Origin of the sequence: Croceicoccus sp. BE223, from assembly GCF_031457155.1 — a bacterium.
Taxonomy (GTDB): domain Bacteria; phylum Pseudomonadota; class Alphaproteobacteria; order Sphingomonadales; family Sphingomonadaceae; genus Croceicoccus.
Window position 1 is genome coordinate 223,630 of record NZ_JAVDWB010000003.1, and the last position, 165,107, is coordinate 388,736.

Annotated in this window: 142 protein-coding genes and 2 tRNA genes (1 of these 144 running past the window's edge); 93 read left to right on the plus strand and 51 right to left on the minus strand. The window is 67.0% G+C overall.

Going from position 1 to position 165,107, the window contains the following annotated elements; translation table 11 throughout:
- Positions 1-300: the 5' end (the start) of an amidophosphoribosyltransferase gene (purF, locus tag J2X37_RS08610; protein WP_310020034.1), read on the minus strand. Its footprint begins 1,179 nt before the window's first position; 300 of the gene's 1,479 nt are visible here — the first part of the coding sequence; it begins with the start codon at positions 298-300; the stop codon falls past the left edge of the window.
- Positions 301-598: 298 nt separating this feature from the next.
- Here purF and J2X37_RS08615 point away from each other — a divergent pair, with 298 nt between their 5' ends.
- From J2X37_RS08615 to dnaE, 4 genes are all read left to right on the plus strand, one after another.
- A complete protein-coding gene (locus tag J2X37_RS08615; protein ID WP_310020036.1) occupies positions 599-1,840 on the plus strand; it encodes a lipoprotein-releasing ABC transporter permease subunit in 1,242 nt (413 codons plus the stop codon).
- 10 nt (positions 1,841-1,850) lie between these two features.
- A complete protein-coding gene (locus J2X37_RS08620; protein ID WP_310020039.1) occupies positions 1,851-2,543 on the plus strand; it encodes an ABC transporter ATP-binding protein in 693 nt (230 codons plus the stop codon).
- A 106-nt stretch (positions 2,544-2,649) separates the two neighbouring features.
- Complete coding sequence (locus J2X37_RS08625) at positions 2,650-2,934, plus strand: hypothetical protein (RefSeq protein WP_310020042.1); 285 nt, start codon at positions 2,650-2,652, stop codon at positions 2,932-2,934.
- A gap of 122 nt (positions 2,935-3,056) precedes the next feature.
- Positions 3,057-6,575 (plus strand): DNA polymerase III subunit alpha, encoded by a 3,519-nt coding sequence (gene dnaE / locus J2X37_RS08630; protein ID WP_310020044.1) that lies wholly within the window; start codon positions 3,057-3,059, stop codon positions 6,573-6,575.
- Positions 6,576-6,579: 4 nt separating this feature from the next.
- Here dnaE and J2X37_RS08635 read toward each other — a convergent pair whose 3' ends face one another.
- The gene (locus tag J2X37_RS08635) at positions 6,580-6,777 is read right to left on the minus strand and encodes a hypothetical protein (RefSeq protein ID WP_310020046.1); all 198 of its coding nucleotides are present in this window, start codon (positions 6,775-6,777) and stop codon (positions 6,580-6,582) included.
- A 356-nt stretch (positions 6,778-7,133) separates the two neighbouring features.
- Positions 7,134-8,222, minus strand: a complete 1,089-nt coding sequence (locus J2X37_RS08640) for a PA0069 family radical SAM protein (RefSeq protein ID WP_310020048.1) — start codon at positions 8,220-8,222, stop codon at positions 7,134-7,136.
- A 122-nt stretch (positions 8,223-8,344) separates the two neighbouring features.
- Here J2X37_RS08640 and J2X37_RS08645 point away from each other — a divergent pair, with 122 nt between their 5' ends.
- Positions 8,345-8,806, plus strand: coding sequence for a YcxB family protein (locus J2X37_RS08645; RefSeq protein WP_310020050.1), 462 nt, complete (start codon positions 8,345-8,347; stop codon positions 8,804-8,806).
- A gap of 34 nt (positions 8,807-8,840) precedes the next feature.
- On the opposite strand, the gene moaB is transcribed toward J2X37_RS08645, so the two are convergent.
- The 3 genes from moaB to J2X37_RS08660 form a co-directional block, all read right to left on the minus strand.
- Positions 8,841-9,368 (minus strand): molybdenum cofactor biosynthesis protein B, encoded by a 528-nt coding sequence (gene moaB / locus J2X37_RS08650; protein ID WP_310020052.1) that lies wholly within the window; start codon positions 9,366-9,368, stop codon positions 8,841-8,843.
- Positions 9,368-11,194, minus strand: coding sequence for a lytic transglycosylase domain-containing protein (locus J2X37_RS08655; protein WP_310020054.1), 1,827 nt, complete (start codon positions 11,192-11,194; stop codon positions 9,368-9,370). Before J2X37_RS08655 ends, moaB begins: the two co-directional genes overlap by 1 nt.
- An 86-nt stretch (positions 11,195-11,280) precedes the next feature.
- Positions 11,281-12,048, minus strand: coding sequence for a hypothetical protein (locus J2X37_RS08660; RefSeq protein WP_310020055.1), 768 nt, complete (start codon positions 12,046-12,048; stop codon positions 11,281-11,283).
- Positions 12,049-12,204: 156 nt separating this feature from the next.
- Here J2X37_RS08660 and J2X37_RS08665 point away from each other — a divergent pair, with 156 nt between their 5' ends.
- The 4 genes from J2X37_RS08665 to J2X37_RS08680 are packed head-to-tail and all read left to right on the plus strand — an operon-like array spanning position 12,205 to position 15,659.
- The gene (locus J2X37_RS08665) at positions 12,205-13,851 is read left to right on the plus strand and encodes an electron transfer flavoprotein-ubiquinone oxidoreductase (protein WP_310020057.1); all 1,647 of its coding nucleotides are present in this window, start codon (positions 12,205-12,207) and stop codon (positions 13,849-13,851) included.
- A gap of 11 nt (positions 13,852-13,862) precedes the next feature.
- Positions 13,863-14,102: a hypothetical protein gene (locus J2X37_RS08670; RefSeq protein WP_310020059.1), complete on the plus strand. Its 240-nt coding sequence runs from the start codon at positions 13,863-13,865 to the stop codon at positions 14,100-14,102.
- 15 nt (positions 14,103-14,117) lie between these two features.
- Positions 14,118-14,924 (plus strand): 4-(cytidine 5'-diphospho)-2-C-methyl-D-erythritol kinase, encoded by an 807-nt coding sequence (locus tag J2X37_RS08675; protein ID WP_404979612.1) that lies wholly within the window; start codon positions 14,118-14,120, stop codon positions 14,922-14,924.
- Between the two features lie 9 nt (positions 14,925-14,933).
- Entirely contained in the window at positions 14,934-15,659 is a 726-nt protein-coding gene (locus tag J2X37_RS08680) for an N-formylglutamate amidohydrolase (RefSeq protein ID WP_310020064.1), read from the plus strand.
- A 204-nt stretch (positions 15,660-15,863) separates the two neighbouring features.
- On the opposite strand, the gene J2X37_RS08685 is transcribed toward J2X37_RS08680, so the two are convergent.
- Both J2X37_RS08685 and J2X37_RS08690 read right to left on the minus strand, forming a co-directional pair.
- A complete protein-coding gene (locus J2X37_RS08685) occupies positions 15,864-17,174 on the minus strand; it encodes a class I SAM-dependent methyltransferase (RefSeq protein WP_310020066.1) in 1,311 nt (436 codons plus the stop codon).
- A 160-nt stretch (positions 17,175-17,334) separates the two neighbouring features.
- A complete protein-coding gene (locus J2X37_RS08690) occupies positions 17,335-17,778 on the minus strand; it encodes a DUF3806 domain-containing protein (RefSeq protein WP_310020069.1) in 444 nt (147 codons plus the stop codon).
- Positions 17,779-17,939: 161 nt separating this feature from the next.
- Between J2X37_RS08690 and ilvD the strand changes: the two genes are divergently transcribed.
- The 3 genes from ilvD to J2X37_RS08705 are packed head-to-tail and all read left to right on the plus strand — an operon-like array spanning position 17,940 to position 22,431.
- A complete protein-coding gene (ilvD, locus tag J2X37_RS08695) occupies positions 17,940-19,799 on the plus strand; it encodes a dihydroxy-acid dehydratase (protein WP_310020071.1) in 1,860 nt (619 codons plus the stop codon).
- An 8-nt stretch (positions 19,800-19,807) separates the two neighbouring features.
- Positions 19,808-21,229 carry an NAD(P)H-hydrate dehydratase gene (locus J2X37_RS08700; RefSeq protein WP_310020073.1) on the plus strand — a complete coding sequence of 474 codons (1,422 nt, stop codon included), beginning with the start codon at positions 19,808-19,810 and terminating at the stop codon, positions 21,227-21,229.
- Positions 21,226-22,431, plus strand: coding sequence for a class I SAM-dependent RNA methyltransferase (locus J2X37_RS08705; protein ID WP_310020074.1), 1,206 nt, complete (start codon positions 21,226-21,228; stop codon positions 22,429-22,431). The genes J2X37_RS08700 and J2X37_RS08705 overlap by 4 nt, the downstream gene beginning before the upstream one ends.
- A 21-nt stretch (positions 22,432-22,452) precedes the next feature.
- On the opposite strand, the gene J2X37_RS08710 is transcribed toward J2X37_RS08705, so the two are convergent.
- Positions 22,453-22,887, minus strand: coding sequence for an MAPEG family protein (locus tag J2X37_RS08710; protein WP_310020076.1), 435 nt, complete (start codon positions 22,885-22,887; stop codon positions 22,453-22,455).
- Between the two features lie 185 nt (positions 22,888-23,072).
- Here J2X37_RS08710 and J2X37_RS08715 point away from each other — a divergent pair, with 185 nt between their 5' ends.
- From J2X37_RS08715 to J2X37_RS08750, 8 genes are all read left to right on the plus strand, one after another.
- Complete coding sequence (locus J2X37_RS08715) at positions 23,073-24,284, plus strand: saccharopine dehydrogenase family protein (protein WP_310020078.1); 1,212 nt, start codon at positions 23,073-23,075, stop codon at positions 24,282-24,284.
- 5 nt (positions 24,285-24,289) lie between these two features.
- A complete protein-coding gene (locus J2X37_RS08720) occupies positions 24,290-24,682 on the plus strand; it encodes a hypothetical protein (protein WP_310020080.1) in 393 nt (130 codons plus the stop codon).
- 19 nt (positions 24,683-24,701) lie between these two features.
- Entirely contained in the window at positions 24,702-25,883 is a 1,182-nt protein-coding gene (locus J2X37_RS08725) for a carboxynorspermidine decarboxylase (protein WP_310020082.1), read from the plus strand.
- Positions 25,884-26,413: 530 nt separating this feature from the next.
- The gene (locus J2X37_RS08730) at positions 26,414-27,304 is read left to right on the plus strand and encodes a hypothetical protein (protein ID WP_310020084.1); all 891 of its coding nucleotides are present in this window, start codon (positions 26,414-26,416) and stop codon (positions 27,302-27,304) included.
- Between the two features lie 268 nt (positions 27,305-27,572).
- A complete protein-coding gene (locus J2X37_RS08735) occupies positions 27,573-28,775 on the plus strand; it encodes an alanine racemase (RefSeq protein ID WP_310020086.1) in 1,203 nt (400 codons plus the stop codon).
- Between the two features lie 460 nt (positions 28,776-29,235).
- A complete protein-coding gene (locus tag J2X37_RS08740) occupies positions 29,236-29,871 on the plus strand; it encodes a CPBP family intramembrane glutamic endopeptidase (protein WP_310020089.1) in 636 nt (211 codons plus the stop codon).
- A gap of 85 nt (positions 29,872-29,956) precedes the next feature.
- A complete protein-coding gene (locus J2X37_RS08745) occupies positions 29,957-30,895 on the plus strand; it encodes a nitronate monooxygenase family protein (RefSeq protein ID WP_310020092.1) in 939 nt (312 codons plus the stop codon).
- A 150-nt stretch (positions 30,896-31,045) separates the two neighbouring features.
- Positions 31,046-31,300, plus strand: a complete 255-nt coding sequence (locus J2X37_RS08750; protein ID WP_310020094.1) for a hypothetical protein — start codon at positions 31,046-31,048, stop codon at positions 31,298-31,300.
- A gap of 85 nt (positions 31,301-31,385) precedes the next feature.
- Here the strand turns inward: J2X37_RS08750 and J2X37_RS08755 are convergent, their stop codons facing one another.
- The 3 genes from J2X37_RS08755 to murI all read right to left on the minus strand — a co-directional run bounded on the left by J2X37_RS08755 (position 31,386) and on the right by murI (position 34,430).
- Positions 31,386-31,988: a hypothetical protein gene (locus tag J2X37_RS08755; RefSeq protein ID WP_310020096.1), complete on the minus strand. Its 603-nt coding sequence runs from the start codon at positions 31,986-31,988 to the stop codon at positions 31,386-31,388.
- A 70-nt stretch (positions 31,989-32,058) separates the two neighbouring features.
- Entirely contained in the window at positions 32,059-33,273 is a 1,215-nt protein-coding gene (gene hemA / locus J2X37_RS08760) for a 5-aminolevulinate synthase (RefSeq protein WP_310020098.1), read from the minus strand.
- A 335-nt stretch (positions 33,274-33,608) separates the two neighbouring features.
- The gene (gene murI / locus J2X37_RS08765; protein ID WP_310020101.1) at positions 33,609-34,430 is read right to left on the minus strand and encodes a glutamate racemase; all 822 of its coding nucleotides are present in this window, start codon (positions 34,428-34,430) and stop codon (positions 33,609-33,611) included.
- 125 nt (positions 34,431-34,555) lie between these two features.
- Here murI and plsY point away from each other — a divergent pair, with 125 nt between their 5' ends.
- From plsY to J2X37_RS08785, 4 genes are all read left to right on the plus strand, one after another.
- A complete protein-coding gene (gene plsY, locus J2X37_RS08770) occupies positions 34,556-35,155 on the plus strand; it encodes a glycerol-3-phosphate 1-O-acyltransferase PlsY (protein WP_310020103.1) in 600 nt (199 codons plus the stop codon).
- A 7-nt stretch (positions 35,156-35,162) separates the two neighbouring features.
- A complete protein-coding gene (dprA, locus tag J2X37_RS08775) occupies positions 35,163-36,257 on the plus strand; it encodes a DNA-processing protein DprA (RefSeq protein WP_310020106.1) in 1,095 nt (364 codons plus the stop codon).
- 132 nt (positions 36,258-36,389) lie between these two features.
- On the plus strand, positions 36,390-38,993 hold the full coding sequence (gene topA / locus J2X37_RS08780) for a type I DNA topoisomerase (protein WP_310020109.1): 2,604 nt from the start codon (positions 36,390-36,392) through the stop codon (positions 38,991-38,993).
- A 50-nt stretch (positions 38,994-39,043) separates the two neighbouring features.
- Positions 39,044-40,540, plus strand: coding sequence for an MFS transporter (locus J2X37_RS08785; protein WP_310020111.1), 1,497 nt, complete (start codon positions 39,044-39,046; stop codon positions 40,538-40,540).
- On the opposite strand, the gene J2X37_RS08790 is transcribed toward J2X37_RS08785, so the two are convergent.
- From J2X37_RS08790 to lepB, 4 genes are read right to left on the minus strand one after another with little or no spacing between them, the layout of a single operon-like run.
- Positions 40,541-41,170 carry a hypothetical protein gene (locus tag J2X37_RS08790; RefSeq protein WP_310020113.1) on the minus strand — a complete coding sequence of 210 codons (630 nt, stop codon included), beginning with the start codon at positions 41,168-41,170 and terminating at the stop codon, positions 40,541-40,543. It abuts the gene before it with no gap.
- Entirely contained in the window at positions 41,167-42,096 is a 930-nt protein-coding gene (era, locus tag J2X37_RS08795; RefSeq protein ID WP_310020115.1) for a GTPase Era, read from the minus strand. The genes J2X37_RS08790 and era overlap by 4 nt, the downstream gene beginning before the upstream one ends.
- On the minus strand, positions 42,083-42,805 hold the full coding sequence (gene rnc / locus J2X37_RS08800; protein WP_404979610.1) for a ribonuclease III: 723 nt from the start codon (positions 42,803-42,805) through the stop codon (positions 42,083-42,085). The genes era and rnc overlap by 14 nt, the downstream gene beginning before the upstream one ends.
- Entirely contained in the window at positions 42,760-43,641 is an 882-nt protein-coding gene (lepB, locus tag J2X37_RS08805; protein WP_310020117.1) for a signal peptidase I, read from the minus strand. Before lepB ends, rnc begins: the two co-directional genes overlap by 46 nt.
- A 93-nt stretch (positions 43,642-43,734) precedes the next feature.
- Here lepB and pgi point away from each other — a divergent pair, with 93 nt between their 5' ends.
- Together pgi and gorA are read left to right on the plus strand one after the other, a co-directional pair.
- Complete coding sequence (pgi, locus tag J2X37_RS08810; RefSeq protein ID WP_310020119.1) at positions 43,735-45,267, plus strand: glucose-6-phosphate isomerase; 1,533 nt, start codon at positions 43,735-43,737, stop codon at positions 45,265-45,267.
- Between the two features lie 89 nt (positions 45,268-45,356).
- Positions 45,357-46,703: a glutathione-disulfide reductase gene (gene gorA / locus J2X37_RS08815; RefSeq protein WP_310020122.1), complete on the plus strand. Its 1,347-nt coding sequence runs from the start codon at positions 45,357-45,359 to the stop codon at positions 46,701-46,703.
- 59 nt (positions 46,704-46,762) lie between these two features.
- Here gorA and J2X37_RS08820 read toward each other — a convergent pair whose 3' ends face one another.
- Positions 46,763-47,128, minus strand: a complete 366-nt coding sequence (locus J2X37_RS08820; RefSeq protein WP_310020124.1) for a hypothetical protein — start codon at positions 47,126-47,128, stop codon at positions 46,763-46,765.
- 180 nt (positions 47,129-47,308) lie between these two features.
- Here J2X37_RS08820 and J2X37_RS08825 point away from each other — a divergent pair, with 180 nt between their 5' ends.
- A complete protein-coding gene (locus J2X37_RS08825) occupies positions 47,309-50,707 on the plus strand; it encodes an acyl-[ACP]--phospholipid O-acyltransferase (protein ID WP_310020126.1) in 3,399 nt (1,132 codons plus the stop codon).
- Between the two features lie 101 nt (positions 50,708-50,808).
- Here the strand turns inward: J2X37_RS08825 and J2X37_RS08830 are convergent, their stop codons facing one another.
- The gene (locus tag J2X37_RS08830; protein ID WP_310020128.1) at positions 50,809-50,955 is read right to left on the minus strand and encodes a hypothetical protein; all 147 of its coding nucleotides are present in this window, start codon (positions 50,953-50,955) and stop codon (positions 50,809-50,811) included.
- A 334-nt stretch (positions 50,956-51,289) separates the two neighbouring features.
- Here J2X37_RS08830 and J2X37_RS08835 point away from each other — a divergent pair, with 334 nt between their 5' ends.
- Complete coding sequence (locus tag J2X37_RS08835; RefSeq protein WP_310020130.1) at positions 51,290-52,219, plus strand: acyltransferase; 930 nt, start codon at positions 51,290-51,292, stop codon at positions 52,217-52,219.
- A 4-nt stretch (positions 52,220-52,223) separates the two neighbouring features.
- On the opposite strand, the gene J2X37_RS08840 is transcribed toward J2X37_RS08835, so the two are convergent.
- A tRNA-Arg gene (locus J2X37_RS08840) sits at positions 52,224-52,300 on the minus strand.
- A gap of 120 nt (positions 52,301-52,420) precedes the next feature.
- On the opposite strand from J2X37_RS08840, the gene J2X37_RS08845 reads away from it, so the two are divergent.
- Entirely contained in the window at positions 52,421-53,146 is a 726-nt protein-coding gene (locus tag J2X37_RS08845) for a queuosine precursor transporter (RefSeq protein ID WP_310020364.1), read from the plus strand.
- A 4-nt stretch (positions 53,147-53,150) separates the two neighbouring features.
- On the opposite strand, the gene J2X37_RS08850 is transcribed toward J2X37_RS08845, so the two are convergent.
- Positions 53,151-53,339: a PspC domain-containing protein gene (locus tag J2X37_RS08850; RefSeq protein WP_310020132.1), complete on the minus strand. Its 189-nt coding sequence runs from the start codon at positions 53,337-53,339 to the stop codon at positions 53,151-53,153.
- Positions 53,336-53,476, minus strand: a complete 141-nt coding sequence (locus J2X37_RS08855; RefSeq protein WP_310020134.1) for a hypothetical protein — start codon at positions 53,474-53,476, stop codon at positions 53,336-53,338. The genes J2X37_RS08850 and J2X37_RS08855 overlap by 4 nt, the downstream gene beginning before the upstream one ends.
- Before the next feature lie 220 nt (positions 53,477-53,696).
- Between J2X37_RS08855 and recF the strand changes: the two genes are divergently transcribed.
- Entirely contained in the window at positions 53,697-54,779 is a 1,083-nt protein-coding gene (recF, locus tag J2X37_RS08860; protein WP_310020137.1) for a DNA replication/repair protein RecF, read from the plus strand.
- Positions 54,780-54,792: 13 nt separating this feature from the next.
- Here recF and J2X37_RS08865 read toward each other — a convergent pair whose 3' ends face one another.
- The gene (locus tag J2X37_RS08865; RefSeq protein ID WP_310020139.1) at positions 54,793-55,491 is read right to left on the minus strand and encodes an arylesterase; all 699 of its coding nucleotides are present in this window, start codon (positions 55,489-55,491) and stop codon (positions 54,793-54,795) included.
- Between the two features lie 52 nt (positions 55,492-55,543).
- On the opposite strand from J2X37_RS08865, the gene J2X37_RS08870 reads away from it, so the two are divergent.
- Both J2X37_RS08870 and J2X37_RS08875 read left to right on the plus strand, forming a co-directional pair.
- Entirely contained in the window at positions 55,544-56,245 is a 702-nt protein-coding gene (locus J2X37_RS08870; protein ID WP_310020142.1) for an ATP-binding cassette domain-containing protein, read from the plus strand.
- Positions 56,245-58,776: an FtsX-like permease family protein gene (locus J2X37_RS08875; protein WP_310020145.1), complete on the plus strand. Its 2,532-nt coding sequence runs from the start codon at positions 56,245-56,247 to the stop codon at positions 58,774-58,776. The genes J2X37_RS08870 and J2X37_RS08875 overlap by 1 nt, the downstream gene beginning before the upstream one ends.
- Positions 58,777-58,859: 83 nt before the next feature.
- Here the strand turns inward: J2X37_RS08875 and J2X37_RS08880 are convergent, their stop codons facing one another.
- Positions 58,860-59,273, minus strand: coding sequence for a DUF805 domain-containing protein (locus J2X37_RS08880; RefSeq protein ID WP_310020147.1), 414 nt, complete (start codon positions 59,271-59,273; stop codon positions 58,860-58,862).
- Between the two features lie 146 nt (positions 59,274-59,419).
- Positions 59,420-62,101, minus strand: a complete 2,682-nt coding sequence (locus J2X37_RS08885; RefSeq protein ID WP_310020150.1) for a TonB-dependent receptor domain-containing protein — start codon at positions 62,099-62,101, stop codon at positions 59,420-59,422.
- On the opposite strand from J2X37_RS08885, the gene J2X37_RS08890 reads away from it, so the two are divergent.
- The 18 genes from J2X37_RS08890 (at position 62,100) to J2X37_RS08975 (ending at position 78,635) form a co-directional block, all read left to right on the plus strand.
- A complete protein-coding gene (locus J2X37_RS08890) occupies positions 62,100-62,297 on the plus strand; it encodes a hypothetical protein (protein ID WP_310020153.1) in 198 nt (65 codons plus the stop codon). The two genes, J2X37_RS08885 and J2X37_RS08890, sit on opposite strands and share 2 nt — an antisense overlap.
- A gap of 128 nt (positions 62,298-62,425) precedes the next feature.
- Positions 62,426-64,249, plus strand: coding sequence for a translational GTPase TypA (gene typA / locus J2X37_RS08895; RefSeq protein WP_310020155.1), 1,824 nt, complete (start codon positions 62,426-62,428; stop codon positions 64,247-64,249).
- 114 nt (positions 64,250-64,363) lie between these two features.
- Positions 64,364-65,362 (plus strand): acyltransferase, encoded by a 999-nt coding sequence (locus tag J2X37_RS08900; protein ID WP_310020158.1) that lies wholly within the window; start codon positions 64,364-64,366, stop codon positions 65,360-65,362.
- Between the two features lie 119 nt (positions 65,363-65,481).
- Positions 65,482-66,102 carry a 6-phosphogluconolactonase gene (locus J2X37_RS08905; protein WP_404979613.1) on the plus strand — a complete coding sequence of 207 codons (621 nt, stop codon included), beginning with the start codon at positions 65,482-65,484 and terminating at the stop codon, positions 66,100-66,102.
- Positions 66,103-66,133: 31 nt separating this feature from the next.
- Positions 66,134-66,604, plus strand: a complete 471-nt coding sequence (locus J2X37_RS08910; RefSeq protein WP_310020162.1) for an NUDIX domain-containing protein — start codon at positions 66,134-66,136, stop codon at positions 66,602-66,604.
- A 387-nt stretch (positions 66,605-66,991) separates the two neighbouring features.
- Positions 66,992-67,216 carry a Flp family type IVb pilin gene (locus J2X37_RS08915; protein WP_310020164.1) on the plus strand — a complete coding sequence of 75 codons (225 nt, stop codon included), beginning with the start codon at positions 66,992-66,994 and terminating at the stop codon, positions 67,214-67,216.
- A gap of 206 nt (positions 67,217-67,422) precedes the next feature.
- Positions 67,423-68,325: a Flp pilus assembly protein CpaB gene (gene cpaB / locus J2X37_RS08920; RefSeq protein ID WP_310020166.1), complete on the plus strand. Its 903-nt coding sequence runs from the start codon at positions 67,423-67,425 to the stop codon at positions 68,323-68,325.
- A 4-nt stretch (positions 68,326-68,329) separates the two neighbouring features.
- The gene (locus J2X37_RS08925) at positions 68,330-69,682 is read left to right on the plus strand and encodes a type II and III secretion system protein family protein (protein ID WP_310020168.1); all 1,353 of its coding nucleotides are present in this window, start codon (positions 68,330-68,332) and stop codon (positions 69,680-69,682) included.
- Positions 69,672-69,935 carry a hypothetical protein gene (locus J2X37_RS08930; protein ID WP_310020170.1) on the plus strand — a complete coding sequence of 88 codons (264 nt, stop codon included), beginning with the start codon at positions 69,672-69,674 and terminating at the stop codon, positions 69,933-69,935. Before J2X37_RS08925 ends, J2X37_RS08930 begins: the two co-directional genes overlap by 11 nt.
- A 31-nt stretch (positions 69,936-69,966) precedes the next feature.
- Entirely contained in the window at positions 69,967-71,538 is a 1,572-nt protein-coding gene (locus J2X37_RS08935; protein ID WP_310020172.1) for a pilus assembly protein TadG-related protein, read from the plus strand.
- An 11-nt stretch (positions 71,539-71,549) separates the two neighbouring features.
- The gene (locus tag J2X37_RS08940; RefSeq protein ID WP_310020174.1) at positions 71,550-72,032 is read left to right on the plus strand and encodes a pilus assembly protein; all 483 of its coding nucleotides are present in this window, start codon (positions 71,550-71,552) and stop codon (positions 72,030-72,032) included.
- Positions 72,029-72,727, plus strand: coding sequence for a TadE/TadG family type IV pilus assembly protein (locus J2X37_RS08945; RefSeq protein WP_310020176.1), 699 nt, complete (start codon positions 72,029-72,031; stop codon positions 72,725-72,727). Before J2X37_RS08940 ends, J2X37_RS08945 begins: the two co-directional genes overlap by 4 nt.
- 43 nt (positions 72,728-72,770) lie before the next feature.
- Positions 72,771-73,910 carry an AAA family ATPase gene (locus J2X37_RS08950; protein ID WP_310020179.1) on the plus strand — a complete coding sequence of 380 codons (1,140 nt, stop codon included), beginning with the start codon at positions 72,771-72,773 and terminating at the stop codon, positions 73,908-73,910.
- A 3-nt stretch (positions 73,911-73,913) separates the two neighbouring features.
- Positions 73,914-75,287: a CpaF family protein gene (locus tag J2X37_RS08955; protein ID WP_310020181.1), complete on the plus strand. Its 1,374-nt coding sequence runs from the start codon at positions 73,914-73,916 to the stop codon at positions 75,285-75,287.
- 1 nt (position 75,288) lies between these two features.
- Positions 75,289-76,290, plus strand: coding sequence for a type II secretion system F family protein (locus J2X37_RS08960; protein ID WP_310020183.1), 1,002 nt, complete (start codon positions 75,289-75,291; stop codon positions 76,288-76,290).
- 2 nt (positions 76,291-76,292) lie between these two features.
- Positions 76,293-77,273: a type II secretion system F family protein gene (locus J2X37_RS08965; RefSeq protein WP_310020185.1), complete on the plus strand. Its 981-nt coding sequence runs from the start codon at positions 76,293-76,295 to the stop codon at positions 77,271-77,273.
- 38 nt (positions 77,274-77,311) lie between these two features.
- Positions 77,312-78,109 (plus strand): tetratricopeptide repeat protein, encoded by a 798-nt coding sequence (locus J2X37_RS08970; RefSeq protein ID WP_310020188.1) that lies wholly within the window; start codon positions 77,312-77,314, stop codon positions 78,107-78,109.
- 55 nt (positions 78,110-78,164) lie between these two features.
- Entirely contained in the window at positions 78,165-78,635 is a 471-nt protein-coding gene (locus tag J2X37_RS08975; protein ID WP_310020190.1) for a prepilin peptidase, read from the plus strand.
- A gap of 69 nt (positions 78,636-78,704) precedes the next feature.
- Here the strand turns inward: J2X37_RS08975 and J2X37_RS08980 are convergent, their stop codons facing one another.
- Positions 78,705-79,091, minus strand: a complete 387-nt coding sequence (locus tag J2X37_RS08980; protein ID WP_310020192.1) for a response regulator — start codon at positions 79,089-79,091, stop codon at positions 78,705-78,707.
- Between the two features lie 70 nt (positions 79,092-79,161).
- On the opposite strand from J2X37_RS08980, the gene J2X37_RS08985 reads away from it, so the two are divergent.
- From J2X37_RS08985 to J2X37_RS09010, 6 genes are all read left to right on the plus strand, one after another.
- Entirely contained in the window at positions 79,162-79,914 is a 753-nt protein-coding gene (locus J2X37_RS08985) for a TonB family protein (RefSeq protein WP_310020194.1), read from the plus strand.
- A 200-nt stretch (positions 79,915-80,114) separates the two neighbouring features.
- Entirely contained in the window at positions 80,115-82,457 is a 2,343-nt protein-coding gene (locus tag J2X37_RS08990) for a glycosyltransferase family 4 protein (RefSeq protein ID WP_310020196.1), read from the plus strand.
- Entirely contained in the window at positions 82,441-83,715 is a 1,275-nt protein-coding gene (locus tag J2X37_RS08995) for a glycoside hydrolase family 130 protein (RefSeq protein WP_310020366.1), read from the plus strand. Before J2X37_RS08990 ends, J2X37_RS08995 begins: the two co-directional genes overlap by 17 nt.
- An 8-nt stretch (positions 83,716-83,723) precedes the next feature.
- Positions 83,724-84,758 carry a sugar phosphate nucleotidyltransferase gene (locus J2X37_RS09000; RefSeq protein WP_310020198.1) on the plus strand — a complete coding sequence of 345 codons (1,035 nt, stop codon included), beginning with the start codon at positions 83,724-83,726 and terminating at the stop codon, positions 84,756-84,758.
- Positions 84,755-85,561 carry a class I mannose-6-phosphate isomerase gene (locus J2X37_RS09005; protein ID WP_310020200.1) on the plus strand — a complete coding sequence of 269 codons (807 nt, stop codon included), beginning with the start codon at positions 84,755-84,757 and terminating at the stop codon, positions 85,559-85,561. Before J2X37_RS09000 ends, J2X37_RS09005 begins: the two co-directional genes overlap by 4 nt.
- A 58-nt stretch (positions 85,562-85,619) precedes the next feature.
- Entirely contained in the window at positions 85,620-86,060 is a 441-nt protein-coding gene (locus J2X37_RS09010) for a DUF2721 domain-containing protein (protein WP_310020202.1), read from the plus strand.
- Position 86,061: 1 nt separating this feature from the next.
- Here the strand turns inward: J2X37_RS09010 and J2X37_RS09015 are convergent, their stop codons facing one another.
- The 4 genes from J2X37_RS09015 to J2X37_RS09030 all read right to left on the minus strand — a co-directional run bounded on the left by J2X37_RS09015 (position 86,062) and on the right by J2X37_RS09030 (position 90,347).
- Positions 86,062-86,358 carry a polyhydroxyalkanoic acid system family protein gene (locus tag J2X37_RS09015; protein ID WP_310020204.1) on the minus strand — a complete coding sequence of 99 codons (297 nt, stop codon included), beginning with the start codon at positions 86,356-86,358 and terminating at the stop codon, positions 86,062-86,064.
- A 1-nt stretch (position 86,359) separates the two neighbouring features.
- Positions 86,360-87,184 (minus strand): hypothetical protein, encoded by an 825-nt coding sequence (locus J2X37_RS09020; protein WP_310020206.1) that lies wholly within the window; start codon positions 87,182-87,184, stop codon positions 86,360-86,362.
- A gap of 10 nt (positions 87,185-87,194) precedes the next feature.
- Positions 87,195-88,412 (minus strand): toxic anion resistance protein, encoded by a 1,218-nt coding sequence (locus J2X37_RS09025; protein ID WP_310020208.1) that lies wholly within the window; start codon positions 88,410-88,412, stop codon positions 87,195-87,197.
- Between the two features lie 96 nt (positions 88,413-88,508).
- Entirely contained in the window at positions 88,509-90,347 is a 1,839-nt protein-coding gene (locus J2X37_RS09030; RefSeq protein WP_310020210.1) for a glycoside hydrolase family 15 protein, read from the minus strand.
- Between the two features lie 200 nt (positions 90,348-90,547).
- On the opposite strand from J2X37_RS09030, the gene J2X37_RS09035 reads away from it, so the two are divergent.
- Positions 90,548-90,949 carry an MAPEG family protein gene (locus J2X37_RS09035; RefSeq protein WP_310020212.1) on the plus strand — a complete coding sequence of 134 codons (402 nt, stop codon included), beginning with the start codon at positions 90,548-90,550 and terminating at the stop codon, positions 90,947-90,949.
- An 85-nt stretch (positions 90,950-91,034) separates the two neighbouring features.
- Here the strand turns inward: J2X37_RS09035 and J2X37_RS09040 are convergent, their stop codons facing one another.
- Positions 91,035-92,786 carry a fatty acyl-AMP ligase gene (locus J2X37_RS09040; protein WP_310020215.1) on the minus strand — a complete coding sequence of 584 codons (1,752 nt, stop codon included), beginning with the start codon at positions 92,784-92,786 and terminating at the stop codon, positions 91,035-91,037.
- 278 nt (positions 92,787-93,064) lie between these two features.
- On the opposite strand from J2X37_RS09040, the gene J2X37_RS09045 reads away from it, so the two are divergent.
- The 4 genes from J2X37_RS09045 (at position 93,065) to J2X37_RS09060 (ending at position 95,211) form a co-directional block, all read left to right on the plus strand.
- Entirely contained in the window at positions 93,065-93,586 is a 522-nt protein-coding gene (locus tag J2X37_RS09045; RefSeq protein ID WP_310020217.1) for a RecX family transcriptional regulator, read from the plus strand.
- Complete coding sequence (locus J2X37_RS09050) at positions 93,586-94,095, plus strand: DUF192 domain-containing protein (RefSeq protein WP_310020219.1); 510 nt, start codon at positions 93,586-93,588, stop codon at positions 94,093-94,095. The genes J2X37_RS09045 and J2X37_RS09050 overlap by 1 nt, the downstream gene beginning before the upstream one ends.
- Before the next feature lie 139 nt (positions 94,096-94,234).
- A complete protein-coding gene (locus tag J2X37_RS09055) occupies positions 94,235-94,633 on the plus strand; it encodes an NADH:ubiquinone oxidoreductase subunit NDUFA12 (protein WP_310020221.1) in 399 nt (132 codons plus the stop codon).
- Complete coding sequence (locus J2X37_RS09060; protein WP_310020223.1) at positions 94,630-95,211, plus strand: DUF2155 domain-containing protein; 582 nt, start codon at positions 94,630-94,632, stop codon at positions 95,209-95,211. The genes J2X37_RS09055 and J2X37_RS09060 overlap by 4 nt, the downstream gene beginning before the upstream one ends.
- Here J2X37_RS09060 and aat read toward each other — a convergent pair.
- Positions 95,103-95,843, minus strand: coding sequence for a leucyl/phenylalanyl-tRNA--protein transferase (gene aat, locus J2X37_RS09065; protein WP_310020225.1), 741 nt, complete (start codon positions 95,841-95,843; stop codon positions 95,103-95,105). The genes J2X37_RS09060 and aat overlap by 109 nt on opposite strands.
- A gap of 152 nt (positions 95,844-95,995) precedes the next feature.
- On the opposite strand from aat, the gene J2X37_RS09070 reads away from it, so the two are divergent.
- A tRNA-Trp gene (locus J2X37_RS09070) sits at positions 95,996-96,071 on the plus strand.
- 626 nt (positions 96,072-96,697) lie between these two features.
- Here the strand turns inward: J2X37_RS09070 and J2X37_RS09075 are convergent.
- Positions 96,698-97,006 carry an excalibur calcium-binding domain-containing protein gene (locus J2X37_RS09075; RefSeq protein ID WP_310020228.1) on the minus strand — a complete coding sequence of 103 codons (309 nt, stop codon included), beginning with the start codon at positions 97,004-97,006 and terminating at the stop codon, positions 96,698-96,700.
- A gap of 2 nt (positions 97,007-97,008) precedes the next feature.
- On the minus strand, positions 97,009-98,541 hold the full coding sequence (locus J2X37_RS09080) for an alanine/glycine:cation symporter family protein (RefSeq protein ID WP_310020230.1): 1,533 nt from the start codon (positions 98,539-98,541) through the stop codon (positions 97,009-97,011).
- A 329-nt stretch (positions 98,542-98,870) separates the two neighbouring features.
- On the opposite strand from J2X37_RS09080, the gene secE reads away from it, so the two are divergent.
- The 4 genes from secE (at position 98,871) to rplA (ending at position 100,905) form a co-directional block, all read left to right on the plus strand.
- Positions 98,871-99,065, plus strand: a complete 195-nt coding sequence (gene secE / locus J2X37_RS09085) for a preprotein translocase subunit SecE (RefSeq protein WP_310020231.1) — start codon at positions 98,871-98,873, stop codon at positions 99,063-99,065.
- A gap of 26 nt (positions 99,066-99,091) precedes the next feature.
- Entirely contained in the window at positions 99,092-99,628 is a 537-nt protein-coding gene (gene nusG / locus J2X37_RS09090; RefSeq protein WP_310020234.1) for a transcription termination/antitermination protein NusG, read from the plus strand.
- Between the two features lie 142 nt (positions 99,629-99,770).
- A complete protein-coding gene (gene rplK / locus J2X37_RS09095) occupies positions 99,771-100,202 on the plus strand; it encodes a 50S ribosomal protein L11 (RefSeq protein ID WP_310020236.1) in 432 nt (143 codons plus the stop codon).
- A 4-nt stretch (positions 100,203-100,206) separates the two neighbouring features.
- Entirely contained in the window at positions 100,207-100,905 is a 699-nt protein-coding gene (gene rplA, locus J2X37_RS09100) for a 50S ribosomal protein L1 (RefSeq protein WP_310020238.1), read from the plus strand.
- A 102-nt stretch (positions 100,906-101,007) separates the two neighbouring features.
- Here rplA and J2X37_RS09105 read toward each other — a convergent pair whose 3' ends face one another.
- From J2X37_RS09105 to rimO, 4 genes are all read right to left on the minus strand, one after another.
- The gene (locus tag J2X37_RS09105) at positions 101,008-102,063 is read right to left on the minus strand and encodes a PilZ domain-containing protein (RefSeq protein ID WP_310020241.1); all 1,056 of its coding nucleotides are present in this window, start codon (positions 102,061-102,063) and stop codon (positions 101,008-101,010) included.
- A gap of 73 nt (positions 102,064-102,136) precedes the next feature.
- Positions 102,137-103,483 carry a Xaa-Pro aminopeptidase gene (locus J2X37_RS09110; RefSeq protein ID WP_310020243.1) on the minus strand — a complete coding sequence of 449 codons (1,347 nt, stop codon included), beginning with the start codon at positions 103,481-103,483 and terminating at the stop codon, positions 102,137-102,139.
- A gap of 83 nt (positions 103,484-103,566) precedes the next feature.
- A complete protein-coding gene (locus tag J2X37_RS09115) occupies positions 103,567-104,325 on the minus strand; it encodes a competence/damage-inducible protein A (RefSeq protein WP_310020246.1) in 759 nt (252 codons plus the stop codon).
- Positions 104,326-104,349: 24 nt separating this feature from the next.
- The gene (gene rimO / locus J2X37_RS09120) at positions 104,350-105,765 is read right to left on the minus strand and encodes a 30S ribosomal protein S12 methylthiotransferase RimO (RefSeq protein ID WP_310020248.1); all 1,416 of its coding nucleotides are present in this window, start codon (positions 105,763-105,765) and stop codon (positions 104,350-104,352) included.
- A gap of 160 nt (positions 105,766-105,925) precedes the next feature.
- Here rimO and J2X37_RS09125 point away from each other — a divergent pair, with 160 nt between their 5' ends.
- The gene (locus tag J2X37_RS09125) at positions 105,926-106,336 is read left to right on the plus strand and encodes a DUF1761 domain-containing protein (protein ID WP_310020250.1); all 411 of its coding nucleotides are present in this window, start codon (positions 105,926-105,928) and stop codon (positions 106,334-106,336) included.
- Positions 106,337-106,363: 27 nt separating this feature from the next.
- Here the strand turns inward: J2X37_RS09125 and J2X37_RS09130 are convergent, their stop codons facing one another.
- The 3 genes from J2X37_RS09130 to serS are packed head-to-tail and all read right to left on the minus strand — an operon-like array spanning position 106,364 to position 109,477.
- Positions 106,364-107,398 carry a potassium channel family protein gene (locus J2X37_RS09130; RefSeq protein WP_310020252.1) on the minus strand — a complete coding sequence of 345 codons (1,035 nt, stop codon included), beginning with the start codon at positions 107,396-107,398 and terminating at the stop codon, positions 106,364-106,366.
- 28 nt (positions 107,399-107,426) lie between these two features.
- Entirely contained in the window at positions 107,427-108,200 is a 774-nt protein-coding gene (gene surE, locus J2X37_RS09135; RefSeq protein WP_310020254.1) for a 5'/3'-nucleotidase SurE, read from the minus strand.
- A complete protein-coding gene (gene serS / locus J2X37_RS09140) occupies positions 108,200-109,477 on the minus strand; it encodes a serine--tRNA ligase (protein WP_310020256.1) in 1,278 nt (425 codons plus the stop codon). Before serS ends, surE begins: the two co-directional genes overlap by 1 nt.
- Before the next feature lie 155 nt (positions 109,478-109,632).
- Between serS and J2X37_RS09145 the strand changes: the two genes are divergently transcribed.
- On the plus strand, positions 109,633-110,910 hold the full coding sequence (locus J2X37_RS09145; protein ID WP_310020258.1) for a sulfotransferase: 1,278 nt from the start codon (positions 109,633-109,635) through the stop codon (positions 110,908-110,910).
- A 7-nt stretch (positions 110,911-110,917) separates the two neighbouring features.
- Here J2X37_RS09145 and J2X37_RS09150 read toward each other — a convergent pair whose 3' ends face one another.
- Genes J2X37_RS09150 through J2X37_RS09160 form a run of 3 tightly spaced genes read right to left on the minus strand, consistent with a single transcriptional unit; the run spans position 110,918 to position 117,741 of the window.
- Positions 110,918-111,820, minus strand: coding sequence for a transglutaminase family protein (locus J2X37_RS09150; protein ID WP_310020260.1), 903 nt, complete (start codon positions 111,818-111,820; stop codon positions 110,918-110,920).
- Positions 111,801-114,329 carry a circularly permuted type 2 ATP-grasp protein gene (locus J2X37_RS09155; RefSeq protein ID WP_310020264.1) on the minus strand — a complete coding sequence of 843 codons (2,529 nt, stop codon included), beginning with the start codon at positions 114,327-114,329 and terminating at the stop codon, positions 111,801-111,803. The genes J2X37_RS09150 and J2X37_RS09155 overlap by 20 nt, the downstream gene beginning before the upstream one ends.
- Before the next feature lie 13 nt (positions 114,330-114,342).
- The gene (locus tag J2X37_RS09160) at positions 114,343-117,741 is read right to left on the minus strand and encodes a transglutaminase family protein (RefSeq protein WP_310020266.1); all 3,399 of its coding nucleotides are present in this window, start codon (positions 117,739-117,741) and stop codon (positions 114,343-114,345) included.
- A gap of 85 nt (positions 117,742-117,826) precedes the next feature.
- Between J2X37_RS09160 and J2X37_RS09165 the strand changes: the two genes are divergently transcribed.
- The 12 genes from J2X37_RS09165 to J2X37_RS09220 all read left to right on the plus strand — a co-directional run bounded on the left by J2X37_RS09165 (position 117,827) and on the right by J2X37_RS09220 (position 137,216).
- A complete protein-coding gene (locus tag J2X37_RS09165) occupies positions 117,827-121,414 on the plus strand; it encodes a hydantoinase B/oxoprolinase family protein (protein WP_310020267.1) in 3,588 nt (1,195 codons plus the stop codon).
- Positions 121,415-121,436: 22 nt separating this feature from the next.
- Entirely contained in the window at positions 121,437-121,739 is a 303-nt protein-coding gene (locus J2X37_RS09170; protein ID WP_310020269.1) for an alkylphosphonate utilization protein, read from the plus strand.
- 319 nt (positions 121,740-122,058) lie between these two features.
- Positions 122,059-125,046 (plus strand): TonB-dependent receptor, encoded by a 2,988-nt coding sequence (locus J2X37_RS09175; protein ID WP_310020271.1) that lies wholly within the window; start codon positions 122,059-122,061, stop codon positions 125,044-125,046.
- A gap of 216 nt (positions 125,047-125,262) precedes the next feature.
- Complete coding sequence (locus J2X37_RS09180) at positions 125,263-126,822, plus strand: tryptophan 7-halogenase (RefSeq protein ID WP_310020274.1); 1,560 nt, start codon at positions 125,263-125,265, stop codon at positions 126,820-126,822.
- Positions 126,819-127,529: a SapC family protein gene (locus J2X37_RS09185; protein ID WP_310020277.1), complete on the plus strand. Its 711-nt coding sequence runs from the start codon at positions 126,819-126,821 to the stop codon at positions 127,527-127,529. Before J2X37_RS09180 ends, J2X37_RS09185 begins: the two co-directional genes overlap by 4 nt.
- A complete protein-coding gene (locus J2X37_RS09190; RefSeq protein WP_310020279.1) occupies positions 127,522-128,541 on the plus strand; it encodes a cupin-like domain-containing protein in 1,020 nt (339 codons plus the stop codon). Before J2X37_RS09185 ends, J2X37_RS09190 begins: the two co-directional genes overlap by 8 nt.
- Positions 128,538-130,055 (plus strand): tryptophan 7-halogenase, encoded by a 1,518-nt coding sequence (locus tag J2X37_RS09195; protein ID WP_310020281.1) that lies wholly within the window; start codon positions 128,538-128,540, stop codon positions 130,053-130,055. The genes J2X37_RS09190 and J2X37_RS09195 overlap by 4 nt, the downstream gene beginning before the upstream one ends.
- Entirely contained in the window at positions 130,055-130,975 is a 921-nt protein-coding gene (locus tag J2X37_RS09200) for a glycoside hydrolase family 16 protein (RefSeq protein WP_310020283.1), read from the plus strand. The genes J2X37_RS09195 and J2X37_RS09200 overlap by 1 nt, the downstream gene beginning before the upstream one ends.
- A 15-nt stretch (positions 130,976-130,990) precedes the next feature.
- Positions 130,991-132,043, plus strand: a complete 1,053-nt coding sequence (locus tag J2X37_RS09205) for a LacI family DNA-binding transcriptional regulator (protein ID WP_310020285.1) — start codon at positions 130,991-130,993, stop codon at positions 132,041-132,043.
- A 25-nt stretch (positions 132,044-132,068) separates the two neighbouring features.
- Entirely contained in the window at positions 132,069-133,271 is a 1,203-nt protein-coding gene (locus tag J2X37_RS09210) for an MFS transporter (protein ID WP_310020288.1), read from the plus strand.
- A 128-nt stretch (positions 133,272-133,399) separates the two neighbouring features.
- A complete protein-coding gene (locus tag J2X37_RS09215; RefSeq protein WP_310020290.1) occupies positions 133,400-135,856 on the plus strand; it encodes a glycoside hydrolase family 3 N-terminal domain-containing protein in 2,457 nt (818 codons plus the stop codon).
- 67 nt (positions 135,857-135,923) lie between these two features.
- Positions 135,924-137,216 (plus strand): sugar MFS transporter, encoded by a 1,293-nt coding sequence (locus J2X37_RS09220; protein ID WP_310020292.1) that lies wholly within the window; start codon positions 135,924-135,926, stop codon positions 137,214-137,216.
- 50 nt (positions 137,217-137,266) lie between these two features.
- On the opposite strand, the gene J2X37_RS09225 is transcribed toward J2X37_RS09220, so the two are convergent.
- Positions 137,267-137,884, minus strand: coding sequence for a TetR/AcrR family transcriptional regulator (locus J2X37_RS09225; RefSeq protein WP_310020294.1), 618 nt, complete (start codon positions 137,882-137,884; stop codon positions 137,267-137,269).
- 124 nt (positions 137,885-138,008) lie between these two features.
- Between J2X37_RS09225 and J2X37_RS09230 the strand changes: the two genes are divergently transcribed.
- From J2X37_RS09230 to J2X37_RS09240, 3 genes are read left to right on the plus strand one after another with little or no spacing between them, the layout of a single operon-like run.
- Positions 138,009-140,378 carry a TonB-dependent receptor gene (locus J2X37_RS09230; RefSeq protein ID WP_310020296.1) on the plus strand — a complete coding sequence of 790 codons (2,370 nt, stop codon included), beginning with the start codon at positions 138,009-138,011 and terminating at the stop codon, positions 140,376-140,378.
- Positions 140,379-140,408: 30 nt separating this feature from the next.
- Complete coding sequence (locus J2X37_RS09235; protein ID WP_310020299.1) at positions 140,409-141,314, plus strand: alpha/beta hydrolase; 906 nt, start codon at positions 140,409-140,411, stop codon at positions 141,312-141,314.
- 53 nt (positions 141,315-141,367) lie between these two features.
- Complete coding sequence (locus tag J2X37_RS09240) at positions 141,368-142,576, plus strand: MFS transporter (protein ID WP_310020368.1); 1,209 nt, start codon at positions 141,368-141,370, stop codon at positions 142,574-142,576.
- Here the strand turns inward: J2X37_RS09240 and J2X37_RS09245 are convergent.
- The 3 genes from J2X37_RS09245 to gyrB all read right to left on the minus strand — a co-directional run bounded on the left by J2X37_RS09245 (position 142,563) and on the right by gyrB (position 148,018).
- On the minus strand, positions 142,563-143,048 hold the full coding sequence (locus J2X37_RS09245; RefSeq protein ID WP_310020301.1) for a low molecular weight protein-tyrosine-phosphatase: 486 nt from the start codon (positions 143,046-143,048) through the stop codon (positions 142,563-142,565). The two genes, J2X37_RS09240 and J2X37_RS09245, sit on opposite strands and share 14 nt — an antisense overlap.
- Entirely contained in the window at positions 143,048-145,285 is a 2,238-nt protein-coding gene (locus J2X37_RS09250) for a TonB-dependent receptor domain-containing protein (RefSeq protein ID WP_310020303.1), read from the minus strand. The genes J2X37_RS09245 and J2X37_RS09250 overlap by 1 nt, the downstream gene beginning before the upstream one ends.
- Before the next feature lie 237 nt (positions 145,286-145,522).
- Positions 145,523-148,018 carry a DNA topoisomerase (ATP-hydrolyzing) subunit B gene (gene gyrB, locus J2X37_RS09255; protein WP_310020306.1) on the minus strand — a complete coding sequence of 832 codons (2,496 nt, stop codon included), beginning with the start codon at positions 148,016-148,018 and terminating at the stop codon, positions 145,523-145,525.
- Between the two features lie 65 nt (positions 148,019-148,083).
- Here gyrB and J2X37_RS09260 point away from each other — a divergent pair, with 65 nt between their 5' ends.
- From J2X37_RS09260 to J2X37_RS09285, 6 genes are all read left to right on the plus strand, one after another.
- Entirely contained in the window at positions 148,084-149,580 is a 1,497-nt protein-coding gene (locus J2X37_RS09260) for a M20/M25/M40 family metallo-hydrolase (RefSeq protein ID WP_310020308.1), read from the plus strand.
- Between the two features lie 73 nt (positions 149,581-149,653).
- A complete protein-coding gene (locus J2X37_RS09265) occupies positions 149,654-150,118 on the plus strand; it encodes a hypothetical protein (RefSeq protein WP_310020310.1) in 465 nt (154 codons plus the stop codon).
- A gap of 29 nt (positions 150,119-150,147) precedes the next feature.
- The gene (locus J2X37_RS09270) at positions 150,148-151,041 is read left to right on the plus strand and encodes a cation diffusion facilitator family transporter (protein WP_310020312.1); all 894 of its coding nucleotides are present in this window, start codon (positions 150,148-150,150) and stop codon (positions 151,039-151,041) included.
- 380 nt (positions 151,042-151,421) lie between these two features.
- Entirely contained in the window at positions 151,422-152,996 is a 1,575-nt protein-coding gene (gene guaA, locus J2X37_RS09275) for a glutamine-hydrolyzing GMP synthase (protein ID WP_310020314.1), read from the plus strand.
- 298 nt (positions 152,997-153,294) lie between these two features.
- Positions 153,295-153,744 carry a CHRD domain-containing protein gene (locus tag J2X37_RS09280; protein WP_310020316.1) on the plus strand — a complete coding sequence of 150 codons (450 nt, stop codon included), beginning with the start codon at positions 153,295-153,297 and terminating at the stop codon, positions 153,742-153,744.
- Between the two features lie 141 nt (positions 153,745-153,885).
- On the plus strand, positions 153,886-155,415 hold the full coding sequence (locus J2X37_RS09285; RefSeq protein WP_310020318.1) for a thioredoxin family protein: 1,530 nt from the start codon (positions 153,886-153,888) through the stop codon (positions 155,413-155,415).
- Positions 155,416-155,608: 193 nt separating this feature from the next.
- Here J2X37_RS09285 and J2X37_RS09290 read toward each other — a convergent pair whose 3' ends face one another.
- Positions 155,609-155,998 (minus strand): hypothetical protein, encoded by a 390-nt coding sequence (locus J2X37_RS09290; RefSeq protein ID WP_310020320.1) that lies wholly within the window; start codon positions 155,996-155,998, stop codon positions 155,609-155,611.
- A 304-nt stretch (positions 155,999-156,302) separates the two neighbouring features.
- Between J2X37_RS09290 and J2X37_RS09295 the strand changes: the two genes are divergently transcribed.
- The gene (locus tag J2X37_RS09295) at positions 156,303-156,527 is read left to right on the plus strand and encodes a hypothetical protein (RefSeq protein WP_310020322.1); all 225 of its coding nucleotides are present in this window, start codon (positions 156,303-156,305) and stop codon (positions 156,525-156,527) included.
- A gap of 99 nt (positions 156,528-156,626) precedes the next feature.
- Here the strand turns inward: J2X37_RS09295 and J2X37_RS09300 are convergent, their stop codons facing one another.
- Positions 156,627-157,811, minus strand: a complete 1,185-nt coding sequence (locus J2X37_RS09300; protein ID WP_310020324.1) for an acetyl-CoA C-acyltransferase family protein — start codon at positions 157,809-157,811, stop codon at positions 156,627-156,629.
- Between the two features lie 432 nt (positions 157,812-158,243).
- Between J2X37_RS09300 and nadB the strand changes: the two genes are divergently transcribed.
- Entirely contained in the window at positions 158,244-159,839 is a 1,596-nt protein-coding gene (nadB, locus tag J2X37_RS09305; RefSeq protein ID WP_310020326.1) for an L-aspartate oxidase, read from the plus strand.
- 230 nt (positions 159,840-160,069) lie between these two features.
- Here nadB and J2X37_RS09310 read toward each other — a convergent pair whose 3' ends face one another.
- On the minus strand, positions 160,070-160,309 hold the full coding sequence (locus J2X37_RS09310; protein WP_310020328.1) for a GlsB/YeaQ/YmgE family stress response membrane protein: 240 nt from the start codon (positions 160,307-160,309) through the stop codon (positions 160,070-160,072).
- A gap of 638 nt (positions 160,310-160,947) precedes the next feature.
- Here J2X37_RS09310 and J2X37_RS09315 point away from each other — a divergent pair.
- Entirely contained in the window at positions 160,948-163,059 is a 2,112-nt protein-coding gene (locus J2X37_RS09315) for a ribonucleoside-diphosphate reductase subunit alpha (RefSeq protein WP_310020330.1), read from the plus strand.
- 69 nt (positions 163,060-163,128) lie between these two features.
- Here the strand turns inward: J2X37_RS09315 and J2X37_RS09320 are convergent, their stop codons facing one another.
- Positions 163,129-163,773: a TetR/AcrR family transcriptional regulator gene (locus J2X37_RS09320; RefSeq protein WP_310020332.1), complete on the minus strand. Its 645-nt coding sequence runs from the start codon at positions 163,771-163,773 to the stop codon at positions 163,129-163,131.
- 84 nt (positions 163,774-163,857) lie between these two features.
- Here J2X37_RS09320 and J2X37_RS09325 point away from each other — a divergent pair, with 84 nt between their 5' ends.
- Positions 163,858-165,054: an acetyl-CoA C-acyltransferase gene (locus J2X37_RS09325; RefSeq protein WP_310020334.1), complete on the plus strand. Its 1,197-nt coding sequence runs from the start codon at positions 163,858-163,860 to the stop codon at positions 165,052-165,054.
- Positions 165,055-165,107: the final 53 nt, after the last annotated feature.

Below are 165,107 nucleotides of genomic sequence, written 5' to 3' on the forward strand. Positions count from 1 at the left end.
GCCGGTGGTGGAGTAGCGGACGTGGCCGGCGGCCATTTCGCCGGGAAGCTGGGCCAGCGCCTCGCCGGTCGAGAAATTCTCGGCGACGTGGCCGGTGCCGCGCCGCGAATAGAATTCGTGCCCGTCGAAGCTGGTGATGCCCGCCGCTTCCTGTCCGCGGTGCTGCAGGGCGTGGAGGCCGAGCGCGGTGACGGCGGCGGCATCGCGGGCGCCGATCACGCCGAAGACGCCGCACTCCTCGCGCAGCTTGTCGCCATCCGCATCGAGGAAGGGATGGTGGGAAAATTCAATGGGCTTCATGCCTTGAGTGTTCCGCTCTGTTGCCGGCCACGCGCTTGCGCTGCCTGTCAGGCCATGCGCGCGCGGTGCCTAGCAGAAAGGCACCGTCGCGTCACGCGCGCCTTTGCCGATGTTTCATCGCGATTACAACCGGCGATTGGCCCGGCGGTGCCCGCGCGGTGCAGCAGATGGGGGCGCCGGGCGCGCATGCCAAGGCGGTGCTTGCTCTTGCGGGAACCGCGGCCTAGTCAGGCCGTTCATCGCACCACTTGCCGGCGCGGCAACCTTGCCCCGCCGCCCATCAGGCAGTCATTCCGGTTTGATCCTCTCTCCTTTCGAATGGACCATCGCCAAGCGCTACATGCTGCCGGGGCGGGGCGAGGCGTTCATCGCCATGGTCGCGGGCATCAGCCTGGTCGCGGTCATGCTCGGCGTGGCCGCGCTCGTCATCGTGATGAGCGTGATGAACGGCTTTCGCGCCGAACTGCTGGACAAGATCGTCGGCCTCAACGGCCACGCGGTGATCCAGGCCTACGGCGGACGGTTGAACGACTGGGAATCGGTGCTGGAGGACGTGCGCAAGACGCCGGGCGTCACCGCCGCGCAGCCGCTGATCGAGCAGCCGTTGCTGGGCAGCTATGAAGGCCGGGTCGAGGCGGTGCTGGTGCGCGGATCGACCGTGGAATCGATCCGTGAGCTCAAGGAGAAGACGCTGCTCGGCAGTGTCGACCTGCTGCAACCGGGTGAAAACCGCGTCGCCATCGGCTCGCGCCTTGCGCAGAACCTCGGCATCCGGGTCGGCGATGTCATCACCGTCATCAATCCGCAGGGCCGCGCCACGCCGTTCGGCACCGTCCCGCGCGAGATCGGCTACGAGGTGGCGGCCATCTTCGAGATCGGCATCTACGACTACGACAACGCCTATGTCGTCATGCCCATCCAGGACGCGCAGACGCTGATGCTGATGGGCGATACGGTCGGCATGATCGAGGTGATGACCGAAGACCCCGACACCGTCGGCGAGACGCTCGCCCCGCTGACCCAGAAGCTGGCGGGCCGCGCGGTGGTCAACGACTGGAAGACGATCAACGCCAGCCTGTTCGAGGCGCTGGCGGTCGAACGCGTCGCCATGTTCGTCGTCCTCTCGATCATCGTGCTGGTGGCGGTGTTCAACATCCTGTCTTCGCTCATCATGCTGGTTCGGGCCAAGACCCGCGACATCGCGATCATGCGCACGATGGGCGCGACGCGGCGCTCGATCCTCAAGATCTTCGTCACCGCCGGCTTCCTGATCGGTGCGCTCGGCACCGGGGCGGGGCTGGCGCTGGGTTTCATCGCGCTCGAATTCCGGCAATCGGCGGTGAAGCTGGTCGAACTGCTGACGGGGCAGGAATTGTGGGATCCTTCGATCCGCTTCCTGTCGGAACTCCCGGCGCGGACCGATCCGGCCGAAGTGGCGGTCATCACCGGCATGGCGCTCATCCTCTCGTTCCTCGCCACGCTTTACCCCGCGCTGAAGGCGGCGAGCACCGATCCCGTTCAGGTCCTGCGCTATGAATGAGTTTGCCCCCATGTCCACCGGCACGCCCTCCGGCACACCGGTCGTCGAACTGCGCGGCCTGACCCGTTCGTTCACGCAGGGCGGCGTCACCATCGACGTGCTGCGCGGCATCGACCTGGCGATCATGCCCGGCGAGATCGTCGCGCTGCTCGGCCCGTCCGGGTCCGGCAAGTCGACCATGCTGCAGGCGGTCGGCCTGCTCGAGGGTGGCTTCGGCGGCGAGATCACGATCTGCGGCAAGCGGGCGGAAAAATCGAACGGCGATGCGCGCACCGCGCTGCGACGCGATCACCTGGGCTTCGTCTACCAGTTTCACCACCTGCTGCCCGATTTCGATGCGCGCGAGAACGTCGTGCTGCCGCAACTGGTCGCCGGAAAGCCGCGAGCGGAGGCCGAGGCCAGGTCGGAGGAGCTGCTGACCGCGCTGGGTCTCGGTGCCCGGCTCGATCACCGGCCCAGCCAGCTTTCGGGCGGCGAGCAGCAGCGCGTCGCCGTGGCCCGCGCGCTGGCCAACAAGCCGCAACTGGTCCTGGCCGATGAGCCGACGGGCAACCTCGACGAGGCGACGAGCGACCGGGTGCTGGAGGAATTCCTGCGGCTGGTCCGCGGGCAGGGCAGCGCCGCGCTGATCGCCACCCACAACGAGCGGCTGGCCGCGCGGATGGACCGGGTCGTGCGCCTGCACGAAGGCCTGCTCTCCTGATCCGTTTCGTTTCCGGGCGGCGGCAAGATCGCCCGCTTTCGAGGGATACGCGCCGCGCCCCGTGCGTTTGATCCCCGTACGGACACAATGCAGAAAGGGCGCGCCCATGAGCGACCACCCCACCACGTTCCACGCCGAACCGCTGGACCCGACCGAAAGCGATTGGGAAGACGGCGCGACGCTGCACCGCAGGGCCGAGGGCGAGAGCAGCGACATGCTGCGCGGCTTCAACGTGATCAGAAAGGGCACGTTTGCCGAACTGATCCGCTTCGTCACGCGCTTGCCGGCAGAGGATCGTCACGGCCTCGTCATCCAGAAGCGCGGCGATCGCATGTTCACGCTCGGCGAGATCGAGGCGCTGGCCCGGCGCGACGATTTTCCGGCCGGTTGAATCGGCACTCGGTGCAGGCTGTGGCCTAAACCGGGGACATTCCTGTTGAAACGGCCCGTTTCGCGTGGATGCGAGGCGGGCCGTTGTTGCGAACGGCGGCGGCAGTTCCTACCCTTTGCGGCATGGCTTTTTCACCCTTCGTGCCGTTGCGCGTCTTTTCCAGCTTCACCATGCTCGAAGGCGCGATCGATCCGAAGAAGCTGGCCAAGCTTGCCAAGCAGCGCGGCTTTCCCGCGATCGCCATCTGCGACCGGAACGGCCTCTATGGCGCGATCGCGTTTGCTAATGCGGCCAGGGACGTGGGCGTGCAGCCGATCGTCGGGACCCTGCTCTCGGTCTGCCGCCCCGCACGCGACGGGCAGGGCCGCGATGTCATCGACGCGGTAGCCCTTTATGCACAGGACATGCGCGGATGGGACAACTTGTGCCATCTCGTTTCGAAGGCGCACCTCGACCGTCCGCTCCACCTTGATCCGCATGTCGAGATGGCGGACCTGGAAGGCCGGACCGACAGCCTGATCTGCCTGACCGGATCGGGCGAGGGCGCGCTGGCCCGCCTGTTTGCCGAAGGGCAGGCGGAGGAAGCGGAGGCCTATGCCGACCGGCTGGCCGCGCTGTTCCCCGACAGGCTCTATGTCGAGATCGCCCGCAGCGGCGCGCCGGCGGAGGCGGAGAGCGAGGCGGCGCTGATCGATCTGGCCTATGCGCGCGACTGGCCGCTGGTGGCGACGAACCCGGCGCTGTTCGACGAGCCCGGCTTCCACCCGGCCCACGATGCCTTGCTGTGCATTGCCAATTCGACCCACATCGACACGCAGGACCGGCCTCGCGCGCCGAAGGACGCCTGGGTCAAGCCGGGCGATGCCATGGCGGAGATCTTCGCCGACCTGCCCGAGGCGCTGGTCAACACCATGGTCGTCGCGCAGCGCTGCGCAGTGATGCCGCCCTATCGCAAGCCGATCCTGCCCAGCCTTGCCGGCGATCTCGAAGGCGAGGCGCGGATGATCCGCGAGGATGCGCGCCGCGGCCTCGAAAAGCGGCTCGAACCTTATGGCGAGATGGACCCGGCGGAGCGGCGGACCTATTTCGACCGCCTCGACTTCGAGGTCGAGATCATCATCGGCATGGGCTTTCCCGGCTACTTCCTGATCGTTGCCGACTTCATCAAGTGGGCCAAGGAGAACGGCATTCCGGTCGGCCCGGGCCGCGGTTCGGGCGCGGGCTCGCTGGTCGCGTGGGCGCTGACGATCACCGATCTCGACCCGTTGCGGCTGGGCCTGCTGTTCGAACGGTTCCTCAACCCCGAACGCGTGTCGATGCCCGACTTCGACATCGACTTCTGCGAAACCCGGCGGGGCGAGGTCATCCGCTACGTCCAGCAGAAATACGGGCACGACCACGTCGCGCAGATCATCACCTTCGGCAAGATGAAGGCCCGCGCCGTGCTGCGCGATTGCGGCCGCATCCTGCAGATGCCCTATGGCCAGGTCGACCGTCTGACCAAGATGGTGCCCAACCATCCGACCGATCCGTGGACGCTGGACCGGACGCTGAACGGCGCAGCGGACTTTGCCGGCGAATACAGGCGCGATCCCGACGTGCGCCGGCTGGTCGATCTTGCCGTTCAGCTCGAAGGCCTGCCGCGCAATTCGTCCACCCACGCGGCGGGCGTGGTGATCGGCGACCGGCCCCTGTCGCAGCTCGTTCCGCTTTACCGCGATCCGCGTTCGGACATGCCGGTGACGCAGTTCGACATGAAGCATGTCGAGAGCAGCGGCCTGGTGAAGTTCGACTTTCTCGGCCTCAAGACGCTGTCGGTGTTGCGCAAGGCGGTCGACCTGCTCGCCCGGCGCGGCATTACGATCGATCTCGACGCGCTGCCGTGGGACGATGCGGGCGTGTTCCAGCTTCTGAAGCAGGGCAACACCGTCGGCGTGTTCCAGCTCGAATCGGAAGGCATGCGCCGTACGCTGGCGGCGGTGAAGCCGACCCGGTTCGAGGACATCATCGCGCTCGTCTCGCTCTATCGTCCCGGCCCGATGGACAACATCCCGCTGTTCGGCCAGCGCAAGAACGGCCTCGCCACCATCGAATATCCCCACCCCAAACTGGAAGGCATCCTCGCCGAAACCTACGGCATCTTCGTCTATCAGGAACAGGTCATGCAGGCCGCGCAGATCCTCGCCGGATACTCGCTCGGCGACGCGGATCTTCTGCGCCGCGCGATGGGCAAGAAGGTGCAGGCGGAAATGGATGCGCAGCGCCAGCGCTTCGTCGACGGCTGCAAGGAGGTGTCGGGCATCGACGCGCGCAAGGCGAACGAGCTGTTCGACTTGATCGACAAGTTTGCCGGATACGGCTTCAACAAGTCGCACGCGGCGGCCTATGCGCTGCTCGCCTACCAGACCGCGTGGCTGAAGGCGCATTACCCGCACGAGTTCTACGCCGCGTCGATGTGCTTCGACATGCACCAGTCGGAAAAGCTGTCGGTCTTCGTCGACGACATGCGCCGCTATCCGGGGGGAGAGATCGTCTGCGCCGGGCCGGACATCAATCATTCGGAAGCCGAGTTCACGGTCGAGCCGACCGACAGCGGCCACCAGGTCCGCTACGCGCTGGCGGGCATTCGCAACGTTGGCGAAAAGGCGATGGACGCCATCGTCGCCGAGCGTGAGGCGAGGGGGCCGTTCGCGAGCCTGAAGGACCTGTTCGAGCGGCTGCCCGCAGGCTCGATGAACCGGCGCCAGCTCGAGGGACTGGCCTGCGCAGGCGCGCTCGATTCGCTGGAGCCGAACCGCGCCAGGATCATCGCCAATGCCGACATGCTGCTGGCGGTGGCCGACGCGGCGGTGCGCGAGAAGGCGAGCGGGCAGGCCGGCCTTTTCGGGGCCGAGGCGCACGCCGATGCCGAACTGCGGCTGGTCGATATCGAGCCATGGCCGCGCAAGGAGCAGATGGAGAAGGAGCGCGAGAATTTCGGCTTCTACTTCGCGGCCCATCCGGTGAGCCAGTGGCGACTGGTCGCCAGCGCGCAGGGTGCGCGTTCCTACGCCAGCCTGGTGGCCAGCGGCGCCGACGGGAGCGGAGAGGGCGGCAGCCGGTCGAGCGCGGTGATGGCGGTGCTGGTCGAAGGCGCGAACAAGCGGCAGACCCGCAAGGGCCGCGATTTCGTCATGGCCGACTTTTCCGACCAGTCGGGCCAGTTCAGCGCATCGTGCTTCGAGGAAGGTCTCGTCTCCAGTTTCCAGGAATGGGCGCGCAGCGGCGAATGCGTCCTGCTCAACGTCGAACTGGACCGGCCCAGCGCCGACGAACCGCCGCGGGTCACCGTGCGCGGGGCGCGGCCGATGGCGGCGGTGAAGGGCGCGGCGCGCATGGAACTGCGGCTGACGGTGGACCGGGTCGAGGCGATCGGCGAACTCGCGCTCGCCCTGCCGCGCAGCCCGGAGGCGACCGGCGAGGTCATCGCCCGCCTGCTGCTGGGCGCGGACGATAATGGCCGATTGCGCGAGGCGACGATGCTGTTGGGCCGCGATTTCGCGCTGGACGGCGAGATGACCGACCGCATTGCCGCAATCGAGGGGGTCGTTTCCGCCGCCCTTTCGGCCCGATCCGCCAAGGCGCTCCGCCTGGTCGCCTGACGCGTTACTGGCCGGTGGCGACCTCGCCTTCGAGCCAGGCGCGATCGGCATGCGATTCGGTTTCGGCTTTCTGCTCGGCGACCACCTCGTTCATCTCGCCGTGCGTCTTCCGCGCCTCGGCTTGCATCTTCGGCAGGTTCTTCATCCCCGTTGCCGCGCTTTGCGCTTCCCCTTTCGCATGGTCGTAGGGGCGCTGCTGCATCGTCGAATCGACGAATGCGCGGAAAGTCGATCTCCTTCATCTCGTCCACCGCCTGCGCGTCGTAACCCGACTTACGCTTCGTGACCGGGAGGTTGCCGAACGGCAAGGCGCCGAGCTCATGGGTGCCGCTCATCAACCGCGCCACCGCATCCCGTGTAGACATGCCGTAGACCGGGCCGCGCGCGGTATCGACCCGCTCCAGCGTTCCGAACCTGAATGACGGGGCGAGGTACGGGGCCAGCCTGACCCCGACGACGGCGACACCGCCGATCAGCATTTCCTCCACCGGCGATCCCCTGCGGACTTGGCAGGGATCTTCGCGCAGGACGGGCTTGCGCAATCGTAAAGCACCGGCGTCACAGCAGGAAAAGCTGTCCGTCGAGCGCCGGTCGGCGAAACCGGGAGCAATCCAGCGCGACCTGCTTCTGGGCGATGCCCGCACGCCGCACGGCAAGCCTGAAACGCTGCCGGAACAGGTCGGCAAAGACGCCCTGCGGATTGAAGCGCGCGTGGAAGTTCGGCTCGTTGTCGCGGCCGCCGCGCATCGCCTGGACCATGTGCATGACCTTTGCGGCGCGGTCCGGAAAGTGGACATCCAGCCATTCGCGGAACAGCGGCGACACCTCATGCGGCAGGCGAAGCATGATCCAGTTCACCGAGTTGACGCCGACCGCCCCGGCACGCGCGACGATGCTTTCCATGAAGTGATCGGTCACCGCCGGGATCACGGGCGCGATCATGCAGTGGGCGGGCACCCCGGCGTCGACCAGGCGCGCCACCGCGTCGAGCCGCTTGGCCGGGGCAGAGGCGCGCGGTTCGAGAAGGCCCGACAGGCGCGGGTCGAGCGAGGTGACCGACAGTGCAACAGAGACCAGCCGCTGCTTCGCGAGTTCCGCCAGCAGGTCGAGGTCGCGCAGGACGCGCGCAGACTTGGTGGTGATCGCCACGGGGTGCCGGGTCTCGAGACAGATTTCGAGGATCTGGCGGGTGATGCGGTAGCGGCCCTCGATCGGCTGATATGGATCGGTGTTGGTGCCCATCGCGATGACCTTTGGCGCATAGGCCGGTTTGGCCAGCGTTGCGCGCAAAAGGCGCGGCGCATCGGGCTTGGCGAAGAGCTTCGTCTCGAAATCGAGGCCGGGCGACAGGTCGTGATAGGCATGGGTGGGCCGGGCGAAGCAGTAGACGCAACCGTGCTCGCACCCCCGATAGGCGTTGATCGAACGATCGAAGGGAATATCGGGCGAGGTGTTGAAAGACAGGATCGCGCGAGGGTGTTCGTCCGTCACTGTGGTACGCAGGCGCGGGGCGGGACCGTCGATATCCTCGGAATCGTCCAGCCAGTCACCATCGGCCACCCGCGCGGCGAGCCCGAAACGGCGCGGCACGGCGTTCGTAGGCGCGCCCCGTCCGCGGGTGGCGATGGGATGGATCGAGTCGTCCATGACGAAAAGAACATATAAAGAACACGGGGCGCGCGCAACGGCTTGGCGGCACAATCTGATCCCGCTAGCATGAGGGTATGGACAGGGGGCCATTCGCATATCGGATCAAGGAAGCCGAGGCCGTGGCGGCTGCACGACACGCTGCGCGAAAGCGGATGCGGCAGCTACCGACCATGTTGCTGGTGGTGGTCATAGTCGCGGTCTCGCTTGCCCTTCTCGCGCTCGACGTCATGGATGGTTATTTAAACATCGCCTCGACCGCCGCTTTGGTCCTGGCCCTGCCAGCGGTGTGGATTGCGGTGATCGTCATTGTGCCGGTGCAGGCCCGGCGGCAGTACCGCCAGAGCGCGCAGTTGCGCGACGATCAGACCGTGTCTTTCGATGACGAGGCCATCACCTTTGCGAGCAGGCGCGGCACGGTCCGCCTGCCGTTTTCGGAATATCGCGAGTATCTCGATAGGGGCGGGCTGATCCTGCTCTACCAGACCGAGATGTTCTACAACCTCGTTCCCCGCCACGCACTAGGCGATGCGGGGGACGAAATGCTGGCAAGGTTGCAGGCGGCGGGCGTGCGACGGCTCTGAAGGCGTGCCGGTCCTGGCCCCAGGCCCTCGCGTTCTAGACCTCCCGGAGACGCGGCATCAGTTCGACGAAGTTGCAGGGCCGGTTCCGGCTGTCGAGCTGTTCGGCCAGGATGCCGTCCCACCCGTCCTTCACCGCGCCGTTCGATCCGGGCAGGGCGAAGATATAGGTGCCGCGCGCCACCACCGCGCAGGCGCGCGACTGGATCGTGCTGGTGCCGATGGTCTGGAAGCTGAGCCAGCGGAACAGTTCGCCGAAGCCGGGGATTTCGCGGGTCTTCACCCGGTCCAGCGCTTCGGGCGTGACGTCTCGGCCGGTCAGGCCGGTGCCGCCGGTGATGACCACCGCATCGACGTTCTCGTCCTCGATCCAGGCGTGGAGCTGGGCAGTGATCACGCCGACGTCGTCCTTCAGAATCGTGCGGTCGACGAGCGTGTGGCCCTTCGTCCGGATGCGGTCGGCGAGAATGTCGCCGCTGGTGTCATCCTCCGGCCCGCGGGTGTCGGACACCGTCAGCAGCGCGATGCGGACGGGCTTGAAGGTGCGGCTCTCGTCGATCGCCATCAGCGGGTCGCCCCGGACAGCACCGGCTTGCCCAGCCGCGACACCGCGCCCGCGCCGTTTACGCCGGGAAAGCGCGGCCAGAGGTTCTGGGCCAGCGCCTCGCGCACGTCGGACTGGTCCCCTTCCTGGCGGCGGTACATGAGGTAGTTGCGCGTCACGATCGCGACGTAGCTGCGCGTTTCCCAATAGGGGATCGATTCCATCCACAGCAGCGGATCGCCCTGGTCGCGCACTTCGCTGTTCCAGCGGGTAATCGGCGCGAGGCCCGCGTTGTAGGCGGCCATGATCTTGGGCAGCAGGCCCTGCGTCCCGCTCGAATCGCGCAGCATCTCTAGGTTGCGCTGCCCGAAGCTCATGTTGGTGGCGGGGTCCTTCAGGTCCACCTTCGTCGCGTCCAGGCCCAGCGTCGGCGCGTGCTGGCGCACGGTGATCGGCGTGATCTGCATCAGGCCGACCGCGCTGGCCGGGCTGACCGCCTCGGTCCGGAAGTTCGATTCCTGCAAGGTATGCGCATAGGCAAGGGCGGGATCGACGCGCCAGCCTTCGCGGGGCTGCCAGCGGGTGAGCGGGTAGCGTGTCGCCGGATCGGGCGATGCGCCACGCGGCGCGTTATAGGCCATGTAGAGCTGCGCCCCGGGCAGCCCCAGCGCGCGGGCCAGCCGCGACAGCGAATCGAATTGCGCGGCATCGCCGATGGCGGCCTGGTGGCGCAGCACCTCGTCGGCCAGCCCTTCGCGCCCGATCTCGACCAGCGCGATGGCGGTCCGCACGTTGGGCAGCGACGAGAGCGATTGCCAGTCGCGGCTGGAAAACGGCTGGCCCCTGGTCGCGCCGTGCAATTCCATGCCTATCTGCTCGGCCGCGATCATGCCGTAGAGCGTCTCGCCGTATCCCGCCGCCGAACGTAGCGCCGGACCGGCCAGTTCCGGCTGGCGGCAGCGGGTGTAGGCGCGCGACGCCCAGTAGAGCGAGGCGGCGCGCAGTTCCTCGTTCTGCGCGGCCTTGGCCGCATTGGCGAAGCCTTCGGCCGAAAGCGCGCAGTCGCCCAGTCGCCAGGCCGCAAGGCCGGACACCCACCAGCCTTCGGCCACCCACGGGCCTGCGCCCCCGTTGGCGACATTGCGCGCCAGCGTCAGCGACGAGCGGTCGTCGTTCTCGATGTAGAAGGACCAGGCGACCTTCTGCCGCCACTCGGCCCGCGCTTCCGGCGACAAAGTGGCGTCGATGCCGTCGAGAAGGACGCGCGCACCGGCCGGATCGTCGTTCTTGATACGGTCGGTGATCGCGGTCGAGATCTCGACCGGCATTGTCATGTCGCCGACGACGCGCGGCAGGATCCGCTTGGGCGGCGTGCGCAGCGACACGAGCCGCTGCGCGCCGGGAAGGGCGGGCTGCGCCTCCAGCCCGCGCTTGATGGCGAGCTTGCCGATCTGGCCGGCCTGCGGCAGGTCGCGCCCCATCGCCAGCCAGGCGTTCAGCCGGTCGAGCTCGATCGCTGGGCTCTTGGGGTCGAGGTAGTATTCGGCCAGCGCCAGCTGCTTCAGTGCCTCGTCCGGGCGGGCGGCCAGCATCGCCTCGACTGCTGTCCAGTTCTGCGCGTCGATCTGGGCGAAGACGTCGCGGTAGAAGCTGCGCTGTTCGTCGTTCAGCTGATCCGGGATGCGGGCGCCGCCGGCGATGGGAATGGCGGCGGAATTGGCGAGGGCCGGCAGGGCAGGGCCAAGCGCGGCCAGCATCGCCAGAGCTGCACCGGCCATCCAGCGGCGGCGCGGCGCCTTGATGACCGGCATCTTCCGGAGCGAGGGTTTGCGGGCGTGGAGTGCCATGGCGACAACCTTCTGCGACAAATGGTAAAGGCCGCCTGAACGACGGCAAACGGCCATTCGACGGTGGCTCGAAGCACGCGGCTTAGTCAATTCCCCCGGGCGAAGTCCAGCCAGCGAGCCCAGAAAATCCTTTTGTATCCGGGCCTTGGTGCCATCTGCGCGAGTGGATAAGAGGAGAGCAGCGGGATGGACCGTTCTCCGGCCGCGACGAAACCGACGCCGTCGCGCGAAAACTCGTCGGGCGCGAGTAGTTTTCGGGCCTCCTGCGAAAGGATGAGGAGCCGTTTGGGGTTCACCAGCGCGACGTGATGGCGCAGCACCGCGCCCATCCCTGCCGCTGCCATCGCGTCCCAGTCCGCCGCCGGCGTGACGCGGGGCAGGGCGCTGGCGCGATAGGCAGCTCCGGGCGACAGACCCATAGCCCGCTCGATCGCGTCGAGCAGCGCGCCTTCGGGGCCGGACAGGAGCCGGTCGCTGTCCGATGCTTCGGGCTGCGCGACGATCACCATCACTTCCGACCGTGCGTCCCCGCGCGGCGGCACCCGCAGCTGTGCCGGGCCGGTATCGAGCGTCGGCTCGTTCATCCACCATTCGGCGAAAGCGCCCAGAGTGCTGGGCCAACCGGACCGGTCGGTCGCGACAGGGGCGACATCGGCGGCGGCGGGGCCGATCGGGCGGGCGGGCGGCAGATCGACCACCGGCGGAATGAACGCGGCAGGCTCCGCCGTTGTCGCCGCATGGTCGGCCAGCCAGTCGCGCGGTTCGTCCGCGAAGGCGAGGTCGACGCCCGCATCGCGCCAGAACGCGGCATAGGCCTCGCCCATGGTTCGCCAGTCGCGGGCCGTTCCGTTCAAGGTCGCAGGTTCCGTCGTTCGTTGTGCGGGCCATTGTCATGACGCGCGCGGGCCAATGTCATCACGCACAGGTGATCCTGCAGACTTGACCTTGGCCGCGCCAGCAATCAAGGCCGCAAGTGAATCGGGAAAACGAACACGAGGGATAACTGGGCGATGAGCGAACGGGAATCGATGCCATATGACGTCGTCGTGGTGGGCGGCGGCGTGGCAGGCCTTTCGGCGGCGATCCGGCTGAAGCAGGTCAACCCCGAGATCGAAGTCTGCCTGCTCGAGAAAGGCAGCGAGATCGGCGCGCACATCCTGTCGGGCGCGGTGATCGACCCGCGCGCGCTCGACGAACTGTTCCCCGACTGGCGCGACGACGGTTGCCCGATGGCCGAAACGCCGGTGACCGACAACTGGCACTGGGTGCTGACGCGCGGCAAGAAATACGCGCTGCCCCATGCCTTCATGCCGCCGCTGCTGTCGAACGACGGCAATTACACCGGATCGCTGGGCAACCTGTGCCGCTGGCTGGCCGAAAAGGCCGAGGAACTGGGCGTTGAGATCTTCCCCGGCTTTCCCGCTGCCGAAGTGCTCTACAACGACGACGGATCGGTCAAGGGCGTGGCGACCGGCGACATGGGTGTCGGCGCCGATGGCGAGCGCAAGGGCGACTATGCGCCGGGCATGGAACTGCACGGCAAGTACACCCTGTTCGCCGAGGGCGCGCGCGGTTCGCTGACCAAGGAGCTGAAGGCGAAGTTCGATCTCGAGGCGAACTGCCAGCCGCAGGTCTATGGCCTGGGCATGAAGGAACTGTGGGACATCGATCCCGACAAGCATGCTCCCGGCCGCGTCATTCACACCCAGGGCTGGCCGCTTTCGGAAAGCGAAAGCTGGGGCGGCGGCTTCCTCTACCACCAGGCCAACGGGCAGGTGGCCTTGGGCTTCGTCGTCGCGCTCGATTACAAGAACCCGTGGGTCTACCCGTTCGAGGAATTCCAGCGCTGGAAGCAGCACCCCGAGATCCGCGCCATCCTCGAAGGCGGCAAGCGCGTCGCCTATGGTGCTCGCGCGATCAACGAGGGCGGCTGGCAGTCGGTGCCCAAGCTGGGCTTCGCCGGCGGCGCGCTGATCGGCTGCGCCGCAGGCTTCGTCAACGTGCCGCGCATCAAGGGCAGCCACACGGCGATGAAGAGCGGCATGCTCGCTGCAGAAGCGATCGCCGACGCGCTGGCCGCGGGCCGCGCGGGTGACGAGGTGACGGAGTACGAGGCCAACTTGCGCAATTCGTGGATCGCCGAGGAACTGCAGAAGGTGAAGAACGCCGAGCCTGCGGTCGCCAAGTTCGGCGGCGCGCTGGGCACGGTTCTGGCCGGTGCCGACATGTGGATGCGCACGCTGAAGATCGGGTTGCCGATCACCATGGGTCACCACCCGGACTATTCCGAAACGCAGCGGGCCGATCTCTACAAGAAGATCGAGTACCCCAAGCCCGACGGCAAGATCAGCTTCGACCGGTTGTCGAGCGTGTTCCTGTCCAACACCAACCACGAGGAGGACCAGCCGTGCCACCTCAAGGTGAAGGACATGGAACTGCAGAAGGTGTCGGAACTGGGCGTCTTTGGCGGCCCCTCGACGCGCTATTGCCCTGCGGGCGTCTACGAATGGCTGGAGGGCGCCGACGGCGAGCCGAAGTACCAGATCAACGCGCAGAACTGCGTCCACTGCAAGACCTGCGACATCAAGGACCCGAACCAGAACATCAACTGGACCACGCCCGAAGGCGGCGGCGGGCCGAACTATCCGAATATGTGAGGACGTGCACCATGGGGAAGTTCAAGCCATTGGCCGAGTATTGCATGGCGCAATCGCTTCGCGAGTTTGAGCTTCCCTTTCATCGCATCGAACAGATCATCGGCGGAAAGCTTCCGGCCTCTGCTCTTCGGCCTCAGTATTGGGCCAATACGAGCGGGGGCAGCGGTCCAGTAAGGGCGGAGATGAAAGCGACGCCTTGCGACACCTTTCTGGTGTCAGGGTCGAAGCGGGTCCGCTTTGCGCGTCGCTGAAAAGCCTCGAATCCTATCGTGAACCAAACCGCCTTCGCCAAGATCAACCTCGCGCTGCATGGCCGCAGGCGGCGAGAGGACGGTTATCATGAACTCGAAACGCTGTTCGCCTTCGTCGACGATGGTGACCGGCTGACCGCCAAGTTCGCGGACGAGGACCGGATCACCGTTTCTGGCGAATTTGCAGGCGCATTGGACAATTCCTTCGACAACATCCTCGCGAAGACGCTGACGAGGTTCCCGCGCCACGAGGGCTGGCACGTTCATCTCGAAAAGAACCTGCCGGTAGCGGCGGGGTTGGGGGGCGGGTCTGCCGATGCGGGCGCGCTGATCCGGATGATCGCCGACGATGCCGAAGACGCCGACGTCTTGCGCCGCGCCGCCGGGCTCGGGGCCGACGTTCCCGCCTGCGTCGTTTCGCGCACCCGGGTCGGCACCGGCACCGGCACCGACCTTGCCGCGGTCGAGGACGACTTGGCGGGCACGCCGGTGCTGCTGGTCAATCCGCGCGTGCCGTTGGCGACCGGCCCTGTCTTCAAGGCTTGGGACCAGATCGATCGCGGCGCGCTGCCCACCGGCACCGCGCGCGAGGTCGCTCTCGCCGGGCGCAACGATCTGGAGGCGCCGGCCATCGCGCTTTGCCCGGTCATCGCCGATGTGCTCTCTGCACTGAAGGCAACCGATCCATGGCTGGCGCGGATGTCGGGATCGGGGGCGACCTGTTTCGCGCTGTATGCCGACACCGAAAGCCGCGACCGCGCCGCCGCCGCCATGGCGGAGCGCGCGCCGGACTGGTGGCGGATGAGCGGTGCCCTGCGTTAAACGGATGCCATGTTGAACGTCCTACCCTATCGCACCATCGGGCAGCCCGCGCCGGGCGGGATCGTGCTCGTCGCGGATCATGCCAGCAATGCCGTGCCGCAGGGCATCGATCTCGGCGTCGCACCGGGCGTGATGGACCGGCACGTCGCCGTCGACATCGGGGTCGAGTGCGTGGCCGAGCGTCTCGCGGCAGACCATGGCATCCCGGCGCACCTGGCGACGCTGTCGCGCCTCGTCATCGACCTCCACCGCGAGGAGGACCATCCCGGCCTCATCCCCGAAACCAGCGACGGCCACCTGATCCCCGGCAACGCGAGCGTCGATCGCGCCGAACGCATCGCCGCGTTCTATCGCCCCTATCACGACGCGCTGGAAGAATGGCTCGCCGCCGCCGCGCCGCGCCTCATCATATCGCTGCACAGCTTCACCCCGCGGCTGGAGACGAGGCCCGAAGAAGCGCGTCCCTGGCAGGTTTCGCTGCTCTACAACCAGCATGCCAACCCGGCCTTCCACGCGATGCGGCTGTTTCGCGAACAAGGCCTGATTGTCGGCGACAACGAGCCTTATTCGGGCCGCGATCTCAACGCCACGATGAACCGCCACGCCGAGGCGCACGGCCGCGACTACCTTGCCATCGAGGTGCGCAACGACCAGATCGCCGATGCCGAAGGGCAGGTGCGGTGGGCCGCGCTGATCGTCGATGTCGCGCGAAAGACGGTGGCTGCCCTGGGCTGACAGACCTTAAAGACGACGGTGCGGACGAGGCTATCGTCTATCTCGCCGGACCCTATTTCTGCGGCACGGGCTATCCGGGCAACGCCTCGACGGCGCCGCAGACGGCGGAAAAAGGCAGCGTGTTGCTGGCCGAGGACCCGAATTTCGTCACGGTGGAGCCGGAGCAGCCGGCACCCTGATCGCCGGCTTCCCGGCGGCTTGCCGTCATGACCCCCACGGGTCCACGGGCACGCGCTTTCCCGACGCCATCGCCGAGGCGAGGAGCAGCATCCGTTCGGCTGGCAGTTCGCCGGTCAGCGCGTAGGCGAACGGGCCGGTTTCCCAATAGGCCAGCGTACGGTCGTCGCGGCTTTCGCTGAGCGGCACCGCCTCTGCCGGGGTTTCGGCGCGGCGGGCATAGAGCATCACGCGCTCGGCCCGGTCGGTTCGCAGCACCAGCACCACCGAATTGCCGCCGTCCGACGGGAAGACCTGCACGTCGGCGATGGACCAGCCCCTGGGCACGCCGGGGAGGACGATGCCGAGCGAGCGGGCGATCTCGGCGCGGTCCAGCCGCACGCTCTCGATCTGCGAAGCCATCGCCTGTCGGGCCATGCTGGCCGAATAGGATGCATTCGCTTCGTCGACGAAACTGGCGGCCTGTGCCGGCCCGACCAGTTCTCCGATCGCGCCGTGGCCGAACCAGCCCGCCGCGACCAGGGCCGCCGCGGCCGCCGCGCGGCGCCAGTGGCGCGCCGCGGGCCGCCCATGACGGTCGGGGAAGGCGAGAAGCTTGCCCGTGCTCTTGCGGCCATGCAGCGTCCCCTTGCTGCCGCCCGAAAGCCGGGTGAAGGCGATTTGGGGCCAGCGCTTGCGCCAGCGGCTGGCCACGACCCGCTCCCCAGGACGGGCCGCGTCGTCGAGCAGGATCACGGCGCCGGGCGACAGCCGTTCGAACAGCACCTCGGCCCCGCCGCGGACATAGGGGTGGATCGCCCACGGCGGTCCGTCGATGATCAGCAGGTCGATGGTGGCAGGCACGTCCGACAGGTCGTACCAGGCCCCCGGCCAGTCGCGCGCCTGCGCTCCGAGCGGGGCATGACGGATCTGCGCCGAAACGCCGAAGTCGTTGAGCCATTCCGAAGTCGCTTCGACGAACTGGGCGTGCTGATCGAAGCTGTGCAGCTGCCCGCCGCCGTTCATCTGCAGCGCCTTGGCCGCCACGAGGCTCGAGGCGCCGGCGCCCAGTTCGACGACCATGGCCGGTCGCAGCTCTTCGATTGCATCGACGATCCGGTGCAGGAATACCGTATCCGCCTTCCAGCTGCCGAGGTTGGGCAGTGCGTCCTCCGGCAAGTCGAGCCGCTGCAGCAGCGCGCGCTTGCTGGCCTTCGTTCCGCCCCACAGGCCGTAGAGCAGCCAGGGCCAGCCGATCGCGCCGAAGGCATAGCGGTAGGCCAGGTCGGACCAGTTGGCCCGGTAGGGGCGGCCTTCGTCGCGCAGGGAAAGAAGCGCCGTGGCATTCTTCGAAGTCATCGAGGGGTTCTCCGGATGTGCGCCTGATTATCGCCGCGACGCGCGGAATGGCAGGGAAATTTTCTGGGGAGGTGCGCGGTTTCCCGTGCAGGAGGACGCATTGCAAGAGAACAGGGCGCCTGAACCCCCGCTTTATCGTGTTGCCGCGATTGTCCGCTGGCTACTGCACGTCGCCCGAAAAGGCGATTTCCTGCAGCTTCACGCGCGTCTCCTCGAACATGATATCGACGTCGACGTCCTCTCCCGCCTCGATCCGCTGCGAGATCATGGTAACCGGGTAGAGCACGATCGAGGTGCCGGGCCAGTTCAGCGCCGGGACGCGGCCGTGTTCGTCGTCGACCGTGATCCATTCCAGCATCAGGTCTTCGGCCAGCGCATCGCCCAGCGCAATGCCCAGCGCCTGCAGCTTCCAGGTGTCGTCGGGCCCGACCCAGCCATGCGCGAGATTGGCGCGCACGACGGCGAGCTTGGCGTCCGCCTTGTCGAAATCGGCTGCCGCTTCGCCGTCGGGTTCGTGGTTGAAGTGGCCGCTGATCCACGCCCGCGATTCCTCGAGCCATTCACGCTCGGGGTCTTCCAGCCGGAATCGCGGTAGGTCGTCCATTGCCGATCAGTGTATCATAGCCCCGGCGATGCGCGAAACCCGGCGCTCTCCCGCGACAGGGCCGCCGATTCGCCGCTGGACTTGTCGCGCGCCGACGCTAGGGAACCAGCAAAGCCAGATCGCGCGGGCTTCGAAGCGGCCCGCCAGAACGGAGCCAGCCCATGCCCGCCTATCGTTCCCGCACCACCACCCACGGCCGCAACATGGCCGGCGCTCGCGGCCTGTGGCGCGCGACGGGGATGAAGGACAGCGATTTCGGCAAGCCGATCATCGCCGTTGCCAACTCCTTCACCCAGTTCGTGCCCGGCCACGTCCACCTCAAGGACCTGGGCCAGCTGGTCGCGCGCGAGATCGAGGATGCGGGCGGCGTCGCCAAGGAATTCAACACCATCGCGGTCGACGACGGCATCGCGATGGGCCACGACGGCATGCTCTATTCCCTGCCGAGCCGCGACCTCATCGCCGATTCGGTCGAGTTCATGGTCAATGCGCACTGCGCCGACGCGATCGTCTGCATCTCCAACTGCGACAAGATAACGCCCGGCATGCTGATGGCGGCGCTGCGGCTGAACATCCCGGTTGTCTTCGTGTCGGGCGGACCGATGGAAGCGGGCAAGGTCGTGATCAAGGGCAAGGAAGTCGCGCTCGATCTCGTCGACGCGATGGTCGCCGCCGCCGACGACAGCGTCTCCGACGAGGACGTGAAGACCATCGAGCGGTCGGCCTGCCCGACTTGCGGCTCGTGCAGCGGCATGTTCACCGCCAATTCGATGAACTGCCTGACCGAAGCGCTCGGCCTGTCGCTGCCGGGCAACGGTTCGATGCTGGCGACGCATGCCGACCGCGAGAAGCTGTTCCGCGAAGCCGGCCGTCTCGTCGTCGACCTCTGCAAGCGCTATTACGAGCAGGACGACGAGAGCGTCCTGCCGCGCAGGATCGCCAGCTTCGCCGCGTTCGAGAACGCGATGAGCCTCGACATCGCGATGGGCGGGTCGACCAACACCGTGCTCCACCTCCTGGCCGCCGCGCACGAGGGCGAGATCGACTTCACGATGGCCGACATCGACCGGCTGAGCCGCAAGGTCCCCTGCCTGTCGAAGGTCGCCCCGGCCAAGAACGACGTTCACATGGAGGACGTGCACCGCGCCGGCGGGATCATGGCGATCCTCGGCGAGCTGGAACGCGCGGGCCTGCTCAACGCCGAATGCCCAACGGTACACAGCCGCACCATGGGCGAGGCGCTGGAGCGCTGGGACGTGGGCCGCACCACCAGCGAAGCCGTGCGCACCTTCTACGCCGCCGCGCCGGGCGGTGTGCCGACCCAGACCGCGTTCAGCCAGAACCGCCGCTGGGACGAGATCGACATCGACCGCGTGTCGGGCGTGATCCGCAACGCCGAAAACGCCTTTTCCAGGGACGGCGGCCTCGCCGTGCTCTACGGCAACATCGCGCGCGACGGCTGCATCGTGAAGACGGCGGGCGTCGACGAGAAGATCCTGACCTTCAAGGGCCCGGCCAAGGTGTTCGAGAGCCAGGAGGCGGCGGTCGTCGGCATCCTCGGCGATCAGGTCAAGGCGGGCAACGTCGTGGTCATCCGCTACGAAGGGCCCCGCGGCGGGCCGGGCATGCAGGAAATGCTCTATCCCACCAGCTACCTCAAGTCGAAGGGGCTGGGCGCGGCCTGCGCGCTGATCACCGACGGGCGCTTTTCGGGCGGCACCAGCGGTTTGTCGATCGGCCATGCCTCGCCCGAAGCGGCCGAGGGCGGCGCGATCGGGCTGGTGGAGGAGGGCGACATGATCGCCATCGACATCCCGAACCGCACCATCAACGTCGAGCTTTCGGACGAAGTGCTGGCCGAACGCCGCATCGCGATGGAGGCGAGGGGCGACGCCGCCTGGGCGCCGAGCCATCCGCGCCCGCGCCGCGTGTCGACTGCGCTCAAGGCCTATGCCGCGATGGCGACCAGCGCGGCGCGCGGCGCGGTGCGCGACCTGTCGGCGATCACGGGCAAGCGCTGACCCCCGCGATGACGCTCGCCGCCGCGAACCAGGTGCTGACCGTCGCGCAGATGGTCGCGGCGGAAGAGCGGCTGATGGCGCCCGAAAACCCGAACGCCACGGATGTTCACGCGCTGATGCAGCGGGCCGGACGCGGGGCGGCGGACTATGTGTGGCGCATGGCCGCCGGCGCGCCCGAGGGCCACGGCGTGACCGTCCTGTGCGGGCCGGGCAACAACGGCGGCGACGGCTACGTCATTGCCGAAGCGATCCGCGAGCGCGGCGGGCAGGTGCAGGTGGTGGTCGCGCGCGAGCCGGGCACCGACGCGGCGCGACGCGCGGCCTCGCTCTATCGCGGGCCGACCACTTCGGCGGATGACGCGCGTGGCTGGATCCTCGTCGACTGCCTGTTCGGCAGCGGCTTGAACCGGGCGCTGTCCGGCGAACTCGACGCGATGCTGGCGGGGCTTGCGCGTCGGCACCACCGCGCTGTGGCGATCGACGTGCCCAGCGGGGTGAACAGCGACACCGGCGAACGGCTGGCCGCGAACCTGCCGCATTACGCGATGTGCATCGCGCTGGGCGCGTGGAAGCGGGCGCACCTGCTGATGCCGGCCATGGCGAGCTGGGACATGGCGCGGCTGGTCGATATCGGCGCGGGGCGCGAGCCGGGCGGCGCAGTCCGGGTCGAACGGCCGCGCCTCTCGCGCCCGGCGGCGGACGCGCACAAGTATCGCCGCGGGCTGGTCGCGGTGATCGGCGGCGCGATGCCGGGGGCGGCGATGCTGGCGTCTCGCGCGGCGGCCCATGCGGGTGCGGGCTACGTCAAGCTGCTGGCGCGCGAGACCTCCAGTGCACCCGACTGGCTGGTGGCGAGCGAGACCGGCGACGGCGACCTTGCCGCCGCGCTGGCGGACGACCGCATCGCGGCGCTGCTGGCCGGGCCGGGGCTGGGACGCGACGACAATGCGCGTGCGCGGCTGAACGCGGCGCTGGCCAGCGGGCGGCGCATGGTGCTCGATGCCGATGCGCTGATGCTGCTCGACGGCCCGGTCCCGCCGGGCTCGATTCTCACGCCGCACGAAGGCGAACTGGCGCAGCTCGAAAGGCACTTCGGCCTCGATTCCGCCGCTGCCAAGCCCGAGCGTGCCTCAGCACTGGCGCGGGCGAGCGGGGCGGTCATTGTTGCCAAGGGGCCGGATACCGTGATCGCCGCGCCCGATGGCGCGCTGGCCTTTGCCGGTCCGGCTTCGAGCTGGCTTTCGGTCGCGGGCACTGGCGACGTTCTCGCCGGCCTTTGCGCCGCGCGCCTTGCCGTCACTCGCGATCCGGTGCGCGCCGCCGCCGAAGCGGTGTGGCTGCATGCAGAGGCGGCGCGGCTGGCCGGCCCGGCCTTCGACGCGGGACAACTGGCCGAAGCCGTGCGCCCCGCGCTGCAATCCTGTCTATGACCGAACACGAAGAAATCCTGCGCATCGCCGCAAAGGGCGACGGCATCACCGCATCGGGCCGCCACGTGCCGCTTACCGCGCCGGGCGACCGCGTTGCGCCCGACGGCACCGTCACGCCCGGCCCGCACCACGCGCAGCCGCCCTGCCGCCATTTCCCGCAATGCGGCGGATGCCAGCTGCAGCAACTCGACGAGGCAAGCTGGGCCGCCTTCGTACGCGACCGCGTTGCCAATGCCGCTGCGGGTCAGGGACTGGAGCCGGCGCATTTCGAGGCGCCGTTGCTGTCCCCGCCGCACAGCCGCCGCCGCGCCAACCTTCATGTCGAAGCGCGCGGCAAATCCGTCCGCATCGGTTTTCGCGAGGCACGCAGCCACGCCATCGTCGACATGGCCGAATGCACCGTGATGGCGCCCGAACTGTTCGCGCTGGTCGCCCCGCTGCGCCGCTATTTCGCAGGGCTGGGCCGCAAGAAGCTCGCCGCCGACGTGCACCTGACGCTGGCCGACCAGGGCGCCGACTGCAACGTCAAGGGCTTCGTGCCCGAAGGGTTGAAGGAGACCGAGGCGCTCATCGCCTTTGCGCAGGACAACGGCCTCGCCCGACTGACGATGGACGACGGCTATGGTCCCGAGACCCACTGGGAGCCGGAGCCGGTAACGGTGACCTTGGGCGGCGTGCCGGTGGCCCTGCCGCCCGGAAGCTTCCTCCAGCCGACTCGCGAAGGGGAAGCGGCGCTGATCGCCGATGCCCGCGCTTGGCTGGCGGGTGCGAAGACGGTGGCCGACCTGTTCTCGGGCCTTGGCACGTTCGCCTTCGCGCTATCGGGCGAGGGCGGGGCGCGAGTGCTGGCCGCCGAAGCCGCCCGGGATGCGCACATGGCGTGCAAGACGGCGGCGGGACTAGCCCAGCGGCAAGTTTTCGCCCAGCACCGCGACCTGTTCCGCAACCCGCTGTTGCCCGCCGATCTCGACCGGTTCGAGGCGGTGCTGCTCGACCCGCCGCGCGCCGGAGCGAAGGAACAGGTGGCGCGGCTGGCCGACAGCAGGGTGCCGCGCATCTGCTACATCAGCTGCAACCCGGCGAGCTGGGCGAAGGATGCGGCCCTGCTGCTCGCGGCGGGATACCGGCTGGAACGGCTGCGCCCGGTCGGCCAGTTCCGCTGGTCGACCCATGTCGAGCTGACCAGCCTGTTCGTTCGATAGGTTTCGGCGCTAGTCCGCGCGCTAGGCAAGCACCGAAAGCAGCGCGCGCAGGGCCAGGATCACCAGCACCAGGGTCGAGGCGATGAAGAGAAAGGCCCGAATCTTCACGACGTTGACGCGCGCCTGGTAGATCGAATGGACGACGCGGATCAGCAGGTAGGCCCAGGCCAGGATCGCGTCGTAGCCGGTCGGCCCGCCGATGCTGAGGATGATGCAGGCCGCGTAATAGACCGTCGGCTGCTCCATCAGGTGCATGTAGTTGTGCGCCGGCCAGTCGTGGCGCCCCGCCGGCAGCTTCGTCCACAAGTCCGGGCCGCGCGCACCGACGGGCAGATTGCCCAGGCTCGTCTTCATCGCGGTAAAGGTCTGCGCGCGGTGCACCAGCATCCAGATCGCCATCACCATGGTCCAGCAGACCAGCAGCGCGGCCGGAATCAGGATAGACTTATCAGGCATCATCGTTCCCCCTTCGATGCGGCAGTGATGCGTTGCGTCTCGCCGCTTGTCCAGCCCGCAGCGGCCAGGCATCCATCGCGATTTCCTTGTGCTGTCACGAGACGGGCCTATATGGCCCGCAAGCGCAATCGCGGGCGGCTACCGCCGTCGGTCCGTTGCGCGACCGGTTTCAGTGGAGACGAGATTTGAGCAAGGTTCTGGTGATCGGCGCGGGCGGTGTCGGTTCGGTCGCGGTCCACAAGATGGCGATGAACAAGGACATCTTTTCGAGCATCGCGCTCGCCAGCCGCACCGTTTCGAAGTGCGAGGCGATCGCCGCCTCGGTCCTCGAACGCACCGGCGTGACGGTCGACACCTACCAGATCGACGCCGACGATGTCGCGGCGACGACCGACCTGCTCGAGAAGGTGCGCCCCGACCTCGTCGTCAACCTCGCGCTGCCGTACCAGGATCTCAACATCATGGACGCCTGCCTCAACGCCGGCGTCGATTACATGGACACCGCCAACTACGAACCGCGCGACGAGGCGAAGTTCGAATACAAGTGGCAGTGGGCCTATCACGACAGGTTCAAGGAAGCGGGCCTGATGGCGCTGCTCGGCTCGGGCTTCGATCCCGGCGTGACCAGCGTGTTCACGATGTGGCTGAAGAAGCACAAGCTGAAGACCATCCGCACGCTCGACATTCTCGACTGCAACGGCGGCGATCACGGGCAGGCCTTTGCCACCAACTTCAACCCGGAAATCAACATCCGCGAAGTGACCGCCCCCGCGCGGCACTGGGAGAACGGCCAGTTCGTCGAGACCCCGGCGATGGCCGTGAAGCAGGAGTTCGATTTCGAGGCGGTCGGCCCCAAGAACATGTACATGATGTACCACGAGGAGCTGGAAAGCCTCGCCAGGTTCGTCCCCGAGATGCAGCGCGCGCGTTTCTGGATGACCTTCGGCGACGAGTATATCAGGCATCTGACCGTGCTGCAGAACGTGGGCATGACCCGGATCGATCCGGTGACCTACAACGGGGTGGAGATCATCCCGCTGCAGTTCCTGAAGGCCGTGCTGCCCGAACCGGCCTCGCTGGGCCCGACGACGAAGGGCAAGACCAACATCGGCAACATCGCCACCGGCAAGGCGCTGGACGGCAGCGGCGAGAAGACGTTCTACATCAAGAACATCTGCGACCACGAGGACGCCTATGCCGAAACCGGCAACCAGGCCGTCAGCTACACCACCGGCGTTCCGGCGATGATCGGCGCGGCGATGATCCTGACCGGCAAGTGGAAGGGTGAGGGGGTGTTCAACATGGAGGAGTTCGATCCCGATCCCTTCATGGAGATGCTGAACCGACACGGGCTGCCCTGGACGGTCGAGGAACTTCCCGCGCCGCTGCCGTTTTAATCGTCATGCGCGCCTTTCTCCTTGCTCCCGCCCTGCTGATCGTCGCCGCCTGCACGCAGGCGTCGGCGCAGTCCGACCAGCCGATTGCCGCGCCCGATGCGCAGGGGCCGGTTGCGACCGCCAGCGTCGATGCCGCGACCTGCAAGGCGGCGGGCGGGTTTCTCGACCGGCGGGGCCGGATGCAAAGCGAGATCTGCGTCCATCCCTATGCCGACGCGGGCAAGGCCTGCCGCGACAGCCAGGAATGCGACGGCAAGTGCGTGACCGGTGCGAGCCCGGAACCGGGGGAAGCGGCGGACGGTCAGCTTGTCGGCCAGTGCCAGGCCGATGATGCGCTGTTCGGCTGCTATGCCGAAGTCGTCGACGGCAAGCGCGTCCGCGCGATCTGCGTCGACTGACCTGAGCGGAGGGCAGGCGATGGAAACCCGCGCGGGCGATCCCGGCGCATTTGCGCAATTCGATCTCAACCTCGTCGACAGCCCGGCCTTCGTGGTCGATGCGGCCAAGCTGCGTTCGAACCTGCGCGTGCTGGCCGACATCCGCGACCGGGCCGGGATCAAGGTGCTCTCGGCACTGAAGGCGTTCTCGATGTGGTCGGTGGCGCCGACGATCGGCGAGTACCTCGACGGGGTCTGCACGTCGGGCCTGTGGGAAGCGCTGCTTGCCGCCGAGCACTACGACGGCGAGATCGCGACATATTGCGCGGCCTACAAGGAAGAGGACATGGAGGAGATCCTGCGCCTCTCGGACCATGTCATCTTCAACACCCCGATGCAGCACGAGCGGTTCCGGCCGCAGATCGAGATGGCGCGCAACCGGGGCGAATCGTTCGATGTCGGCTTGCGCATCAACCCGATGCATGCCGAGGGCGAAGTGCCGCGCTACGACCCCTGCGCCCCGCATTCGCGGCTCGGCTTCCCGATCGACCAGCTGACCGAGGAGCATCTCGAAGGCATCGACGGCATCCACTTCCACACCTTGTGCGAGCAGGATTTCGAGCCGCTGAAGCGCACCTGGGAATCGCTGCTGCCGTGGCTGGAGGACGTGATACCCGACCTCAAGTGGCTCAACTTCGGCGGCGGGCACCACATCACCCGCAGCGACTACCAGCGCGACGATCTGGTCCGCTTCCTGATCGACGTGCGCGACACCACGGGCTGCGAGATCTACATGGAGCCGGGCGAAGCGGTCGCGCTCGATGCCGGGATTCTCGTCGGCACGCTGCTCGACACGCACTGGAACGGCATGCCGCTGGGCATCACCGACGTTTCCGCCACCTGCCACATGCCCGACGTGATCGAGGCGCCCTACCGCCCCGCGATGCTGGGCGAACTGCCCGAGGAGGCGGGTGTCGAACCGATCCGGCTGGGCGGCCCTTCGTGCCTCGCGGGCGATGTCATCGGCGACTATCGCCTGCCGGTGAAGCCCGAGGCCGGCGCGCGTTTCGCGTTCCTCGACCAGGCGCATTATTCGATGGTGAAGACGAACACCTTCAACGGTGTGCCGCTGCCCTCGATCTGGCTGTGGGACAGCGAGACCGGCATGCTCGAGAAGATCAAGGGGTTCGGCTACGACGCGTTCCGCGACCGGTTGAGCTGACACGCCGAAGCACCAGGGCGCCCGCGCGAAAATCAGGGATCGGCAGGAGGGAAACCGGCGGAGCCGGCCGGGAGGAAGGCGGGGCTCGGACAAAGCCTGTCGGAGATCGCGGGTCATGCCGCCGTCCGGACAAACGGCGTAGCCTGACAGCTTCGATCTCCTGCCACTCCTCCGGACGGCTCACGCCAGTCCAGGCAGCAAGCCGCAGTGGGACGGACCGTTTGGGCGACCCTTCCGACCACAGGAGCGCAAGAATGCACTCCGCCTGCAACGGGCCGCCAACGCTGGAACAGGCGCGGACGGCCCAGTGCCGATGAGAGACGGACACTCCCCCGAGGCACCGTTTCCATCCCTGCGACCGAAGCCGCAGACGGGGCAAACCCGCCGATACCGATCCCCCAACCGGTATCGGGACATGCTCTTCCTAGAAGCTGGTTCAGGTTTCAGGGAGTTGCACCAAGCTGCGCATCGCGATGCAACCTTCCTGCAACCCGGTTGCAAATATCGCGCAGATGCTTATGCCCTTGCCCATGAACCGCGTTCCCGATCTGGGCGAGAAGCTCGACCTATTGTTGAAGGCCTCGTCGCTCAGCCGCGTCGCGATCGCGCACGAGGTCGGCGTCGACAAGTCGCTGGTCGGCCGCTGGGTCAAGGGCACGATCCATCCCGGCGAACACAACCTGGCCAAGCTGACCGGGGTGTTCCGCGCCCATTTTCCCAAGCTGACCGTGGCCGACTGGTACGAGGACAAGGCCGAACTGGCGCGGCGTCTGGGCATTCAGGCCCGCAGCAGCGCGCTTGGCGTCGCCGCCGGTGCCAGCGGCCCCTTCGCCAGGATCGCCGAGGTCTCCGAACCCGAAATCGCCTTCAAGGCCGCCACTTACGAGGGTTTCTGGCGCACCACCCGCCCGTCGGTGGTGATGCAGGGCGAACTCTTCCATGACTACGGCATGTTCCGCCTGAACGACAACGGCATGATCGACGTGATCATGGAAGGCGCGGGCCTGACGTTCACCGGCTGGATGTTCCCGATGTCGGGCAACCTCTACGTCTTCCTGTTCGATCCGGTGGGCCGCACGCCGCTGATCGTGCTGATGAAGGGCGTCACGCTGCCAAAGGCGCTGTCGATGGAGGGGTTGCTGCTCCTCTCCGCGCTCGATCCGCTGCGCACGCCGGCCGCGGTGCCGATCATCCTCGAACGGCTTGGCGACCTTTCGGGCGATCGGGAGGCGGACGACCGGCGCCTGCGCGAAATCATCGATTCGCCGCCCGAACCGGTCAGCCCTCTGGGGACCGAGGCGCTGCGCAAGGCCTGTTTCCGTAACGTGGGGCCCGAGGCGGCGAAGATGGGCGGCAGTTTCCACCTGATCGTCACCGGCGCGCTGTCGCAGGGCGCCACTTCCAACGGCCTGCACGGCTGAAACGCGCCCGGTCGCGGCGATCCCACGGCTGGCGGCAAAGCGCCGGACAGGCGGCTCCTTGTTGCTACAAGGAGGCATTCACCCCGATTCGACCATGTCCGCCGGCGCCATCGTCACGGTTTTGTCACCAAAAACCCGGCCTCGAACCGCGTTTTAAACTTGCAGTTCATCGTCGCTGACTTATATGCGCCCCTCGCTGCCCCAAGGGGACTTCCTAAACCGCAAGGCAGCCTTTGTCTGAAACGCTTTGTTTTGGGGGTCCCTTGAGTTGCACCATCATCCTGACGCCACTGCTGTAGTCCGCGCTCTCGCTCCGGACGAACCGGTCATCCTCAATCGCCCGCACGCCGCGGCGCGAGCCGCCCGTTTCTTTGTCGAAACGTTTCCGGGCAAGGTGCTCTATGCGGTGAAGGCCAACCCTTCGGCAGATCTGCTGCGCATCCAGTGGGACGCGGGCGTGAGCCATTTCGACGTCGCCTCCATCGCCGAAGTACGGCTGGTGCGCGAAACGCTGCCGCAGGCGACGCTGTGCTTCATGCACCCGGTCAAGACCGAACGCGCGATCGAGGAAGCATACTTCCAGCACGGCTGCCGCACCTTCAGCCTCGACACGGTCGAGGAGCTGGAGAAGATCGTGCGCGCCACGAAAGGTGCGAAGGACCTGCGCCTCTGCGTCCGGCTCCGCGTGTCTTCGGAATATTCGGAACTGTCGCTCGCCGCCAAGTTCGGCGTCGACCTCGCCGATGCGGCCGCCCTGCTGCAGGCGACTCGCCAGGTCGCCGACTGGCTGGGCATCTGCTTCCACGTCGGTTCGCAGGCGATGACGCCCTTTGCCTATGTCCAGGCGCTGGAACGCGTGCGCGCCGCGATTGCCGAGGCTTCGGTCGTCATCGACATGGTCGACGTCGGCGGCGGCTTCCCGTCGGTCTATCCGGGGATGGAGCCTCCGCCGCTGGAGGATTATTTCCGCATCATTCACCAGCACTTCTACGCGCTGCCCATCGCTTACAACGCCGAACTGTGGTGCGAGCCGGGCCGTGCGCTGTGCGCCGAATACAACTCGATGATCGTGCGCGTCGAAAAGCGCCGCGAACACGAGCTGTACGTCAACGACGGCGCCTATGGCGCGCTGTTCGATGCCGCGCACATCGGCTGGCGTTTCCCTGTCCGCCGCATCGCGGCCGACGGCGCCGCTGGCAACGATGTAGAGGCGGAGGACTTCGCGTTCTACGGCCCGACCTGCGACGATGCCGACTACATGGAAGGCCCGTTCCGGCTGCCCGGCGATATCAAGGCGGGCGATTACATCGAGGTCGGCATGCTCGGCGCCTATGGCGCGGCGATGCGGACCGGGTTCAACGGCTTCGGCACCGGGCCGGTGGTATCGGTCGACGACGAGCCGATGAACAGCCTCTACCGCGGGGACCGCGCGGACCCGCGCGTATCGGACAACGTCGTTTCGCTGCGCTAAGCTCCGGGGCAGACGGGATAGTTGATCACACCCCCATGCCGGGTTGCCGGCATGGGGGTGTTTTTCTGTTCTGCGCACCTTGATTGGCCTGATGATCATCGGGATGCGAAGGGCAACAACAAGGGACCGCCGGGACCGGTCATGCTCTCGCTTCTGGTCGGCGTTGCGATTTTCATGATATTCGTGACGCAATCCCCCCGACTGGCGGAAAGGTTTCGGCGGCCCGAAACTGTCCATGACGATATGTTCGAGAGGGTCGCCATAGCCTTGCTCTTTGCTCCCATGGCATCTGCGATTTTCGCGATAGTCCGCAGCAAACCGAAATAGCGAGCACCCAGGTCCGACGAGATCCCGCCAACCAGACATATAACCCAAACCGGCCCGTCTCATTCCGGCCAGCTTGTCTATCCGCGCATCGTCGCTAAGGCTTTGTCAGACCTGTTTTCCTAAAAGGCCGCTCATGTCGTCCTCCCCCGCCAAGGCCACTGCGACGCTGCTGGCCGCAATCGCCTGTCTTGCGCCGCTCGTGCCGGTCGTGCTCTGGCCCGGCACCGGCATTCTCGCCTCGATCGGGGTGGCGGTGATCGGCCTGGTCTTCTTCAAGCGATCTCGGGCGGCAACGCTGGCGATGGTCTGGAACAGCCGGGTGACCTCGATCGCGCTCGGCATCGCGGTTGGCGGGGCGATGGTCTGGGGCATCGCCAATCTCGTGCGCCCGCTGGTCGAACGCTGGCTGGGCAAGGGCGTCGACGTTTCGGGGCTGGAGCAGGTGGCCGGCAATCCACTGGTCTTCGCCATCACGCTCGCCGTCGCGCTGGGCAGCGCGGTGCTGGAGGAGGTGATCTTTCGCGGCTACGTCGTCGGCTGGGGCGCGCAGGTCTTCGGCAAGGGTTTCGCGCCGTGGCTGATGCTGCTGTCGTCGGCCGTCTTCGGCTGGGCGCACATGGGCTATGGGGCGAGCGGGGCGGTGGTCACCGGCTTTGCGGGCTTCGTGCTCGGCGTCCTTTACCTCTTGTGCGACCGCAAGGTGCTGCCCTGTATCGCCGCGCACATGACCTTCAACGCGGTGGGATCGGTCGCGCTCTATCTTTCCTAAACGTGCGTCGTGCCATGGGACTTGCCTCGGTGCGGCGGTGCGGGCAGTCACGTCGGACCAGCACGAGAGGATCCGAACGCCTGCCATGACCCTGCCCGCGAACCTTGCCGCCCGCATGAAGCTGCCGGTCATCGCCTCGCCGATGTTTATCGTGTCGCAGACCGAACTGGTGCTGGCCGAATGCCGGGCCGGGATCGTGGGTGCATTTCCGTCGCTGAACGCGCGGGGGGAGGGCGAGTTCGAGCGCTGGCTGATCCGCCTGAACGAGGAACTGACCGGGGAGGACGCCCCCTTTGCGGTCAACCTCATCGTTCACCGCAGCAACCCCCGGCTGGACGAGGACTTGGCGCTTTGCGTCAAGTACAAGGTGCCGATCGTCATCACTTCGCTGGGCGCGCAGGTCCATGTGAACGAGGCGATCCATTCCTATGGCGGGATCGTGCTGCACGACGTGATCGACAACCGCTTCGCGAAAAAGGCGATCGAGAAGGGCGCCGACGGCCTGATCGCGGTGGCGGCGGGCGCGGGTGGTCACGCGGGCACGCTCTCGCCCTTCGCGCTGATGCAGGAAATCCGCCAGTGGTTCGACGGCCCCGTGGCCCTGTCCGGCTCGATCGCCAGCGGGTCGGCGGTCCTCGCGGCGCAGGCGATGGGCGCGGACCTGGCCTATATCGGTTCGGCCTTCATCGCGACAGAGGAAGCCGTGGCGGTTGCGGAATACAAGCAGATGATCGTCGACAGCGCGGCGAGCGACATTCTCTACACCGATCACTTCACCGGCGTGCACGGCAACTACCTGCGTCCGTCGATCACGCGGGCGGGGCTCGATCCCGACAACCTCGGTACCAAGGCGGACATGGATTTCGGCGCAGCGGTGGAGCCGGGGGCCAAGGCGTGGAAGGACATCTGGGGCTGCGGCCAGGGCATCGGCGCGATCGGCGCGGTGGTCCCGGCAGCGGAACGCGTGGCGCAACTGGCGCGCGAATATGCTGAGGCAAAGCGGCGGCTCTGCGGCCAGGGCTAGGGCTGACGTGCGACTTTTGGTGGCTGTTTGCGATCGCATTGCGGACGATTGGCATTGGCGTGAAAATACGTCTTACTAGCAGTGTCCAAATCGCTCCCGCAGAATGCCCCAGCCTTGACGTCCCTAACTTCAATTCTCTTGGCTGGGCTAGTGGCCGCCACTTTGAAGCCACTATACTGCATTCAGCTCTCAACGATTGCCGTGTTGCTAGCAAAGAAGCCTTTTCCCTTGCGCATCTGGCGTTATGAGCAAGCCGAATTGTGGTCGCTTGCCGCGCTTGTCGTAGCTTTGTTTTTCTTATTCAAATTTCAAAGTATTTGGCTTGGTTTTGGTGTCGGAGTGATCGGTATCGCACACATTTGTGTGATCCATTTTAAATACATTGCAGCCTTGCGGGAGAAATAACCGGAGCGTCAACTTTCCACCCCATCCCTGACATCTCAACCGTTGCGGCACCGTGTCCTTCCCCGCCGCGGCGAGACCAGACGCGCTAGCTCAGGCGGCGCAGGCCGGCGTTGCCCCAGGTGTCGGGATCGAACCAGGTGCAGGCCATGTCGGGCCTTGCGTCGGCGAGCCGCATGAATTCCGCGAACGGCGCGATCGTCCGGGCGCAGACCAGCTCGGTCAGGTTGCGGCATGTGATCAGCGGTCCAAGGTCCTTGTCGCGCAGCGTGACGTTGGTCAGCGTCAGTTTGCGAAAGGCGAAGCCGTCGAGCGGTTCGAGGCTCGCGACCTTCTGGCTGGTGTTGATGCTGCCGTCGATGCCCAGCATGTCGAGCCGGTCCTTCAGCGGGCGCAGCCAGTCCAGTTCGTAGAGGTGCTTGGCGTTCTCGATCTCGAGCTGGGTCAGCGCCGGCAAGCGGGTCAGGACCGAGAAGTCGGGAACGTTGCGCGGCGAATCGAGCTTCAGCTTGCGCAGCTTTTTCAGGTTGCCGATCGCAGAGATGTCGTGAGCGGTGATCGGCCAGCCGAGGTGCAGGTCTTCGAGATCGGCGAGCTGGACAATCTCGTCGAAGAACGGCTGGTTGACCGCGCTGCAAGACAGCGTGCGCAGATGGACGCGGCGGGCGATGCCGGCGTGCGAATTCTTCACCCGGTGGTGCGCGCCGACCGTGGCGTCGAGCGGGATGCCGACCGCGTCGCCTCCCGCCTCGGCATCGTCCTTACGCGGCGCGGCGCATCTCCATGCGTTCCCAGATCTCGACCAGCGCCTGGACCAGTTCGGTCATCATCTCGCGCGTGTGGGCGGGGCCGGGGGTGAAGCGCAGGCGTTCGGTGCCGCGCGGCACGGTCGGGAAATTGATCGGCTGCACGTAGACGCCGTATTCGGCCAGCAGGATGTCGCTGATCCGCTTGGCCGCAACCGGATCGCCGACCATCAGCGGAACGATGTGCGTGGTCGAATCCATCACCGGCAGCCCGGCCTCGCGCATCGCGTCCTTGAGGAAGGCGGCGGCGGCCTGCTGGCCCTCGCGCTCGACGCTGCTCGACTTGAGGTGCCTGACGCTCGCCAGCACGCCCGCGACGAGCACCGGCGACAGCGAGGTGGTGAAGATGAACCCCGGCGCATAGCTGCGCACGCAGTCGATGATCTTGCGATCGGCGGCGATGTAGCCGCCCATCACGCCAAAGGCCTTGCCCAGCGTGCCCTCGATGATGTCGATGCGGTGCGCGGCCTCGTCCCGCTCGGAAATGCCGCCGCCGCGCGCGCCGTACATGCCGACGGCGTGCACTTCGTCGATGTAGGTGAGGGCGTTGTACTTTTCCGCCAAGTCGCAGATCGCGTGGATCGGGGCGACGTCGCCGTCCATCGAATAGACGCTTTCGAACGCGATCAGCTTGGGCAGGGCCGGGTCTTCGGCGGCCAGCAGCTCTTCCAGATGCGCGACATCGTTGTGGCGCCACACCCGCTTTTCGCAGCCCGAATTGCGGATACCCGCGATCATGCTGGCGTGATTGAGTTCGTCGGAAAAGATCACGCAGCCGGGCAGCAGCTTGCCCAGCGTGGTCAGCGTCGTGTCGTTGGAGACATAGCCGCTGGTGAACAGCAGCGCGCCTTCCTTGCCGTGCAGGTCGGCGAGCTCGGCTTCCAGCTCGACGTGGTAGTGCGTGTTGCCGCCGATGTTGCGGGTGCCGCCCGATCCGGCGCCGACGTTGTGCAGCGCCTCTTCCATCGCCTCGATCACCTTGGGGTGCTGCCCCATGGCGAGATAATCGTTGGAGCACCACACGGTGATCGGCTTGGGCCCGTTATGGCCGGCAAAGCACCGGGCGTTGGGATAGGCGCCCTTGTTGCGCAGGATGTCGATGAAGACGCGGTAGCGGCCTTCGGCATGGAGCCGATCGATCGCCTGGTCGAATACCTGGTCGTAATTCAATGTCACGCTTCCGTCGTTGTCCGAATGGCCAGCGGCACGTTGCCCAGCAGCACGTCGCGAAGCATCCTGGTCCACGACCCGAAGCCCGTTCCGTTCTGCGCGCCCATAGTCCATCGTCCGTCTCCATGCAAAGTCTTTGCGCGGCCCGTTGCCGTTCGGATCGCGTTCGCTGGCGGCGTCATATGCCAAGAAGGGTCGATCGCCGCCCGGCTGCCCGCCCGATGTCAAATCCAGCACCGGGCGACGATCGACCGGAGCCATGGCGGGCGCAGGCTACGCCGTCCTTGCGCTCGATCAAATTGGCCGAAGGAACGATGCTCCTGGCGGGCCGCGGGTCAGAGCAGGCCGACATCCGTGATTCCCCGCGCCGCCAGTGCCGGTCGCAGCGGGTCGAGCCGCCCGTCGTCGCTGGTGAAGACGGCCCGGTCGGGGCGGCTGCGGGCCATGGGCTGTCCCTGCGTCAGGTGCGCGATGCGCCGGGCGATGCCTTCCGCACCGTCGACCAGCGCGACATCGGGGCCGAAGGCGGCGCGCAATTCATCGGCGAGCAAGGGGAAATGGGTGCAGGCAAGGACCAGCACGTCGATGACCTTCCCGTCGGCCATGCGGGCGAGATTGGCCGCGGCCCGCTCGATCGCCGCGACATCGACCGGCTCTCCGCGCAGCTTCGCCTCCGCCGCGGCGACGAGATCGGGGGCGGCCAGGCGCAGCAGCGTCTTGCCTTTGGCGAATTCGGCCTCCAGCTTGTCGACATAGGCCTGGCGGATCGTCGCCTCGGTGCCGATCAGGCCGATGGTCCCGGTCCGCGTCCGCTCCGCCGCCGGCTTGATCGCGGGGACGGTGCCGACGATTGGCAGGTGCAGGACGTCGCGTACCATGCCCAGCGCGATGGTGCTGGCGGTGTTGCAAGCGATGCAGGCCAGCCGCGGGCGATAGCGCTCGCTCATCCGCCCCAGCAATCCGGCGACGCGGGCGGCGATTTCGGCCTCGCTCTTGCTGCCATAAGGCAGGCCGGCGGTGTCGGCGGCATAGATCAGCGGCGCATCGGGCATGGCGGCGCGCACGGCGTCGAGCACCGACAGGCCGCCCACACCCGAATCGAAGATCAGGACGGGGGCGTCGGCGGCGATGTCCGGGGCGGCGGCGATCTGGGTCATCGCCGGGTGAATGGCCCCGCGACGGCCCCTTGGCAAGTCCACGCCACGGATTGTGCCCGCGGTGCCAAGCCGCTAGCCTGCCGCGCAAATCCGGCCGACCGACCGGCCCATAAGGAACCACCATCTTGTCCGTCACCGCGCTGATCTCGGCCCTCTTGCTGGGCTATGTCCTCGGCTCGATCCCCTTTGGCGTGATCCTCACCCGCATCGCCGGTGCGGGCGATCTCCACGCGATCGGTTCGGGCGGGACGGGGGCGACCAACGTGCTGCGCACCGGGCGCAAGGGGTTGGCCGCGGCGACCTTGCTGCTCGATCTGGCGAAGGGGGCGCTCGTCGTGTTCCTGGCCCGCGGTTTCTTCCCGGGTATGGAGGGGCTGGCCGGGCTCGCGGCGGTGGTGGGCCATTGCTACCCGTTGTGGCTGCGCTTTCGCGGCGGCAAGGGCGTGGCGACGATGATGGGCGTGGCACTGGGCCTCGCCTGGCCGATCGGGCTGGTCTTTGCGGTGGTCTGGCTGGCGATGCTGGCGATCACCCGGATTTCGTCGGTCGGGGGAATGAGCGCGGCGATCGCGGCACCCATCGCGGCCCAGCTGCTCGGTCCCGCGATCTACGCTCCGGCCTTGGCGGCGATGACCGTCGTCGTGCTGTGGCGGCACCGGGCCAATATCCGCCGGCTCTTCGCCGGGCAGGAACCGCGCATCGGCGCGGGCAAGGACCGGGCCTGAGCCAGGCATGACACTGTCGCAGGAAGAGGCGTTCGCGCGCATCCGCTTGTTGCGCAGCGCCAACGTCGGCCCGGTCAGTTATCGTCACATGCTGGCGCGCTACGGCGATGCGGCCCGTGCGCTGGAGATGCTGCCCGAACTGGCGGCGCGCGGGGGCAGGCGGCAGGCCGCAGCCCCAGCCGATGCCGTGCGGGCGGAGATCGCAGCGGTCCGGGCGGCGGGCGCGCGATACCTGTTCCACGACGATCCCGCCTATCCGGCGCTGCTGCGCGAGGCGCCGTCGTCGCCGCCGATCCTGACCTATCGCGGCGATGCGGCGCTGCTGCAGCGCCCCGCGGTCGCCATCGTCGGCGCGCGCAACGCCAGCGCTGCCGCGCTCAAGCTCGCGCGCCAGTTCGGCGAGGCGCTGGCCGAACAGGGGCGGCTCGTCGTCTCCGGCCTTGCCCGTGGCATCGATGCCGCCGCGCACGAAGGGGCGCTGGCGGGCGGGACGACGGTGGGGGTCATCGCCGGCGGCATCGACGTCGTCTATCCGCCGCAGCACGCCGACCTGCAGGAGCGTATCGCCGCAGAGGGCGTGCTCGTTGCCGAACAGCCACCCGGCGTAGAGCCGCAGGCGCGCCACTTCCCGGGCCGCAACCGGGTTATCGCCGGGCTTTGCGCCGGAACCCTGGTGGTGGAGGCTGCTCCCCGGTCGGGCTCGCTGATCACCGCGCGTCTTGCGGCAGAGGCGGGGCGCGAGGTCATGGCGATACCCGGCAACCCTCTCGACGGGCGGGCGCGGGGCTGCAACCAGCTCATCAGGGAAGGCGCGATCCTGGTCCAGACGCCGGAGGACGTACTCGAACTGCTCGACGGTTTCACCGGCCTGCCGCGAAGCACGTTCCGCGAGGAAACGGAGGTGTTCGAGCGGGTAGCCGAGGAACGCGAAGCCCCGCCCGCGGACATCGCCAGCCTGCTTTCCGCCGCGCCGGTGCCGGTCGACGACCTGGTGCGGGCCAGCGGCGAGAGCGCGTCGGCGATCCAGCTCGCGCTGCTCGAACTGGAACTTGCCGGACGGCTGGCACGCCATGCCGGGGGCAAGGTCAGCCTCGTCGCCTGAGCCGCACGGAAGGGGGCAAGCGGTGCGAAGGCTTTTTTGATGCCTTCGCTTGACGCCCGTGTCATCGGCCCCCCAGATTCGCGCGTACACGTGTAAGGGGCCTTCGCGGCCAACGGGGTTTCAAGTTCTGCAATGCAACTGGTAATCGTCGAATCGCCTGCCAAGGCGAAGACCATCGAGAAGTATCTGGGCGCCGACTACAAGGTCCTCGCCAGCTATGGCCATGTCCGCGACCTGCCGCCCAAGGACGGCTCGGTCCGCCCGGACGAGAATTTCGCGATGGACTGGGAGCTCTACGGCGACAAGCAGAAACAGGTCCGCGCGATCACCGACGCCGCAAAGCAGGCCGATCGCCTGATCCTCGCCACCGACCCGGACCGCGAGGGGGAGGCGATCTCGTGGCACGTCCAGGAGCTGCTCGCCAAGCGCAAGGCGCTGCCCAAGGAAGTCGAGCGGGTGACCTTCAACGCCATCACCAAGAAGGCGGTGACCGACGCGATGGCCGCGCCTCGCCAGCTCGACCGCGACCTGATCGACGCGTACCTCGCTCGCCGCGCGCTCGACTACCTGTTCGGCTTCACCCTCTCTCCCGTGCTCTGGCGCAAGCTGCCCGGCGCGAAGTCGGCGGGCCGCGTGCAGTCGGTCGCCCTGCGCCTGATCGTGGAGCGCGAGCGCGAGATCGAGGCGTTCACGCCGCAGGAATACTGGAACGTGCTCGCCCATCTCGAACATGACGGGACGACGTTCGACGCAAGGCTCGTCCGCTTCGAGGGCGAGAAGCTGGACCGGCTGAGCCTTGGCGAAGAGGGCGTGGCCCTGCGCGCGAAGCAGGCGGTCGAGGACGGGCTGTTCACGGTCGAGAACGTCGAGACCAAGCCGCAGCGCCGCAACCCGGCCCCGCCGTTCACCACGAGCACGCTGCAGCAGGAAGCCGCGCGCAAGCTTGGCTATTCGGCCAGCCACACGATGCGGCTGGCCCAGGGCCTCTATGAACAGGGCGCGATCACCTACATGCGGACCGACGGCGTGCAGATGGACCCGAGCGCGATCAGCGCGGCGCGCAAGGCGATCAGCGACCGTTTTTCGGGCCACTACCTGCCCGAAAGCCCCCGCATCTACCAGACCAAGGCCAAGAACGCGCAGGAAGCGCACGAAGCCATCCGCCCCACCGATTTCAGCAAGGAGCGGGCCGGGCAGGGTGATGCGGGCAAGCTCTACGACCTCATCTACAAGCGCGCGATGGCGAGCCAGATGGCCAGCGCCGCGCTGGAACGCACGACCGTCACCCTGCGCGACGGGACCGGTCAGCACGAACTGCGCGCCACCGGTCAGGTCGTGAAGTTTCCCGGCTTCCTCGCCGTCTATGAAGAAGGTCTCGACCAGAAGGGCGAGGACGACGAGGAGGGCCTGCTGCCCTTCATGAAGGCGGGCGACCGTCCGGCGAAGAAGGGTGTCGAGGCGACTCAGCACTTCACCCAGCCGCCGCCGCGCTTTTCCGAAGCCAGCCTCGTCAAGCGGATGGAGGAGCTGGGCATCGGGCGTCCTTCGACATACGCCTCCGTCATCCAGGTGCTGAAGGACCGCAATTACGTTCGGACCGAGAAAAACCGTTTCTTTGCAGAGGATTCGGGGCGGCTTCTCACCTCGTTTCTCGAACGCTATTTCGAACGCTACGTCGCCTACGACTTCACCGCCGGGATGGAGGAGGAGCTGGACGACGTCTCGGGCGGCCGTGCCGACTGGCAGGCGGTGCTGGATGCGTTCTGGCGCGACTTCAAGCCCAAGTCCGACGAGGTGATGGAGCAGAAGCCTTCGGAAATCATCGAGCAGCTCGATGCCTTCCTGCAGGACTATCTCTTCCCGCCGCGTGCCGACGACAGCGACCCGCGCGCCTGCCCGCTCTGCGCCGAGGCCGGGCGCGACCATGGCCGTCTGAGCCTTCGCGGCAGTCGCAACGGTCCGTTCATCGGCTGCTCCAACTATCCCGAATGCAAGTTCACCCGCGGCTTCGGGCAACCGGGAGCAGATGGCGACGGCGGGAGTGACGGCGTCATCGGCCAGCACCCCGAAACCGGCGAGGATATCCTCCGCAAGACCGGGCGCTTCGGCCCCTACATCCAGATGGGCGAGGGCAAGGAGGCGGCGCGCGCGTCGATCCCCAACGATATTCCCGAACTCGATCTCGACTGGGCGGTCAGGCTGCTTTCGTTGCCGCGCATTGTCGGCGCCCATCCCGAAACAGGCAAGGAAATCGAAGCGAACATAGGACGTTACGGGCCATACCTGCGCCACGATGGCAAGTATGCGAAACTCGCCAACACTGCCGAGGTCTTCGATACCGGCATGAACGCGGCCGTCACCATGCTGGCCGAGGCGCAGAACCGGGGCGGGCGGGGCGAGCGGACCAAGGCGGAACCGCTCAAGACGTTCGGCGCGCACCCCGAAAGCGGCGGCGAGATGAAGCTGCTGTCGGGCCGCTACGGGCCTTACGTCACCGACGGCACCACCAATGCCACGATCCCGCGCGACATGAAGCCGGAAGACGTGACCGAAGAGGACGCGGTGCGCCTGATCAGCGAACGGGCCGCCAAGGCCCCGGCGAAGAAGGGCAAGAAGAAAGCCGCGCCCAAGAAGGCTGCTGCCAGGAAGGCCCCTACAAAGAAGGCGGCTGCAAAGAAGGCGGCTGCAAAGAAGCCGGCGGCGAAGAAGGCGAAGGCCGACGCAGCGGACACCTGATGCGACACGCGCGCGTGGAACCGCAACCAGCGGGATCGCGTTGAGCGGCCATGCTGCGATCGCGAAGTGATGACGAAGGGGCCGGTGACGGGCAGGACCTGGCGCGAGCCGGCCCACCCGACGCGTCGGCTCCCGTCGATCCGGCGGGCACTTCGCCCGCGGCGCAATCCGCGGACGACGGGCTGCCGATGCCGCGCCGCTTCTGGGCCATCGTCGCGATCTCGTTCGGAACCGCTCTGGTCGTCGTCGACGGGGCCATCGCCAACGTCGCACTTCCGACCATTTCGCGCGAACTGAACGTCAACGCAGGCGCGGTCACGTCGGTCATCACCATCTACCAGCTGGTCATGGTCATGGGCCTGCTGCCGTTCGCCAACCTTGGCGACCGCATCGGGCTGCGCAAGATGTACCAGCTAGGACAGCTGCTCTTCTGCGCAACCTCGGCGCTGTGCTTCTTCGCCACCAGCTTTCCACTCCTGCTCCTGCTGCGGGCGGGGCAGGCGCTGGGCGCGGGCATGGCGCTTTCGGTGGCCGCGGCCCTGATCCGCGAGATATATCCCTCGAAGAGCCTCGGCACCGGGCTCGGCGTCAATGCGGTCATCGTCGCATCGAGCTATGCCATAGCGCCAACCATCGGCGGCTTCATTACCGAGCATCTGTCATGGCAGATGGTGTTCATCGTCGGCGCCCCCCTCGCAATCATTTCGCTCCTGCTCGGCGGCGCGCTGCCCGCCGTCGCACCCCGCACGGTGCGCAGCGACTGGCTGAGCAGCATCTGGAGCGCGGCGACCGTGGCGCTGGTCATCGGCGGCATCCAGATCGGCACCCACGGGCATGCCGTGGCCGGCACCGTTCTGGCCATTTTCGGGGTCGTTTCGGGCGCATTTCTCTACCACCGCGAGGCGGGGCGAACCGCACCTGTCGTTCCCGTCGACCTTCTCGCCAACAAGGCGCTGGGCTTTACCGCGCTGGCGGGTTTCATCGTCTTCGTCGCGTCGGGCGCGCTGACGGTTTCGCTGCCTTTCCGGCTGGAGCAGGGGATGGGCTATTCGCCCGAAGAGGTCGGGCTGCTGTTCGCCCCGTTCCCGCTGACGATGCTTTTCGTCGCGCCTGCCGCGGGCTGGCTGTCGGACCGCATCGCGCCGACCAAGCTGGGCGTGGTCGGCATGGCGCTGGCGGTCGCCGGCCTGCTGTCGCTCGCCTGGATGCCCGATCCGGCCAGCCCGCTCGACATTGGCTGGCGGCTGGTGCTGACCGCGCTGGGATATGGCCTGTTCGTGTCGCCCAATTCGCGGCTGCTGATCGGTGCCGCGCCCCGCGAAAGATCGGCGGCCGCGGGCGGGCTGCTTTCCACCGTGCGCTTGCTGGGCCAGACGATGGCCGCGGCGATCGTCGGCATGATGCTGACGCTGGGCGTCGGTACCGGGCCGGTGCCGATGCTGTTCGCGGCAGTCCTGGGCGTTGTCGCGGCGCTGTGTTCGCTGGCCCGCTTCCAGTCCTCCCGCGCGCTGGGCGGCGAAAGGGCTGCGGCCTCGCTTCGCGCCTGATCAGGCGGCGACGAAAGCGCGCGCCTCCGCGCTGCGTTCGCGGGCGGCGGGGGATAGCCTCTCGAGCATGGTCTGCACGAAAGCGCGCTCCTCATCCTTGTCGGCAAAGGCACTTTTCAGCACGACGAAAGTGGTCATGTCGGCCACGACCGTCCACGCGGTGGGGGCTTCGACCAGTTCGGCGATGAACGGCCAGCCGATCGCGTAGCTCATCCGCTCGTTGCTCGCTTCGAGCATCGTGTCGGTCAACCGGAAGGTGACCGTCGTGCGAGCCGGCATCCCGCGCTCGTACATTCCGAAGAGGTAACGACGGTGGTAGGACCGGGCCCACATCCGCAGGCCAACCGCATACCCTATGAGGGCAAGGGCGGTGGTGACGGCCGATCCCAGGCCCATAAAGACGATGCCCAGCGCCGGATTGATGAAGAACATCGCGGCGTTGATCGTCTGCTCCAGCGTGAGTCCCAGGACGTAGCCGGCGAGCGCGCCGCCCAGCGGTATCCAGGTCAAGAACGACATCCTGCCGACCGCACGGGCGTGCGCGGCCTGCGCCGCGTCCACGGACTGCTGCGGCGTAATCTCGAAGCGGACTTCGGATGGCGCGGCGGCCTCCGTCGCCGCTTCGCTCACTTGACCCAGTCCAGTCCCAGCACCTCATAGAACTCCCGGTTGTCGGCCCAGTTCTCCTCCACCTTGACGTGGAGGAACAGGTGGACCTTCTGCCCGAGAAGTTCTGACAATTCCTTGCGAGCCGCCTCGCCGATAGCCTTGATCCGCGATCCGCCCTTGCCCAGCACGATGGCCTTCTGCGTGTCGCGACCGACGACGATCTGCTGCCGGATCTCGACCGAACCGTCGGTGTTTTCCTTGTAGGCCTCTGGCCGGACCGCGCTGTCGTAGGGCAGTTCGTCGCGCAGCTGGAGATAGAGCTGCTCGCGCGTGACTTCGGCGGCGAGCAGGCGCTCCGACGCGTCGGACACCTGGTCTTCGGGATAGAGCCACGGGCCTGCGGGCATCAGCGAGGCGAGGTGCGCCTTCAAATCCGGCACGCCGTCGCCGGTGAGGGCGGAGACGAAGAACACCTCGGCGAAGTCGCACTTGGCCGAAAGGTCCTGCGCGAGCGTCAACAGTTCGTCCTTGCGACTGACATCCACCTTGTTGAGCACCAGCAGCTTGCGCTCCTTGCGGTGCGACAGCGTCTCGATCAGCGGTTCCAGCTCGTGCCGGCGCAGCTTCACGCTGTCGACCACCAGCATGATCGCATCGGCAGCCTCCGCGCCTTCCCAGGCGGCCGACACCATCGCCCGGTCGAGCCGGCGCTTGGGCGCGAAGATCCCCGGGGTGTCGGCCAGCACGATCTGCACCTCGCCATGCAAGGCGATGCCGAGCAGGCGTGCGCGCGTCGTCTGCGCCTTGGGGCTGGTGATCGCCACCTTCTGGCCGACGAGCGCGTTGACCAGCGTCGACTTGCCCGCGTTCGGCGCGCCGATCACCGCGACCACGCCGCAGCGGGTCGCCTCGTTCACCGGTTCGCCCGCGTCTTCATCCATGTTCATCGAGAAACCTCTGCGCCGCGTTCGTTTCGGCCTGTTGCTTGGAGTCGCCTTCGCCGGTCATCTCGCCCACGCCCTTGACGCTGACCTTCACGGTAAAGCGCGAGGCGTGGTCGGGGCCGGAACGGTCGACCAGTTCGTATTCGGGCGGCTTGCGGCGATTGCCGGCCGCCCATTCCTGCAGCGCCGACTTGGGGTGCTTCTTCTGTCCCGCGCGGCCTTCGACCGCGTCGCCGAACCAGTTGCGCACCATGCCCCGCGCCGTATCGAAGCCGTGATCGAGCAGGCAGGCGCCGATCAGCGATTCGATGATGTCGCCCAGGATGTTGTCGCTCTCGAGACCGCCGTCGGCCCGCGCCTGCTTGCCCAGCCGCATGTGGCTGCGCAGGTCGATCTGCCGGGCGATCTGCGCGCAGCTTTCGCGGCTGACCAGCACGTTGAGGCGCTGCGACAGCTTGCCTTCGGCGGCGTCGTTGCGCTCGTACAGCCATTCGGCGATGACGAGGCCGAGCACCCGGTCACCCAGGAACTCCAGCCGCTGGTAGTCGAAATCGTCGCCGGTGCTGCCGTGGGTCAGCGCCTCCAGCCAGAGCGCCATGTCGCCGGGTGGCCGCCCCGCCTGCCGGGCCAGCCAGTCGAGCGTATCTTCGTGCAGCGTCATGGCGATCAGAACGTGCCGCCGATGCGGTTCCAGCGCGCGGCGGTGAACCATGTCCACGGAGCCAGCCACTGCGCCGAGCCGTCTGTCGACCACATCATTACCGTGGCCCGGCCGACGAGGTTCTCCATCGGCACCATCGCGATGCCGCGGCCGACTTCGGCCGGGAAGCGGCTGTCCTCGGAATTGTCGCGGTTGTCGCCCATCATAAAGACGTGGCCCTGGGGCACGGTGAAGACCGGGGTATCGTCCTGCGGCGTGGTGGTCAGGTCCAGCACCTCGTACTGCACCCCCTCGGGCAGGGTCTCGCGGTAGCGGGGGTAGCGGCACGACAGGTTGGCGTCGATGTCGCGGTCCTCGAACTGCGCGCCGGCACAGGGGCTCGGTCGCCCGTCGAGCGCCGCGGCATCGATCATGTTCTGCGTCACCGGCTGCACGAAATCGTCGATCCGCTCCTTGGGCACGGGGGCGCCGTTGATGAACAGCACGCCGCCCTGCATCTGGATCTGGTCGCCGGGCAGGCCGATGACCCGCTTGATGTAGTCGAGCTTCTGCGTCGGCGGGGCCTTGAACACCACGACGTCGCCGCGATCGGGCGTGCTGGCCATGATCCGCCCCGGAATCAGCGGCAGGTCGAACGGCAGCGAATAGCGGGTGTAGCCGTAGGACCATTTCGACGCGAGCAGGTAGTCGCCGATCAGCAGCCGCGGCAGCATCGATTCCGACGGGATCGAGAATGGCGAGAAGACGAAGCTGCGAAAGATGAAGACGACCAGTGCCAGCTTCAGCAGGAAGACGGGAAAGCTGTCTTCCTTCTTCTCCTTCGTGGCGGGCGCGCCGGGGGTGTCCTGCGCCGCGAGGTCGTGTTTCCTGCCAAGCTTGAATCGCATTAAAAGGCTTTCGTCCGTGCCTACTGGTATCGCCCGGCGGCATAGGGCACTAGGCCGGTGTTGCAAAGCGAAACGAAGGACCCGCACGCCCCCATGACCGATACCGACGCCCGCTGGAGCGACCTTGCCGCCATGCCGCGGCAAACCTTGCAGGACCTGTTCGCGGCCGATGACGACCGGGTGCGGCGATTTTCCGGAACGCTGGCGATCCCGGGCGGCGACATCCTGTTCGACTGGTCGAAGACGCACTTGTCCGACGCGCTTGTCGCCGGGTTCGAGGGGCTGGCCCGCGACGCCGGGTTCGACGGCGCGCGCGAGGTGCTTTTGAGCGGCGGGATCGCCAATCCGACGGAGGGCCGCGCGGCCGAGCACACCGCCCAGCGCGGCATCGGCGCCGATGCCAGCGTGGCCGAGGCGGATGTCCTGCACATGCGCATGCGCGGGCTGGTCGAGGCTATTCACGAGGGGATGCTGGGAGAGGTCAGGCATCTGATCCACATCGGCATCGGCGGCTCCGCGCTCGGCCCGGCGCTGGCGATCGACGCGCTGGCCCGGCCGACGGCGGAATGGCGCGCGCCGGTCGACGTTCATGTCGTCTCGAACATCGACGGCAACGCGCTCGAAGCCGCGTTCGAGGCATGCGACCCGGCAAAGACGATGATCGCGGTCGCATCGAAGACTTTTACCACCATCGAGACGATGACCAACGCCGCCAGCGCGATTCAGTGGCTGGAGGAATCGGGTGTTTCCGATCCTTATGGCCGGGTCGTCGCCCTGACCGCCGCGCCGGACAGGGCGGTGGAGTGGGGCGTCGACGAAACCCGCGTCCTGCCTTTCTCCGAAAGCGTCGGCGGGCGCTACTCGCTGTGGTCGTCGATCGGCTTCCCGGTGGCGATGGCGCTGGGCTGGGACGGCTTTGCCGCGATGCTGGAGGGGGCTGTGGCGGTCGACCGGCATTTTGCCGATACCGACGGCTTCGCCAACCTGCCGCTGCGCGCCGCCTTTGCCGACCTGATGTACGTGCAGCTGCGTGGCTGCCAGACGCGGGCGACTTTCGCCTACGACGAGAGGCTGGCCTTGTTTCCCGATTACCTGCAGCAGCTGGAAATGGAATCGAACGGCAAGTCGGTGACCGCCGACGGCAAGCCGCTCCACCGGCCCAGCGCGCCGATCACCTGGGGCGGGACGGGCACCGACGCGCAGCACGCTGTGTTCCAGCTGCTGCACCAGGGCACGGTCGAAGTGCCGGTCGATTTCATCGCGGTGAAGGCCCCTGGTCACGACCTCGATCCCGAACATCACACGATCCTGCTGACCAACTGTTTCGCGCAAGGGGCGGCGCTGATGGCGGGGAAGGACAGCATCGATGCCGCCCGCGCCTATCCGGGCAACCGCCCGTCGGCGACGATCCTGTGCGAGGCGCTGACCCCGGCAACACTGGGCGCGCTGATCGCGTTTCACGAACATCGCACGTTCGCCAACGCCGTCCTGATCGAGATCAATCCCTTCGACCAGTTCGGCGTCGAACTGGGCAAGCAGATCGCCAACCAGATCGCGGCGGGAGCGGGCGCGGGTTTCGATCCGAGCACCGAGGCGCTGCTGGCGGCGGCGGGGCTCAAGGACTGAAACCTGTACGCTCCGCCGCCTTGCGCCAGCGGGCCTGCGGCCTATCTGGGTCGGGCACGATCACGCGGACGCGACGCTAGGAGTAAGGCATGCCCGAATACGAATACGACCTTTTCGTGATCGGGGCAGGCTCCGGCGGCGTCCGCGCATCGCGGGTGGCGGCGGCGCACGGCGCGAAAGTCGCGGTTGCCGAGGAGTACCGCGTCGGCGGCACCTGCGTCATCCGTGGCTGCGTGCCCAAGAAGCTGCTCGTCTACGGCAGCCACTTCGCCGAGGACCTCGAGGACGCGGAAAACTACGGCTGGTCGTTCGAGGGCGCCTCGTTCGACTGGGGGCGCCTGCGCGATCATGTCCTGCGCGATGTCGACCGGTTGAACGGGCTCTACGAAAAAACGCTCGAAAGCCACAAGGTCGAGCGGATCATGGAACGGGCAACGGTGACCGGCCCGCATTCGGTCAAGCTCGCGTCGGGCCGCGAGGTGGCGGCGAAATACATTCTCGTCGCGGTCGGCGGCTGGCCCTTCGTGCCCGAGTTCGAAGGGTCCGAACACTGCATCACCTCGAACGAGGTGTTCCATCTCGACAAGCTGCCCAAGCGCCTGGTGATCGCCGGCGCAGGCTATATCGCGCTGGAATTCGCCGGAATTTTCAACGCGCTGGGCTGCCACGTCACGGTGGTCAACCGGTCGAACGTGATCCTGCGCGGTTATGACGAAGCCTTGCGCGACCGGCTGTTGCAGATCACCATGAGCCGGGGCATCGAATACAAGTTCCATTGCCCGTTCCAGAAGATCGAACGGCGCGAGGACGGTGCGCTCGACGTCCATCTGGAAGGGCAGGATCCGATCGTCGCGGACCAGGTGCTGGTAGCCACCGGTCGCAAGCCGAACACCGCCGGCCTGGGCTTGGAGACCGCGGGCATCGCGCTGGGCGAAAAGGGCGAAATCCCGGTCGACGAATATTCGAAGACGAGCTGCGACAGCATCTATGCCGTCGGCGACGTCACCGACCGGGTACAGCTCACCCCGGTCGCGATCCGCGAGGGGCAGGCCTTTGCCGACACCGTCTTCGGCGACAAGCCCACCAAGGTCGACCACAGCTGCGTGCCGAGCGCGGTCTTTTCGCAGCCGCCGCTGGCGGGCGTGGGGCTGACAGAGGGCGAGGCGCGGAACAGCTACGGGAACATCCGCGTCTATTCGTCCGACTTCCGACCGATGAAGAACGTCTTCGCCAACCGGGCCGAGCGCGGGCTCTACAAGCTGATCTGCGAGGAGCCTTCGGGCAGGGTGCTGGGCCTGCACATGATCGGGCCGGAGGCGCCGGAAATCCTGCAGGCCGCCGCCATCGCGGTGCGCGCCGGTCTCACCAAGGCGGACTTCGACGCGACCGTCGCGCTGCATCCGTCGATGGCCGAGGAACTGGTGCTGATGAAATGACGTAAAGCGCCGCCCGTTTCCCTGCGGAAGCGAGCGGCGTAGTAAAAGTCAGGCTCCCGTCAGCCGTTGACGTCGGCACTCAGGTAGACGCGGTAGACACCGGCCTCGACATCCATGGCGCAAGTGAAGCGGGCCAGCATCGCGGCCTGGAATTCAGCGGTAGTCAGGTCAGCGTTCGCCGCGACGCGGGCATCCACGTCGCCGCGCTGGCGGCTGATTTCCTGGGACAGGGCCGACTGGCAAAGGCCCTTGTTCTTGAAGCCGTCGGGGTTGGCCTGATTGACCATGCCTCCGGGGCCGTCACCCGTCGGGTGGTTGGCCATGGCTATGCCGGGCATCATCAGGGCGGTGGCGGCAGCGATGGCCGCAATTGCCTTTTTCATGTCATCATCCCTTCGTGTCGTCCGCCTGTCGCGGACCGTCATGGAGGGGCAATCTGTGCGGGGGCGACACAGTTCCGCCGAATGGGTCGAGGCGTGCCGCTGACGCGACCGTCCCACACTCAACGCGCCGGGCTCACAGCGCCTTAACCCATGACCGGCTAGCGCGATTGCCGGACATGACCTAACCATGCCCGTATCCGCGCACTGCCGAGAGGGGGATCGATGGCCGCGCCTGACCTGTCACTGCTGGCCAAGCGCCGGTTCGGACCGATCTTCGCGGTCCAGTTCCTGGGTGCCTTCAACGACAACCTGCTGAAGTTCGCGCTGCTGTTCCTTGCCAGCTTCACCGTCTTTGCCGCGGAGCCCGGCAAGGCGGAGATCTTGGCGACGGTGTCGACCGGGCTTTTCATCCTGCCCTACTTCCTGTTTTCGGCGGTGGCCGGGCAAGTTGCCGACACGATAGACAAGGCAAGGCTCGTCCGCTGGGTCAAGGCGGCGGAAATCGCGATCATGGGGCTGGGGTTGGCGGGGTTCTGGTTCCAGTCCATCCCCGTCCTGCTTCTAGCCCTGTTCTGCATGGGCGTGCATTCGACCTTCTTCGGCCCGGTCAAGTATTCGATCCTGCCGCAGCATCTGGGCCGGGGCGAGGTGATGGGCGGCACCGGCCTGATCGAGGCGGGCACCTTCGTCGCGATCCTGGGCGGGCAGTTGCTGGCGGGGCTGGTCCCGCCGTGGGAAAGCGGGCTCATCGCCACCGGCCTCGCCTTCGTCGGACTGATCGCCGCCTTCGCCGTTCCCTCCGCCCCGCCGATCCGGGCGCCGCACCGCGTCGATCGCAACCTGTGGCGCGCGACGGTGCATATCCTTTCCATCGCAAGGGGCGGGCGCGGGGTCTGGCTGGCGATTCTCGGCATCAGCTGGTTCTTCGCCTGCGGCGCGGTCATCGTGTCCGAATTCGCGCCATTGGTCAGCGGCACCCTGAACGCGAGGCAGGAGGTGGTGACGCTGTTCCTGATCGTCTTCTCGCTGTTCGTCGCGCTTGGCTCACTGCTGGTCAACCGGCTGTTGAAGGGGGAGGTTTCCGCCCGCTTCGTGCCAGTCTCCGCCGTTCTGCTCGCGCTGGGGCTGATCGACCTGTTCTTCTCCACCCGCGGTTACGGTCCGGGCGTGCCGGGCGCCACCATCCGGCAATTCCTCGACGCGCCCGGGTCGTGGCGCATCCTGTTCGATCTCGCGGTGATCGCGCTGGCGGGCGGCATGTTCATCGTGCCGCTTTACGCCATCCTGCAGGTTCATTCCGATCCCGATCAGCGCTCGCGCGTCATCGCGGCCAACAACATCGTCAACGCGGGGGTGACCGTGGCCTTGGTCGCGGTGATGACCGGGTTGCTCGCCGCCGGCCTCGACGTTCCCGCCTTGATGGGCGTGCTGGGCGTGCTGACGCTGGTGATGGCGGCGATCTCGATCTGGTTGCTGCCCGAATACCTGTTCAAGCAGGTCATGGCCTTCGTCCTGCGCACGCTTTATCGCGTCGAGGTCAACGGCATCGAGAACATGCCCAAGCCGGGCGAACGGGCCGTGGTGGTGGTCAACCACTTGTCGTTCCTCGACGGCGTGCTGCTAGGCGCGTTCCTGCCCGGCAAGCCGACCTTCGCCGTCCACACCGCCATCGCGCGCAACCTGTGGCTGAAGCCGTTCTTCAAGCTGTTCGAGATCTTCCCGGTCGACCCGACGAACCCGATGTCGGCCAAGGCGATGGTGAAGGCGGTGCGGGAGGGGCGGACGCTGGTGATCTTTCCCGAAGGCCGCATCACCGTCACCGGCGCGCTGATGAAGGTGTTCGACGGCCCCGGCATGGTGGCGGACAAGGCCGATGCGCCGATCGTCCCGGTGCGACTGGACGGGCCGCAATATTCGATGTTCAGCCGGATGAAGGGCAAGGTCCGCCGCCGCTGGTTTCCGAAGATCACCATCGATGTCCTGCCGCAACGCCGCTTCGCCATAGAGGGCGAGATGAGCGCGCGCGAACGCCGCGCCATCGCCGGGCGGCGGCTTTACGACGAGATGAGCGGCATGATCTTCGACACGACCGACGTGTCGCGCACGCTCTTCGCCGCCTTGTGCGAGGCGCGCGAACTGCACGGCGGCGGCGCGCTGGTGGTGGAAGACGCAACGCGCAACGCGCTGTCCTTCGACAAGCTGATCGTCGGCGCGTCGCTGCTCGGCAAGCGGCTGGCGCAGGGGACGGACGTGGGCGAGGCGGTCGGCGTTCTGATGCCCAACGTCAACGGCGTCGCGGTCGCCTTCTTCGGATTGCAGGCCACGGGCCGCGTTCCGGCCATGCTGAATTTCACGGCGGGTGAAGCGAACCTGAAATCCGCCTGCGCCACCGCCCGAATCCGCACCATCGTCACCGCTCGCGCCTTCGTCGAGCAGGCGAAGCTGGACGGCGCGATCGTGGCGCTGGAGGGTGAGGGCATCGCCATCCGCTATCTCGAGGACGTGGCGGCCACGATCGAGCCGGACGAGAAGCTTTGGTCGCTGCTGACCGTGGACCGCGTCGAGCGGCGGCACGCCCGGCTCGGCATATCGCCCGACAGTCCCGCCGTCATCCTGTTCACCAGCGGGTCCGAGGGCGTGCCGAAAGGCGTCGTGCTGACTCACCGCAACCTGCTCGCCAACTGCGCGCAGCTCGCCGCCCGGATCGATTTCAACGCCAGCGACGTGGTGCTGAACGCGCTGCCGGTGTTCCACAGCTTCGGCCTGACCGGAGGAACGCTGCTGCCGGTGCTGAACGGGATCCGGACGGTGCTCTATCCCAGCCCGCTGCACTACCGGATCGTTTCGGCGCTGGCCTATGACGCAAACGCGACGATCATGTTCGGCACCGACACCTTCCTGTCGGGCTACGCGCGGATGGCGCATTCCTACGATTTCTATTCGCTGCGCTACGTCTTTGCCGGCGCGGAGAAGGTGCGCGACGAGACCCGTCGCACGTATGCCGACAAGTTCGGGCTGCGCATCCTAGAAGGCTATGGCGCGACCGAGGCGGCGCCGGTCATTGCCGTCAACACGCCGATGCATTTTCGCGCCGGCACGGTCGGCCGCCTGCTGCCCGCGATCGAGGCGAGGGTGGAGCCGGTGCCGGGCATTGACGAAGGTGGACGGTTGTTTATCCGCGGGCCGAACGTGATGGCGGGCTACTACCTGGCCGCCGCGCCGGGCGTGCTGGCACCGCCGAACGGCGGCTGGCACGACACCGGCGACATCGTCACCATCGACGACGAAGGCTTCGTCACGATCCGCGGCCGCGCCAGGCGTTTCGCCAAGCTCGGCGGGGAAATGGTCTCGCTGCCCGCCGTCGAGGGCCATGCCGCGCAGGTCTGGCCCGAAGCGCAGAGCGCCGTGGTCACGCGCCCCGATGCGAAAAAGGGCGAACAGCTTGTCCTCTACACGACGGCCACCGGCGCCGATGCCCGGGCCTTGCAGAAATGGGGCAAGGCGAACGGCGTGGCCGAACTGATGATCCCGCGCGAAATCCGCGTGGTCGAGGCGCTGCCAGTTCTGGGAACGGGCAAGATCGACTACGTCAAGCTGGAGAGGATGGCGCGCGAGAGTTGATGCACTGCCACCTTGCATGGCCATGAACGCGAAAGGCCGCCCAGAAAACCCCGGACGGCCAATCGTTTTTGCAGTGCAGCAAGGTTTGGGGGCCAATCCGATCAGCCGCGAATCAGGCGTTCCCAGAAGCTGGGCGGATCCATCGGCTGCAGTGCGCCGAACTTGTGATAGCGCTGCGATGCATCGGAAAAGGGACGCGGAAGGGTCCACCTGTCGGGCGAACTGCTGCGATAGCTGGGAGTGAACATTTCAACACCTCATGCATTCGTTACTTGTCCGTTAAAATCCGCCATCGCCGAAAAGGTTTCCGGCGTCGAGACGATTAACCAAGGCGAATCGAGCGGGACAGGCGATGAAACGACAGAAAACGGGGCTTGACCGAAGCGTTTCATGGTTAATGGCTTAGCCAGGATTTTTTGCTTAAGTGCCGATTCGGACCGGTTCTCGACAGGAAACGTCCTAGCGGCGCACCGTCCGTCAAGGCCAAGCCTCTCGCCATGGCCGCCATGCCATCATTGCAGCGAATGTGTCGTCGCTCACCACGCTTGAGCCTAGGTCCGCCCCAAGCTAAGCGCCGCGTCCATGAACGGCAGGGTCAGCTATATCGATGGATTGCGCGGCATTGCAGCATTGCTGGTGCTGGCCCAGCATTCGCTCGAAGTCGTCTACCCATGGCTGTTCGCACACGTGAACCTGGGCCGGTTCGGCATCGTCCTGTTCTTTATGATCAGCGGTTTCGTCATCCCGTTCGGCCGCTGGGACAGCGTCGCCCAGTTCGTGCGCTCGCGCGTGTTTCGGCTCTGCCCGGCGCTCTGGCTGTCGGTAGCGGTCGCCGTCGTGCTTGCTGGCGGAGCGCAGCCGGCGACGATCCTGGCCGATCTGGCCATGATGGCGCGCCCGCTCGGCATTCCGTCGCTCAATGGCGCTTACTGGACGCTCAGCTATGAACTGGGCTTCTACGCGGCGGCGATGGTGCTTTTCGCGCTCGGCCAGCTGCGCAATCCGCGGGTCGTCGGCATGCTGGCGCTGCTGCTGCTCTACCATGCGAGCTACGGCGACAACCGGTTCCTCTACTACGCCTGCTTTGCCGGCGGCGCGCTGCTGCGCATGGCCGAAGAGGATGGTTCGGCGCGGACATGGGCGGTGCTCACCACTGTCCTCCTCGTCGCCATCGCGTTCCAGCACGGCACGGGCGTCAACAGCCCGCCGCTGTTCAACGACGTATCGCGTCGTCTTTCGACGGCGCTGCCGATCATTATCTTTGCCGGGGCGGTCATCGTTCGTCCCCATGCCAACGCGGTTCTCGTCTGGTTCGGATCGATCAGCTACTCGGTCTATCTGTTCCAGGGCATCCTGCTCATCCCGCTAATTCCCCTGGCCGCGGTATCGCCGCTGCTGTTCGTGCTCGTCGGCTGCGCAGGCACCATCGGCGTCGCCGCGCTGGTGCACCGCTATGTCGAGCAGCCGTTCATCGCGATGGGGCGACAGCGTCGGCCGATCGCGGCGATCTGAGGATTGGCGCGCCCTGCAGGAGTCGAACCTGCGGCCTCAGGATTAGAAGTCCCGTGCTCTATCCAGCTGAGCTAAGGGCGCGTGCCGGTCGCCATAGCGATCTTTTCGCGGGCCGCAAATCGCGATAGGCACCGCTTCGTGGACAGCGACCCCGAACCAGCCCGCCCGCCGGCCGACTACGGCCACCACCACGCCGCCCGCCTGGACGGGAGCGCGGCCGGGCGCCGCGTCTTCCGCTATTTCGATTTCGTCATGGCGGCTTTCGTCACCGTCCTGCTGCTTTCGAACATCATCGGCGCGTCGAAACGCGCGGTCGTGGACCTGCCCGTGTTTGGCGAATGGTACTTCGGGGCCGGGGTGCTGTTCTTCCCGGTTTCCTACGTCATCGGCGATGTGCTGACCGAGGTCTATGGCTATGCCCGTGCCCGCCGCTGCATCTGGGCCGGTTTTGGCGCATTGATCTTCATGGTGGTGATGGCGGAAATCGTCGTCGCCCTGCCGCCGGCGGACGGATGGCCGTTCCAGTCCGATTACGAGAATGTCTTCGGCCAGGCGTGGCGCATCGCCGGGGCCTCGATCATTGCGTTCTGGGCCGGCGAATTCGTCAATTCGTACGTTCTGGCACGGATGAAGGTGTGGACCGCGGGCAAGGCCCTGTGGAGCCGGACGATCGGCTCGACCGTCGTGGGGCAGGGGGTCGACAGCGCGATCTTCTACCCGCTGGCCTTCCTCGGCACTGTTGGCTGGACGGCGGAGCAAGTGATGTGGGTCGCCCTGACCCAGTGGTTCCTCAAAGTGGCGTGGGAGGCGCTCCTGACACCGGCGACTTATGTCGTGGTCGGCTTCCTCAAGCGGCGCGAAGGGGTCGAGGTGTTCGATACCGACACCGATTTCTCCCCCTTCGCCAAACAGCCCCGCGGGGCCTGACCGCTCACTTCGCGATCAGGCCCACCAGCAGGTAGATCAGCAGCAGCGAGCCGAAACCGGCCAGCGTGCCGACGACCCAGAGCACGCGGACCAGCGTGACGTCCACGCCGAAATAGTCGGCGATCCCGGCGCAGACGCCCATGAGCTTGGCGTTCTGCTTGTCGAGACGGAATTGGGTGGTGACCTGGTTCACGCCGACATCTCCTGCTGCGAGGCGAGCGGCGCGACCGGCTGGACCGGGGCGACGGTCACCGCAATGGCGGCAAAGGTCAGCGCGATGGCGGCGAGACCGGCGGTCATCTGCGAAACGGCGTTCGAAATCTTTTCCATGGTATGTCCCCTTTTTCTGGTTCGAGCGGCCCTTCGGCCGTTCATGCAGGATACGTTGCAGAGACCGTGCCAGTTTCGAAAACGAACAAAAATCAATGACTTGCAATTTTCGCAGTCATGTCGATAAACGATAATATCCCAATCATCGGGGAAAATTGCCAAATTTCGGCATAGTCATTTTCGCTTTGCCGTGTCCCTCTCTCGATCCTAAGCGCAGCCCATGGTCCTCGACCGCATCCGCCTTGCCGATTTCCGCAATCACGCCGCCACCCGGCTGGAGGGGGCGGGGCGGTTCAACCTGCTGATCGGCGCAAACGGTGCAGGCAAGACGAACGTGCTGGAGGCGCTGTCGCTGCTCGCGCCGGGTCGGGGGCTGAGGCGGGCGCAACTGTCCGATATCGCTCGCGAAGTGGCGCATGGCGGATTTGCAGTGGGGGCGGATCTGGTAAGCGGGGTGACGCCGGTTCGGATCGGCACGGCGATGCGGGTGGAAAGCCCCGGCCGGCGCGTGGTGCAGGCCAGCGGCGCGCCGCTTCCTGCCGCACGGCTGGCCGAATGGCTCAGCGTCGGCTGGCTGACCCCGGCGATGGATCGGCTCTTCACCGACAGCGCGGGCGGGCGCCGGCGTTTTCTCGACCGCATGGTGCTGGCGCAGGATCCGGCCCACGCCGTCCATTCGGCTCGCTATGACAAGGCGCTGCGCGAACGCAACCGGTTGATGGGCGGCGATGCTCGCCCCGATTCGCAATGGCTGGATGCACTGGAACGCGAAATGGCCGAAGCCGGCGCCGCCGTCGCCGGTGCCCGCGCCCTGACTGTCGAGCGGCTGCGCGAAGAACTGGCCACCTTGCCCGAGGCGCCCTTTGCCCGGCCCGACCTCCGCGTATCGCCCGCCGCGCCGGCCGATGCCGAAGAACTGGCCGCGCTGTGGCTGAAGGGTCGTGCCGCCGACCGGGCCGCCGGGCGCACGCTGGCCGGGCCGCACCGCGACGACCTGGCCGTGACGATGGCGGGGACGGGACGCGCGGCTGCCGAATGTTCGACCGGCGAGCAGAAGGCGATGCTGATCGCGATGACGCTGGCCCATGCCGGGCTTGCCGCGGGGTCGCGTCCCCTCGTCCTCCTGCTTGACGAAGTGGCCGCGCACCTCGACCCGGTCCGCCGCGCGGTGCTGTACGAACGCCTCGCCGGAACCGGCGCGCAGGTATGGATGACCGGAACCGAGGTCGAGCCGTTCGCCAGCCTGCCCGAGCGTCCCTCCGCCTGGCGCGTGGCGGGCGGGGAGGCGGAGCGCTTCGACTAGGCTGGCGGGGCGGTCACTCCAGCGCCTCTGCGATATCGTCGACCGAGTGTTCCACCATCGCCTTCACGCCGTCTGCCGTCGGGTGGATCTGGTCGTTTTGCACCAGCGAGCGGTTGAAGATCAGCGGCTCGATGAAGAACGGCACCAGTTCCGCATCGTATTTTTCGGCGAGATCCGGGTAGATCGCATCGAATTCGGAAACGTAGCGGCTGCCCAGGTTCGGCGCGGCGCGCATGCCCATGATCACGACTTCGATGTCGCGCCGGTCCAGTTCGGCGACGATCGCCTCCAGGTTTTTCCTCGCCTCCGCCGGGGGCAGGCCGCGCAGCATGTCGTTGCCGCCGAACTCGACGAGGGCGAGATCGGGTTTCGTCGTCATCGAATCGAGCACGAACGCGAGCCGCTGCCGCCCCGCCGCGGTGGTGTCGCCCGAAACGCCCGCGTTCTGCACCCGCACGTTCAGCCCCTTGTCGCGCAGTGCAAGTTCCAGCTGCTGCGGATAGGCCTCGGAGCGGGAGAGGTTATAGCCCGCGAACAGGCTGTCGCCGAGCGCCAGCACGAGGACCGGGCGACCGACCGGCGCATCGGTCCCGGTCGACGACGTCTTCGCCGCTGCGCCGCCGGCATCGCCCTGGCCGCAGGCGGCGAGCAGCAGGGCCGCGCCCAGCAAGGCACTTTTTTGCAGACATCGTGACAGAATCAAAGAATTCATCGCTGACCGGTTCCTTGTATCGTGGCCGCTTCATGCCAATCTTGCCCACGGCATGCAAAGCTCCCCTCACGGCTCCGTTCCCGCCATCACCGCAAACGATCTCCGGCTCGAACTGGGCGGCACGTCCGCGCCCGTATCGATCCTGAGGGGCATCGATCTCGTCGTGCCGGGGGGCCAGACGGTCGCCCTGCTGGGCCCGTCGGGTTCGGGTAAGAGCTCGCTGATGGCGCTGCTTTCGGGGCTGGAGCGGGCGAGCGGCGGCAGCCTCGTCGTGGCGGGGGAGGACTTTTCGGGCCTGTCGGAAGATGCGCTGGCGCGGGCGCGGCGCGGGCGGATTGGCATCGTGCTCCAGGCCTTTCATCTCCTGCCGACGATGACGGCGCTGGAAAACGTCGCGACCCCGCTGGAACTGGCCGGGCGCGACCGTGCGTTCGAGCGGGCGGCAGAGGAGCTGGCGGCGGTCGGTCTCGGCCACCGGCTCGATCACTACCCGGCGCAGCTTTCGGGCGGCGAGCAGCAGCGCGTCGCCATTGCCCGCGCGCTCGCTCCCGATCCGCAGCTTCTTTTCGCCGACGAGCCGACCGGCAACCTCGATAGCGAGACCGGGGCGCAGATCGTCGACCTGCTGTTCGCCCGCCGCGCCGCGAGCGGAGCGACGCTCTTCCTGATCACCCACGATCCGGCGCTGGCCGAACGGTGCGAGCGCGTGCTGGAGATGGCCGACGGACGCATCGTGTCGGACCGGCTCGCCTGATGCAGCCAGCGCGCCAAGGCTGGCGGGTCGCCCTGCGGCTGGCGCTGCGCGATTTTTCGTGGCGTTTTCGGGGGCTGCGGCTTCTGGTCGTCTGCCTGTTCCTCGGCTCGGGCGCGCTCGCGGCGATCGGCACGCTGGATTCGGCGATCCGGACGCAACTGGCCGATCGCGGGCAGGCGATCCTGGGCGGCGACATCGAGTTCGGCGTCTACGGCCGCGCCGCGTCGCGAGAGGAGATGGCCGCGATTGCCTCGCTCGGTCGCGTCTCCTCGGGGATGCGGATGCAGGCCATGGCATCTGCCGCCAACGGTTCGGTTTCGCCCGTGCAACTGAAATCGGTGGATGGCCGCTATCCGCTTTACGGCAGCCTGACGCTCGCCGATGGCCGCAAGGTCGGTGCGCCGCCGCCGGGCAGCGCGTGGGTCGATCGCGGGGTGCTCGACCGGATGGACGTCGCCGTCGGCGACACGATCCGCCTGGGCGAGGCGCAAGTGCGCGTCGCCGGGATCATCGGCAACGAACCCGACCGCCTGTCCGAGGGTTTCGCGCTCGGCGCGCCGGTGCTGGTCTCCGATGCGACGCTGGCGCGGACCGGTCTGGTGCAGGTCGGCTCGATGGCGCAGACCAAGTACCGCGTCGCGCTTCCGCCCGGCGCCGACCCTTCCGCTGCGGTCGAAGCGTTCGACAGGCAGTTCCCGACCGGCGGGTGGACCAGCCGCACGCGCGATCGTGCTTCGCCCGGCGCGGATCGGCTGACCGGCAACATGGGCCAGTTCCTCGGCCTCGTCGGCCTTGCTGCGCTGGTCATCGCGGGGATCGGCATCGCCGGGGCGGTCTCTTCGTGGCTGGAAAGCCGGCGGGGGACGATCGCAACGCTCAAGGTGCTGGGCGCGACGAGCAAGGACGTGCTGCGCATCCACCTGCTGCAGGTCTTTGTCGCGGCGCTCGTCGGCATCGGCGCGGGGCTGGCCGCGGGGCTGCTGGCCGTACCGGGGCTGGCGCTGCTGCTCAAGGGTTTCCTGCCGATCGAGGCGGGCTTCGTCATCGATCCCGTTGCGCTGCTGCGTGCGGCGGTCTTCGGCTTGCTCGTCGCGCTGGTCTTTGCCGCGCCGCCGCTCCTGGCAAGCCGCTCGGTCACGGCGATGGCGCTGCTGCGGGCGCGGATCGCGCCGCCGCGCGGGCTGTGGCGAAAGGCCGCGCTGCCAGTGGGGGCGGGTTTGGCCGCCATCGTCGCGCTGGCGCTGGCCACGACCGAAGAGCGCCTGCTGACCGCGACCTTCCTTGCCTCTGCCGCGGGGGTGCTCGGGCTGCTGGCGCTGGTCGGCATCGCAGTGCGCAGGCTGGCGGCGCGATTGCCGCGCACGCGGGGCGGACTGGCGCTGCGGACGGGCGTTGCCGCGCTCGACCGGCCCGGCGCGCCGACGGTGGCGCTGGTCACCGCGCTCGGTTTCGGGCTGGCGGCCTTTGCCGCCATCGCCTCGATCCAGACCAGCCTCGATGCCTATATCGAAGGGACGGTGCCGACCCGCGCGCCGGACTATTTCGTGCTCGACCTGCCGCGCGACCGTGCAGAACCGTTCCGCACGGCAGTTCAGGAAAAGGCACCGGGTGCCGACGTGCGAACGGTGCCGTCGCTGCGCGGCGCGATCCTCGCCTACGGGCCGCGGGACAATCTCACCTGGGTCAGCGACCTCAAGGACATTCCCGAAGGTGCCTGGGCGCTGCGCGGCGAGCGCGGGCTGACTTATGCCGCCGACCTGCCGGACGGCAATGTCGTCACCCAGGGGCGCTGGTGGCCTGCCGATTACAAGGGGCCGCCGCTGGTTTCGGTGGACGAGGACCTTGCTAGCGCGCTCGGCCTCAGGGTCGGCGACGCGATCACCATCGCGCTGCTGGGCGTGGAGCGTCAGGCGACCATCGCGTCGCTGCGGCGGATCGAATGGGATGACATGGGCTTCAACTTCGTCCTCGTCTTCTCGCCCGGTGCGATCGACGATGCCCCGCACAATCTTTCCGCATCCGTCTCGCTGCCGCCGGGGCAGCAGGGCGGGGCGCTGCTGCGCTATCTCGTGCAGTGGTTTCCGACCAGTTCGGTGATCGAGATCGGCGGCGTGCTGCGCCAGGCGCGCGAGATCCTGTCGAGCCTTTCGGTCGCGATCCTCGCGGCGGCCAGCGTTACCGTGCTGGCCGGACTCGCGGTCTTGCTGGGCGCCGTGGCGGCTGCGCGGGCGCGGGAGACCTACGATACCGTCATCCTGCGCGTGCTGGGCGCGAGCCGGGGCCAGCTGCTCGGCGCGCTGGTCCTGCGCTATGCGCTTCTCGCGCTTCTCCTCGGCCTTATCGGGCTGGGCATCGGCGCCGGAACGGGCTGGTTCGTCATCGACCGGTTGTTCGAGTTTCCGTTCCGGCCCGACTGGCTCGTCGTGCTGACGGTTACTGGCGGCGGGGCAGCTCTGATCGTGCTGGCCGCCAGCCTCGCCTCGTTACCCGTCCTCTCGGCCCGCCCGGCGCGGGCCTTGCGCAGCCTCTAATAGCCTCACGCAGCGTAGGCGCTGCCGCCCCGGCCGCTGTCGCGCGGGTTCCGGCCGAAGATACGGTAAACCCAGTCCCCTGCTCACACTCCGCGCGGAAGGCCTTCCTTCGGATCGGGGCCAAAGAAATTGGGGCCGCGGGTTCCCTCGATCAGCATGAAATAGAGCAGGATCAGTCCGCCCAGGATGGGGACGAATCCGATGAGGATCCAGAAGCCGGAGCGATTGGTGTCGTGCAGGCGCCGGATGGTGAGCGCGAAGGCCGGGATGATCGTGGCGATGCCCCAGATTGCAGCAACGAGGAACAGCATCAGCAGAAGCGGGCCGGGCGCTGCCTCCGCCCCCTCGAAATCGATGCCGCCGCCAGCCAGCATCATCGCGATGACGAGCGCGATGTACGCCAGAAACACGAAGAGCTGGAACATCCAGTATTCCAGCCGCCGCGAACGGCCCGCGAAATCGAAGTAGCGCGCGTAAGGCAGCAGCATCCAGTTCATTCGATAACCCCCGTTTTCCGGTGACCCCTGAACAACTATCGGCGATCCCGCGGTGCCTGCCAATCCCGACGGCGCCCTTACGCACAAGGGCCGCGCCCCCTTGGACGGGAGCGCGGCCCTTGCTTGTCAGACCTTCGAAAGACCGATCAGAACTTGTAGCGAGCCGTCACGCCGTATGTGCGCGGCTGGCTCGGGTAGCCCGAGATGCTCAGCGGCTGAATCGGCGTGTCGAAGATCGACAGCAGGTAACGGTCGTTGGTGAGGTTGCGGCCCCACGCGGTGACCGAAAGCCCGTTCTGCATCGCGTAGGTCAGCGAGGCGTTGACCTCGTTTACCGTGCGCTTGAACTGGGCGGCGGCGGCAATCGCCGCTTCCTGGCCAAGCGAGATGAAGCCGGGCAGGCCCTCGACCGGCGGGGTGTCGCTTTCGTAGTGGTAGTCGCCGCGCGCGATCAGCTCGTTGCCGTTGCCGAATTCGTGCGTGTACTGGGCCGACCACGTCGCCGAGATCGGCGGCACGCCGGCCACGTCGTAGCCGGTAAGGTCGCCCACGCCCGAAATTGGGAAGTCCTTGTACTTGCTGTCGAGGTAGGTGACCGCCATGCCGAGCAGCAACGGCTCGACCGGGCGGACGCTGCCTTCGAACTCGAAACCGGTGGCTTGCTGCTTGCCCGCATTGGTCAGGAAGAAGCCGGTGCCGGTGAAGATGTTCGACTGGAAGCCGGTGATGGTCTGACGGAACAGCGCGAAGGTGAAGTTGGCAACGCCGAAGTCGCCCTTCAGGCCCAGTTCCCAAAGCTCCGAATCCTCGGCTTCGGCGTAGCGGCTGCCGTAAGTCAGGTTCGGAACGGTCAGCCCCGCCGCGACGATTGCGTCCCGGTCGCCGGGGAAGGGCCGGCTGTCGCGCGACAGGTTGACCGATGGCGCCTTGTAGCCGGTGGCGTAGGTGACATAGGCGTTGAGGCTGTCCGACACGTCGTAGGCGGCGCGCAGCGTGACGGAGATGTCGTCGTCGCTGATCTTGCCGCTTTCGACCGCGTTCGGCACGTTGAGGAAGGGCGGCAGGTATTGCAGCTGGCTGAGCCGACCGATCGGCGCGGCGGCCGCGGCGGCCCCGGTCGCGATCTGCTGATAGAGTTCCGGATTGCCGGCGGCAAAGGCGGCGATCTGTTCCGCGGTGGCGAAGCCGCCCGGCGCCATGATCAAGCCGCCGACGGTCTGCGAGATGCCCGCCGCGGTCGCCCCCGCCACGAACTGGCTGAGGTTCAGGGTCGAAAAGACGTCGGTGGTCGTGACGTCGGTGGTGAAGGTCTTCTTGTCCTTCGTGTAGTTCATGCCTGCGGTAATGGTCAGGCGGTCGGTCACCTCGAAGTCCATCTGGCCGAACAGGCTGATCGACTTGTTGTCGAGGGTGTAGGCCTCGGTCAGGCCGCGGTCGCCGACGAAGAACTGGTTGGTGAAGGCGTCGGGGTTGCCGACGAGCCGGCCGAACAGGCTTTCCAGGCCCGGCACGCTGAGCGCACCGCCACTGAGGCCGAGAATGCCGAAATTGGCAAAGGCCCGCAGGTCGTCGCCGTAGAGCAACTGGTTCGCCTGATCGATGCTTTCATCGAAGTAGAACGCGCCGAGCAGCAGGTCGACCGGACCAAGCGTTGCCGTCGCGCGCAATTCCTGCGTGAAAGTCCGGATCGACAGGTCCTGGAAATTGCGGCTGATCAGATCCGCGCCGGTGAAGTCCGAGTCCTGGTTGGTGATCGCATCGACGCCGCGATAAGCGGTGATCGAGGTCAGGTTGAAGGGACCGAAACCGAAGTCGGCCTGGCCCGAAAAGCCCCAGTTCTCGATGTCGTTGGTGCTGGGGAAGTTCGAATAGATGACGTCGGCGTAGGGATCGTCGGGATCCGAATTGCCGGCGCCCAGGCCGAACGGCGGCGGCGCGACGATGGCGGCGCCCAGCGCGCCCTGTTGCAGGAGGACGTTGGCGCAGCAGTTCTCGTCGGTCTTCTCGTAGTCGCCGATCAGGCGGACCTTGATCAGCTCGCTGGGCTCGAACAGCAGCTGACCGCGGGTGAACCAGCGGTCGCGCTCGTTCGTGCGCCCACCGGTGCCCAGATCGCGGACATAGCCATCACGCTTGTTGATGCCTCCGCCGATCGAGGCCGCGATCGTTTCCGTCAGCGGGCCGTAGACGTTGGCCTTGGCGACGATCGCATTGTAATTGCCGTAGCTGACTTCGGCCTCGCCGCCGAATTCGAAGCGCGGTTCGGCGGTGACGACCGAGATGACGCCAGCGCTGGCGTTCTTGCCGAACAGGGTCGACTGCGGACCCTTCAGCACCTCGATGCGCTGCAGGTCGGGCAGGTCGTTGATTCGTGCGGCAGAGCGCGAGCGGTAGACGCCGTCGACGAAGACGCCGACCGACGGTTCGATGCCGGCGTTGTTGGCGCCGTTGCCGAAGCCGCGGATGATGAAGTTGGTGTTGGCGCTGGACTGGAGCTGCGTGACGCGCAGCGAGGGCGCGATGCTCGACAGGTCCTTGAGGTCGCGGATCTCGGCCCGCTCGATCAGTTCCTCAGTTGCGACGGTGACGGCGACGGGGGTGTCCTGCAGCGTCTTGGCGCGCTTGGTCGCGGTGACGATGATCGCGTTGCTGTCGGCACCTGCCTCTTCGGCAGGTCCGCTCGCAGGTGCGGCATACTCCGGTTCATCGCCGGCGCCCATTTCACCTTGCGTCTGGGCAAACGCAGGCGCCGCACCGAGTGCGACGAGCGCCGTGCCAGCGGAAAGTGCCGAACGGATTGCCAGATGGCCAACGCGAATCGGTTTCATGAGTAATCGTTCCTCTTCCCTGCAAGCGGCGAAAACCGTAACGTTTTTGGTGCTTACGCCGCTTTTTTCCGACTTCGAGCCTACGATTTTGGGTGAATCCCGACAATCTTGGTTTGTGACTTTCCACCGGCTAGAGGACACATTGTTGCGCGGCTGCAACGCTTCTGCGCTTGCTGCGCCGCATCATATGGGCTAGGGGCGCGCGGCGCTTCCCCGCGGGGATTCAGGGCTGACGGATTCAGGGTCGACGGATTGAGGCCCCCCGGATTCAGGCCCGCGTGTGCAAGCATCCTGACCCCGACACGAACCCCGAGGCTTTCGACCATGTCCGCCGAGCTGCGTAACATCGCCATTATCGCCCACGTCGACCACGGCAAGACCACGCTGGTCGACCAGCTGTTCCGCCAGTCCGGCACGTTCCGCGACAACCAGCGCGTCGAGGAACGCGCGATGGATTCCAACGATCTCGAGAAGGAGCGCGGGATCACCATTCTCGCCAAGCCGACCTCGATCGAATGGGAAGGGCTGCGCATCAACATCGTCGACACGCCCGGCCACGCCGACTTCGGCGCCGAGGTGGAACGGATCCTGTCGATGGTCGACGGCGTCATCCTGCTCGTCGACAGTGCCGAAGGCGCGATGCCGCAGACCAAGTTCGTCACCGGCAAGGCGCTGGCGCTGGGCCTGCGCCCGATCGTCGTCGTCAACAAGATCGACCGTCCCGACGGCCGTCCGGCCGAAGTGCTGGACGAGGTGTTCGACCTGTTCGTGAACCTGGGCGCCAACGACGAGCAGCTCGAGTTCCCGATCCTCTACGCTTCGGGCCGCAACGGCTATGCGAGCGAGGACATCGATGCGCGCGAAGGTTCGCTGACGCCGATGTTCGAACTGATCCGCGATCATGTCCCGGCTCCCGGGCTTGACGTCGACGCGCCGTTCACCTTCCTCGCCACCTTGCTCGACCGCGACAATTTCATGGGCCGCGTCCTGACCGGTCGCGTCCAGTCGGGCACGATCCGCACCAACGACCCGATCCGCGCCATCGACATGGACGGCAAGGTCATCGAAACCGGCCGTGCCTCGAAGCTCCTTTCGTTCCGCGGGCTCGAGCGCGTTCCGGTCGAGGAAGCGCGCGCCGGCGACATCATCGCGCTGGCCGGCCTGGAAAAGGCGACCGTCGCCAACACCATCGCCGATCCGCAGGTGACCGAACCGATTGCCGCCCAGCCGATCGACCCGCCGACGCTGGCGATGCGCTTTGCCGTCAACGACAGCCCCTTCGCGGGCCGCGAGGGCGACAAGGTGACGAGCCGCATGATCCGCGACCGCCTGATGCGCGAGGCGGAAACCAATGTCGCCATCCGCGTCACGGAATCGGCCGACAAGGACAGCTTCGAGGTAGCCGGCCGAGGCGAGCTCCAGCTTGGCGTCGTGATCGAGACGATGCGCCGCGAAGGGTTCGAACTCGGCATCAGCCGCCCCCGCGTCCTTTTCCTCGAAGAGAACGGCCAGCGCACCGAGCCTTACGAGAACGTCGTCATCGACGTCGACGACGAGTTTTCCGGCACCGTCGTCGAGAAGATGCAACGCCGGAAGGCCGAGATGACCGAGATGCGCCCCTCGGGCCCGGGCAAGACCCGCCTCGGCTTCCGCGCCCCGTCGCGCGGGCTGATCGGCTACCACGGCGAATTCCTGTCCGACACGCGCGGCACCGGCATCATGAACCGCCTCTTCGACAGCTACGGCCCCTACAAGGGCCCGATCGAGGGCCGCCAGAACGGCGTGCTGATCTCGAACTGCACCGGCGAGGCGGTGGGCTACGCGCTCAACGCGCTCGAGGATCGCGGCATCCTTTTCGTGTCCCCGCAGGAAAAGGTCTACGAGGGCATGCTGATCGGCGAGAACGCCAAGCCCGACGACCTCGAGGTCAATCCGCTCAAGTCCAAGCAGCTGACCAACTTCCGCTCGACCGGCAAGGACGACGCCATCCGCCTGACCCCGCCCAAGCGCATGACGCTGGAGCAGGCCATCGCCTACATCGACGACGACGAGATGGTCGAGGTCACGCCCCAGTCGATCCGCTTGCGCAAGGCGATCCTCGACCCGCACGAGCGCAAGAAGGCCCGCCGCAAGGCCGACGCCGCGTAAGATTGGCAAACCCGCGGTCCGGCCGTAGGGCCGGGCCGCCGCTTGCCCTCTGCGCCGCACGTGCTAGGCATTCCGGCGCGCCATGAGGGACGCGCCGGGACGACACGACTTCGCATGACCAACGCACGCCTCACCGGGCTGGACCAGTTGCGCGGGATCGCGGCGATCTGCGTCGTGCTGACGCATTTCGTGCATTTCCAGCCCGGGCTGGTGCGCTTCGGCAATGCCTACCTCGCGGTCGACTTCTTTTTCGTGCTCTCGGGCTATGTCATGGCCCGCGCCTTCGAGCCGGCGCTGCGCGATGGCATGGGCCCGCGCAGGTTTCTGGCCATGCGGTATGTCCGGCTCTGGCCTCCGCTCGCCATCGGCGGGGTGATCGCGCTGGCGGCGATGCTGGCCAAGCCGACGCTGCCCGAATTCGCGGGATGGCTGTTCGTCGCCAACTTGCTGCTGCTGCCGGTCGTCGCCCTGTCGGACAAGGCCTACCCGCTCAATCCGCCAGCGTGGTCGATCTTCTTCGAACTTTTCGCCAACGTCCTGCACGCGGCGCTCCTGCATCGTCTGTCGACGAGGGCCGTATTGGTCATCGCCCTCCTGGCAGGGCTAGCGTTCAGCGCCGTGCAAATGGAGGTCGGGGTCAACCCCGGCGGCGGCAAGCCGGCCAACTTCCTCGCCGGGTTCCCGCGCGTCATCTTCGCCTATTGTCTTGGCGTCGTGCTCTACCGTGCCTGGCGCGACCGTCCGCCGGTCAAGGTGCCGCCACTGCTGGCGATGCTGTTCATGCCCATCAGCTTCGCACTGGCTATGTGGCTGGGCCACGCGTCGATCCTCTACAATTTCCTTTTCGTCGCGGTGGCCTGCCCGCTAATCGTGGTAGGTGGCCTGCGGCACGAGGCGGGGCTGATCGGAATCTGGCTGGGCCGCATCTCGTTCCCGCTCTACGCCACGCATTTTCCGGTCATGCGGCTGGTCGTCTGGTCCGGGGGAGGGCTGGTGCTCGCGGTCGTCGCCGCGCTGGCCGTGGCCTTTGCCGTGGCTCTGGCAGAACCGAAGATTCAGAAGGCGCTGCGCCTAACGCGCCGCCCTGCGCCGGAGCCGGTGCTGCCTGCCTGACCGCACGTTTTCGGCCAGCGCCCGTTCGATTGCGACCGATCGCCCCGCCGCGGGGTTGGCAAGCGCGAGGCAAGACCCAAATGGGCAAGTCACGCCTCCCGCCGCAGGACTCTGACATGCTGACCGAAATCGCCTTTCACCACGACGCCACCGACATCGAGATCGCCGACTGGCTGGCAGAGCGGCTGCGCCATCTCCTCGACCAGAGGCCAGGCACGGTCGCGATCACGGTTCCGGGCGGATCGACGCCGTTTCCGATCCTGGCCGAACTGGCACAACGCGACCTTGATTGGTCGCGGCTGGAGATCTGGCCCGGCGACGACCGCTGCGTCCCTACCGATCACCCGGCCAGCAACTATGGGCGGCTGGCGCAGGCGATGGCCGAGACCGGGGCCGGCATCGTCGAACTGACCGAGGATGCCGCCCCGCCGCACTTCGCGCTGGCGTGGCTGGGCATGGGGGCCGACGGGCATATCGCCTCGCTTTTCCCCAACACCGATCCGCAGGCGGACGACGACCGCCAGGTCCGCCGCCTGACCCCCGATCCCCTGCCGCCCGAAGCGCCGTTCGACCGGGTGACGCTGACCCTGCCCAAGCTGCTCAGTGCCGAAGCGCTGATGTTCGTCATCCGCGGGGCGGACAAGCTGGCCGTTTTCGAAGAGGCGGCGAAGGGCGGCAACGACCTGCCGGTGGCGCGGTTGCTGTCGCGCGCGCGCGGCGAAGTGACCTGTTTTGCCTGACATCCCCTTGGCCCACCTGCTGCCGCGGCCGGTGCATCGCCTGCTGCTGCGGGTGGCCGAAAAGCTCCGGCGACGCTGGTGGGCATGGCGCAAGCCTTCGCTGCGCGGCTGCGCCATCGTCGCACGCGATGCGGACGGCGCGGTGCTGATGGTGCGCCATACCTATCGCAAGAGCCACGAATGGCACGTACCGACGGGCGGGGTAAGGAAGGACGAGCATCCCGAAACCGCCGCGCGGCGCGAACTGGCCGAGGAAGTCGCCCTCCAGGCCGGGACGCTGACGGTCGTCCACACCGAAACCATCGATCTGCACGGCGCGCGCAACGAGGTGACCGTGTTCGCCACCGCCGTCACCGCAACACCCCGCGCCGACGGGCGCGAAATCGCGGAACTGGCCTTTTTCCCGCCCCATGCCCTGCCGCACAGCACGCCCGAATGGGCGCGGGCCTATATTGCCCGTGCTGCCGCGCTTGATGGCCGAATCGATGGTCTTCACGGTTAATTTCGCCGCTTCTGTGCCGATCTGCGACGAAATTGGCCCTTCGCGGCCGGTATCGCCAACCTTTATCCTTGAAAATCAGTGGCCTGTCGATTCGGCGGAAAGCCGAGTCGGTCCCCGCACACGAAAATGACGGCACTCGTTATTTTTGATTTTCGCTAAGCCGTTGTGCTTTCTGGAATTTTTTAACGACTTGGTAATTGTTTGCTTTTCGGGGTGCCGAACCGCAGATTCAGGGGGTGCCGACACGGGGGCGTCCGGCGAAACACCTGAGGTTGTTGCGCAAGTTCCTCTTCATCGGTCGCAAGGGATCCGGAAATTACGGGCCGGTCTCGTGAAGAATGGTTTGGACACGCATGGGTGCGTCATGCGGTTTTAGGGGTGAATGACATGAAGACTTTCCTGAAGAATTTCGTTGCTGACGAAGCCGGCGCCTCGGCCGCCGAATACGCGCTGATCATCGCCGTCGTCGGCGTCGGCATCGGCGCCGCCGCGCTGGTCTTGGGTGCCAACGTGAAGAGCGCTGTCGATAACGCCGCCATCGACGTGTACGCTTGCGCAAATCCTACAACTGCAACGGCCTCGAAGACCGGCAGCACCGGCGACGAATGCTGATCTAGAGTATCTTTTGATGAACTTCGAAAGGGCCTCGCTGCAAGCCGGCGGGGCCCTTTTTGATTGATGGTTCGTAAGCATCATGACTGTCGCTGTTAACAAAATAACTGTTTCAATTTGATAAGATTCGTTCCGTGCGTTATGGCACGGCTTGGCCCAGGGGCGATGACCTGTTAGGTTTTCGGGGTCGAACGGGGGGTTTAACAATGGGTAGTCGAAACCTGATCTATATCCTGATCGCGGTCGGGTTGGGTCTCGTCGCGGTGGTTCTCGCCAATTCCTATTTCTCGGGGGTCGAGGAGCGGCAGGAACGCGCCGCGCAGCAGGAGCAGCTCGCCCGCATCGTCGTTGCCACGCAGCCGCTCGATTTCGGCAGCCCGCTCACGGCCGAAAACGTCCGGCTTCAGAATTTTCCCGCCAACGCCGTTCCGGTCGGCGCCTATTTCTCGGTCGAGGAATTGCTGCAGGGCGGTCAGGTCGCGCTGCGCCCCATCGTTCCGGGCGAACCCATTCTGGCCGACAAGCTGAGCGGCCGCGCCGTCCTTTCGGCCAAGCTGCCCGAAGGCATGCGCGCCATGTCGATCCCGATCAACGCCAACAACGCCGTGTCGGGCTTCGTCCGCCCCGCCGACATCGTCGACGTGCTGCTGACCCGCGATCTCGACGGTGAAAAGGTGACCGAGGTGATCATGGAAGCGGTGCAGGTCCTCGCCATCGGCACGGTGCAGAGCGAGGCGGCGACCGAGCCCGGCCTTGCCGGCACGGCCACGCTGCTCGTCGATCTCTACGGCGCGCAGAAGCTGACCCTGGCCCAGAAGATGGGCGAGATGAGCGTCGTCCTGCGCAACGTGAAGGGCGAGCAGACCGAGGTTGCGACCAATGTCGCCGTGCTGACCCGCGATGTCAGCCCGATCCGGGGGAATTACGGCGGCGGGGCGGCCAGTGCTCCTGCACCCGCGCCGGTCTACGTATCTGCGCCGCCCGCGCCATCGGCGCCGGCCGCATCGTCGGGGCCCGTCGTGCGCCCGCGTCCGAGCGGGCCGAGCATGACCGTGGTGCGCGGCACGGCCGTGACCGATTATTCGGTCAACCGTCTTGGGGGGAATTGAGATCATGTTGAAACGATCGCTGATCGCCATCGCCCTGGCGGGCGCCAGCCTCGGGCCGATGCCGGCCCTGGCGCAGGATGCCGGGCTGCACGCCGGTTCGCTGGAAGTCTCGCTGAACAAGAGCGAGGTCGTCACCGCCGACCGCCCGATCGCAAGGGCCATGGTCGGCAATCCCGCCGTGGCCGACGTCATGCCGATTTCGGATCGCTCGATCTACGTCCTTGGCCTTGCAACCGGCACGACCAGCCTGACGCTTTATGACCGGGCCAATCGCGTCATCGCGGTGATGGACATCAGTGTCGGCCCCGACGTCGACGGCATCCGCCGCGAAATGGCGGACCTGCTGCCAGGCGAACAGGTCGATGCGCGCATTTCCGGCGGCCAGATCATCCTGTCGGGCACCGTGTCCGACGCCGGCGCGGCGGCCCGCGCGGTGCAGATCGCCAAGGTCTTTGCCAAGGACTCCGTCGTCAACCTGATGTCGGTCGGCGGCAGCCAGCAGGTCATGCTGGAGGTGCGCTTCGCCGAAGTCGAACGCAACATCGGCCAGCAGCTTGGCGTGCGCGGTTTCGGGATCGGCAAGGATGTCAATTTCGCGGTCGGCGACGGCGCGTCGATCGCGCCGCCGGATGGCGATCTTGGCCTCGCGGCGGTCAGCGGGGCCTACGGCGTGCTGAACACGATCTTCTCGATCGGCGATCTCAGCATCGATGCCTACCTTGATACGCTGGAGCGCAAGGGCCTGTCGAAGACCCTGGCCGAACCGACGCTGGTCGCCCTGTCGGGCGAACCGGCGGAGTTCCTTGCTGGTGGTGAATTCCCGATCCCCGTTTCGCAAGGTGACGGCGATGCCATCACGGTCGAATTCAAGCCCTTTGGCGTCGGCCTCGGTTTCACGCCGACGGTCCTGTCCGACGGGGTGATCAACCTGGTCGTCGCACCGGAAGTCAGTTCGATCGATTCCTCGGCATCCGTCACAGTGGGCGGGATCTCGGTTCCGGGCCTGCAGACGCGGCGGGCGAAGACGACGCTGGAACTGCGCGACGGGCAGAGTTTCGCCATCGCCGGCCTGCTGCGGCAGGAGTACACGACGTCGGTGCGCCAGCTGCCCTTGCTCGGCTCGATCCCGATCCTCGGCACGCTGTTCCGCTCGACCAGCTTCCAGAAGGGCGAGACCGAGCTGCTGATCGTCGTCACGCCGCGCCTGGTGAAGCCGATCCGGCCCGACCAGGTCCGCCTGCCGACCGAGCGGGTGAAAAACCCGGACACCCTCGAAACCCTGCTGGTCGGCGACGACTACCAGCCGGTCAAGCTTGCGCCCAATGCCAGCCAGAAGGATCCCGGCTATGAATATTAAGCTTCTCGTCCCCGTGGCGGCGCTGGGTCTGGCCGGGTGCTCGACGTACTACAGCCCAGGCGCCGGCCATCTCGACGAGGCGGACTTCGGCGAAGCGAACCGGATGACGTTCTCGGCCATGGTGGTCGATCCCGATCCGCAGTATGATACTCCGATGGAAGGAAACGCCGAACGGGCCGTCAACGGCATCGAGGACTACCGCGAGGGCAACGTGGAGGAGCCCGAAGAGGTTCGGTCGACGGAGACCCAGTGATAGAGGAGGGGCGCCGGTCGCCCGCAGGTCTATGGTCTTTCGCAGGTTCAGCAAGGACGACACGGGCGCGATCGCCCCGCTTTATGCCCTTTCCCTGTTCGGGCTGATCGGCATGGCGGGCGTGGGCTTCGACTATGCCCGCGTCATGGCTCTCGACACCGAATTGCAGAACGCGGCCGACCAGGCAGCGCTGGCGGCGGCGAGCCAGTTGGATGGCAAGGCGGATTCGATCACGCGCGCCCAAGCGGCGGTCAACAACTATTTCGCAAAGGCGGGCGGCGCTTACGTCAATCAGACGCGGCTGTCTAACATCGATGACGATGGTGATGGCGACACGCGTTCCATCACCCAGGTGAGCTTTGCGTTCTGGGAGGATTACGTCAACGATCAGCCCACCAATCCGGTGGCGCTGACGGCATCCGATTCGTCCGAGGCTGAAGTTGTCCAGGTTTCGATAACCCAGCGCGCCTTGCGTTACGCGCTGACGCCCATTGTCGGTGCGATCGTGGGGCGGGCCGGGGCGTCGGCGATGGCTTCGGTCGAATCCGCCTTTTGCAAGGTCCCGCCCCTTATGGTTTGCGTGCCGAACGCGAACTTTGGCGCAAACGACGCAACAGGCACGTCGCCCGATCGCGGCACCGGCGTGATGCTGCACATGCTGCCGAACAGCAAGGCCGGACCCGATGCGACGGACGCGGAATCGGTGTCGCTGACGCCGGGCATTTTCGGATTTCTGGATTTTCCCTATCCCTCGCCGGTTGGCGGCAACCCGAACACCAGCTTGGGCTGGGAAGTCGCGAACCCGTCCTGCACCGGCGAAACCGTCGATTCCGAACCGGGCGTGCGTTCACCCGAGGCGGGCGCGCTGGCGTCCCGCTTCGATGTCGGCAGCGACTGCCTGGCGGGCGGGACCTTTTGCCCGGCCTCGAACACCACGAAGAACCGCGTCTACCGGATCAGCAGCAATACGGACCCGGCCAGTTTTACCTGCCCGTCGAACCCGATCAGCGGCAACACCGCCGCGGCGGAGGCCAACGGCGGTGGCGAGGGTTGGGTCGCCATGAGCGATGCGGACTTGGCCGGTGCTTCCAGCCCCGGTTATCCGCGCGACAACAGTCATACCGGCAATATCGGCAACAAGGTCTGGGATATCGCAAGCTATTTCAGCGCAAATTACGGGTCGACTGTCGGGGCGGTAACGGGTGGTGCGCTCACCGCGTCGGCGACCCGATACGACGTCTACAATTGGCAGAAGGCCAATCCTTCCAGTCTGACGCCGCGCCTCGTCGCGCAGAACATCAGCAAGAAGCCTTACAAGTATTATTGCGCCTATCCGAAGCCTATCGGAAAGCACGCGAGCATGACTCTGCCGACCACGACAAAGGATCGGCGCGTGCTCAGCCTTGCGGCTGTGGATTGCACTGGCCTGAACGGACGCTCGCCGGTCGACATCCTGCGCTATATCGACGTTTTTTTGGTCGAGCCGCCTTTGACCTCGGCATCTGACAAGGAATTTTACGTCGAGGTCATCGGCGAAACCAGCATCCCCGGCGGAACCACCTTCCAGACGTTCGCGAAGCGGAAGGCGGTGCTGCTGCGATGACAAGGATCGGCATGTTCCTGCGCTCCGATCGGGCGGCTGCGGCATCGGAATTCGTGCTGGCGATGCCGATCATGCTGGTCCTGATCTTCATCTCGATGGAGGCGGGCAACTATTTCTGGAACGAGCAGAAACTCATTCAGGCCGTCCGCGATGGAGCGCGGTATGCGGCAAGGCTGGATTATGCCACCGTTTGCGATGCCAACTTCGCGACCGGCACCGCCAACACCAAGATCCGCAACGTCATCCGCACCGGACGCCCCGATGGCGTCGGCTATCAGCGACTTCCAATCTGGGACGAGTCGAAGGTTCAGGTGACGCCCAATTGCGGGGCGTTCGTCAGTACCGGTATCTACAGTGGGCTGGGCACGGCGGGCGCCATCGTCAAGGTGTCGGCGGTTGGCATGCCCTATCGTTCGATCCTGGGCACGCTGGGCTTTTCCGCCGGGTCTGTCGCGCTGGCGGCGAGCGAGAATTCGCCGGTGATCGGCGCATGATGCGTCTGTGGACAGAGACCCGGGCAGCGAGCGCCGCAGAGTTTGCGCTGGTGCTTCCGGCTGCGCTGCTCCTGCTTTTCGGCGTGATCGACGTGGGGCGCTACGTCTGGATCCTCAACCAGTACGAAAAGGCCGTGCAACTGGGCGCGCGTTACGCGGTGGCAACGCAGGTCGTCGCCACGCCCTTGAAAACTGCCGATTATTCCTTGATCACCTGTCCCGGCGCCAGCGGCCCTTTGAAGGCCGGGGATACGATCTGTGCCGAAGCGATGAGACCGCTTACCTGCACCAGTACAGAATGTACCTGTGCCAGTACGCCGGCATCGGGCGTCTGTTCTGCGGCCAGCGGAACGACGTTCAATTCCGCGGCCTTCGACAATATCGTCAGCCGGATGCGCGTGGCTTCGAAAAGGATCGGTCCGTCCAATGTACTGATCGAGTACGCGGGCAGCGGAATAGGCTACCTGGGAGATCCTGGCCGCACTTCGGACTGCACCACATCGACGAGCGGTGGCAAGACAGTTGTGCCTCCGGAATGTCAACTGCCCGACATCGCTCCCATCGTTACCGTCAAATTAACCGGTTTGACCTATCGTCCGATCACCTTGAGCCTTTTTGAGGACGCGTTGGTCAAATACCCGACATTCTCCTATTCCCTGACGATGGAAGACGGAGACGGGGCGGTAGCGAGTTGAGACGATGGGGAAACATGAAGTTATCTTGCAAACTGGAAGCGGGATGAATCGAAAACTGCCCTCCGGTATCTATGCGGTCGCACAGTCGCAGCATGCGGCGGCCTTGAAGGCGTCGCTTGGCGACGGCATCAACCTCGTTGCGTCACCGGTCACCGAAGACGTCTCGTCCGATATCCTGAGCAAGGCGTCGATCCTGGTGCTGGAGGTCGATCCCGGCCAGCCGGATTCGATGGCTCGGCTCTTCGATGTCCGCTCGCGGCGTCCGTCGCTGCCGGTGATCGTCGCGCTGGAACACGCCGACCTGCGGATGACGCGGACCCTGATCCGCCAAGGCATTGCCGACGTTGCGACGCTGCCGTTTGACGTGGGGGAATTGACCGGTCAACTGATCGAGGTCGCTGCCCGCCATGCGCCCGCGCACGACGGTTCGCTGGCGCCGATGGTTTCGGTGGTGCGGGCGGCCGGCGGAGTCGGGGCGACGACGCTGATCACGCATCTCGCGGAATCGATGGCCGACTGCAACGGAAGGCCGCTCGAAGTCTGCGTGATTGATCTCGACCTGCAGTTCGGTCAGGTCGCGAACTACCTCGGGCTCAATCCGCAGACGACAGTGCTCGACCTGCTCGAAGCGTCGGAGCGGCTCGACAGCGACCTCGTGCGCGATGCCGCCGTGGCCGCGCCACAGGGTATTTTCGTGATCGGCGCGCCGTCGCAGATCGCGCCGCTGGAAGAAGTGGACGTCGATCGCCTGCTCAACCTCGTCAACGTGGCGCGGCAGACCTTCGATTTCGTGCTGCTCGATCTGCCGTCGAACTGGACCAACTGGACCCTGTCGGCTGCGCTCGCCTGCAACGAGATCATGGTCGTGACGGATCAGTCGATCACCGGTCTCAGGCAGACCAAGCGGGTCATCGAGCTGTTCGACATCATGCAGGTCGGGCGGGAGAACGTGCGCATCATCGTCAACCGGGTGGAAAAGAAGCTTTTCCAGCCCATCGGCGTCAGCGAAGTGGCGGACACGCTCAGCCGCGAGGTTTCGGCCACGGTCGCGCGCGACAAGGGCGATCTGCAGATGGCACAGGATCGGGGGGTCCTGTTGTCGGAATCCGGGCGCAAGTCGGCGTTCGTGAAGGACATCGATCGGCTGGCCGATCAGATCTGTGACAGGGTCGTGGGGAACTAACAGATGAAATGGTCGGTCAAGCGGGCGGAAAACGCAGTCGAGGCAGTCGCGCCGGAAAAGCCCGCGCCGCTGCAGACACTCGACGGCGAACAGGACGAGGCGAAGCGCCGCGCGCTCGATCTCAAGGTCTCGATCCACCGTGCGCTGCTTGACAAGATCAATCTCTCCGCGCTCGACAAGATGCCGCGCGAACAGATCCGCTCGGAACTGTCCGACATCATCGGCGAAATCCTGACGCAGCGCCACGAACCGCTCAACCGCACCGAACGGACGGCGCTCGTCGACGACGTGCTCGACGAACTGCTCGGCCTCGGCCCGCTCGAACCGCTGCTGCAGGACGATTCCATCACCGACATCCTGGTCAACGGCCCGCAGACCGTCTTCGTCGAACGCAACGGCCTGCTCGAACGGGTGCGGACGGAGTTCCAGGACGACCGCCACCTGATGCGGATCATCCAGAAGATCGTGTCCGCCGTGGGCCGCCGCATCGACGAAAGCTCGCCCTTCGTCGACGCCCGCCTTGCCGACGGCAGCCGCGTCAACGCCATCGTCTCGCCGCTGGCGGTCGATGGTTCCCTGCTCTCGATCCGCAAGTTCGCAAAGAAGCGCATCGGCATCGACCGCCTGATCGAGCTTGGCTCGGTCCCCGAACCGATGGCGCACGTCATGCGCGCCGTCGTCGCCTCGCGCCGCAACGTGCTGATCTCGGGCGGCACCGGCTCGGGCAAGACGACGCTGCTCAACGCAATGTCCTCGTTCATCGACGAGCGCGAACGCATCGTCACCATCGAGGATTCGGCCGAACTCCAGCTGCAGCAGGAGCATGTCGCCCGGCTCGAAACCCGCCCGCCGAACATCGAGGGGAAGGGCGAGGTGACGCAGCGCGATCTCGTCAAGAACGCGTTGCGCATGCGGCCCGACCGCATCATCGTGGGCGAAGTTCGTGCCGGCGAAGCGTTCGACATGCTTCAGGCGATGAACACCGGTCACGACGGGTCGATGACCACGGTCCACGCCAATACCCCGCGTGACGCGCTCTCGCGTCTCGAGCAGATGATCGGCATGAGCGGCATCGACATCAGCGCCAAGTCCTCTCGCGCGCAGATCGCCTCGGCGATCAACGTCGTGGTGCAGGTCGGCCGTCTTTCGGACGGTCGGCGCCGGGTGCTCAGCCTGTCGGAACTGACCGGGATGGAGGGCGAAACGATCACGATGCAGGAAATCTACCGGTTCAAGATTTCCGGCCGCGACGAACACAACAACGTTATCGGCCGGTTCGAGGCGACCGGCATCCGGCCCAAGTTCCACGCCGAAGCGGTCGCCGCCGGCATCGAACTGCCGTCCGAACTGTTCCGCCCCGACTTCGACATGAACTGAGATGCTGGACTTCCTCTTCAAGATCATCGCGTTGCTGGCCGTCTTCGGGGCGGTGTTCCTGGCGACGCAGGCCATCCTCGACTGGTCGTTCAGCCGAACCGCGCACACGCGCGCCGTCAACAAGCGGTTGAAGATGATCCGCGAGGGTGCCTCACGCGAGGAAATCATGTCCCGCCTGCGCAAGGCGACGCCGCGACAGCTGACCAGCTTGCCCGGCTTTATGGTCGGTCCGGCGAAGAAGCTCGAGAAGACGATGATGACCGCCGCTTTGCCGGTTGCGGCGACGCAGGCCATCTTCTTCATGATGGGCGCCTTCGTCGCGGTCATGGCGCTGTTGCTCCTCGCGATCGGCGGGGCGGGCATCGCATTTTCGGCGGGAACCTTCGTCCTGGCCTTCGCGCTGGCCGTCTGCGCAACCATACTCCTGCCCCTGATGGTGATCAGTTCGATCGCCCAGCGCCGGCGCAAGAAGGTCGAGGAGCAGTTCCCGGTCGCGCTCGACGTCTTCGTGCGCGCGCTGCGTGCCGGCCATCCGATCGCTTCGGCCATTGAACTGTTGACGACAGAGATGGAAGACCCGATCGGCAGCGAATTCGGCCTGGTTTCGGACGAGGTATCCTACGGCGCCGAATTGACCGATGCACTCGGCGCGATGGCCGATCGCTGGGATCTCGAGGACATCCGCATGTTCGTCGTCAGCCTGTCGGTCCAGAACGAGACCGGCGGCAACCTGGCCGAGATCCTGCAGAACCTGTCCGAAGTGATCCGCGCCCGCGCCAGCCTCTTCATGAAGGTCCGCGCGCTCAGCTCCGAAGGGCGCATGACCGGATGGATGCTGACCATCCTGCCCATCGTCGCCTTCCTCGGCCTGTTCACGGTGAACCCGGAATTCTACCTCAGCGTCGCGCAGGAGACGATGTTCATCGTCGGCTTCATCGGCCTTCTCACGCTTTATGGCATCGGGTTCTTCTGGATCCGCAAGCTCGTCAACCTGAAGGTCTGACCATGCTCGATCTCATCCTTTCCAACCAGGCGGCCCGGATGGCGACGCTGTTCGGCATCTTCGTGATCGTCGCGGGCGTCGCGATGATCGTCATCGGTGTCGTCAACCGCAGGTCGCAGGTGCGGGCCGGGTTGCAGCAGATCGCCAATTCCAACGCGGTAATGGTGGAGGAAAGCGCAACGAGCCTGCGCCAGCGCGAGAACCAGAACGCCTGGGCGCGCCTGGCCGACATGATCGAGCGGACGGGCCTCGACCTCACCGACACCAAGAACGAGCGCCTGCGCGACAGGCTGATCGCCGCGGGCTACACGCACCCGGCAGCGCCGCGCATCTTCACGCTCGCCCGGCTTGGCGTGATGATCATGATGCCGCTCTATTTCGTGGTCCTGATGTTCGCCTATTCGGAGGAAACGCCGTCGTTCCTCACGCTCTATCTCGGTTGCTCGCTGATGGGCGTGCTGGGGCTCTACCTGCCCAACCTCTTCATCCAGGCCAAGGCCGACCGGCGCAAGGAGGAGATCGTCAACGGCTTTCCGGACTGCCTCGACCTCATGCTCGTCTGTGTCGAGGCGGGGCTTGGCATCGAGGCGGCGATGGACCGGGTAGGCCGCGAAATGGTGAAATCGCACCCGCTGGTCTCGCAACTGCTGTCGATCGCGGTGCTGCGGCTGCGCGCCGGCGCGACGCGAGAGGAGGCGTTCCGGCGCCTGGCCGACATGGCGCGGGTCGACGAGATCCGTTCGTTCACCACGCTGCTTATCCAGTCGGACAAGCTGGGCACCAGCATGTCGTCGACCTTGCGCGTCTATGCCAATGAAATGCGCGAAAAGCGCCGGATGCGGGCCGAGGAAAAGGCCCACCGGCTGCCGGTTCTCATTTCCATTCCACTTGTGGTATGCATGTTGCCGACGATGATCGGCGTGCTGATGCTGCCTGCCAGCATTCGCGTCGTGCGGGACATATTTCCGCTGATGAACCGATAGGTCGCCAAAGGGGGGTAAGACTGATGCGCAAGATCGTCATGCTGGGCGGGCTGATGCTCGCAGCGACGTCGCTTTCGGGGTGCCAGGTGTTCGGCGGGGGCAAAGAGGCCTCGCTTTCGGCGCAGGATTTCGACATGTCCGAATATTTCGAACGTCGCCTCGCCACGGGCCGCGCCGAATTGAAGGCCGGCCGTCCGACCCAAGCGGTAGTCGCATTCCGGCAAGCCTCCTACGACCCGCGCTACGCGGGGGAGGCCTACAACGGCATGGCCATCGCCTATGCCCAGATCGGCCGCGATGATCTGGCCGCATCGTTCTTTGCCCGTGCGGTGGCCGCCGCACCGGAGGATGAGCGGTTTGCCCGCAACCTGGCCCGGCTCGAGGGGCGCGGCCTGATGCCGACCTTGCCCGACGCCGCTCCGGTGGAGATGGCGGTTAACGACCCGGCCTTGCCGACCGCTTCGCTCGCCGACGCCGTTGCCCCTGTGGCCGCAGTTCCGACGGCCGCAGCCCCCGCCGCATCCGTCGTTCAGCCTGCCGCTCGTACGGCCCGGGCTGAACCGCGCAAGCGCGAGCTGACCGGCGCCGTCCGCGTTGAGCGTGCGCCCGCAACCCAACTGGCCCGCGCCAGCACCGGGCAGGTTCGCATCGGCGCGGAAGCATCCGGAGCCGTGCATCTCGCGGAAAAGGGCCATCCGAACGTCGGCATCACGGTGGAAGGGCGCAATTCCTCGCTTCGCGTCGCGCAGCTCGCTCGCCGCGGCGCTCAGGCCCGCAAGGCCTATCCCATCCGCATCGTGCTCAATTCGCCCGCCGCACGGGCGCAGCGCGATTGATCGCCGCCAGACTGCCGACAGACCAGGCACCTGACCTTTTGAGGATCGCCAAGGCGTGAACACCCCCGCAGTCGCGCTTGCCGCCGTGTTCGTCCTGTTTGCGCTGACCGGCGCCGGCTACGACATCATGACCCGCCGCATCCCGAATTGGCTCAACGCCGCGTTTCTGGTCGCCGGGCTGGTGCTGGTGACGGCGCTGTCTGGCTGGGAAGTCGGCCTCTCGGGCCTCGGCCATTTCGTCGGGGCGCTGATCGTCGCGATGATCATTTTCGCGTTGAAGATGTGGGGCGGCGGCGATGCCAAGTTCTATGCCGCCAGCGCGGCGTGGTTCCCGGTGACGGAAGCGCTGGGCCTGTTCGTTTCCATCGCGATCTCGGGCCTGATCGTCGCGATCGCGTGGCTGATCATCTTCAAGGTTTCGGGGCGCAAGGTGGCGAAGGGCGAAAAGGTCATGCCCTACGGCGTCGCGATCGCCATGGGCGGCATCCTGACGATGCTGTCGAACCCGACACTGGGCCTTTTCTGACAAGTCAGTGAAGGCTGTGGCGCGGGCCGCATTCCTCCGAAACGAACCGCTTGCGCACCAGAAGTCCCCCTATCCGCAAGGCCAAGTCTTCGGGCGAGAAGGGCTTGCTGACATAGTCCGAGGCCCCGCCTTCAGGGCGGCCAGCACGTCGGTCTCGCTGCGGCGGGCGGTCATCATCACCACCGGGATCGGCGCGGATTTCGGATTGCCCTTCAACGCGAAGAGCGTTTCCATGCCGTCCTTCACCGGCATCATCGCGCCCAGCAGGATCGCATCCGCGAGGCGGTAACGCATCCGTTGCAGCAGTTGCTCGCCGTCCTCGACGGTCACGCACTCGTGCCCCGCCATGGTCAGGCGGTGCCGGACCATCCCGACCAGGATCTCGTCGTCGTCGGCTACCAGAATGTAGGCCATATCACCCTCGCTGTCTTCGACGTCATCATAGCGGCCTGTCACGCCATCCGGTCACGGGCGGGCCGGCAAGGGTTTTCGGGAACGCACGCGCACTGCGCGTCGTTGAAGCGAGATGGACTCCACGCAAATCGTCGAAACCCGCCGCAGCCGCGCCGTGGCCAGGGCCAAAGAGCGGATGAGCGGTCGCAAGCTGGCTACGGTCGTCGTGGTCGCGCTGATCCACGTTGGCGCCGTGTTCGCATTGCTGCGCGCATTCGACATCGACGTCGTGCCCGATGCCGTGAAGTCGATCGTCTCGTTCGATGTGCCCCTCGTCGCGACGCCCACGCCGGAGCCGGAAGAGGTCGAGGAGGTCGAGCCGGAGGGCGCTTCGGGACAGGCCGCGCCCACTGCCAAGGCCAAGGAAATCAGCGCGCCGCCCGCGCGGGTTCCCAAGAAGAAATCGCCCCCAGCGCCGCCCGTTTCCAACACCGGCACCGAAAACCGGTCCGGTGCGGCGGCAGGGGGCATCGGGACCGGCGGCGGTGGACCGGGCGTTGGCACCGGCAGCGGCGGCAGCGGGCAGGGCAGCGGCGGGGTGCCCTTCGCCCGTCGCGCCGAAAAGGTGTCCGGCGAAATCCGCACCAGGGATTATCCGCGCGCCAGTGCCGACGATCGCAACGGGGCTTACGTGATCGTCCACTTCACCGTGACTCCCGAGGGAGCCACTCGCGATTGTCGGGTCGCTCGTTCCAGCGGCAATCCCGAGGTGGATCGGATCACCTGCCAGCTCGTGATCGAGCGGTTTCGCTACAAGCCCGCCATCGATGCCAACGGGAACGCCGTATCGGAGAAGGTGGGCTGGAAGCAGTGGTGGTGGCGCTGAGCGCTAGAAGACAGGGGAGATCTGCCGCATCTGCGATTTTCTTTCGCATCTGCGATAAACATATATCAACATTCCCGCCAAGCGTGATACTTTTGCGACGAGTCGCCTTCTGCGACTCGAAAATTCCGCAATTGCGAAGGAACCGCCACGTCGCTGAAGAATTGCTTCAGCATTAACCAGCGTAACACGGGGTGACCAGGATGGCGGATGTGATCAGCGGCACGAGGTCAATCGAGGAAGCGGGGGTTTTCCCGCTCTTCCCCTCTCCCAAGCCGCGTTCGATCCATCGCAGGATGGCTGTCATCGGAACCTACGTTCCGCGCAAATGCGGGATCGCCACGTTCACCGGCGATCTCGTCGAGCAACTCGGCCGGTATCACCCCGAGATGCAGGTCGAGGTCTACGCGCTGGTAGACCCCATTTCGAACACAGCCTATTCCCGACTTGCCGGCACGATAGCCCAGCACGATCGGGAGGATTATTTCCGCGCCGCCCGTGCGATCAACGAAAGCGGTGTCGATGCCGTGTGGTTGCAACATGAATACGGCATCTTCGGCGGCGACTGCGGCGAAATGGTCTGCGATTTCGTCGACCGGCTGGCTGCGCCGTTAATCCTCACGCTCCACACCGTCCTCGCCGATCCCAATCCGAAGCAGCGCGAAATCCTGCGGCACCTGCTTTCCCGCGCCTCGCAGGTCATGGTGATGTCGCAGCACGCGGCAGACTTGCTGGCGGGCATGTACGGCGTCGGGCGCGAGCGTCTTTCGGTGATCCCGCATGGCGCGCCGGATCGGCCGTTCGGTCGCCAGTCCCGGTTCAAGGACCTGCTGGGGCTGGGAGATCGCCCGGTGCTGATGACGTTCGGCCTGCTTGGCCCCGGCAAGGGGATCGAGACGGCGATCAAGGCCTTGCCCGCGATTGCAGAGGTCCATCCCGATGTGATCTACCGGATCGTCGGCGCGACGCACCCCGACCTCGTCGCTCGGGATGGCGAAAGCTATCGCGAGGGATTGCAGGCGCTGGCCGGGCAACTTGGGGTGGAGCACCACATCGAATGGGTCGACCGTTTTGTCGATACCTCGGAACTGCTCGACCAGCTTGAGGCCTGCGACATCTACATCACGCCCTATCCGGGCTTGCAGCAGTCGACCTCGGGCACGCTCAGCTACGCCGTCGCGTTGGGCAAGGCGGTGGTGTCCACCCCTTATCTCCACGCCCGCGAACTGCTGGCCGATGGCGTCGGCGAACTGATCGAGCCCAATTCGGACTTGGCGATCGCGCACGCGGTAAGCGACCTGCTGGCCAACCGAGACCGGCTCGCCGCCATGCAGCGCAAGGCCTATGCCAAGGGGCGCGAGACGATCTGGCCGCGCTTTGCCGATGCCGCCGCATGGCTTGTCGAAAAGGCCGCTAGCGACGTCTCGGTCGCGGCATCGCGCATTTTTGCGACGCCGGGCCTGATCGGGTTTACCACGATGGTTGATGCCGTGGGCATGATCCAGCATGCCATCGGGACGGTGCCCGACCGCAGTCATGGCTATTGCCTTGACGACAACGCCCGCGCGCTGATGCTGGTCAATCGCGCCGAAGGCTTCGCCAGCGGCGAGGCGGAGTGGCTGTCCGACACGTTCGCGGCCTTCATCCAGCACGCCTGGAATCCCGATAGGCAGCGGTTCCGGAATTTCATGGGCTACGACCGGGTGTGGTGCGAGGACTACGGCTCGGACGATTCCAACGGTCGTGCGCTATGGGCCCTTGGCGACACCGCCGTCAACGGACGGAGCGAGGACCTCCGCTGGTGGGCGCGGGGCCTGTTCGACGCCGCGCTCCAGGGTTTCGCGAACATCGACTCGCCGCGCGCCATCGCCTTTGCCGTGCTCGGCGCGGCGGGCCGGTTGGAAGGGGAACGTGACCATGCCGGCGCGCTGGCGCTGATGGAGCGTGCAGGCTCGCTTCTCTGCAACCTGCTGGAGGAATCGCGGCGTCCCGACTGGGCCTGGTTCGAGGCCGTGCTGGGCTACGACAACCCCCGCCTGTCGCAGGCGCTGATCGAGGCGGGCCGCGCCCTGAACCGGCGTGACTGGATCGAGGCCGGGCTGTCGAGCCTGCGCTGGATCGCGGCGCAGCAGAGCTCGGCATCGGGACATTTCCGCGCGGTCGGTTCAGACAGTTTCCACAAGCCGCACGAAAATCTCCCGTTCGACCAGCAGCCGCTCGAGGCGCAGGCAGCGGTGGAGGCGGCGCAGTCGGCGTACCGTGTCGACGGAGAAGAGCACTGGTATCGCCATGCGCTTGCCGCCTATCGCTGGTTCCTTGGCGACAACGATCGCGGTGTGGCCTTGGGAGACATCGCCACCGGCCGCTGCCGCGACGGCATCACCGCGCGCGGGCCGAACCGGAATTGCGGGGCGGAATCCATATTGGCATTTCAACTGGCGCACTATGGCATGGTAGCGCTGGCGCAGACCCGGCGCGCCGATTCGGGTGGAGATATCCTTGCGAACGACCGAATATCCCGAGAGCCCGCTGCGCATCGCCGATGAAAGGCTACAGGCTGATCCCTCCCGCGTCGTTCTAAGACCGTTTCACCTGGGCTGGCAGGCCCGGACCGCAGATGGCAATCGCGCCTTCAAGCTGGTGCAGGATATTTCCGCGCTGAGCGAAGAGCAGGCCGAACTCGAATACCGCCGCGTGGCGAACGACTTCGCCGAACGGCACTGGCAGACCGAACGCATGTTCCTGGAACGTTATGCCGAGGTCGAGGACGTGCTGGGCCTCGACGGCAATGCATTCAGCGAGATGCGGCGCAAGCTCATCGGCAGCTATTTCTGCCACGAATACACCTATGCCGCCGCCGCGCTGATGAACCCGTCGATCGTTCCGCATCCCGACCAGTCGGGCATGGCGGGCGGTGCCTGCCGCTTCGTGATGTCGTTGCGCGCGGTGGGCGAGGGGCACATCAGTTCCATCGCCTTTCGCGAAGGGATCTTCCAGCCGGGCGGCGACTTCACGCTCTGGCCGCAGTCCAGCTTCGCCACCGCCGCCGACAGCGCGATCGCCGAAGTGGCGGGTGACGAGGCGGTGACCGTCTACCGGCACCCCGATTCCAGCCTTTCCAACACCGTGATCTTCCCGGTGACCGAACAGCAGGCGGGGGGTCTCGAAGACCTGCGCCTCGTCCGGTTCGATCACGGCGGCGGCGACTATGAATGGATCGGGACCTACACCGCTTACAGCGGGCGGGCGATCCGCTCCGAACTGATGCGGACCTGCGATTTCAAGAGCTTCACGCTCGAACCGATCAAGGGCCGGGCCGGGCGAAACAAGGGCATGGCGCTGTTCCCGCAGAAGGTCGGCGGCAAGTATGCGATGGTCGGGCGGCAGGACGGCAAGAACCTGTTCCTGCTGACTTCGGACGATCTCGAGTGCTGGGACGACGAAGGCGCCTTGCTGATGACGCCGAAGTATCCGTGGGAGTTCATCCAGATCGGCAACTGCGGCAGTCCGCTGCTCACCGAACACGGCTGGCTGCTGTTCACCCATGGGGTTGGCGCGATGCGCAAGTATGCGCTCGGTTGTGCACTCCTCGACCGTGACGACCCGTCGAAGGTTCTCGCCCGCTCTGTCGCGCCGGTGCTTACTGCCGAGCACGGCGACAGGGCCGGCTATGTCCCCAACGTGGTCTATACCTGCGGCGCGCTGTTGATGGGCGAGGAACTTCTGGTCCCTTACGGCATATCCGATAGTGCGGTCGGTTTTGCGACCACGACAGTCGATAATCTATTGAAAATCATGGAATAGGGTCTGGCATGGCGAAATTGGTTCCGGTCGTTCTGTGCGGCGGCAGCGGGACGAGGTTGTGGCCCCGGTCACGGGCGACGAAGCCGAAGCCATTCATCCCGCTGGTCGACGACGAACCGCTGTTCATCGCTACGCTGAAGCGCTGCGGCGACCCGGACCTGTTTGCAGCGCCCGTCGTGGTCACCGGTGCCGCGCATCTCGATCATGTCGAGGCGCAGTTGGCCGGTGACGGCGGCGAGGTCATCGTCGAACCGATGGCGAAGAACACCGCCGCCGCCATCGCGCTGGCCGCTTGCCGCATGGACGAAGACGACGTCATGCTCGTCTGCCCCAGCGATCATCACATCGCCGACTGCGATGCATTCAACGCCGCGGCCGCCCGCGCGGCGCAGCTTGCGGGCGAGGGGTGGCTGGTCGCTTTCGGCATCACGCCCGACGCTCCCGAAACGGGCTTCGGGTATTTGAAGCAAGGCGACGAGATCGGTGACGGGGCCTGGCGGATCGAGCGGTTCGTCGAAAAGCCGGACCGCGAGCGAGCCGAGCAGTTCCTGTCGGAGGGCGGCTATAGCTGGAATGGCGGGCTCTTCGCCTTTCGGGCGGGCACGTTCATGGACGAACTGGCCGCATACCGCCCCGCAATCGCCGATTGCGCGCGCCAGTCGGTTGCCTCCGGCCACACCGAAGGTCGTCGCTTCTATCCGGGCGCCGACGCTTTCGCCCGGATCGAGAGCGAGAGCGTCGACTACGCGGTGATGGAAAACACTTCGCAGGCGGCGATGGTCCCCGTCTCGATGGGTTGGTCCGATATCGGCAACTGGCACGCGCTGCATGCCGCTGTTGCCAGCGACGCGGATGGCAACACCGTGCGCGGTCGCGCGGAACTAGTCGATTGCCGCAATGTTATGGTCGATACCGACGGGCCACGCGTTTCGGTCATCGGGCTGACCGATGTCGTCGTCGTGGTCGACGGCGACGAGGTATTGGTCACCACGCGTGAGGGCGCACAGAAAGTCGGCAAGCTTGCCGGGGCCGTCAACCAGTGAGCCGGGTGCTGCCGACAATCAGCGTCGAGAAGCCTTGGGGCAAGGACCGCTTGCCTGCCCCGTTCACCGCCCCCGACGGGCAGCGGATCGGCGAGATCTGGTTCGAGCCGCCCGCCGAACTGGACCAGTTGCTGGTCAAGTACATCTTCACCACCGAAAAGCTTTCGGTGCAGGTCCACCCCGACGATGACCAGTCGGAGGCTGCGGGCAAGGGGCGGCAGGGCAAATCCGAATGCTGGTACGTGATCGACGCCGAACCGGGCGCGACGCTGGGCATCGGCTTTGCGGATCATGCCGATACAAACACCCTGCGCGCCGCGGCGCTAGATGGCTCGATCGAAGACATGCTGGTCTGGCACGAGGTGCGGGCGGGGGACTTCTTCTACATCCCGGCCAACACCGTCCACGCCATCGGGGCCGGGGTCAGCCTGATCGAGGTGCAACAGAACAGCGACATCACCTACCGGCTCCACGACTATGGCCGGCCGCGCGAACTGCACCTGGACGAAGGGCTGGCAGTGGCAAAGGGCGAGCCTTACGACATGGGTCTGGCCCGGCATGTCTCGCCGACAGGGACGATACGTCTGGTTTCCGGCCCCTTCTTCGTGCTCGACCGGGTCGACGGCCCGATGGGGGCAGAGCTTGTGGCCGATTATCCGGGCGCACTGCTCGCCATACCGCGGTCCGACGGAGTCACTGTCGGCGGCAGCCCGGTCGCGGTCGGCGAATGCGCGCTGGTCGACGCCGTCGAGGCGCTCGACATCGCGCCGGGGGGCACATGCCTGATTACCCGCCCGCTGTGAAACCGGGCGGAGCAGGGCGGCGTTTGCGGGGACCGACCGCCTCGATTAGAAACCCGGAATGATCGTCGAATCCATCCAGCTGGCGCTGGCGCCCGTGTTCGTGCTGGTCGCCATCGGCAACATCCTCAACATGCTCGCATCGCGCCACGCGCGCGTCGTCGACCGCACGCGCGAGATGCAGAAGTCGTTTCTTTCGACGACAGGCGAGGACCATGACGCGAGCGTCCGCGAACTGCGGATGCTCGCGCGGCGCACCTACCTGATCAGCCGGGCACAGCTGGCGCTCGTGCTCAGTGCGATCGCCATCGGCCTGTGCGTCGTCGCAATCTTCAGCAGCCAGTTCGTCCACGCTTCGACCGAGCCGCTGGTGGCGCTTTGCTTCGCGCTGGCGATCGGCCTGCTACTGTGGGGATTGGTGTTGTTCCTGATGGAGACGCGCGTCGCCTCGGCCCAGCTGCGCGTGCCGCTGAGCTTCCTCGAACTGGATCGCGATCTCTAGATCAGGAGAGCAGCTTGCGACCCTTGTCCGCGAGCGCGCCCTGGATCATCGGCTCGACGAAGGAAAGCGCGGGCGGCAGGTCGATGGTGAAGACGACTTCGCTGTCCTCGATATCGACGTTTCCGGTCAGGGCCTGGCCCATCGCGCGGATCGTCATCAGCATCCGGTCTTCGCTCGCCCATTCGGTCTCGATGTCGGCCATGCCGCCGGGCACGAAATTGGCGATCGAATCCTGCTTGCTGTCGAGGCGACGGCGCACCTCTTCCTTCGAGAGGGAGTGCGGCACGGCTACGCGCATGTCAGTTTTCCTTGGATGATGGTGTCTCGGTCCCCAGCGCCGGAGCGGTTGGCGCGGCTGGGGTAAGCGGGGTGTCGGGCGCCGAGAGGCGGGGCATTTCGCCCTCGTCCATCGCATCGCCGTACTTATAGTCGAGATAGCGGCTGCGGACAGCCAGCGCGTCGAGCGCGCCTTCGGCCAGTTGCCGGGTCACGGTGTCGATCTCGCGGCTGATCGAGCGCAGGCTGTCCTCCAGCTGGCTGTCAGGGGTCGAGCCGGCGCTGCCTTGTGCGCGAAGATGGCGCGGGATGCGGGTGTAGCTTTCCACCACCTCGGGCAAGTCGCGCGTGATGAGCCCGCGAACCGCGACGGCGGCGGGAGTGTTCTCGTCCAGATGGCGCAACTGCTGGCCCAGCCCGTCGAGCTGGACGCCGATGCCGTCGACGATCTGCTGGGCCGGTGCGGGCAGGGCGGGCCGCTGCGATTCGAGCCAGAGCTCGGTTCTGGCGACGTTCTCGATCAGGTCGCCACGCGCGAGGTTGTCGCGCCGCGGCATGCTCATCTTCGGGAAGCGTGTCAGCACCGCGACCGCAACGATCATCGCGAGCACGGTCACGAACAGCCCCTCGAAACCGAGCGCTGAGACGAAGAGGCCGAAGCCCATCGCCGCCACCACGATGGCGGCGACCGCGACCAGGACGCGCTTCAGCCGGGCTGCGGCGTGCTCGCGCTTCAACCGCGCCGAACCTTCGCCGATGGAGCGGCGGTGGTGCCCCCCGGCGCGGTTGACGACGAGGCTGTTGCGCCCGGCGTTCAGGATGCGATCGGATTCGTGGGTGCTGTCCATCGCGCCCGCGTCAGCCCTCGATGCTCAGCAGCGGGTTGGCCTGCACCTCGACCTGCGCCTTGTTGGCACCTTCGGCCCGGGCGATGTACCCGCGCGAGCGTTCGACCTCGTTCGCCAGCGTGTCGACCGTCTGCTTCATTGAATCGAGCGCCTTCACCTTGAAGGTGTCGATGGTGTCCATCGTGTCGTAAATGTTCTGGAACGCGCGCTGCAGCGTTTCGAGCGGGATCGTGCTCGACGCCGCCTGTTCGTGGATCTTCCCGGTCTGGTCGCGCAGCATGGTGCTGGTCGAATCGATAATGCCCGCGGTCGTGGTGTTGAGCGCGGTGATCTGGCCCAGCACCAGCTTCTGGTTGGTCATCGCCTGCGCCACGGTGACCGCGGTGCGAAGCGCCGACACGGTCGTGGTGCTGGCGCGGTCGACGCCCTTCACCAGTTCGACGTTGTTCTTCTTGACCAGGTCGAGCGCGAGGTAGCCCTGAACGCTCACCGCCATCTGGGTCAGCAGGTCCTGCGTCCGCTGGCGGGTGTAGAACAGCGCGCTCTCGCGGATCGCCTTGGCCTTGGCCGGGTCGGTCGCGTCGAGGTCGTTTGCCGCGTCCTCCAGCTTCTGGTCCAGCGTGCGCGAGATGTGGATCATCTGCTCCAGCTTGCCCATCGCGTCCCACAGCTTGGCGCGTTCGACGTCGATGGCGGCGTTGTCCATCAGCAGCTCGTCCTTGCCGCTGGCAAGGCGGGCGAGGATCGACTGGATATGCCCCTGCGCGCTGGTGTAGCTGTCGAAGTAGTTCTTCAGCTTGTTGCCGAAGGGGATGATGCCGAGGAACTTGCGCCCGGTCATCTTGCCCTTGCGGCCGGGATCGAGATCCTCGACCGTGCGGCGCAGTTCGGTGAGATCGGCACCGATGCCGCTGTCGGCGTCCATCGCCTTGACCGGGCGGTCGAGGAAGCGGTTGGACATGCCCGATGCGGCCATGATCTCCTTGCGGCCCATGCTGGTCAGCTGGTCCACCTTCTTGCCGAATTCGGGCGAATTGGTGTCCTGCGCGACAAGGTCGGACACGAAGAGATCGACTTTCGCCTCCAGCTTGGACTTGGTGTCGTCGCCCACCGGGACAAGCCCGACGGCCTGTTCGGCGCGCACTTCGGGCACGGGGCTCGGCGGTTCGAGGGTGAGCGGCGTTGCGGTGGCAGTCGCGGCAACTGGTGCGGTCGGCTGTTCGGCCATGGTCATCCCGTTCGCATCGGGCGGAAAATCCGCTCCGGATCGACAACTGTATTAGCGATGTAAGACACGCCTTTCAAGGGATGCCATCGCTATGCCCTATCGATACTCGTTCCAGCTTTTCGACAGCATGACCGCACAATTGATGATCCCGACCAGCGAGTAGGTCTGCGGATAGTTGCCCCATAGCTCGTTGCTGGCCGGATCGATGTCCTCGCTCAGCATCCCGGCACCGGTGCGCCGGTCGAGCATGACCTCGAACAGGCGGCGCGCCTCGTCCGCCTTGCCGGTCAGCGAGAGCGCCTCGATCAGCCAGAAGGTGGCGACATTGAACGCGGTGTGCGGCATGCCGAAATCATCGGCGGTGTTGTAGCGCAGCATGTGGTCGCCGCGGCGAAGCGATTTCTCCACCGCGTCGAGCGTGGCGTGGATCTTGGGGTCGTCCTTGGACACGAAGCGCAGGTCGAGGAGCTGGATGATGCTGGCGTCGCGCTGCACGCCGCCGAACACCGCCGAGATCAGCCCCTCGTCCTCGTTCCAGCTGCGCGCCATGATCTCCGCGCGCAGGCGAGCGGCATTCTCGCGCCAGTACGCCTCGCGCTCGTCCAGCCCCAGCACTTGCGCCGAATGGGCGAGCCGGTCGCAGGCGGCCCAGCACATCGCGGCGGAATAGGTGTGCACATGCGTCGAATTGCGCAGTTCCCACAAGCCTGCGTCGGGCTGGTCCCACACCGACAGGGCGCGTTCGCCGACCTTTTCCAGCCGGTGGAAATCCTCGATCCCGGATATCCGCAGCAATCGGCGGTCGGCGAAGGCCTGCGCGCTCGACAGCACGATCTGGCCGTATGCGTCGTGCTGCACCTGGTACCACGCGGCGTTGCCGATGCGGACCGGACCCATGCCGCGATAGCCGGCGAGGTGCCCGGCCTCGCCTTCCGGCAGTTCGGGATTGCCGCGCACGTCGAACATCGGGTGGATGTGGCCGCCCTTCGCATTGTCGACGATGTTGCGCAGGAACCCCAGGTAGCTTTCCAGCACGTCCAGCGCGCCGATGCGGTTCAGCGCCTGGACCGTGTAATAGGCGTCGCGCACCCAGCAATAGCGATAGTCCCAGTTCCGGCCGGAATCGGCGTGTTCGGGGATCGAGGTGGTCAGCGCGGCGACGATCGCGCCGGTATCCTCGTGCTGGCACAGTTTCAGGCCGATCGCGGCCCGGATGACCGCGTCCTGCCATTCGAACGGGATGGCGAGGCCGCGCACCCAATGGCGCCATTCCTTCGCGGTGCGGCTGAGCATGTCGCCGATCCCGCTTTCGAGGCCCGTGGAAAAGCTTTCGTCGGGTCCGAAGAAGAAGTGCAGCGGCCGTTCGACGCGAAAGGGCGATTCCTGCTGCACCAGCCCGATCGGCGCATCGGTCGTCAGGCGCATGGCCATGGCCGGGTGGCGGAAGGTGATGTGGCTTGACCCGAAGCTGCGTTCAGGGTCGCGCGCGCCGTATTCGGCGGCGGGGCGCAGGTTCATGGTGATGCGGGGACTGCCCGCCGTCGGCCGCACGATGCGCGCGAATGCGACCGGGCGGTACATCCGGCCCTTGTCCTGGTAGCGCGGGCAGAAATCGAGCACTTCCAGCGCGTTGCCGGCCTCGTCCGCAAAGGTCGTCTTCAGGATCGGAGTGTTGCGGATGTAGGACTGGCTGGTGACGCGTCCGCCCTCCATCGCGATGGACCAGAAGCCGCGCGCCTCGTCACCTTTGCCGTGGTCGAGAAGCGAGGAGAAGACCGGATCGCCATCCACCCGCGGGATGCAGGCCCAGACGAAGGTGCCGTGCCGGTCGACGAGGGCGGAAGCCTGGCAGTTGCCGATGGGCCAGAGTTCGAGGTCCGCAAGGTGGCCGGTTTCGTGGGGGTGCGTGCTCGCGCTCTGATTCGGATGGCTCATCGCGGGGAAGGTAGGTCGGGCGAGGGGGCAAATGAACCCCGCGAGGCGATCTTTTTGCACTGCACCATACGAGGAGCCCAATGCCTCGTGTCGTCCCGCGCATCCTTCCTCTGGCCAAACCGCCCAGCCAGGACGATACCTTCATCCGGGCACTGGCTATGGGCCAGGTTTGGCGGCAACCCTCATCGAGAGGAATGGCGATGGCGATCGAAATACGGATCCTGGTTTATGCGGCGATCCTGCTGCTGGTGCACGTCTTTACCGAGGCGCACTACAAGACGAAACAATACGGTGCGAAATGGAACATGGGCGCCAGGGACGAGGACCTGCCGCCGCTCAACCCGATCGCCGGTCGCCTCGGTCGGGCGCGGGGCAACTACCTCGAAACCCTGCCGATCGCGATCATCGCGCTGCTAGGCGTGGTCGTCGCGGACAAGACCAGCGAGTGGACCGCGCTCGGCGGCTGGATCTGGCTGGTCGCGCGGATCGTCTACCTGCCGCTTTACTGGGCGGGCGTGCCGAAGGTGCGCACGCTGGTGTTCCTGATCAGCCTGGTCGGGCTGGGCATGGTGATCTGGCCGTTAATCTGGGCAGGGGCCTGAGCTTCGCGAACAGCTCCGATCGGTGCCGGTTCGAATTGGGGGAGACCCTGCTCGGGGCCTCCCTCCCCTCTCCAGCCGGTCGGGATCAGGCGGCGACCCGGTACGGTTCGATCTCGCCCGACAGATAAAGCTTCTTGGCCTTGGCGCGGCTCAGCTTGCCCGACGACGTGCGGGGCAGGGTGCGCGGCGGCACCAGTTCGACGACACAGTTCATGCCGGTGATCGAACGCACCTTGTCGCGGATCTGGTCGTGCAGCTTGATCCGTTCGATCGGGTCCGACACGCGGCAGTGGACCAGAACGGCGGGCACTTCCTCGCCGTTGTCGGCCTGAACGGCGAAGGCGGCGATGTCGCCCTGGTGGAAACCGGGGAGCTGTTCCACCGCCCACTCAATATCCTGCGGCCAGTGGTTCTTGCCGTTGATGATGATCATGTCCTTGGCGCGGCCGACGATGAACAGGTAACCGTCCACCATGTAGCCCATGTCTCCGGTGTCGAGCCAGCCGTCGACAAGGCACGCCTCGGTCGCCTCGGGATCGCGGAAGTAGGAGTGCATGACGCTCGGTCCCGCGCACCACACCTTGCCGATATGATGGTCAGGTAACGGGTGGCCGTCCTCGCCGTGGATGGCGAGTTCCATGTCCTTCACCGCCTTGCCGCAGTTGACGATGGCGCGGTAGCGGGCCGGGCGCGACAGGTCGCGCGGGGTGCCCGACAGGCGCTCTTCCTCGACCAGTTCGACGCGAATGCCTTCGCCCGGCGGCATGATGGTGACCGCCAGCGTCGCCTCGGCCAGGCCGTAGCTGGGGGTGAAAGCCTTGGCCTTGAAACCGGCATCGGCAAAGGCATCGACGAAGCACTGCATGACGTCGGGGCGGATCATGTCGGCCCCGTTGCCGGCCAGCCGCCAGCGCGACAGGTCGAAGCGTTCGGCAACGTTAGACTGGCTGGAAATGCGACGGGCGCAGATGTCGTAGCCGAAGGTCGGCGAGTACGAGATCGAGTTGCCCTTGTTCCGGCTGATGAGGTCGAGCCAGGCGAGCGGGCGGCGGGCAAAATCCTCGGTCTTGAGGTAGTCGCCCGAAACCTGGTTGGCGATCAGCGACAGGAAGCAACCGACGAGGCCCATGTCGTGATACCACGGCAGCCACGAGATGCAGCGGTCGTTCTCTCCCACGCACATCCCGTGCGAATGGGCGGCAAGGTTGGACATCAGCGCGCGGTGGGTTACCGCCACGCCGTGCGGAAACCGCGTGGAGCCGGACGAATACTGCAGGTAGCAGATGTCGTCGGGGCTGAGTTCGGGCAGCTCGCACTGGGCGGCCTCGCGCTGCGCGAAACTTTCCCAGTCGATGCCCTCGCACCCCTGGCGTTCGGCGGCGGCACCGGCCATCGCGGCGATTTCCGCCGGGTAGAGCAGCATTTTCGGATCGCTCGACTGCAATTGCACGGCAAGCTGGTCGATGTAGCTTTCCTTGCCGCCGAAGCTGGTCGGCAGCGGCAGCGGCACTGGCCAGGCGCCGGCATAGACCGCGCCGCAGAACAGCGCCGCGAAATCGGGTCCGGTCTCGGCAACGAGCGCGATGCGGTCCCCCGGCTGCACGCCGCTGGCGATCAGGCGGCGGGCCATGTCCAGCGCATCGTCGCGCAGCTCGGAATAGGGATAGACGCGGGCGAGGTTGCCGCGCGGATCGTGGAAGTTCAGGCCCCGCGCACCTTGCGCCGCGTAATCGACCGCATCGGCGAAAGTCGGAAAATCGGCGAGCCGCCGCGGCAGCGTGTCCGCGTTTGGCGTGGGATCAAGCGTGGCGCCGGCCGTTGTGGCGATCTGCGTCATGTAGCTGTTGCTTTCCCGTCAAGTTGCAAAAGAAGCCCGCTTTAGAAGCCCGACCCCTTAATCCGGCCTGACCGGACAGTTCAGGGGAAGGCTGCGATGCACGAGCCGCCTCGTCGAATACGTGAACCCAATGTGCCGAACAGATCCCGAAGGCCGTTTCCAATGTTACGAGACTGTGGCACGAATATGGCACGATGCGCGAGCGAGATGGCCGTTATCCCCCAAAAGCCCGGTCTGCAAGGGCTGCAAGGCCCCTGTCTACGGCTGCGCTGGAGGAGATGGCGCTCGCCTATGTCGCCCGTTTTGCCACCACCGCGCAGGGACTGGGCCGCTATTGCCGCCGCAAGTTGCGCGAACGCGGCTGGGAAGGGCGCGACGACGGGGTCGCCGCACCTGACGTCGATGCGCTTGTCGCCCGCTTCGTCGCCAACCGCTATGTCGACGACGGCGAGTTCGCGCGGGCGAGAACCGGCAGCCTGCTGCGGCGCGGTTATGGTCTGCGGCGGGTCGGCCAAGCGCTCGACACCGCAGGGGTCGACAAGGAGGACCGGGTCGAGGTGAGCGAGGCGCGGCTGCGCGAGGCGGCGCTGCGCCTTGCCGAAAAGCGGCGTTTCGGGCCGTTCGGAAGCGACGGTGCGCCGCCTGCCGACCGGGCGGTCCGCGAAAAGCAGGTCGCGGCGATGTTGCGCGCGGGCCATTCGCTCGATACGGCACGGCGCATGGTCGAAGCGGCAGACGCCGACACGGCGCGCGAATGGGTCGCTGCCGCCGAAGAAGAGACCGGTCGCGAGGATCGATGATGAACATCGCAAGGGTCGCAAGCCTTGCCCTGCTGTTGCTGCTGCCGGCCTGTGCGCCGGGATCGGGCGTGACCGCCGCAGCCGCGAGTGAGCGCGAAGCGAAGACGCACCCTGTTTCGGGATTGCCGCTGATCGCGGTGACCGTGGACACGGCGAACGGACCGCATCTATTCGTGTCCGAATACGCCAGCACGCCCGAAGAGCGCGAACGCGGCCTCATGTTCCGCACCGAACTGGGCGCGGACGAGGGGATGCTGTTCGACTTCACCACGACCGAAACGGTTCCGGTGCGCCGCAGCTTCTGGATGCGGAATACCTACATTCCGCTCGACATCATCTTCATCGCTGCCGACGGCACCATCGACACGATCGCGACAAATACCGTGCCCTATTCGTCGACGCCCATCCCGTCGAAGGGACCGGCGCCCTATGTCCTGGAGATCCCCGGCGGCCGGGCGGCAGAACTGCGCATCCGCGAGGGCGGCAAGGTGCGCTTCAAGCGGCCCTGACCGGAGCGACTTGCCGCCGGCGGTCGCAAGCGAAGCGACTATCGGCGCAAGGGTGGACGCTGCGTGGTTGCGGAAGGGGCCGGGTGGCGCTAATCGGCGGGCACGATGGACATGGTGGTACAATGAGCACGTGCGTTCAATGAGCATTCTGGGCAAGATCTTCACCTGGTGGGACGGTGCGACCGTCGGCACGTTGCTCGATAGCTGGAAGAACGGCGTCGAAGTCGGCACCGATGCCCAGGGCAACAGGTATTTCCGCGGCAAGAAGCCCAATTCGCTGGGCCAGGAACGTCGCTGGGTGATTTATTCTGGATCGAACGACGCCAGCCGCGTGCCCGCCGAATGGCACGGCTGGCTTCACGGCGCGTTCGACGACGTGCCCGAATCGAACCTGCCGCCGCCGCGCATCTGGGAAGTCGACTACACGCCCAACGCCACCGGCACCGCTGCGGCCTATCGCCCCGCCGGCGCGTTGGAAAAGGGCGGGGTGCGCGCCCGCGCCAGCGGCGATTACGAAGCCTGGTCGCCCGACCAGTGATTCGCGGTGTCCTGCTGCCCCTGGCAACGGCGCTCCTCCTCGCCGGCTGCGGCGGCGAGCCCCAGCCGGACGCGGCGGCCAAGGGCGTGAAGAAGGAGACCTCGGTCGCCAAGGCGCCAGGCAATCAGAAGCTGAATGCCGAAGCCGAGCCGGTGATCGGCGAGGACGGGCTGCCGCAGGGCACGCCGCTGAACGAGCGGGTCGCGACGCTGGGCCTGCTCAACAAGCGCAACAACCTGACTCAGGACATCGAGCTGAAGCCCGGTGAGCAGAAGCGCGTAGACGATGTCCTCGTCAGGCTCGACACGTGCGAGCGCCGCCCGCCGTGGGACCCGGAGCCGGAAGAGGGCGCCTTCGTCCAGGTCTTCGTGACGCCCGACGGCGAGCGGTCGAGGCCAACCTGGAACCGGATCTTCTCCGGCTGGCTGTTCCTCAACAGCCCGTCACTGAACGTGGTCGAGCATCCGATCTACGATGTCTGGATCAAGGACTGCGCGATGACCTTCCCCGGCGAGGAGGAAGCATCGAGGTCCGACGCGGACAGCAAGGACGCAAAGCCTTCGGGCAACGCGACGTAAGGGTCTTCGGCCTTCGGGCGGCAGGCCTGTTGGACGAGTTCGAGATAGCGCGCCTGCGGCAGATCGACCGCGCCCAGCGAAGCGAGGTGCGAGGTCATGAACTGGCAGTCGAGCAGTTCCATCCGCGCCGCCCGCATCGCCGCGACCAGCCAGCATAGCGCGACCTTCGACGCATCCGATTCCACGCTGAACATCGATTCGCCGCAGAACACCCGGTCGAACTCCACCCCGTAGAGCCCGCCGACGAGCCGTCCTTCGCGCCAGCATTCGATCGAATGGGCATGACCCAGCTTGTGCAGCAGGACATAGCTGGCGGTGATCCGGTTGCTGATCCAGCTTTCCGACACGTCGGCTTCCTCGCCGTCGCGCGGGGCGGCGCATCCGGCGATCACCTGTTCGAAGGCGCGGTTGCAGGTCACCTCGAACCTGTCGCGGCGCAGCGTCTTGATGAGAGAGCGCGACAGTTGCAGCCCGCCCAGCGGGATGATCGCCCGTTCGCGCGGCTCGATCCACATGATCTCGGGGTCGTCGCGAGTTTCGGCCATCGGAAAGATGCCGGACCGGTAGGCGAGCAGCAGAAGCTCCGGGTCGATGACGGGCTGCGTGTCGGCAGGGGGCTGGGGCTTCGACATCGTCGCCGAACTTTGCCTTCGTTCGCGCCGATTGTCACGCGGACCTTGATCTCGTGGCGCTCGACCGATCCGGTCCCGCAAGGTTTGCCGGAAAAGCGGCGAAGAGACGCTTGTCAGCCAGCGTTGAGGGCGATAGAGGGCGCATCACCTGCAGGAGTGTAGCTCAGTTGGTAGAGCATCGGTCTCCAAAACCGAGGGCCGCGGGTTCGAATCCTGCCACTCCTGCCATTTCCCCGACACCGCCGCATTCGTGAAAAAGAGGATCTGCGTGCCAGATCCTGCAGCGCAGCGTTTGCGCGTCCGGGAACAGATACGCGCCCCAATGCTTGGGATTGCCTTTGATCGAAGCAGATCAGTGGCCCGCCTGCGCACCTACCGAAGGGCAGCCACCCAGCGCCGCTCCACTGGCCGATCCGGTCGCCGATCCACCGAATGCCGTGGCGCGGTCCAGTGCGATTCCGGCCGTGGTCGTAACGCTGGTCGTCGCGGCCTTGCCCTTGGTGCGGGCGGTTTCTTCTACGGCCTAACGTCGGCTGCGCTGACCGCCGCGTCTGACTTCGTCTTCGGTGCAAGGGTAGCGCCGGGCGCGTCCTGCGCCTGCGCCGCGACCGGGATCGCGGCTATGGCAAGAGGGGTGAGGCTAATCCTGCCCGCGTCATGTGCTTTCCCGTGTCGCGAGTCGCACCGCGGGGCGGGGAGGGGGAGGGGATGAAAACCGCCCCGCGGTACGCCACGGCAATTCGGCGTTAGGCGGGTGAATTGCAGATTAACCGGGTGCCGAATGCGGGGCGGATCGAATGGCCCGATGCGCCGGGCCGAGTGCCCGGAAAAGAACGAAGGTTGCCTTGCCTGGCTCAGCGATGGACTTCGCAGGCGACACCGTCGCCGTCGCGATCGAGGCCCGCCCGATATCCCGGTTCGTCGCGGCGAAGCGGCGCGCGTCCGGCGGCGCGCACTTCCGCGCAGGTCGGATAATAGCCCCCTTGTGCCGAAACCACGGGCGGCTGGGTCGAAGCCCTTTGTCCGTGACAATGACGCAGGCCGGTTCGCTTCTCGACATGGCACCCCGCCGCATCGACGCCGCCGCCATGCGGCAGGACTGGCGCGGCTCCGGCCAAGAGCACAAGAAGGGCAGCACCCCGGCCGAAACGCCGCCCGCTCATGTTCAGTATTCGTTCGGCTCTTCGTCGGTCACCTTCAGGTGATCCTTGCCGGCCCGGCGCTCGCCCTTGGCCAGGCGGAACACGACGCCCGACAACAGCGCCAGCGCCAGCAGGTTGGGCAGCGCCATCGTCGCGTTCGCGATATCGCCCAGCCGCCAGACCAGCGTCAGATCCTGCGACGAACCGATGAAGATCACCAGGCACCACAGTACGCGCCAGCCGACCAGCATCGCCTTTTCCCCGCGCCGGTCGCTGCCGGGAAATCGGTCGTAGAGAAAGGTGATCGCCCGTTCGCCGTAATAGCTCCAGGTCAGCAGGGTGGTGAAAACGAACAGGATCAGCGCGATCGATGCGACGAGTGTTCCGGCCGGGATCGTTCCGATCGCCATGGGGAAGGCCGCGGCAAAGGCGCCCGAGGTCATCGCAAAGCCCTGCAGGTCGGATTGCCAGGCGTGCTTGACCGCCGTGCCGGCGCCGGTGAAATCACCCTCCACCGTCAGGATGACGAGCGCCGTCATCGTGCAGATGACGATGGTGTCGATGAAGGTGCCCAGCATCGCCATCCGGCCCTGCTGCTGCGGATCGTCGGTTTGCGCCACGGCGTGGGCGATGGGGGTCGAACCCTGGCCCGCCTCGTTCGAGAAGAGGCCGCGCGCAACGCCCGCCCGGATGGCGAGGGCAATCGCCGCTCCCACGAAACCGCCGCTCGCCGCCTGCGGGTTGAAGGCGCCTTCGAAGATGCGAGTGAAAGTCTCGGGAATGTCCTGGATGTTGAGGAGGATCGCGAGGATCGCCATCGCAACATAGGCGATGGCCATGATCGGGACGATCTTTTCCGCGACGTTGCCGATCGACCGGATGCCGCCGATGATCACCACGAAAACGGCGATCGCGGTGATCAGGCCGCCCAGCCATTCCTCTATGCCGAACATCTCGTTGAGACCGTCTGCCACCGCGTTCGCCTGAATCGAGTTGCCGGTGACCAGCGCCGAGAACAGCGTTCCGATGCAGAACAGCACCGCCAGCCAGGTCCATTTCGGTCCCAACCCGATCATGATGTAGCTCATCGGACCGCCGCGATAGGCGCCTTCGCTGGTCGTCTCGCGGTAGCGGATGGCCAGCGAGCCCTCGGCAAAGGCCAGTGCCATGCCGATCAGCGCGGTGATCCACATCCAGAAGATCGCGCCCGGCCCGCCCAGCGAGATCGCGGTCGCCACCCCGGCCAGGTTACCGGTGCCGACCTGCCCCGACAGCGCGGTCGACAGGGCGGCAAAGGGGCTGATCTCGCCAGCGCCCTGGCCCTTGCGCCCGCGGAAAAGGCCGGCGAAGGCGGGAAACAGGTTGCGCAGCGGATAGAACCGCAGGCCGACCATGAACCACAGGCCGACGCCGAGCAGGATCAGCGTCATCGGTGGTACCGGCTGCCCGCCGACGGCCAGCACCGCCTCGCCGTGCCATGTGCCGCCCCAGATGAAGTCGGACACGTTGGTGACATGGTCGATCAGGCCGTTTCCGCCCGGCGTTGCTGCGCTCATCAGGTTTCCCATCGTGTCTGCTGGTGGCGACAGGGCTAACCCGAAGCGACGCGCATGGAAAGCGCCGGGCGCCGACCGTGCACGGTTCGGCGCGTGGCCGCCGCCCGGCTGAAGCGCATCGCCCCTTGCACGCGGGCGATCTGCGCACTATTGGCAGCAGCGTAATTCCGACATCGGAAAATTGGACGCCGTCTCCCAGCCTCGCTCGGAGCGGCGATGGACCAATGCCGAAACCCGTTTTCGCGGGGAGCGGCGCTTCCGATGCCGAAAGCCGCGGAGCCAGCTTCACGGCATCATCAGATCACGCTTTTGAAGGCGAAGAGGACGATATGGCCAAGACCAGCCCCGGAGAGTTCATCCGCCAGGTTCGCGCGGAAGGGTCCAAGGTCGTCTGGCCGACCCGGCAGGAGACGATCAGCACGGCGATCTTCGTCGGCATCATGATGCTGATCCTGTCGATCTTCTTCCTTGGCATCGACACCGTCTTCGGTGCAGCCATGCAGTGGCTTCTGTCGCTCGCCTGATCGCATAGGACAACAGGACAAAGAACATGGCTCGCTGGTACATCATCCACGCCTACTCCGGCTTCGAGAACAAGGTGAAGGAAGCCATCCTCGCCGAGGCGGAGCGCACCGGGCTCGAGGCGCTGGTCGAACAGATCGAGGTGCCGGCCGAGACCGTCACCGAAGTGAAGCGCGGCAAGAAGGTGCAGACCGAGCGCAAGACGATGCCGGGCTACGTCCTCGCCAAGCTGGCGATGAACGACGATATCTACCACCTCGTCAAGAACACGCCCAAGGTCACCGGCTTCCTCGGCAACGGCGGCAAGCCGCAGGCGATCTCGGAGCGCGAGGCGGCCCGCTACTTCGGCCAGCGCGACGAACTGGCCGCGCAGCCCAAGCGCGAAGTCAGCGTCGACTACGAGATCGGCGATTCGGTGAAGGTGCTCGATGGCCCCTTCGCCAGCTTCAACGGCGTGGTCGAGGAACTCGACTTCGACAAGAACAAGGTCAAGGTCGGCGTGTCGATCTTCGGCCGCGCAACCCCGGTCGAGCTGGACTTCGAGCAGGTCGAACTCGTCAAGTAAGTTGCATTGGGGCGCGCCCGTCGCTATGGGCGCGCCTTCCCATTCTTGGGAACCCGTGCGGGAGGCGGCTTCGGCCGCTGTCTGACCGCTTATCATGAGGGTGCGCCGCAAGGCCTGCCCGACAGTGTGAAAGGAGGCCGTCATGGCCAAGAAGATCGAGGGCTACATCAAGCTCCAGGTGCCTGCGGGCGCCGCCAATCCGTCGCCGCCGATCGGCCCCGCGCTGGGCCAGCGCGGCGTCAACATCATGGAATTCTGCAAGCAGTTCAACGCTGCCACGCAGGAGCTCGAGAAGAGCATGCCGATCCCGACGGTCATCACCGTCTATGCCGATCGCAGCTTCACCTTCATCACCAAGACGCCGCCGGCGTCGTTCCTGCTGAAGAAGGCCGCGAACCTTAAGTCGGGCTCGAAGGAGCCGGGCAAGGTCTCGGCCGGAACGATCAAGCGCAGCGCCGTGCAGCAGATCGCCGAAACCAAGATGGCCGATCTCAACGCCAACGACATCGATCAGGCGATGAAGATCATCGAAGGCTCCGCCCGCTCGATGGGCCTCGAAGTGGTGGAGGGCTGAACCGATGGCAAAGCAGACCAAGAAGCAGAAGGCGCTCGCCGGCAAGCTCGACGCGGAAAAGCTCTACAGCCTCAATGAAGCGCTGCAGACCCTGCGCGACCTGAAGAGCGCGAAGTTCGACGAGACCTTCGAGATCGCGATGAACCTGGGCGTCGATCCGCGCCACGCCGACCAGATGGTCCGCGGCATGGTGTCGCTGCCTTCGGGCACCGGCAAGGACGTTCGCGTCGCCGTCTTCGCCCGTGGCGACAACGCCGAGAAGGCGCTGGCCGCCGGTGCCGACAAGGTCGGTGCCGAGGACCTGATGGAAGACATGCAGAACGGCAACCTCGATTATGACCGCGTCATCGCGACGCCGGACATGATGGGCGTCGTCGGCCGCCTCGGCAAGGTGCTGGGCCCCAAGGGCCTGATGCCGAACCCGAAGCTGGGCACCGTCACCCCGAACGTCGAACAGGCGATCAAGGACGCCAAGGGCGGCCAGGTCGAGTTCCGCGTCGAGAAGCAGGGCATCATCCACTCGGGTCTCGGCAAGCTGTCGTTCTCCGACGATGCGCTGAAGGCGAACTTCGACGCCTTCGTCGATGCGATCGTCAAGGCGAAGCCGTCGGGCGCCAAGGGCAAGTATGTCCGCAAGATCACGGTGACGAGCTCGATGGGCCCAGGCCTGAAGATCGACACCGCCGAGATCGCCGGCGCCTGATTGCCGCGATCGCGGACCGCTTCGAACAGGAGCGGACGATCATGAAAAAAGGGCCGCGAGCACCATGCTCGCGGCCCTTTTTGCGTGGGCAGCGTCGAGCCGTCAGGGCCGGTAGGCGAGGTCCATCTCGATCCCCGCGGCCGTGACCCGCACGCTGATCGCGGCAAAATCGCAGGCCCTGGCCGCTTCCAGCAAGGCCGCGAAGCGTTCCAGGTGCTCGCTCGGCATGTCGGACAGCGCGGTCAGCCCCTCGGGCGCGCAGTCGAGCTCGGTCAGGAAGGCATCCGCGTCGGGCTCCGACGGTTCGTCGTGGTGTGATCGGGTTTCGGCTTGGGCCACCGGCCAAGGCAAGTCCCCGTCATCGTCCGCAGCCGGCTCCGGCCACTTAGCGGCAGCTTCGGTGCCCGGAATGTCCGGATCGGCATCAGGCACCGGGACATATACCTCAACGGGCGAAGTGGCCGCCCGGAGCACGTCGTCGCCGATGCGAAGCACCCGGATGCCGAGGCCCTGGCCGTTGTTCCAGCGCACTTCGCCGTGCACGATCTCGTTGTCGGGAAAGACGATACTGACCGGCGATCCCGGCGCGATGTTCGCGTTGGCGAGCCCCAGGCGCATGCCATCGTTCGAGAAGTCGGCGATGCGCACCTCGACCGGGTCTCCCCCGGTGCCCAGCATCATCGCCGGATCGTTGGCGGCGATCCTCAGGCTGGCGCGGCGCTCGGCCTCCGGATCGCGGGCGTGGATGGGAACGACCTTGTCCTCGATTGCAGGCTCCGCTTCTTCGGTATGGCTCGCCTTGGCCGGCGCGATCGCATCGTTGTGAAGCGCCCTCAGTTCAGCGCGATAGGGATCGAGCGGGGTGAGGCGATGCTGGCCGAGCAGGACGTTGAACGCGACCCCGGTCAGCGGCGTGTCGAATTCCAGCCCGGCCTCCCGGCCCAGTTTCAGCCAGCGCACGGTCGCGGGGATCGGGCCGACATTGCCGATGCGAAGCGTCAGCGCCTCGCCGCGAGAGAGATTGCGCGGAATGTCGATCAGGCGGCAGCCGAGCGGCGTCAGGTCGACCACCGACGCGGTCTGGGCCAGGCCGGGCCCGCGCCGGAAGCTGCCTTGCGCCTCGACCCCCAGCCGATCGGCCTGCCGCGAATTCACCATGCCCTGTCCTCGATATGCGCCCGCGAAGAGCCATAGGGAGGTTAGGTTAACGGCCGGTAAGCAGGCCAAGGGGTCAGCGAGCCATCAGCGCTTCGATCGCCGCGGCATCGCGCGGGACGCCGGTGCTCATGTGCTCTGCCCCGCCGCGGGTGATGAGGTAGTCGTCCTCGATCCGGACGCCGAAGCCGCGCTCGGGCAGGTAGATGCCCGGCTCGATGGTAACCACCGCGTTTTCGGGCAGCGGCGCGCGGACGTCGCCGACATCGTGGACGTCGAGCCCGACGAAATGCCCGAGGCTGTGCCAGAAGGCGTCGCCGTTGCCCGATGCGTCGATGACCTTTTCCGCCGCATCCTGCGCCGCGGTATAGGGCACACCCGCCTTCAGCGCCCGCTGCCCCGCGTTCTGCGCCGCCAGCACGGTGTCGTAGATGCGCCGCTGCTCGTCGGTGAAGCGGCCGTTGGCGGGGAAGGAACGGGTGATGTCGGCCGAATAGCCGCCGACATGCGCGCCCACGTCGCACAGCACCATGTCGCCATCGCGGATGACCCCGTCGTTGCCGTCGTAGTGCAGCACCGCGCTGGCCCGGCCGGTGGCGGTGATCGACTGGAAGCCCAGACCGTCGCCGCCGTTGGCGCGGAAGGCGTTCTCGATGATCGCCTTCAGCTCGCGCTCGGTCATGCCGACGCGGACCTGTTGCATCGCGGCCATCAGACCGGCCTCGGTCGCGGCGATCGCTTTGCGGATGTGCGCGATCTCGCGCGGCTCCTTCTGCACCCGCATGTCGCGGATCATCGTGGCGGAATTGACCGTCACCACGCCCGGATTGCGCTGCGCGATCTTGCCGTAGAGCTCGAGCGCGGCGGGCACCGGCGCATTGGGCGAAACGACGGGGCCGAGGAAGTGCATCTTGCCCGAACGTCCGGCGAGCGAGCTGGTCATGCCGGGAAGCGAACCGCTGCGATAGACCTTGTCGAAGCCTGTCCGCCGTTCCAGTTCCGCGCCGGTCGAAAGGCGCACGCCTTCCCAGCGTTCGCTCTCGTCATCGCGGGGGCGCAAGAACAGGTATTCGCGCACGCCGCTTTCGGACGGGGCCAGCAGCAGGGCCGCGCCCACTTCGTCCTGGATGCCGGTGAGGTATTCGAAGTCGTCGTCCTGGCTCGAAAGCGGGTCGAGCACGCCTTCGGGCTGCGAGGTGGCCGAATAGACCACGCCGACGCCGCCGCCCATCTTCGCCATCAGTTTCGCGCGCCGTTCGCGATAGACGTCGGGCGCGAAGGGGAAGGTGCGCGAGGGCGAGCCGAAGAGGGCAGGCCCGGCCATCCCGTCCTGCGCCCGCGCCGGAGCGGCGAGCGGCACCATGCCGAGTGCGGCGGGGGCGGTGGCGGCGAGGCCACCGAGGAACGTGCGACGATCGGTCATGGGAAATCCTGCGCGGCGGTAAGGTCAGGCAGGATGATTACAGAGGAAACCGCTTTTGACGCAAGGGCCGTGTCGATCGCGCCTCAGATGCCGCCCGGAGTAAAATCGTAGCCCATCTCGCCCAGCCCTTCGCACAGGGTGTCGATGCAGCTCTGCACCGTTTCCGCGCTGGTCGAGCGGACGACGAAGTTCGCGCCGACGCGCCCTTCGCGGAAGAAGGGATAGGAGCCGATCTGCGATCCCTCGTGCGCGCGCTCGATCTCGTGCAGGAGGCCCGCGATCTCGCTTTCGGGCACCCACGCGCCGACCGTGCCGGAAAGAAGCGGCGCGCCGCCCTCGATCTCGCCGGTCAGGGCGTCGAGCATTCCCGCGGTAATGTGCGGCACCCCGGCCATCAGGAACACGTTGCCGTGGCGGATGCCGGGCGCGCCGGAATAGCGGTTGGGAATGAGATCCGACCCCGCGGGGACACGGGCCATGCGCAGGCGCCCTTCGTTCACGCCGCCCTTGTCGGCGTAGTACTTCTCCAGGATCGCGCGCGCCTCGGGGTGAATCTCGACCGCGACGCCGAGGGCCTGCGCCACCGCGTCGACGGTGATGTCGTCATGCGTCGGGCCGATGCCGCCGGTGGTGAAGAGATAGTCGTTGCGCGCGCGCAGGGCGTTCACCGCCTCGACGATGGCGTCGATCACGTCGGGCACGACGCGCACCTCGCGCAGGCGGATGCCCTGCACGCCGAGCCAGCTCGCGACTTGCGCGATGTTCTTGTCCTGCGTCCGGCCGGAGAGGATCTCGTCACCGATGACGAGAAGGGCGGCGGTAAAGATGCGGGAATCGGTCATCGCGATGGGTCTAGCCGTAGTCGTTCAGGCGATAAAGCCGAACAGGTCGTGCGCGTCGGCTTCCTCGATGGTCGCCATCGCGAAATCGCCCTGCCGCAGCGTGGCCGGCACGTTGCGCAGGAAGACGCTGCCGTCGATTTCGGGCGCATCGGCCTGGCTGCGGGCGGTAGCGCCGATGTCGCCGTCCTCGTCCGGCTCGCCCACCTCGTCGATGATCACCGGGATCGTGCGACCGACCTTGGCGGCAAGCTTGGCCGCGCTGATCCGCTCGGTCACCTCCATCAGGCGGGCGTAGCGTTCTTCCTTGACCGCCTCGGGCACGGGGTCGGGCAGGGCATTGGCCTGCGCGCCCTCCACGGGCTCGAACCGGAAGCCGCCGACGCGGTCGAGCTGCGCTTCCTCGAGCCAGTCGAGCAGGTAGCGGAAGTCGTCCTCGGTCTCTCCGGGGAAGCCGACGACGAAGCTGGAGCGGATGGCGATATCGGGGCAGATCGCGCGCCACGACCTCAGCCGCTCGAGCACCTTCGCCTCGTTCGCCGGACGCTTCATCGCGCGCAGGACCGACGGGCTGGCATGCTGGAACGGGATGTCGAGATATGGGGTCAGCAGCCCCTCTGCCATTAGCGGGATGACCGCGTCGACGTGCGGATAGGGATAGACGTAGTGCAGCCGCGTCCACGGCGTCTGCCCCTCGGGCGTGCGCAGCTGGCCCAGCTCGCGGGCGAGGTCGGTCATGTGGGTGCGGACCGGATGGTCCTTCCACGTCCGCTCTTCATGCCGCACGTCGACGCCATAGGCCGAGGTGTCCTGGCTGATGACCAGCAGTTCCTTCGTCCCGGCGGCAACGAGCTTTTCCGCTTCGCGCAGCACCGCGTCGATGCGGCGGCTGGCAAGCTTGCCGCGCAGGTCCGGGATGATGCAGAACGCGCAGGAGTGATTGCAGCCCTCCGAGATCTTCAGATAGCTGTAGTGCCGCGGCGTCAGCTTGACATAGTCTTCGGCGCTATCGCTTCGCTGCTTGAGTGCGGAGGGCTGCGGGATCAGGTCGACGAACGGTCCGCGTTCGGCAGGCGCTGCTTCGTGCACCGCCTCGACCACCTGTTCGTACTGGTGCGCGCCGGTGACGGCGAGAACGTCGGGAAAGCGGGCGCGGATGAGCTCCGCCTCGTTGCCCATGCAGCCGGTGACGATGACGCGGCCGTTCTCGGCAATCGCCTCGCCGATCGCCTCCAGGCTTTCCTCCTTCGCGGAATCGAGAAAGCCGCAAGTGTTGACCAGCACGACGTCGGCGCCCTCGTAATCGGGGCTCATCGCGTAGCCGTCGGCGCGCAGCCTGGTCAGGATGCGTTCGGAATCGACCAGCGCCTTGGGACAGCCGAGGCTGACCATGCCCACCTTGGGGGCAGGGGCGATGCGGGAGGGGGACGTATCGGTTTCCATCACCCGCGCCCCCTACACGCGACGGGCCGTGCGCGCCAGCGGTTCGATTTGCGTGGCCCGCGGGCAGGGGGACTGGCCATGCGCGACGATTAGCCGCTAGAAAGCGCGCGACGGGGGTCCATCCTTTCGCCGCGTTGCGGGCGAAGGCAGCAGGTTTTCGATGGGAGAGGCAATGGGTCCGGTGGACTGGTTCGGCGTGGTGCTTGCCGTGATCGCGGCGATGGCTGTCGCCGCGATATGGTACAAGACGTTCTCGCGCCCGCTGGCAATGTCGGCGGGGCCGGGCGGACTGGAGGTGCGCCGTCGTCCCCTGCGCACCATCGCGGCGACGATCGGGCTGATCATCCCGCCCGCGATCCTGCTCGGCCACATGTTCGCGCGGCTGTCAGATCCGTCGAAGTGGTGGCTTTACCCGATGATGAGCGGCGGCGTGGCGCTGTTCTTCGTGATTCCGGCGCTCTGGACCAACTATCTCCACCAGCGGAACCCCAGAGCGATCGCGCTGATCGATGCGGGCTACTGGCTCTGCGCCTACCTCGCGATGGGGCTGGTCTTCTTCCTGCGGGCCTGACCGTTCGACGAGGTCGGGCGAGGCCGGTCAGATGACGCCAGGTCCCGCTTCGGGCGTGGCGCGGATGACGACGATGGAATCGCCCTCGCGCACGCTCTGCGCCTCCGGCTCCCAGAAGCCGAAGGCCTGCCCGTCGCGGTAGAGCCGCAGCCCGATCGCGCCCGAGCCCAGTTCGCGCAAGGGGCGGCCCACGTCGTCGGGGCGGGCCATCCGCTCGACCAACTGGACCCGCCCGCTGATCGAGGCAAGGTCGGCGAGATAGTCGGCGGTGTGCATTCCCGAAGCCGATCCCGCCAGCAGGAGCCCGGTGAAACGCACCGGGTTGATGACGTTGTCCGCGCCCGCCTGCTTTGCCAGCAGCTCGTTGTCGGCGGCGCGGATGACGACGGTGATCGGCACCTTCGGCGCGAGGTGGCGCACGGTCAGCACGATGAGGATCGAGCTGTCGTCGCGCCCGGCGCTGACCAGCACCGTCGCCGCCTGGTCGATCCGCACGTCCTGCAGCGATTCGTCGCGGGTCGCGTCGGCCTTGATGACGTTGCAGCCCATCTCGCTGGCCATCGCCAGCCGGTCCTCGTTCGTGTCCATCACGACGATGCAGTCGGCCGCCGTGCCGCGGGCGATGAGTTCGGCCACCGCCTCCGAGCCGGAGACGCCGAAGCCCAGCACGACGACATGGTCGGTGAGGCGTTCCTGGATGCGGGCCATGCGGAATTTCTCCCAGCTACGCTTGATGATGAAGTTGTAGGCGGTGCCGACGAACAGGAAGATGACGGCAATGCGGATGGGGGTGACGATGACCGCCTCGATCAGGCGCGCCCGGTCGGACACCGGGGCGATGTCGCCGAAGCCCGTGGTGGTGATCGAGATCATCGTGAAATAGACGGTGTCGAGAAAGCTGACGTGGCCGTCGTAGTTGTCGACCAGTCCGCCGCGATCGAAATAGTGGATCAGCACCACGACGAAAACGAGGCCGATCGCCGCGGCAAGCCGGGCCAGCGCGTCCGCCCAAACCGGCAGGTCGACCCTCCGGCGCAGCGGCTGGTGCCGCTGCGTCCTCACGGACTGGCTCGACCGTCGGCGCACGCGATCAGCCCGTGAACTGGCCGTAACGGTCGGCCAGCCGGTCGAGCGAGGGATAGTGCGTGAGATCGAGTTGCAGCGGGGTGACCGCGACATATCCGTCTTGGGTGATCTCCAGGTCGGTTTCGTGCCCCGGCGTATGTTCGACCGGCTCCAGCCCGAACCAGAAATAGGGATAGCCGCGCGGGTCCATTCCCTCGACCACGGTGCCGCGGCCATAGTCGTGGAACCCCTGGCGCACGACGCGGATGCCCTTGACCGCGTCGGCCCTAACGGCCGGGAAATTGATGTTGATCAGCGTGCGTTCGGCAAACGGCATGTCGAGCAGCGGACGCAGCACCCTGGCGCCCCAAGCTTCCGCCGCCGAGAAGCTGACGTCGTCGCCCGCGCCTTCGCGCGCATAGATCTGCGACAGCGCGATCGAGCGGATCCCCGCCAGCGCGCCTTCCATCGCCGCCGAAACGGTGCCCGAGTAAGTCACGTCGTCGCCCTGGTTCGCGCCGCGGTTGACGCCGGAGAGGATCAGGTCGGGCGGGGCGGGCATGGCCTTTCTCAGCGCCATGGTTACCGAATCGGTGGGCGTGCCGGTGACCGAGAAGCGCCGCTCGTCGTGCCGCCGCAACCGCACCGGACGCGTCAGCGTCAGCGAATGGCCCGCGCCCGACTGTTCCTCGCTCGGCGCGCATATCCAGATGTCGTCGGTGAGCTGGCGGGCGATCGCTTCCAGCACCTTGAGCCCGCGGGCGTGGATGCCGTCGTCGTTGGTGAGAAGAATGCGCATCAGGCTGCCGGCTCCAGTCGTTCGATGCCGCCCATGTAGGGGGCAAGCGCGGCGGGGAGAGTCACCGAGCCGTCGGCGTTCTGCCCGTTTTCGAGCACGGCGACCAGCGTGCGCCCGACGGCGAGCCCGCTGCCGTTGAGGGTGTGGACGAACTCGGTCTTCTTCGCGCCCTCGGGCTTGAAGCGCGCGTTCATGCGCCGCGCCTGGAAATCGCCGCAGTTCGAGATCGAGCTGATCTCGCGGTAGGTGTCCTGCCCCGGCAGCCAGACTTCGAGATCGTAGGTCTTGCGCGCCGAAAAGCCCATGTCGCCGGTGCACAGCAGCACCTTGCGATAGGGCAGTTCGAGGCGCTGCAGCACTGCCTCGGCGGCGGCGCACATTTCCTCGTGCACTTGCTCCGACTGTTCGGGCGCGGTGATCGCGACCAGTTCCACCTTGTCGAACTGGTGCTGGCGGATGAGGCCGCGCGTGTCCTTGCCCGCCGCGCCCGCTTCGGAGCGGAAGCAGGGGGTCAGCGCGGTCATGTGGATCGGAAGGGTGGCAGGGCTGAGGATCTGCTCGCGCACCGCGTTGGTCAGGCTGACTTCGGCGGTGGGGATCAGCCAGTGGTCGCCGGTGGTGCGGAACAGGTCGTCGGCGAACTTGGGCAGTTGACCCGTGCCGAAAAGCGCGTGGTCCTTCACCAGCACCGGCGGCGCGCATTCGGTGAAGCCGGCATCGACCTGCATGTCGAGCATCAGCGCGCCCAGCGCCCGGTTCAGCCGCGCCATCTGGCCGCGCATGAAGACGAAGCGCGAACCGGAAATCGCCGCCGCGGTTTCGAAATCGAGGCCCAGTGCGGGGGCAAAATCGGCGTGTTCGCGCGGCGTAAAATCGAAGCTGCGCGGCGTTCCCCAGCGCGCCACCTCGACGTTCTCGCTTTCGTCCGCGCCCGTCGGCACGTCGTCGGCCGCGAGGTTGGGAAGGGCGGCGAGCGCATCCTCCTGTGCCTGCGACAGGCGCTTTTCCTCCGCCTCCAGCGCGGGGAGCGTTTCCTTCAGGGCCGCGACTTCGGCCTTCAACGCGTCTGCCGTGGCGGTGTCGCCCTGGCCCATCGCCTTGCCGATCGCCTTCGACGCCTCGTTCCGGCGGCTCTGGCCTTCCTCCATCCGCACTTGCATCGCACGGCGCTCCTCGTCGATGGCGAGGATGGCGGACGAGGCGGGATCGGCCCCGCGGCGGGCAAGGGCGGCATCAAAGGCGGCGGGATCGCTGCGGATCAAACGAATGTCATGCATGGCGGCACGCGCTATGGCGGTTTGCCCGCCGCTCTGTCCAGTGCCCAGACGCCATCGGGTTGCCATTGCCCGGGAACCCGCGTGCAGCTTTGCCGTATTGCCTTGACGGCACGCGGTTTCATCGTGCGCCTGCCTGACAGGGGAGCACGCTAGGCTTGCAGCAAGAGATCGTCAGCCCGCCCGACCGCACCGCCTTTATCGGGATCGTCAACCGCTGGCTCCGGTTCGCGCAAGCGACGCGATTGAAGCGCAGCCCGACGCTCGACCGCGCGCGACTGATGGATCGGGTGGCGCAAAAGATAGGTCTCGACGATTTCGGCGATCCCTGGTTTCACGAGTCTTACGACGCGCTCGTCGATGCGCTGCGCGGCGAAGCGCGGCTGAACCCGGCCGGCGAGATGGTCGCCGAATTGCAGTCCGAAAAGGTCCTTACCGATCGGGCAGAGGCGCAGCGCTGGTTCGCCGCGCATCCCGAGATTCTCGAACGCGCCCTGCCGCGCCCGGTGATCGTCGTCGGCCCGATGCGTTCGGGGACGACACGCATGCACCGCCTTCTGGCCGCGGACGACCGGTTCCAGCATCTGCGCAGCTTCGAAACGATCAGCCCGGTGCCGCCCCGCCGCTTCACCCGTGGCCGCGACAATGACAGGCGCATCGCCGATGCACGCACCATCCAGCGCATGGCGAAGCTGGCCAATCCGCGCACGCTCAACATCCATCCGACCGGGCCGATGCAGCCCGAGGAAGAGCTTGGCCTGCTGGTCAACAGCTTCTGGGGCATGAAGCACGAGGTGCAGTGGGCGATCCCGTCCTATGGCCGCTGGTGCGAGGAACAGGATGCCCGGCCTGCCTATCGCCAGCTTGCCAGGCTGCTCAAACTGGTCAGCTGGTCGCAGCAGAAGTCGACGCTGAAGCCGTGGATCCTGAAGACGCCGCAGTACATGCTCGACCTCGACGCGGTGATCGATACCTTTCCCGACGCGCGCTTCGTCTTCACCCATCGCGATCCCAACGCGGTCGTCGGTTCGGCCGCCTCGCTCGCGTGGAACCAGACGGTGATCTATTCCGATCACGCCGATGCCCGCGCCGTCGGGCGCGAATGGCTGCGCAAGACCGAGCAGCAGGTCACCCGCATGCACCGGGCGCGGGAGCGGATCGATCGTTCGCGCATGATCGACGTGCATTACGAGGACATGGACCGCGACTGGCAGGGCACGATGCGGCGGGTCTACCGCTTCCTCGGCATGGACATGACCCCGGCGCTGCCCGGCATGCGCGATTTCATCGGACGGTCCCGCGCGCTCAAGATCACCCCGCATCGCTACAGCCTCGCCGAATTCGGCCTGAGCGAGGGCGAGGTCGGCGAACGGCTGGGCGACTACGTGCGAAATTACGGCGTCCGGCTGGAGGGACGCGAACGGCGCCGCGCCTGACCGCGGGTCAGGCGGGCTCGACCTCTCGCACGTCGACCGAAAAGGCCATCGTCTGGATCGCGGAGCCGGTGAACACGCCGTCGATCGGCGAAACGTCGGCATAGTCGCGGCCCATGGCGACGACCACATGGCTTTCGCGTGCTGGGCAGTCGTTGGTGGGATCGAGCCCGATCCAGCCCAGTTCCGGCCCGCACCAGACCGCGGCCCAGGCGTGCATCGCATCGGCGCCGACCAGCCGCTCCTGCCCCGGCGGCGGCAGGGTGCGCAGATAGCCGCTGATGTAGGATGCGGGGATGCCGTGGGCGCGCAGGGCGACGATCATCACGTGCGCGAAATCCTGGCAGACGCCTCTCTTCGCGGCAAAGGCCTCTGCCGGGGAGGTCGTGCTATCGGTTGCGCGCGAATCGTAGGCGAACTGGCCGTGGATTGCCGAAGACAGCGCCTGCACCGCCTCCAGCACCGGGCGATCGGGGTCGAGGAAGGGCGCGGCCCAGTCGGCGATGTCGGCATCGGGAACGGCGATGCGCGAGGCGAAGAGGTAGGGGGCGGGCGACAGCGGTCCCAATTCGCGCACAAGCATCGCCGCGTCGCGGGTCGCGGCGATCGTCGGGCTGCCCACCGGCATCGCGGGCGGGGTCACCGCAATGCGCATCGTGTTCTCGACCCGGACTTCGCGCACGCCGCCCCGGAAAATCAGCGTGCTGACGTTGACCACGTAAGGTCCGGCCGTGTCGATCCGTTCCACCGGTTGCGGCGTGATGACCAGTTCCTGTTCCAAGATCTGCTGCCCCGGCCATTCGACGGGCGCCAGCCGCACGTTGAGCCGCGCGACCGGCACGCCGTTGCCATATGACAGGCGGGTCTGGTGACTGATCCGGTAGATCATCGCGCTAGCCCAGGAACGGCGCATCGTCGGCGCCGGGGGTCTGGTTGAGGAAGTAGCGGTTGCCGATCTCGTCCGAAAGGTGGGCGAGGCCCGACAGCCACTGGTCCAGCGTGCCGGGGGCGAGCGCGGTGGCGTCCGCCGCCTCCAGCCAGGCGCGCAGCGAACGGGCGAGGCGCAAGGGCACTTCGGTGAGGCCGTCCTCGCGCGCGGTCGGCAGGGCTTCGATATGCTCGATGATCCGGTCGACCTGAAAACAGAGTCCGCGCGGCTGGGCGGGGTCGAGAAGCACCATATCGAGCACCGGCGCGATGAACGGCATGGCCAGATAGCGCATGCGGTATGCGGCCTGACCGTCGACGAAATCGAGCAGGGCTGCCAGGTCTTCCGCGCTGGCCGAACCCGGCACCAGCGCGCGTGTCGCCTGCAGGATCATCGCGGCGCGTTCGACGCGCAGGCCCATCTGCTGGAAATGCCAGGCCGGGCCGCGGCTGATCGTGTCGTCCAGCAGTCGGCCGAGCGAGGCGAAGCGTTCGATGAGGAGATCGCAGGCGGCGCCAAGCGTGTCGGCATCCGGGCCGATGGCGGGCATCGTGCGGTTGACGATGCGCCAGATATCCTGGGTCATCCGGTCGCGCAGCAGCCGCGCGAGCTTTCGGCTGGAGGCGAGCTGCGCCGCGACCGATCCGGACATGGCGGCATCGCCCAGCGCGGTTTGCGCGGTCTCGTGCGCCGGCGGCAGAGACCCGTCGGCGGGCAGCCGGGTCGCGCCCAGCCGGTCGAGCAGCCCGGCGATGCGCCGCGCGGCCGTCGGCACGCCCGCCGTTTCGGGCCGCCGCCCGGTGGCATGCCCGGTATCGAGCAGGACGCGGACGAGGCGGGTCGTCTGGTTGGCGCGTTCGGCGTAGCGGCCCACCCAGAACAGGTTGTCGGCCGCCTGGCTGGGCAGCACGCCCTGCGCCCGGCTGATCGACGGCGGCTGCAGCCGGGGCGGCGTGACGGTGCGGGCTGCATCGGGCCCGTCGATCACGCAAATGTCGGCGGAGCGGTCGTTCGCGCCCATCAGCGCGGCGCGCAGCACGCCGCTTTCGGAAATCCGCCCGAAGCCGCCCGGCAGCAGTGTCCATTCCCCCGCGCCGTTGCGGGCGAGGAAAACGCGCATCGTGAAGCCGCGCGGCTCAAGGCGCTGCCCTTCGAGCACGGGGGTGGTCGAGACGTTGACCAGCTCCTGCCCGACATAGTCCATCGGCCGCCGCTCGATCGCCTGCAAAAGCTCGCTCCGTTGCTCCGCGGTCATGCTGGCGGCGACTTGCGAGCGCCCGTCGGGCAGGGCGGCGACGGGCAGGCGAAAGGCGGGACTGATCACCAGCCTGTCGAGATTGGCGAGAACGTGGTCGCGCTCCCTGGCCTGCCCGCACCACCAGGTCGCCGCATTGGGCAGTTTCAGGGGCTCGCCCAGCAGCTTGCGGCACAGCGCGGGCAGGAACGCGGACATCACCCGCGCCTCCACCACGCCGCCGCCTGGCCAATTGGCCATGACGACGTTGCCCTGCGCGCATGCGCTCAGGAGGTTCGGCACCCCGATGCGGGAGCGGGCGTCGAAGGCGAGGGGATCGATGTCCCGCGTGTTGATCCAGCGCCACAGCGCGTCCATCCGCTTGAGCCCGGCGATGGTGCGGACGTAGATCCGCCCTTCCTGTTCGACGAGGTCGCGCCCCTCGACCAGCGCGAAGCCGAGATGCCGGGCGAGGTGGGCCTGTTCGGGGTAGGACTGCGTGAAGCGGCCCGGCGTCAGCAGGCCGATGCGCGGCTCCACCCGCTGGCAACTGGCGGCGATGCCGTCGCGCAGGTGGTTGAAGAATTCGCCCATGCGCCGCGTGCCGATCTCCGCCACCAGGGTCCCGGTGGCGCGCGAAAGGGCGATGCGGTTTTCGAGCGTATAGCCGATGCCGATCGGCAGGCGGACGCGGTCGGACAGCACGCGCCATTCGCCGGTCGGCCCCCGGGCGAGATCGATCGCCACGACTTTCAGGAACTGCCCGCCCGTCGGCGTCAGGGCCACCATGCGCCGGGCAAAATCGGCACTGCCCGAAACCGCGGCGGCGGGCAGCGAGCCGTTCGCGATCAGCGACTGTTCGCCGTAGATGTCGGCGACCAGCGCTTCGAGCAGGGTGGCGCGCTGGATCAGCCCCTCCTCGATCGTCGCCCATTCGGCGGCGCCGATCATCAGCGGGATCGGCGAAAGCGACCAGGCCCGTTCCTCGACATCGCCGGTTACCCGATAGGCCAGCCCGAGATCGCTGACCTGGCGATCGGTCCAGTCCTGCGCTTGCGCCAACCCGCCGGGAAGCGCGGCGAGGCCGCCGACGAAGCGCCGCCACGCGGCCGCGACCTCTGGCGGGGCGGAGGCGTAGAGGTCGCCGCACGCGTTGGCCGGCGCGTACCACGCCAACGGATCCTGCGCGGGATCCGGCCCGAACAGATCCGGATCTTGCGACGGCTGCGCGCCCGATTGCGATTGCGTCTGCAAAGCCAAGCGGCCCGGCCTCCTAGTGCATTCCGGCCGGTCGGCGCAGGTCCAGCGTCATCGGAAACTCTCCCCCATGTTCCAGCGGCGGCATGTCCACCGGCCCCGGCGTGTGGCCGTGGTCCTGGAAGCGCGCCTTGCGCCGGCTCTCGGCCTCGTAACTGTTGACCGGCACGTCATCATACGCGCGTCCTCCGGGATGTGCCACGTGATAGACACAACCGCCCAGCGAGCGATTGTTCCACGTATCGAACACGTCGAAAGTCAGCGGTGCATCCGCCGGGAGGAGGGGATGGAGGCAAGTCGGCGGCGCCCAGGCCTTGTAGCGCACGCCGCCCACCGCCTCGCCGGGCCGGTCGGTCGGGTGCATCGGCACGCGGCGGCCGTTGCAGCCGATGACGTGCCGGCCGGGGACAAGCCCGCGGGCCATGACCTGCAGCCGTTCGGTGCTGGAATCCACGTAGCGGACCGTGCCGCCGATCGCCCCGGTTTCGCCCAGCACGTTCCACGGTTCGAGCGCGTGGCTGATTTCGAGCACCACGCCGCCCGCCTCGATCGTGCCGTGGACGGGGAAGCGGAACTGGCGCTGCGCCTCGAACCACTGCGGGTCGAAGTCGTAGCCCGCGCGCCTCAGGTCGGAGAGCACTTCGAGGAAATCGGTCCAGCAATGATGCGGCAGCAGGAACCGGTCGTGCAGCGTCGTGCCCCAGCGGACCAGCGAACCCGACTGCGGCTCGCGCCAGAACCAGGCCATCAGCGCCCGCAGCAGCAGCTGCTGCGCCACGCTCATCTTCGCATCCGGCGGCATCTCGAACCCGCGGAACTCGACCAGGCCAAGGCGCCCGGTCGGCCCGTCGGGCGAATAGAGCTTGTCGATGCAGATTTCCGTGCGGTGCGTGTTTCCGGTCACGTCGACCAGCATGTTGCGGAACAGCAGGTCGACAATCCACGGGAACTTCGGCGGCTCGCCCGGTGGCGGCACCTGCGCCAGCGCGATCTCCAGCTCGTAGAGACTGTCGTGCCGCGCCTCGTCGATACGCGGGGCCTGGCTGGTCGGGCCGATGAACAGGCCGGAAAACAGGTAGGAGAGCGAAGGATGTCGCTGCCAGTAGAGGACGAAGCTCTTCAGCAGGTCCGGGCGGCGGATGAACGGGCTGTCGGGAAAGGTCGCCCCGCCCATGACGAGGTGGTTGCCGCCGCCGGTGCCGACGCTGCGCCCGTCGACCATGAACTTGTCGGCGGTCAGGCCGACTTCGCGGGCGTCTTCGTATAGCCCCTCGGTCAGCTCGACCAGTTCGCGCCAGCTGCCGGTGGGATGGATGTTCACCTCGATCACGCCGGGATCGGGGGTGACCTTCAGCACCTGTACGCGCGGGTCGGGCGGGGGCGGATAGCCTTCGATGCGGACCGGCATCTGCATGCGCTCGGCGACTGACTCGATCTCTGCGACGAGCTCGAGGAAGTCCTCCATCGCCTCCAGCGGGGGCACGAAGACCGAGAGGTAGGTGCCGCGCGGCTCCACCGTCATCGCGGTGCGCACGGCCCCGGCGATGATCTGCTGCTCGACCCGGTCCTGCGCATGGTTGCCCGCCGTCTCGACCCGTTCGAAACGCTGGTCGCCGGTGCCCGCGATCCTGCGCTCCGCGTCCGCACCGGCCTGGTCGCGCACTGCCTGATCGCGAAAATCGGCGAGGGGCGCGGCGGCATCGGTGACGACGCGCGGGTGGATGTAGGGATATTCCGATTTCGGCACCCACGGCAGCGAACCCAGCGGCAAGCGGTAGCCGAGCGCCGAATCCCCCGGCACGGCGGTCAGCTTGCCCTTGCGCACGGTCCATTGCTCGGACTTCCAGCGACTGCCCTTGGCCGGCTCGGCCTGCCAGTTCTGGACCGGCGGCCTGGTCGTTTCGGCTCGCTGGATCGGCAGGACGTATCCGACCGGCTGCGACAGCCCGCGGGTGAAGGTTCGCACGATGCGCTCGCGCTCTTCGGGATCGTCGATCTTCGGGTCGCCCGGCTCGACGTTGACCGGCAGCTCGCCCTCCCGCTCGATCCATTTTTCCGGATCCTCGAACACCGGCTGGACGAAGCTGTCGGCGACGCCCAGCTGCGCGGCAGCCTGGGTGAGGAAGCGGCCCGCCGCTTCGGCATCGATCTTCGCCTCGACCACGTCGTCGGGGTCGACGGCGATGAGCGCGGGGTTGGACCAGAGCGGCTTGCCGTCCTTGCGCCAGTAGAGCGTGTATCCCCAGCGCGGCAGGCTTTCGCCCGGATACCACTTGCCCTGGCCGTGGTGCAGGAGGGCGCCGGGGGCGAAGCGGTCGCGCAGGCGGCGGATCAGCCGGTCGGCGTATTTTGCCTTGGTCGGGCCGACGGCATCGCCGTTCCATTCGCCCGCCTCGGTATCGTCGGCGGCGACGAAGGTGGGCTCGCCGCCCATCGTCAACCGGCAGTCCTGCGCCACCAGGTCGGCATCGACCCTGTCGCCCAGCGCCAGCAGCGCCTCCCAGCGGGTGTCGGTGAAAGGCTTGGTGATGCGCACCGCTTCGTGGACGCGGTCGACCCGCATGGAAAAGCCGAAGTCGACTTCGGCGGGTTCGGCCAGCCCGGTAATGGGGGCGGCGGAGCGGTAGTGCGGCGCGGCGGCCAACGGAATGTGCCCTTCGCCTGCAAACAGGCCCGAGGTCGGGTCCAGCCCGATCCAGCCCGCGCCCGGCACGTAGACCTCGCACCACGCGTGAAGGTCGGTGAAATCGGCCTCCGGCCCCTTCGGCCCTTCGACCGGTTCGACATCGGCCTTCATCTGGATGAGATAGCCGGAAACGAAGCGCGCCGCATAGCCCAGCCGCCGCAGGAGATTGACCATCAGCCAGCCGCTGTCCCGGCACGAGCCGGTCGCCAGTTGCAGCGTCTCCTCGGGAGTCTGCACCCCCGGCTCCATCCGCACGACGTAGCCGATGCGCTGTTCCAGCGCGCGGTTCACCGCGACGAGGAAATCGATGGTGCGGCCCTGCCAGCCGGCGAACTGCGCGACCAGCGCGTCGAACAGCGGGCCGGCGCAATCGGTCTCGAAATAGGCGGACAGTTCTTCGCGCAAGTCGGGCTCGTAGGCGAAGGGGATCGTCTCCGCGCTGTCCTCGACGAAGAAATCGAAGGGGTTGATCACCGCCAGGTCGGCGATGAGGTCCACCTCTATCGAGAAATGCCGGACGCGTTCGGGAAAGACGATGCGGGCCAGCCAGTTGCCGTGGGGGTCCTGTTGCCAGTTGAGGAAATGGCCCGCCGGTTCGATCTTCAGCGAATAGTTCGGGATGGCGGTCCGGCTGTGCGGCGCGGGGCGGAGCCTGACGACCTGCGGCCCGAGCTGGACCGGGCGGTCATAGTCGTAGCGGGTCGAATGGTGCAATGCGGCGCGGATCATCGCAAGGATGTAACACACCTTCTTTGCTGCGGTGCAATAAAAGTTCGATTTGCCGCCCGGTCGCCCGCTGTGCCAAGGGGGCGCGATGACGCGCGCGGGATGGCATTTCTGGATCGACAGGGGCGGGACCTTCACAGACGTCATCGCCCTTTCGCCGGACGTCCGGCTGCAGACGCGCAAGCTCTTGTCCGAACATCCCGAACGCTACCGCGACGCGGCGATGCAGGGGATCCGTGACACGCTCGGCCTTGCGCCCGGCGATCCGCTGCCCGCGGACCGCATCGCCGCGGTCAAGATGGGCACCACCGTCGCCACCAATGCCCTGCTGGAACGGACGGGGGCGAGGGTGGCGCTGGTCGTGACGCGCGGCTTTCGCGACGTCTTGCGCATCGGTTATCAGAACCGGCCCCGATTGTTCGACCGGCACATCGTCCTGCCCGACAGGCTGGAGCACTGCGTCATCGAGGCGGACGAGCGGGTCGACGCGCGGGGCAGCGTCCTTCGCCCTCTCGACGAGGCGAAGGTGCGCGAGGAACTGGCCGCGGCGCGGGCGGCAGGGTGCACGGCTGCGGCGATCGTGCTGATGCACGGCTATCGCTACCCGGCGCATGAACGGCGGATCGCCGCGATCGCCGCAGAGGAAGGCTTCGGGCAGGTATCCGCCAGCCACGCGGTCAGCCCGGTGATGAAGATCGTCGGGCGCGGCGATACCACGCTGGTCGACGCCTATCTCTCCCCGGTGCTGCAACGCTACGTCGGCCAGATCGCCGATGCGCTTGGAGAGGGGGTGCCGCTGGCCTTCATGCAGTCCAACGGTGGGCTGGCGGGGGCAGGCCGGTTTCGCGGGCGCGACGCGATCCTGTCGGGGCCTGCCGGCGGCATCGTCGGCATGGTCGAAACAGGCCGGGCGGCGGGTTTCGAGCGGCTGATCGGCTTCGACATGGGCGGGACGAGCACCGACGTGTCGCATTATGCCGGAACGCTGGAGCGGGTGAACGAGAGCACGGTGGCGGGCGTCCGGCTGCGGGTGCCGATGCTGGCGATCGACACCATCGCGGCGGGCGGGGGATCGATCTGCCGGTTCGACGGAACGCGGCTGCGGGTCGGTCCGGAAAGCGCGGGCGCCGATCCGGGGCCGGCCTGCTATCGCCGGGGCGGGCCGCTGACGGTCACCGACTGCAACGTGATGCTGGGCAAGCTCAGGCCCGACTGTTTCCCGGCGCTGTTCGGGCCGAACGGCGACCGGCCCATCGACGCCGCCGTGGTTCGCGACAAGTTCGCCGCGCTGGCGGGCGAGATGACGGCGGCGGGCCTTGCGCCCAAGTCGCCCGAACAGCTGGCCGAAGGGTTCCTCGCCATCGCCGTCGATGTCATGGCCAATGCAATCCGCAAGATCTCCGTCGCGCAAGGGCATGACCTCGCGAACTATGCGCTGTCGTGCTTCGGCGGCGCGGGCGGGCAGCACGCCTGCCTCGTCGCCGACGCGCTGGGCATCGACACGGTGCTGCTGCACCCGCTCGCGGGCTTGCTCTCGGCCTACGGCATCGGTCTTGCCGATCAGCGCATCGTCCGCCAGCACGCCGTCGAGGCGCGCCTCGACGATGCGGGGCTGGCGGCGGCAGCGGCAGTGCTGGAACGGCTGGAGCAGGAAGCGCGGGCAGAGATCGAGCCGGACGGGTTCGACGCCGCCCGGACAAGGTCAAGGCGCCGCCTCCTCGTGCGCTATCTCGGCACGGATACGGCGCTGGAGGTGGGCATGGGCGATGCCGATGCCATCCGTGCGGAGTTCGAGGCGCTCTATCGCCAGCGCTTCACCTTTACCTCGTCCGTGCCGCTGGTGATCGAGGCGGCGCAGGTCGAACTCGTGGTGCCCTCGTTGAGGGCCGGGGCGGGCCTCGACATCTCGGTTGCAGACTGCGAGCCGCGCGTCGCCACGGTCTGGAGCGGCGAAACATCGCACCAGGCCCGGCTGATGCCGCGCACCGGGCTGGCGATCGACGCGCCGCTCGCCGGCCCTGCGATCCTTTACGAGGACACCGCGACAGTGATCGTCGAGCCCGGCTGGCAGGCCCTCCGCCGCGCGTCGGGCGATCTCGTCCTCACCCGCGCCGCGCCGCGCGTGGCCGCGAGTGTCGGCACCGCGCTCGATCCGGTCCGGCTGGAGCTGTTCAACAACCGCTTCATGGCCATCGCCGAACAGATGGGGCAGGCGCTGCAGAACACCGCGCTGTCGGTCAACATCAAGGAGCGGCTGGATTTCTCCTGCGCGCTGTTCGATGGGGCGGGGGCGCTGATCGCCAATGCGCCGCACATGCCGGTGCACCTGGGGTCGATGGGCGACAGCGTCCGCGCGGTGCGGGACCGGGCGCTGGAAACGGGCAAGCTGCGCGAGGGCAACGTCTGGCTGGTCAACAATCCCTATCGCGGTGGCACTCATTTGCCGGATTTGACCGTCGTGATGCAGGTCTTCGCGGATGGCGAATGCCGGTTCTGGGTCGCGGCGCGCGGGCATCATGCGGACATCGGCGGCAGCACGCCCGGCTCGATGCCGCCGGACAGCCGGACGCTGGACGAGGAAGGCGTGCTGTTCGACAGCCTCCTCCTCGTCGAAAACGGGGCGCTGCGCGAGGATGCACTGCGCGGCAAGCTGGCAGAGGGGCCGTGGCCCGCCCGCGACCCGGACCGCAACGTCGGCGATCTCACTGCGCAGATCGCGGCCTGCGCAAGGGGCGCGGCGGACATCGCGGCGATGGTGGCGGAATTCTCGCTGCCGGTGGTCGAAGCCTACATGCACCATGTCCAAGCCAACGCCGCCGAAGCGGTGCGCCGGGCGCTGGACCGGTTGCGCGACGGCGATTTCACCTACCCGCTTGACGACGGTACGCAGGTCTGCGTCAGCCTGACGATCGACCGCGAGGCGCGCCGCGCCCGCATCGACTTTGCCGGAACCAGCGCGCAGCAGGGCAACAACTTCAACGCTCCGCCCGCGATCTGCCGGGCCGCGACGCTCTATGTCATGCGCACGCTGATCGACGAGGATATCCCGCTGAACGACGGTTGCCTCTGGCCGGTCAACCTCGTCATTCCCGAAGGATCGATGCTAGCGCCAGGCTTTCCGGCGGCGGTGGTGGCAGGCAATGTCGAGACCAGCCAGGTGATCACGGACGCGCTCTACGGCGCAACCGGCACGCTGGCCGCGGCGCAGGGCACGATGAACAACGTCACCTTCGGCAATGCGCGGCACCAGTATTACGAGACGATCTGCGGCGGATCGGGCGCGGGGCCGGATTTCGACGGGACCGACGCGGTCCAGACCCACATGACCAATTCGCGCCTGACCGATCCAGAAGTGCTGGAATGGCGCTTTCCGGTCCTGATCGAAAGCTTCGCGATCCGCGAGGGTTCGGGCGGCGTGGGACGGCATCGCGGCGGCGACGGCGTGGTGCGACGCATCCGTTTCCTCGAGGAAATGACCGCGACGATCCTGTCGAACCGCCGCGTCGTGCCGCCTTTCGGGCTGGCCGGCGGCGCGCCGGGACAGGCGGGCCGCAACCGCATCGTGCGCGCCGACGGGAGCGAGGAGGACCTCGGCTCCACCGTGAGCAGGACGATGCGGCCGGGCGACGTCTTCGTGATCGAGACGCCCGGCGGCGGCGGTTTTGGCGCAGAGTGACAGGGATCATAGGGAGTACGACATGAGCGACGAAGATTACGTCTACGACGAGGAGAGCGGCGAATGGCTGCCCGCGTCCGAACTCGCGGCGCGGCGCGCGGCGGCCGATGCGGTCGAAGTGCGCGATGCGGTCGGCAACCTGCTGGCCGATGGCGACCAGGTGACGCTGATCAAGGACCTGGACGTGAAAGGCGCAGGCCAGACGCTGAAGCAGGGCACGCTGATCAAGTCGATCCGGCTGACCGGCGATCCGCAGGAGATCGACTGCCGCTATCCCGGCATCAAGGGCCTGGTCCTGCGCGCCGAGTTCGTACGCAAGCGCTGAGCGGTTCGTTGCGGGGCCTGCCGGGGCGGGAGTGCCGCACGCTCAACTCTCCGGAACGGTCCGGCCGGGGCGAGAGGGGGCGTCGTCTTCGCGACCCGAAGGGCCGGCGCGCCACGATGACGTAGCCTCTGCGAAGGTGAAAAACGACAAGGCCATCAAGAGTTTGACATTCCGCGCGGTCGGGCGCTGGATTAACGCGCGGAGGCAGGGAGTTGCCGCCTATTGACAGAAACTCTGATAACGTTCACATGAACGTTCACAACGCAATGCACGGACGGATTCGGGCTGGACCGATTCGCCGGATCAGGGGAGAGGTACCATGACGCTTCGCAGCGAGCGTGCACGCAATCGCAACACCTTCGGCCGTTACATGATCGGCGCGTCCGCGCTCGCTCTGGCCGCGGTGCCGACTGCCGCCTTCGCGCAGGACGATGCGCCCGGCAACGTCGACGGCGAGGAAAACGTCATCGTCGTCTCCGGCATCCGCGCCTCGCTCCAGGCCGCGGCCGACATCAAGCGCGACGCGCAGGGCGTGGTCGATGCGATCAGCGCCGAAGACATCGGCAAGTTCCCCGACACCAACCTCGCCGAATCGCTGCAGCGCATCACCGGCGTGTCGATCGACCGGTCGAGCGGCGAAGGCTCGACCGTCACCGTCCGCGGCTTCGGTCCCGAATTCAACCTGGTGCTGCTGAACGGCCGCCAGATGCCCGCGTCGAACCTGGGCAGCGGCACCGAACCGCCGAACACCCGCAGCTTCGACTTCGCCAACCTGGCCGCCGAAGGCGTCGCCGGCGTCGAAGTCTACAAGTCGGGCCGCGCCTCGCTGCCGACCGGCGGCATCGGCTCGGTCATCAACATCAAGACCCCGCGCCCGCTCGACAAACCTGGCCTGTCGGGCAGCCTCGCCGCCAAGGCGGTCAAGGATCACTCGTTCGAAGGCACCGACATCACGCCGGAAATCTCCGGCATCGTCAGCCAGACCTTCGCCGACGACACCATCGGCATCCTGGTGTCCGGTTCGTACCAGCGCCGCAAGGCGAGCCTGGCGCAGTTCAACGCCGGCTGGCGTGAAGGTTATGTCGGCAACGAGAACAACTGGGGCTCGCTGCCTGTCGACGAGAACGACTGGCGCGGCAACTACGACCGCACCGAGAACCGTCCCGGCGAGACCGACATCTACCAGGTGACCCAGAACGCCGGCTACGATTTCACCGAGATCGACCGCGAACGCTTCAACGGCCAGGCCGTGCTGCAGGTCCGTCCGATGGACAGCCTGACCGCGACCGTTGACTACACCTTCTCGCAGAACACCGTCGACGCGCGCACGAACTCGATCGGCGTGTGGTTCAACCACGATCAGACCAGCAGCAGCTGGACCGACGGCCCGGTTGCCGGCCCGAACTTCTATTCGGAAGCTTTTGGCCCCGGCAAGGATCTCGCCATCACCGGCGCGGTCGCGGCCAACCGCAACATCAACAAGTCGCTCGGCGGCAACCTGGAATGGGAAGGTCCCGGTAGCTTCCGACTCACGCTCGACGGTCACCACTCGACCGCGACGTCGAAGCCGACCTCGCCCTACGGCAGCAATATCGCGGTCGGCTCGGCGATCTTCGGCGTGCAGAACCAGACGGTGGATTTCACCACCGACATGCCGGTCATCTCGGTCGACATGTATCCGGGTTCGGAACTGACCGCCGCCAACATTCGCCCCGCCGGCAACGCCTTCCGCAACGCCTACATGCGTGACCGGATCAACGAGCTGGCCCTGCGCGGCGGGTTCGATTTCGACGCGAGCTTCATCGAAAGCCTCGACTTCGGCGCGACCTATACCGACAACAAGGTGCGCTCGGCCTACGGCTTCATCCAGAATGACACCTGGGGCGGGACGCTTTCGGCGGCCGACACGCCCGACGACATCTACACCCCGGTCGACCTGCCGGACGACTTGGCGGGCATGGATGGTGCGGATTCGCCCGACATCATCCCGGTCTACTTCCAGGTCGACACCGATCGCCTGATCCAGCTGCTCGACCAGCAGATCGGCATCTGCGCCAACACCGGCGGCGAGGACGGCACCTGCCTTGCCAGCTATACGATCGACCGTCGCATTCGCGAAAAGACCTTCGCGCCGTTCATCCAGTCGCTGCACAGCTTCGACCTCCTTGCGGACGAAGCGCACCTGCGGCTTGGCCTGCGCTACGAAAAGACGAAGATCAATTCGTCCGCCCTGGTGCCGACGCCGGTCAGCACCGCTTGGGTCGGCGCGAACGAGATCACGATTAACTACGCGCCCGGCCAGAGCCAGTTCACGACGCTGAAGGGCGACTACGACAACTGGCTGCCCGCGATCGACTTCGACATGTCGCCGGTCGAGGACGTCAAGCTGCGCGCCAGCTACAGCCACACGATTACCCGTCCGAACTACTCGCAGCTGCAGGGCGGCCTCACGCTCGCCTCGCCTGTGCGTCCGGGCGGCGGTTCGACCGCGAGCGCCGGCAACCCGGGCCTGCTGCCCTACAAGTCGAAGAACATCGACGTGTCGGCGGAATGGTACTACGGCCCGGCGAGCTACATGTCGGTCGGCTACTTCCGCAAGAAGGTGTCGAACTTCCCGGTCACCGGCGTGACCGAAGGGCCGCTCTTCGCCCTGACCGACCCGAGCGCGGGCCTCGGCGGCGACCTGATCGAAGAGGCGCAGGCCGCGCTTCCGGCAGGCTCGACCTTCGACGAACAGCTCGACTGGGTGGCGGCGAACTATCCCGAGGTGATCGACCCGGTGACGGGCGGCATCCTGGGACAGGCGAGCGACCCGACGATCAACTTCCGCCTGTCGCAGCCGTTCAACGGCGACCGCACGGCAACGATCGACGGCTGGGAATTCGCGATCCAGCACAACTTCTGGGACACCGGCTTCGGCGCGATCCTGAACTACACGATCGTCAATTCCGACACGTTCTATGACAACACCCAGCGCTACACGGCAACGCAGTTCGCGATCACCGGCGTCAGCGACAGCGCCAACGCGGTCCTGTTCTACGACAAGGGTCCGCTGCAGGCCCGCGTCGCCTACAACTGGCGCGAAGGGTTCCTGTCGGGCTTCGGGTCCGATCCGTACTATGTCGAATCCTACGGCCAGTGGGACGCGAGCGCGAGCTACGAGTTCATGGAGGGGCTGACCGCCTTCGTCGAAGGGATCAACATCACCAACGCAGATCGTCGCGGTCACATGCGCGCCGACCAGGCCGTCTTCTTCGCGGCGCCGGGCTATGCCCGATATGCCGCGGGCGTCCGCCTGAACTTCTGATCCGGCACCAGGGCTGCCGGCGGCGGGACGAGCGACCCCGCCGCCAGGCAGTCGCCGGGCTGGCGCGGCCGGGATCGAGATCCCCCCCTGCGACCGGCGCTCTCTTTCTCGAAGCGCCATCGCGGGACTTGATTCCGACCCGTGCCATGAACGAAGGTCGTCCGCGCATCTCCCTCGCGCGGGCGACCTTTGCGTTTACGATGGCATGAAAGGATGATGGCGGGAGAGATGGACGGGCAGCGGGCAGCAATCGGTTCGGTCGACCGCGTCGTCGTCGCGGGCGGGGGCACCGCCGGCTGGCTGGCTGCCTGCGTCATCGCCGCCGGGACGGCGCGCAACGTGGCCCGGCCCGTATCGGTCACGCTGGTCGAGGCACCCGACATTCCGACCATCGGCGTGGGCGAGGGGACCTGGCCCACCATCCGCGACACGCTGGCTTCCATCGGTATCGCCGAAGACGAATTCCTCGTTTCGTGCGACGCCTCGTTCAAGCAGGGTTCGCGCTTCGACGGATGGCGCGACGGCGGGGCGGGGGACCGCTACTATCATCCCTTCACCGGCGATCCGGGCCGCGACTACCGCGCTCCGGTGGCCGACTGGGCTGCGGGCCGCGGCACCTTTGCCGAGGCGGTGTCGGCGCAGGCCGCGGTGTGCGAGCGCAATCTCGCCCCGCGCCAGGCGCAGATGCCGGGCTATGCCGGGGCGCTCAACTACGCCTACCACCTCGACGCGGGCAAGCTGGTCGACCTGTTGCGCCGCCACGCCACGCAGCGGCTGGGCGTGACGCACATCGCCGCGCGGATCGACGGCGTCGAGCGTAACGGCGACGGCGACATTGCCGCGCTGGTGCTCAACGGCGAACGCCGGGTCGAGGGCGACCTGTTCATCGATTGCACCGGCATGCGCGGGTTGCTGATCGCGGGCGCGATGGGGGCGGGCTGGGTGGACCGCCGCGACGTCCTGTTCAACGACCGCGCGCTCGCCGCGCAAGTGCCGACCTTGCCCGAAAGCCCGATCTGCTCGGTCACCGTCGGCACCGCGCACGAGGCGGGCTGGCTCTGGGACATCGCGCTGCCGACGCGCCGCGGCGTCGGCTGCGTCTATGCCTCGCGCTTCTGTTCCGACGATGCGGCGCTGGCGACGCTGCGCGATTACGTCGCGGCGAACGTGCCGGGCGCCGAGGTTCCCGAACCGCGCCTCCTCACGTTCGCCAGCGGTCACCGCGACAGGTTCTGGATCGGCAACTGCCTGGCCATCGGCCTGTCCGCCGGTTTCGTCGAACCGCTCGAGGCATCGGCGATCGTGCTCATCGAACTGACGGCAAAGATGCTGGTGCAGGATTTTCCCGACCATCGCGGCGAGATGGACGTCCTCGCCCGCCGCCTCAACGCGAGCCTGCGCTATCGCTGGGACCGGATCGTCGAGTTCCTGAAGCTGCACTACGCGCTGTCCGAGCGTTCGGGCGAATACTGGCAGGCGCACCGCGAAAGCGTGCCCGCGGACCTTGCCGACCGGATCGCGCTCTGGCGCGGCCATGTCCCCGGCCCGGCGGACCTGCCGATGCACGACGAGATCTTCGCGGCGCTGAGCTGGCAATGCGTGCTTTACGGCATGGGCGTGCCCGCACCCGCGTTGACGGGCGTGACGGCCGATCGCACCGGCGCGGTGGCCCAGCGCGCGCGGCAGTTGCTGGCTGCGCTGCCGACCAATCGCGCCTATCTTGATCGCCTGCGCGCCGATGCGGCCCGCGCCCACAACACGGAAGTTCCTGCATGACCCAGCACGCCGTTCTCGACCACCAGGCCCACCGCGACCTTCGCGTCCGCGTCGAACCGGGCGAGGCGCTGGGCGATGCCGTGATGTCCTGCGTCACGGTGCCGATCGAGTTCCGCCAGGTGCAGGCGCATTTCCCGATCCTGTTCCACCGCAACGCCGAAAGCGGGGCGTTTCACGCCGTGGCGCTGTTCGGGTTCGAGGCAGGGGAGAACCTCTTCCTCGAGAGCGGCCGCTGGGATGCTCTCTATCGCCCGCTCGCACTCTCGATCCAGCCCTTCCTGATCGGCCGCAGCGCCGACGGCGAGGGGCCGGCGCAGGTCCATATCGACATGGCCCATCCGCGCACCGGCGACGAGACGGGCGTCCGTCTTTTCGACGATGACGGCGCGATGAGCCCCTACCTCGAAGACGTGGCAGATCGGCTCGGCAAGCTCGACGCGGGCTACCGGGCGAGCGAGGCGTTCTTCGCCGCGATGCGCCGACTCGACCTGCTCGAACCCTTTACCCTGGAAGTCGAGCTGAACGACGGGGCGAAGCGCAGCCTTGTCGGCTTCCATATCCTCAACGAGGACAAGGTCCGCGCGCTCGATGGCGAGACGCTGGGCAATCTCCACGTCGAGGGGCACCTGATGCCGATGTTCATGGCGCTCGCCTCGCTTTCGCATTTGACCGACCTCGTCGCGCGCAAGAACCGCCGCCATGGCTGAAGTGCTGTCCGCCCTGCCGCGGGTCGAGGAGCGCGAGGTGGCCGACGCCGCCGCGCTCGACGCCCTGCTTCGCGGGGCGGACCGGCCCTTCGTGCTGCGCGGTCTTGTCGCCGACTGGCCGCTGGTCCGCGCCGGGCTGCAATCGGCGGACGCGGCCCGCGCCTACCTGCTCGACCGTGCCGTCCCGGCACCGTTCACCGTGTCTGTCGCCGCGCCCGATAGCGGCGGGCGGATGTATTACGACGACGCGATGGAGATGAACTTCCGCACGTCGAAGGGATCGCTGCCGACGATCTTCGCCAAGATGGCCGAGGGCGAGGGGCAGGCCGATGCCCCCGCGATCTACCTCGCTTCGATCGACGTCCACGATTTCTTTCGCGGCCTGCACGAGGCGAACCACGTCGATCTTTCGGGCCGCGACGCGCTCGCCTCGATCTGGATCGGGACGAGGACGCGCATCGCCGCGCACAACGATTTTCCCGACAACCTCGCCTGCTGCGCCGCCGGTCGGCGCCGTTTCACGCTGTTTCCGCCCGACCAGTTCCGCAACCTCTACCTCGGCCCGATCGACAACACCCCGGCGGGCCGCGCCATCTCGATGGTCGATTTCGCCGATCCCGACTTTGCCGCGCACCCGCGCTTCCGCGAGGCGCTGGACCATGCGCTGGTCGCGGAGCTGGACCCGGGCGACGCGCTCTTCATCCCGTCGATGTGGTGGCACCATGTCGAGGGGCTGGCCGACTTCAACATCCTCCTCAACTACTGGTGGCGCGACACACCGCGTTATCTGGGCCAGCCGCAGGACGCGCTCAACCACGCGATTCTCGCCATCCGCGACCTTCCCGCGAAGGACCGGGCCATCTGGCGCGACCTGTTCGACCACTACGTCTTTAACGCCGACGACAGCGTCACCGCCCACATTCCCCCGAAGGCCCGCTCCGTGCTCGACCGGCTGACCCCCGAAAGCGCCGGCCGCCTGCGTGCCTTCCTGTTGAGGACCCTCAGCCGATGAACAGCCAACCGACAGCCGGCGCTCCGAAGCAGCCGATCCGCATCGTCGTCGCCGGTGGCGGCACCGCCGGGTGGATGGCGGCGGCCGCCCTGTCGCGCACGCTGGGCCGTACCGCGCATGTCACGCTGGTCGAAAGCGATCTCATCGGCACCGTCGGCGTGGGCGAAAGCACGATTCCGCCGCTCGCCAACTATTTGCGCCTGCTGAACATCGCCGAGGCCGATTTCATGCGCGCCACCCACGCGACGTTCAAGCTGGGCATCCAGTTCGACAACTGGCGCGTGCCGGGGGAGGGCTATTTCCATTCCTTCGGCGCGGTGGGCAAGGACCACTGGGCGGCGGGCTTTCAGCATTTCTGGATGGAGGGGCGGGAGCGTGGCCACGCCCAGCCCTACGACGACTACTGCCTTGAACTGATCGCCGCGCGGGAAAGCAAATTCGCGCACCTGCCCGATGGCCGCGTCAACTACGCCTTCCAGCTCGACGCCACGGCTTTCGCCCGTTTCCTGCGCAGCCTGGCCGAGGGCGAGGGCACGCAGCGGATCGAGGGGCGCATCGCCGAAGTCGAATTGGCCGCCGACGGCGACATCGCGGGCCTCGTGCTCGATGGCGGACGGCGGATTGAGGGCGACCTGTTCGTCGACTGCACCGGCTTTCGCGCGCTGCTGATCGGGCAGGCGATGCACATCGGCTACGACGACTGGACCCATTGGCTGCCGTGCGACAGCGCGATCGCGGTGCAGACCAGCAGCGTGCGCCCGCCGGTGCCCTATACCCGTGCCATGGCGCACGACGCGGGCTGGCAATGGCGCATCCCGCTGCAACACCGGGTCGGCAATGGCATCGTCTATTGCAGCCGATACCTCGACCACGACGCGGCAGAAGAACGCCTGCTCGGCAATATCGAGGGCGAAACGACGACCAAGACCAACCGCCTGCGCTTCGTCACCGGCGCGCGGCGCAAGCAATGGCACCGCAATTGCGTCGCGGTCGGGCTGTCTTCGGGCTTCATGGAGCCGCTGGAATCGACCTCGATCCACCTCATCCAGCGGGCCGTGCTGCGGATCATCCGGATGCTGCCGGCGGGCCGCGTGGCGCAGGCCGACATCGACGAGTTCAACGCGCAGCAGCTTCAGGACATGGAGCAGATCCGCGACTTCCTGATCCTGCACTACAAGGCGACCGACCGGCGGGATTCGCCGTTCTGGCGGCACTGCGCGGGCATGGAGATCCCCGACACCCTGGCGCACAAGATCGACCTGTTCCGCCAGACCGGGCGCGTCTTCCGCAACAACGAGGAGCTGTTCGCGGAAAATTCGTGGATACAGGTGATGATGGGGCAGGGCATCATGCCCGAAACCCACCACCCGGTCGCCGGCAAGCTGTCCGACCGGGAGCTCGACCACCTGCTGTCGGGCCTGCGCGCCAATGTCGCCCGGACGGTGGCCGAAATGCCGGCCCATGCCGACTACGTCGCGCGCTACTGCGGCGCGCGGGAGGCGGAGGCCGCCTGATGCGTGCGTTGGTCGCAGTCCTTCTGCTCTCGCTGTCCGCCTGCGCCACCGTTCCGGTAGGGCCGCCGCGGCTGGTCTGGTCCGACGAGTTCGACGGGCCGGCCATCGATCCTGAAAAATGGAGCTTCGACGTCGACTGCTGGGGCGGCGGCAACGACGAACGGCAATGCTACACCGATCGCACGAAGAACGCCCGGATCGAGGATGGCGTGCTGGTGATCGAGGCGCACCGCGAGGCGTTCACCGGCCCTGCGGTTCACGCGACGATGATCACGCCGGAAAATGCCGGGACGACGCAGACGAAGCCCTTCACCTCGGCCAAGCTGCTGACTCGCGGCAAGGCGGCGTGGACCTACGGGCGCATCTCGGTGCGTGCCGAACTGCCGCAGGGGCAGGGCACCTGGCCCGCGATCTGGATGCTGCCCGAAGACTGGTCGCGCGGAAAATGGCCGCTGCCGGGCGAGATCGACATCATGGAGGCGGTGAACCTCGGCGTGCCCTGCGCGACCTGTCCGGGCGGGCGCGAGAACACCGTGCTCGGCACGCTGCACTTCGGCGATCTGCTGCCCAACAACAAGCACAGGGGCGACGAGACGCCCTATCCGCCGATCCTGTCAGGCTTCCACACATATACGCTGGACTGGACGCCCGAAGAGATGGTGTGGACCGTCGACGGCACCGTCTTCGCCCGTCGCCAGCGCGGCGACTGGTACACCGCGGCGGCACCGAACGATCCCGACGCGCCGTTCGACGCGCCGTTCCACCTCATCCTCAACCTCGCCATCGGCGGCCGCCTTCCCGAAGGCCGCGGCACCGGCGGCGTCGACGAAACGGGGTTTCCCAAGCGGATGCGGGTCGACTGGGTGCGGGTCTGGCAATGCGGACCCGAAGCGGGTAACCGGTCCGCCTGCGCACGCTGAGGGGGAAGCGAAGCCATGGCACGCCGGCGTCAGGCCGTCACGATCAAGCATGTCGCCGCCGATGCGGGGGTTTCCCTGCAGACGGTGAGCCGCGTCATCAACAACGAGCCGAACGTCCGGCCCGAGATGAAGGAACGGGTCCAGGCGTCGATCGACAAGCTGGGCTATGTCCCCTCGATCGCGGCACAGCGGATGAGCGGGTCGCGATCCTACCTCATCCTCGCCATCAATGACCGCGACCGCACCATCGCCGACTGGCAGGAACGGCAAGGCGCCGACTGGGTCGACCAGATGCTGCTGGGCGGCATGCTGCAATGCGCCGAACACGGCTATCGCCTGATCTTCGAACTGGTCGACACCCATTCCGACCATATCGAACGCGAACTGGGCGCCACGATCGCCGCGCTCCAGCCCGACGGCCTGATCCTGACCCCGCCGCACAGCGACAACGCGCAGATCCTTTCCGTGCTGGAGGAACGAGGCATCCCGTTCGCGCGCATCAGTCCCTCGGTCGCGGGGAAGGGCATAGCGCTCAACATGAACGACACCGGCGCGGCGGCCATGGCGACGGAGCACTTGGCAGCGCTGGGCCACCGGCGGATCGGGTTCATTTCCGGACCCGACGAATATTCGGTCAGCGGCTGGCGCACCGATGGCTGGCGCGGCGCGATGGAGGCGCTGGGCCTGCCGACCGACGGCCTCTTCGCAGAGGGCGACTTCAGCTACGCTTCGGGGCGGGAAGCGGCGCTGGCGCTGCTCTCGGGCGAGGACCGGGCGACGGCGATCATCGCCAGCAACGACCAGATGGCGCTCGCCACGCTGGAAGTCGCGCGCGAAAAGGAGCTGGCGATCCCGGACGACCTGTCGCTGATCAGCTTCGACAACACGCCGATCGTCAAGTTCACCCATCCGCAGTTGACCGCAGTGGACCAGCCCATCGCGCAAGTCACCGCCAAGGCGGTCGACCTGATCATCGCCGCCGCCCGCGACGGCGAATGGCCCGCCGAGGTCACCGTCGTCCCCGCGTCCCTGGTCGAACGCGATTCGACCGCGCCGCCCCGCGGATGAGCCGTTGGGCAAGCGGACGGGCAGGATGAACCCGGCGGCAGGCGATGCGCGCCAGCACTTGCGCTTCCTGGTGCTCTACGCGTTCGCCTGGGCAGGTTGCGCGATATCCTACGTCCCGTTCCTCACCGTGCTGCTGCCGATGCGGGTCAGCGACCTTGCGGGCGCGCAGGACGTGCGGGTGCTCGGCTATCTCACTTTCGGCGGGGCCGTTGCGGCCAGCATCGCCAACATCGGCTTCGGCTGGCTGAGCGACCGCACCGGCCATCGCCGCGCTTGGGTGGCGGCGGGGCTGCTCGGTACCGTGGCGATGCTGGCGTCGATGCCGCTCGCCACGCGCGTCACGGAACTGCTTGCGCTGCTGCTGGTCTGGCAGCTCGCGCTCAACATGATGATGGCGCCGCTGTCGGCCTGGGCCGGCGATTGCGTGCCCGACGGGCAAAAGGGGCTGCTCGGCGGCCTGATGGCCGCTGCCCCGGCGGCGGGCGCGGTGACGAGCGCGCTGGTCACGATTCCGGGCCTGGCCGGCCCGGACCAGCGGCTGTGGCTGATCGCCGCCATCGTCCTTGCCTGCGTCAGCCCCCTGCTGATCCTGGGCCGGCCAAAGTCCTTTCCCGAACTGATGCGCGACGATCTGGGCGGCCCGGCAGAGGCGGTCGATGCGGTCAAGCCTGTGAAGCGGATGTGGGCCGCGCGGCTGCTGGTTCAGGTCGCGGAAGCCGCGCTCTTCGCCTACCTCCTCTACTGGTTCCGGTCGATCGACGAGCAGGTTACCGATGCCGAGGTCGCGCAATCGTTCGGCCTGGTCCTGGCGGCGGCGATGCCGGTGGCGCTGCTGGCCGGGCGCTGGGCGGACAGGGCGGGGCGGCCGATCACGCCGCTGGCGGTTGCCGCCGCGACGTCGGCTGGCGGGCTGGTGGCCATGGCGCTGGCCGGGTCGATGACGTCCGCCATGGCGGGATACCTCGTGTTCGGGATGTCGGCCACGGTCTTCCTGTCGCTCCACACCAGCCAGACGCTGCGGGTCCTGCCGCAGGCAAGGCACCGGGGCCGCGACCTCGGGCTGTTCAACCTCACGAATACCGTGCCGTCGCTGTTCGTGCCGTGGCTCACCATCGCGGTGGTGCCCACGTTCGGCTATTCGGCGCTGATGGTCATCCTGGCGACGATGGCGCTGATCGCCTGCGGTCTCCTTCTTTCCACGGCGCGCGCCCTGATGCGAGGCCGCTGAACCTTTGTTGTGATCGTTCACAATTCGTGCCTGCGGGCATTGACTGCCTGTCGCAAGCGTGGCAGGACGTGGTTGATAACGTTCACAACAACGGGATGGGAACTGTCGTGAGGATTGTCACGCCATTCATGATGGCGGCACTCGCCAGTGTCGCGCTGCCTGCCATGGCGCAACCGCTGTCGCTGCCGGTCGTCGCCGCAGAGGCGCGGGCCGATGCCGCCAACTGGCCTGCGGCGCACAGCCCCGCCGCGATCACCGACCTTGCGACAGAAAACCGCATCTCGCTGCTGATCGCGCAGATGACGCTGGAACAGCGCGTCGGCCAGCTGATCCAGGCCGACATCTCGGCGATCAAGCCCGAGGACCTGCGCACCTATCCGCTCGGATCCATCCTCGCGGGCGGCAACAGCGGGCCTTACGGCAACGAACGGGGCAGCGCCGCCGACTGGGCACGCATGGTTGCCGAATATCGCGCCGTGTCGATGGAGCCGCGCGCGAACGGCGTGGCGGTTCCGATCATCTTCGGCGTCGATGCCGTGCATGGCCACAACAACGTGCCGGGCGCCACGCTTTTTCCGCAGAACATCGGCCTCGGCGCCGCGCACGATCCGGACCTCATCCGCCGCATCGGCGAGATCACCGCCATCGAGATCGCGGGCAGCGGGATCGAGTGGACGTTCGCGCCGACGCTCGCGGTTCCGCAGGACCTGCACTGGGGCCGCGCCTACGAAGGCTATTCGTCCGACCCCAAGCTGGTCGCGCAATACGGTCACGAAATGGTGATCGGGCTGCAGGGCGCGCTGAAGCCGGGCGTCGCGATCCCCGCCGACCGCGTTTCGGCGACTGCCAAGCACTTCGTCGCCGACGGCGGCACGTTCGGCGGTGACGATCAGGGCGACGCGCGCATTTCCGAAGCGGACCTGACCCGCATCCACGCCGCCGGCTACGTCACCGCGATCGACGCCGGTGCGCTGACCGTGATGGCCAGCTTCTCGAGCTGGAACGGGGTCAAGAACCACGGCAACCCGACGCTGCTGACCGACGCGCTGAAAGGTGCGCTCGGCTTCCAGGGCTTCGTCGTCGGCGACTGGAACGCGCACGGGCAGGTGCCGGGCTGCACCAACACCGATTGCCCGGCCTCGCTGATGGCGGGCCTCGACATGTACATGGCGCCGGACAGCTGGAAGGGCCTTTACGAAACCACGCTGGCGCAGGCCCGCGCAGGGATCATCCCGCAGGCCCGCATCAACGAGGCGGTGCGCCGGATCCTGCGCGTCAAGATCAAGCTCGGCCTGATGGACAATCCGCCCGTCGTGCGCGGCAACGTCGCCGCCGTCGGCGCGCCCGAACACCTCGCCGTCGCGCGCGAGGCGGTGGCCAAGTCGCTGGTGCTGCTCAAGAACAACGGTTCGGTGCTGCCGATCAAGCCGGGCGCCAGGGTGCTGGTTGCCGGGCCGGGGGCGGATTCGATGGCGATGCAGTCGGGCGGCTGGACGATCAGCTGGCAGGGCACCGACGTTACCAGTGCCGACTTTCCCAACGGCCAGACCATCTGGAACGGCATCGACGCCGCCGTGCGCGATGCAGGCGGCAGCGCCATGTTCTCGGCCGACGGCAGCTTTACCGCGAAGCCCGATGTCGCCATCGTCGTCTTCGGCGAGACGCCCTATGCCGAATACCAGGGCGATATCGCGACGCTGGCCTACCAGCCTTCCGATTCCAGGGACGTCGCCCTGCTCAAGAAGCTGAAGGCCGCCGGCGTGCCGGTCGTCTCGGTGTTCCTCTCGGGCCGGCCGATGTTCGCCAGCGCCGCGATCAACGCCTCCGACGCTTTCGTCGCGGCATGGCTGCCGGGTTCGCAGGGCGCGGGAGTCGCCGACGTTCTTGTCGCCGGTCGCGATGGCAAGGTGAAGCGCGACTTCACCGGGCGCCTTTCCTTCCCCTGGCCGCGTGACGCGCGCGGGCAGGGCAGGCCGCTGTTCGATCTGGGCTATGGCCTGTCCTACGCCCGTCCGGCCACGGTTCCGGTCCTGTCCGAAGATCCCGGCATGGACATGGCCGAGGCGCTCAACGTCGCCAACTTCTTCGGCGCGGGCCGCGCTGCGGCGCCCTGGACCCTGAGTGTCGAGGATGCGGGCGGCAAGCGCACGGTGGAAGGCGCCCCGATCGCCAGCGCCGGCGGTTTCGTGTCCGCCCGTTCGGTCGATGTCCTCGCGCAGGAAGACGCCAAGTCGCTGGTCTGGACCGGTCCGGGCAATGTCGCGATCGAGGGGCCGAGCGCCAACGTCGCCGGACAGGCCGCCGCGAACGAGGCGCTGGTGATGCAGTTGCGCGTCGACGGCGTGGGCGACGGGCCGGTGAAGCTGGCCTTTGCCGACAAGGCGCTCGACCTCGGCCCGTGGCTGCGTGCCGCGCCCAAGGGCCAGGCGACCACGTTGGCGATCCCGCTGTCGTGCTTTGCCGGCGCCGATACCGCGCAAGTGCAGACGCCGCTGCGGATTAGCGCCGATGCCGGGCTTGCTCTCGCGCTGCTTTCGGTCAAAGTCGCCGATGGTTCGGGTGCCTGTCCGCCGGTCGCACAGTAATCCATTCCAGAACAAGCCGATCGCAAGACCATCGAAGGCCGACGATACGGCCACCGGGAGAACGAGCATGGCGCTAGCGCCCGACATTGCCATCAGCACCGATCCTGACACCCGCGCCGATGCGGGCCAGCAGATCGACGCGCCGGGTCTCAACTACTTCGTCTTCGCGCTGTTCTTCATCTTCGGCGGGATCACGTCGCTCAACGACATCATCCTGCCCAAGCTGAAGGAGCTGTTCACGCTGAACTACACGCAGGCGATGCTGGTGCAGTTCTGCTTTTTCACCGCCTACCTCGTGATCGGCATTCCCGGCGCGCAGCTGGTGAAGAGGATCGGCTACATGCGCGGCGCGGTCGTCGGTCTCCTGACGATGATGACCGGCTGCCTGCTGTTCATCCCGGCCAGCCAGACCGCGACGTACGGGCTGTTCCTGCTTGCGCTGTTCATCCTCGCCAGCGGCGTCGTTGTGGTGCAGGTCGTCACCAATCCGCTGATCAGCCTGCTCGGCCCGCAGAAGACGGTGCACAGCCGCCTGACCTTTGCGCAGGCGTTCAACAGCCTCGGCACCACGGTCTTTCCGATCGTCGGGGCAACGCTGATCCTCGGCAGCCTGGCCGGCGTGACCGCGGCCGAACTCTCGGGTCCGGCGCTCGATCAGTACCGCACCGCCGAAAGCGCGGCCATCGTGCGCACCTATATCGGGCTTGCCGTGGCGCTGGCCGTGATTGCCGCGGTCGTCTGGGCGTTCCGCAACCGGCTGAAGGGCGAGAAACACGAGCAGTCCTCGATCGCGGGCGGGTTCCAGTTGCTCAAGCGCACCCGCTTCGGCTTCGGCGCGCTGTGCATTTTCCTGTACGTCGGCGCGGAAGTCGCGATCGGCTCGCTGATCGTCAACTACCTGATGCAGAGCAGCGTGATGGGCCTGGCCGAACAGGACGCCGGCCACATGATCGCCTATTACTGGGGCGGCGCGCTGGTCGGGCGGCTGATCGGCTCGTTCGTGCTGCGGCTCGTCAGCCCGGGCATCATCCTCGCCACCGTGGCGACGGGCGCCATCGTCCTGCTGGCGATCTCGACCAATTCCACCGGTACCGTCGCGGGCTACAGCCTGCTGGCGATCGGCCTGATGAACTCGATCATGTTCCCCACGATCTTCAGCCTCGCCTGCGAAAAGCTGGGTGCAAAGGCGGCGGACGGTTCGGGGATCATCAACATCGCCATCTTCGGCGGCGCGGTCGTGCCGCTGCTGACCGGCGCGCTGGCCGATGTCTCGGGCAGCCTCGCGACGGCGCTGATCCTGCCGGCGATCTGCTACGCGGTGATCGGGGCCTTCGGCATCTACGCCCGCCGCCCCGCCTGAGGGTCCAGGCAAAGAGCGGGCGGCGCCATCGCGTCGCCCGCTCTTTGCGCTCAATCGCGCGCGATGCCCTTGCGCAGCAGGTCGTTGGCGACCTTGGCGATTTCCTCGACCGACAGGTCCTCGGCCATGATTGCGTAGCGCAGGCCGAGAAAGACGTTCATGCCCATGATCGCCCAAGCCTGCGGCTCGCCCAAGTCGTCGCGGAAGTCGCCGCTGGCAGCGCCGCGCTGAAGTCGTTCGACGATGCGGCGCGCCGTAGTTTCGTAGTGTTCGCGATAGCTGGCGGGGTCGACGAACTCGGCCTCGTCGACGATGCGGTAGATTTCCTTGTGCCCGCGCGCGAAGCGGAGGAACCCGGTCAGCGCCGCCGCCTCGATCTCGAACGGGCTCATCCCCGGCTGCACTTCGCGCGCCGAATGGGTGCGGACCATGCCGCTCATGTCCTTGACCAGCGCTCGGAAGATCTCGTCCTTCGAATCGAAGTAGGTGTAGAAACTGCCCAGCGCGGTCCCGGCGCGGCGGGTGATCCCGCTGATCGACGCGTCGTGGAACCCCTTTTCCCCGAACTCCGCCGCGGCGGCATCGAGCAGCTTGCGCAGCGTTCGCCGCCCGCGCTCGGTGCGCGGCTCCTTGTCCCGCGCCGGGTCGTTGGGGCCGATTGTGTCCATCAGGCAACAGCTAGACAGGCAACGGGGGATTGGCAACGCCGTTAAACTTGAAAGACGGTTCAGGTTTCAATATTGGCGATTCGCAAGTGGTCCGCAACGTCGGCCGCAGACGGAGGATACCTGAATGAAGACCGCGCTTTTCGCCTGCGCCGCCAGCCCCCTCGCCATGGCCGCCCTCATGCTTGCGACCCCTGCCGCGGCGCAGGACGATGCCGGCGCCGCCGCGCTCACCGCCGACGCAGGCGATGCCGGGGGCGAGATCATCGTCACCGCCCGCCGCCGCGAGGAACGCCTTGTCGACGTGCCGATCGCGGTCACGACGCTGAGCGGGGACCAGCTCGAACAGCGCGGCGCGCTCGACCTTACCGACATCGCGCAGTCGACCCCGAACACCACGCTCGAATCCTCGCGTGGCACGAACTCGACCCTCTCCGCCTTCATCCGCGGCGTCGGTCAGCAGGACCCGGTCTCGGGCTTCGAACAGGGCGTCGGCATCTATCTCGACGATGTGTACCTCAACCGCCCGCAGGGCGCGGTGCTCGATATCTACGACGTGGAGCGGGTGGAAGTGCTGCGCGGGCCGCAGGGCACGCTCTACGGCCGCAACACCATCGGCGGCGCGGTGAAATACGTGACGAAGTCGCTGCCCGACGAAGTGTCGGTCAAGGCGAAGGCGACCTACGGCAGCTACAACCAGCTCGACGGCGTGCTGACCGCCTCGGCCCCGATCAGCGACATGCTACGCGTCGGCGCTTCGGTTGCGCGGCTGACCCGCGACGGCTTCGGCGAGAACATCACCACCGGCAAGGACAACTACGACAAGGACGTCTTCGGTGCGCGCGGCACGATCGAATTGGGCGGGCGCGACAGCGGCTTCACCGTCCGCCTCAGCGGCGACTACACCCATGACATGAGCAACCCGCGCGGCGGGCACCGCCTGATCCAGGGTACCCCGCCGGGCGGCAACATCCTGCCCGATGTCTACGACACCGCGGGCGCCATCGACGACCCGCACCAGGACGTCGAGGCCTGGGGCCTGGCAGGCCACATCTCGGTCGACCTCACCGATGCGCTGACCTTCAAGTCGATCACCGCCTGGCGAGTCGACCACAGCGCCACGCCGATCGACTTCGACGCCAGCCCCGTCGTCGATCTCGACGTGCCGGCCTTCTACGACAACGAGCAGGTGAGCCAGGAATTCCAGCTGGCGTGGGACGACGGCGGCGCGCTGCAGGGCCTGCTCGGCTTCTACTGGCTGGACGCGATCGCTGACACCTACTTCGACAGCCGGCTTTACACCTTCCTGCCCGGCTTCATGCTGACCGGTCACACCAACGCGCAGGTCGATACCAAGACCTACGCGATCTTTGCCGACATGACCTACGACTTCACCGAGCGGCTCTCGCTGTCGCTGGGCGGTCGCTACACCTGGGACAAGCGCGACGCCGACATCTACAAGGCGAACTACATCCTTGGCGGTTCGGGCGGCTTCGACGATCCGGTCGGCACGCTGTTCAGCGTCGACACCGATTTCACCGGCAGCGCGAAGTTCAAGAAATTCACGCCGCGCGCCTCGCTCAGCTTCAAGCCGACGCCCGACCACAACCTCTACGCCTCGTACTCGAAGGGCTTCAAGGGCGGCGGCTTCGACCCGCGCGGCGCAGGTTCGCGCGCCAACGACCTCGACGGCAACGGCTCGCTGAGCGACGAGGAGATCGCGACCTACCTCAGCTTCGATCCCGAAGTGGTCGACAGCTACGAGGTTGGCTACAAGGGCAGCCTCCTCGACGGCGCGCTCTATCTGGCCACCGCTCTGTTCCGGATGGACTATTCCGACATCCAGATCCCCGGATCGGTGCCGTGCACCGGCGCCGGCGGGGTGCAGACCTTCTGCGGCGTCGTCTCCAACGCCGGAAAGGCGCGCTTGCAGGGTGCGGAACTGGAAATGAACGCGCGGCTCGGCCGCGACCTGGTGAGCGCGGGCGATCGTCTCAGCCTGTCGGGCGCGGTCGGCTACATCGATGCCGAGTTCAAGAAGTACGAAACGCTGATCGGCGGCCAGCCGGTCGACGTGGCGCAGTACCGCTACATCCAGAACACGCCCGAATGGACGGCCAGCGGCACGCTCGCCTACTCGACGCCGGTGGGCGCCGGCGATCTCGCCATGTCGACGACCTGGTCGTACCGGTCGCTGACCCACCAGTTCGAGTATCCCAATCCCTACATCGATCAGCCGGGCTACGGGCTGTGGGATGCAAGCCTCGTCTACTCCGCGCCCGAAAACCGCTGGTCGATCGGCCTCCACGGCAAGAACATCCTCGACAAGCAGTACATCACCTCGGGCTACAGCTACATCGCGCAGGACGCCGTGACCGGGCAGCCGGTGCTGAACCCGCAGGGCAACCCGATCCCGACGCTGGGCCAGGAAGGCACGCTGACTGCCTTCTACGGCAATCCGCGCCAGGTCTTCGTCACCGCGCAAGTTCGCTTCTGATCCCGGCGGGGACAGGGTAGAAGGACCGCGATGAGAGACTTCGACGCCTATCGCTTTCGCTCCGCCGACCGGCGGCTCGATCTCTACGCTCGCGATTATCCGGCCATCGGGGGAACGGATGACGCCGCGAGCAGGCATGAGCAGCAGGGGGGAGGACTGCCCCTGCTGCTCATGCACGGCTTGACCCGCAACAGCGCGGACTTCGAACCGCTGGTCGATCACCTCCCGGGCTTCCGCCTGATCGTGCCCGACCAGCGCGGGCGGGGTTTGTCCGACTATGACGAGGTGGCGGCCAACTACCGTGTCGAGAGCTATGTCGCCGACATGTTCGCGTTGATGGACGGGCTCGGCATCCAGCGCTTCGGCATCGTCGGCACGTCGATGGGCGGGCTGATCGGCATGATCATGGCGGCGGTGGCCCCGGCAAGGGTGGCGGCGCTGGCGCTCAACGACATCGGCCCGGTGATCGACGAGGCGGGGCTGGAACGGATCCGCGGCTATGTCGGCGGGACGCCGGCGCCGGCAGCGGACTGGCCGGAAATGGCGGCGCGCTTCGCGAAGGTGAACCGGGAGGCCTTTCCCGAATTCGGGGAGGCCGACTGGCTGGCCTTTGCCCGGCGCACCAGCCGCGAGACCCCTGACGGCATCGTCACCGACTATGACCCCGGCATTGCCGTGGGGATGGCGCCCGACCAGGATGCGGTCGTGCCCGCTGACCTGTGGCCGGTGTGGGACGCGCTGGCTAAGGTTCCGGTCATGGCGATCCGGGGCGGGCTCAGCGACCTGATGTCGGCCGAGACGCTGGCCGAGATGGCGCGGCGGCACACCGCGGTGTTCGCGCCGGTGGTCGTGCCCAACCGCGGCCATGCCCCGCTGCTCGACGAACCCGAGGTGATCGCCGCCCTGCCGGCCTTCATGGCCGAACACGCCCGGTGAGCACCGCCACCGAAGCAAGAACGCTGCCCGCGCGGCCCGGCCCGGTGCTGGGCATGCTGCTGGTTGTCTACATCTTCAACTTCCTCGACCGGCAGATCCTCTCGATCCTCGCTGCGCCGATCCAGGCCGACCTCGGCCTGTCGGACACGCAGATGGGCCTGCTCGGCGGCATCGCCTTCGCGCTGCTCTATTCGACGCTGGCAGTGCCGCTGGCGTGGACGGCGGACCGGACCAGCCGCAGCTGGGTCATCACCATCAGCCTCGTCGCGTGGAGCGGGTTCACCGCCCTGTGCGGTCTGGCCCAGAACTTCTGGTCGATCTTTCTCGCCCGGCTCGGCGTCGGCATCGGCGAGGCAGGGGGCGTCGCGCCGTCCTATGCGATCATCGGCGATTACTTCCCGTCGTCGCGCCGCGCCTTCGCGCTGTCGATCTATTCGCTCGGCATTCCGCTCGGATCGGCCGCCGGGGTCATGCTGGGCGGCTATATCGCGGCGCGGGTCGACTGGCGCGTGGCCTTCATCGTCGTCGGCCTGCTCGGCGTGGCCATCGCGATTCCCTTCAAGCTGATCGTCAAGGACGTGCCGCGCCCCGCCGCGCCGGTGGACGATCGGCCGCGTTTCCTCGCCATCGCGCGGGTGCTGGCGCGCAAGCCGTCGTTCTGGCTGCTCTCGTTCGGCGCGGCATCCAGCTCGATGCTCGGCTACGGCGTCGCCTTCTGGCTGCCGAGCCTGCTGCAGCGCAGCTTCGGGCTCGACCTTGTCCAGACGTCGCAGTTCTACGGCGCGGTGCTCCTGCTGGGCGGCACGGTCGGGGTGCTGGCGGGCGGATGGGCCGGCGACCGGATGGGCGGGCGCGACCGGGCCTGGTACGGCTGGCTGCCCGCACTCGCGTTCGTTGCCGCGCTGCCGTTTTACGCGGCGGGCATCTCCTCGCAAAGCGTGGCCTTGGCCTTCGTGCTGTTCCTGGTTCCGCAGGCCTTTGCCTATATCTGGATCGGGCCGGTGCTGACCGCGGTCCAGCACCTCGTCGAACCGCGGGCGAGGGCGACCGCCAGTTCGCTGTTCCTACTGATCAACAACCTCATCGGCCTTGGCGGCGGCATCTATGCGCTGGGCGCGCTGTCCGATGTCCTGAAGCCGACGTTCGGGGACGAGGCGCTGCGCTATTCGATGCTCTACGCCCTTGCGCTCTACGGTCTCGCCGCCGTCCTCCTGGCGCTGGCCGGGCGGCAACTGCGCCGCGACTGGGTCAACGAGGGCTGAGCGTTCCTTCGCCAAGCCGGGTGACGAGCATGCGCGCGGCCTCGCTCACCTGCGCCCAGGTAGCCGCAAAATCGGCGGCATCGCCGTAATAGGGATCGGCCACCGCCTGTCCCTGCCGCCCGGGCACGACATCCATCAGCAGCGACAGCATTGCCGTGCCGTCCGCCGGGCGGATGCGGCGCAGGTCGGCCAGGTTGTCGCCGTCGAGCGCGAAGACATGGGTGAAGGCGTGGAAATCGCCGGCACTCACCTGCCGCCCGCGATAGGGCGCGATGTCGATGCCGTGTCGCGCCGCTTCGGCCATGGCGCGGCGGTCCGGCGGGCTGCCCACGTGGTAGCCCGCCGTCCCGGCCGAGTCCGCCTCGGCGTCCAGCCCCGTCGCCGCTGCCTCGGCCCGGAACGCTGCCTCCGCCAGCGGCGAGCGGCAGATGTTGCCGAGGCAGACGAAGAGGACGCGTGGCCGCGGGAGCATCAGAACGAGTGGCGGACCTCGACCCCGAAGGTGCGCGGCTCGTTGATCATGCCGGTCAGGTTGTTGAAGTCGATGCCCGACACGAAGACGATCTCGTCGGTCACGTTGCGCACGAAGGCCGCCAGTTCCCAGTTCGTGTCGGTGATGTAGCCGACGCGAACCCCGCCTTCGAGCAGCGCGTCGCCGCGGAACTCGATGGCTTCGTAGAGGAAGAAGTTGGCGCCCGAACGGTAGGCCCAGTCGGTGAAGATGTAGGCTTCGCCCGCGCCGACCGGCACGCCGTAGCGCAGCGTCGCGTTGGCGACGTAGCGCGGCGCCTGCGGCAGGTCGTTGCCGTCTATGATCGCCAGCCCCGCGCCGTTGAGCGGATCGGTGACCGTGCAGCCGCCGCCGCAGGGCGCGATGAACAAGTTAGGATCGCGGATCTCGGTGAAGTTCCACGAACCGCCCAGCGTCAGGTCGAGCCCGGCGGCGGGCTTTGCCGTCAGCTCGCCTTCAAGCCCGTAGCCGACCGCGTGATCGGCGTTGATCAGCCGCGCCGAGTTGGCCGCGCCGCCCACCGCGGTCAGCTGCAGGTCGTCGGTCCGCCACCAGTAGCCGGTGAGATCGACGCGCAGCCTGCGGCCGAGCAGCGACGACTTGATGCCGGCCTCGCCGGAGATCGTCGTCTGCTCCTTGGCCACCGTCGGGATCGAGCCGAAGTTGACCCGGTCCTGGATCGCCGGGCCGAGGTAACCGGTCGCGACGCGGGCGTAGAGGTTGGTGTCGGGCGTCACCTCGAAGGTAGCCGAAACGTCCCACGAGATGTTGTCGCCCTTCGCTGTGTTCGACAGCGGCAGCGTGACGGCCGGGAACTGCGCGGTGCCGCTGATCCGGTCGGTCTTCTTGTCGTCGGAATAGCGGACGCCGGCGCGCAGGGTCAGCCGATCGGTCACCGACATCTCGCCCGCGGCAAAGACGCCGATGTTGCGGTTGTCGTTGCGGTGGAACACATCCGACACGATCGTCGTGCCGTCGAACGCGAACTCGCGGTAATACAGGTCTTGGTCGAAGTAGTAGGCGCCCGCCTGGAAGCGGTAGCCGCCGAGGTCGCCGGTGTCGTAGCGCAGCTCCGCGCTCATTTCCGAAGGCTTGGTGTTGCCGCCGGTGTTCACCGGGAACGCGCCGACGTGGATGTCGCCCAGCGTGCAGCCGGGGATGAAGGCGTAGCAGCTGCCGCCGTCGATATCGCCGGTCGAATCGACGTCGGCTTCCTCGTAACCCGCGATCAGCGACAGGGTGCTGTCGCCGCCAAGGCCGAGCGAGGCGCGGAAGTTGGCGCCCCACTGCTCCATCTTCTGGCCGGTATAGCCGTCGAGGCTCACTTCCTCGGGGTCGAAGCCGACGTTGGGTTCGTTCGATCCGGGCAGGATCGCGCCGGCGCGGAACACGCGCGGGCTGGCGGTGAGATGGCGGTAATGGCCGCTGACGAGAAGCGAGTTGCCGTCGCTGTCGAGCATGATCTGCGCCCGCGTGGCGATGTCCTCGTAGCCTTCGAGCTCGCGATCGGCGAGGCCGGTGGTGTTCAGGTTCTTCACCCAGTCCGACCGGCGCTGCACGAGGCCCGAGACGCGGAACGACACGATGTCGGCGATCGGCCCGGAAATGGCCGCTTCCATGTTGATCGTGTTGTAAGTGCCGTAGGAACCTGAGAACTTGCCGGTCAGCGTATCGGTCGGCTTCGCGCTGTCGATCTTGACGACGCCCGCCGGGGTGTTGCGGCCGAACAGCGTGCCCTGCGGCCCGCGCAGCACTTCCACGCTTTCGACGTCGAAGATCGGAAACGACTTCAGCATCGGGTTTTCGAGCGCGATGTCGTCATAGACCACCGAGACCGGCTGCGCGGCGTTGGGATCGAAGTCGGTGTTGCCGAGCCCGCGGATGTAGAAGCGCGGGAAGGTGCGGCCGAACGAGCTTTCGACGTTCAGGCTGGGCGTGCGGCCCGACAGGAAGCGGATGTCGAGGCCGCTGGAATTGATGACGTCGAGCGCCTGGCCGGAAATTGCGGTGACGGCGACGGGCACGTCGATGGCGCGTTCCTCGCGGCGGCTGGCGGTGACGAAGATCTCGGTCAACTCGCCTTCGCCGGCTGTGGTCGAGGCGGCTTCCTGCGCGAAGGCGGGGGTGGCGGCGAGCGCCAGCGTGGTCGCGGCAAGGCCGGTGGCGGAAAGGATGGCGGCGCGTGCAGACAGTTTCATAGGACGGGCTCCCTCATGCTCCCTGTTCCTCTCCCCGTCCGCTTCTGGGGCGGATCGGATACGGGCGCGATTAGCAGCGGGCGGTTTTTCCTGAAACTATTTTAGCGTGACCTACGCACGTTTCCCGCGCAGGTGTTGCGCGCAATCTGCACCTGTGTCGACCAAGGGACCGGGGCGAGCGGCATCGCGCCGCACCGGCCCCTTCGAGAGGGGCCGGTGCGGGCGCGGCGCAGACGGTCAGACGTCGAGGTTGGCGACGTTCAGGGCATTTTCCTGAATGAAGTCGCGGCGCGGTTCGACGATGTCGCCCATCAGGCGGGTGAAGATCTCGTCGGTGACGTCCGCATCCTCGACCTTAACTTGCAGGAGCGCGCGGTTTTCGGGATCGAGCGTGGTTTCCCAGAGCTGCTCGGCGTTCATCTCGCCGAGACCCTTGTAGCGCTGCACCGAAAGCCCCTTGCGGCCCGCGGCGATGACCTTGTCGAGCAGCTGGGTCGGGCGGGTGATCTGCCCTTCCTTGCCGATGGCGACCGGTGCGGTGTCGTCCGTCTCGTCCTCGACCGGGGCTGCGCCGGCGCGCACCAGTCGCGCGCCGCCGACATAGGCCTCGGCCTGTTCGGCAGCGACCTTGTGCAGCTTGCGCGCCTCGGCGCTGGTCAGGAACTTGGCGTCGATGGCGAAATGGTCGGTCACTCCGCGCCAGACGCGTTCGAGCGCATAGCCTTCCGCCGTCGGCTTGGCCGACCAGCGCGCCTCCGGATCCTCGACCTGCATCGTCGCGGCGGCGCGGGCGAGCGCAGCATCGCGCGCCGCGTCGTCGAGATCGGGCGATAGCGCACCGGCAAGGGCCAGCGCTTCGACGATGGAAGGGTCGTAGCGGCCCGGCGCGAAGGCCAGCGTGCTCTTGAACCGGCGCGCCTGTTCGACGAGCGCGGCCAGATCCTCGCCGCTGCGCGCACCGCCGGTGGTTTCCAGCACCTTGCCGTTCAGCCCCGCCTCGATCAGGTAACGGTCGAGCGCGTCGTTGTCCTTGAGGTAGACCTCCGACCGGCCCTTCGCGACCTTGTAGAGCGGCGGCTGCGCGATATAGAGGTGCCCGGCCTTGATGATGTCTGGCATCTGGCGGTGGAAGAACGTCAGCAGCAGGGTGCGAATATGCGCGCCGTCGACGTCGGCGTCGGTCATGATGACGATCTTGTGGTAGCGCAGCTTTTCGAGGTTGAACTCGTCCCGCAGGCCCGTGCCCATCGCCTGGATCAGGGTGCCGACTTCCTTCGACGAGATGATCCGGTCGAACCGGGCCCGCTCGACGTTGAGGATCTTGCCCTTCAGCGGCAGGATCGCCTGCGTCTTGCGATCGCGGCCCTGCTTGGCCGAGCCGCCTGCGGAATCGCCCTCGACCAGGAAGATTTCGCACTTCGACGGATCGCGTTCCTGGCAATCGGCCAGCTTGCCGGGCAGGCTGGCGATATCCATCGCGCCTTTGCGGCGGGTGAGTTCGCGAGCGCGGCGCGCGGCTTCGCGGGCGGCGGCGGCGTCGATGATCTTCTGGACGATCTGCTTGGCGTTGGCGGGATTCTCCTCCAGCCATTCGCTCATCTTGTCGCCCATCAGGCTTTCGAGCGGCTGGCGCACTTCGGAGGAGACCAGCTTGTCCTTGGTCTGCGACCCGAACTTGGGATCGGGCAGCTTGACCGAGACGATCGCGGTCAGCCCCTCGCGCATGTCCTCTCCGGTCAGCGAGACCTTTTCCTTCTTCATCAGCCCGGTCCGCTCGGCATAGCCGTTGAGCGTGCGGGTCAGCGCGGCGCGGAACGCGGCGAGGTGGGTGCCGCCGTCACGCTGCGGGATGTTGTTGGTGAAGCAGAGCACGTTCTCGTAATAGGAATCGTTCCATTCGAGCGCGACGTCGATGCCGATGCCGTCGCGGTCCGCGCTGATCGCGACCGGTTCGGGCACCAAGGGCTGCTTGTTGCGGTCGAGATACTTGACGAAGGCCGCGATGCCGCCTTCGTAGAACAGGTCGTGCTCCTTCGGCTCCTCGTGCCGCAGGTCGCGCAGCACGATGCGGACGCCCGAATTGAGGAAGGCCAGCTCGCGGTAGCGGTGTTCCAGCTTCTCGAAATCGTATTCGGTGACGTTCTTGAAGGTGTCGTTGCTGGCGAGGAAACGGACGCGGGTGCCCTTGCGCGGCTTGCCGTCGTCGTTCAGCGGCGCATCGCCCTTCACGATCAGCGGGGCAACGGCATCGCCGTGCTCGAACCGCATCCAGTGTTCCCTGCCGTCGCGCCAGACGGTCAGTTCCAGCCATTCGGACAGCGCGTTGACGACCGAGACGCCGACACCGTGCAACCCGCCCGAAACCTTGTAGGCGTTGTCCTCGCTGGTGTTCTCGAACTTCCCGCCGGCGTGGAGCTGGGTCATGATGACCTCTGCCGCCGAAACGCCTTCGTCCTTGTGGATGTCGACCGGGATGCCGCGGCCGTTGTCGTCCACCGAAACAGAATTGTCGGGGTGCAGTTCGATGATGACGCGGTCGCAGTGGCCGGCTAGCGCCTCGTCGATGGCGTTGTCCGACACCTCGAACACCATGTGGTGGAGGCCGGAGCCGTCATCGGTGTCGCCGATGTACATGCCGGGGCGCTTGCGCACCGCGTCGAGGCCCTTCAGCACCTTGATGCTTTCCGCGCCGTATCCGTTGGTGTTCTGGGTTTTTCCGGGGTTCTCGTCCATGCCCATCATATAGGCATCGCGGCCCCAAACCGAAAGCCTTTCCACCCCCTTCCATCCACAGCCTGATGCTGCTTCAAGAGGCGGCGAAACAGGAGATCCGCCCCGCCATGCCGTCGATCCGTTCCCGCCGCCTGCCGCTCGGCGCCGCCATGCTCGCCGTCGTCCTGTCGCTGGCCCCGCCGGCGTTCGCCGCGCCGGCGGCGCAGCCCGATGGCGGGGAGGCGTCTTTCCGTTCGCTTTACAAGGGTTTGGTCGAAACGAACACGACGCTGTCGAGCGGGAGCTGCACCAGGGCAGCGCAGCTGGCGGCGGATCACCTGGCGGCGGCAGGCATGGCGAGGGAGAACCTCTACCTGCTCGTCGCGCCCGGCCATCCGGAGGAAGGCAATCTCGTCGCCGTGTTTCCGGGCCGCGATGCACGGGGCAAGGGCAAGGCGCCTGCCAAGGCGGCGGTGCTGCTGCTGGCGCATCTCGACGTCGTGGAGGCGAGGCGCGAGGACTGGATTCGCGATCCCTTCACGCTGATCGAGGAGGACGGCTGGTTCTATGCGCGGGGGGCGTCGGACGCGAAGTCGCTGGCCGCGATCTGGATCGATACGCTGGCCCGCTTCGCCCGCGACGGCACGCGCCCGAAGCGGACCGTGAAGGTGGCGCTGACCTGCGGCGAGGAGACCAACGGCGCGTTCAACGGCGCGGAATGGCTGGCCAAGGAGCACCGCGGCCTGATCGACGCGGACTTCGCGCTCAACGAAGGCGGCGGCGGGACGGCGGACGCGACGGGCCGGGTGCACACCCAGACGGTGCAGGTGGGCGAGAAGATCTTCGCGAACTTCGAACTGGCCACGAAGAACCCGGGCGGCCACAGCTCCGCTCCGCGGCCCGACAACGCCATCTACGACCTGGCGCGGGCGATGCTGGCGGTGGAGGCGCACCCGTTCCCGGTCGAATTCACCGAAGTGACGCGGGCCGCGCTGGCCGCCCGCGCCCGCGTCGAAAAAAGCGCGATGGCCGTGGCCATCGCCGCCCTGCTGGCCGACCCGACCGACGCGGAGGCCGACAAGGTCCTGTCCGCCGACCCTTACCTGCGCAGCAACACCCGCACGACCTGCGTCGCGACGATGGTGGAGGCGGGGCACGCCCGCAACGCTCTGGCGCAAGGCGCGAAGGCCAACATCAATTGCCGCATCTTTCCCGGCCACGCGATCGAGGACATTCGCGCCGAACTGGTCGCCGCCATCGGCAATCCGGCTGTCACCGTGACGACCCTGCCGCCTGTTCGCCCCGCGCCGCCCGCGCCGCCGCTCACGCCCGCCTTGATGCGCCCGATCGAAACGCTGACCCAGCGCCACTATCCCGGCGCCACGGTCGGCGTCAGCATGGCTAACGGCTATACCGACAGCACCTACCTGACGGCGGCGGGCATTCCCGCCTATGGCACGCCGGGCCTGTGGACGGGGCCGGAGGAGACGGGCGTGCACGGCCTCAACGAACGGATCCGGGTCAAGGCGCTGATGGACGGGCGGACGTTCCTCTACGATCTCGTCCGCGCCTACGCGGGGTAGGGGCAAGGGGCAGCGGACGGAACCCCAGTAACGGCCCGCGCGTTATCGGGTCGGGCGTACAGGGGTGCAGCGCATGAGATCGATACCGGGTTTGCCGAAAGCTGCGCGGACCATCCTCGTCCTCCCCGTCGCGCCCATGCTCGCGGCCTGCGGCATGCCCCACGATCCTGCCGGGACCGAGGACCACATCCGCAAGCGAGGCAGCGTGATCCTCGGCGAAGTCGAAGGCGCCGCACCCGATCCTGCCAGCCAGCGCCAGCTTGCCCGCGCCGCGTCTTCGCTCGGCGCCACCGTCACCCGCATCCCGGGCCACGGCGAGGAATTGCTCGAAGGCCTGGAGGAAGGCCACTTCGATCTCGTCTACGGCGAATTCGCCGACGATTCGCCATGGGCCACGAGCGTCCATTTCGGCCAGCCCGCCACGCGCGACGGCAAGCCGGGCAAGTCCGAGCGCCTCCCCCGCTTCGCGTTCCGCAACGGCGAGAACGGCTGGATCATGCGGGTCGAGGATGCCGGCCGGAAGGAGCGCGAGCCATAAGCGGCCTGCCGCTGGCGATCCGCGCCGACATGGCAAAGGCGCGGCGGCTCGAATGGGCGACGCTGGCGCTGATGGCCACCGTGCTCGTCGCCATGTATTTCGCGATGGGCGCGAGCAAGGCGATGCAGTCCGCGCTTATCGAGGATGTCCTCAGCCTCGTGCCCGCGATCACCTGGCTTGTCTGCGCGCGGCTGGAACCGAAACCGCCGAGCGATCGCTGGCCCTTCGGCCATGTCCGGGTGATGAGCCTCGCCTTCCTGATCGCGGCGGTGGCGCTGATGGGGGTGGGCCTGTTCCTCGTCTACGAAAGCGCCACGACGCTGCTGCTGCGGGAGCATCCGACCGTGCCGCCGGTGACTATCTTCGGCCACCAGGTCTGGCTCGGCTGGCTGATGATCGCGGCGCTGGCCTATTCGGTGGTGCCGCCCGTCGTGCTGGGCCGCATCAAGCAGCCGGTGGCGCAGCGCCTGCGCGACAAGGTGCTGCACACCGACGCGCTGATGCAGAAGGCCGACTGGCAGACCGGGCTGGCCGGCATTCTCGGCATCCTCGGCATCGGAATGGGCTGGTGGTGGGCGGACAGCACGGCGGCGCTGTTCATCGGCGCTTCGGTGCTGAAGGACGGGTTTACCAACACCCGGATCGCGGCAGCCGAACTGCTCGACGGCGCACCGCGCGAACTGGACAGCGACGACATCGCCGAGGAGGCGAAGGCGCTGAAGGCGCGGCTGGAAGAGAAGTTTCCGGGCGGCTCGGCCCGGATGCGGGAAAATGGCCGCTATATCGAGGCGATGGTCGACGGTGTCGCCGGTCCGGAAAGCCTGCCGCCGCTGCACACCCTGACCGGGCCCGACATGCCCGACTGGCGGCTCGCCAAGCTCAGCTTTTGCCCGCCGCGCCCCGATGGGGAAGGGGAGGCCTGAACCCGAGCAGAGCGCCGGAACGCAAACGGGCGGCCAGGAGGGCCGCCCGCGTGTGGGTCCGATCGGGCCGCGAAGGCGCGATCAGAAAGCGGTAAGCGCGAAAGTGGCGAGGCTGACGGCCAGCGCCACCACCGAGCCAACCACTTGGTTGGTCATGGTCGTGTTCATGTCGATGTTCCCTGCGTGACATTTTTACGTGTGGCGGCCCGGCTTTCCGGTCCCGCAGCGGCTCTTTACCGCAGTGCAGCACGGTGCTGCACGTGCGAAAGCAACATTATTGCTTGCAGTTTTCGCAAGTCATACGAGCGGCGGGCGTGTCGCCTGTTCTGGACAGAATCGCGACCAATCCGTAGGGCGCGGCGAAACCCAGCAGGACAGCCATGACCGACGCGCTTCATCACGACTCCATCCTCATCGTCGATTTCGGCAGCCAGGTGACCCAGCTCATCGCCCGCCGCGTGCGCGAGGCGGGCGTCTATTCCGAGATCGCCCCTTTCACCATGGCGGAGGAAGCCTTCGCGCGGATGCGCCCGCGCGGCATTATCCTGTCCGGCTCGCCCGCGTCGGTGCCCGAAGACGGCAGCCCCCGCGCGCCGCAGGTGCTGTTCGACAGCGGCTTGCCGATCCTCGGCATCTGCTACGGCCAGCAGGTGATGAGCCACCAGCTCGGCGGCGAAGTCCGGCCCGGGCACGAAACCGGCGAGGGTGGCGAGTTCGGCCGCGCCTATCTCACGGTTACGAAGGACTGCGCGCTGTTCGACGGGCTTTGGGCCGAAGGTGAACGTCACCAGGTGTGGATGAGCCACGGCGACAAGGTCACCCGCTTCGCGCCCGGCTTCGAGATCGTCGCCACCAGCGACGGCGCACCCTTTGCCGTCATCGCCGACGAAGCGCGCAAGTATTACGGCACCCAGTTCCACCCCGAGGTCGTCCACACCCCCGACGGCGGCAAGGTGATCGCCAATTTCGTGCGCCATGTCTGCGGCTGCGCCGGCGACTGGACGATGGCGCAGTTCCGCGACACCAAGATCGCCGAGATCCGCGAACAGGTGGGCGACGGGAAGGTGATCTGCGGCCTCTCGGGCGGGGTCGACAGCGCGGTCGCGGCGGTGCTGATCCACGAGGCGATCGGCGACCAGCTCACCTGCGTCTTCGTCGATCACGGCCTGATGCGCATGAACGAGGCGCAGCAGGTCGTCACCCTGTTCCGCGACCACTACAACATCCCGCTCGTCCACGTGGACGCGGAGGAGATGTTTCTCGGCGGCCTTGCCGGAGAGACCGATCCCGAGAAGAAGCGCAAGTTCATCGGCAAGGCGTTCATCGACCTGTTCGAGGAAGAGGCGCGCAAGATCGGCGGCGCCGACTTCCTGGCACAGGGTACGCTCTACCCCGACGTGATCGAGAGCGTGTCCTTCACCGGCGGGCCGAGCGTGACGATCAAGAGCCACCACAACGTCGGCGGCCTGCCCGAGCGGATGAACATGAAGCTCGTCGAACCCTTGCGCGAGCTGTTCAAGGACGAGGTCCGCGACCTTGGCCGCGAACTGGGCCTGCCCGACATCTTCGTTGGCCGCCACCCGTTCCCGGGGCCCGGCCTCGCCATCCGCATCCCCGGCGAAGTGACCAAGGAAAAGTGCGACATCCTGAGGAAGGCCGACGCGATCTACCTAGAGGAGATCCGCAACGCGGGCCTCTACGACGCGATCTGGCAGGCCTTTGCCGTGCTGCTCCCCGTTCGCACAGTCGGCGTGATGGGCGACGGGCGCACGTACGACAGCGTCTGCGCCCTGCGCGCTGTGACCAGCACCGACGGCATGACCGCCGACGTCTATCCCTTCGACAGCCACTTCCTCAGCCAGTGCGCCACCCGCATCGTCAACGAAGTGAAGGGCATCAACCGCGTCGTCTACGACTACACCAGCAAGCCGCCCGGCACGATCGAGTGGGAGTGACCGAGACTCAGATCCGTCCGGGGGTCGGATCTGGCCGGTCACTCGCGAGCGACAGCGAAGCGTAGACCGCGACTTGGATCCGGCCGGGGGAAGTTTGGGGCCGGTCAGACTTGAGCGATGGCGAACGCCAGTTCGATCGAGCGACTGAACTGCGGCACGTCTCGCTGTCCTGCCTATCGAAATTCATAAGCCCCGGCCTGCCCGGCCAGGTCGGATGGAACCGTCCGTCCGCCATCCCGTTTAGCTCTCCGTCCGGTCCCGAAACGCGGGGCCAAGAAGTATCCGGGAGTTTACTGGGATGAAAAAGGGTTTTCTCGCCGCTGCGGCGGTTGTCGCGTTTGCATCGCTGGGCGCATGCGCCACGCTTGAGGAAGAAGCGGTCGATGCGACGTCCGATACCTACAACGCGAACCTGACCGGCGCGGCCGAAGTCGGCGGCGGCGATCCGGACGGTTCGGGCAAGGCCGAGATCTCGATCTCCGATGCGTTCGACCAGGTCTGCTACGAGATCAAGGACGTGCAGAATATCGGCGAAGTCACCGCCGCGCACATCCATTACGGCAAGGCCGGCACCAACGGTCCCCCGGTCTTCACCCTCACCAAATCGAACGAAGGCAAATGGCAGGGCTGCAAGGACGGTGCGGAGTGGACCGAGAACCGCCTGCAGGGCAATCCGCAGGACTTCTACGTCAACCTGCACACCGCCGCCTATCCGAACGGCGCGATCCGCGGTCAGCTTTACGACTGATCCGATCCAATCGATTGAATGCCAAGGGGGTCGTCGTGAAAGCGGCGGCCCCCCTTCGCCTTGAAACCGGCCGGGATTTTGCATCTTGCCAGTCGTGCGGGTGTGTCCGATCAGGCGTTCTTCGTTTCGAAGGAAACCGAGATGACCCGTTTCGCCGCCCTGGCCCTGATCGGCACGCTCGCCTTGGGGGCCGCCTCCTGCAACCAGACCGCCGAGCCGCCGGTCGCCGGAGCTTCGAGTGAGATCGCTTGGCGGCAGGGCGATGTCGAGGATGCGCTGGCCGAGGCGAAGGAGACCGGCAAGCCGGTGCTGCTCTACTGGGGGGCGGTCTGGTGCCCGCCGTGCGCGCAGATGAAGTCGACCCTGTTCAAGGACCCCGCGTTCATCGCCAAGACGCAGGATTTCATTCCGGTCTACCTCGACGGCGATACCGAGGGGGCGCAGAAATGGGGCGAGCACTTCGGTGCCAGCGGCTATCCCACGGTCATCGCGCTCAGCCCCGACGGCAAGGAGATCACCCGCCTGTCGAGCGCGACGATGGCCTCGGAACTGCCCGCGCTGCTGACGCTGGCGGCAGGGCGCACGCGCACGATCGATGCCGTGCTGGCCGATGCGCGCAAGGACCCCAAGGGGCTGTCGGCGGAGGATTGGAAGATCCTCGCCGCGTTCGACTGGGGCAACGATCCCAAGCGGTTCGAGAACGTCGACCTCGGAGAATTGCTGGCGAAGCTGGCCGCCGCCGCGCCCGATCCGGCGCTGCAGCGGCGCTTCACGCTCGACGCCATCGGCTTTGCCGCCGAAAGCGACAAGGACGATAACCTCGTTCTGACTCCGGCGCAGGCCGCGCAGGTCGCGGCGATCCTGCCCAGGGTGCTGGCCAGCCCGGTCGAGGTCGAGGCCGGCGAATCGCTGCTGATTTATTCCGCCGCAGACCTCGTCTCGGCGCTGCCCAAGGGGGCCGAGCGCGATGCGCTGACCACTTCGCTCGATGCGACGCTGGCCAGGCTCCATGCCGACCGGGCCAACTCGCTGCTCGACCGCACCTTTGCGCTGCGCAGCCGGGTCGCGCTGGCCGAGGGAACCGGCACCATTGGCGATCCGCTGAAGCAGGAGGTCCGCGCCTGGGTCGCGACGGTCGACAGGGAGGCGAAGGACGAATTCGCGCGCAAGGCGGTGATCTCCTACGCCGCGGGCGCGCTCGACATGATCGGCGACCGGGCCGGGGCGCGCAAGCTGCTGACGGCGGAGGCGACCAATTCGCGTTCGGGCTATTACTACATGTCGATCCTGTCCGACATGGCGGCTGAGGACAAGGACGCCAAGGGCGCGGTCGAGTGGGCGCGCAAGGCCTACGAAGCCTCGCAAGGCCCGGCCACGCGGGTGCAGTGGGCGGCGAACTACGCGATGACGGTGATGGAGCAGACGCCGAAGGACAAGGCGGCGGTCGCGGCCAGTGCCGACGCCGTCCTCGCCGAACTGGGCAAGAGCGACAACAGCTACTTCATGCGGACGCGGACCTCGGTCGAACGCTGGGGCAAGGCGATGGCCGAATGGAGCGCGAAGAACGGCGGGGCCGAGGTGCTGAAGGCGACGCAGGGCAAGCTGGCGACGGTCTGCGCAAGGCAGGGCAACGATGCCAGGGCCTGCGGCGCGGCGATCAAGACCGCCTGAGCACGAATCCGCGCCCGATGTGATCCGGGGCAGGGTGCCGGGCGGGGCCGTCCGCACAAACCGCCCCGCCCGGCCGGAGCGCACGTCGCCCGTCTCCGAAGGGGCAGGGGCCCCTCGTCACGAAACGGGTGTGCGCGCCGTTTTCCCGGGGGCGACCGGCACGTGCCGCCAGCCGCCCGATCCGGCGGACGCGTCAGGGCAGGCGGCAGGTCATCATGCCGCGCCCGGACGGGGTGACGAGGATCTGCGTTTCGGTTGTGCGCACGCCGTCCTTGCCGACGCGGCAGCCGAAGCCTTCGGCGGTGCGCTTCGACGAAGGTTTCAGCTTCGCCGGGACGGTGAAGTGACACATCAGGAAAGCATTGCCGCTCGACGTCTCGACCCGCTGGGAACGCCCGTCGGGGTCGACGAACATGTTGGCGCCGATGATCCGGCCATCCTCTGTCGGCACGGCGCTGGTGCACGATTCGCCCTGCACGACGATGGCGGCATTCTCGTTGTCGCTCTCGGCAAGGGCGGGCTGCGCCGAAAGCGAGGCGAGGGCCGCCATGGCGAGGGCAACCCGGCTGAGGTTCGTCTTCATCGAATGGTCTCCTTGCAGCGGGGCGTTCGCCGGTGTGCGGAACAGCGTTGACGCCGGTCTGGTGCGTGCACCGATGGTAGGCCGGCAATGGCTGCGGGGAGCTTTGCGGAATGGGTTGAGATCGCGCGAACAGGCGTGGTGAATCCCGCCTTAGCGCCGCCCGAACGACGCCAGAGGCCTGACGAGCGCTGCGACCGCCGCGACGGGGCCTCGCCCTGCCTTCCATCGATGGACGGCGGGCGCGGCACGGGCTATGGTCCGGAAACTGCCCCCGACCGCCCATGTCCGAACTGACGAGGCCATCATGACCGAACAGACGACCGCTGCGCCCTACACCGATGCCACGCTGCCGCTGCTGGCCGGGTGGATCGAATTCTGGATGATGCCGGTGACCTTCTGCGCCCGGATGATGGGCATGGCGGCGCCCGTCGCGGATGACGAGCCGGAGATCGACCGCAAGTGCGACCATGCCCAGCTGCCGGTGCCCAACGCGCACCAGAAGGACATGGACCACGACCTCTTCGCCTGACGCGAAGGCAGGCCCGCGCCAAGGCGCAACGTTCCGCAACCAAACGAAAAAGGGCGGCCCGCGAAGGCCACCCTTTTCATGTCAGCGCCTGGCGCCCGATCAGGAAACGTTTTCCCAGATCGTGGCGATGCCCTGGCCGCCGCCGATGCACATCGTGGCAAGGCCGTACTGGCCGCCGGTGCGCTTCAGTTCGTAGGCCAGCTTGGTGACGAGGATCGCGCCGGTGCCGCCGATCGGGTGGCCGAGCGAGATGCCCGAACCGTTCGGGTTCACCTTGGCAGGATCGAGACCGAGCTGCTTGGTTACGGCGCAAGCCTGCGAGGCGAAGGCCTCGTTTGATTCGATGACGTCGAGCTGTTCCTTCGACAGGCCGGACTTCTTCAGCGCGTTCTCGCTCGCCGGAACCGGGCCGATCCCCATGTAGGCCGGGTCGACGCCCGCGTGGCCATAGGACACGAGCCGCGCCATCGGCGTCCAGCCGTGCTTCTTCACCGCTTCCTCGCTGGCAAGGATGACCGCGCCCGCACCGTCGTTGATGCCCGAGGCATTGCCTGCGGTGACCGTGCCGCCTTCCTTCTTGAACGCGGGGCGCAGCTTGGCCAGCGCCTCGGCGGTGGTGCCCGCCTTGACGTGCTCGTCGGTAACGAACTGGACCACGTCCTTCTTCACCTTCACGTCGACCGGCTCGATCTGGTCCTTGAAGTAGCCGGCTTCGATCGCGGCCACGGCGCGGCGCTGCGATTCGGCGGCGAACTCGTCCTGCTGCTCACGCGTGATCTGGTACTTCTCGGCCAGGTTCTCGGCCGTGATGCCCATGTGGTAGCGGTGGAACGGATCGTGCAGCGCGCCGAGCATGCCGTCCATCAGCGGGCTGTCGCCCATTTTGAGGCCCCAGCGCACGCCCATCGCGAAATAGGGGGCGCGGGTCATGACCTCTGCGCCGGCACCGACCGCGACTTCGTGATCGCCGAGCATGATGTGCTGCGCCGCCGAGACGATCGCCTGCATGCCCGACCCGCACAGGCGGTTGACGGTCAGCGCCGGGGCACCGTGCGGGATGCCCGCCTCGACCGCGGCGATGCGGCTGACGTAGGCGTCGCGCGGTTCGCAGGGGACGACGTTGCCGACGATGGTGTGTTCGACCAGTTCCGGGTCGACGCCGCCACGGGCCAGCGCGCCCTTGATCGCCACCGCGCCGAGCGAGCCTGGCGTGTAGTCCTTCAATGCGCCACCAAAGGTGCCGATCGCGGTACGCGCCGCGGAGACGAGATAGACTGCACTCATGTCTGGTCCTTTCGATCCTCAGTCCGGTGGCCGCCGTGCCCCGATCGGTCACGCCAGATCCGCTGTTGCGAGTGCGAAATAGGGGCGAAAACGCGGCTCGTCCACCCCCGCCAAAGTCGCATGTCGCACCGGTCCTGCCCCGACGTTACGGAAGTGCCGCGCCGATGTGGCGGGAAAAATTGCCAAGGCGGCCTGGCGGGCGGGCATGACGGGAATGCGACGCTTGTGGGAAAGGGCGCGCGATGGCAATGCCGGGGATGTGGCGGGAAAAATTGCCAAGGCGGCCTGGCGGGCGGGCATGACGGGAATGCGACGCTTGTGGGAAAGGGCGCGCGATGGCAATGCCGGGACTGACCTGACCGGGCGCGTTCCGGGCAGGACCCGGCTGCCGGCGCGGCCGGTGGGAGAGAACACCGGGGGATCCACCTGCTCATGTCGCAAGACTACGACGCCGTCATCATCGGTTCGGGCGCAGCCGGGCTGACCGCCGCGCTGGTGCTGGCCGAACGGGCGAAAGTCCTCGTCACCTCGAAAGGGCCGCTCGATGCCGGGTCCACCGCCTGGGCGCAGGGCGGGATCGCCGCCGTGCTCGACGCGGGCGACACGTTCGAGGATCACATCCGCGACACGATGGTGGCGGGCGCGGGGCTCAACCGGATCGAGACGGTCGAATACGTCATCGAACACGCGCCGCAGGCGATCCGGCGGCTGATCGACCTCGGCGTGCCGTTCAACACCGAACAGGGCGCGCTGCACCTGACGCGCGAAGGCGGGCATTCGCACCGCCGCATCGTCCACGTCGACGACGCCACCGGCTGGGCCGTGCAGACCGCGCTGCTCAAGGCGGCGAGCGCGCATCCCAACATCACGCTGCGCGAGAACATGGTCGCCATCGACCTTATCCGCGATCGCAACACCGTCACGCCCGAAGGCGGCCAGTCGATCTGGGGCGCCTATGCGCTCGATACCGGCACCGGTCATGTCGAGGCGCTGACCGCCAAGGCGACGATCCTGGCGACCGGCGGGGCGGGGCGGACCTACCTGTTCAGCACCGCGCCCAGTGGCGCGACCGGCGACGGCATCGCCATGGCCTGGCGCGCGGGGTGCCGGGTGTCGAACATGGAATTCATGCAGTTCCACCCGACCTGCCTCTACAACCTGGAGGTCAAGAACTTCCTGATTACAGAGGCGGTGCGCGGCGAGGGCGGCATCCTGACGCTTCCGCCCGAGGCCGGGTCCGAGGCGGGCAAGCGCTTCATGCCCGATTTCGACGAGCGGATGGAACTGGCCCCGCGCGACATCGTCGCCCGCGCCATCGACCACGAGATCAAGCGTCTCGGCCTCGACTACGTGCATCTCGACATCAGCCACAAGCCGCCCGAGTTCGTGCGCGAGCATTTCCCGACGATCTACGAACGGCTGCTCGGCCTCGGCATCGACATGACGCGGGAGCCGATTCCGGTGGTCCCGGCGCAGCACTATACCTGCGGCGGGGTGCGCGTGGACCTGAAGGGGCAGACCGACCTGCCCAATCTCTACGCCATCGGCGAATGCAGCGAGAGCGGGCTGCACGGGGCCAATCGCCTTGCCTCCAACTCGCTGCTCGAATGCTTCGTCTTCGGCGACAGCTCGGCCCGCGACATTCTCGCCCGCTTCGGCGACATGCGCCCGCCGCCGCCGATCCGGCCCTGGGACGAAAGCCGGGTCACCGCGCCCGACGAGGAAGTCGTCATCAAGCAGAACTGGACCGAGATCCGCCGCTTCATGTGGAACTACGTCGGCATCGTGCGCACCGACAAGCGGATGGAGAGGGCGGCCAACCGCATCCGCCTGCTGCTGGAGGAGGTCGACGAATACTACGGCAACTTCCGCGTCACCAAGGACCTGATCGAACTGCGCAACCTGTTGAAGACGGCCGACCTGATCGTCCGTTCGGCGCGGCGGCGCAAGGAAAGCCGGGGCCTGCATTACAACGCTGACTACCCGGAAACCGATCCGGTCGCGCGCGACACGGTGCTGGTGCCCTGACCCCTGCCGTGGCGGAAGGGGCGGTCTAACGGCCCCTTTACCCCCTTCGCGCGCAAAGCGTTTACTTCCGGCGACATCGCCGGGCGCTGGGGCGGTGATCGGGCGAGCACCCAGGCTTTTCTTGGGGCTTGGCCACGATGGCGCGGCGCCGGGGCGACACGCTCGATGCGGCGATGCGGATCGCCGACGCGCGGCTTTGCGAGCGCAGAACGGCGCGCCGCGCCGCCTGATCAGCCGAGCAGCAGGCGGCCCAGCAGGATCAGCGCCATCGCGCCGAGCACCGAGGCGAGACAACCGGGGCGATTGAATTCGCGGCGCCCGCGGCTGACGATGAGCCCCGCGAAAAGCGAGCCGCCGACCCCCAGCGCGATGGTCGCCAGAAAGCCGATGTCGACATCGCCGGGATAGAAGAATCGCGCCAGGATGCCGACGACGAGGCCGGAGACGATGGCGCCGAGAATGTTGAGCATGAACTGTCTTTCCCAATGCCGTGAAGAATCAACCCGCCGGGCAGCATAGCAGCGGGAATCGGCGAGGCCAGTTCACCGGCCCGCTTTATCCCGGCACGGGCGAATGCCGCCTTCCTTTCACGCGCCGGCACCCCATATGGATCGCAGGCGAAATGGCCCGGCTCGGCGGTGCGACGGACCATGATCCGGGCCCGCAACCGAACTGTTGAAAAGTTTTTTTAGCCCGCCTTTGGCCCTTGCGCACCGCGCCGGTCCAGCTTGCTCCGCGCGTCGCCGCGCTGCGGCATGGCGCAGGGGCGGATGTCGTGGATAACTACCGCTTGCGTGCCCCGCTGGTTGAGGCACTATCCCTAGCGGTCGGTTCGACGGGAGGACCGCAAGACCTTGCGGTGCGCGCGTTTCCGCCGGGAAGCGGAAAAGCGGCACGCGGCCGGGTTCTTGCATACGGGGCCGGGACGATCGGTGGGGCTTCATGGTCGAGAGGATATCCGCGCAAGGCGGCATATCCGACACGCATGGCCCGCCGGTCGTCAGGCCCGCGACGGGTTCGGGCCGACTGTTGAGCGGACCGGCGATGAACGGGTCCGTAGACGGACGGGGTGGCCTTTCGGGGCCGGGACATGCGGGGCGGTGGACAGATGGATTTCAGGAACGGGGACGGCCGGGTCGACTCGGCGGATGTCACGGGTGACGATATGACGACAGACATGTTCGCGGACCCGCAGGCCGGGACAGCATCGGTCAAGAACGCGGCGCCGGCTTCCGGCAAGGAAGCCCCCGCAAAGGAGAATGACGTGCAGGACAAGGTGAGCGGCAAGGATTTGGCGGGCGACGGCCTTGTGGCCGACGCGCCGGTGGCGGAGGCGGCCGCCGCGGCGCTCGGCAATGCCGTGGCCGAAGGGCTGAAGGCCGCCGCCACGCCGAAGATGTCGTCGAAGGATGTCGCCGCGCGGCGCTTCACCATCGTCACCGACGCCAGCCGCGACGCGCTCCTGACCGATTTCGGCAAGGACACGCTGCAGGACCGCTACCTCCTGCCGAACGAGACCTACCAGGATCTCTTCGCCCGCGTCGCCGACGCCTATGCCGACGACCAGGAGCACGCGCAGCGGCTCTACGACTACATCTCGAAGCTGTGGTTCATGCCCGCCACGCCCGTGCTGTCGAACGGCGGCACCGGGCGCGGGTTGCCGATCAGCTGCTATCTCAACTCGGTCGAGGACAGCCTCGAGGGCATCGTCGGCACCTGGAACGAGAACGTGTGGCTGGCCAGCCGCGGCGGCGGCATCGGCACTTACTGGGGCCAGGTGCGCGGCATCGGCGAGCCGGTCGGCCTCAACGGCAAGACCAGCGGCATCATCCCCTTCGTCCGGGTGATGGATTCGCTGACGCTGGCGATCTCGCAGGGCTCGCTGCGGCGCGGTTCGGCGGCCTGCTACATCGACGTCTCGCACCCCGAGATCGAGGAGTTCCTCGAGATCCGCAAGCCGAGCGGTGACTTCAACCGAAAGGCGCTGAACTTGCACCACGGCGTGCTGCTGACCGACGAGTTCATGGAAGCCGTGCGCGACGGCGCCGATTTCGACCTCAAGAGCCCGCGCGACGGTTCGGTCCGCAAGACGGTCAACGCCCGCGCGCTGTTCCAGAAGCTGGTGGAGACGCGCCTCGCGACCGGCGAGCCCTACATCGTGTTCAACGATACGGTGAACCGGATGATGCCCAAGCATCACCGCGAACTGGGCCTCAAGGTCTCCACCTCGAACCTGTGCAGCGAGATCACCCTGCCGACGGGGCGCGACCACCTCGGCAACGACCGCACGGCGGTCTGCTGCCTGTCCTCGCTCAACCTCGAGACGTGGGACGAGTGGAAGGACGACAAGCAGTTCATCGAGGATGTTATGCGCATGCTCGACAACGTGCTGCAGGACTATATCGACCGCGCGCCCGACGAGATGGCGCGCGCCAAGTATTCCGCCGCGCGCGAACGTTCGGTCGGCATGGGGGTGATGGGCTTCCACTCGTATCTGCAGGCCAAGAACATCGCCTTCGAGAGCGCGATGGCCAAGGCCATCAACCTCAAGATGTTCAAGCACATCGCGGCCAAGGCGAACGAGGCGTCGATGATGCTGGCGCACGAGCGGGGCCCGTGCCCCGATGCCGAGGATGTCGGCGTGATGGAGCGGTTCAGCTGCAAGATGGCGATCGCGCCCACCGCGTCGATCTCGATCATCTGCGGCGGCACCAGCGCCTGCATCGAACCGATCCCGGCGAACATCTACACGCACAAGACGCTGTCGGGGAACTTCGTGGTGAAGAACCCCTACCTGCAGAAGCTGCTGGCCGAAAAGTCGAAGGATTCGACCAACGTCTGGAACTCGATCCTCGAACACGGCGGCTCGGTCCAGCACCTCGACTTCCTGACCGCCGAGGAAAAGGCGACCTACAAGACCAGCTTCGAGATCGACCAGCGCTGGCTGCTCGAGTTCGCGGCCGATCGCACGCCCTTCATCGACCAGGCGCAGAGCCTCAACCTCTACATCCCCGCCGATGTCGACAAGTGGGACCTGATGATGCTGCATTTCCGCGCATGGGAAATGGGCATCAAGTCGCTCTATTACCTGCGCTCGAAGTCTGTGCAGCGCGCCGGTTTCGCCGGAGGGGTGGAGGCCGACAACACCAAGGACGCGGCGCAGTTCAACCTCTCCGCCGCGGGCGAAACCGACTACGAGGAATGCCTCGCCTGCCAGTAAGCGGGCCATCGGGCGCGCACCAGACCGGAAATGCGATCGGCGGGGCAGCGATGCTCCGCCGACTTCGTGTCAGCGCGGCTCCAGCCCCGCCCACAGCATCGCGACCATCCGGCGCGCCACTTCGCTTTCGTCGCCCGGCTGGCGCGAGCGGAACCAGTGCGCGGTCCAGTTGATGGCGCCCGCGATGGTGAAGGCGAGCAGCGTCGGATCGACCTTGGCGATTGAGCCGTCGGCCTGGCCTTCGACGATGATGTCGCGCATCATTTCGTGGATCTTGCGCTTGTCGGCGCGGAACTGGCGGGCGCCTTCCTCGCTGAGGTCGGTTTCCTGCGTCAGGATCACGCGGCGGCCGAAATCGCGCATGTTGAATTCGGCGTAGCGGGTCATGAAGTCGCGCAGGCGTTCGGCCCCGGTGCCCGCCCTGCCGCGCGCCTCGACCGCGGCGTCGGCCAGCATGTCGAGTCCGGTGCCGAGGCAGGTGAGCAGCACCTGTTCCTTGTTGCCGAGGTAGTGGTAGATGGTGGGCTTCGAAATGCCGAGCGATGCGGCCACGTCGTCGAGCGAGGTCGCGTGGTAGCCGCGTTCGTTGAACATGCGCACCGCCGCCAGCAGCACGGCTTGGCGCTTCGCCTCGCGGTCGGCGCGTTTCTGTTCGCGGCTGCGAAACGGGGATGCGTCATCCGACACGGGCATCTTCTCGACCTTGCGCGACATCCATGAAGGAGTGCGACAATACCCGTTGGAATGCAATATACTTTCCGGTAGACAAGTGGTCCATCTTATCGGAGACCCCTTGCCATGTCCGATCCCGCCGCCAGCGACCCCGTCGTCATCGCCAGTTACGCCCGCACGCCGATGGGGGGCATGCAGGGCGTCTTTTCCGAAGTCGCCGCGCCGCTGCTGGGGGCAGAGGCGGTTCGCGCCGCGGTCGAGCGGGCCGGTATCACCGGGGCCGAGGTGGACCAGATCATCATGGGCTGCGTGCTGCCAGCGGGGCAGGGGCAGGCGCCGGGCCGGCAGGCGGCGATTCACGCCGGGCTGGGCGAGCATGTCACCGCGACCACCATCAACAAGATGTGCGGTTCGGGGATGCAGGCGGCGATGATGGCGCACGACACGCTGCTGGCGGGCAGCGCCGAGGTGATCGTCGCGGGCGGGATGGAGAGCATGACCAACGCGCCCTACCTGCTGCCCAAGCATCGCGGCGGCGCGCGGCTCGGCCACGACGTGGTCAAGGATTCGATGTTTCTCGACGGGCTGGAGGATGCGTACAACCCCGGCCGCCTGATGGGCACTTTCGCCGAAGAAGCGGCGCAGGAATACCAGTTCACGCGCGAGTTCCAGGACGAATACGCGATCCGCTCGCTGACCCTGGCGCGACAGGCGGGCGAGAACGGTGCCTTCGCGCGCGAGATTGCGCCGGTCACCGTGCAGGGCCGCAAGGGCGAAACCGTCGTCGACACCGACGAACAGCCCGCCAAGGCCAATCCCGACAAGATCCCGACGCTGCGCCCCGCCTTTGCCAAGGACGGCACGGTGACCGCGGCGAACAGTTCGTCGATCTCCGACGGCGCGGCGGCGCTGGTGATGTGCCGCGCCTCCACCGCGGAAAAGCTCGGCATGACCCCGGTTGCCCGCGTGGTTGGCCATGCCAGCCACGCGCACGAACCGGCGCGCTTCACCACCGCGCCGGTCTTCGCGACGCGCAAGCTGATGGCGAAGATCGGCTGGACGATGGACGACGTCGACCTGTTCGAGGTGAACGAGGCCTTTGCCGTCGTCGCGCTGATCGCCGAGCGCGATCTCGGCATCCCGCGCGACAAGCTCAATGTCAACGGCGGGGCGTGCGCGCTGGGCCACCCCATCGGCGCATCGGGCACGCGCATCCTTGCGACGCTGCTCGGCGCGCTGGAAACCCGCGACCTGAAGCGCGGCGTCGCCAGCATCTGCATTGGCGGCGGCGAGGCGACCGCGATCGCGCTCGAACGGATCTAGAGCGGCAGCCCGCGCGCCGTCAGGCCCCCATCAGGCAATAGCGGCGCGCTTTC

Excerpts from the sequence above, each read along its gene's own strand:
- J2X37_RS08620 (WP_310020039.1), top strand. The coding sequence starts at position 1,851 with ATGTCCACCGGCACGCCCTCCGGCACACCGGTCGTCGAACTGCGCGGC.
- J2X37_RS08625 (WP_310020042.1), top strand. The coding sequence starts at position 2,650 with ATGAGCGACCACCCCACCACGTTCCACGCCGAACCGCTGGACCCGACC.
- dnaE (WP_310020044.1), top strand. The coding sequence starts at position 3,057 with ATGGCTTTTTCACCCTTCGTGCCGTTGCGCGTCTTTTCCAGCTTCACC.
- J2X37_RS08635 (WP_310020046.1), bottom strand. The coding sequence starts at position 6,777 with ATGCAGCAGCGCCCCTACGACCATGCGAAAGGGGAAGCGCAAAGCGCG.
- J2X37_RS08640 (WP_310020048.1), bottom strand. The coding sequence starts at position 8,222 with ATGGACGACTCGATCCATCCCATCGCCACCCGCGGACGGGGCGCGCCT.
- moaB (WP_310020052.1), bottom strand. The coding sequence starts at position 9,368 with ATGGCGATCGACGAGAGCCGCACCTTCAAGCCCGTCCGCATCGCGCTG.
- J2X37_RS08655 (WP_310020054.1), bottom strand. The coding sequence starts at position 11,194 with ATGGCACTCCACGCCCGCAAACCCTCGCTCCGGAAGATGCCGGTCATC.
- J2X37_RS08665 (WP_310020057.1), top strand. The coding sequence starts at position 12,205 with ATGAGCGAACGGGAATCGATGCCATATGACGTCGTCGTGGTGGGCGGC.
- J2X37_RS08670 (WP_310020059.1), top strand. The coding sequence starts at position 13,863 with ATGGGGAAGTTCAAGCCATTGGCCGAGTATTGCATGGCGCAATCGCTT.
- J2X37_RS08680 (WP_310020064.1), top strand. The coding sequence starts at position 14,934 with ATGTTGAACGTCCTACCCTATCGCACCATCGGGCAGCCCGCGCCGGGC.
- J2X37_RS08685 (WP_310020066.1), bottom strand. The coding sequence starts at position 17,174 with ATGACTTCGAAGAATGCCACGGCGCTTCTTTCCCTGCGCGACGAAGGC.
- J2X37_RS08690 (WP_310020069.1), bottom strand. The coding sequence starts at position 17,778 with ATGGACGACCTACCGCGATTCCGGCTGGAAGACCCCGAGCGTGAATGG.
- ilvD (WP_310020071.1), top strand. The coding sequence starts at position 17,940 with ATGCCCGCCTATCGTTCCCGCACCACCACCCACGGCCGCAACATGGCC.
- J2X37_RS08700 (WP_310020073.1), top strand. The coding sequence starts at position 19,808 with ATGACGCTCGCCGCCGCGAACCAGGTGCTGACCGTCGCGCAGATGGTC.
- J2X37_RS08705 (WP_310020074.1), top strand. The coding sequence starts at position 21,226 with ATGACCGAACACGAAGAAATCCTGCGCATCGCCGCAAAGGGCGACGGC.
- J2X37_RS08710 (WP_310020076.1), bottom strand. The coding sequence starts at position 22,887 with ATGCCTGATAAGTCTATCCTGATTCCGGCCGCGCTGCTGGTCTGCTGG.
- J2X37_RS08720 (WP_310020080.1), top strand. The coding sequence starts at position 24,290 with ATGCGCGCCTTTCTCCTTGCTCCCGCCCTGCTGATCGTCGCCGCCTGC.
- J2X37_RS08725 (WP_310020082.1), top strand. The coding sequence starts at position 24,702 with ATGGAAACCCGCGCGGGCGATCCCGGCGCATTTGCGCAATTCGATCTC.
- J2X37_RS08730 (WP_310020084.1), top strand. The coding sequence starts at position 26,414 with ATGAACCGCGTTCCCGATCTGGGCGAGAAGCTCGACCTATTGTTGAAG.
- J2X37_RS08740 (WP_310020089.1), top strand. The coding sequence starts at position 29,236 with ATGTCGTCCTCCCCCGCCAAGGCCACTGCGACGCTGCTGGCCGCAATC.
- J2X37_RS08745 (WP_310020092.1), top strand. The coding sequence starts at position 29,957 with ATGACCCTGCCCGCGAACCTTGCCGCCCGCATGAAGCTGCCGGTCATC.
- murI (WP_310020101.1), bottom strand. The coding sequence starts at position 34,430 with ATGACCCAGATCGCCGCCGCCCCGGACATCGCCGCCGACGCCCCCGTC.
- dprA (WP_310020106.1), top strand. The coding sequence starts at position 35,163 with ATGACACTGTCGCAGGAAGAGGCGTTCGCGCGCATCCGCTTGTTGCGC.
- topA (WP_310020109.1), top strand. The coding sequence starts at position 36,390 with ATGCAACTGGTAATCGTCGAATCGCCTGCCAAGGCGAAGACCATCGAG.
- J2X37_RS08785 (WP_310020111.1), top strand. The coding sequence starts at position 39,044 with ATGCTGCGATCGCGAAGTGATGACGAAGGGGCCGGTGACGGGCAGGAC.
- era (WP_310020115.1), bottom strand. The coding sequence starts at position 42,096 with ATGAACATGGATGAAGACGCGGGCGAACCGGTGAACGAGGCGACCCGC.
- rnc (WP_404979610.1), bottom strand. The coding sequence starts at position 42,805 with ATGGTTCACCGCCGCGCGCTGGAACCGCATCGGCGGCACGTTCTGATC.
- lepB (WP_310020117.1), bottom strand. The coding sequence starts at position 43,641 with ATGCGATTCAAGCTTGGCAGGAAACACGACCTCGCGGCGCAGGACACC.
- pgi (WP_310020119.1), top strand. The coding sequence starts at position 43,735 with ATGACCGATACCGACGCCCGCTGGAGCGACCTTGCCGCCATGCCGCGG.
- gorA (WP_310020122.1), top strand. The coding sequence starts at position 45,357 with ATGCCCGAATACGAATACGACCTTTTCGTGATCGGGGCAGGCTCCGGC.
- J2X37_RS08820 (WP_310020124.1), bottom strand. The coding sequence starts at position 47,128 with ATGACGGTCCGCGACAGGCGGACGACACGAAGGGATGATGACATGAAA.
- J2X37_RS08825 (WP_310020126.1), top strand. The coding sequence starts at position 47,309 with ATGGCCGCGCCTGACCTGTCACTGCTGGCCAAGCGCCGGTTCGGACCG.
- J2X37_RS08830 (WP_310020128.1), bottom strand. The coding sequence starts at position 50,955 with ATGTTCACTCCCAGCTATCGCAGCAGTTCGCCCGACAGGTGGACCCTT.
- J2X37_RS08835 (WP_310020130.1), top strand. The coding sequence starts at position 51,290 with ATGAACGGCAGGGTCAGCTATATCGATGGATTGCGCGGCATTGCAGCA.
- J2X37_RS08855 (WP_310020134.1), bottom strand. The coding sequence starts at position 53,476 with ATGGAAAAGATTTCGAACGCCGTTTCGCAGATGACCGCCGGTCTCGCC.
- recF (WP_310020137.1), top strand. The coding sequence starts at position 53,697 with ATGGTCCTCGACCGCATCCGCCTTGCCGATTTCCGCAATCACGCCGCC.
- J2X37_RS08865 (WP_310020139.1), bottom strand. The coding sequence starts at position 55,491 with ATGAATTCTTTGATTCTGTCACGATGTCTGCAAAAAAGTGCCTTGCTG.
- J2X37_RS08870 (WP_310020142.1), top strand. The coding sequence starts at position 55,544 with ATGCAAAGCTCCCCTCACGGCTCCGTTCCCGCCATCACCGCAAACGAT.
- J2X37_RS08875 (WP_310020145.1), top strand. The coding sequence starts at position 56,245 with ATGCAGCCAGCGCGCCAAGGCTGGCGGGTCGCCCTGCGGCTGGCGCTG.
- J2X37_RS08880 (WP_310020147.1), bottom strand. The coding sequence starts at position 59,273 with ATGAACTGGATGCTGCTGCCTTACGCGCGCTACTTCGATTTCGCGGGC.
- J2X37_RS08890 (WP_310020153.1), top strand. The coding sequence starts at position 62,100 with ATGAGTAATCGTTCCTCTTCCCTGCAAGCGGCGAAAACCGTAACGTTT.
- J2X37_RS08885 (WP_310020150.1), bottom strand. The coding sequence starts at position 62,101 with ATGAAACCGATTCGCGTTGGCCATCTGGCAATCCGTTCGGCACTTTCC.
- typA (WP_310020155.1), top strand. The coding sequence starts at position 62,426 with ATGTCCGCCGAGCTGCGTAACATCGCCATTATCGCCCACGTCGACCAC.
- J2X37_RS08900 (WP_310020158.1), top strand. The coding sequence starts at position 64,364 with ATGACCAACGCACGCCTCACCGGGCTGGACCAGTTGCGCGGGATCGCG.
- J2X37_RS08915 (WP_310020164.1), top strand. The coding sequence starts at position 66,992 with ATGAAGACTTTCCTGAAGAATTTCGTTGCTGACGAAGCCGGCGCCTCG.
- cpaB (WP_310020166.1), top strand. The coding sequence starts at position 67,423 with ATGGGTAGTCGAAACCTGATCTATATCCTGATCGCGGTCGGGTTGGGT.
- J2X37_RS08925 (WP_310020168.1), top strand. The coding sequence starts at position 68,330 with ATGTTGAAACGATCGCTGATCGCCATCGCCCTGGCGGGCGCCAGCCTC.
- J2X37_RS08930 (WP_310020170.1), top strand. The coding sequence starts at position 69,672 with ATGAATATTAAGCTTCTCGTCCCCGTGGCGGCGCTGGGTCTGGCCGGG.
- J2X37_RS08935 (WP_310020172.1), top strand. The coding sequence starts at position 69,967 with ATGGTCTTTCGCAGGTTCAGCAAGGACGACACGGGCGCGATCGCCCCG.
- J2X37_RS08940 (WP_310020174.1), top strand. The coding sequence starts at position 71,550 with ATGTTCCTGCGCTCCGATCGGGCGGCTGCGGCATCGGAATTCGTGCTG.
- J2X37_RS08945 (WP_310020176.1), top strand. The coding sequence starts at position 72,029 with ATGATGCGTCTGTGGACAGAGACCCGGGCAGCGAGCGCCGCAGAGTTT.
- J2X37_RS08950 (WP_310020179.1), top strand. The coding sequence starts at position 72,771 with ATGAATCGAAAACTGCCCTCCGGTATCTATGCGGTCGCACAGTCGCAG.
- J2X37_RS08955 (WP_310020181.1), top strand. The coding sequence starts at position 73,914 with ATGAAATGGTCGGTCAAGCGGGCGGAAAACGCAGTCGAGGCAGTCGCG.
- J2X37_RS08960 (WP_310020183.1), top strand. The coding sequence starts at position 75,289 with ATGCTGGACTTCCTCTTCAAGATCATCGCGTTGCTGGCCGTCTTCGGG.
- J2X37_RS08965 (WP_310020185.1), top strand. The coding sequence starts at position 76,293 with ATGCTCGATCTCATCCTTTCCAACCAGGCGGCCCGGATGGCGACGCTG.
- J2X37_RS08970 (WP_310020188.1), top strand. The coding sequence starts at position 77,312 with ATGCTGGGCGGGCTGATGCTCGCAGCGACGTCGCTTTCGGGGTGCCAG.
- J2X37_RS08985 (WP_310020194.1), top strand. The coding sequence starts at position 79,162 with ATGGACTCCACGCAAATCGTCGAAACCCGCCGCAGCCGCGCCGTGGCC.
- J2X37_RS08990 (WP_310020196.1), top strand. The coding sequence starts at position 80,115 with ATGGCGGATGTGATCAGCGGCACGAGGTCAATCGAGGAAGCGGGGGTT.
- J2X37_RS09000 (WP_310020198.1), top strand. The coding sequence starts at position 83,724 with ATGGCGAAATTGGTTCCGGTCGTTCTGTGCGGCGGCAGCGGGACGAGG.
- J2X37_RS09010 (WP_310020202.1), top strand. The coding sequence starts at position 85,620 with ATGATCGTCGAATCCATCCAGCTGGCGCTGGCGCCCGTGTTCGTGCTG.
- J2X37_RS09015 (WP_310020204.1), bottom strand. The coding sequence starts at position 86,358 with ATGCGCGTAGCCGTGCCGCACTCCCTCTCGAAGGAAGAGGTGCGCCGT.
- J2X37_RS09020 (WP_310020206.1), bottom strand. The coding sequence starts at position 87,184 with ATGGACAGCACCCACGAATCCGATCGCATCCTGAACGCCGGGCGCAAC.
- J2X37_RS09025 (WP_310020208.1), bottom strand. The coding sequence starts at position 88,412 with ATGGCCGAACAGCCGACCGCACCAGTTGCCGCGACTGCCACCGCAACG.
- J2X37_RS09030 (WP_310020210.1), bottom strand. The coding sequence starts at position 90,347 with ATGAGCCATCCGAATCAGAGCGCGAGCACGCACCCCCACGAAACCGGC.
- J2X37_RS09035 (WP_310020212.1), top strand. The coding sequence starts at position 90,548 with ATGGCGATCGAAATACGGATCCTGGTTTATGCGGCGATCCTGCTGCTG.
- J2X37_RS09040 (WP_310020215.1), bottom strand. The coding sequence starts at position 92,786 with ATGACGCAGATCGCCACAACGGCCGGCGCCACGCTTGATCCCACGCCA.
- J2X37_RS09045 (WP_310020217.1), top strand. The coding sequence starts at position 93,065 with ATGGCGCTCGCCTATGTCGCCCGTTTTGCCACCACCGCGCAGGGACTG.
- J2X37_RS09050 (WP_310020219.1), top strand. The coding sequence starts at position 93,586 with ATGAACATCGCAAGGGTCGCAAGCCTTGCCCTGCTGTTGCTGCTGCCG.
- J2X37_RS09055 (WP_310020221.1), top strand. The coding sequence starts at position 94,235 with ATGAGCATTCTGGGCAAGATCTTCACCTGGTGGGACGGTGCGACCGTC.
- aat (WP_310020225.1), bottom strand. The coding sequence starts at position 95,843 with ATGTCGAAGCCCCAGCCCCCTGCCGACACGCAGCCCGTCATCGACCCG.
- J2X37_RS09075 (WP_310020228.1), bottom strand. The coding sequence starts at position 97,006 with ATGAGCGGGCGGCGTTTCGGCCGGGGTGCTGCCCTTCTTGTGCTCTTG.
- J2X37_RS09080 (WP_310020230.1), bottom strand. The coding sequence starts at position 98,541 with ATGAGCGCAGCAACGCCGGGCGGAAACGGCCTGATCGACCATGTCACC.
- secE (WP_310020231.1), top strand. The coding sequence starts at position 98,871 with ATGGCCAAGACCAGCCCCGGAGAGTTCATCCGCCAGGTTCGCGCGGAA.
- nusG (WP_310020234.1), top strand. The coding sequence starts at position 99,092 with ATGGCTCGCTGGTACATCATCCACGCCTACTCCGGCTTCGAGAACAAG.
- rplK (WP_310020236.1), top strand. The coding sequence starts at position 99,771 with ATGGCCAAGAAGATCGAGGGCTACATCAAGCTCCAGGTGCCTGCGGGC.
- rplA (WP_310020238.1), top strand. The coding sequence starts at position 100,207 with ATGGCAAAGCAGACCAAGAAGCAGAAGGCGCTCGCCGGCAAGCTCGAC.
- J2X37_RS09105 (WP_310020241.1), bottom strand. The coding sequence starts at position 102,063 with ATGGTGAATTCGCGGCAGGCCGATCGGCTGGGGGTCGAGGCGCAAGGC.
- J2X37_RS09110 (WP_310020243.1), bottom strand. The coding sequence starts at position 103,483 with ATGACCGATCGTCGCACGTTCCTCGGTGGCCTCGCCGCCACCGCCCCC.
- J2X37_RS09115 (WP_310020246.1), bottom strand. The coding sequence starts at position 104,325 with ATGACCGATTCCCGCATCTTTACCGCCGCCCTTCTCGTCATCGGTGAC.
- rimO (WP_310020248.1), bottom strand. The coding sequence starts at position 105,765 with ATGGAAACCGATACGTCCCCCTCCCGCATCGCCCCTGCCCCCAAGGTG.
- J2X37_RS09125 (WP_310020250.1), top strand. The coding sequence starts at position 105,926 with ATGGGAGAGGCAATGGGTCCGGTGGACTGGTTCGGCGTGGTGCTTGCC.
- surE (WP_310020254.1), bottom strand. The coding sequence starts at position 108,200 with ATGCGCATTCTTCTCACCAACGACGACGGCATCCACGCCCGCGGGCTC.
- serS (WP_310020256.1), bottom strand. The coding sequence starts at position 109,477 with ATGCATGACATTCGTTTGATCCGCAGCGATCCCGCCGCCTTTGATGCC.
- J2X37_RS09150 (WP_310020260.1), bottom strand. The coding sequence starts at position 111,820 with ATGCGCCGTTCCTGGGCTAGCGCGATGATCTACCGGATCAGTCACCAG.
- J2X37_RS09160 (WP_310020266.1), bottom strand. The coding sequence starts at position 117,741 with ATGATCCGCGCCGCATTGCACCATTCGACCCGCTACGACTATGACCGC.
- J2X37_RS09165 (WP_310020267.1), top strand. The coding sequence starts at position 117,827 with ATGACGCGCGCGGGATGGCATTTCTGGATCGACAGGGGCGGGACCTTC.
- J2X37_RS09170 (WP_310020269.1), top strand. The coding sequence starts at position 121,437 with ATGAGCGACGAAGATTACGTCTACGACGAGGAGAGCGGCGAATGGCTG.
- J2X37_RS09175 (WP_310020271.1), top strand. The coding sequence starts at position 122,059 with ATGACGCTTCGCAGCGAGCGTGCACGCAATCGCAACACCTTCGGCCGT.
- J2X37_RS09180 (WP_310020274.1), top strand. The coding sequence starts at position 125,263 with ATGGCGGGAGAGATGGACGGGCAGCGGGCAGCAATCGGTTCGGTCGAC.
- J2X37_RS09185 (WP_310020277.1), top strand. The coding sequence starts at position 126,819 with ATGACCCAGCACGCCGTTCTCGACCACCAGGCCCACCGCGACCTTCGC.
- J2X37_RS09190 (WP_310020279.1), top strand. The coding sequence starts at position 127,522 with ATGGCTGAAGTGCTGTCCGCCCTGCCGCGGGTCGAGGAGCGCGAGGTG.
- J2X37_RS09195 (WP_310020281.1), top strand. The coding sequence starts at position 128,538 with ATGAACAGCCAACCGACAGCCGGCGCTCCGAAGCAGCCGATCCGCATC.
- J2X37_RS09200 (WP_310020283.1), top strand. The coding sequence starts at position 130,055 with ATGCGTGCGTTGGTCGCAGTCCTTCTGCTCTCGCTGTCCGCCTGCGCC.
- J2X37_RS09205 (WP_310020285.1), top strand. The coding sequence starts at position 130,991 with ATGGCACGCCGGCGTCAGGCCGTCACGATCAAGCATGTCGCCGCCGAT.
- J2X37_RS09210 (WP_310020288.1), top strand. The coding sequence starts at position 132,069 with ATGAACCCGGCGGCAGGCGATGCGCGCCAGCACTTGCGCTTCCTGGTG.
- J2X37_RS09215 (WP_310020290.1), top strand. The coding sequence starts at position 133,400 with ATGATGGCGGCACTCGCCAGTGTCGCGCTGCCTGCCATGGCGCAACCG.
- J2X37_RS09220 (WP_310020292.1), top strand. The coding sequence starts at position 135,924 with ATGGCGCTAGCGCCCGACATTGCCATCAGCACCGATCCTGACACCCGC.
- J2X37_RS09225 (WP_310020294.1), bottom strand. The coding sequence starts at position 137,884 with ATGGACACAATCGGCCCCAACGACCCGGCGCGGGACAAGGAGCCGCGC.
- J2X37_RS09230 (WP_310020296.1), top strand. The coding sequence starts at position 138,009 with ATGAAGACCGCGCTTTTCGCCTGCGCCGCCAGCCCCCTCGCCATGGCC.
- J2X37_RS09235 (WP_310020299.1), top strand. The coding sequence starts at position 140,409 with ATGAGAGACTTCGACGCCTATCGCTTTCGCTCCGCCGACCGGCGGCTC.
- J2X37_RS09240 (WP_310020368.1), top strand. The coding sequence starts at position 141,368 with ATGCTGCTGGTTGTCTACATCTTCAACTTCCTCGACCGGCAGATCCTC.
- J2X37_RS09245 (WP_310020301.1), bottom strand. The coding sequence starts at position 143,048 with ATGCTCCCGCGGCCACGCGTCCTCTTCGTCTGCCTCGGCAACATCTGC.
- J2X37_RS09250 (WP_310020303.1), bottom strand. The coding sequence starts at position 145,285 with ATGAAACTGTCTGCACGCGCCGCCATCCTTTCCGCCACCGGCCTTGCC.
- gyrB (WP_310020306.1), bottom strand. The coding sequence starts at position 148,018 with ATGGACGAGAACCCCGGAAAAACCCAGAACACCAACGGATACGGCGCG.
- J2X37_RS09260 (WP_310020308.1), top strand. The coding sequence starts at position 148,084 with ATGCTGCTTCAAGAGGCGGCGAAACAGGAGATCCGCCCCGCCATGCCG.
- J2X37_RS09265 (WP_310020310.1), top strand. The coding sequence starts at position 149,654 with ATGAGATCGATACCGGGTTTGCCGAAAGCTGCGCGGACCATCCTCGTC.
- J2X37_RS09270 (WP_310020312.1), top strand. The coding sequence starts at position 150,148 with ATGGCAAAGGCGCGGCGGCTCGAATGGGCGACGCTGGCGCTGATGGCC.
- guaA (WP_310020314.1), top strand. The coding sequence starts at position 151,422 with ATGACCGACGCGCTTCATCACGACTCCATCCTCATCGTCGATTTCGGC.
- J2X37_RS09280 (WP_310020316.1), top strand. The coding sequence starts at position 153,295 with ATGAAAAAGGGTTTTCTCGCCGCTGCGGCGGTTGTCGCGTTTGCATCG.
- J2X37_RS09285 (WP_310020318.1), top strand. The coding sequence starts at position 153,886 with ATGACCCGTTTCGCCGCCCTGGCCCTGATCGGCACGCTCGCCTTGGGG.
- J2X37_RS09290 (WP_310020320.1), bottom strand. The coding sequence starts at position 155,998 with ATGAAGACGAACCTCAGCCGGGTTGCCCTCGCCATGGCGGCCCTCGCC.
- J2X37_RS09295 (WP_310020322.1), top strand. The coding sequence starts at position 156,303 with ATGACCGAACAGACGACCGCTGCGCCCTACACCGATGCCACGCTGCCG.
- J2X37_RS09300 (WP_310020324.1), bottom strand. The coding sequence starts at position 157,811 with ATGAGTGCAGTCTATCTCGTCTCCGCGGCGCGTACCGCGATCGGCACC.
- nadB (WP_310020326.1), top strand. The coding sequence starts at position 158,244 with ATGTCGCAAGACTACGACGCCGTCATCATCGGTTCGGGCGCAGCCGGG.
- J2X37_RS09310 (WP_310020328.1), bottom strand. The coding sequence starts at position 160,309 with ATGCTCAACATTCTCGGCGCCATCGTCTCCGGCCTCGTCGTCGGCATC.
- J2X37_RS09315 (WP_310020330.1), top strand. The coding sequence starts at position 160,948 with ATGGATTTCAGGAACGGGGACGGCCGGGTCGACTCGGCGGATGTCACG.
- J2X37_RS09320 (WP_310020332.1), bottom strand. The coding sequence starts at position 163,773 with ATGTCGCGCAAGGTCGAGAAGATGCCCGTGTCGGATGACGCATCCCCG.
- J2X37_RS09325 (WP_310020334.1), top strand. The coding sequence starts at position 163,858 with ATGTCCGATCCCGCCGCCAGCGACCCCGTCGTCATCGCCAGTTACGCC.